This window comes from Ochrobactrum sp. AP1BH01-1, from assembly GCF_018066705.1.
Lineage (GTDB): Bacteria > Pseudomonadota > Alphaproteobacteria > Rhizobiales > Rhizobiaceae > Brucella.
In genome coordinates this window covers 1-230,686 of record NZ_JAGPOU010000002.1, presented here as the reverse complement: position 1 = coordinate 230,686, position 230,686 = coordinate 1, and the positions used below count along the sequence as shown (strand labels likewise).

Sequence of the window (230,686 nt, the reverse complement as noted above, 5' to 3'; positions counted from 1 at the left end):
CGGGAAAGAATATTGTCGGAATTCCTGATTGCTTATCCTTGGGCGGAAACGCTTGCTGCTCTTGGTGGATTATTCCTTTCAGCGTTTATTGCAAACTTTCTCATCAAAGCAATCTTGTTGAAAATCCTGGATCGCATTGTCCAGAAAACATCTTTCGGACAGGATGAAGAGCTCAAGAAGCACGGCGTCATCAGCCGCCTTGCCAATATTGTTCCCGCCTTGATCATTTCATCCGGGATCATGGCTGTGCCAGGACTGCCGGAAGGTGTGATCACCGTCATTCGAAATGTCGCGATAGCCTTCATCATATTGACGCTGGCGCTGGCGATTAATTCGGTGTTTGGGCTTGTCGATACGCTCTATCACCGTCGCCCCGAGGCAAGATTCCGCCCTATGAAGGGCTATATCCAGGTCGCCAAGCTGGCGGTCTATATCATCGCGACGGTTCTCATCATCGCGACATTGCTGGATAAGTCGCCGGTCATCCTACTATCGGGCGTCGGTGCCATGGCGGCAGTGTTGATTCTCGTTTTTCAGGATACGTTGCTTTCCCTCGTCGCCAGTATGCAAATCGCTTCCTCCAACATGGTGCGTGTCGGCGACTGGATCGAAATGAAAAACCTTGACGCCAATGGCGATGTCATGGAGATCGCGCTCTATACCGTCAAAGTTCAGAACTTCGACAAGACCATCACTACAATTCCCATCCGCAAGCTCATCACCGAGCCGATGAAGAACTATCGCGGCATGCAGGAATCCGGCGGACGGCGGATCAAGCGCGCGCTTTACATCGATCAGAACACAATTCGGTTTCTGTCGGAGGAAGAGCGCGCCAGACTTGCCACCGTCGATTGGCTGGCGGAATATTTGCCGAAGAAGGCCAAGGAGATTGCCGAATGGAACCAGAAGCTCGGTGACCGCGCCAACAATCCGGTCAACCGGCGCCAGTTCACCAATATCGGCACGTTTCGTGCCTATGTGGAAAACTATCTGCGCAACCATCCAGGCGTCCACAAAGGCATGACGCTGCTGGTCCGTCAGATGGACCCTACGCCCGAAGGTTTGCCGCTCGAAATTTACTGTTTCGCAAACACAACGGTCTGGGCGTCCTTCGAACAGATACAGTCAGATATTTTCGATCACCTCTATGCGATACTGCCGGAATTCGGGCTCAGCGCCTTCCAGAATCCAAGCGGCAATGATTTCCGCAAACTGACGATCAGTTCTCCTGCCGAACAGCTTCGATAATTTTGGCGTTCAGCAATTGAACGTTGTAGCCGGTGCGTGACGGTGTCAGGCCAAGACGAGCTACGGCAAGATGTAGTGATGGAACGACCATGACACTTTGTCCGTCATGTCCCGACATCCAGAATGCATCTTCCGGAATACCGTCTTCACCCGCTTTCACGCCGCCCAGTTGCAGCCAGACCTGCGCAGAACCGTAACGCCCCTCTGACTCTGGCGTAGGCTTACGCATGAACGGAATATAGTCCGCAGGCAAAACCGGCTTTCCATAAAGTTTCCCGCCATCTGCGAGAAATGCACCCAGACGCGCCCAGTCCCGCGCGGTCGCATACATATAGGAGGAACCGACAAAGACGCCTGAAGCGTCCGCCTCCAGAATAGTGCTGCTCATGCCGAGTGGGCCGAAAAGCGCCAGCCGGGGATAGGCCAGCGCCTCCTCACGGCTGTTGAAACTGTCCATGAAGAGCTCCGACAGGATACTAGCCGTTCCGCTCGAATAGTTGAACTTCGTACCGGGCAAGACCTCCAGTGGTAATGACGCGGCAAATCTGGCCATATCCGACTCCAGAAAAAGCATGCGCGTGACGTCGGCAACGGTGCCATAATCTTCATCGAAGCGCAGGCCGCTATTCATCGCCATCAGGTTGGCAAGCGAAATCTTTGCCCGATCATCACTTTTCCATTCCGGCAGCAGACCTGTGCTTTCGATCGCCATACGTCCTTCGGCAATGCGCATGCCGATGAGCGTCGCCATGACGGATTTGGTCATCGACCAGCCGAGCAAAGGCGTATCGGCGCTAAAACCCGGACCATAATTCTCGGCGATCAGTTTACCATCGCGGATAACGGCAATCGCCCGCATGCCGGGGCCAGCCAGGGCTTCATCCTCGATTACGGCCTGTACCGCCGGATCACTCTCGATCCGGATCGGCTCGGCCGGCACCTGCGGGCCCGTGGGCAATTCAAGCCGCAAATCACTTTCGTGGATATTTGCGCATCCAAGCGCCGGACGATAGGTTGCGGTACTGGGCGCGACGAAACCGAAAATGCGCACTGTTACGCTGCCGCGGTTCTTGTCGACGGACACATTGAGAAACCGCAGCAACGGATTGCCCGGTGCTTGAACATCGTCAGCAAGAACACTGTCGGCATCACGTCCGGCAATGAAGACGTTTGAACAGATAATCTTGGCGGCATAGCCGGTGCCGACACGCAAAAGTTCGGGTGGCTTGACAGCCAGCCAGAGAACGACTCCAAGTATGATGGCAAGCAGAAGACCACCTGCAAACTTCAGAATTCGCCGCATGCTGCCCCTCGCAAAATTGGTTGAGTCAGATCATATCAGGCCGAGATAGCTTGCCAACTCCCGCGCCGCCGCTCCGCCGGCCCTGTTTGCACCGATGGTTGAAGCTGACGGACCATATCCAACAAGATGAATGCGGGGATCGGCGGCCACCTGTGTCGCCAGACGACCGGTCATGAGAATGCCGCCTTCAGGGTTGCGCAGTTGCAGCGGAGCAAGATGATCGAGCGAACTGCGAAATCCCGTGCACCACAAGATCACGTCAAAAGATTGCTCACTTCCGTCATCCCAACGAACACCCGTCGTCGTGATCTCCTTGAACATTGGCAGCCGGTCTAGCACGCCACGAGCGCGCGCCGCTTCAATGGCCGGCGTCAGCGGCAAGCCAGTCACCGAAACGACCGATCCAGGCGGCAAGCCCCGCCGCACTCGTTCCTCAACCAAGGCCACCGCAGCGCGCCCCAGTTCAGGCGTAAACGGTCCTTCCCTGAATGCTGGCTCCTTGCGGGTAACCCAGACGGTTTCCGTCACGCGCGATATCTCGTCCAGAAGTTGCACAGCGGAGATGCCAGCGCCGACGACCAGAACACGTCTACCTCTGAACTCCTCTGCCGTCTGATAATCACGCGTGTGTAATTGTTTGCCTTTGAACAGGTCCGCACCCGGATAGGATGGGATATAGGGCGTTTCCCAGGTTCCGGTCGCGTTGATCACCCCTCCTACCGAGAAATCGCCCTGATCCGTCTCCACCCGAAGTCGCTCCCCTCTATCACACACAACTCCTACAGTCACGGGACGGTGCACCGGCAGATCAAACTCTTCTTCGTAAGCGCGGTAATATTGCGGAACGGCAACCGACGCGCGCACTTCACCATTCGTCGTTTCGACGACATCCTCAAACTTCATGCCGGGCAGATCGTGAATGGCGTTTGCAGTCATGAGCGTCAGCGATGGCCAGCGAAACTGCCAGGCCCCACCAGCACCGGGAGCCTTATCGAGAACCACGAATTGCCGCTCCCCGGCGAGACCGAGCCTATTCAGGTGATAAGCCGAAGAAAGCCCTGCCTGTCCGGCCCCAATGACCGCAATGTCGACCTTTCGGGCAACTTTGATATGGCGATTATCAGACAATGGCTGATCAGCGGGTTGCGTATCTGACATGGTCGCTAAGGAATCCAAAATGGGGTCTAGTTGCATAAATAGGGACTGAATAGACGTGCTGAAAGCCCGCTCAACTCACCGTCGCAGCGTTGCGCAGCCGCTTGTTGCGCCCTTCCCAGATGCTCACGACGAGCATGATGACGGTCGTCAAGATTCCCATTTGCAGCAGATCGGCAGCATAACCCACCGGAACCGCCATCAGTAGAGCCAAGACTCCGAAGATATGCGATGGAGGAATGAGGCCATAGACAACTTTTTTGTAGATCGCGCTGCCCATCAGATAGATTGCCGGGCCAGCAACGAGAATGAGAACATAGGCAGTTTTCAGCGGATCGTGTGGATGTTCCATCACCAGATCGTTGCCGACTGCTGTTGCAATGATACCCGCAACCAGGATTGCATGGACATAATGAAAATATGCGCCGATCCGCCCGGAATCGGTTGAATGGGTAATCGTTTCCGTCGCGTCTTTGCTGGAGGTGCCGAAATATAGCCACCACATTGCTAGTGTGCCGACAAAGGTCGCCAGCAGCGCCGATATCAGGGCAAAATTCCAGACCTCAGCATTAGACAGTGATGCGCCGGTAGCCAGAAGTGTTTCGCCAAGAGCGACGATCACGAACAATTGGCACCGTTCCGCCAGATGCCCTCCCTCAATGGTCCAGTCGCTGGTATGGGAACGTCCGAGGCCCGGCAATGCAAAGCCGAACATTGGTGATAGATATTCGCAAAGAACGGCGATCAACCAGAAAGCCAGGCGGATTTCATGTTCAACGAAACAACCGGCAAGCCAGAAGAAGGCTGCAATGGTGAGCCAACCGAGCATTCGCCTGTAATTGGCAGCAAGTGGATGCTTGGATCCGAGAACAAAAACGATATAGCCCGTCCGGCCAAGCTGCATTGCCACATAAGCCAGCGCGAATATCCAGCCGTTGTCTGTAAATGCGCCTGGGATGGAAGACGCCATCACGAGACCGAGCAGCATGACACAAAATAGAAGGCTTCGTATCTGCGGTGTCTCCGGGTTGAACCAATTGGTCACCCAGCAGGTGTATTGCCAGCCAAGCCATACTGCGAACCAGATGATCAGCGTTTCAGCCACACCAGTTAATGTCAGATTGTGCAAAAGCTCATGGCTGAGCTGCGTAACCGCGAAAACATAAACGAGATCGAAAAACAGTTCCTCGAACGTCACCCGGGCATGGTGCCCGTCTCTTTCTCTCAGAAGCGGATGTGCGGCGGCAAAAGCTGTATTCATGCGAATGTACCTTCCCCTCAGACGGCATACACTCAATCCATCTCCGTCAGCTTAGCCTGCAGTCTGTCGATCGATAGGCCTCTCCAATTCATTGACCTTCACAGCGCAAGTGTCAAAGGCCCTTCTTCTTCAAGGTGCCATATCGCGACGGTTTGTTGAAGCAACCCTCACCATACAAACGAAAAAAGCCCGGATAAACCGGGCCTTCTCGACAGCCAATCGCGATCATGCCGCGATGGCTGGAAATTTATCGTCACGATCCGTTCGAAGAGCTGTCACTCTCCAGATCATGATTAGCCGTTTACGGCGTCTTTCAGGCCCTTGCCAGCCGAGAACTTCGGCACGTTGCGAGCCGGAATAGCAACTTCCTTGCCGGTCGACGGGTTACGGCCGGTCGAGGCAGCGCGATGCGAAACGGAGAAAACGCCGAAGCCAGGCAGACGCACTTCTTCACCAGCCTTCAGGGCACCGGTAACAGCAGCGAGTACGGCATCAACAGCAGTGCCAGCATCAGCCTTCGTCAAACCGCCCTTTTCCGCAACTGCGGCAACCAATTCGTTCTTGTTCATTGGCATTTCCTTTCTTTATCTACCGGAACGGATAACGTGACCGGATTGGTGGGAGTTTATTCAAATCGTTTCACAAACCAAGCCTGTCAACATGAAAAAACCCCGGAAAACCGGGGTTAAACACAGAAATGCCGGGCAATTTGCCCGGCATTTCGATTGTTGGACCTGACAAGCAGCTTTTAGTGAGCCATCGAGGCCCCTGCTTCCTCCTCGATCGAAGGCACGGTCGCCGGTGTTTCCGGCTCTGTCCATTCAATCGGTTCGAGTTCGCGCACCAGAGCGTGCTTGAGCACTTCGCCCACGCGTGACACCGGAACGATCTCAAGATTGTTCTTCACATTGTCCGGAATATCCGCCAGATCCTTGGCGTTTTCTTCCGGGATCAGAACCTTCTTGATGCCGCCGCGCAGCGCTGCAAGGAGCTTTTCCTTCAGGCCGCCGATTGGCAGGACACGACCGCGCAGCGTGACTTCGCCCGTCATTGCGATGTCCTTGCGAACCGGAATGCCGGTCAGCACGGATACGATCGCCGTAACCATGGCGATACCGGCGGACGGACCGTCCTTCGGCGTCGCACCTTCCGGCACGTGCACGTGGATATCGCGCTTGTCGAACAGCGGAGGCTCGATGCCGAAATCGATGGCTCTGCTGCGGACATAAGATGCCGCCGCCGAAATCGATTCCTTCATCACGTCGCGAAGGTTACCCGTGACGGTCATGCGGCCCTTGCCGGGCATCATGACGCCTTCGATGGTCAGCAATTCACCGCCGACTTCCGTCCAGGCGAGGCCTGTCACGACGCCGACCTGATCTTCGCCATCGATCTGGCCAAAGCGGAACCGCTCGACACCCAGATAGTCGGAGAGGTTCTTTTCGGTGACTTTCACCGATTTCTTCTTCGACTTCAGGATTTCGGTCACGGCCTTGCGGGCCAGGGTCATCAGTTCACGTTCGAGGCTACGCACACCTGCTTCCCGCGTGTAGAGGCGGATAACATTGCGCAGCGCATCGTCCGTGACCGAAAACTCCTTCGGCTGCAGGGCGTGATCCTTGATGGCCTTCGGCAGCAGGTGCCGCTTGGCGATCTCGAGCTTTTCATCCTCGGTGTAGCCGGCGATACGGATGACTTCCATACGGTCCAAAAGCGGACCGGGAATGTTCAGCGTATTGGCCGTCGTCACGAACATGACGTTCGACAGATCGTATTCGACCTCAAGGTAGTGATCCATGAAGGTCGAGTTCTGTTCAGGGTCCAGCACCTCGAGCATGGCCGATGACGGATCGCCGCGGAAATCCTGGCCCATCTTGTCGATTTCATCGAGCAGGAAAAGCGGGTTGGACTTCTTCGCCTTCTTCATCGACTGGATGACCTTGCCGGGCATCGAGCCGATATAGGTGCGGCGGTGACCGCGGATTTCGGCCTCGTCGCGCACGCCGCCGAGCGACATGCGGACATATTCACGGCCTGTCGCCTTGGCAATCGAACGGGCGAGCGAGGTCTTGCCGACGCCGGGAGGTCCGACGAGGCAGAGGATCGGGCCCTTGATCTTGGTCGAGCGAGCCTGCACCGCGAGATATTCGACAATGCGCTCCTTGACCTTGTCGAGGCCGAAATGCTCGTCATCGAGCACTTCCTCGGCAAAGTTCAGGTCCTGCTTGATCTTCGACTTCTTGCCCCACGGAATGGACAGCAGCCAGTCGAGATAGTTGCGCACGACTGTTGCTTCGGCAGACATCGGGCTCATGCTGCGCAGCTTCTTCAGCTCGGCTTGCGCCTTTTCGCGGGCTTCCTTGGAAAGCTTGGTCTTGTTGATGCGTTCTTCGAGTTCAGCCGCCTCATCGCGACCATCCTCGCCATCGCCAAGCTCCTTCTGGATCGCCTTCATCTGCTCGTTGAGATAGTATTCGCGCTGCGTCTTCTCCATCTGGCGCTTGACGCGGCTGCGGATACGCTTCTCGACCTGGAGGACCGAGATTTCGGCTTCCATGAAGGAAAGCGCCTTCTCAAGCCGCTCGCGCACCGAGAGGATCGACAGCATTTCCTGCTTTTCAGGAATCTTGATCGCGAGATGCGAGGCAACCGTGTCGGCAAGCTTGGAATAGTCGTCGATCTGGCTGGCGGCGCCAACCACTTCCGGCGAAATCTTCTTGTTCAGCTTGACGTAGTTTTCAAAGTCGGAAACCACCGAGCGGGCAAGCGCCTCGATCTCGACAGCATCTTCATCGGGCTCCGGCAAAGCCGCAGCATAGGCCTCGTGATAATCTTCGCGGTCCGTAAACTTGGAAACCTTGGCGCGCGCCGTGCCTTCGACCAGCACCTTGACGGTGCCGTCCGGCAGCTTCAAAAGCTGCAACACATTGGCAATCGTGCCGATTTCATAAATCGCATCCGGTGCCGGATCGTCATCGGCGGCGTTCTTCTGGGTGGCAAGCAGGATCTGCTTGTCTACGCCCATCACTTCCTCCAGCGCGCGAATGGACTTTTCGCGGCCGACAAAAAGCGGAACGATCATATGCGGGAAAACGACGATGTCACGCAACGGCAAAACGGCATAGAGCCCGTCCGCGCCGCCCGCTTCAGAGCCACCCAACGGTGTCTTCTGTTCAGTACTCGTCATAACTTCAGTCCTTTCTCAGGCCTTTCAGCCTGACTGCCACATCCGCGCCCCCTTTCGTCATGAGGCAGGTCACGAATGTGCTTCGGTCCATACTTGGAGAGCCGAACCCGGCAATTCAATAGCCTTAATCGGGATGGCTTTCATAGAATCGTCATCTATCCTGCGCTGTGCCGGACATTAGTACAATAACCAGCTTCGCCTGTACCCTGATTGCTGCGCCCTGCAATAGTGACAGGTTAAGCAGCGCGCAAGCTCGGCACATGAAAAAGGCCGCTTGCGCGGCCTTTTTATCGGTCATTTTTCCGCTCAGGCGGAAACATTACCTTTTTCGTCCTGCCGCTCGGCATAGATATAGAGCGGACGAGCGCTGCCATCCACCACATCGCCGGAAATAACCACTTCCTGCACACCTTCCAGCGTCGGAAGCTCGAACATCGTGTCGAGCAGGATCTTTTCCATGATCGAACGCAGGCCGCGAGCACCCGTCTTGCGCTCGACCGCCTTGTTGGCAATCGCCCGCAGGGCGTCGTCGTGGAAGCTCAGCTCGACATTTTCCATGTCGAACAGGCGCTGATACTGCTTCACGAGCGCGTTCTTCGGCTCGGTCAGAATCTGCACCAGAGCATCGACATCGAGGTCTTCGAGTGTCGCGATCACCGGCAGACGACCGACGAATTCCGGAATGAGACCGAATTTCAGAAGATCTTCCGGCTCCAGTTCCTTGAAGACGTCGCCGATGCGGCGTTCATCGACCGACTTGACGGTCGCGCCGAAGCCGATGGAGGTCTTTTCGCCGCGTGCGGAGATGATCTTGTCCAGACCGGCAAAAGCGCCGCCGCAGATGAAGAGGATGTTCGTCGTGTCCACCTGCAGGAATTCCTGCTGCGGATGCTTGCGGCCACCTTGCGGCGGCACGGAAGCGACGGTGCCTTCCATGATCTTCAGAAGCGCCTGCTGGACGCCCTCGCCCGACACGTCGCGCGTGATGGACGGGTTATCCGACTTGCGGCTGATCTTGTCGACTTCGTCGATATAGACGATGCCGCGCTGTGCGCGTTCCACGTTGTAATCGGCAGCCTGAAGCAGCTTCAGGATGATGTTCTCGACATCTTCACCGACATAGCCGGCTTCCGTCAGCGTCGTCGCATCGGCCATGGTGAACGGCACATCGATGATGCGGGCGAGCGTCTGGGCAAGATAGGTCTTGCCGCAGCCCGTGGGACCCACGAGCAGAATGTTCGACTTCGCAAGTTCGATGTCGTTGTTCTTCGACTGATGGGCGAGACGCTTGTAGTGATTGTGTACCGCAACCGACAGAACGCGCTTGGCATCCTTCTGACCGATGACGTAATCGTCAAGAACGGCCATGATTTCCTGCGGCGTGGGCACGCCCTCGCGCGACTTCACCATCGAGGATTTGTTTTCCTCGCGGATGATGTCCATGCAGAGTTCGACGCACTCGTCGCAGATGAAAACGGTCGGGCCTGCAATCAGCTTGCGCACTTCATGCTGGCTTTTGCCGCAGAACGAGCAATAAAGCGTATTCTTGGAATCGCCGCCGCTATTGCTGACTTTGCTCATTGCAGTTTCCTTTCAGTTGATCGAAACGAACCTTGGGCGTTCGGATCGATCGTTTCTTCCGGTTCGGACCCAGTGCAGGAGGAGAAACGCACCTCCCGCCGGTCACAACAGCAGCAGATACGCGCTGCCTATAGTTTTGGACCTGTCATCAAGGGCCAACAGTCTCAGGATTCGTCACCGTATGGCTCCCCGACCGAAGGAGCCATTTGGCGACTTTTGCAGAAGCTGCACCGCCGAACAAATGAAAAATAAGTTCCCGGCAAAGATTCAGCATAATCTGACCAAGTTTAGCGCCCCGAACCCCAACAGATGCTTAACGCGGCGCGTTAACCATCACGTAGGTGCAAGAATTGGGCCCCTTTTGTGGCAAAGGGCGCTAAAAACAGGTGCGAGCCGGAGATTCCGGCCTTACTTCGATTCGTCCGCGCCGACGTCGCGCGCTTCGACGACCTTATCGATCAGGCCGAACTCGAGCGCTTCCTGCGCGGTCATGAAATGGTCGCGATCAAGCGTGCGTTCGATCGTTTCGTAATCGCGGCCCGTATGCTTGACATAAATCTCGTTCAGGCGGCGCTTCATCTTGATGATGTCCTGCGCATGGCGCTCAATGTCCGACGCCTGCCCCTGGAAACCGCCCGATGGCTGGTGCACCATGATGCGTGCATTCGGCAGCGCATAACGCTGGCCGGTTGCGCCAGCCGTCAGAAGGAGCGAACCCATCGAAGCAGCCTGCCCCATGCAAAGCGTGGATACCGGCGGGCGGATGAACTGCATCGTATCATAGATCGCCATGCCGGACGTCACGACGCCGCCGGGCGAATTGATGTACATGTTGATCTCTTTCTTCGGGTTTTCCGCTTCGAGAAAGAGAAGCTGCGCGCAAACCAGCATCGACATTCCGTCTTCAACCGGTCCGTTCACGAAGATGATGCGCTCCTTCAGAAGGCGCGAGAAAATATCATAGGCCCGTTCGCCACGGTTGGTCTGCTCAACCACCATCGGGACGAGGTTCATGACGGTTTCGATCGGATCTCTCATTATGGGCCTCTGGATATATTTATGGCGAAGTGAATAGTTTTGAATCGTTAGGAGTCCCATACATAGGGCGTTGCGCCCCTGTTCCGCAAGTGGCGGCTACTCCCAGTCTGAATCCGTTTTTTCGGGCCGAATACCGCGCTTCTCATCGAATGTTTTGCGGGCGACTTCCGTCAGCCGGGCCTTGATGCGAACGGAGCCGTCCTCCAGATTCTCGCGCTCGACATTGCTGCCATGCTGGTAAATCCAGTCGAGCAGATGAAGCTCGAACGGGGAGAGCACGACATCGACCGAGCCGAGCGAACCCGCTATCCGGGTTTCGATCAGCGAAAGCAACCTGTCAACGCCTTCACCGGTAATGGCCGAAAGCGGGATGGGACGTCCCTCCTCGCTGCCGGCAGCAGCAAGGCGCAGAGCGGCCTCACGCCCGCTTTCATCAAGATTGTCGATCTTGTTCCAGATTTCGACGACGCGCTTGCGGTCCTGCGGTTCAATGCCTAGTCCCGCCAGAATGCTCTCCACGTCTTCGGCCTGCGCCGCATTGTCTGGATCGGAAATATCGCGGACATGCAGGATCAGATCGGCCTCGACCACTTCTTCGAGTGTGGCGCGAAATGCAGCGACCAGATGGTGCGGCAGGTTCGAGATAAAACCCACTGTGTCCGAGAGAATAACCGTTTCGCCATGCGGAAGGCGAATGCGGCGCAATGTCGGATCAAGCGTGGCGAAGAGCATATCTTCGGCCAGCACTTCCGCCCCCGTCATACGGTTGAAAAGCGTGGACTTTCCGGCATTCGTATAGCCTACGAGCGCAACAATCGGATGCGGCACCTTGCGCCGCTTCTGGCGATGCAGCGTGCGGGTGCGCACCACTGTTTCAAGCTCGCGCTTGATCTTCAGAATCTTTTCCTGCAGCAAGCGGCGGTCGGCTTCGATCTGGGTTTCGCCCGGACCGCCGAGGAACCCGCCACCGCCGCGCTGGCGTTCAAGGTGGGTCCAGCTTCTGACCAGACGGCCCTTCTGATAATTCAGATGCGCCAGTTCCACCTGCAACGCACCTTCCTTGGTGCGTGCGCGCTCACCGAAAATTTCAAGAATGAGACCCGTACGGTCGATGACCTTGACGTTCCATTCCTTTTCGAGATTGCGCTGCTGCACCGGCGTCAATGCATGATCCACGATGACCAGTCCGATGGCCTTTTCCTTGACGGTTTCGGCAATGGACTCGACCTTGCCCACGCCCAGAAGGGTCGCCGGACGGGGATTGGCGACAATGGCGATTTCGGCATGTTCGATATCGAGCGCAATCGCCCGGGCAAGCCCTATGGCTTCTTCAAGCCGCGCCTCGTTCGAACGCTGGAACTGCGGACGCGCGCCTTCCTCGGCAGCAGTGCCTGCATTATACCGCTCCGGCAGGACGGGAACGATGACGGCTGCCCTTGTGGGCTCTGGCTCTGAAAGTTCGAAGCCCTTGTCAGGATCGGCAGACGACGGCTTCTTATCCTTGAATTTGGACAATGTTCACTCCGGGGACACGGAAACGTGTTATCTACGGGTGCAGATAAGTCACCGCTAAAGCTGTTTCAAATGAAAGACGCCCCGGATCGTTCAAACATGACGAACCGGACAGGCAGTGCGTGTCCGGTTATCATCCGCAGAAACAAAAACTGGAGCGAACAACCTAAGCCATTGCGCTCCAATGGTATTCGGAAAGCGTCAGGCTTCTTCGCCTTCGAACATCTGCACAGGCTGGCTTGGCATGATCGTCGAAATCGCATGCTTGTAGACAAGCTGCGAATGACCGTCACGACGCAGAAGCACGCAGAAATTATCGAAAGACGTCACAATGCCGGTCAGTTTCACGCCATTGATAAGGAAAATCGTCAGCGAAATTTTCTGCTTGCGTACAGAATTCAGAAAAAGGTCTTGTAGATTTTGCGATCGTTCAGCCATTGTTTTTATTCCTTTAATCGATCAGCAGCCAGCTCGCGATGTGTTAAACGAACACGCGCATGCACATAAATCAAGCGCCGGTGCGTGCAAAACCGGTACCCGACTGCAATTGCTGTGGAAAGACAACTGCTTCGCTATTCAGCTTCGGTTAACAGGATGGGAATCTTTGTGCAACCGTCAATTTCATTAGCCTCGCGGCAAATTCTAACAGGGCAGATGATACCGGGACTTCAAATCTGATGCCAAGCTCCCCGTCCCCGGGCCGTCATCAGAAGAATTCGAGACTGACGCGGAACATCTGCTCTACGTGTTTTACGGCGTCGGATGTTGCGAAAATGACGACGCGATCCTTGGGCTTGATCCGCACATCGCCATTGGGGCGGATTACCTGCCCGTCACGATAGATCGCACCGATTCGCAAACCTTCCGGCAAGTCGAGGTCACGCAAGGGCGCGCCAACCAGCGAGGAGGTTTCCAGTGCTTCGGCTTCGATTAGTTCGGCCATGTCGCGGTAAACGCTATAGACCGCGCGGATGCGGCCCCGCCGGACATGCTGGAGGATTTTCGAGATCGTGACGGCCTTCGGATTTATATAGGCATCGATCCCCACCATATGGGTGAAGTCCTGATAGGCAACCGTATTGAGCAGCGCCATGTTGGACTTGCAGCCCAGCCGTTTTGCCATGATGCTCGACAGGATATTGACCTGATCCTGGTTGGTGAGCGCGACCATCAGGTCGGCATCCTGAATATCGGCTTCCTGAAGCAGATTCTGGTCGAGCGCGCTGCCGTGCAGCACCATGGTGCGCTTCAGCTGATCGGCAATCGTGAAAGCACGGTCATGCTCGCTTTCAATCATCTTGACGCGCGTATGCCATTTGCGGTCCTCGATGGCCTTGGCCACGTACAGACCGATATTGCCGCCACCCGCGATAACGATGCGGCTGGCTTCCGGTTTCTCATGCCCGAACAGGGAGAGCGTGCGCCGGACCTGTTCGCGTGTCGTCACGACATAGGCCAGATCGCCCGCATTCAGTTCGTCCGAAGAACGGGGGATGAAAAGGCTGTCATTGCGCACCACACCGACAACGGTGGCTGCAAGATCGGGAAACAGGTCCGTCAGCTGCTTCAGCGGCGTATTGATGACCGGGCATTCCTCAAGACATTCGATGGCAAGGCCGATGATCTTGTCGTCGGCAAAGCGCAGCACGTCCATTGCGCCCTGCAAGGCGATACGCCGCAGGACCACCTCGCCCACTTCCAGCTCCGGCGAGATAATCACGTCGATCGGCAGATTTTCGCGCAGGAACAAGTCCTGATACTCGGCCTTGAGATAGGACTGGGCGCGGATGCGGGCGATCTTGGTGGGCACGTTGAAGACCGAATGCGCCACCTGACAGGCCACCATATTGACCTCGTCGGACAATGTGACGGCAATGATCATGTCCGCTTCGTCGGCGCCTGCGGCGGCAAGCACGTCGGGCTGCGAACCATGTCCGACGAATCCGCGCACATCGAGCGTGTCGCGCACGATCTCGATATGGCGTGCCGATGTGTCGATAACGGAGACGTCGTTTTCCTCGGCGGCAAGCCGCTCGGCGATGCCGTATCCGACCTGCCCTGCTCCGCAAACGATTACCCGCATGACCGCTCCGTGCGCCCGAACATTGCTTTCATCATACGCCGAGCGATTTCAATTTGCGATGCAGCGCCGAACGCTCCATGCCAACGAACTCTGCCGTGCGCGAAATATTGCCGCCGAAACGGTTGATCTGGGCGATCAGATATTCCTTCTCGAAACGCTCGCGCGCCTCGCGCAGCGGAAGCGCCATGATGTGCTGGTCGGATTCCGTCGGTGCGCGCGGCAGCGTGTCGCCGATTTCAGCAGGCAGAAGGTCGGCCGTCACCGGCGCTTCCGGATCGTCGCCACGCGCCAGAATCATCAGGCGTTCGACATTGTTGCGAAGCTGGCGAAGATTGCCCGGCCAGCTATGCGCCTGCAAAACCGCCATGGCGTCGGACCCGATCTTGCGCGGCTTGATGCCCGCCTGTTCGGCGATCTGCTTCATGAAATAATCGACGAGCGAGGGGATGTCCTCGCGCCTTGCGGCAAGCGGCGGCACCTGCACAGGCACCACCGAAAGCCGGTGAAACAGGTCTTCGCGGAACGTGCCTTCCGCAATCATGCCTTCGAGGTTCTGCGCCGTGGATGAGATGATTCGCACATCCACTTTCACGCGCTTGGTGCCGCCGACGCGCTCGAACTGCTGGTCCACAAGGACACGCAAAATCTTGTTCTGCGTCTCGCGCGGCATGTCCGCGACTTCGTCCAGATAGAGAATGCCGCCATGGGCTTCTTCCAAAGCGCCGACCTTGCGCTCGCCGCCATCCATCTCGGTGCCGAAAAGCTCGATTTCCATGCGCTCCGGGGTGATGGTCGCCGCATTGACCGTCACAAACGGTCCGTTGGCGCGGCTCGACTGCGCATGGATGGCGCGCGCGGCGAGTTCCTTGCCGGCACCTGACGGACCGGTGATCATGATGCGGCTGTTGGTGGGCGCCACACGTTCGATGGTCTGGCGCAGCTGGTTCATCGCCAGCGATGTGCCGATCAATTCCAGATGGTCGCCGCTGCGCTTGCGCAGGTTCGAAACTTCGCGCTTCAGCTTGGAGGTTTCAAGCGCCCGTTCCGCAACGAGAATCAGGCGGTCCGCCTTGAACGGCTTCTCGATGAAGTCATAGGCCCCGCGACGGATCGCAGAAACCGCCGTTTCAATATTGCCATGACCGGAAATCATCACGACCGGCAGCTGGGGATGCTGCTTCTTGATTTCATCGAGCAGTGCCAGACCGTCGAGCCGGCTTCCCTGCAGCCAGATGTCCAGAAAAACCAGCCGGGGAACGCGATCGTTAATCGCGGCGAGCGCGCTGTCCGCGTCGAAAGCCGTGCGGGTTTCGTGGCCTTCATCGCTCAGAATGCCTGCAACAAGTTCCCGGATATCCGCTTCGTCATCAACTACAAGAATATCGGCAGCCATATCAAATCACCTGTCCAGCTATGTTCTTTTCGTCATTTTCCGTGTTCACGCTCGCCTCGGTGGCAGGCGCTTGCGGAAAGACCATACGTATCATCGCGCCCCGTCCTCCGTGGAAATCCGAAGGCGCGTCATGCAATTCCAGATGCCCGCCATGATCCTCGACGATCTTGCGGACAATCGCGAGGCCAAGGCCGGTGCCCTTTTCCCGCGTCGTCATATAGGGTTCGAGCAGCTTCTGGCGGTCGTCGCCCGGCAGGCCCTTGCCATTGTCGATGACATCGACAACCAGTTGCCCGTCGGCCTGATAGGAACGGATGAGGATATGCCCTCCTTCGCCTTCCCTGGCGCGATCTTCCTTTGGAAGTCCGTCGATGGCCTCGCTGGCATTCTTGATGACATTGCCGAAAGCCTGCCCGATCAGTCGGCTGTCAAAGGACCCCACCAGCTTCTCGGTGCCGAAATCGTTCTGAAACTGAATATCGCTGCGGCTGACTTCGACCAGGAAGGACGCTTCGCGCAATGCCTCGCGCATATCCATAAGCCGCATTTCCGGCTTCGGCATACGGGCAAAGGCAGAGAATTCATCGACCATGCGCCCGATGTCGCCAACCTGACGGATGATCGTATCCGTGCACTGGTCGAAGACCTCGCGATCCTCGGTGATCACCTTGCCGTAACGGCGGCGAATGCGTTCTGCGGAAAGCTGAATCGGCGTGAGCGGGTTCTTGATCTCGTGCGCGATGCGGCGCGCGACGTCCGCCCAGGCGGACGAGCGCTGCGCCTGCACGAGATCGGTGATGTCATCCACTGTCACCACGTAGGAATGGTCTTCGGATTCCGTATCCTCGACGGTCACCTGCACGTTGAAGGTGCGCGCCACGCCGCCACGGGTCATGCTGACCTGCTCACGATGCACGGCGCGTCCCGTCGACCGGGCGACCTCGAAAGCCTGACCGATCTCCGGCGCGATGCCGGTGAGATTCTTGCCCACGGCATCTTCCGAGGTGACGCCGAACATATGCTCGGCGGAACGGTTCAGAATGGAGATGCAGCCATCCGTTTCGATGCCGATGACGCCGGCCGTCACGCCCGAAAGCACGGCTTCGGAGAAGCGGCGGCGCTCATCGATCTGGTCCTTGGCGGAAATCAGCTCATTACGCTGGCTCTTAAGTTCCGCCACCATGTTGTTGAAAGTGCCCGACAATGCGCCGACATCGCCATCGGAGGTCCGCACCGGCACCGAGACGTCGAGGTTGCCCGCCGCCACATCGTCGGACGCGCCGATCAAGAGCCGGATCGGACGCACCAGCCGGTCGGCAACGGCAATGCCTGTCCAGATGGCCGAAAGCAGCACGATCAGCGTCAGGCCGAAATAGAGCAGCGCGAAGGCGATCTGCGTCGGAATGCGGTTGGCGTCCATTTCCTGATAGCGCTGGGTGTTGGCTTCCATCAGGCGCATGGCGTCAAGAATCTGCGGATCGACTGCGCGAACCGTATAGAGATAAACATCCTCTATTTCACGCATCTTTATGATCGCGCCGACGAAATTACTGTTTCCCGGGGGAATGATGACCGGCTTGCCATCCAGCGCCGTCTTCAATGCATCCTCTGTTGGCGGCGGCAGGCGATTTTCAACGCCGGTTTCGCTTTTAACGACGGTATTGCCATTTTCGCGCACCAGAAACGCACCGAGCAGGCCGCGACCCCGCGTCTGCAGCGTCATCAATTGAATGAACCCGCCCCGGTCGAGGCTGTACATGGTGCGTTGCGCATCGAGATCCTGCAGCATCGAATAGGATGTGCTTTGCAGGTTGAGCGCGGTTTCGCGGATATAGGCGGTGGTCAGGCTCTGCGAGGAGCTGACAATGTCGCGCGTATTGGTATCGAACCAGCGGTCCAGTCCGAGATTGAGCGTGACCGACGCAACGATCGCAACCACGATCGCGGGGACTGCCGCGATCAGGGAAAACAGCGCCACAATACGCACATGTAGACGCGAAGCGGCCTTTCCGAGCCGCCGGGCCATCACGATGCGGTAAACTTCGCGGCAGATCAGCAGGATGAGGAACAGAATCAGCGCGACATTGATGATGACCAAAGCCAGCGTGACAGTCCGGTCCGGCGTGATCGGTGTAATGCCGATCAGGATCGCAAAGGAAATCGAAGCGGTGACAAGCGCCGAAATGACGGTGATAATGCCCGGAAGGGCCAGAAGCCTGCGCCCCTCGCCGCTTTGCGATGATTGTTTCTCGCCGTTCATGTCCGCCGTCAGATTCGCCGTTTTCATATTAACCATGTTACCCAATAGCGTTGCATCTATGCAACGCATTGTGGCGAAAATGCAACGTTATTCTGTGCGCTGTTGGTGAGGAGCTAAAGGGAGCCGCCAAAGCCGGTTCACTGCCCTTGGGGCTTTCAATGTAAGGCGATGTCGCTCATAAGAGCACGGCTCGATTTCGAACCGGTCAGGAAGCAGGCGCGCAGGAGCACGGACATGCAGGGCAACACGCTCGGATTCTATAATTCAAACGCCACCGACTATGCCGCTGGCGGCGACCTACCGAACCCGAAGCTGTTCGATTTCCTGAAGCGTTGCAAGCCGGGCGGCCGCATTCTCGAATTGGGAACCGGTTCCGGGACTGATGCACGCGCAATTCTGGATGCGGGATTTCAGCTCGATGCAACCGATGGCTCCACCGAACTGGCGGCAATCGCTTCCAGGCGACTGGGACAACATGTCCGAACCATGATGTTCGATGAACTTTCCACCGTCGAGGAATATGACGGCATTTATGCCTGCGCGTCGCTGACGCATGTGCCGAGAAGCGAACTCGGCCCTGTCGTCGAACGCGTTCACAGTGCATTGGCAAAAGGCGGCATCGTGTGGGCAAGCTTCAAGACCGGGACGGCGGAAGGTTATGACGCGCTTGGCCGCTATTACAACTATCTATCGGCCAACGAACTTCGGGAATATTGGACCAACAACGGCCACTGGTCCCATATCGAAATCGAATGCTGGACCGGCGGCGCCTACGATAAACGCCCCACTGACTGGGCCGCAATTGCGGCAGTGCGATGATTCCAGGCGAAATGCGTCAGAAGTTAAGCCTGGCCATTGCCAGCGAGTCGACGAATTCTCCGGCTCGGAAAGCATCTTTCCTGCGAATGCCTTCCGGGACAAACCCGAACTTTTCATAAAGGTGGATCGCGGAGGCGTTGTCGACGTAAACGGTGAGTTCAAGCCGTTTCAGATCGAGCCAGTTGTCGGCAATGTCGATCAGCTCTGTCAAAAGTGCCGTGCCGATACCCTTCCCCACATGCCGGTCATCGATGCCCATGATGACCCCCGCACTGTGGCTCCGCCTTCCTGCACGGCGGAGCAAGCCGGCATTTCCTACAATCTCTCCGTTGATTGTCGCGACGATAATCGTTGAGTCCGGTCCGAGCGACTCCAGCCACTTCTTCGTTGTTTCAAGGCGCTGAAACGGCGTGCGTAAAGTACCGAAACGAAATCCCGGCATGTTTTGCAAACGGGTGAGGCCTTCGGCGTCTGCCGCTTCCACCGCGCGAATGACGAGATTTTCGGGACGCATTGGAACTCCTTTGCCCGTTCAGCCTATCCTCAGTTCGTCCACTGACAGATGTCCAGACATGCCGAGACAGGCTGGCGATTCTTGTCGCAAATACAGCCCTTTGACGCGGCATAAGACATTATCGGCATTTTTCCCTGATAATTTGAAGAAGCACTAACAAGCGAGAAACTGAAAACCATCAGACACAGTATTCGAGACATTTTGATCTCCCTTGCGCCGAAAGATCAAATATTTTCGCGGCAGGAAGGGAAATCTTCAACGCCAACAAATATCCCGTAACTATGTCGATAACCAACTTCGCCTGACTTGAGGCCACACATTCTCTGCCGAATTATTCGGATCATGCACCTGTGTCAGCGCCGCCTTCACACACTTTCTAAAACGACGCCGCCCGAATTGGGCGGCGTTGCTGAATGCGCTGTACTCACCGGCACTCCTGTCAGGGTCAGTTTTCAGCACCGTAGGCGTCGAAATCAAAGTACTTGTCGTTGACTTCCTTGTACTTGCCGTTAGCGCGGATTGCCTTGATGGCATTGTTGAACTTTTCGACCAGTTCAGGACGGCCCTTCTTCAAGGCAACGCCGACGCCAACACCATGAATATTGTCGTCAGACGGATAGGTGCCGACCATCTTGCAGCAGGCGCCATCCGGTGTCTTCAGCCACTCGCTCAGCGTCACGCTGTCGTCATTGACGGCGTCGAGGCGGCCATTGGCCATGTCGAGCCGGTATTCCTCGGCAGTCGGGTAGGCCTTGATGGTGCTTTCGGTAAAGGCGTGCTCGGCATAGTTGGCGTGCGTCGTGGACACCTGAACACCAATTGTCTTGCCGGCAAGATCTTCCTTGGTCACGCCCTTGATATCGGTATCCTTCGGAGCTGCGATGCCGGGCGGCGTGTTGTAATATTTGTTGGAGAAATCGACCTGCTTCTTGCGCTCATCCGTGATCGACATGGAGGAAACATAAGCGTCGAATTTTCCGGCCTGAAGTGCCGGAATAGTGCCATCCCATTCCTGGGTAATGAACGTGCACTCGGCCTTCATCTCTTCGCAAAGCGCTCGTGCGATATCCACATCGAAGCCTGACAGGGAACCATCAGGGTTGATGAAATTGAACGGCGGATAAGCGCCTTCCGTTCCGATTACGAGCTTCAGCGGTTCTTCGGCGCTTGCTGCGCCAATTGCCAAACCACCTGCCGTGGCCGCGATCCCCATCATCGACGCTGCCACAGCGATACGCTTTAAAACGCGCATTCCAGTTCCTCCCATTTCATCCTGGCTCGCTCCGGAATTGATCTCCGGTTCAGCCGACTGCAAAAAGGGGAAGCTTTATATCGGCAATGCAAATCGCCGACTCGTCATAATCTCTCCCCCGCCGCTATCCATAGATGGTTCGGCGGATATTGCACAATGTCTTTTAGCTGGGACAGAACCTCGATCTCAGTTCCAGTCTTATGGCACTTATCGGGTTCAGAAATTGGATGGATCGAGCGTCGAAATGGCGCATCCGACATAAGGGACCAGACAGATGTCATGCGTGAAAATTATCCTGCGGAGTCGAATCCGCCCAGCTTAGTTTTGCCCTCTTTTGCTTCTACTCGTCCACGACGCGATGCGGGCCTGCTATCGAACGTCAAACCTATAGCCGGAATTCATTCAGCGATGCACAGGCAACTTTAATAGGTTTCAGGAAGAATGACGGGACCGTACAAAAATCGGCTTGCAAGATGCTGAAACGTTTTCCTCTTTTTGCCAGCGGTTCCGCGATGGGAGCCGTCATTGATTATGCCGTGACCCTGTTTGCGAGCCACTACCTGGATTTGTATCCAGCTGTCGCGCTGGCAATTGCCATGATCATCAGCGGATCAACGGTGTTTTTCTTCCACGTCCGCATCACATACCGCGGCACAACCGGAAACCTGTTTCGGCGCTACATCCTCTTTATGGGTTGGACCTGCCTGATCTTTTTTTTGAGAGCGATCGTCCTGCAGGGCGGCCTGTATACTGGCTTACCGCTCGCTGTTGCGTTATTCATCGGGTTGGCTTTTGTTTCGATTATTAATTTTCTCATTTCAACTGTTATCATTTTCGCAAAGAAACCGTCATGAGCGCCAAGACCCTTTGCATTATCATTCCCGTCTATAACGAGGCGGAAGGATTACCGGACTTGCTCGGAAGACTTCATCTGATCGCTGACAGAATAGCTTCCGAGTTTGGACTTGCCGTGGAATTCATCTTTATCGATGACGGTAGCGGTGACACCAGTTTTACCCTGTTGAAAGCACACGATTTCGGCGACCGTCCAGCACGGCTGCTTCGCTTCTCACGTAATTTTGGCAAGGAAGCAGCACTTTCTGCCGGGATAGATGCAGCCCTTGACGCGGATGCAGCGGTATTGATGGATGCCGACCTGCAGCATCCACCCGAAATGATTGCCGATTTCGTGCGTATCTGGCAAACGGAAGGCGTCGACAGCGTCTATGCCTACAAGGCCAATCGCCGCGCTTCGGAAGGACCTATGAAGGCTGCGCTATCGCACATGTTCTTCTGGGTCATCAATCGGGACCTTCGATATAAGATACCGCCAGGGGCTGGAGATTTCCGGCTGATCAATCGTCCCTTTATGAATGCCCTGCGCAGTTTGCCCGAAACTGACCGCTTCATGAAAGGTCTCTACGGCTGGGTGGGTTTTCGTCAGACAGGAATCCCTCTTGACCCGCCTCCACGGGTACGCGGTGCAAGCAGTTACAATCCCCTCCGGTTGTTGTTGATGTCGCTCGGCGCGATTACCAGTTTCTCGACCACGCCTCTGCGCCTGATGGCGCTTGTCGGCACTGCCATCGCGACGATCAGTCTCCTGTACGGCAGCTATATCGTTGCCCAGCATTTCCTGTTCCCGACCGTTCCGGTCGGGGTCGTTTCAATCCTGGTCCTGATCACTTTCTTTGGCGGCGTGCAGCTAATGTTTCTTGGGCTCCTGGGCGAATATATCGGTAAATCCGTACTGGAGTCCAAGAAGCGTCCGATTTACATTCTGGCTGAGGATGTCATCCGCAAGGAAAGCGACCATGCGGATCGCGGATGATTTCGGTTTGGGCCGCAAACATGATCAGGTGATCCTGTCTCTGCTCGAAACTGAAACGTTGGACGGCACCTCAGTGATGACAGGCGATGCAATGATGCCTGAAGATGTCGCTCGCTTGCGAACGCTGCGCGCTGGCGGCGCGAAAGTCGGACTGCACCTCAACCTCACACAGGCAATTCCGGGAAACTATACCGTATGGCCATTGTCTGCTCTCATGCAGCCTCGGTTGAACGCGCGGATGCTGGATGAAATCAACGCCTCCCTGTCCCGGCAGGTAGCTGCATTCGTCGATCTCTTCGGCAGTCTGCCCGACTATTACGACGGCCATCAGCACTGTCATTGCTTTCCGGCAATAGTACCTCTTGTGAGGCGTCTACCCTGCAAGGCAGAAACATGGATCCGCGTGCCTCTGCCTGCCACATGGGCCGGGCGATGGCTTAATGTTCGTGCCGGCGGCATCAAGGTACTGGTCATTATGGCGCTTGCGGCAAGGGCACGATCCGCCTTTGCCAAAGCGGGGCTGAAAACAAATAGCGATTTCTCAGGCTTTCTCCGCCTCGGTGATCCTAAGAGCGTGCAACGCTGGCTTCCCCGCCTCCTCTCCCAAGCGAAGCCGGACTGTCTGACCATGCTTCATCCCGGTGACGAGACCGATCAGATGCAATGTGCCGGACATGCTGCCCGCAGCCGTGCCGTAGAAGCCCAAATCCTGCTGGAAAGTGCGATAAAATGACGAAGAGCCGTTCTATTCTCTGGGGCCTGTTTCTGCTGCTTTTTATACGGCTTCTGGCCATGATCTGGGTTCCTCTGACTGACCCCACTGAAGCACGTTATGCCGAGATCGCCCGCAAGATGGTCGAGACTGGCAATTGGATTACGCCGCAATTTGACTACGGTGTGCCGTTCTGGGCCAAACCGCCACTGCACACATGGCTGTCGGCAGCAGGAATCGCGGTCTTTGGTGCAACTCCTTTTGCGGCGCGACTGGGAATATTGCTGGCAACCCTAGCAACATTGCTCATCCTGTGGCGATGGGCCTGCACGCTCACCGACCGCAGCACAGCTGCCATTGCCGTGCTGGTTGCTGCAAGTTCGGGCCTGTTCTTTGTGTCTGCCGCGTTTGTCCAGACCGATATGGTCCTGACGCTCGGCGTCACCGCCTGCATGGCCGGATTTTACAACGGTCTGGCAGGAAGTCGTCGCTGGGCCTGGCTTTTCTTTCTGGGACTGGCCGTCGGGCTGCTGGCCAAGGGGCCTGTCGCAGTCGTCCTGTCGATGACCCCGATCACAGTCTGGATGTTTTGGCGCGGCAACTGGAAGGACGTTGCCCGTCTGCCGTGGATCGGTGGCATCCTGTTATGCGCCATACTGGTCATACCCTGGTATGTCGCAGCAGAAATGGCCACACCCGGATTTCTTCACTATTTCCTGATCGGTGAGCATATCCAGCGTTTCCTACAGCCCGGCTGGACAGGCGATCTCTATGGCGCAGGCCGTGAGCACGCCCGAGGATCGATCTGGCTGTTCTGGATCGTCGCAGCATTGCCATGGAGCCCCCTGCTACCCATCCTTTTGTGGCGGCTGCGAAAGACCTATACGCCGGATGGCAGCGGCCTTCACCTCTATCTGCTTCTGTTCGCGCTGACACCGTTGGTATTCTTTACGCTGGCCGCGAACATTCTTCTCGCCTATGTTCTGCCCGGCATACCCGCAGCAGCGCTGCTTGCCGTTATCGTATGGACCCGGACTAGCTCTACCGGTGCAGGATGGCTCAAGCTCGGTCTCGCCGAAGTTCTTCTGATCTTTGCAAGCTTAACGGCTGTCTCGTTTCTTGGTCTGGATCGCTCGTTCATTCCTACGGAAGCGCGCCTGATAGCTGACTATCCGGGGCCTGGCCGTCTAGCCATTCTTGAAGCACGCAGCTTTTCCGCCGAATTCTATACGCAAGGCAAGATAACACGCCTGCAGACGCCGACCGCCTTGGCAGCCTGGCTCAAACCCGGCGACGGTGTTCTGGTAGCCAGGGATCAATATGATGCCTTCGTCAAGCAGTTCGGGGACACGATCAAACCAATATCCGAGGATCGCAAGTACCTGCTATTCGTCCCTTTGCCGACTACCGCTGGAGTAAAGTAACGCGACAGCGCCCATCTGTGACCGCACCCGCTCGGACAGGTGCGGTTTCATTGAGCAGGAACCGCTGTAACTACCGATGCTCGGCATTCCTCGACACTATATGAAGCATTGCACCGCACCGGTTCACACATGAAAGCGATATCCTGGCAGACACGACCGCCACAATGACCGAGCCGACCATGTCGAGCGGATAATGGACGCCAATGTAAATCCGCGACCATGCCATGACAATGCCGCAACCTACTGCCGCCCAGGCAGCAACCTTGCGCCCCACCATGAACAGAACCGCCGCGCAGCAAGCGAAGATAATACCGTGGTTGCTCGGGAAGGAGGAGCTTGGACGGTGAGCCACCAGAGCATGTCCCAAACCGACCATGAACGGACGCGGTCGGAACCAGACCAGCCCAATCACATAGCTCAACGCGACAGCAATAAGCAGTGCCAACGCGATGGAGATTACGGTCTGACGGGATTTATTCGCGTTGCGCAGCCATAGCGCTATCAGGTAAATCGGGACCAAAAATTGAAGATATCGGCTGATGAAGATCGCAAATTCGGCCAAAAGCGCGTTGGGGGACGAACCCGCATTCAGATATAAAAACAGGCTGGTATCGAAACTCGGCATACTCTGTACCCCGCCCTTTACGGCAACTGCGATAATTCCTGCAGCAAAAGCCGCTGATAATTGCTTTGCCGCTCGATAGCGTCCTTTTCATGGTACGGGTATCCCAATAATTTCGGTTCCCTCGGCGACACCACATGTGCATTTCCGGCTAATCAATCCAGTGCCTTTATCCATCGTAGCGTCAGCGTCTCGCGCCCAAGTTTCAGCTTCTGTCTTAGATCGAAACGTTCCAGCGGCGGTGTCCTTGTTGACGAATCGTTGCCATCTGAAATCACCGTAATCGTCGGTGTGGCGGGTTTCGGCACTGTGCCAAAATTGTGCCGACAAATAGCTAGACTCCAATCGCCAACTTCGCGACCTTCTTAAATCTTTGATTTTATGGAAATAGATGGCGCACCCGACAGGATTCGAACCTGTGACCTCTGCCTTCGGAGGGCAGCACTCTATCCAGCTGAGCTACGGGTGCATTGCCGGAAGGCTCGAAGCCTTTACATGCGCGTTTCTAACCGAACCGCGCATGTGCATCAATGGCTTATTTTGATTAAACCGGGCAATTTTTGCCGTAAATCACGTTCCTACGAACGCAGTCCCGGAGCCTCCTGCCCCGTCCGCTCGACATATTCCGTATAACCGCCGCCATATTGGTGAATGCCGTCCGGCGTCAGTTCCAGAACCCGGTTCGACAATGCGCTAAGAAAGTGCCGGTCGTGCGATACGAAAAGCATTGTGCCTTCATAAGCGGCAAGTGCCTTGATCAGCATTTCCTTCGTATCAAGATCAAGGTGGTTGGTCGGCTCGTCCAGAACGAGGAAATTCGGCGGATCGAACAGCATTGCCGCCATCACAAGACGTGCCTTTTCGCCCCCCGAAAGCACGCGGCATTTCTTTTCGATGTCGTCGCCGGAAAACCCAAAGCAGCCAGCGAGTGCGCGAAGTGGCGCCTGCCCTGCCTTCGGAAAGCGCTCCTCCAGCCATTCCAGTATCGTTGCGTCGCCGTCGAGCACATCCATCGCATGCTGCGCGAAATAGCCGAGCTTGACGCTGGCGCCGATATTGACATTGCCCTTGTCCGGTTCGGCAGCGCCAGCAACCAGCTTCAACAGTGTCGATTTTCCCGCACCGTTGACGCCCATGATGCACCAGCGTTCGCGGCGACGGACCATGAAGTCGAAACCGTCATAGATCGTGCGGCTGCCATAGGTCTTGTGCACGCCCTTCAGGCTTACGACGTCTTCGCCCGAACGCGGTGCCGGCGCGAAGTCGAAGGCGACCGTCTGGCGTCGTCGAGGCGGTTCTACGCGGTCGATCTTCTCCAGTTTCTTCACGCGGCTTTGAACCTGCGAAGCATGGGAAGCACGCGCCTTGAAGCGCTCAATGAACTTGATTTCCTTGGCAAGCATCGCCTGCTGGCGTTCGAATTGGGCCTGCTGCTGCTTTTCATTCAGCGCTCGCTGCCCTTCATAGAAGGCATAATCGCCGGAATAGGTCGTGAGCGAACCGCCATCGATTTCGATGATTTTGGTCACGATGCGGTTCATGAATTCGCGGTCATGCGAGGTCATCAGCAGCGCGCCGTCATAATTCTTGAGGAACGCTTCCAGCCATATGAGGCTTTCGAGATCGAGATGGTTGCTTGGTTCGTCGAGCAGCATCACATCCGGGCGCATCAGCAGGATGCGGGCCAGCGCAACGCGCATTTTCCAGCCGCCGGAGAGCTTGCCGACATCGCCGTCCATCATTTCCTGCGTGAAGCTCAAGCCCGCCAGAACCTCACGCGCGCGGCCGTCCAGACCATAGCCATCCAGTTCCTCGTAGCGTGCCTGTACTTCGCCGTAACGTTCGATGATCGCATCCATCTCGTCCATACGGTCCGGATCGACCATCGCTGCTTCCAGTTCGCGGAGTTCTGCCGCAACCACACTGACGGGGCCTGCACCTTCCATGACTTCAGCAACAGCAGAACGACCACCCATTTCACCGACATTCTGGTCGAAATAGCCGACCGTGATGCCTTTCTCGACGGAAACCTGCCCTTCGTCCGGCTGCTCATCCCCGGTAATCATGCGGAACAGGGTCGTCTTGCCCGCACCGTTGGGGCCGACGAGGCCGATCTTTTCTCCGCGGTTCAAAGCGGCGGAAGCCTCGATATAGAGAATTCGATGGCTGTTGGACTTGCTGATATTGTCGATGCGGATCATGAAACGGGAGGACTTTGTAAGATGATGTGGAACGTAAGGCGGTCGCGTTACGGCCCCTATGCCATGACGGCACGGGCAAGTCACCCCGCTTCGCGATTGAAAGCCTGACAGAATGTTCAGGGAATATTGTGCAGCCATTGCTCGGTTGAGAATTTCTCGACCACAAGCTTTTCCGCCGCCGCATATTCTTCAGGCGTGATCTTGCTGCTCACGCCACCATTCAGCGACACGAACATCTCCTTCATGCGCCTGATGACTTCCTCGCGCGGCAGTCCTGTCTGGCTGCGAACCGGATCGACGCGCTTGACAGCGCTCGCCGTGCCCTTGTCGCTCAGCTTCTCACGCCCGATGCGCAGCACCTTCACCATCTTCTCGGCGTCCATGTCGTAGGCCATGGTCACGTGATGGAGGACCGTGCCCCTGGAAAAGCGTTTTTGCGCCGCGCCGCCGATCTTGCCCTTCGAGCTCGAAATATCGTTGAGCGGTTTGTAGAAGGCATCGATGCCGAGCGAATTGAGCGCTTTCAGCACCCAGTCGTCCAGAAATGCGTAGGAATCGGCAAAGCTCATGTCGCGCACGAGTTCACCCGGCGCATAGAGCGAATAGGTTATGGTGCTGCCCGGCTCCACAAACATGGCTCCGCCACCGGTAACACGACGAACGGTTTCGACGCCGAATTCCCGCGTTGCGTCCATATCGACTTCATTACGCAGTGACTGAAACGCACCGATGATGATGGCGGGGCGTTCCCATTCCCAGAAACGCAATGTTGGCGCGCGACGCCCTGCGGCGACTTCCTGTGCCAGAACTTCGTCCAATGCGAGGTGCATGGCAGGTGAAACCGCAGGCATTTCAACGATCTGCCATTCAAAGTCCCGCCATGTGCGCGCAACGCCCAAGGCACGCCGGACGGCAATTGCCACCGCTTCCGGGCTGAAGCCGAGCATCATGGCATCGGGCCGCAGACCTGCCCTCACCGCGTCCGCAATCTGCTCCGACGAAGCATCGGCAGAAAGGCCTTCGACGGCATTGCATATATCTTCCAGAGCCTCGTCCGGTTCCAGGAAAAAATCGCCTGCCACCTGCACGTCGCACAGACGTCCGTCACGGACATCCAGATCGACGACGACAAGTTTTCCACCGTGGACTTTGTGTTCGCCGTGCATGTGAGTGCCTCCGAAGAGTGAACGCGACTGTTTCACTCTCATTTCATGAAATCTGAGGGAAGGAAAGTTCGTTCGGGGGAGAGCCTGACTAAATTCCGGCTTCAGAAGGCGCAGAACGCTGAACAAGTGAAGTTTCGCGCGCTTCTTTCGTTTTGTGGCCGACATAAAATCCAACGACAATCATAGCCGCCAGAACAACGATGATCGATTTGAAATGAAAAGGCGGTCGGTGCATTTCGGAACCTCATTCTTGCCGTAGCAAACCAGAGCAGAAAATGTTTGTCGACCCCGCCTCACCGAATTCTTAACCACCTGGCAAAATTCCCGTTCGGCGCACCGTATTCATCCTCTGTTCAAGCTACCGGAATTAAAGCATATTTCACCGATATCAGAGGGACAAATCATGATACCTGCACTCAAGACAACCGTTGCTTCATTATGCCTTGGCGGTCTGGTGGCCGCTCTCTCCCCACTCGTCGCGCCGGCATCGGCAGCACAGCTGCAGCGCTGTGCCAGCGAGAACGGAATTTGCGAGCTGCCCTACCCGGCCGAGGTGGTCTATGGCACCGGTGGACAGAATACATCGCGCTTCATTGACCGCCCGCAGGTCAGCTGCTCCAACCGTGTCTTTGGCGACCCCGCGCCGGGCAAAAAGAAGAGCTGCTCCTTCGTCGTTCAGGATCGCTGGGACAGGACAGATCGTCCGGGCCGTCCTGACCGCCCCGATCGTCCAAATCGGTACGATCCGTATGATCGCTACGACGACCGTGACCGCGACTGGAGCCGTTGCGCGAAAGAAGGCGGGTTCTGCGACTTTTACGGTCGCAAGCGCGTGCGCTATGGCGCAAATGGCCGCTTCACCGAAGGCGTGTTCCGCAACGGCGTCCGGTGTGACAACCGCACCTTCGGCGACCCGGCGCGCGGCAAGTCCAAGGCCTGCTACGTTCTCGATTGAAAATCGAACGCGAGAATGAGCGTTTCGCTATAAACATTAAGAAGGCGGCGGCCCGAATGGGCCGCCGCCTCTGTCGCTAGAAACATGGACTGGAGGTCATCATAGTTCTACGACAATGCGTGTGCCGAATCCGGCACTTTCAGCGACAGCATCAGAACGAGCGCTGGAAGCGGATCTTGCCCTGCCAGGCGTCTTTTCCGTCCATGCTCGTGTTCTTGTCCTGCCACTTGGTGTAGGAAACTTCAGGCGTAATGGTGAAGCCAGGAACCAGCTGGTAGGCGACGTTTGCAGTTGCGGCGAAGGTTTCGCTGTCGTCATAAGCGGCCTGTACGTTGAAGGTCGCCTTGCTGGTCGCCTTGAACGCTGCGCCGCCCCAGACTGCCCAGTCGCCGCCCCACGTGCCGTAGAACGAGTCAACGATACGGACGCGATAACCGCCCGATGTACCGTAATGATCGTCGTTGGACTTGTAGGCGCCCTGCAGCCAGACCGAGAACTGATCCGTGATGTTGACATCGCCGCGGACCTTTCCGGCCCACTCCTCATTGCGGGCGTCATAGGCGACGACACCGGCGATCTTGCCCCAGCTCTGCTCGTATTTGAGACCGCCGACCACATGCGGCATGTAGTCCTTGATGGTGACATCTACGTTGGAGTCGGAGTTGCCGCCTTCTTCGAACGAAACGATGGCCGAGAAGCCGTTTCCGCCCTTGAAGGTATAGCTGATGAGGTTGGTACGATACCCGCCGGCGAGGATCACGTCGTCGCTGATGACGTTGCCCAGATAACCGGTGAAGGTGACGAAGGCCGATTCATCGAGACCGACGCGCAGGCCACCAAGCTGGATATAGGCATAACGCAGCGACGTGCTGGTGGAGCCGCCATTATAATTGTCGGCCTTGCCGTTGCCGTCGCCCGTCCAGTCGTAACGCAGTTCGCTGTAGGTCTTGAGCGTGCCGAGATCCGTTTCGGAAGCGGTGGAGAAACGTAGGCTGACGCGGGCCAGCTTGTTCCAGGTGTCGCGCTCCAGCTGTGCCGGGGTGCGAGCGTAATTGTTGTCGCCGCCGCTTGCATCATAGCGAACATAGCCATGAATGCGCAGGCAGGTTTCCGTTCCCGGAATGTAGAAATAGCCAGCGCCGTATGCATCGCATACGCGGACATATTCGACTGCTTCCGGCTCGGGCGCCACGATTGCATCGGCTGCTTGCGCGCCGGAAATCGCTACGAGCGATGCAGCCGAACCAAGAAGAATGTTTCTGATATTCATAAATGCGTCTCCAGTGGAAGAGTTAGACGCCACCGCTATATTTATTCACTATAATTTGATCAATGTTTATTCGATGTAAGTTTTGTGAATTATTTATATGTGACATAAAAACTACTTCATATATATTTTATATTCATTTCATTATTCATAAAGTGGACAAAACGATCCCCTGCATCGTCACACAACGCGACGAATCCATTATGCCAACAGCTGCGTTATTCTGCCCCTTATGCCCGTCCAATCCGCCCAACAAGCGGACGCCCTCGCCTAACCGGCAACGGTGAAAGTTTTATAACAGGAAGAAGAAATATACGTCGCAACACTGACAATTGGCCCGGATGCATTCACTGATGCAAGCGGGCCGCGAAAACCGCGACTCGTCAATTCAACGGCCAGGGATGTTGATTCGTCATTGCAGACCTGACGAAGTTGTTTTCCTCGGTCATTGTGCCGCCCCATAAAGAAAACAAACGTCGCAGGGGTAATGTAATGGTCCTATTCTCTATTGTCATAGGCGTTTTGACGTCAGCGGTGGTGATTGCCGCGTGCATTATGCTTTGGAGATACGAACGTTCCTGAGACCTATAAGCTTGTCATCGTCGCATGGTTCAGGATTGCAATGCCCGATAAAGGGATCAAGTTGAATTGCTTGGCTCTTCATGCGCGTTGGACGCGGCATATGCGACGATGCCGATTATTCACTGAGAAGCAGATGGAATGGTGGGCGTGACAGGGATTGAACCTGTGACCCTTCGCGTGTGAAGCGAATGCTCTCCCGCTGAGCTACACGCCCGATGAGCAGTGCTCAATCAAGGTGGTGCGGATATACTGGCCTGCGGCTGCATAAGTCAAGCGTCTCGCGCGCCACTTCCAAAAGAGATTTTATCTTCTGCCAGTCTCTCCCTGTCGGCAAAGGAAAACGGCAGCCATCTATCGATGACTGCCGTTCTGTTCTCATGCGACAAAGGATTTCAGAGCGCAGCCAGACGCGAATCCGCCGTCTTGTCGAATGCCTTCTGCAAGCCGGAATCGCGGTCGTAGACATCGCCGTAATAGCGAATCTGTCCGCTCGCATCCGGCCATGCCGTGAAATAGGAGATATAAACCGGAACCGGATCCTTCACCTTGATGCCGCGTTCATTCTTCCCGAAATATTTTTCCAGATCCTGGACGGATGTTCCCATCACCGCAGCGGCCATGTCGCGCGGGCGTTCCAGACGGATACAGCCATGGCTAAGCGCCCGCATGTCGCGACTGAAATAGGATTTGGCCGGTGTGTCGTGCATGTAAATGTCATGCGCGTTCGGAAACAGAATCTTGAGCTCGCCCAATGCGTTGTCGAGGCTAGGCTTCTGACGGATGCCGACATGAGACTTGCCAGCGGCAACCGCACTCCAGTTAACGGCACTGGCAGAAACCTTCTTGCCGTCCGCGTAAACCTCGTAGCCGTTGCGGTCGAGATAGCTCGTATCCCGCATGACCTTCGGCAGCATCTCGTTCAGGATGATAGAGCGCGGCACGCCCCATGACGGGTTGAAAACGACCGTTTGCACCTTGTTGTAGAAGAAATAGGTCTGGTGGGTCGGAGAACCGATCACCACATTCATGGCCAGCTTTTCTTTCCCGCCCTCGAAATATTCCGCACGGTAAGCCGGCTGGTTGACCATCACGTAACGGGTGCCGAAATCATGCGGCAGCCACCGCAGGCGTTCCATGGAATAAAGGATGCGATCGCGTTTAACGGAAGACTGCTCACCCTGAAGGGCGGAAAGCGTATTGCGGCCGATGACGCCATCAGGCGTGCTGCCCGAAAGCTTCTGGTAGTCCTTGATGGCCGCAACCAGTTCGGGATCGTAAATATCGCCGCCCGCATGCGCATCCAGCGCCTGCCTGTGCTGCGCCAGATAACTGGCGGGCGCATGCCGCGAAATCAGAGCGACCACCTTGCTGAGCTGTGGATTGGTATCGCCCGGTTTGATGACGCCATTCAACGAGACGCGGATCGGTTCGGCAGATGGCAGCTCGGTATTCGCCAGCTCGCGCTTCAAAGCCGCATATTGCTCGTTGCTCGGCTGGAAACCATACAGATAGGCAGCCGGATCGCTTTCCGAAGCGAGCCGTTCCAGAACGGCTTTCGGATCGACGCGATTACGCGGCAGGTCGTGGAAACCGCTAAGGCGGTCGGCGATCACCCGTCCCTCGCCTGCGTCGATGGCATAGCGCAGCGCGCGCGCCGACATGCGGATTTCAAATTCGGCGAGTTTCTGCTGGCGTTCGGCTTCGGCGGCAGCGTCGAAAGCGTCAGCCGGAATCGTGACCGCATATTCATCCGGGTTGAGCCCGTCCTCATCCGCTCGGGCGAAGAACGCCGCAACATCCTTGGCGCGGTCGAGCACCTTGTCATCAGCCGACCACATGAAGCTGCGCTTATTGGAATAATAATCGACGATAGCCTGCGCTATCTCTTTCTCGGCCTTGACGTTGACGGATTTCAGGTAGTCCACAGCCGCGTCGAATGCACGCTGTCCGGCAGTCTCCTCACGAACCTTCAGGCGGATCGGCGACATGCCCGATGTCAGCGGATCGACGATGGCTGGCTCGGTTGCGGCAGTGACGCGCATGTCGAGCGCGCTGAAATCGACATTGACCAGAGCGTCAGGCTTGTAATCGTAAATCTGCGGGCCCTTCACCGTCACGCGCTGGACCGGCGCAGGGCTTCTCGCGGCGGTGTTAGGCGTGGATGCACGTGGAGCCGCGGCGGCTTTCGGCGCTGCAGCTTTCGGCAGTTCTGGCTGGGGAGCAACCTGCGGGGCCTGCTGCTGGCGGCGCTGCTGAAAAAGCTCCAGTAACGAATTCGCGGCCTCAGCCTGCGCTGTGGGGAGAAACACCGAAGCTGCCAGAGCCAGCGCCGCTGCGCGACGGATCGTTAGTCCGCGCCCAGCGCTGCTCTTCTCATCTGTCTGCGAGTGTCTGGGAAACTGCATTTCAAACCGCCCAAATTGATGCGTTCGCTAATTAAGCGAATCCGTCCGAATCTCGCAGATAGAATTTACCAATCTCGTATAGAAACTTTTAACGCTAATGTTTTTGAAAGCAATTTACCGTTCTGCACTTATCACAATTGTTTGAGGCACCTTCTTGGGAGACGATCCCGGAATGCCTTGATGAACAAAGTGACGCAGTGGCATCGATCCCGCATCGCGCTAAAAGCCGCACAGACTTTGGTTCCGAAGCTTCCTTCGGGGCTTCGATCAACATATCGCGCGAGCCGGACTTACCACCATCTCCGACTGGCGCAGCTGGCAAGCAAGCGAGGTACCGCGATGGCAGAAGCAAGCGCCGCCGATCTTTTTCCTCTTGGTGAAGACGACACCCCTTACCGCAAGCTGACTTCCGATTACGTTTCTGTCGACACCTTCAAGGGACAGGAAATCCTGACGGTTGATCCGGAAGGGCTTCGCCTGCTTTCCGAATCGGCTTTTGCCGACATCAACCATCTGCTTCGTCCAGGCCATCTTCAGCAACTTGCCAAAATCCTCGAAGATCCCGAAGCGACCGATAATGACCGTTTCGTTGCCTACGATCTTTTGAAGAACGCCAATATTGCGGCAGGCGGTGTGCTGCCCATGTGTCAGGATACCGGCACGGCCATCATCATGGGCAAGAAGGGCCGTCGCGTCTGGACCGAAGGCGGCGATGCCGACGCGCTGGGCGCAGGCGTTCTCGACGCCTACAACAAGAAGAACCTGCGTTATTCGCAGCTGGCACCCCTGTCGATGTTCGAGGAAAAGAACACCAAGAATAATCTGCCTGCGCAGATCGATATCTATGAGGAAGGCGAAGACGCCTACAAGTTCCTTTTCGTCGCCAAGGGCGGCGGTTCGGCGAACAAGACGTTCCTCTATCAGGGAACGCCATCGCTCCTCACCCATGACCGCATGATCGATTTCCTCAAGGACAAGATCCTGAGCCTCGGCACAGCCGCCTGCCCGCCTTACCATCTGGCGATCGTCATCGGCGGCACCTCGGCCGAGATGAACCTGAAGACGGTCAAGCTTGCCTCGACGCGCTATCTGGACAGCTTGCCGACCAAGGGCTCCGAAACCGGACACGCCTTCCGCGACCTCGAAATGGAAGCGGAAATTCATAAACTCACACAATCGCTCGGCGTCGGCGCACAGTTCGGCGGCAAATATTTCTGCCATGACGTGCGCGTCATTCGCCTGCCTCGCCACGGCGCTTCACTGCCGATCGGCATCGGCGTTTCCTGCTCTGCGGATCGTCAGGCCAAGGGCAAGATCACCAAGGACGGCATCTTCCTGGAAAAGCTTGAAACCAATCCGGCCAAGTACATGCCGGACATTGACGAGGAAAAACTGTCGTCGCATGTGGTCAAGATCGACCTCAACCAGCCGATGCAGGACATTCTCAAGGAATTGTCGAAGCACCCGGTCAAGACGCGCCTGTCACTCTCCGGTCCAATCATCGTGGCGCGCGATCTGGCGCATGCCAAGATTCGCGAGCGACTTGAAAACGGCGAAGCCATGCCGGACTATTTCAAGAACCACCCGATCTATTATGCCGGCCCCGCCAAGACGCCTGCCGGTTATGCCTCCGGCTCGTTCGGCCCGACCACAGCAGGCCGCATGGATTCCTATGTCGACCAATTCCAGTCCTTCGGCGGCTCCATGGTGATGCTCGCCAAAGGCAACCGTTCGCGCCAGGTGCGTGAAGCCTGCGGCCAGCACGGCGGCTTCTATCTGGGCTCCATCGGCGGTCCGGCTGCCCGCCTGGCGCAGGATTGCATCAAGAAGGTCGAGGTCGTCGAATATCCGGAACTCGGCATGGAAGCGATCTGGCGCATCGAAGTGGAAGATTTCCCGGCCTTCATCGTCATCGATGACAAGGGCAACGATTTCTTCAAGGAGCTCAATCTGGGCTAAGTCAAGAAAGGGCGGCGCAAGCCGCCCTTTTCGTTTCAGGCGTTTGCCCCACCATCAACCGTGAGGGAGGCTCCCGACACGAAGCGTCCTTCCGGGCTTGCGAGCCAGGCCACCAGACTTGCTATATCGTCGGGCGAACCGAAACTGCCTGTAGCGATGCGTTCGCGCTGCGGTTCCGCATGGTCGCCTGCTGCCGGATTCATGTCGGTATCAGTCGAGCCGGGGTGAACGACATTGACCGTGACGCCTTTGGAGCCGAGATCACGTGCCAGACCTTTCGTCAGACCGATCAGCGCCGCCTTGCTTGCCGCATAAAGGCTGATGCCCGGCCAAGGCACGCTTTCGGCGAGGTTGGAGCCGATGGTGATAACGCGCCCGCCCGCACCGAGATGCGGTGCGGCAGCCGATACAGCAGCAAAGACCGCGCGGAAATTCACCGCCATTACGTCATCGAAATCGGCGAGCGTGACCTGTTCCAGCGGGGCCGCATGCCAGATGCCGGCGCTGTTGACCAATATATCCAGACGACCGAATTCCTTGACCGTTTTATCTATGGCCGCAGCAATCTGGCTGGCGTCGCGATTGTCGGCTCTCAACGCCAGCGCCTTGCCGCCATTGGCCACGATTTCCGAAACCACAGTATCGGCTTTTTCCTGGCCATTCACATAGGTGATGACAACTGCCGCACCATCTTTCCCAAGCCGCCGCGCAATTGCAGCGCCAATGCCACGACTTCCGCCAGTGACGAAAGCAACCTTCCCCTTCAGAGCTTCTGCCGGCATGCCATTTCCTTTCTGTAACGACTGATACATAAAGGCTGACAGGCTTGCGCAGAGCCGTCAAGTGATTTATTTAATGATCGATACAGAAAGGAGAGATCGTGGCAGACAAAGGACGCCCCCGCAGCTTCGACCGCGAAACAGCGTTGCGTACTGCAATGCTCAAATTCTGGGAAAAAGGTTTCGATGGCGCATCTCTGGCCGATCTGACAACGGCCATGGGCATCAATTCGCCCAGCCTTTATGCCGCATTTGGGAGCAAGGAAGAGCTTTATCTCGAATCCCTGGCCCTCTATGCCGGTGAAGTCGGGGGAGAAATCTGGTCTGCGCTGGATGAAACAGCAGATGTGCGCCAAGCCTTCGAGAAATTTCTCCACGCGACGATCGACGCTTATTGCCAGACATCGGTGCCACGGGGATGCATGATTGCACTCGATGCATTGCATCGCACCCAGTCAAGCGACAAGGTTTGCACAGTGCTGCGTAACCACCGGCTGACCAATATCGAAATTCTGCAGAAACGGCTCGAACGCGGCATTCGCGACGGCGACATTCCTCCATCGGTCGATTGCCACGCAGCCGCAACCTTTTACGCAACGGTACAGAACGGCATGTCCATTCTGGCGCGCGACGGCGGAACGCGAGCAGACCTCACCGCAACGGCGCTGGGCGCCATGGCGGCGTGGGACAAACTTGTTCTTAGCAAGGCCTAATCAGGCAACCAGTCTTAATTTCGGGCCGTCATCAAGATAATCCGCCACCAATGACGCCACCTCGGCACTCGCGATGATGCGGCGATGCCCCAAGCCATCCGCCCAGTGCACCGTGACATGAGAGCCTGCCTTGCCGGCTGCTTCCGCGCAGATGGCGGGCACTTCCTTATCGTCATGTGCGTGAATGACCAGCGTCGGTATCGTCATGCGGCGCAGGAGCACGTCGGTATCGAAATCGGTGATCGGGCGCGCTGCGATGTGGCGAACCTGTTCCTTCATGGCGTGACGCGCGTCGCGCCCCAGCCCCAGCACTCTGCCGAAACCGTCAAAAACACCCGCAATCGAGTGCGGAGAAGCAATCGTGACCAGCCTCGCCGGGCGATGTGACTGGTAGCAGCCGACGGAACCCGCAGCAGCATTGATGATGACAGCGCCCCCGAACGAGTGACCGATCATTGCATCGAATGGACCATACTGACGCCACGCCACATCGACGGCGGCGATTGCCTGTATCATGTTGAGCGTGCGGCCCGCCGATGCGCCATGCCCCGGTAGGTCGATCGAGACGACCCGTTCGCCACGGGCGACAAGTTCGCGAATGATTGTCATCATATCGGCGGTGCGCGATCCCCACCCGTGGACGACGAGTGACGTTCGCCCGAGATGGACCTCCGGCTCGAACAGATAGGTTGCAACAAGCCCGCGGTCGATAATCAGATCGAGCCGCTTTGCCTGACCGAGTTCCGTGTTCGCTTGTTGAAGACGCGCCGCATAGGCCTTAGTTTTCGGCTTGCGGCTTGGCGTTCGACAAAAAATCCTGAATGCGGCGCGGCCCGCCTTATCGGCATCAATGCGTCCGAGCACACCCAGGCCGAATCGCGTAACCTGCAAAGAGAACGATGTCATGACAGGGCCTCAATTATGTTCAATCCTGAACAAATAATTGTACAAGAATGAACAAAATGCAAGACGAGACTCAAAAACTGCCGTGGGACAATCCGCGCTTCAAGAACTGGATCGCCGTCGCGCGCGCCGGCAAGGCGGTGGAACGCGCCCTCTCCCATGAGCTGTCGACCTTCGATCTGAAAATCGCCGACCTCGATGTGCTGATGAATATCTATCGCCATCCCGGCGAATCCCAGCACGATCTTGCGCGCCGCATTCTTGTCGGGCGCTCAAACATCACCATGCTATTGCCGAAGCTCGAAAAACGCGGCTTGCTGGTGCGCGAGGGCGATCCGGCGGACAAGCGCGTGATGCGATTGACCCTGACCGCCAAGGGCGAAAAGCTGCTGGGACACGCGCTGACTGCTTATACGGAACTGATCGACCGCGTCATGGCGCAGTCGACAGCCGCGCAATGCAACGCAATGGGCGATGTGATGCGCCGCATCTGCGACATGCTTGAGAAAGAATAGACTCAGCGATCCCGCTTGAGCCCCTTCTCGGCAAGTTCATCGAGATAGGTTTGCCACAACGTCACCTTCTCGGTGCCAAGCTTGTGGAGATAGGTCCACGAAAACAGGCCGGTATCGTGCATGTCGTCGAAAGTTATTCGGACAGCATAATTGCCGACCGGCTCGACCTTCATGATTTCGACATTGCGCTTGCCGCCAACCGTGACGCGCTGCTCCGGTGAATGACCTTGCACTTCTGCGGAAGGTGACAGCACACGCAGCAATTCGGCGGTCAGCTCGAACTTCTGGCCATCGTCGAACGCCACCGTCAGTAGTTTGCGGTCGTGCGAAACGCGCAATTCAGTCGGCCAGACTTCGCTCATCACCATTCTCCAGCTTGGATATTCGCCAGCTTTTGATAGGCCCCGCGTTAAAATATCGCAATAGCCGCGATCATTATTGAAAGAGCTTCGCGTGCGTGAAACTGGACAATGAAGCTTGCATTTCCTATTTCTAGGGAAACGGTGTGGATATTCCTCCGCATCAAGCGGAAACAACGGCTTAATGATGTACGCAAACCAAGCACAGCCACTTGTTTCCCCGAATGGACCCATGATCGATCCTTTCGGGCGTGCCGTTACCTATCTTCGGGTTTCGGTGACGGATCGGTGCGATTTCCGCTGCACCTATTGCATGGCGGAACATATGACATTCCTGCCCAAGAAGGATTTGCTGACGCTTGAGGAACTGGATCGTCTTTGCACCGCCTTCATCGACAAGGGTGTGCGGAAACTGCGCCTGACCGGCGGCGAACCGCTGGTGCGCAAGAATATAATGCACCTCATCCGGCAGCTTTCACGCCATTTGAAATCCGGCGCGCTCGACGAATTGACGCTGACGACGAACGGATCGCAGCTCGCGCGTTTTGCCGATGAACTGGCGGATTGCGGCGTGCGGCGTATTAATGTCTCGCTGGATACGCTCGATCTGGAAAAATTCCATCAGATTACCCGTTGGGGTGATCTGCCCCGCGTTCTTGAGGGGATTGAGGCTGCACAGCGTGCGGGTATCCGCGTCAAGATCAATGCCGTCGCACTGAAGGATTTCAACGAGCACGAGATTCCTGAACTGATCCGCTGGGCCCATGGCCGCGGCATGGACATGACGCTCATCGAAACAATGCCGATGGGCGAAATCGAGTTTGACCGCACAGACCAGTACCTGCCGCTTTCGCAGGTGCGCGAGGAACTCTCGCAGCAATTCACACTTTCCGATATTCCTTACCGAACGGGCGGTCCTGCCCGCTATGTGACGATTGCCGAAACGGGCGGACGGCTCGGGTTTATCACGCCGTTGACCCATAATTTCTGCGAAAGCTGCAATCGCGTGCGGCTCACCTGCACCGGCATGCTCTATATGTGCCTTGGCCAGAACGACGATGCAGATCTGCGCAAGGCCTTGCGGGAAAGCGAAAGCGATCTGCTTCTCAGCCAGGCTATCGATGAAGCCATTTCGCGCAAGCCGAAGGGGCACGATTTCATCATCGACCGCGATCATAATCGCCCAGCGGTTGCGCGCCACATGAGCCTTACCGGCGGTTGACCGGTTTATACTTAAAAAACCAACAGCCTGAAATAATTGTCGCGAGATCGACTTTAACGCGCTATGCAATCCAAGGCTCAGGGCCTAAACCGGATTCTGTATCGTGCCGCAATCAGCAAATTTTCGTGCAAGTATTTTCATGCTTCTCGCCATGGGGACCTTTACCATCGGCGATACGATTACAAAATACCTCCTGACCGAGATGAATAGCGGGCAGTATATGCTGGTCCGCGGCATATTCGCGACGGCGCTGATCGGTTTGCTGGCCTGGCGCCACGGGGCGTTGCGTAATCTTTCGCTGGAAAGAATGACGATCCTGCGGGTTGTAGGCGAAGTCGTCGCGACGATCACCTATATTTATTCGCTCGGCCATCTTTCCCAGGCATTCTGTTCTGCCGTCTTTCAGGCAACGCCGCTTGTCGTGACGCTTGGGGCAGCGCTCTTCCTGAAGGAGAAAGTGGGCTGGCGCCGCTGGTGCTGTATTCTTGTCGGTCTGGTGGGCGTCCTCATTATCATCCGGCCTGGAACGGATGGCGCTGCAAGTCTAACCGCTGTCGCGGTGCTTCTTGCCAGCGTCTGTTTTGCTGCGACGCGAGACATTGCCACGCGCCGCGTGCCGGCGCACGTACCTACCCTCTATCTGTCGACATTGACGGCTGGCGCCATAACACTGACAGGCGGCGCGCTGACAGTTCCAATGGGAGGATGGCAATCGCTCGGAATTACAGCAGTCGGCGCGATGGCCATTGCCGCTGTTCTTCTTCTCGTTGGCTATCATTTCATCATTCTGGCCATGCGCGAGGGCGAAGTTTCGTTCGTTTCGCCGTTCCGCTATTCCAGCCTTCTCTGGGCGATCGGCCTCAGCACTTTGATCTTCGGCGAAGCGCCCGACATGCACACGATCATCGGGTCGGTTCTGGTGGTGGGAAGCGGCGTCTACATGGTCTACCGCGAAAACGTGCTGAAAAAGCGGGAACGCAACAAGAGTACGCTTGCGACGATCCCCACCGGCGTGGAGCCCTCATGATTGCAGGGGCCATCATCGCCGGCGGGCTTTCCAGCCGCATGCAGGAAGGTGGCGTTGCGGGTGACAAGTTCCTCCAACCGCTCGATAACGCCAGCTCTGTGATTGCGCACGTCATCAGGCGGATCAAACCGCAGGTCGAAACTCTCGTCGTCAACGCGAACAGCGATGATCCCCGTCTAGCCGATCTCGGCTTCCCGGTCATAAAAGACCGGCCCTCAAAACATGGCGGTCCGCTGGTTGGCATCCTGACGGCGCTGATGCACGCGCGAGAGTCGCGCCTTCTTTTGACGACGGCAGCGGACACGCCATTCCTGCCCCCCGATCTCACAAGCCGCCTTCTTTCGCGTCGCGATCAAACCGGAGCGCGCATCATCCTCGCCAGCTCGCTTGAACGAATCCATCCGATTTTCGGCCTGTGGGAAACCGGGTTGGCGGATGAGTTGTCCGTCTGGCTCTCCGACACCGACAGGGCGAGCGTCCTTGCATTCGCAGAGCACATAGGTTTTGAGACAGTCGATTTTCCGATTGCCTTCGCTGGCGATGGCACGGAAACATACGATCCGTTCTTCAACATCAACCGGCCCGACGATCTCACCGTGGCCCGAAAACTGGCTGGAGCGATGGAATGAACCAGAAGCTTTTTGGCATTACCGGCTGGAAAAACTCCGGCAAGACAACAATGACCGAACGCCTGGTTACGTGCCTTACTGCACGCGGATATCGTATCGCCACAATCAAGCACGCCCATCATAACTTCGACATCGACCATGAAGGAACCGATTCCTGGCGGCATCGAAAGGCCGGAGCGGCGGAAGTGGCTATCGTTTCATCGCAACGCTACGCGATCATGCATGAAAGTCTCGGTGAAGCGGAACCTTCCCTTTGGGATATCGCCGCCAAGCTGGCGCCTTGCGATCTGGTTCTGGTCGAAGGCTATAAGTATGAAACGCACAAGAAAATCGAATTGCGCCGTCAAGGAAGCCATGAGGGGCCATCGCTTTCCACCAATGACCCGACGATCGTCGCCATTGCCAGCGATCAACCTCACCCCGGGGAAAACGTACCCGTCTTTCGCATCGACGATATCGAGAAAATAGCCGATTTTATCGAGCGGGAGATGGCTATCTGAACACCTCCCTAAAATTGATCCCTACAATAGTGATTTCTATCGTAGTTTGAGAAAAGCATGCAGAAACCACCGAGAAATCCCCTTTCACGACACACAATTTAATTACTCGAACCATCTTGCCAATCGTCTGAAAATGGTGGGAATATCGTCGGCGGTTGGGATGGTGGAGGCGGAAGCGCGAAAAAATATTGCGCATGATCGGCTCAACCATCTATTGGTAGTGACAGGGGGAATCCGCTACCAGACGTGCAATTTAAAGTTACACGGTAGCGGCTACCCCTAAAGCGGCTGAACCAGAAGAAATAATCAGGGAACCAGCCAGAACAAACGAGAGGACTGAAAATGCGCGTATTTAAGCGTATCGCTACTGCAGCATCAGTTGCAGCACTGGCCATCACGATCGGCAGCATGGCTGCTGGCGTTGCAAATGCGGAAGAGCCGCTCAAGCTCAAGATCGGCACCGAAGGCGCCTATCCTCCCTTTAATTTCATCAATCCGGACGGCACCCTCTCCGGCTTCGATGTCGATATCGCCAAGGCGCTCTGCGAGGAAATGAAAGCCGAGTGCGAATTTGTGACCCAGGAATGGGACGGCGCTATTCCCGCGCTTCAGGCGGGCAAGTTCGACGCCTTCATTGCGTCCATGTCCATCACGGACGAGCGCAAGAAGCAGGTCGACTTCTCCAATAAATATTACAACACGCCTCCCGGTATTGCTGCTCCAAAGGACACCGACATCAAGGGCGTGACCAAGGAAGACCTCGCCGGCAAGACCATTGGCGTTCAGGTTTCCACCACACATTCCAACTATTCGGAAAAGACCTTTACCGACAGCACGATCAAGGCCTATCCAACAGCGGAAGAATATCGCCTCGATCTCGCCAACGGCCGTCTCGATGCAGTTAACGACGACAGCGTGACCCTCGCCCAATGGCTGAAGTCCCCTGATGGCGCCTGCTGCAAGATGGTCGGCACCTTCCCCCCTGTGATCGAAATTCACGGGCCGGGCGCTGGTGTTGCCTTCAAGAAAGGCCGTCCGGAGCTGGTTGAGAAGTTCAACGCAGCAATCAAGGCGATCCGCGCGAACGGCAAGTACAAGGAAGTCAACGACAAGTACTTCGACTTCGACGCTTATGGCGCCGAAAACTGATCAGTACTGACACCTATGCGCCGGTTTGCGTTTCTGCAAATCGGCGCAAAATTTGTATGGGCATGCTGCACAAGCCTAGCCGGGCAACACCCAGCAGGCGATAAAAACACAGGCAAATGCCTTCAGGAAAAAGAATAGGCGCATGGAACATTACGCCACTTTGTTGAGTTTCGGCCCCGATGGCTGGGGCATCAGTATTGCCTGGGGACTTCTGGTAACAATCTCTCTGGCTCTTGCGACACTTCCCGTCGGTCTCGCACTTGGATTTCTGGTTGCTGTGGGCAAACAGTCCAGCGAACCATCAATACGGCTTGCAGCGAACATCTACACGACGATTTTTCGTGGTTTGCCTGAGCTTCTCACCCTCTTTCTCGTTTATTTCGGCGCCTCGCTCGGGCTGCAGCGGCTTTTGAGCCTGTTCGGTGTCGACGCCAATGTCGAAATCAATGCATTCGGCGCAGGTATGGTCGCGTTGGGCTTCGTCTTCTCGTCCTATTCGAGCGAAGTCTTCCTTTCGGCATTTCGAGCCATCCCGCGCGGGCAATATGAAGGAGGGTACGCAGTCGGCCTGTCGCACTGGCAGACAATGCGCAAGGTCATCCTGCCGCAGCTGATCCGCATCGCCCTGCCCGGTCTTGCCAATCTGTGGCTGGTGCTTCTCAAGGACACATCGCTAGTTTCGGTCATCACCCTGTCCGATATTCTGCGCCAGACTTCCATTGCGGCGCGCGTGACCAAGGAACCGTTTCTGTTCTTCGGCATAGCCTGCCTGCTCTATCTGGCTCTCGCAATCATCTCCTCCTACTTTATCGACCGCATTGCCCGCTGGGCCGATGCAGGCACCAACCGTTCGCGAGGTGCATGATATGAGCCAGACTATCTCAAATACGACAGCACCGGTGATGGCCCCGCCGCCAGTGGTAAGGCAATGGACGCGAATGCGCGTTGCAGGTCATATCATTGTCGCTCTCTGGTTCCTGCTTTTCGCTGGCCTTGCGATCTATCTCTACAATGCGTGGCGTATCGATCTGTTTGAAACCTACGGACCGCGCTACTGGTCCGGGCTTCTGATAACGCTCAAACTGGTCGCCATATCGATCGTGATAGGCGCCCTGCTCTCGCTGCCGATCACGGCTGCGCGTATGTCCAACAATCGGTGGCTGCGCGGAATCGCTTTCGGCTATGTCTATTTCTTCCGCGGTACGCCGCTGCTGGCGCAGACATTCCTTATCTATTACGGTTTTGGCACCTTCCGTCCGTTTCTTGAAAGCATCGGGCTCTGGGTGTTTTTCCGCGATGCATGGAATTGTGCAATTTTGGCCTTTTCGCTCAACACGGCGGCTTATCAGGCTGAAATTCTGCGCGGCGCTATTCAAAGCGTTGCCCTTGGTCAATGGGAAGGCGCAGCGGCACTGGGCATTTCCAAGCGCGTGACCTTCTGGAAGGTCATTCTTCCGCAAGCGCTTATCGTGGCGTTGCGTCCTTACGGCAACGAAATCATCCTGATGATCAAGGGATCGGCGATTGTGGCTATCATCACCGTGCTTGATCTGATGGGCGAAACACGCCGCGCCTATTCGCGGACATTCGATTTCCAGACCTATCTCTGGGCAGCAGTCATTTATCTGGTGATCGTTGAATGTCTGCGGCACGTCTGGGATTTTCTCGAACGGCGCCTCACCCGGCATCTGGTTCGATAAGATTTCCAAAACGGCATAAACCTGAAATATCGCCCTCGGCAGCCTTGCGGCTTCCGGGGGCGATCTGTTTAAAATGCGTTTCCAACAGTAATGTAACAGGCTGAGTCATGCTGAAAATCTGGGGCCGTATCAATTCCACAAATGTGAAGAAGGCGCTCTGGATAGCGCGCGAACTTAATCTCGACTATGAACAGATCAATGTCGGCGGCCAGTTTGGTGGATTGCAGGACCCAACTTATCTCGCCCGCAATCCGAATGGGTTGATTCCCTTGCTGGAAGACGGCGACACGTTGCTTTGGGAATCCAACACCATCACGCGTTATCTTGCAGCGGCTTACGGTAAGGGCGCGCTGTGGATCGAAGACCCGGCCAAGCGTGCGCAGGCCGAAAAGTGGATGGATTGGGCCTCTACGGCCCTCGCATCCAATTTCAGCGACGTAATCAAGCATTTGATCCGGCTGCCGGAAGCCGAACGCGATCCGGCAACTCTGGAACGTGGTCTCCAACAGCTTGCTCATTCCATGCAGATCGCCGATGAAGGTCTCAAGGATGGCCCCTGGTTCTCGGGCGAGAATTTCGGTATCGGCGATATTCCGATCGGTTGCTATGCCTATGCCTGGTTCGAGTTCCCGATTGAACGCCCTTCTCTTCCGCGGCTGGAAGACTGGTATGAGCGTTTGAAACAGCGTCCGGCCTATCAAGCAGCCGTTATGACGCCTCTCACATGATTGCTTACATCTATCCAGAGGAATGAACGAATGACGACACCCGCTAAAGTCGCCTTTTTGGGGTTGGGTGTCATGGGTTATCCCATGGCAGGACATCTCAGGAACAAAGGCGGTCACGACGTCACGGTTTATAACCGCACGACGGCGAAGACCGAAAAATGGGCAAAGCAATTCGGTGGCAGCTTTGCCTCAACGCCTGCCGAAGCAGTGCGCGATGCCGACTTCGTTTTCGCCTGTGTAGGCAATGATGACGATCTTCGTTCTGTGACTATTGGGCCGGATGGCGCTTTCTCGACCATGAAGAAGGACGCGATTTTCATCGACAATACCACCGCTTCTGCCGAGGTCGCCCGCGAACTGGACGTTGATGCGCGAAAGCGGGGCTTTCATTTCATCGATGCGCCCGTCTCCGGCGGGCAGGCTGGCGCCGAAAACGGTGTGCTGACGGTCATGGTCGGCGCACCAGAGGCAGTCTTCGAACGCGCGAAGCCGGTTATCGATGCTTATGCGCGCATGGTCGGCCTTATGGGCCCGGTCGGCTCAGGCCAGCTTGCGAAGATGGTCAACCAGATCTGCATCGCCGGCCTGGTTCAAGGATTGGCGGAAGGTATCCATTTCGGCAAAAAGGCCGGTCTCGACATCGAAAAGCTGATCTCGGTAATCTCCAAGGGTGCGGCTGGTTCCTGGCAGATGGAAAACCGTTCCGGCACCATGAACCAGGGCAAATACGAATTCGGCTTTGCGGTCGACTGGATGCGCAAGGATCTGGGCATCTGCCTTGAAGAAGCGGACCGCAATGGCGCGCTTCTGCCGGTTACGGCGCTTGTAGACCAGTTCTACAAGGAAGTTCAGAAGATCGGCGGCAACCGCTGGGACACATCTTCCTTGCTTGCGCGACTTGAACAGTCCTGAAACAAGCAGCCAACAAAAAAGCCCGGCAACGCCGGGCTTTTCCTTGTCTCATACGTCAAGCTTAGAACTTGACCTTGGCAGTGAGCGAAAGCGCACCAACGAAATCATTTCCGAATTCGCCCTTAGAGCCGGTCTTGTTCAGCTCACCATTGATTCTGGTATCGTCCAGTTCACCGGAAGAAAGCCAGCCAGCAGCACCAGCCAGACGGACCTCAAACTGATCGTTGGGCTTGTAGTTAGTGCCAAGACCGAAGAGCCAGATGTCGGTCTGAGAAGTCAGGCCTGTGCTGGTGCCACGATCCCAGGTGACAGTCGCAGCAGCCGACCATTGGTCGTTGAACTTGTGACCAACGCCGCCGCTAACCGTCCAGCCATCCTGATAGTAAAGGTTCAGGCTGGTGATCTTCGTTCCCTGAGGAACGATCCTGCTATCCGCGGAACTGAAATCCACCGAGGTGATGCTCGACCAGTCGGTCCATTTGACAGAACCGAATGCGAGCCAGTCTGGAGCAATACCGGTCTGGAACTTGAATTCCACCGACTGCGGCGTAGCAACATCACTCTCGACATTAATCGGCATACCACGGCCCGTCAGCGGGTTAAGCGCCAGATTATCGATCGTTCCTTCGAGGTTATACTTGACTTCCGACTGATAAACGAGCGTTGCGCGCATCGCATATTCAGGGATTTCGTAGGCCGCACCAAGACGCCAACCGACTGACTGATCCTCAACATCCAGCGACGCCACGCGGAACGAGCCGCCAAATGCAGAACCCGGAGGAATCATGCGGGTCTGTTCACCCTTGAGCTCCTGATAACTCACGCCACCAAGAATACGGAAATAGCTCTTCTCTCCGGCAGCGAAACGATAAGAACAGTTCACACCGTAATCGTTGGAGGAAATCTTCTGTTCGATTGCTGTGAACATTCGCACGGTATCGACGCCGACATCCGTCTCGATACCCCAAGGCTGGCGATACTGGGCCGCACAAGCGAGATCATTGGTAAGATCGAACTTAGCCGAAACTTTTGGAACCCAATAGCTCTTTGCTTCATCGACTTCCGTCTCGTACGGGCGACGCGTAATCGGGTTGATCCCCCCTGTCGACGCGCCCACCAACGAGCCGCCAATATTCTTCAGCTTGCGCTGCGGAGCTACAAAAGTGCCGGTTGCCTCAACGGCATTGCCTTGTTCAAAGAGAATATCGAAGTCCTGCGAGCCGCGCTCGAAGCCACCTGCATTGGCAGCAACCGCGCTTCCCAGGAAAGCGGCGACCATCCCTGCCATTTTCACGCGCTGTACACTCATAAATGTCCTCCCACACAGCAACGGCATTAACGTTGACGAAAACGTAAATCAGGAAGGATTCAGCCCGCAAGATGCATTAATTTGGACTGGCACTGCCTTCTTTCTGAAGCCCCCCTCAAAAAGGGCCAAAACTTCAATTGTGAAGCGATTTATTAGCGGAAATTGGCGACGCTCGTTGCAAATTACGCGTAAATTAGCCAATTTTCAGCCTCTTTTTCGCCTTGTTGCGAAAGCGCAACATTACTCAAAAACAATCGAAACGGCGGTTCGATCTGCTGTTGCATTGGTTGAAACAGACCGAAATTCACCTAACGCGCAGCAAAACACCCGGCAGCGGAATGCACTGCCGGGTGCTTGATTCGACCGAAATCTTATATTCTGACGCTAGGTCAATTCAGCCAGCATCACGGATGCGTGATTCGGCTGTCGCCACTCGTTGCGCGGCTTCCTTCAGTTCAGCCAGCCGCTCGCGCTCGGCTTCAACGACTTCCTCGCGCGCATTGGCAACGAATTTCTCATTCGAGAGCTTTTTCTCGATACGATCCATTTCGGCGGCAATCTTGCCAGCTTCCTTGGCGAGACGTGCAGCTTCGGCCTTGAGGTCGATCAGATTGCCAAGCGGTATGCAGATTGTCGCTTCGCCCAGCAGCATTTGAGCTGAGCCTTTTGGAGCCTGTGCCTCGAACGAAACGCTCTCGACACGCGCAAGACGCTTGATCGCTGCATCGTGACGGGCAAAACGGTCAATGCTCGCCGCATTGGCATCCAGCACGACAACAGGAGCAATCGCACCAGCGGGAACGTTCATTTCAGCGCGAACCGAACGGATGCCGGTGACGAGATCAACCAGCCAGTTGATGTCTGCGGCAGATTCCTCATCCTTGAACGACAATTCCGGCCAGGCGGCGAGCGCCAGCACGGTATCGCGCTTCCGTCCCTCACCTGCGGTCAGGGTCCAGAGTTCCTCCGTCATGAACGGCATGAAAGGATGCAGAAGCTTGTAAATCTGGTCGAGGCAATAGGCCGCCGTGGCTTGCGCTTCTGCCTTGGCAGCTTCATCGTCGCCCATGAAGATCGGCTTCAGCAATTCCAGATACCAGTCGCAGAACTGGTTCCAAACAAAGCGATAAGCAGCACCAGCCGCTTCGTTAAAGCGGTAATTGGCAATGCCTTCGGTCACCGCGTGCGTGGCCCTGGTCAGCTCGGTCAGAATCCAGCGATTGACGGCAAGCCTGGCGTTTTCCGGCTTGAAACCGGCGTCGAGCTTCACGCCATTCATCTGCGCAAAGCGCGTCGCATTCCAGAGCTTGGTGCCGAAATTGCGATAGCCTGCAATACGAGCCGGATCGAGCTTAACGTCACGACCCTGAGCGGCCATGATCGCAAGGGTGAACCGCAGCGCGTCCGCGCCGTATTCATCCATCAGCTCAAGCGGATCGATGACATTGCCCTTCGACTTCGACATCTTCGCGCCATGCTTGTCGCGGACCAGAGCATGCAGATAAACCGTATGGAACGGGATTTCCTCCATGAAATGGAGACCCATCATCATCATGCGGGCGACCCAGAAGAACAGGATATCAAAGCCCGTCACCAAAACGCTGGTTGGATAATAGGTCGCGAGTTCCGGCGTCTCGTCCGGCCAGCCGAGCGTGGAGAAGGGCCACAGCGCAGACGAGAACCACGTATCGAGAACGTCGGTATCACGCTCAAGCGCAACATCTTCGCCATAGTGAGCGCGCGCTGCCGCCTTGGCTTCGGCTTCGCTCTTTTCGACAAAACATTTGCCATCCGGGCCATACCAGGCCGGTATCTGGTGTCCCCACCAGAGCTGGCGCGAGACGCACCATGGCTGAATGTTTTCCATCCAGTCGAAATAGGTCTTTTCCCAGTTCTTCGGAACGATCTGCGTCGTGCCGTTGCGAACAGCGGCCATTGCCGGCTTGGCAAGTTCCGCCGCATTCACGTACCACTGGTCGGTCAGGTAGGGTTCGATCGGCACGCCGCCGCGATCACCATGCGGAACGGCATGGGTATGATCCTCGACCTTTTCCAGATAGCCGCGCTCGTCCATCAGTTCCACGATGCGCTTGCGAACCGCAAAGCGATCGTGGCCGTCCAGTTCGGCAATCAGGGCCTTCAGTTCCGGCGTGAGCTGCAGTCCTTCGAGGAAGTCGTTGTTGTCTTTCAGCGTGACGGCAGCCGCCGGCGTCAGGATATTGATCGCGCGCAGGTCATTGCGCTTGCCGACTTCAAAGTCGTTGAAGTCATGCGCAGGCGTGATCTTGACCGCGCCGGAACCAGCTTCCGGATCAGCATAGTCATCGGCAACAATCGGAATATGACGGCCAACGAGCGGCAAGACGACATCATTGCCGACAAGAGCGTGATAGCGCTCATCCTTCGGGTTGACCGCAACGCCGGTATCGCCCAGCATGGTTTCCGGGCGCGTCGTCGCAACGACGATATAAGTATGCGGATTTTCCGGATCGAATGGAACATTCTCCAGCGGATAACGGAAATGCCACAGATGGCCTTTCGTTTCACGCGATTCGACCTCAATGTCGGAAATTGCCGTCAGCAGCTTCGGGTCCCAGTTGACCAGCCGCTTGTCGCGATAAATGAGCCCCTGCTTGTAGAGCGAGACGAAAACTTCGAGAACCGCGCGCGACAGACCCTCGTCCATGGTGAAACGTTCGCGCGACCAATCGCACGAAGCACCAAGACGACGCAGCTGATTGGAAATCATGCCGCCTGATTCCGCCTTCCACTGCCAGATCCTTTCGATGAACTTCTCGCGTCCCATGGCGTGACGGTTTGGTTCCTGCCGTTCAGCCAACTGGCGTTCGACAACCATCTGCGTTGCAATACCCGCATGGTCCATGCCGGGCTGCCACAGCACGTTCTTGCCGCGCATGCGCTCGAAGCGAACCATGATGTCCTGAATCGTGTTGTTGAGCGCATGGCCCATATGCAGCGATCCGGTGACGTTGGGCGGGGGAATGACCACGGCAAAAGGATCGGCTCCTGGCTTAGCTCCTGCTCCCGCTTTAAATGCCCCCGCTTCTTCCCAGCGTTCGGCAATTTTCGGCTCTATGGCCGCGGCGTCATAAGTCTTCTCAAGCATGGAATTATCCGGTCTTTTTGCGCAATGAAAGGATTGAGCGCTCAATAACAACAAACGGGTGATAAATCACTTTAAAAGTGAAAACCCGCCTGCAAGACAGACGGGCTTTTGCATTCAAAGGCCGTTTTAGACAGGCAGTACGTCGATTATCGGTCGCCGCGCACCACGCGTTCGATTTCTTCCCGAACAAGCCGCTCAACAAGGGTGGGCAGATTGTTGTCGAGCCAGTCCTGCAACATCGGGCGCAACAGTTCCGCAGCGATATCGTCGAATGAACGGCGCGGCTCGGCCCGGACCACATGGTTCAAATCCTGAAATGCCGCGGCTACCTGACGTTCCGCCATCTGAGACAGCATATGGGCAGCAGGTTGCGGCTTTGCAACGGCTTCTGCGACAGAAGCGGCTGCCTCGGGCTGAACCGGAACGTCCGGCGCGGTTTCCGCCTCGGTTTCAGGCTCAAGCAAAGTGTCGACCGCCTGGGCGATTCCGGCTTCGACCGAAAGATCCATTTCTTCCAGAGAAATATCCAGTCCGTCCGGCTGCTGCGAAGACGCCGAATCCTCGAGGTCGGAATGATCGTCGTTCTCGGCATTGAGAACAATTTCGTCCTCGTCGTCGGCCTCGATTTCAGGTTCGTGCATTGCCGGTACCGGTTCGATCGGGCCGCGCAATGTCGGTTCATCCTGAAACACATTGCGCATCATTGAGGGCTTTTCCGGCTGCGCCACCGGTTGCTCAGTGACCGGACGGCGGAATTCCGCAACCTCACCCCGAGCCGGGGCGCTTGCCGACACCGGCGCGGGCTGGCGGGTGACATCGCTGTCCTCGATGATCCTGCGGATGGAAGCGAGAATCTCTTCCATCGACGGTTCACGTGCTGCGCTGGATGTCTGTGCCATGGCTAATCCGCTTTCCTGTATTGCGACATTGTCTGCAAAAGACAGAGAATCAATGGATTAAGGGTAGCGGACGATCCCCGGTTTGAGAATCCCTGGCCAATGCACACGCACTCAAACTCACAGCTTTATGGATTTGTTAAGAATTGACGAGGCCGCGAAATCCCGAATCGAAGGCAAAATAAAAGGCACCCGAAGGTGCCTTTCAATTCTTATCCGAGGGCACGATTAGCGGCCGTCTGGCGTACGCAGGCCGAACCATTTGTCCTTGACGGCATTGTAATGTTCTTCCGGCTTGTACTCGGCAACCTGCAGCCCCATCTGGCTGGCGGTCATGCGACCGGTCGCATTCAGGAGCGCGTAGCTGGCGACAACGACGTTGCGTTCGGATTCGACGAGAGCGATCTGCGCAGTGATGAGATCGTTCTGCGCATTCAACACGTCGAGCGTTGTGCGCTGCCCAACCTTACGTTCCTCGATGACGCCATCGAGAGCAAGCTGCGCGGCAGCAATACCGTCACGGTTGGCCTTGACCGAGGCACGGGCAGCTTCGAGCTGCGACCATGCCGCACCGATTGCCTGACGAACCTGATCACGAACCACATCGACTTCAATGCGCGCCTGACCAAGCTGCTCCTTGGACTGGCGAACCTGTGCCGAAGTACGGCCACCGGTATAGATAGGAATGCTTACACCAACGCCGATGGAAGCCGAATTGCCGTCGGTCTGCGAACCGCCTTCACCCGCGTAAGTGTCGAGGCGGCTGGCGCTTGCCGTGAGTCCGACGGAAGGAAGCAGAGCGCCTTCCTTGGCCTTTACGTTATATCCGGCGGCATTGACGGCGTACTGCGTCGCGAGAATGCCCGGATGGCCTGCAATCGCGATGGAGAATGCTTGATCCGGAGAGGCCGGCAGGTTTCTGGCAGCCGCAGCTGTTGCCAGCTTATCCGGCTGAACGCCGATCACCTGCACATAGGTCGCTTCGGCCGACTTCACGTCGGCGCGGGCAGAATTCAGCGCCGCAACAGCGGTCGAACGGCTGGCATCTGCCTGCGCAACGTCGGTACGCGTACCCTCACCCACGTCGAGGCGAGCGCGGGCGGCGCGGACCTGTTCATTCAGGGCAGCGAGATTGCGTTCGCGCAGAACCGCAATCTGACGCGCCTGATAGACATCCATATAGGCGGTTACCGCCTCATAGAGTCTGTTCTGCTCTTCGTTGCGGAGATTTTCGCGCTGGGCGAAGACCTGGGTTTCTGCAGCGGCGACGTTGTTTTTGGTTTGAAATCCGTCAAACAGCATCTGGTTCAGCTCAATGCCGAACGTACCTGTCGTACGATATCCCCGGCTTGAAGGTGTTTTGCCACGCCCGACATTATAGGAGCCGGTAATCTGCGGGCGATAGCCCGACTTCGCAATGGCTACGCCTTCGTCCGTAACGCGGACACCAGCGCGGGAATAATTCAGGTTGGCATTGTTCTTGTAGGCTTTTACGAGAGCGCCGGTCAACGTCTCCGAGAACGCTGCCTGCCCCGTTAAAATGGTGCCAGACAACAATGCTGCGGCCGCTACCAGTCCTTTGCACGTTTTGAACACCGGGTACCTCATTATAAGAACAAACGAATCCAACTATCGAACCGATTGGTTCGGGCAAATCCTAATAACCTCTAAATTCGGTTATTTCCATTGCCCCCGCCAGAGCTTGCACAAACAAATTCCACAGCGTTGCAGAATTGTATCATCCGCTAAATTAAAACTCGAACTGTGGAATCCGTTCGAAGCCTGGTAGCGGACGAACCGCAGTGTTGAACACACCGCGTCCCGATGCAACACCATTTTCTTTAACGTAAATCCGCGCAACTCCCGCATTCCCGCGGCCTTCAACGGCAACGAGGCGTCCACCGTCCTTCAACTGGCCGAGAAGCGCATCGGGAATGAAATCGACAGCGCCTTCAATGACAATCACGTCGTAAGGTGCTTCCGAGGGATAGCCTGCCTGCAGTTCACCTGAAACGATCACAACATTGTCATAGCCCAGTTCCGAAAGACGGGCGGTCGCAGCAGCCGACAATACGGAATCATTTTCCAGGCCGATAACCGATCCTGCCAGCTTCGAAAGGATTGCTGAGGAATATCCGGTGCCGCAACCGACATCGAGAACGACGTCCGTGTTCTTGATGCGTGCGAGCTGCACCAGCTTGGCGAAAGGCGACGGCTCCATCAGGTAGCGAGGCTCCTTGCCTTCGCTTTCGAGGAGCTGGTCTTCGTCGATATAGGCAAGGACCTGACGGGCCGCTGGAACGAACGCCTCACGCGGGACGGTCAGGAAAGCATCGATAACTGCCAGATCGGTCACGTCCGTCGTGCGTATCTGATTGTCGACCATCTTTGTGCGAAGATCCTGGAAATCGGCTGCCATAGCCCTAAACCCTTCCTTGTCGCGGAATGCGATGTTTCATGCCATTGGAGCGCCCTGCATACTGCTGGAGCACCATAAACGAGATTTGCCGTTGATGTGGCAAAAATCGCGGGTCCAGTCAATGAAACACAGCATTTGCGGCATTTATGCTCACTATTACCGGTATCAGAGCTGCAGGCATTCATCGGCGCACCGGGGCCACCTTATATTGCTGCTCTGCACATCGGGATATGAAAATGCCGGAAAGCCTTCCGCTCCCCGGCATCTGTCCTTGACATACAGCCTGCCCGAAACCGCATCATGCTTTCCGAACGGGCTCTATCGTTTACAGCGCTTTGAGACAAGCGCCCCTGAAATCACATTATTGAGCGTTCGACGCTGGAAAGCCGGCGGCTTCCAGAGCAGAAAGCACGGCAGCTTGCGAAGCATTACCGCCGAATCCGACTTCCTTCTTTTCGAGGTCGATTTCGATTGGCGCCGTCGCATCGAGCTTGCGCAAGGCGGAAGTAACGCTATCGGCGCAACCGCCGCATTTCATCTTGGGGATGGAAAACTTCATCAAATCAGTCACTCCTTCTAGGGATGGCCATAAGATGGAGCTTCCCATCGTGGTAAGGTCAAGGGCCTTTTTTGCCATTTCTCATTCAAGGCGCCTCGCAAGCCTCCGGCACGCTTTTTTCCAATTCCAGCGGCGACTTGGTCAGAGAGCCCGTCATGATCTGCATGGGCTTGAATGGTGGTTCTTCCTGCATACCGGGATTGGTAAGATGGATCGTATAGCAGCCAGTAAAAACTTCCTTCTTGCCATCTGCCGTTTCCGCTTCGATAGCGAGGGGCTGACTCCAATATATCTGGCCCGCACCCGGATCCGGCTCGGTCTTGCGCAGTGCGACCTTCACACTTTTGGTGTTTTCATAGCCTTTCACGAAAGTCTTGAAGTCCGGCTCCCGCCCCTCTTCGGAATAATAACCATAGGCCCGCGCATATTCCTTGCGATTGATTGCATTGTAATAGGATTCGATAAGTGCCTGGGGCGTGGAACGATCATCGCGATAGTCTGGAACCGTCACGCCTCCGGCGGCATCCTGCGTCTGTTCGGAAGGCTTGGTTTCCTGAACTGGCTCGGAAGCATTGTCGTGCTTTTCCTGCACGTTCCTCGGCGTTTCTTCAGGTGCGGCCTTTTGCGGATTTTGCGCCAAGGCAACTCCGGCTGAAAAGCCAGCTACCCCTGCGCCCAGAAGGCCGATTACAGCAGCCAGCATCAGAGGTTTCATCCGGTCATTCGACATTCGCTTCTCCTCTTCCTAGCAATTTTTTGCAGGGCGCTTCGGAGGCGCTCCCGATTTGGTGTATTGCAGTAATGATGTTACAACACTAACTATAGTGAAAACGTGGCAATCGCGGAGGAAACTCAGCCTGTTGCGATGAGATTGGACGATTCTCCGTCCATATGCCAGCACGATACCGGAAGAGAGAAAATGGGCCGTTTCGCAGTCATGACGCTAACCGACAAAGCAGCTGATCGCGTTCGCGAGATCATCGCATCGCGGGATGGCGCTCTTGGTATCCGGGTGGGTGTGAAAAAAGGCGGCTGCGCCGGCATGGAATATACCATCGACCTCGTCACGGAAGCCAAGGCTGGCGACGATGTGATCGAAAAGGATGGCGCGAAGGTTTACATCGCGCCGGAGGCCGTTCTCTTCCTGCTCGGCACGCAGATGGACTTCGAGGTGACGACATTGCGCACAGGTTTCGTCTTCAATAATCCGAACCAGACATCGGCTTGCGGTTGCGGTGAGTCCGTTGAAATCAAGGCCGCCTCCCCGGAAAGCCTCCGCCAGATGCAGGGCGCAGCCTAATTCAAGCACAAGGTCCGTCAGCTAATGGATGACGAAGCTCTTCGCGATCTGCTGCAGGACTTCGGCCCCATCAGCATACGCCGAATGTTCGGCGGCAAGGGCATTTATCACCAGGGCCTGATCTTTGCGCTTGTCGTGCGGGACGAGCTGCTGTTCAAGGCCGACGAAATAACCATTCCTGAATTTATCGATGCTGGTGCGACCCAATGGACCTATGAAGGCCGCAAAGGTGGCGATCCGGTCGCCATGCCTTACTGGAGCGTGCCGAGCGAAGCTTTCGATGATCCTGAAGTGATGACGCGCTGGGCACGCCTTGCTTATGATGCTGCCCTGCGAAGCGGGAAAACCAAGCCCAAAAAGAAATCGGCTGCAAAGCGTTCGCTTGCAGCCGATTGATCATTTCTATTTCCGTCAGATTCCAGTTGGAATCAGCATGAATGCCGGAATGTCGTTGCCGAAACCGACAGGTGTCGGGCCGTCATCATCACGATCACGGCGGCGCTTCTGTTCATGCTGCGGCTTGCCGCGGCGCTCATTGTTGGAAGCGCGGATCGCATCGCGACGCTCACTGGCTTCGATGACCGGCTGCGGCTGTTCCGCAGGATCGACGATCTCCGCAGGCTTCGCCTTTGCCTTGTCTTTCGGCTTGTCCTTGCCCTTGGCGTCCTTGCCTTTGCCGCGCGCATTCTTGTTCTTGCGCGCATCGTCTGCCTCGTCGGAGGCCGGCAGGGTCGACAGATCACCGTCGAGCCATTCGATCTTTTCGCCGATCATATTTTCGATAGCGGCCAGATATTTCGTGTCCGAAGGCGTGACTATGGTGAAGGCCTTGCCGGAACGTCCCGCGCGACCAGTACGGCCAATACGGTGGACATAATCTTCCGAATGAATCGGAACATCAAAATTGAAAACGTGGCTCACATCAGGAATATCGAGACCACGGGCCGCGACGTCGGAAGCAACCAGCAACCGCAATTTGCCATCCTTGAAGTTCGACAGCATGGTCATGCGCGCGCGCTGGTCCATATCGCCATGCAAAGCGCCGGCATCGAATTCATGCCGCGTCAGTGAGCGGAAAAGCTCGGACACGTCCTTCTTGCGGTTGCAGAAGATAATCGCGTTCTTGAGCGTATCGCCTTCCGCACGGATGAGATCACGCAGGACCGCGCGCTTGTCCCAGTCCTTCTTGCTGGATTTCACCAGACGCTGGGTCACGGTCTTGGCCGTGGATGAAGCCTTTGCAACCTCGATGCGCGTCGGGGAATGCAGGAACTGTTCCGTCAGCTTGGTGATTTCCGGCGGCATGGTAGCCGAGAAAAACAGGGTCTGGCGCGTAAACGGGATAAGCTTGCAGATACGCTCGATGTCCGGGATGAAGCCCATGTCGAGCATGCGATCCGCCTCGTCGATGACGAGAATTTCAACACCGGTCAGGAGCAGTTTGCCACGTTCGAAATGATCAAGCAGACGGCCGGGCGTTGCGATGAGAACGTCGGCGCCGCGTTCCAGCTTGCGCTCCTGTTCATCGAACGAAACACCGCCGATCAGCAGGGCCACATTGAGGCGCTGATTGACGCCGTACTTGGCGAAGTTTTCCTCGACCTGGGCTGCGAGCTCACGGGTTGGTTCCAGAATGAGCGTACGGGGCATGCGAGCACGAGCCCTGCCCTTTTCCAGAAGCGTCAACATCGGAAGCACGAAAGAGGCCGTCTTTCCGGTTCCCGTCTGCGCGATACCGAGAACGTCCTTGCGTTCAAGGGCTGGAGGAATGGCTCCAGCCTGAATGGGAGTGGGCGCAGTATATCCTGCCGCTTCTACAGCGGCGAGCACTTTCGGGGAAAGACCGAGTTCGGCAAATGTCGTCAATGGAGGCGCAGCTCTCTGGTTTGGAAATGATTTCCACCCATCCTGTCATTGCAGCCGCGTCATCGGGCGCAGGAACCAAGGCAGAATAAGGCGTCTGCAACGCAATATGCGTTTTCTTGCAGCATCGCCTACGTCTACAGCGTGCAAAAGTCAACTAAAATACCATCGAAAGAGATCAAATTGCTTCAATTGTGCTGCAACACTCGAAATCAACGCCGAGCGTGAACAAATTTATTCAAATTATCAAAAGCTAAAGGACATGCCGCGTTGCAGAAATAGCGAGCCATTTTCCTGACCGACCTAGTGCCTGAACTGTTCTGTCAGGATGCGCTCATCCCAGGAGTGATTTCGATCAAAAAGAATGGCCACCTGGCTATTGGGCGCCTCTCTTACCGTTACCGACCTGACGGATTTGACCTCGTTGTTGTCCGCAACCGCATTGACGGGACGCTTTTCGGTTTCCAGCAGATCCATACGCACGGTCACATGCTTCGGCAACAGCGCCCCGCCCCACCGGCGTGGGCGAAACGGGCTTACAGGTGTCAGCGCCAGAAGCGGCGCCTCAAGCGGCAGGATGGGGCCTTGCGCCGACAGATTGTAGGCGGTGGAACCTGCGGGAGTCGCAACCATCACGCCATCGCATACGAGTTCATCCAGCCGCACCTTGCCATCGATCGTTATTCTGATCTTCGCGGCCTGATAGGACTGACGGAAAAGGGAAACTTCGTTGATCGCCAAAGCTTCGAACGATTGTCCGGATTCGGTGTCTGCGACCATGACAAGCGGGCGAATGGTTTCCATCTGTGCAGCCAGAATGCGCGCTGGCAGATCGTCCACGCTGAATTCGTTCATCAGAAAGCCAACCGACCCGCGGTTCATTCCGTAAATCGGCTTGCCGCTGTTCATGAAGTCGCGAAGTGCCTGCAGCATGGTTCCATCACCGCCAAGAGCGACAATGATATCGGCATCTTCGGCGGCCACATGGCCATAACGGGCAACCAATTCCTTTTGAGCGAGAAGTGATTCTTCGGTTCCTGACGACAGAAAATGAAGCGCGAGCGATTTATCTTCCATATTTTCAGTCCCGAATCCGGCCCAACTCTGACAAGTTTGCCACTGTTTCCCCAACCCGCTATTGGCTATCACATGAAAAACCCGGTTGCCATGACCTCCGGACAATGAATTTTCGTTTTACATATGCCGCATTTGTGCTAATCGGGCGCAAGTGCCCTTATAGCTCAGTTGGTAGAGCACCTGATTTGTAATCAGGGGGTCGGGAGTTCGAGTCTCTCTGGGGGCACCAGTCCGCTTAATCGGGTTGGATAATACGATTTTTATTTCTTTTTAGCTCGCCAACGCCAAGACGGATGACACCTGCACTATTTTTACTTTTGTTTCCATGAAATATTCATTGTTACTGAAGTTAAAAGCCTAACAAAAGGCGCAATTTAATTTTTGAATTCTCTCACAAGTAACATTATCACTTTATACTAAGATGATGTCATATGAACATAATCATTGCGACCATCACACGCAATCGACCGATCATGATTCGTCAATTGTACAAATCCATTGCATCGTTGGAGCTTCCTCAGGGACATTGCATAGACTTTCTCATAGTTGAAAATAATTCCACAAGTACATCTTTCGAGTGGCTAAACGATATACGATCTTCGCTGAATAATAGTACAGTCGCGTACCTTCTCGAGACAAATATCGGTATATCAAGCGCACGCAATCGCGCACTCGAATATGCGCTTCAGAACCAATCCGAATTGCTTGTCTTCGTCGATGATGATGAACAGGTCGCAGCCGACTGGTTTTTGGAGCTTCTGCGCGAACAGCAGAGGCTTGACCTCGATATTGTCGGATCGCCCGTCAGACCCGTTCCGGCAAAACCCAACCTCAACCCGTGGAAAAAGCTCATTTGGTCGGGCATTGAGGCGAACAACCTCAAGGCCGAGAAGAGAGCAAGAAGGAAATGGAACGAGAATAAAGCCGACACCATCAAGATCGCCACTGGAAGCTGGCTGGGAAGGATGGAATTCTTCCGCCGGACAGGACTGAGATTCGATTCGCGGATCGGTTTGGCAGGTGGCGAAGACTGGAACCTTTGGCTTCAGGCGAAGGAACTCGGTGCCAGGACGGGCTGGGCTCCTGATGCAATTGTTTATGAGACCGTGCCCGACTGCCGGATAAGCCTTGCTTATCATTTCCGCAGAAACAGAGCCCACAATGCGACCGAATTCGGAGCTCAGTATCGCAAAAATCCGCGGCGGGCGCTGCTGCGGTTTCCGACCAAACTTCTAAGCCGCATCTGGAAGCTTTTTGCATCCATCTGCATGTTGCCGTTCATGGGCGGGCAGGCGCTCATTTCGATGGCAATGGCTCTCGGAGCGATCGTCGGCCTCATTGGAGCACTGTTCGGAATAAGCTCGAAACACTATGTCAACACGACAGGTTTCTGACTTCCTACGCCACAAAACCGTATCAGGCAACGTTGAGGCTTATCAGTACCAGCCGACCGCCACCTGCGCCTCTTCCGACATGCGGTCGGCCGTCCATGGGGGATCGAAAGTCATCGTGACTTCCACCATTGAAACGCCCTCAACCGCGCCGACTGCATTTTCCACCCAGCCCGGCATTTCACCCGCCACGGGACAACCGGGCGCCGTAAGGGTCATTTCGATCTTCACGGTGCGGTCGTCTTCGATATCGATCTTGTAAACAAGACCCAGTTCGTAGATATCGGCGGGAATTTCCGGGTCATATACCGTTTTTAGCGCAGCAATGATGTCGTCGGTCATGCGCAGGAGTTCCTCCTGCGGAATAGCCGATGCGGAAAATACCGCATTGCCTTCGGCTGTCGTCGCATCTTCGGAAGGCTTGGTGTCAGCCTGGTCCTGAACTTTATGTTCCATGTCGGTCATCCGAAAAACTTCCTTGCCTTTTCCAAGGCTTCCGCCAGTGCATCCACTTCAGCACGGGTATTGTACAGGGCGAAGGATGCACGGCATGTAGAGGTGACGCCGAAGCGTTTCAAGAGCGGCTGAGCGCAATGCGTTCCGGCACGTACCGCCACCCCTGCCCGATCGATCACCATCGACACGTCATGCGCATGAATTCCCTCAAGTGCGAACGATATGATGGCTCCCTTGCCCGGCGCGTTGCCGAAAATTCGCAGGGAATTGATCCGCCCGAGTTGCTCGTGGGCGTAATCGCGCAAATCTTCCTCATGGGCGAGGATGGCGTGACGGCCAATCTTTTCCATATATTCAAGCGCAGCGCCAAGACCGATGGCCTGAACGATGGGCGGCGTACCGGCCTCAAAGCGGTGCGGCGGATGATTATAGGTGACGTTTTCTTCAGTCACTTCCTCGATCATTTCGCCGCCGCCCTGAAACGGGCGCATCTTCTCGAGCATTTCAGCGCGACCATAAAGGACGCCGATGCCCGAAGGACCATAGACCTTATGACCGGTGAAGACATACCAATCACAGCCGAGATCCCGCACATCAACCGGCAGGTGCACAGCACCCTGACTGCCATCGACCAGCACCGGAATGCCGCGCGCATGAGCAAGATCGACGATTTTCTTGATCGGCGTCACCGTACCGAGCGCGTTCGACATATGGGTAATCGCGACAAGCTTGGTGCGGTCCGTCAGGCGCTTCTCGAATTCCTCGATATGGAAGACGCCTTCATCGTCCACCGGCGCGAAAACAAGCTTTGCCCCCTGTCTTTCGCGAATGAAATGCCACGGCACGATATTGGAGTGATGCTCCATGATCGACAGCAGAATTTCATCGCCTTCGCCAATATGTGGCATGCCGTAGCCATAGGCGACAGTGTTGATCGCCTCGGTCGCGTTTTTCGTGAAGACGATTTCGTCCACCGAATCGGCGTTCAGGAAGCGGCGCACCGTCTCACGCGATTTTTCATAGGCGTCCGTCGCCGCATTTGACAGGAAATGCAGTCCCCGATGAACATTGGCATATTCGTTGGAATAAGCGTGCGTCACAGCGTCGATGACGCTCTGTGGCTTCTGCGCCGATGCGCCGTTGTCGAGATAGACGAGCGGCTTGCCGTGCACTTCTCGCGAAAGGATTGGGAAGTCCCGGCGGATCGCCTCGACGTCATAAGCCGCAATCAGCGGATTCTTGTGGTCCATGATCGTTCCTCTTGCCGTTTCGGCAGGAAAAGGCGGAGCGCAATCACACGCTCCGCCTCAGTCAATCAGGCGTGGCTGGCGAGCCAGTTGGACAGCACTTCTTCCAGTGCCTCAACCAGCGTTTCGTCTTCCAGTTCCTCGATAATCTCGGCGATGAATGCCTTGATCAACAGGCCACGAGCGTCGTTTTCCGGAATGCCGCGGGCCATCAGATAGAACAGATAGTCCTTTGACAATTCGGTAACCGTCGCACCATGGCCGCAGGCCACGTCATCGGCGAAGATTTCGAGTTCGGGCTTGGCGTCGAACTCGCCTTCGTCCGACAGCAGCAGTGTGTTGCAGGCCATGCGGGCGTCGGTCTTCTGGGCGATCTGCGCGACGCGGATCATGCCCTGGAAAACGCCGCGCGCGCGGTCCTTGACCACATTGCGGACAATCTCGGTCGAGCGGGTGTTCTCCACCAGATGGCCAACGGTCATGGTCACGTCTGTATGGCTGTCATCAGCCAGCAGATTGAGGCCGCGAAGTTCAAAGTCAGAATCTTCTCCGGCAACGTTGACGTGCACTTCCTGACGCACGAGCTTGCCGCCCGCGTTGATGATGTAAAGCGTCAGGCGGGAGCCCTTGCCCATCGTCGCATTGAACTGCGAGAGCTGCGTTGCCTGACCGAAATCTCGCAGGATAACCCAGAGAATCTCGGCGCCATCGCCAACGGTTACGTGGTTGACAGAAGTGGAGAAGGCATCGCCTTCGCCGCCATTCTGGCGTTCCACAATCGTGGCCTTGACATTGGCACCAATGCGAACCGGGAAACGAGTGTGTCCCTGTCCGACCTTCTGGATATTCTGGAGTTCCAGCGGGGCTTCCAGCTCGGTGCCATCGGCAATCGAAACCATCCAGCCATCGCTGACATAGGCAGCGTTGATCTGGCCGATCGTATCGTCGAAGCCGCGCGACCGGAGCTGGGTGACGAGCGAGCCGTCAGCCAGCGCTTCGCGGACCGGCGTCAGCGAAACGCCTTGAGGCGCATTCGCACCAAGAGCAACGCCGTTGCTCGCGGCAACAATCGACGAACCGGCGATGAGCGCGGGCAACGCCTGCGTTTCTGCTGACGTGTCGAACGGCGCTACACCCTTCAGAAGCGTACGGAAATCCGTATAGTGCCAGCTTTCGACGCGTCGGGATGGAATGCCGTTTTCCTTGAGCGCTTCAAGGGCCGCATCACGAGCAACGACAACATCGCCATTGCCCGGCAGGTCGCCCATGCGGTCGGCAAAGCTGTCGATCAGCGCGCTTTCAGCCGGCGTTCGCGGCTTGGAAGCTGGAGCGGTCTGGATATTCATGATCCATCCCTCCTCAGGCAGCTTCGCCGATTACGTCGGCATAACCGTTTTCTTCCAGATGCAACGCAAGGCTCTTGTCACCGGACTTGATGACCTGGCCCTTGTACAGAACGTGCACGCTGTCCGGAACGATATGCTCGAGCAGACGCTGATAGTGCGTAATGACGACGACGGCGCGATCTGGCGAACGCAGCGCGTTCACGCCTTCCGAAACGATCTTCAGCGCATCGATGTCGAGACCGGAATCGGTTTCGTCGAGGACGCAAAGGCTTGGCTCCAGAAGCTGCATCTGAAGAATTTCAGCGCGCTTCTTTTCACCGCCCGAGAAGCCAACATTGAGCGGGCGCTTGAGCATGTTCATGTCGATGTTGAGGCCGCCGGCGGCATCCTTCACGCGCTTGATGAATTCCGGGATTTTCAGTTCCGGTTCGCCGCGCGCCTTGCGCTGGCTGTTCATGGCAACCTTCAGGAATTCCATCGTGGCAACGCCCGGAATTTCCATCGGGTACTGGAAAGCCAGGAAGATACCCTTGGCGGCGCGTTCTGCCGGGTCGAGCTCAAGGATCGACTCGCCATTGTAAAGAATGTCGCCTTCCGTCACTTCATAGTCGTCACGGCCGGCGAGGATGTAGGACAGCGTGGACTTGCCCGAACCGTTCGGACCCATGATCGCAGCAACTTCACCCTTGTTCACGGTGAGGTTCAGACCACGGATGATCTCTGTATCCGTGTCGGCGATCTTTGCATGGAGGTTCTTGATCTCAAGCATGAATGTAAACCTTGTTCTAATGCCAGGAAAAGGCTGGCCAGAAAATCTGATGCGAGATGGAAGGATGCGTCGGTTAACCGACGCTGCCCTCAAGCGAAATGCCGATAAGCTTCTGCGCTTCGACGGCGAATTCCATCGGCAGTTCCTGAATGACTTCCTTCACAAAGCCATTGACGATGAGGGCGATTGCCTCCTCTTCCGGAATGCCGCGCTGCATCACGTAGAACAGCTGGTCTTCCGAAATCTTGGAGGTAGTTGCCTCATGCTCGAACTGCGCCGTGGCGTTTTTCGCCTCGATATACGGCACCGTATGCGCGCCGCAATCGTTGCCGATCAGGAGCGAGTCGCACTGGGTAAAGTTACGCGCATTCTCGGCCTTGCGATGGGCCGAAACCTGTCCGCGATAGGTGTTGTTCGACTTGCCGGCCGAAATACCCTTCGAGATGATGCGGCTCGACGTGTTCTTGCCGAGGTGCAGCATCTTGGTGCCCGAGTCGATCTGCTGATGTCCGTTGGAAACGGCAATCGAATAGAACTCGCCGCGCGAATTGTCGCCGCGCAAAATACAGGACGGATATTTCCAGGTGATTGCGGAGCCGGTTTCCACCTGCGTCCACGAAATCTTGGAATTATCGCCACGGCAATCGCCACGCTTGGTGACGAAGTTGTAGATGCCGCCCTTGCCGTCCTTATCGCCCGGGAACCAGTTCTGGACCGTCGAATATTTGATTTCGGCGTTTTCGAGAGCAATCAGCTCAACGACAGCCGCGTGCAGCTGGTTTTCGTCGCGCTGCGGTGCGGTGCAACCTTCAAGATAAGATACATACGCACCTTCATCGGCGATGATGAGCGTACGTTCAAACTGACCGGTGTTCTTTTCATTGATACGGAAATAGGTCGAAAGTTCCATAGGGCAACGAACGCCCTTCGGAACGTAGACGAACGAACCATCCGTAAAAACAGCCGAATTCAGCGTGGCATAGTAATTGTCCGAAACCGGAACCACAGAAGCCAGATATTTCTGCACCAGTTCAGGATGCTCGCGGATCGCTTCCGAAATCGAGCAGAAGATCACGCCAGCTTTGGCAAGTTCTTCCTTGAAGGTCGTGACGACCGACACGCTGTCGAACACGGCATCAACGGCCACGCGGCCCGACGCATAGACATTGTCGGACGGATTGCCGTCGATTTCGCTCGGCTCGCCCTGTTTGCGCACACCGGCTAGAATTTCCTGTTCGCGCAGCGGAATGCCAAGCTTTTCATAGGTCTTCAGCAGTTCCGGATCGACTTCATCAAGCGATTTCGGACCCGACTGATTTTTCGGCGCCGCATAATAATATGCGTCCTGAAAATCGATCTTCGGATAATCGACGCGCGCCCATGTCGGCTCTTCCATGGTGAGCCAGCGTTCATAGGCTTTGAGACGCCATTCCAGCATCCATTCCGGCTCGTTTTTCTTGGCGGAAATGAAGCGGATAATATCTTCGTTCAGGCCCTTGGGAGCCTTCTCGGCTTCGATCGTCGTCTCGAAGCCATATTTGTACTGGTCCACGTCAAGGCCGCGGACCTGATCAATGGTCTCCTGCACTGCAGGCATCGGCGTTCTCCATCCTCGTCGGGGTCAAGGCCCGACAGTTGCAAACGTCAAGGCGATAATAGTCTTGGTTACCGTCTCGATATAGTGTGCGTGCCCCTTCTTTAAAACCTCTCTAAACTGAATTTCAAGCGCCGGGTTCAAATTTGCCCGAAAAAATGCGATTAAAACAATCAACTTATAAAAATGCGCGTTGAAACAGCGCACTCGCGGGTCTCTGCGGGCCCGCTTCGCGAGGTCATTTTTAGTTCAGGCTTATTCTGATCAGGCTTTCCTGGCGCGGCGCTCGACAATTTTGCGCAGCACATCGAGAAAGGCATCAACTTCCTCGGGCGTTGCCGTTGGTTCAAGCGACACACGGATCGCCCCGAGACTGTCTTCGTATCCCATTGCTGACAGCACATGGCTGGGACCGACTTTCCCAGACGAGCAGGCCGATCCTGCCGAAAGAGCGATTCCGCCGAGATCAAATGCGATCTGCACGGTTTCGGCCTTCTGTTCTTCGAGAGAAAAGAAGGTCGTGTTCGGTAGCCGATCGACCGAGCTGCCGTAGATCACCGCGTCGGGGGCGATTGCCGCCAGACCAGCTTCCAGCCTGTCCCTCATTGCCGGAGACCAGCCATCGCCGTTAAGCCGTGTCTTGGCAGCATCAGCGGCAGCGCCGAAACCTGCAATCAGCGGCAGCGCTTCGGTTCCAGCTCTATGCCCCTTCTCCTGACCGCCACCGCGAACAAGCGCGCGCGGCATCATGAGGTCGGAAATGGCAATGATTGCGCCGACGCCTTTCGGTCCGCCGATCTTGTGTGAGGAGATTATGAGATAATCACCGCAACTATCCGAAATATCTAATTGAATGCGTCCCACGGCTTGAACCGCATCGACGATATAGATGCCGCCAGCGGCCTTGACTATAGCGGCAATTTCCGCAACCGGCTGAATGACCCCTGTTTCGTTATTGGCAGCCTGTATCGCAACGAGCGGCAGCCCCGCGCTCTTGTCGTGACGGCCAAGGGCAGCTCTCAGGGAATCGAGCTCCACGATGCCGTTTGCATCGACCGGCAGCACCGTGACGTCCTGCGGGGCAAACTGGCCACCGGACAGCACGCATGGGTGTTCCGTCCCGCTCACATAGAGATGCGACAGGCGGACCGGCGACCGCCCCATCATGTAGTGCGGCGTCAGTAACGTCGAAGCGGCTTCTGTTGCACCTGATGTAAAGAAAACATGGTCCGGTCTGGCATTGACAAGGGCTGCAACGCTGCGGCGCGCAGCTTCAACGAGCGCGCGTGCAGCGCGGCCTTCACGATGCACGGAGGATGGATTGCCGGTAATGCCGAGTGCGTTGATCACCGCATCCCGTGCCTCTTCGAGCAACGGAGCGCTGGCATTATAATCCAGATAGAGCCTCTTGCCGCTCCCGTTCACCGTACCTATCTCCTAAACAAAATTCTGGAAGCGCAATTTTCTTGAATTTTCAATCAAGAAAAGCCTATTAAGCCCCCATAGGAACTGAAACCTGCTTTCAGTCTGTCGAAATTTCAAACCGGTTCTAGAAGCGGCGTTCAACAACGTCAAGTTTCGCCGCCCAGGTCCGGCTTTCCCGTTACGAGCGGAGTACACATGCCAGAAGTCATTTTCAACGGTCCTGCCGGACGCCTCGAAGGTCGCTATCAGCCTTCCAAAGAAAAGAATGCTCCGATCGCGCTCATCCTTCATCCGCATCCGCAGTTCGGCGGAACGATGAACAACAAGATCGTCTATGATCTGTTCTACATGTTCCAGCAGCGCGGTTTCACAACGTTGCGCTTCAACTTCCGCGGCATCGGCCGCAGCCAGGGCGAATTCGACCACGGTGCGGGCGAACTGTCGGATGCGGCAAGCGCGCTCGACTGGGTGCAGGCGCTTCACCCCGATTCCAAGACATGCTGGGTTGCCGGCTATTCATTCGGCGCCTGGATCGGCATGCAGCTACTAATGCGCCGCCCGGAAATCGAAGGCTTCATTTCCGTCGCTCCGCAGCCGAACACTTATGATTTCTCCTTCCTGGCGCCCTGCCCTTCGTCCGGTCTCATCATCCATGGCGATAACGACAAGGTTGCGCCGCCGAAGGATGTTCAGGCTCTGGTCGACAAACTGAAGACCCAGAAGGGCATCACGATCACCCAGACCACGATTCCGGGCGCAAATCACTTCTTCACCGGTCAGGGCGATGAACTCATCGAGGATTGCGCCGAGTATCTTGATCGCCGTCTGGCTGGCGAACTGGTGGAAGCGCGTCCGAAGCGCCTTCGCTAACAAACAATCCGGCAAGTCGTTTTCCAGATTTGCAGCGTCTCATCCGGCGGGTCTCCCGCCGGATTTTTCGTGCGATGCTACATCGCTATCGAATGATTCGTCCTTTCACATCCATCTCACGAGCGTGACATGCCGGTTTATGCCATTCTTGCTATCGCCATCGTGTCTGAAGTCATCGGAACACTCAGCCTCAAGGCGTCCGAAGGCTTTACCCGCCTGGGGCCCTCCCTGATCGTCGTCGTCGCTTATGGGCTGGCCTTCTATTTTCTTTCCATGACGTTGAAGAGCATACCCGTCGGGATTGCCTATGCGGTCTGGTCCGGAATTGGCGTGACGCTCGTTGCACTGATCGGCTGGCTTATCTTTGGACAAAAGCTCGACCTGGCCGCAGTGCTCGGCATGGGATTGATTATTGCCGGCGTCATTGTGCTCAATCTCTTTTCGAATACAGCGCAACACTGAAAATCATCCGGTCAATATGCCAAATTACTGGTTCGCAACCCGCCGAAACGGGAGTTTCCTTGTTATTGGCGGTTGATTGGTGCTAAAGGCGGACCTATCACATGGATGTAAGCAGCCGCTTGCGACCAGTTTCAACTTCGCCTTATCAGTCAGGGAAAAGGAATGTCCGGTTTCAAATCCGATTTTCTTCGCACGCTTTCCGAGCGTGGCTTCATTCATCAGATTTCCGATGAAAGTGGCCTCGACGAATTGTTGGCCAAGGAAACCGTGACAGCCTATATCGGTTTCGATCCCACGGCTCCAAGCCTTCATGCAGGCGGTCTGATCCAGATCATGATGCTGCACTGGTTCCAGCAGACGGGCCATCGGCCTGTCGCGCTGATGGGCGGTGGCACCGGCATGGTGGGCGACCCGTCCTTCAAGGACGAAGCACGCAAACTGATGACCGAAGATACGATTGCCGAGAACATTGCCGGCATCAAGCGGGTCTTCGCCAACTACCTGACTTTTGGTGATGGCCCGACCGATGCGCTGATGGTCAACAATGCCGACTGGCTGCGCAACATCAACTATCTTGAATTCCTGCGCGATGTTGGCCGTCATTTCTCGGTCAACCGCATGCTTTCGTTCGATTCGGTGAAGATGCGCCTCGATCGTGAGCAGTCGCTATCATTCCTTGAATTCAACTACATGATCCTTCAGGCCTACGATTTCGTGGAACTGAACAAGCGTCACGACATTCGCCTGCAGATGGGCGGTTCGGATCAGTGGGGCAATATCATCAACGGTATCGATCTCGGTCACCGTATGGGAACGCCGCAGCTTTATGCCCTCACCTCGCCGCTGCTGACGACAGCATCGGGTCAGAAGATGGGCAAGTCGCTTGGCGGCGCCGTCTGGTTGAACGCCGAAATGCTGAGCGCTTATGATTTCTGGCAGTACTGGCGCAACACCGAAGATGCCGATGTCGAGCGATTCCTGAAGCTCTACACGACGCTTCCGCTGGATGAAATCGCCAAGCTGGCCGCACTAGAAGGCGTTGAAATCAACGAAGCGAAGAAAATTCTTGCAACCGAAGTGACGGCCATGCTGCATGGCCGCAATGCAGCCGAAGAAGCGGCTGAAACCGCCCGCAAGACATTCGAGGACGGCGAGCTTTCGGAAAATCTGCCAACCGTGGGCGTTCACAAGGCGACGCTGAATGGCGGCATCGGTGTTCTGGCGCTGATGGTTCTTGCTGAGCTGTGCACCACCAATGGCGAAGCCCGCCGTCACGTCGAAGGCGGTGCTGTGCGCATCAATGATGAACCAGTCAGCGATCCCCGCATGACCGTCGATGCCGGTGCGCTGAACGATCAGGGTGTTATCAAGCTATCGCTGGGCAAGAAGCGTCACGTACTGATCCGCCCCGCATAAGTCAGACGATATTTGAATGAACAAAGCCGGGCCTTGCGTCCGGCTTTTTTTGTCTGGCATTTCACTTTTCAGAATAGATTCTAGAACTCGAATATTGAGCGGAATATCCCAGGAGCAATGACCGAAATCGGGTTGACGATCACCTGCGGCTGCTTGGCGCTGCCGGCAAGCTTGTAGGTAATTCCAATCAAGCCACGGTCGCGCCCGTTGCCGAGCAACGCACCCACGATGGGAAGTTCCCCGAACAAACGATTGACACCGTATGCAGGCATAAATGTTCCGGTAATAGACATATTGCCTTGCTGGTCATAGAGCGTTCCCTGAAAAGTCGTACCGACAGTCGGCCCACGCACGACTCCTCTCGACAGGTTCAGATAACCATTGCCCTTTTCGATCAGCGAGAAACCGCGCTCGACATCCACCCGTGAAACATCGATATCGCGTTTGACAGCCTGGTTGAGGCTTGTGCCTCCGCTGGAGGGGGGGCTGGAAACGATCTTGGCCAGACGCGGTTCGTTTATAATTGCAAAGTTGCGCGCATCGATCTGGCCGCGCAATGGCCCATTGCCCTGAGCTGCAAGCCCGACTGTGATCTTGCCGCCGCGCATCTTGTCGTAAAAATCGAAGAAACGAAGCACTGCTCCGGCATCGTTGGACTGAAGCGAGATAGAACGCGCATCACCCTGATCGTTGTTCGTCGCCACGAAGGATTCACCGGACGATGTAACAGCGTTGACCGATACGCCCGAAACCTTGCTGCCAGCGCTTTCATAGGAAACAGCAACATTGCGCAGCGCTTCGCCGTTGAAGCCGCCGACCTCATCGATCTGGGCGCTTACAACCACGCGTGGATTGTTGGTCTTGCTGCCGTTGCCGCCCTTCTCGCCAAGATCTGAAACCTGTTTGATCAAGGCACGTGCGTCGAACTGCGAGCCGCGCACATTGACCCGATAGCTGCCGCCGCTTTTGGTTGCCTTGACGGCGAGACTATCGTTTCTATTGAGGCGGATCTCGCTGAAATTTGCAGACTGGAAGTCACCTTTCGCAATCGAGAGATCGCCCTTGGCACCGAAAGCGTCGCCAGTGAAGACAAGATTAGTGATGTCCATCTTACTCTTGTCGTCGGGGTTCTGAACGAGATCGAAGGTCGCCTTCGCCGGTATGCCTGTGCCCTTGCGCCACCCCAGCCAGGGAAGGTCAATCTGCGTCTTACCAAGATCCGCCGAAACGTGGCGCTTACCGCCATCCTCCATGCCGAGATCAACCGCCATCGGACCGGAAAAGATGGAGTTCAGCCCCGGAAAGACTGCGTTACGGGTCTTGTCATCGATATCCAGCCTGACCTTCTGCTCGCGCTTGACCGGCCCGGAGCGGTCCACCGGCTCGATCAGGGTGACCTTTGCCGGAATACCGTCAAGCATCGCATCGGCAGTAATATTGGCGGCAGATTGATCGACCTTGATGCTGCCCGTCGCTTCGCTGACGGTCGACCCGGCTATTGGCTTCGAAATATCGAGACCAGTGAAGCCAATGTCAGCGTTCCAGCGAAGCGTGCCGGGCGGCGGGTCCTTGGAAACGGCAAAGTTCACCCTGACCCGCGACTTCACATCGCCCGTCACATCGTCAGGTAGAAACGGCACATTCTTCAAAACGTCGATGGGCTTGTTCCCGGCAATTTCAGCAATGGCCGAAGCTTCACCGGCGACACCGAGGTCCAGTTCAGCGATAACCGGGCGCTGTGGCCCCCAGGGAATGATCAGCGTGCCGTCGGACACATCAACTTTGCGGTTATTTGGCGTGTAGGCCACGCCTTTTAAAAGCTTGATCGTCGTATAAGCCCCGCGGACCGATATTTCGCCCTGGGCATCGCGCACGGGGGGCAGTTCTCCCACGACATCGAAACGCGTGTCGAAGACCTTGAAATCAGCCTTGATTTCATCGCCAGTCAGCGGAGGCGGCAGGCCCGGCCCGTTGAAGCGGCCGCCCGCAAGCGAAATATCGATGCGGCTATCTTTGAGCGTTCCGCCGAAAAGGTTTTTAAGCACCCATTCGCGAGCGCCATCCGCCACATCAATGGGCCAGAGATGCTTGGCATCGGCAACGGGCATTTTAGGAATGCGAAGCAAGAATATCATTTCGGGCGAACCGGCGCCAAATGCCATGCTTCCCTGACCAAAAAGCTGTCCGTTTTCCGTCTGCACATCGAGATTGGCAAACTGGATGCGTTGCTGGTCAGCCATATAGCGTCCCGCTATCCGCGTCGCGAAGGACAATGGAGGATCGGTCGATTCAGACGGCATGCTTGTCGCTGATGTCGTCAGAACCTCGAAGCGATATGTCGGACCACCGGTATTGTTTTCGGTTTCCGGTTCCGGGCCAAAAGCCCCGTTGAACTGTGCCTGCATACCGCCCAGTTGCAGCCGCGACGTCTTGATCTCAATCTTGCGGCTTCCGACCGTGTGCTCAAGGCTGAGACGAGCGCCCCCGCGCACGTCTTCAACCTTGCCGATTTGCATATCCAGGTCGTCCACGGCAAGTTCAGTCGCGAGACGTTCGGGCTTGTCCGCATCGGCTGCAAATCCCATCAGGGTTAAGCGCGCCGATGCCGCCAGCTCGAAATGGGCCGGATTGACGCGATTGCCGTTTATAACGGGGGCGACTTCAGGCGGAGAGCCCAATGTGATTGGAATGTCGCGGATATTCAGCTCAAACCCGGCCAGGCTGTTATCGCCTGCATGCCGGTCGATCTTGCCATCCAGGGCAATTTTCTTGCCTTTCCATATGACGCTGCCGGCAATGCCGATTTTTCCGCCATTTTCGACGAGGCGGGCTTCCTCGATGCCCAGAATCTGCTGCTCATCGCCAACCTTGAAAGCGAGAGTGCTGTTGAAAATGCCTATGGCATGCGTTTCCTGAGCACGCAAAAGCTCCAGACTGCGGCGCATGGCGGCAAAAAGCTCACCTGAAACCGCATCGAAATCGAGAATACCATTCTCGTCGTAAGGCAGGGACTTCCAGAAGCCCGACCCCTTCGTTTCGGGCATTTCAAAGGAAACGCCATCCACTTCAAGCTGAGCAACGCGCACCTGGCCGGTGAGAAGCGGCAGCGGTGCCAGTCCCAGGCGAACGGATTTGATTCCGCTGATTTCGACGCCCTGCTTCGGATCGGCGATCGAGACATCCCTGGCTTCGAGCGCGACGTGACTGTCCTGATCCAGTGACAGCGCCGCGCTGCCTATGGAAGCCGATGCGCCATCACCGAGAATATGTGTCAGGCTTTTCTGCGCTTCGTCACGCAGAAGATTGCTGTCGATGCCGCTGCGAAGGATGACGAAACCGGCGCCTACAAGAAGAACCAGAAGAATGCAGATGGACAGAACCGCATGGGAACAGCGCGATAAAATGGAACGGCCTGAACGTGCCGGGCCGGGCAAAAACCCACACTCGCCATCGGCGGCGAGACGCTCGATTCTTTTCATCTCCCGCTTGCTGAAGCGGATCTTCTGCGGTTTCTCTATCAACAACCCAGCCAGTAAAAGAGTACCATGCCAAACGATCCCTCAGAATTTACTTCATTAAGCGATCGTAATTATCTGTTTTATAACTGCTTCCGACCCGTATCGTATACCTGAATCCTCTGTTTTTGTGCTTCCGCACCAACATTATGATGATGCGAGCATCAACGGTTGCACAAGCCTTGCCTGAATGCGATAGCTCGGACTGTAACAGGTGGTTTCCATCCTAATCCATAAAAGAAAGGCGCAGATATGGCTCATCCCCAAGTTGGCGATCCGGCACCCGATTTCACTCTGCCTTCGGATAATGGCGAAATCTCTCTGTCATCCCTTAAAGGCAAGCCGGTCGTGATCTACTTTTATCCGAAAGACGATACTTCCGGCTGCACCAAGGAAGCGATTGCCTTTTCCCAACTGAAACCGGAATTCGACAAGATCGGGGTTCGTGTCATCGGCCTTTCTCCCGACAGCGCGACGAAACATGCGAAATTTCGCAAGAAGCACGACCTGACTGTCGATCTTGCCGCCGACGAAGACCGGGTGGCGCTTGAAGCCTATGGGGTGTGGGTGGAAAAGAACATGTATGGCCGAAAATATATGGGCGTGGAACGTACGACGTTCCTGATCGATGCGACAGGAAAAATCGCTCAGGTCTGGAACAAGGTGAAAGTAGACGGCCATGCCAATGCGGTTCTGGAGGCTGCTCGCGCGCTTTGAACTATGACAAACAGGCCATCCTATGAACAGACGCTGCGCGGCAATGCCATCCGTGCCATATCAGCCAGCGATCTTGACGAAAAGGTCAGACTGACACGAGAAACTGCCGCTCGCTGGTTCGGGCGCACACTCTCGGTTCGCAGTCCGCTCGATCCACCTTTGCCTGAGCGTCCCGGGCGACCGGAAAGACCTGAGCTCGTGCCTCCCCGCATGTTGAAGAAGCGGTCGCTCAACACGGAACATGGGCGCATTGCCTTGATGCACGCCCTCGCCCATATCGAGCTGAACGCCATTGATCTTGCGCTCGACATCGTTGCCCGTTTTGCCGCAAAGCCCATACCGCGCAGCTTCTTCGATGGCTGGATGAAAGTCGCCGATGACGAAGCCCGGCATTTCACGCTGCTGCGCGACCGACTCAAGTCATTGGGCGCGGACTACGGTGACATGCCGGCTCATGACGGGCTCTGGCAATCCGCTCACCAGACCCGCAACGACCTCGAAGCTCGTCTCGCTGTCGTGCCGCTTATTCTCGAGGCTCGCGGACTCGATGTGACACCGTCATTGCTTGAGAAAATGATCGAAACCGGCGACCATGAGACTGCTGCAATTCTCGACGTTATCTACAATGACGAGAAAACGCATGTGGCAGTGGGCGCCAAATGGTTTCGTTTCTTCTGTGCACGGAACAGAATCGATCCGGTCGCCAGATTTCAGGAACTGGTTCGTGCAAATTTTCGCGGCGACCTGAAGCCGCCGTTCAACGAGCTGGCGCGCGCCGAGGCCGGATTGACCCCGTCCTTTTATCGTTCTCTTTCCCCCGTATCGATCTAGTCCGCATCCTGAAGTCCCCTTCGGTAAAACAAACCTCATCGTACGGCCCGCGCAAGCTCCGGATGTAAGGGTCTGTTAACCCTAATAAGTTGTAATCAGGTAAGGAATCGAGAAGGGGCATGCGGCTGGCATGACTGGGAAACAGGCAAAAACATCGACCAAGAAGGTGTTCGGGGAACGCAAGGAACCGCCTGTCCTGATTATCGCGCGCGGTGAGAAGATCAGCCATTTCACGTTGCGTCCCTGGATGACAGCTCTTGGGGGCGCGGCTTTCCTGGCTCTCTCCGCAGGATACCTTGGCGCGACCGCCTATCTGGTGCTACGCGACGACCTCATGAGCGCCGGCATCGCTCGACATGCCCGCAACCAGCAACTTTATGAAGATCGGATTTCAGCCCTTCGTACCGAGGTTGATCGCATTACCAGTCGGCAGATGCTCGATCAGCAGGTGATGGAAAACAAGGTTGCGGAACTGATGCAGCGCCAGCAAACGCTGAGTGCGCGTGACGGGAAACTTGCACCTCTGCTTGAACGGGCTTCGCAATTGCAGCCAATGCCGGAAATGCCGACAGAAACGGCACCCGATCTTGAGCAGCATAGCCAATACATCCCCAATGAAGCGCTGGCAGGGCGTGACTTCCCTGGTATCGATCCGATCGTCACCGGCCCCGTACCCGGAAAATTACCGGCCGGGAAGCCGGATCGCCGTGCCGATGCCGGCTCCATGGGATTGCGTCTTTCAGGTGGACTTTCGGGCGAATCGACGCTTGAAACCTCTGACAAGATACTTGCCACCATTACCCAAAACCTTCATCGCATCGAAAGCGAGCAAAATGGCAAGGTGCGCGTTCTGGCCGATGCTGCCTATGAAAAAGCAGACAGCATTCTCGACACTTTGAACGCCGCCGGACTGCGCATCGAAACGCCCGGCAACGCATCTGTGGCGATGGGCGGACCGCTTATCCCGGTTTCGTCACCGGGTACGGTAGTCAATGACTTCGACATGCAGTTGCGCAATCTCGATAGCGCGCTTGATCGGCTCGATCAGGTCCGCAAGCGTGTGAGCGCCCTTCCCCTTGCCAATCCAGCTCCGGGAAAACCCGTGACCAGCCTGTTCGGTGTGCGCCGTGATCCGTTTCTAGGTACTGCTGCTTTCCACTCCGGAATCGATTTTCGCGCGGCATATGGTCAGACCGTAAAGTCCACCGCGGCGGGCAAGGTCGTGAAGGCAGGCCGTTTCGGCGGCTATGGCAACATGGTCGAGATCGATCATGGCAATGGATTCTCGACCCGTTTTGCGCATCTAAGCCGCGTTCTTGTACGCGACGGACAGCAAGTCGCCGCCGGAGCCGTTGTTGGCGAGGCGGGAAGTTCCGGGCGCTCCACCGGCAGTCATTTGCACTATGAAGTCCGTGAGCATGGACGAGCGGTCAATCCGGTCAATTTTCTGAAAGCCGGGAAACAGATAGAGCCACTGCTCTGAATTCAAGAAACGAAAAACCCGGCCAGAGGCCGGGTTTTGTTTTGTGTCGCATTCAGAGAGCGGCCAATCAGTCGATATCGTCGATCAGTTCACCGCCGCCTTGGATACGATGCGCAAGTGCGGCTTCCATGAACGGCGTGACAGAACCATCCAGCACTTCCTGCGGGTTGGTGCTTTCGACGCCGGTACGCAGATCTTTCACGAGCTGATAAGGCTGCAGGACGTAGGAGCGAATCTGATGCCCCCAACCGATATCGGTCTTGGTGGCGTTCGCCGCGTCCGTCGCTGCTTCGCGCTTTTTCAGTTCCTCTTCGTAGAGGCGAGCGCGCAGCATCGACCAGGCCTTTTCGCGGTTCTTGTGCTGGGAGCGTTCCGCCTGACACTGAACCACGATCCCGGTCGCGATATGCGTGATACGCACTGCCGAATCGGTCGTGTTGACGTGCTGGCCGCCGGCACCCGAAGCGCGATAGGTATCAATGCGAACATCCGCTTCCGTAACCTGCACATCGATATTGTCATCAATGACAGGATAGACCCAGATACTGGCAAAGGAGGTGTGGCGACGGGCGTTGGAGTCATAAGGCGAGATACGGACCAGACGATGGACGCCCGATTCGGTCTTCATCATGCCATATGAGTTGTGCCCCTTGACGAGAATGGTTGCGGACTTGATGCCCGCTTCTTCGCCTTCATGCACTTCCATCACTTCGACCTTGCGGCCGTTGCGCTCGGCCCAGCGCGTATACATGCGCAGGAGCATCGAGGCCCAGTCCTGGCTTTCCGTACCGCCGGCACCGGCGTGCACTTCGACATAGGTGTCGTTCGCGTCGGCTTCGCCCGACAAGAGCATATCGATCTGGCGACGGTCGATTTCTTCCTTCAGCTCGCGGATAGTGTTTTCCGCATCCTGAATGATCGACTTGTCGTCTTCTTCCTCGCCCATGGCGATCAGTTCGATACTGTCGTTCAGCGTCTGTGTCAGGTGGTTGATGCCATTGATACTGTCTTCCAGCTGCTGGCGCTCGCGCATCAGCTTCTGGGCTTCCTGCGCATCATTCCAAAGAGAGGGGTCTTCGGCCTTCTGATTAAGATAGCCGAGACGTTTTATCGCCTGATCCCAGTCAAAGATGCCTCCTCAGCAGGCTTATGGCCTGCTGGATTTCGTCAACCAGCGTCTCGATTTCCGCGCGCATGGGCAAATCGTTCCTTCAATATCATTCTGTTTATTTGAGAAGCCGAGCCAGTCATTGCGAGGCTCAGGCCTTCGGGCATGGACGACAGTCCAGGCGCCGCGGACCATAGTGAGCACACGGCACGGTGTAAAGGGTAAAGCCCTGTTTTTCCCTATCAGTAAAGTCCGCCGGAGCCTGAGTTGATGGCGCGTGTTGCCTGCGGCGACTGCGGCGCAACCGGAGAACCTTCGCGGAAGGAATCCATGCCGATGACCGAATAGCTGTCGGATGGACCCGTCCCCGGCTTGAAGGCTTCCATGATCACATTCGGGTCGCCCTGATTGGCGCGCATACCGGTTTTGCGATTGATCGCGATAACCGTCATGCCTTCCGGTACGCGGAAATCCACTTTCGGCGTGCCGGCCAGAGCCTGTTCCATAAAGGACTTGAACACAGGCGCTGCGAGCCCGCCGCCGGTATTGCCGCGACCGAGTGGTGTCGGCGTATCATAACCCATGAAGACGCCGACCACGAGATCGGGCGTGAAACCAACGAACCAGGCGTCCTTCTCGTCGTTCGTCGTACCGGTCTTGCCAGCCATCGGACGGTCAAGGCTCTTCAAGATCTGCGCCGTGCCCCGCTGAACCACACCTTCCATCATCGATGTGATCTGGTAGGCCGTCATAGGATCGAGTACCTGATCGCGATTATCGATCAGGGTCGGCTCGTCCTGATTGGCCCAATCCTGCGCATTGCAGCCTTCGCACTGGCGGGCATCGTGTTTGAACACGGTCTTGCCGTAACGATCCTGAATGCGGTCGATCATTGAAGGCGTTATGCTCTGACCGCCATTCGCCATGATGGAATAGGCTGTCACCATGCGCAGAACTGTCGTTTCGCCTGCACCGAGCGCCATGGAGAGAACCGGCAGCATCTTGTCGTAGATACCGAAGCGTTCCGCATATTCGGCGACAAGCTTCATACCCATGTCCTGCGCGAGACGCACGGTCATGACGTTACGCGACTGTTCAATGCCATAGCGCAGCGTTGACGGGCCGGAGAACTTGCCCGAATAATTCTTTGGCGCCCAGACACCCAGCGTACCGCCCTGGTTAACTTCCAGCGGACCATCCAGAACCACCGAGGCAGGCGTATAGCCGTTATCAAGAGCCGCAGCATAGACGAACGGCTTGAACGACGAACCTGGCTGGCGATAGGCCTGCGTTGCGCGGTTGAACTCCGATTCCGCATAAGAGAACCCGCCCACCATAGCCAGAACACGGCCCGTATGCGGGTCCATGGCAACGAGCGCGCCTTCAAGCTTCGGCGGCTGCTGCAAACGGAAACGAGATTCTCCGGTCTTGGAAACATAAACAATGTCGCCCGCCTTCAGTACGCCTTCCGGCGATTTGGCACTGGTCCGCTTGCCGCCGATATTCACGATGCGCATCGCCCATTTCATATCGTCGGCGGCGATGAATGCGCGCTTGCGCTCCTTGCTGCGCGAGCCCGATGCCTCAAGCGGCGGCTGCAGACCGATATCTGCGCCAGCGGCAGAAACATTGAGCACAATCGCGAGCTGCCATTCGGGCACATCCGCATAGGACTGCATATCACCAAACGCGGCACCCCAGTCGTTGCCGAGTTCGACATTCTTCATGGGGCCACGCCAGCCGCGCGCTTCATCATAGCGCAACAGCGCAGCCTGCAAGGACTTGCGGGCCTCGACCTGCAGCGTCGGGTTCAGCGTGGTGCGAACGGAAAGACCACCCTCGTAAAGCGCATCGACACCATATTTCTGGATGATCTGGCGGCGAACTTCTTCCGTGAAATATTCCGAGGCAAACACGTAATGGGCGTCCGAACGTTCTTTCACGCCGAGCGGCTGCTTCTTTGCTTCGGTCGCTTCTTCCGCGGTGATGTAACCGTTTTCGCTCATCCGGTCGATGACCCAGTTGCGGCGCTCGATGGCGCGCTCTGGCTGACGGAAAGGATGATAGTTATTCGGGCCCTTCGGCAAAGCGGCAAGATATGCGCTTTCGGCGATGGAAAGTTCGCCAACCGATTTATCGAAATAAGTCAGAGCCGCGCTGGCAATACCGTAAGAACCAAGGCCGAAGAAGATTTCGTTGAGGTAAAGCTCAAGAATGCGATCCTTGGAGTAGGCCTGCTCGATGCGCATCGCCAGAATGGCTTCCTTGATCTTGCGATCATAGGTCTGCTTCGACGTCAGAAGGAAGTTTTTCGCCACCTGCTGCGTGATGGTGGACGCGCCAACAGGACGGCGACCGGAGCCCATGTTCTTGACGTTCGTCAACATCGCGCGGGCAAGGCCTGCGAAATCAAGACCATGATGTTCGTAGAAGGTCTTGTCTTCAGCCGAAACGAAAGCCGCTTTCACGCGGTTCGGCACCGCCTGGATGGGGATGTAAAGACGGCGCTCACGGGCGAACTCCGCCATGAGGCTACCATCCGAGGCATGAACACGCGTCATTACCGGCGGCTCGTATTTTGCGAGCACCTCGTAATCTGGCAGATCCTTCGTGAGACTTCCGACGTAAAGGGCGACGCCACCTGCCACGAGGAGCATCAGCACCGTTCCGATCCCGAAGAAATATCCGATAAGCCTTACCATAAATGCGGAATCCTGCCTTCAGATTATTCACATGATAAGGGTCAAAGCACGAACAGCCAACCCTTTAGCCCAATTATGCCACGAGGCAACCAATGGCTTAGTGACCAGCAAATGAGTCAAAGGCAAGATGGTTTACGTGTTTTTACCAATTTAACGCAGTTGCATTCGTCAGCATGACCAAAATCCCCTAAACTGTTGCAAGCATGCATCTTATAAGCTGGAGCGCATTTATAAGTGACATCGCCCCAGCGCTCCATATTTCAAGGTCCCTATCCTTTACTCATGCGAGCGGGGTGTTTCAGCGCTTCAAACGCCTTGATCGCATTCGCGAGCCTGTCCGCGAGCTTCTTACGCCATTCCGGATTGCTGATAAGTTTTTCGTCCTCGGCGTTGGAGAGATATCCGATTTCGATCAACACGGATGGCACGTCCGGTGCCCGCAGGACCTGAAAACCGGCAAACCGATGCGGATTATTGATGAGATTCACCTGCCCTTGCAGGGAATGAATCACCTTTTTCGCAAAGCTCAAGGAAAATGTATGCGTTTCGCGCCTCGTCAGATCGAGAAGAATATCAGTAACCTCAGGTTGCTCGTCCGGAACAGCGCCCGCAAGAGTGTCGGACTTGTTTTCCCGTTCAGCCATGGCGCGCGCGACAGAGTCCGATGCTTTATCGGAGATAGTATAAACCGTCGCGCCGCGAATATCGTGCTGGTTGATCGTATCGGCATGGATGGAAATAAACAGATCCGCTTCATGCTGGCGGGCGATCCGCACGCGTTCGAAAAGCCGCAGAAAAGTGTCGTCGTCGCGCGTCATGAGAACTTTTATGTTCACGTCTTGCGCCAGGCGATCTCTGAGTTCCTTCCCGAAAGCGAGCGTCAGGTCCTTTTCCTTGATACCGCTAAGGCTTTCCGCACCGCTGTCGATCCCGCCGTGGCCGGGATCGATCATCACTGTGAATGGCCGTGTTGCCACACCGTTTTGCGAACCCGCCTCAACTGGCTTCTCATCGCGATTCGTGGAGCTTGTTATTTCCTTGCGGCCCTTCATCTGGTCCGCAAATTCCCGGTCTGAAGTCGCAACAATATCGGCCACAAGCCGGTAGCCCGGTGCGCTTTCGTTTTTTAAGACCCGTAGGTCCTCCACCTTGAACGGACCGCGCAGTGTCAGAATGAGCCGCGAACGCCCCTTGCCCACCAGTCCATACCGAACGCGAGACACCAATCCACGGGCTTCAAGACTCCTTTCATCGAAACCGAAGCGTGTTTCCGGCAGGTCGACGACAAGCCGATGCGGATTATCGAGAAGCAGGGTCGAGAGCTTCGGTTCCCTGTCGAACATGACGACGATGCGCGTTCGCAAATCGTCGCCAGCCATCCGGAACGTCAGCGCAGCTAACGGAGATGTCACCCGATCAGCGGCAATGACGGGAGCGGCCTGTAAATACAGACCCGACAAAAGAGCGACCAACAACAGGAGCCATTGCAGGCTCCGCAATCCTGTCCCAGCGTTTTCAGCGCTTCGAAAATGCATCGGCTGCCACAATCAAGAACATCATTGAATGACTGGTATCAATAATCGCGATACCGGCACGCTTGTTCGTGCACCCTCTCGCCCGAATACCCATTAAAACACTCGTACAGAACTACAGTTAATGAAGGATTTCCAGCCGTATTTCGACCTTGAATGGAGCCTATACTCAGCTTTCGGCGAAATTGCGATGCGAAGGTCAATTGATATTCGCACTTGTCATCGCTCAAACGACGCCATAAAAGCTATGAAGGTTTTGGGTGAACTATCAGAATCGTTTGCCGGTTCTCAAAAAGAACCGCAAGGAATGATAGCGAAAACAGCGGCATATTCATTCGTCGCCCCGATAACCGGCACAGAATTCAGCGGAGATGTGGCTCCCCCGCCCTCCGTTTCCATCGGCCGACTGCGCATCATTACGCGCTGTCGCCAACGCTCGAAAAGAGCAAAGAGGTCGGCCCGGCTTTCCCGGGTCATATATGAGGTCGTTTCGTTCGGAACAGCTATGGGTCAAGCAAGACTGACCATTGCGAGCCTGAAGACCGTGATCGCCACGAGGCCATCGCGCGCGGAGGCAGCAGCTTTTATTCCGACGAACCCAGAACCATCCGGCAGATGCAACGTAATGAGCACGACAGCCCGCAGGGTTTCGTCCGGCGCACGCGTTTTGCGTCTTCGCGCCGGCAGGAAAGACTATAATGTCCAACAAAATGCTTATAGATGCCTCCCACCCGGAGGAGACCCGGGTTATCGTCACCCGGGGCAACAAGATTGAAGAATTCGACTTTGAGTCGGAACATAAAAAGCAGCTGAAAGGCAATATCTACCTCGCGCGCGTCACCCGTGTCGAACCTTCGCTTCAGGCTGCATTCGTGGAGTATGGCGGCAACCGTCATGGCTTCCTCGCATTTTCGGAAATTCATCCTGACTACTACCAAATCCCGGTAGCGGACCGTCTTGCGCTGCTTGAGGCGGAAGCCAAAGCCGCACGTTCGGAAGATGATGAAGACGAACCTCGCGCCAAGAACGAACGTAGCGAGCGGAATGATCGATCACGCCGTAACCGCCGTCGCGGACGCCGTGACGGCCAGAATGGCGATGCGCAGGCTTATGCCACCGATAAGGGATTGCCCGCGGCTGAACCTGTTGGGCCGGCCTTTGAAAATTACGTGCCCGGCACACCGGCCATCGCTCTTTCACAGAAGAGCGACGTGATCTCCGAAGCTGTCGATAATGGCGACGAAGATGACATCGAACATGAAGAGGACATGGTCGAATCTGTCGGTTCGGAAGATGCGCTTGAAGAGCTTCCGACACCTGCCCGCACCAATCGTCGCCAATACAATATTCAGGAAGTGATCAAGCGCCGCCAGATTCTTCTGGTTCAGGTGGTCAAGGAAGAGCGCGGCAACAAGGGCGCGGCTCTGACGACCTATCTGTCGCTGGCCGGCCGCTATTCGGTGCTGATGCCCAATACAGCGCGCGGGGGCGGCATTTCGCGCAAGATCGTCAACCCGCAGGATCGCAAGCGGCTGAAGGAAATCGTCAAGGAACTCGAAGTGCCACAGGGCATGGGTGTGATCCTGCGTACGGCTGGCGCAAACCGGACCAAGGCTGAAGTCAAGCGCGACTACGAATATCTGATGCGCCTTTGGGAAAATGTGCGCACACTGACGCTGCAATCGACGGCGCCTGCCCTCGTCTATGAGGAAGGCAGCCTGATCAAGCGGTCGATCCGCGACCTGTATAACAAGGACATCTCGGAAATTCTCGTTTCCGGCGAAAACGGCTACCGCGAGGCCAAGGACTTCATGCGCATGCTCATGCCGAGCCATGCCAAGGTCGTCCAGCCTTACCGCGAGCAGGTCCCGATCTTTACACGCAATGGCGTGGAAGCCCAGCTCGACCGCATGCTGCTGCCGCAGGTTACGCTCAAATCGGGCGGTTATCTGATCATCAACCAGACGGAGGCGCTCGTCGCCATCGACGTAAACTCTGGCCGTTCGACGCGTGAGCACTCGATCGAGGATACCGCGCTCCAGACCAATCTGGAAGCTGCCGAAGAGGTTGCGCGCCAGCTGCGCCTGCGTGACCTTGCCGGCCTGATCGTCGTGGACTTCATCGACATGGAAGAAAAGCGCAACAATCGCGCTGTCGAAAAGAAGATGAAGGACTGCCTGAAGGATGATCGCGCGCGCATCCAGGTGGGCCGGATTTCGCATTTCGGCCTTCTGGAAATGTCGCGCCAGCGCATCCGTGCATCCGTGCTCGAAAGCACGATGCAGGTCTGCCCGCATTGCGGCGGCACCGGTCATATCCGCTCGGATTCCTCCATGGCGCTCCACATCATTCGCGGCATCGAGGACTACCTCCTGCGCCATTCCGGTTTCGACATTCATGTCCGCACACCGGCTGCGTCGGCGCTTTATGTCCTCAATCACAAGCGCCAGCTCCTTGCCGATCTGGAAGGACGCTTTGGTGTAGCGATCAGCATTGACGCCGATGAGAGCGTCGGTCACCAGCATTTCGTCATCGACAAGGGGGCGCCGTCTACACGGCCCATCACGCAGCCGCCGGTGCAGCCGATGGCCTATATCGAGGACGATATCGAAGATCCGGAAATCCCGGTCGATGAGGACGAAGCCGAAGAAGAAATAAAGGCTGATGTTCAGGCTTCTGAAGAGCGTGGTGAAGAAGGTGACCGCAAGCGCCGCCGTCGCCGTCGCCGTCGCGGTGGTCGTGATCGCGAGAGCCAGGAGCAGTCTGTCAAGGACGGTTCAGTCTCGGATGAATCCTCCAGCGAGGACGAGGACGCCGATGAGTCTCAGCAAACGTCTTCCAATGCTTTGTTGAGCGAGGAAGATCGTCGCAAGAAGCGCCGCCGCGGTCGCCGGGGCGGTCGCAAGAATCGTCGCGACGATGAACCGCGCGCGCGCAAGGTTCCTGATCCTGAGTTCGTCGGATACACTCCGGTCCTGCCGGTAAAGACCGAGGAAGCAGTTGTCGAAGAAATTGCGCCGGTCGCGGTGGAACAAGCGGCTGAAGCCACTGAGGCTGCGGTTTCGGTTGTGGAGACTGTGGAAGAAGAAAAGCCTGCCAAGGCTGCACGCAAGCCCCGCGCTCGCAAGTCTGCGAAGACCGAAGAAGCGGCTGAGGATGTCGTATCTGCCGAGGCAGAGGAAAAGCCTGCGAAGCCCGCTCGCAAGACCCCTAGCCGCAAGAAGGTAGCCGAAGAAGCTCCTTCCGAGCCTGTGGAGGTAGCCGATGAACCGGCCGCAGAATCGGAGAAGCCAAAGCGGCGTACCCGCAGAGCTGCTGTGAAGCCGGCTGCTGAAGTTGAAGACAGCGTGGCGGTAGAAGCGGACGTGGCGACGATTGCCGAACCGCAGAAAAACGCCGAACCTGTTGTCACCTCCAGCGAAAGCGAAGAGCAGAAGCCGAAGCGCGCCGGCTGGTGGCAGAAGAAGGGTTTCTTCTGAGAACCGCTTCAACATTGAAATGAAAAAACCGGCGGAAACGCCGGTTTTTCTTTGCCTTTGACGAAAGCTTTATGTTTCCTGATGCCTCGATGAGGCTTACGCTTTCTGTTGTGGCAACCACTCCTCGAGCCGACGGACAGCCTCTTCCATTTCCTCGATCTTGCCCGCATAGGAAAAGCGCATTGTGCGATGTCCGTCCAACGGATCGAAATCGCGCCCCGGTGTTGCGGCAATGTTGATTTCGGCGATCATCCGGCGGGCAAATTCCATACTGTCGTTGGTGAAACGCGAGACATCGCAATAGGCATAAAACGCCCCATCCATCGGCGCAGCAAGGCTGAGGCCGATGCGTGGAAGGTGATCGAGCAGGATCAGCCTGTTATGGCGATAGCGATCCTTTACCCGCTCAAGTTCGGCGGTGGCATGAAAGGCTTCGATGGCGGCGCGCTGCGAAAGCTCCGGCGCAGAGATATAGAGACTCTGGCTCAGTCGCTCGATTGCGCGCGTATCGCTCTCGGGCAAAACCATCCAGCCAATACGCCAGCCGGTCATGCAGTAATATTTGGAGAATGAGTTGATGACCGTCACATCGTTGGAAATTTCCAATGCGGTGACGTCCTCCGTTTCATATGAAAGACGGTGATAGATTTCGTCCGAAATGACCCGGATGCCCAGATCACGAGCCGTTTCGATGATCGCCTTCAGTTCGGGCTTGTCGATGACTGCGCCGGTCGGATTGGCCGGACTTGCAAACAGCACGCCCTTCAAGGGCTTTTCGGCATGTGCCGCCGCAAGCGCTTCGGCGGTCAATGAGGCCGACGTTCCGTTGCCCGTGGGTATTTCCACGACCTCAAGGCCAAGCGCCTTCAATATATTGCGGTAGGCGGGATAGCCGGGGCGTGTAATGGCAACCCTGTCGCCAGGATCGAAATAGACGACAAAAGCCAAATTGAAGGCAGCAGACGAGCCAGTCGTTACAGCAATGCGTTCCGGCGAGACCGAAACGCCGTAATGATCGGCATAATGCGCGGCAATCGCCTCCCGCAGTTCAATCAATCCCAACGCGTCCGTATAACCGATGCGCCCGTCCTTCAAGGCGCGTTCGGCAGCTTGGCGGACGGCGGCTGGTGCCGGATCGGCAGGCTGCCCGACCGCCATCGATATGATCGGGTGCCCGGCTGCGCGACGGCGGTTGGCCTCCGCCAGAACGTCCATGGCGTGAAAGGGCTCAACTTCGCTGCGGCTGGAAAGAGTGATCAACATTACCTCCAAAAAATTGCGAATGTCGCTTTCTGAACCCGCCGTATAATCGCCGGATTGCTAAAGCAACAGCACCTTTCGAGAAAATAGATTATCCCACACCTGCCTATCGGTGATTGAATGCAAAGGCTATAAGATTCGGGCCGGTTTGAAGAAGGAAGAACAGCACGATGGGGATGATGACTTCACCTTTCCCTTCCAGAAGATTTTCTTTCCATAGGATGGTTCGACGTTCGGTCGCCGTAATGGCTGCGGCGTCCATAGCTGTCACCAGTGCCCTGCCCGCATTCGCGCAGTCGCGCGGCGGTGGCGTTCCCATCGTTCGAGACGCGGAAATCGAAGCCCTTGTTGCCGATTATGCCGCGCCGATTCTCAAGGCTGCGGGATTGGGCGGCCGCGGCGTACGCGTCATCCTGGTCAATTCGCCGAGTTTCAATGCTTTCGTTGATGGTCGCCGTATTTTCATCAATACAGGCGCAATCATGCAGGCTGAGACACCCAATGAAATCATCGGTGTGATCGCGCACGAATCGGGCCACCTTGCCGGGGGCCATCAGGAGCGCCTTCGCGAACAATTGAGCCGTGCCCGCAATATGGCGATCATCGGGATGCTGCTGGGCGTTGGTGCGGGTGTGGCCGGTGCTGCAAGCGGTAGCGGCAATGCAGCGGGAGCCGGCGCGGGCATTGCCATGGGTTCCGGCGAAATGGCCATGCGCAGTGTGCTCAACTATCAGCGCACCGAGGAAATGACCGCCGATCGCCTCGCTGTGAACTATCTCAATGCCACCGGGCAATCCACCAAGGGAATGCTCGACACTTTCGAGCGCTTTGCATCGGCCTTGTCGCTTACCGGCACCCAGATCGACCAGTATCGCATCAGCCACCCGTTGCCGCGCGAGCGAATAGCCAACCTGGAAGAGCTTGCGAGAAAGAGCCCTTATTTCAACAAGACCGATTCACCGGCTCTGCAGCTGCGCCACGACATGGCGCGGGCCAAGATTGCTGCTTATTCGGGCAATATGGGCGCGCTTCAACGCATGTTCCGCAATAATCCCGGCGGACTTCCGGCCCGCTATGGCAATGCGATCACGACATTCCTGAACGGCTCGGCCCGCGCTGCGCTGCCCAAATTCGATGCGTTGGCCAAGGAACAGCCGAAGAACCCGTATTTTCAGGAAATGCGGGGCGAAGTCCTGCTGAAAGCCAACGACGCCGGAGGGGCTGCAAAGGCTTTCCAGAAGGCTGTTTCGCTCGATCCGCGCAAATCGCCGCTGTTGCGCATGAGCTATGGACGCGCCCTCATGCTCACCGGCGCCAAGGCGAACATGCCGACTGCGATCAAGGAGATCAAGGCAGGCATTGCATCCGATCCGGAGTTTCCGGGCGGCTATGGTTATCTGGCACAGGCCTATGGCCAACAGGGCGATATGGCGCTCGCCGACCTCGCCACCGCCGATATGAACTATTATTCTGGCAAACTTCAGCAGGCTCAGATATTCGCCATCCGTGCGCAAAAGCAGATGAAGCCCCGCTCTCCGGAGTGGCTTCGCGCGCAGGACATCATCAATGCCAAGAAAAGCAAGTAAGGCAGCAATTTGCGCCTGATGCCGATATTCAAGACAGATTGGAATTTGGAATGAAGAATGCAGTTTCCATCACAGTTGCCAGCGGCATTGTAGGCATCGCCGCCCTTGCATTGGGTTACTCCGCCGGAACGGCCCGACAGGCCCCGGCATCCGTGGAAAGCCCCGCCGCGGCTCCCGTGGCTATGGACCAGCAGGCCATTGAGAATGTCGTGCGCAATTATCTCATCCAGAATCCGGAACTGATGCTGGAAGTACAAAGCGCGCTTGAAACCAAGCAGGCGCACGCGGCACAGGAACAGATCAAGCAGGTTCTGGCTGCCAATCGCGCCGCTCTTTACGACCCCAAGCATGATGCGGTCTTCGGTAATCCGGACGGCGACGTGACTGTTTACGAGTTCTTCGACTACAATTGCGGTTATTGCAAGCGGGCGCTGCCGGACATGGAAGCGATCCTGAAGACCGACAACAATGTCCGGTTCGTCATGAAGGAGTTCCCGATTCTCGGCCCGGATTCCGCCAAGGCGCATGTCGTGGCACAGGCGTTCAGAGCGTTGATGCCGGAAAGATATGCTGAATTCCACGAAGTGTTGCTGGGCGCGCAGGAGCGTGCAACGGAAGAATCCGCCATCGCCGATGCCGTGAAACTGGGAGCGGACGAAGCACAGCTGCGCGAAAAGATGAAGGACCCGGCTATTACCGGCGCATTCCAGCAGACCTATCAGCTGGCGCAGCAGCTCAACATTACCGGCACGCCATCCTACATTATCGGCGATGAACTGGTTCCCGGCGCGATCGGCGTAGACGGGCTGGTCGAGAGAATCGCCGCAGCGCGCGCTGCCGCAAAAAAATAGACAATCGGTTCGGGGCTTGACGGATCACATTTGTGAAACAGTTTAAGCCGCGGCATCCGATGCCTGTATCAGATGAAGAGAAATTGCCGTATTGCCTGCCCGTTTTGCAAAGAATAGCGGGAAAAACCGGTTCGGCAAAACATCTGCAATCATTTAGAGGGTTTCGGCTTGCGCCCAAGCCCTCTATATGAAATGCGAAGTATACCGAATTTTCGTGGTAATGCGTTATCGATCGCGGACGGATATGGCAAAAACGGTTTTTGTTTTGAACGGCCCCAATCTCAACCTTCTCGGCAAACGAGAACCGGGGATATATGGCGTTGCAACGCTTCAGGATATTGAAGCGAGCTGCAAGCGGGAGGCTGGACAACTCGGACTTGATGTCGATTTCCGCCAGTCCAATTACGAAGGCGATCTGGTGACCTGGATTCAGGAAGCGGGCGATAAAAATGCCTATGTCCTCATCAATCCTGCCGCCTATAGCCACACTTCGGTTGCTATTCACGATGCAATCCGCTCGGCCAAGGTAACGGCCGTGGAAGTGCATCTTTCGAACATTCATGCGCGTGAGGCTTTCCGGCATCACTCCTATGTATCCGCAGTCGCCAAAGGCGTTATTTGCGGCTTTGGCGCGGAAGGATACCTGCTCGGTCTGCGCGCGCTTGCGGCAATTGCCAAAGAAGAAGAAAACAACGGGCAAAGCGTTAAAGGGGCCTGATATGTCCAGCAAAAATTCCGTCATCGACAAGGAAACGATCCGCGACCTGGCGGACATTCTCAATGAAACCGACCTGACCGATATCGAAGTGGAACACGGCGACCTGCGTATCCGTGTTTCGCGCAAGGTTACGGTTCAGGCCGCAGCGACTGTTATGCCCGCCGCAGCGCCTGTTGCAGCCGCTCCTGCGCCGGTTGCAGCCGCCGCCGAGCCGACAAAGGCCGATCTGTCGAAGAACGCCGTTCCGTCGCCGATGGTTGGCACTGCCTATCTCGCTCCGGCTCCCGGCGCCCGCAACTTCATCGAGGTCGGTGCACAAGTGAAGGAAGGCCAGACCCTCCTTATCATCGAAGCCATGAAGACGATGAACCAGATCCCGGCCCCACGTGCTGGTACGGTGAAGGCCATCCTTATCGAAGACGCTCAGCCGGTTGAATTCGGTGAGCCGCTCGTCGTAATCGAATAAGATAAGAGACTACGGCTTATTCAATGAACGGGCAGCAAAGCGCAATGTTTCAAAAGATACTCATAGCCAATCGTGGCGAAATCGCTCTTCGCGTGCTCAGGGCTTGTAAGGAACTGGGCATCAAGACCGTCGCCGTTCACTCCACGGCAGACGCCGATGCGATGCATGTGCGCCTGGCAGACGAAAGTGTGTGCATCGGCCCGCCGCCCTCGCGCGACAGCTATCTGAACATCCATCAGATCGTCGCTGCCTGCGAGATTACCGGCGCGGACGCAATCCATCCGGGTTACGGCTTTCTGTCGGAGAACGCCAAATTTGCGGAAATCCTTGAAGCACACGGTATCACCTTCATCGGCCCGACTGCTTCGCATATCCGTATCATGGGCGATAAGATCGAGGCCAAGCGCACTGCAAAGCGCCTGGGCATTCCGGTCGTTCCGGGTTCGGATGGCGGTGTGACAGACGATGTCGAAGCTGCCCGCATTGCCAAGGAAATCGGCTATCCGGTCATCATCAAGGCCTCGGCCGGCGGCGGCGGACGCGGCATGAAGGTTGCCCGCAGCGAGGAAGATCTTTCCATCGCTCTCGCAACCGCCCGCTCCGAAGCTGGCGCAGCCTTTGGTGACGACGCAGTTTATATCGAAAAATATCTCGAAAAGCCGCGTCACATCGAAGTTCAGGTCATGGGCGATGGTGCCGGCAATGCCATTCATCTGGGCGAACGCGACTGCTCATTGCAGCGCCGTCACCAGAAGGTGTGGGAAGAAGCCAATTCACCGGCGCTCAATGCTGAGGCACGCGACAAGATCGGCATGGTCTGTGCCAATGCCTGTGCGGAATTGGGCTATCGCGGTGCGGGAACGATTGAGTTCCTCTATGAAGACGGCGAATTCTATTTCATTGAAATGAACACGCGTCTTCAGGTGGAGCATCCGATCACGGAAGCCATCACCGGAATCGATCTCGTTCACGAGCAGATTCGCGTCGCAGCCGGCCTCGGCCTGTCGGTAAAGCAGAAGGATATCCGCTTCTCCGGCCATGCGATCGAGTGCCGTATCAACGCCGAAGATCCGCTGACATTTGCGCCCTCGCCGGGCCTGATCACCCATTATCACACGCCGGGTGGCCTTGGCATCCGCGTGGATTCGGGCGTCTATTCCGGCTATCGCATTCCGCCTTACTACGACAGCCTTATCGGCAAGCTCATTGTGCATGGTCGTAACCGCGTTGAATGCATGATGCGTCTGCGCCGCGCGCTGGACGAGTTCGTGGTGGATGGTGTGAAAACCACCTTGCCTCTCTTCCAGGACCTGATCGCCAATCAGGATATCGCCAACGGCGACTATGACATTCATTGGCTTGAAAAATATCTGGCCAAGAAAACCAAGAGCGAAAGCGCCTGACGAAAGTGACCGCAGGAGTGTCCCCGGACGACTATTCAATCGAACCGGAGCTGCTCCTGCGGGCCTATGCCACGGGAGTATTTCCCATGGCCGAAGAAGCCGATGACCCGGAAGTCTTCTGGGTTCGTCCCGAGAAGCGCGGTGTAATCCCGCTTGATGGCTTCCATGTCCCCAAAAGCCTCCAGAAAACAATCCGACAAGGCATTTTCGATATAAAGCTCGATAGCGATTTCGATGGCGTGATCGAAGGTTGTGCCAGCGGAACCGGCGAGCGCGCGCGCACGTGGATCAATGGACCAATTCGCGAGGCCTACAAAAAACTGTTCGAAATCGGACATTGCCACACGGTCGAAGCGTGGCATGACGGCAAGCTTGTCGGCGGACTTTACGGCGTCACGCTCGGGCGCGCTTTTTTCGGGGAGAGCATGTTTACGCGCAAGCGGGATGCGTCCAAGGTCTGCCTTGCCTATCTGGTCCAGCATCTGGTCAGCCGAGGCTTCGTTCTTCTCGACACGCAGTTCACCACGCCGCATCTTGAGAGATTCGGTGCTGTGGAGGTTCCGAGGAAGAAGTACGAGAAACTGCTGGAAACTGCGCTCGACGGAATAGCGCGCTTCTAAAGCACATCTCCCCCGGCTTACAGAGGATGACACGTAAACAAAAGGCTGACTTTATTTGCGCTGATCCGGCGGAGGCACTTCCGACTTCTGCTTGCAGTCCTTCAGCCAGACGTCATAGATCGGGTGTTCGACAGCATTGAGGCCGGGGCTATCGGCAAACATCCAGCCGGTAAAGATGCGGCGTATTTTCCGATCCAGCGTAATTTCGTCGACCTGAACAAAACCATCCGTGCGCGGCGCTTCATTTTCCGTACGCGAATAACATACTTTCGGTGTCACCTGCAGAGCACCGAACTGAACAGTCTCATTGATGTAGACATCAAACGTCGTGATACGACCGGTGATTTTATCGAGACCCGAGAACTCCGCAACTGGATTGGTAATGCGTTCGGCCATCGCTGCCTGAAAGCAGCCGGCAGTCGCCATGAACGAGATCAGGGCAAGTTGAACAGCCCTTTTGATCGAGTTTTTTCCGTTGCCGGGAGATTGCTTCGTCAAAACGGAGATCCGCATCCAAAGGGTTAAATTAAGCTGGAACAATTCCTAAGCATGAATTGTGACGATTCGTTGCCCTGCCGCAAGCCGCAATGCATCCCCGGAGGGTGAAGCAAACCGTCTATCCTCAAGCCTTTTCAGCGATAGTGTCGAAGGGCAGACATAAGAAATCCGGCGCGGGTTAACGCGCCGGACAAAAACCGAAACAGATTATCAGTTGCCCGGTGTCCATGCGTCGTATTCGCCGGTCACACGCGGACGTTCCGCAGGCTCCGCGCCCGGACGGGCAATGGCGCCCTTCGGGCGATAAGCCAGCGGAGAGCCCGTGAGGTTCTGCAGATGCGGCTTCTGCCATTCGCGCGGACGATAGTCTTCCTTGGACGGCGGCGTATCGACGCGATGATGCATCCAGCCGTGCCAGCCCGGAGGAATAGCACTTGCTTCCGCATAGCCATTGAAGATTACCCAGCGGCGTGTGCGACCTTCGGAGTCCTTGCCACCCTGATAATAGATATTGCCGAACTCGTCCTCACCGACGCGCTCACCCTTGCGCCACGTATGAAAACGTGTGCCGAGCGTCTGGCCGTTCCACCAGGTGAAAACTTGCGTAATAAATTTCTTCATGACCTATTCCAGATCCATCATTGCCACAGGTGATCGAAGCCACCGGGTTTTCTTGCTTATGGCCCTATCGCCCGGCCATGGCAAGGGTCAAGTTGCCGCTGTCACAAGAGTATGAAGAGCCTGAAGCGCTGCGCGCTTCAGGTTTTTATGGTCTCGCATGTCTTGATCCCCAAAACGGCTCCCGCTTTGGAGAGACATGCTTTACATACTCCAGCCTTCGAGCGTTTTTTCCATCACCAGCACAGGCTCCTTGCAATTGGGATCGCCCCAATCTTCATTACGGCCGACCTTGCTGTAGCCCTTGCGCTCATAGAAATTCACCGCCCTGGTGTTTCTCTCGATCACCTCCAGCTTCATCGTCCGGACACCGGGAAAAGCCATCTCGATTTCAGCGAGAAGCATCGTCCCGATACCCTGAACCTGTACATCGGGGCGAACATAAAGCTGATGCAGCGAAGCCTTGCCTTCTTCCGACTGACTGGCAAAGGCCATACCGTCGATGCCGCCATTGCCATTATCGGCAACAATGAACTCCGAGTACGGCTTCTTCAGATTAGCCTTCAGTACGGCAATGCTATGCCACTGGGCGGTAACGGCATTCACCATTTCCCGCCCGAGAAGATCATCGAAGGTCGCGTGCCAGGTCGATACTAGCAGTTCATGCACCGCCTTGAGATCGGCCTCTGTCGCGCTTCTGACCCACATTACTCTTCGATCCCGAGCTTGGCCTTGACCAGTTCATTGACGGATTGCGGGTTGGCCTTGCCGCCCGTTGTCTTCATGACCTGACCCACGAACCAGCCAGCCAGTGTCGGCTTGGCTTTCGCCTGCTCGACCTTTTCCGGATTGGCAGCGATAACATCGTCCACGGCCTTCTCGATGGCGCCGGTATCCGTGACCTGCTTCATGCCACGTTCTTCAACGAGCGTCTTCGGATCACCACCCTCATTCCAGACGACTTCAAAAAGATCCTTCGCGATCTTGCCGGAAATCGTGCCTTCCTTGATGAGATCGATGATCGAACCGAGCTGATCAGGGTTGACCGGCGATTCCTCAATATCCTTGCCCGCCTTGTTCAGCGCGCCAAGAAGATCGTTGATTACCCAGTTTGCGGCAGCCTTCCCGTCGCGCCCGGCAGCAACGGCTTCATAGTAGTCAGCAATCGCCTTCTCGGTCACAAGGATGGAGGCGTCGTAAACGGAAATGCCCTGCGTTTCCACGAGGCGCTGCTTCTTGACGTCCGGCAGTTCCGGCAGCTCTGCGGCCAGAGCATCCACGAATGCCTGATCGAATTCGAGCGGCAAAAGATCCGGATCAGGGAAATAGCGGTAATCATGCGCTTCTTCCTTGGAGCGCATGGACCGTGTTTCGCCCTTGACCGGGTCGAACAGCCGCGTTTCCTGATCGATGGAACCGCCATCCTCGAGGATCGCGATCTGGCGGCGCGCTTCATATTCAATCGCCTGGCCGACGAAACGGATCGAGTTCACGTTCTTGATTTCGCAGCGCGTGCCGAATTCGCCACCGGGACGACGAACCGAAACGTTCACGTCGGCGCGCATGGAGCCTTCGTCCATATTGCCGTCGCAGGTGCCGAGATAACGGACAATCGTGCGCAGCTTGGTCAGATAGGCGCGGGCCTCATCCGACGAGCGCAGGTCCGGCTTGGACACGATTTCCATCAAGGCAACGCCAGAACGGTTCAGGTCGACGTAGGACATAGTCGGATGCTGGTCGTGCATGGACTTGCCTGCGTCTTGCTCCAGATGCAGGCGCTCGATGCCGATCTCCACGTCTTCGAACTGGCCCTTATTGTCCGGGCCGACCGAAATCATGATCTTGCCCTCGCCGACGATGGGCTGTTTGAACTGCGAAATCTGATAGCCCTGCGGCAAATCGGGATAGAAATAGTTCTTGCGGTCGAAAACCGACTTCAGGTTGATCTGGGCATTGAGCCCGATGCCCGTGCGAACCGCCTGCTTGACGCATTCCAGATTGATGACCGGCAACATGCCCGGCATGGCCGCATCAACGAGAGAAACATTTGAGTTTGGCTCTGCACCGAATGAAGTGGAAGCGCCGGAAAACAGCTTCGATTCTGACGTGACCTGCGCATGGACTTCCATGCCGATGACCACTTCCCAGTCGCCTGTGGCGCCGGAAATGAAGCGTTTCGGTTCTGGCGTGCGCGTATCAATAAGGGACATGCTGGCTCGCAAATATCTTGATTGAGCTGAAAAACGGATTGATTACTGGCTAGAGCAAAGCCCCCGTGGATGCAAGCTTTTCAGCCGTTTATCCGTGGGTTCAAACGGAAAAGGCCGCGCAATGCGCGGCCAGTTCCAAATTCACCAGACAGAGAAAATCAAGCCTCTTCGGACTTGTCTTCGTCAGCCTTCTTCTTCGGAGCGGCCTTCTTCTTCGCAGCCGCCTTCTTGGCAGGCTTTGCTTCCGAAGCAGCGTCTTCGTCTTCAGCCGTCAGCTCTTCCTTCGAGACCTTCTTGTCGGTCACGTTGATGTTGGCGAGCAGATGGTCAACGACCTTTTCTTCAAAGATCGGGGCGCGAAGATTGGCAACGGCATCCGGCGTCTTGCGCAGGAATTCGTAGATTTCCTTTTCCTGGCCCGGATAGCGGCGAACCTGGTCGTAAACAGCGCGCTGCAGTTCTTCTTCCGTCACTTCCACGCCTGCCTTCTCGCCGATTTCGGAGAGAACGAGGCCAAGACGAACGCGACGTTCAGCAAGCTTGCGATATTCTTCGCGAGCAGCTTCTTCGGTGGTTTCTTCGTCTTCAAAGGTGCGGCCAGCCTGCTGCAGGTCGAAGTTGATCTGCTGCCAGATGTTGTTGAACTCGGCATCAACAAGCTTCTGCGGCGTTTCGAACTGGTAGTCGCCATCAAGGGCGTCGAGAATCTGACGCTTTACCTTCTGGCGAGTGATCTGGCCGTACTGGCTTTCGATCTGTTCGCGAACAACCTGACGCAGACGCTCAAGCGATTCGATGCCGAGCTTCTTTGCGGTTTCGTCATCGAGAACGAGTTCGTTCGGCTTGGCAACTTCCTTGACCTTGATGTCGAAGGTAGCTTCCTTACCAGCCAGATGGGCAGCGCCGTATTCGGCCGGGAACGTAACGTTGATGACCTTCTCGTCGCCAGCCTTGAGGCCGACGAGCTGTTCTTCGAAGCCCGGAATGAACTGGCCGGAACCGAGAACGAGCTGCGCGTCGTTGTCCGCGCCGCCTTCGAACGGCTCGCCGTCGAGCTTGCCCAGATAGTCGATGGTAACGCGATCTTCGTTTTCTGCCTTGCCCTTCTTGGTTTCGAAGGTGCGGGTCGAAGAAGCGATGCGCTTGACCTGCTCGTCAACTTCCTCATCGGAAATATCGACGACTTCACGGGTAACGGCGATCTTGGAGAAGTCCTTGACTTCAATTGCCGGCAGAACTTCATAGTTCAGCGAGAAAACGAAATCGGCCTTGCCGTCGAGAACCTTTTCGGCCTCTTTTTCGTCTTCCGACATGATGACTTCAGGCTGGGTCGCCGACTTTTCGTTACGGTCAGCGAGAATCGAGCGCGACGAATCGTTGAGGATTTCGTTGACGATCTCGGCCATGAAGGACTTGCCGTACATCTTGCGCAGATGACCTGCAGGAACCTTGCCCGGGCGGAAACCGTTGATGCGTGCGCGACCGCGCGCCGTTTCAAGCCGCTCCGAGAGCTTGGCTTCGAGGTCCTTGGCCGGAACCACGACTTTGATCTCGCGCTTCAGCCCTTCATTGAGCGTTTCGGTAACCTGCATGTTCAAACCTTCACTTCTTGTCATTGTCCCGCCGTCACCGGCTTTCTTGCCTTGTCGCGGGAGAGAAATTCTTTTGCCTTATGGCAGTTGGTGCGGATGGAGGGACTCGAACCCCCACGGTCTCCCGCCAGAACCTAAATCTGGTGCGTCTACCAATTTCGCCACATCCGCTTCTGAACCGAAGCGCATTCCTCAGAACGCACCATAATTCGTCTCAGATATTGAACCGCCCCTCGAAAGCGCGCGTCTCTATATCATCCAATTTTCCCGGTTCAAAGGAAAAAAAAGCCACCTTCCCCGTAGAGAATTACCGGGCTCGATCTGGCTATCCTTTTCCGTCCCTATATAGCGATCCTGCGCCGTCAGCCAACCCTTTTGAAATAAGGAGTGTTCTCGGGATCAATAAAGCGGCTCCTGATAGAGCTGCCTTCCGTCTTCCTGCAGGACTTTGATGACCGGCATTCCTTTCGGATCAACGGCAACAACGGCGGTGATCCGCCGCTCCTGCTGGCTGTCTTCAATCGCTCGTCCCTGTCCTTCGGGCACATAATATCTTTCGATGCCGAAATTGAGACGAACATTCGATTGCGGATCGTCCGATATGGAATAGGCGGCTTCACCGCGAATCTGCACTTCGTCCGCTGCAAGCTCTGAAAGAGGAGCGAATGAAGCGCGTGAGAACCGGGCTATGCCGTTCGCATCAGGCTTCACAGCCACATAGACCGTGCGCGAGCCCGTGGAGGGCGTCCCATTTATATCCTTTCTTGCCAGACTGGATATCTCGTAGCCGAGAATAACGTAATCGCCGCGCATCAGATCGCGCGGGTCGATTGGCTCTGTCTGGAGCGTCACTTCCGCGCCTGAGCGTAAAATCGAGGCGCGTTTTTCAATGCCAGCATAGAGAATGCCGGTTTGCAGCAATGCGGTGATGGTTGCCCCGACATAGAGCCATTTGAACCGAGTGGTCATGGGTGCACCTCCGCGCTGCTTTTCCTTCCGAAGCGGTTCTCCATGCGCCGGACGAACGCAGCCAGCAACAGGACCAGAATGCCGGCAGTCAGGAAGAAGCCGGAGGTCCCGATCATTGTGCCGACTGTCTCGAAAGCCAGATAGAGAACTTCGATTGAGAAAGCTGCGTAAGCTATGGAGCGCAGACCGCCATTGTTCCGCCCACCAACAGCAATTGCTCCGATCGCAAGCGCCAGAATGAAAATGCTATACAATATGTCTCGATCCAGACTTGTCGTCATACTGGAATAAGAGAACATCTGGTTGAGCTGAAGTGTAACAAGGGATAGCAGTGCCAGAAGCAGGCCATATGCCGCGAGCGGGTGAGCGAAACGGGTCAGCCTTTGCATCGTTGCATGGGCAAAACCGTCGGCCAGTATGAGGCCAATACCCACAATCAGCATAAGCACCAGCACGGTATTGCTTTCGCGCTCGGCATAGATGAGCAAAGCCCAGCCTATGGAGAACATCGCCCACAGGTGCGCCGCATGCCGCGAGCGCGTGAACAAGGCCGCAGCGGCACCGAACGCCAATAGCAGCGGCCCGACCCAGCGATAGGTCAAGTCATCATAAGATGACGTGTCGAACACATATGTCGAAAGATAGAAGCAGGCGACGCCTGCCCCAAATGCAGCCAGCACCGGGGCGCGCAGAAGAAAGGCCGAAATCAGAACGCCGACGGACCAATAGATTGCGGCGGAATGGATGTCGCCGGACAAATGATACATTTGCCCCACAAGCGCCAGCCCTGCCCCGAAAGATGCAGCCCCCACAATATAGAGCGCAGCCGGGAACAGCTTGTCACCCCGAGCTTGCCGCCACGCACCGCCGAGGTAGCTCACCCATATAAGAAAGAATATGAAGCCTATACGCATAAGGCGCGGCATTTCCTGCCAGTTGGCGGCAACGAGCATGATAACGGCTGCACCAAGAAGCAACCCGCCAAGGGTGGCCAGAACGGAACCGAGACTGAAGATCGATGCACGCTTTTGAAGGTCGGCATTCAGTTTCGATGCAGTCTCCGCATCGATCAGGCCGTCCCGCTGCCATCGCTCTATCAGGCGTTCCACAGAAATCGAAAATGACAAATTAGCTCCTGATCAATCCGTCAGTAGTGGTAAGCGGCTGGGAACATATAGGAAACTGCGCCGCCGGCAAATAGCGGGATCAAACCGCTTTGCGGCAATTTTGTGCCCTGCGAGTCTAATCGATTTAGAGTGACCTGCAGCACCCGCAAGGCAGCTATGCAAACTCGGGTCTGCAACCTGCGAAAACAATAGCTTATATCATGGGCAACAAACGAGATGAATTGAACAGAACTCCAGTTCCTCAACGATGAAGGAATAGCACGATGAACCTGCTTCGCTCTTACAACAACTGGCGCCGTTACCGCGACACCGTCAATGAACTCAGCCAGCTTTCCACCCGTGAGCTGAACGATCTTGGCATCTCCCGCGCGGACATTCCGTTCGTGGCTCGCCAGACCAAGGCTCGCTAATTTAACGAGCCTCACAGTTTCTTCCGATACGGGTTTCACCAAGTCTGGCTCCTCCTCCCACCAGATTTGGTTCATCGCAGAACCACCCTCCTCCCAGGTTCTGCGATAACAAGACCGGTCCTCCTCCCAATGCCGGTCTTACCATAATGGCATCCGTCGCTCCTCCTCCCCGCGACGGATGCCATTTCTTTTTGCGGCTCGATTCCTCTTCCCGGCGCGCCTTCTCCATTGAAGGCGTTCAGCAAAGGCGATAAGGGAATGGCCATGTCAAAAACATCCGATCTTACTACCGTTCACGTCGTCGGCGGCGGCCTTGCCGGTTCTGAAGCTGCATGGCAGCTCGCGCAGGCGGGCGTGCCCGTCATATTGCACGAAATGCGTCCGGTACGCGGCACCGATGCGCACAAGACCGAGCAACTGGCAGAGCTTGTCTGTTCCAACTCTTTCCGCTCGGATGATGCCGAAACCAATGCCGTCGGCGTTCTTCATGCCGAAATGCGGCTTGCCGGATCGCTCATCATGGCTTGCGCCGACGCTCATCAGGTTCCTGCCGGTGGCGCTTTGGCTGTCGATCGCGAGGGCTTTTCGCAGGCCGTTACGGCCAGGCTTGAAGCCCATCCGCTGATTACCATCGTTCGGGAAGAAGTCACCGGCCTGCCGCCGGAGGAATGGGGAACGACCATCGTTGCCACCGGCCCCCTGACCGCGCCTTCGCTGGCGGAGGCCATTCAGGCGCAAACCGGCGCGGATGCTCTGGCCTTCTTCGATGCCATTGCGCCGATCATCCATTTTGATTCGATCAATATGGATGTTTGCTGGTTCCAGTCGCGCTATGACAAGGTTGGTCCTGGCGGCACCGGAAAGGACTATATCAACTGCCCCATGGACAAGGAGCAGTATGAAGCCTTCGTCGCCGCGCTGGTCGAAGGCGACAAGACCGACTTCAAGGAATGGGAAGGCACACCCTATTTCGATGGCTGCCTGCCGATCGAGGTCATGGCCGAACGCGGTCCGGAAACATTGCGCCACGGCCCCATGAAACCGATGGGCCTAACCAATGCGCATAACCCGACCGTAAAGCCCTATGCTGTTGTGCAGCTTCGTCAGGACAATGCGCTCGGCACGCTCTACAATATGGTCGGCTTCCAGACGAAGCTGAAATACGGCTCGCAGACCGGCATCTTCAAAATGATTCCGGGACTGGAGAACGCGGAATTTGCGCGCCTCGGCGGCCTTCACCGCAACACCTACCTGAATTCTCCCGTGCTGCTCGACGGTACGCTTCGCCTGAAATCACGCGAAACATTGCGCTTTGCCGGTCAGGTGACGGGCTGCGAAGGCTATGTGGAATCGTCAGCTATCGGCTTATTGGCGGGCCGTTTCACAGCCGCCGAAAAGCTGGGACAGACACTGACACCGCCGCCGGAAACCACGGCATTCGGCGCCCTGCTCGGTCATATTACGGGCGGACATATCGTTGCTGACGACGAACCAGGCAAACGGTCGTTCCAGCCGATGAATGTCAATTTCGGCCTGTTCCCGCCCGTCGATGTTCCAAAACCGGAAGGCAAGCGCCTGCGGGGCAAGGAAAAGACAATTGCCAAGAAGCGTGCGCTTTCCGCGCGTGCGCTGGCGGATTGTAGGCAATGGCTGGGGCTGGCCGAGTAATACTGGGACAGGCTTCAGTTCGAATGGACTGAAGCCTGTCCTTTTTGAATGCTTAGAAGTTGGCTCTGAACATCAGCCATTGTTTCCGAACGGCAGAAATGTCCGCCACCTTTTCCGCAGCCTGCGCGCCGAGGCGCTCGATTGCCCGCAGATAGGCCGGGACAAGCCCCAAAGGCAGGAACGCTGGACCAAGGTTCTTTGGCAGCTGTAATTTGTTCTTCTCGAAAATTGCCAGATGTTCCCGCGCGAAAGCCAGCATGATGCTGATGACGCGTTGAACAGCGGCCTTGTCTTCACCCGCAATGAAAGTCTCGCGGGTCACGCCGACCGCCTGCAACATATCCGCCGGAACATAGAGTTGGCCTCGTCGCCGATGAATAGGCAAGAGACGAAGCAAACCGGTCACGGCCTGCGCGACGCCGGCATGGCCGGTTGTCTCGGTCTGTGCCTGCGCGGCATCCCGGTCCAGTATAAAACCGGCCAGTTGGATGATCGCCGAAGCGGTTTCCCCGCAATAACCTTCCAGATCGTTGCGGCTCGGCATCGGATCGTCATAAAGATCAAAGATGCGTGCTTCGCAATAATTGTCGAAGGCTGCTCGCGGCAATTCATATTTGTCGATTGTTCCGATAAGGGCTGCGGCAACGGGGTGCGCTTCCGCACTGCCCCTCGCCTCGCCATTGATGAGGTCACGCCACCATTGCAACCGAACTTCGCCCGGAAGCGGTTCATGGACCAGATCGCGGATACGCGCGATTTCGGCATTGAACGCGTATAGTGCAGCCAAGCCGCCGCGACGGTCCTCCGGTGCGTAAAGCACTGAAAGATAGCGGTCCCGGTCAGCTTCGCGAAGCAATGCCAGGCAATGTGCCTCATTCTCGTTCATGGTATCAATCTACAGCAATCAGCGCCGCCGCCACCGCGCGATCTTCGGCCAGAAGCACATTATAGGTGCGAACGGCAGCACCTGTGCTCATGGGATCGGAAGAAATGCGGTGTTCGCGCAAGATGGCGCGCACATCTTCGGGGATACGGCGGAGATCCATGCCCGTACCCACCAGCAGAATTTCAATATCGGATGCCTGTTCCAGGATCATTTCCAGATCAGCTTTGGCCAGCACCGGCGGCGTGGCGGGTTCCCAGCCATGAATGCCCGAAGGCAAGCACAGGATCGATCCGCGATGCGACATTTCCGCAAAGCGAAAGCCTCCATTGCCATAGGCATCAATGGGCGCGCGGCCCGGAAAATGGGCCTCTCTTATCTCTATCCCATGGGCCATTGTCAGCTTTCCAAATTCAGCGATTGCGCCAGTTCGTCGTCCATGGAATCGCTGGACTCATTCGGTCCGCGCGGCTTGAGGCCGAACTGGACCAGCAAAGGGGCCGCGATGAAGATCGACGAGTAGCTTGCCACTATAATACCCACGCTCAATGCCAGCGCGAAACTGCGAATATCCGCGCCGCCAAAGGCATAAAGCGGGATATGCGCGAGGAATGTCACGAAGGACGTCAGCAAGGTACGCGACAGCGTCTGGTTGATCGAGGCGTCGATGATGGCAGGCAACGGCGCGCTTTTATAAACCCTCAGGTTCTCGCGCACGCGGTCATAAATCACCACCGTATCGTTGAGCGAATAACCGATGATCGTCAGGATCGCCGCGACGCTCCACAGATTGAATTCCATCCGGAACACAATGAACATGCCCGCGAGAATGATGACGTCGTGCAGAGTAGACAGCACCGCACCAAGGGCGAGTTGCCAGCGGAACCGGACCCACACATAAATGAAGATACCGATCAGCGACAGAATGACCGCCAGAATGCCGGCGCGAGAGAGCTGTTCCGAGACAGTCGGTCCAACGACTTCAACCCGCTGGAATGAATAATCCTGCTCGAACTCACCGCGCAATTTCACCGCGACGGTTTGTTCGGCATCGTCGCCGACTTCCTGGCTCCCGATAATGACGAGAGCAGAACGCGGGGATTTTGCCGGCAGGACATGGGCGCTGTCGATATTGAGTTCGGTAAGACGTTCACTGATGTCTTCCAGATTGGCATCGCCGCTGCGCGCCTGCAGCTCGACCATCGAGCCGCCACGGAAATCAATGCCGTAGTTGAATCCGATATTGACGAATAGTGCGACCACAATCGCGCAGGCAAGCACCGATATGCCAAGGGTGACGAATTGCAGGCGCATGAAAGGAATGTGCGTTACAGTCGGGACCAGCTTCAGGCGACGCTTCGGCACTTCCTTTGGCTTGGCCGTGCGCACCCATTGCGCAATCAGCAGGCGTGTGAAGGTGAGCGTGGTGAAGAGCGTCGTGCCGATACCGACCGCCACCGTCAGCGCGAAGCCATGAACCGTTCCCGAGCCGAGCAGGAACAGAACGAGCGCCGCAATAAGTGTGGTGAGGTTCGCGTCGATAATGGTCGAGAGGGCGCGATAGAAGCCGGATTCCATTGCCTGGACGACGGAATAGCCCTTGCGGCGATCTTCGCGAACACGTTCATAAATCAGGATATGCGCGTCAACCGCCAGACCTATGGTCAGCACAAGGCCGGCGATACTTGCAAGGCTGATCGAAGCGCCGATCAGCGAGAGTATGGCTGTAAGGATGATGATGTTGACGGCGAGCGCGATCATGGCGATCACACCCAGAATGCCATAGGACAAGACCATGAACAGGCCGACGAGCAGCGCGGCCAGCAAAGCGGCCAATGCTGCGGCGCTCGCGTAATCTTCGCCCAGAGCGGATGCGATCGTGCGTTCTTCCAGAACCGTCACGTTTTGCGGCAGAGCGCCCGAACGCAGCACGACCGCCATATTGTTGGCCGCCTGAAGATCGAAAGCGCCGGAAATCTGCAGCTCATTCGTGTCGAGCTTTTCATCCACGGCAGGCGCGGATACGATCTGGTTATCGACAACGATGGCAAAGCTTCCGCCAACCAGATGCGATGTTGCTTCGGCGAGATTCTTGCGACCCGCATCGTCCAACGTCAACGTAATGACGGGTTCGCTATCATCTTCGCCTAGCGTCGCCTTCGCGTCAGTCACATTGGCGCCCGTCAGGATCGGCTCCTTCTTGACGAGGTAACCTACAGGCGGATCGTCATAAGAGTAGATAACTTCACTGTCGGCAGGCGGCGTGCCGCGAATGGCATCATCCGGCCCCATCGTGCTGTCGACGGCGCGGAAAGAGAAATTGCCCCTGACGCTCAGAATGTCTTTCAGAAGCTGTGCGTCATAAACGCCGGGGACCTCAACCCGAATCTGATTACGGTTTTCCGTTTCGACGAGGGGTTTGCCATATCCCAACTCCTCAAGACGCTGGCGCATGATGTTGGCTGTGCGCTCAAGGTCCCCTCGTCCCGGATTCTGTACCTGCAGGATCAAGCGGGAGCCGCCGGAGAGATCCAGCCCAAGGGCGATCTGCTGCTTCGGCAGGAATCCTGGCAGTTTTGCCAGCGTTTCACGCGAGAAAAAGTTAGGGGAAGCGATGACGAAGCTCACGAGAACCGCGAGCCAGATCAGGGCAGATTTCCAGCGTGAAAAATAGAGCATAGAGCAGCAATTCCGTATCAGCTTGGATAGAGCAGGCCGGAGTTCACCTGTTGCGAACCGCTCTCCGGCGTCGTGGCGCGCACATCGTTCTGGCGCTTGCCGAATAATGCACAGGCCCCGGTTATGGAAATCTTACCGGGGCCTGCATGTCGTAAAAAGAATTACTTGTTCTTGTTGTCGGCGACAGGTTCGCCCTTCACGCGAACATCCATCAGCGTGCTGCGCATAACGCGGATGCGAACGCCTTCCGCAATTTCAACTTCGAGTTCGTTGTCATCAACGACCTTCTGAACCTTGCCGACAATGCCGCCGCCGGTGACGACGGTATCGCCGCGACGAACCTGCGACAGCATTTCCTGACGCTTCTTCATCTGGGTCCGCTGCGGGCGGATGATGAGGAAGTACATGATCACGAAGATCAGGATGAACGGCAGAATGCTCATGAGCATGTCTGGTCCAGCAGCGCCGCCGGATGCTTGAGCGAAAGCCGGTGTTACGAACATTAGGAACTCCTCTGAAGTCTCGAAGACAAATTATTAACGGCATTACAATGGTTAGCGCGCCAAATGCAACCGGCGATGACCCCGCCTGCGCCAAGGTCGCACACTTTTCGCCTCCGCTGTGGCATGTTAAGCCATTACCCCTATCATCAGGGGCATGAAATGACGACCGAAGACATACTCAGCCAGAAACTGGACCGTTTGATCGCCGCTCTGGAACGCATTGCGCCGCCAGAAGCCAAAACACCCGATCTTGATGCCGCAGATTGCTTTGTCTGGGCTCCCGAACGACTGACCCTGGATCCGGTGAAGCGTGTTAACCGAGTGGATATCGAACTGATCCGTGGCGTAGATTTGGTACGTGACCAGCTTGTGGACAATACCCGGCGCTTCGCAAAAGGATTTCCGGCCAACAATGTCCTGCTCTGGGGCGCGCGCGGCATGGGTAAATCCTCGCTCGTCAAGGCTGCGCAGGCAAGCGTGAACGCGGAAACGCCGGACCGGGCTCCGCTCAAGCTGATCGAGATTCACCGCGAGGATATCGATAGCCTTCCGACATTGATGAATCTCATCAAGGATACGGACTATCGCTTCATCCTGTTCTGCGACGACCTTTCGTTCGACCACGACGATACGTCCTACAAATCGCTGAAGGCCGCGCTTGAAGGCGGCGTGGAAGGCCGTCCCGGCAACGTGATCTTCTACGCGACTTCTAACCGACGCCACCTGATGCCGCGCGACATGATCGACAACGAGCGCTCAACGGCAATCAACCCTTCGGAGGCCATTGAGGAAAAAGTATCGCTTTCTGACCGTTTCGGTCTCTGGCTCGGTTTCCATAAATGCAGCCAGGACGATTATCTGGCCATGGTCGATGGCTATGCTGCCTATTTCAAGCTCGTTTACGATCCAGCCAAGATGCATGCCGAAGCGTTGGAATGGTCCACCACGCGCGGAAACCGCTCGGGGCGTGTTGCGTGGCAATATATACAGGATCTGGCAGGCCGCCTCGGGATTGCCATGTAAAAACGACGAAATAGCGCATAAAAGAAAGGCGGGCTTTGGGGCCCGCCTTCTTTTGTTGAGTCACGTTCCGATCAGGATTCCAGATATTTGGAAGGATTGACCGGAGCGGAATTCTTGCGCACTTCAAAATGCAGCTTCGGAGATTTCGCATTTCCGCTCATGCCCGATTTGGCGATTTCTTCGCCGCGACGGACTTTCTGTCCACGCTGCACCAGAATCTGGCTGTTGTGCCCGTAGACGGTGACAAGGCCATTATCGTGACGGATCAGAACCGTCTGGCCGAACTCCTTCAGACCGTCTCCCGAATAGATGACCACGCCGTTTTCAGCAGCCTTCACCGAAGTGCCTTCTGGAACCATGATGTCGATGCCGTCGCTTACCGATGTGCCGTCACGCTGGCCGAAGCTTGCGAGAATACGACCGCGTACCGGCCAGCGCATCTGGGAAATACCGGTCGAGGACGGCGCTGCCGCCTGATCCTTCTCGGCATCCTCGATCACCTTGTTGCTCGCTTGCGGCGGCGTGTAGGGCTTCACATCAGGATTGGCAGCCGGTGCGGCTGCGGCCTTGGCCGGATTTTCCGGCGGTTGCGAAACTGCGGCAACCTGCGTTGCATTGCCAGCTGCGGCAGAAGGAATGACGAGGGCCTGCCCGACGCGGATAGCGCCATTCGACAGCCCATTGGCCTTCTTCAACTGCTCAACAGGTACGTTGTGCTTCTGGGCGATGGAGAAGAGTGAATCGCCGCTCTTAACCGTGTAGGTGCCGTTCGGCGCTGGCGGCGTGGTAGCATTTGCCCCCGCCGAGGCCATGTCGTTTGCCGAAGGCTTCTTGCCGTTGACGGCAGGCGCCTGCGGTGCGACCGCGATATTGTTATCCGTTGGCCGTGGCGCGGCGGGTGCCGGAAGCTGACCAAGAACCTTTTCCTGCGCGCCGTTTACGGTATTGCGCGTAGCGGTGGCTGCGCTGGCAACTTTGGTTTCGGCGGCATTGACCGTGTTGTTTACACGGTTTGCGGCCATGTCCTGCGCCTGCCCGACCTGATTCTGGATGTGATTTGATGCCGCTGCTACCGGCGCCTGAACCGACTGACGTGCAGCTGCGACCGGTGCCGCCATCGGCGCCGAGGATACCGGCGGCAATGAATTGCGCTGAACAGAGCCGCTGGAAGCGGGAGCCACAGGAGCCGCGGATGCGTAAAGATCGCCAGCCGGCTGCTGTGCGACACGCTGACTGGACGTAGAGCCCGTACTGATACCATCAGTGAAGCGCATCGTATCGGCACTGCACCCGGCACCAAAACCGGCAATCAGAACGATCGCGACATTCCGCAGGAGACGTTCAGACGTGTGCTGCAAAATTTGTAAACGCATGTTCAACTCGCCCATACTCGAAACTCAGTAAGGTGATTAAAACGCGTTAATGTTACTCTCTGGTTAAGAACGGCAATTCTTCGAAAAAAGATTCACCAATTAAATACCATAAGCGCACAAAGCGACCGAAAACCCTCACCGACGAGGCCGGAAAGAGCCGAACAGCCATCTTTTTGACGAATCGATACGCTGCCGTTCACAGAACGGACGAGACACCTTCGATGAAAGGCTGATAGCGGACCGCCATCAAATCCTCCTGCTCGAATCGGCTGCCAACCTTGGCGATGCGCGTCATGACCTGCGGACCATCGCCTGGGCCGATGGGAGCAATCAAAACGCCGTGTGTCGCGAGAAGGTCGACAAAGTGGCGCGGCACTTCATCAAAAGCGAGCCAGATCAGGATACGGTCAAACGGGCCGCCGGGCATTCCATGGCGACCATCGGCATGCTTGACCATGATGTTTTCGCGCTTCAACGACACGAATTGCTGCAAGGCGTGGTCGCAAAGCTTGCGATAGCGTTCAACAGTGGTTACGCGGCCGGCGAGCGACGACATCACCGCCGCGGTGAAACCGGAGCCTGTTCCGATTTCCAGAACCCGATGACCATGCTCCAATTTCAGAGCAGCGATAGCGCGTGCCTGTTCATCGATGCCCTCCATGTACTCGCCGCAGTCGAGCGGCGCAGTACGGGAACTATAGGCGAGATGAGACCATGCGGACGCGAGAAAACTCTGGCGCGGCGTGGCCTCTATGGCTGCAAAGAGACGCGGATCATCGATACCGTATCCGCGCATCCGCATGACGAAGGATGCAAATCCTTCCCTGTCCGAAAGCCGTGGGCGCTCAGACGCTGCCTGCCTCATGCTTCAACCCCAAGTGCTGCGCTCAATTCCGCCCGAACCTTATGCGCGGTCAGATCGAGGTGCAACGGGGTGACCGAAATGCAATCGGAACGAATAGCCGCGATATCGCTATCGTCGGCCACCGGGGCCTTGCCACGGCCGAAGTGCAGCCAGAAATAAGGAAAGCCGCGTCCGTCGCGGCGCTCATCGAGGCGCGCATCGTGGCTGAGCTTGCCCTGCGCGGTGACGCGCACGCCCTGCACTTCCTCCGGTCCGCAATTGGGGAAATTCAGGTTCAAGAGAACCCCTTCCGGCCAGCCAGCTTCCATCAGCTTTTTGATAAGGTCCGGCGCGTGAGCTTCTGCCGTTTCCCACGGAACGATACGGCGATCGCCTTCATATTCATATTCCTGCGACAGCGCGATGGCGCGTACACCCAGCAAGGTTCCTTCCATCGCGCCGGCAACCGTGCCCGAATAGGTTACGTCGTCAGCCATGTTCGCACCGGAATTGACGCCGGAAAGGACAAGATCGGGGGCACCCGGCAACACGTGGCGCACGCCCATGATAACGCAATCGGTCGGCGTGCCGCGCAAGGCGAAATGGCGTTCATCGATCTGGCGGAGACGGAGCGGCTCCGACAGGGTGAGCGAATGCGCGAGACCGCTCTGATCGGTTTCAGGAGCGACAACCCAAACGTCATCGGAGAGCTTGCGTGCGATCCGCTCCAGAACTGCGAGGCCTTCAGCGTGGATACCATCATCGTTCGTCAGCAGAATTCGCACGTCGTCACTCCTTCATCTATCAATGATTCTGATTCACGCAGCTTTCTCGATCCGCGTGAGGCCGCCCATGTATGGCTGCAATGCTTCAGGAATATGAATGCTGCCATCTTCTTCCTGATAATTTTCCATGACGGCGATCAGCGCGCGACCGACAGCGACGCCAGAACCGTTCAGCGTATGCACGAAACGGGTCGACTTTTCCCCTTCCGGACGATAGCGGGCATTCATGCGACGACCCTGGAAATCGCCGCAGACCGAGCAGCTGGAGATTTCGCGATAGGTGTTCTGGCCGGGCAGCCACACTTCGATGTCATAGGTCTTCTGCGCGCCGAAGCCCATGTCGCCAGTGCAGAGCACGACTGTACGGAACGGCAGGCCGAGGCGCTTCAGCACTTCCTCAGCGCAGGCAGTCATGCGCTCATGCTCTTCAATTGAGCTGTCGGCGTCAGTGATCGACACCATTTCCACTTTCAGGAACTGGTGCTGACGCAACATGCCGCGCGTGTCGCGACCGGCGGAGCCCGCTTCCGAACGGAAGCATGGCGTCAGCGCCGTATAACGCTGGGGCAGCGACTTCGCATCGACGATTTCGTCGGCGACCAGATTGGTCAGCGGAACTTCGGCGGTCGGAATGAGCCAGCGGCCATCCGTGGTGCGGAAAAGGTCTTCCGAGAATTTCGGCAGTTGGCCGGTTCCATAGACAGCTTCGTCGCGCACCATGAGCGGCGGCATCGTTTCGGTATAGCCGTGTTCCATGGTGTGCAGGTCGAGCATGAACTGGCCAAGCGCACGTTCGAGACGCGCAAGCGGCCCCTTCAACACCGTAAAACGCGAACCTGCGAGCTTCGCAGCACGCTCGAAATCCATGTAGCCGAGCGCTTCGCCTAGCTCGAAATGTTCCTTCGGCTGGAAGGCGAAGTTGCGCTGGTTGCCGACGCGGCGGATTTCAACATTGTCGCTTTCATCCTTGCCGAGCGGCACGTCTTCGAGCGGGATGTTGGGAATGGTCGACAGCGCGTCGCTCAATTCCTTGCTCAGGCGGCGCTCTTCGTCCTCAGCTTGCGCGAGAAAATCCTTCAACTCGGCAACTTCGGCCTTCAGCTTGTCAGCCGTAGCCGCATCCTTTGCGGCCATGGCCTTGCCGATTTCCTTCGAGGCGGCGTTGCGGCGCTCCTGCGCGGCCTGCACCTTGCCCACATATTCGCGGCGTTTTTCGTCCAGCGCCACCAGTTCGGACGACAGCGACTGAGCCCCACGCTTGGCGAGCGCTTTGTCGAGGGTTTCAGGGTTTTCGCGTATCCATTTGATGTCGAGCATGGGAAAAGCCGTTTCGTGAAATTGAACAGAAGCGAGGCCGCACAGATTGCGACCCCACGGAATCAACGCGACAGATCAGGACGATGAAGCGTTGTTTTCAGCGTCGGAAGCTTCCTGCGCCTCATCCCGCTTCTTCTCGATCATGCGAGCCACGATGATTGAAATCTCGTAGAGAAGGATCGTCGGCAAGGCAAGGCCGATCTGGCTCGCCGGATCAGGCGGCGTCAGCACCGCCGCCACGATGAAAGCGATGACGATTGCATATTTGCGCTTGTCCTTAAGACCTGCCGACGTCACCAGCCCGACGCGCGCCATCAGGCTCGTGACGACTGGCAGCTGGAAGACGAGGCCAAACGCAAAGATGAGCGTCATGATGAGGCTCAGATATTCCGATACTTTCGGCAGGAGTGAAATCTGCACTTCGCCGCTGCCGCCGGTTTGCTGCATGGCGAGGAAAAACCACATCACCATCGGCGTGAAGAAGAAATAGACGAGTGCGCCACCCATCAAAAACAGGATCGGCGATGCGATCAAAAACGGCAGGAACGCCATGCGCTCATGCTTGTAGAGGCCCGGCGCAACAAATTTGTAGATTTGCGCGGCAATGATCGGAAACGCCAGCACAATGCCGCCGAACATTGCGACCTTCACCTGCGTAAAGAAGAATTCCTGCGGTGCGGTATAGATCAGTTCTGCCTTCGAGCGGTCCATGCCCGCCCAGTCGAGCGCCCACTGATAGGGCACGACAAGCAGGTTGAAGAGCTGTTTTGCGAAAGCGAAACAGAAAACAAATGCCACGAAAAATGCCAGAATTGCCCAGATGAGGCGGCGGCGCAGTTCGATCAGGTGCTCAAGCAGAGGCGCTGCGCTCTGTTCGATTTCGTCCTCGTCGCGTGTCACACTTTGGTTCCTGTCTTTGTCGTGGTCTTTTTGGCAGGTGCTGCGGCAGCAGCCTTTGCAGTTTCAGGTTTCGCTGTTGCCGGCTTTGTGGAAGCTGGCTTTGCAACCGAAGCTGCCTTCGGCGTGGCCTTCGTTTTGGCTGCCTTGGCTTCGGTCGCCTTGTTCTCTGCCTTCGGCGCAGTCTTGCGAGCAGCCTTTTTGGGAGCAGCGGCTTTTTCCGGCGCCGGGTTCACAGCAGGCGGCACCGTTGCGCCACCGGCATCGATCGGCGTCGTTACCTCAGCGACTTTATCAGGCGTCGCCGGAGACATGGACGATGTCGACTGCAGGCCGGCGCGCAAATCCTCGCCGGCGCTTCGAATCGGATCGAATACCTGCGTGAGCTTCGAACGCGGATCGAGCTTGCGGGTCTCATCGATGATGTTCTTGACGTCCTCAAGCTCGGCCTCTTTCAAGGCTTCATCGAACTGCTGCTTGAACTCGTTGGCGGTGGCGCGCATGCGTGCGGTTGCCTTGCCGAATGCCCTCAGCATTTTCGGCAAATCCTTGGGACCGACCACCACGATCATCACGATCGCAATAATCAGAAGTTCAGACCAACCGATGTCGAACATATTCTCGATACCCCGCGCAATTCGCGCGCGCGTCCCGTCTTTCGGCGGAAAACCGCACTAGTAAATGGCAAAATATGCTGCGCGTGCATTCCCACACGCAGCACGCTTTATCCGTTAGATCAGGACTTGGTGGTTTTCTTGACGTCGTTGACGGTTTCGTCAGCCTTGGCGTCGATCGTACGACCCGAATCCCTGGCTTCATCCTTGGCGTCTTCGTCGGACATGCCCTGCTTGAAGTTCTTGATGCCCTTGGCAACATCGCCCATCAGCTCGGGAATCTTGCCGCGGCCAAACAGAAGAAGCACAACCGCCAGGACGATCAGCCAGTGCCAGATGGAAAAGCTACCCATTTTATTCCTCTCATTGCCGCGAACGCGCGGCATGTTCCTGCAATGCCAGTTACGATTTAAGCGCTTTCAACAAATCTTTCAAACAGAAGTGTGACGGTGAACGGCTTTGCGACAAATAAAATTGGCTACAAAGCCCGGACCGGGCCTATTCACCGCGCGGAGCGAGCAAGCCAAGGCTTTCCAGATCAATATCCTCAAGCGGCTCTTCGTCTTCCGTCAGTTCGTCCGGATCTATATTCGGGATGGGAACGGCGAAACTCGACGGCATGCGCGCAGAAAGTAGCCCTGCCCCGCGCAATTCCTCCAGTCCGGGCAGATCGCGAATTTCCGGAAGGCCAAAGTGATCCAGAAACGCATCGGTCGTTCCATAGGTGACCGGGCGACCGGGCGTGCGGCGACGCCCGCGCAATTTGATCCAGCCGGTCTCCATCAGAACATCAAGCGTACCCTTCGAGGTTTCGACGCCACGGATGTCTTCCAGTTCGGCGCGCGTGACGGGCTGATGATAGGCTATGATAGCGAGCACTTCCATCGCGGCGCGTGAGAGCTTGCGCTGCTGCACGGCTTCGCGGTTCATGAGAAAGGCGAGATCAGGAGCGGTACGAAACGCCCATGCGCTGCCGACCTGCACAAGATGCACGCCGCGCGTCTCGTATATTTTCTGCAGATGCTTGAGGACCGGCGCCATATCCACATTGGCGGGCAGACGTTCCGCCAATGCGCGTTCGGAAACCGGCTCGGACGACGCAAAAACAATGGCCTCCACAATGCGCGCAAGCTCGGCAAGCCCCTGCGTCGAAACCGAAACTTCCGTTTCGATCTGATCGTCGTCTCTATCGACCTCAGCCAGATTTCGGCGGTCCGCCTCAGACATCGTCATCCTCATCCAATTCGCTTATATCCCCTGTCGCCCTGATATAGATCGGCTCGAAAGGGGCATTTTGCCTGACTTCCAGCTTGCCCTCGCGCACAAGCTCAAGGCTGGCGGCAAACGAACTTGCAAGCGCGGAGGCTCTCTCGCGCGGCGAAAGCGCATAATCGATCAGGAAGCGATCAAGCGATATCCAGTCGCCCACCGATCCCATCAGACGCACAAGCGCCACTCGGGCCTCCTTCAAAGACCAGACAGCCCGCTTGGCGATCTGCACCTGAGAAACGGTCTGGCGCTGTCGCTGTGAAGCATAGGCCGTGAGAAGGTCATATAATGTCGCGGAAAACTGGCTGGTTCTGTCCACCACAACCATTTCCGGCATGCCGCGTGCAAAAACATCCCGCCCCAGCCGGTTGCGGTTGACGAGTTTTGCCGCCGCATCGCGCATGGCTTCAAGCCGTTTCAAACGATAATGCAGCGAAGCGGCCAGTTCCTCACCGGTCGCGCCATCATCGCCCTGCTGCTTCGGGATCAGCAGTTTGGACTTGAGGTAGGCAAGCCAAGCGGCCATGACGAGATAATCGGCGGCAAGTTCAAGGCGCAAGGCGCGCGCCTGCTCCACGAAGTGCAGATACTGCTCCGCAAGCGCCAGAACGGAGATGCGGGCAAGATCGACGCGCTGGCTTCGTGCGAGATGGAGCAGCAGATCGAGCGGCCCTTCAAACCCCTGCACATCGATTAGGAGCGACGGTTCGCTTTCGCTGCGTTCGGTTTCGCCCTGCCACAGCGCATCCATCGGTACGAGCGTCCCGTCTTTGCCGTCCGTGTCTGCTCCCGATGCTGCCAAGCCCGTTTCCCTGTTGATAAGATTTCCCCGGCGGATGGTCCGCCGACGATCTCAGTTTATCAAGTTTTGACGATTACGCTATCAGTTCGAACATGGCGCCGAATTCTGCGCGCAATTCTTCCTCATCGGAAAGATCGGGTTCGCCTGCATAAACCTCAGCCAGATCGGCGCGGCGCTTTGCCTTGCCTTCAAGAACCGGCACGCGTGCCGCAACTTCCTTCAGTTCTTCCATCACGCCTGCGCAATAGAGAACCATATCGCAGCCCGCACCAATGATGCCGTCTGCAATATCGCCAAGGCTGCCCGACAGCGCCTTCATGGAAATGTCGTCGCTCATGACAAGGCCATCGAACTGGATGACATCGCGAATGATGGTGTTGATGACGGTTGGCGACAATGTCGATGGGCGTTGCGGGTCGATGCAATCGAAAACGACATGAGCCGTCATGGCCATCGGCAGATCGTTCAGCGCCTTGAACGGCACGAAATCATGCGCGACCAGTTCGTTGAGAGGAACGGTGACGCGGGCAAGTTCCTTATGCGTGTCGGCAAAGGCACGGCCATGCCCGGGCATATGCTTGATCACCGGCAGCAGACCACCGGCGAGCAAGCCTTCAGCCGCAGCTCGTCCCATTTCGGCAACCGCATGCGGATTCTTGGAATAGGCTCGCGCGCCGATAACATCGTGCGCGCCTTCAACGGGCACGTCCAGCACCGGAAGGCAGTCCACATTGACGCCGACTTTCAGCAAATCGAATGCATGGAGGCGAGCGTGAAGCCATGCAGCGCGCAGACCTGCTTCGCGATCGCGCGCGTAAATCGCACCGACTTCCGAGGCAGAAGGATAATTAGGCACGAGCGGCGGGCGAAGCCGCTGCACGCGGCCACCTTCCTGATCGATGAAAACCGGCGTCTGGTCGCGTCCCGTCAGGTCACGCATATGCGCCGTCAATTCGGAAACCTGTTCCAGGCTTTCGACATTGCGCGCAAAAAGAATGAAGCCCCACGGTTTTTCGTCGCGGAAAAACGCGATTTCGTCTTCTGTCAGTTTCGTTCCCGACACGCCGGCAATCCATGCCTTGCACTCTTTCATGCGTTCTTCCCCAAAATTGTCCGGAAATGCTGTACTCAAACAAGCCCGCTCCGGTTTAACCGAAAAAACCAAGGCTTGGTAGTGGACCATGAAAAAGGGCGACCTAAGCCGCCCTTTCGATATTCAGTGTCCGATTGATCACTGCGTGACGAAGCAGCTGCCGCCAGCGGACTTGAGACGTGCACAAAGTGCAGATGCGTCTTCCTTGGAGCCGCCCTGAACGCGGACACGATAGTAAGTGCCCTTGCCCGGAATGTCAGCGCGCTTGATGTCAACGCTGCGTCCGCCGATCACGCTGCCGTACTTCTGGGCCATGTTCGCATAGGACTTCTGGGCCAGTTCAGCCGATGGCTGCGAAGCGATCTGGATGAAGTAACCGCCTGCACCTGCCGCCGATGCAACCTGCGTTGCAGCCGGTGCGGGAGCCGGATTGGCAGCAGCCGGAGCCTGCGTGCGCTGCGGCACATTGCCGACAATATTGACTGGCTGCTCCGCAGGACGCGACGGAACCACCGGAGCGCGGACAGGAAGACGCGGCGCTTCGGCAGCCGGCTGTGGCTGCGGCGACGGTGCCTGCGCGGCTGGTTCTGCTGGCGCATTGCCTGCTGTAAGCGCGCCGATTTCGTCACCGCCCGCAGGCGCTGTTGCAGCCGGCGGGGTAGCGTTTACCGGTGGCAGCTGCGAGACAGTTTCCTCCGGCGCCGGGGACGGCTGAACGATAGAGCCATCCGGCCGCACGATCATGGTTTCCACTTCGCGTGGCTGGACCAACGGCGCATTGCGGTTGGTGTCCTGATTGGCAGCAGGAGCATTATCCACCACCTGCTGCTCGTCAGGGGTGTTGTCCACCATGTTCTCGCTGTCATCCGTGCCGGAAATATCGACGGGCTCTTCGCCGGACGTAATCAGCGACTTTTGTTCCGGATTGTTCGGCAGCGTACCGGCAACGCGGTCATACACCGCCTTGTCCTGGTTCGGCACTGTTGCACCGCCCGGATTTTCCGGCTGCATCTTGATCGGCTGATTATCGGCGCGAATCACGACCGGCTCGCCGGAGCCGCTGCCGCCGATAAAATGATAGCCGATACCGCCAAGCAGCACCGCCACACCGGCCACACTCGCCAGAATAAGGCCGCGACGACCGCGAACCGGGCGATTGCGATAGGCTTCGGCAGCGCTGCCAAGGTCGTCTTCCGGCTGCATCGCAGCGCGTTCGCCATAGTCACCGGCTTCGAGCGACTGCGCACCCTGGGCGGCCCAATGATTGTAGAAGTCGTCCTCATTGCCCCGCTGGCTGGAAGGCTGCACCGGAGCTTGCGCGGTCGCCTGCGAGCGGCCATATGCCCCGGCAGCTGCGGCTGCACCAACGCCCAATGCGGCAGCGCCGACAGCGGCGCCAACACTGGCACCCGAATTTGGCAGATAGCTGGAAGCGCTTTCGCGGAATATATCCTCAAAAGCCCTGTCAGCTTCGGTCTGTGCATCGGACTTTGCCGATTCATCGACGCCAACCGTATTGAAGACCTCTGCAAATTCCGCTTCGAGGTCCGTCAGCCCGGCATTGCTTTCTTCTTCGCCGTAATTGATTTCCGGCAGATCGAGCGAATGTGTCTGTTCGACCTTTTCTTCGGCAACGCTCAATGTCTCGACTTCCGGCGCTGGCGCGCTTACCGCAGCCCTGTGAGCAGCTCCGAACGGTGAGAACGAAGCCGGGGAAGTCCGGTAATCATCATCCGAACGCACAGCATGTGCGTAAGCAGTGACTTCTTCCTCAGGTTCCGCGCTCAGATCAAGATCATCTTCCGTGAAGAAATCCTCTTCAGTGAAAGCGCTTTCGTCCGCAATGTCGGAAACGTCGCCGGATGTTTCGAAACCGAAATCGTCTTCCGACAAGCTGATTTCATTCAATTCCGAGAGATCGTCGTCAGTTCCCTCGGCAACACTTGGAGCTGCGGTTTCCTCAACATCGAACGAAAAATCGTCTTCGAAGGAGAAATCGTCTTCATTGCCAAGAGGGGATGCCGGATCCGCTACAGGGGCATAGTCGGCCTGCGGCGTCTTCGCTACCGAATCCTGCCCTGCAACTCCCGAAGAAAAATTGCTCCGCGTATAATAGGGATACCCGGAAGGAACAGCCTGCGGCGTGTAGGCTCCCGCATCCTCTGACGGCGCGACAGCTTCAGATTCGCTATCAGAGGCCAGATCATCGAGCTGCAAATCATCGAAGCGGAGGTCTTCCAGTTCCGGCGCGTCCTGATATCCAGAATTCTGCACTGGTGCCGCATCGTGATAGAGATTTGGCGTTTCTGCGGGCGCAACATGCGAGAAATAAGTCTCGGTCTCGTCACGAGCCACTGGCTGCGGCTCGTCGCCAAACAGAAGATTTTCCAGTTCGTCTTCAAGCGAAACCGGCGCGGAAACCGCAGCATATGACTGCTGTTCGGGCTCGACGGCCTGAACATTCCAGTCGTGAGCACGTGCCGATTGGTAAGCCTCTTCGTGCGGCTTTATGGCCGGCTGAAAGATCGTCGGATCGTAATCGGTCTGATCGATATGAAGCGGCTCGATAGTTTCCCTGCGGCTGTATACCGAAGACGATGCGGCGAAGTTATCTTCGTGCGAATCACGAGCAGCCGAATAGTCGTTATAGTCGAATTGCGGTACGGGTTCGGTGCGATCGGCTTCTTCAAATTCAAGCGTCTCGAAGGAAGGCGTTTCCACTTCGGGGGCCAGCTCGTCCTCATCCATCTGAAGATCAAGCTCATCTTCCAGGGCGGAAGCAAGTTCTTCCTCATGTATCAGAGGTTCGCCAGACTGATAGGAAGCGTCGTGCGTCGGCACCGCGAACTGTGACTGGTCCGCAGGCTGAGAATAATCATTGAAATCACCGAGCAGCTCGCGCTCCAGATCCAGCGATGGATCAAAACTTGGCTCTGTCCGGCTATCTTCCAAGTAACTAGGTCGGCGCTCATTCCAAGCGACGTTGTCATCAGCAGGCGTGCCGAAGTCCATGATCCGCGACAGTTCCATCAGCGGGTCGTCTTCGTGCAACGGACGCTCGCCGTAATTACGGGGATTTGCACTGCTGTCCGTCATAGCGTGTTCCTAACTCAAACCCTGGACGCCGCAAGACGTCTCCATACATTGCTTTATTAGCGAGGCAATGTGGGCAAAAGTTGACGGAAGTTTCCTGCGCCAGAAGGAAGACCAATGACTTGCGTTCATTATGGCCTTCCACCTGTTCGACTTGCCAACTTTTGCCTTCAATCAGTCTTTCGACCTGAAAAGCTTCATGACAGTCGCCTGGTCTCCGAAATCATCTCACGCCGCATATTCCGGCGCGCAAACTGCGGAGACCATTCTTCGAGTATAATTCGTTTCAAAAGGCCTTCACCTTCCAAACTATACTCTAGCGCATTTCCGTTGGAGCATCCGCACCGATTATTGTCAGTCCGGAAGTCAGCACATCGGAAACAACCTGTACCAGCCCTAGCCTGGCTAATGACAAGTCTGGATCGTTAACCTTAATAAAACGTAAGTCCGGGTTCTCTGTGCCTCTATTCCACTGCGAATGGAACGCGCTGGCGAGGTCATAGAGGTAGAAAGCCAGCCGATGCGGCTCCTGATGGATGGCTGCTGCTTCGATCAGACGCGGATATTCTGCGAGCTTGCGAACGAGCGCGATTTCGCTTTCATCGGTCAGCTTGTCAAAATGCGCGGCCATGCCGACCCGATCGAGATCGGCCAGGCCGAGTTGATCGGCGGCCTGCCGGAAAACCGAGTGGCAACGCGCGGAAGCATATTGCACGTAGAAGACCGGATTGTCCTTCGACTGCTCCGTCACCTTGGCAAAATCGAAGTCCAACGGCGCATCGTTCTTCCGGTAGAGCATCATGAAGCGAACCGGGTCACGGCCGACTTCATCAACTACGTCGCGCAGCGTGATGAACTCGCCTGCCCGCTTCGACATGCGCACAGGCTCGCCGTCGCGGAAAAGCTTGACCAGCTGGCAGAGCAGCACCGTCAGCTTCGCCTTTCCGTCGGAAACAGCCCTTGCAACCGCTTCCAGACGCTTGACGTAGCCGCCGTGATCGGCGCCCAGCACATAGATCATCTCGTTGAAGCCGCGGTCGTATTTGTCCTTGAAATAGGCAACATCGCCAGCAAAGTAGGTGAAAGCGCCGTCGGACTTCATCAGCGGACGATCAATATCGTCGCCCACCTCGGTCGAACGGAACAGGGTCTGCTCACGATCTTCCCAATCTTCCGGAAGCTGGCCCTTCGGCGGCGGCAGCTTGCCCTTATAGACATGGCCCTTGAGCGTCAGGTCGTTGATTGCATTGCGAATCGCCCGCGCGTGATCGACATGCAGTTTGCGTTCCGAGAAGAAGACGTCATGGTGCACGTTGAGGGCATCGAGATCGGCGCGGATCATCGCCATCATGGCGTCGATCGTGCGGTCCTTGATCAGAGCGAGCGCCTCAACTTCCGGCATTTCCAGAAGCTTCGTGCCGAATTCCTTCGCAAGTTCCTGGCCGACCGGCACGAGATAGTCGCCGGGATAAAGACCTGACGGAATTTCACCGATATTTTCGCCTAACGCCTCGCGGTAACGCACCATGACGGACCGCGCCAGCACATCGATCTGCGCACCCGCATCGTTGATGTAGTATTCCTTGACCACATCATAGCCTGCGAATTTGAGCAGATTGGCCAGAACATCGCCCACGACCGCGCCACGGCAATGGCCGACATGCATGGGACCAGTCGGGTTTGCCGAAACATATTCGACATTGACCTTCGTGCCAGCCCCGAGTTTGGAACGACCGAAATCCGTGCCCTCGTTCAACATTGCAGCGAGCTCGCGCTGCCAGTAGCTGGCCTTGAGACGCAGATTGATGAAGCCCGGACCGGCAACATCGACGGTTTCGACATCCTCATCCGAAGCAAGCGCCTCGGCGATGCGGGTGGCAAGTTCGCGCGGGTTCTGGCCGACAGCCTTGGAGAGCACCATCGCAGCATTGGTTGCAATATCGCCATGGGAAGCATCTCGCGGCGGCTCGACACCGATGCGGGAAAGGTCGAGTTCGCTACCGTCTTTCGGTTTCAGATCAATATCTTGCAACGTCTTTTTGATACGTGCGTCGAAATCTGCAAAGATATTCATGGTCTGTCCTGTCAGGCTTCCGCCGGGCTTTGTTTCGTCGCATTGTCCGACGCAAAACCGCTTCGCACTTTTGCTGGAAATGCTCTAAATTTTCTGCGGAATCCGGCCAGTCTGCCGGAAATGCCGCTTCGTTTGGCCCCGATTAAGCTAAATCGGGTGTGCGGTCAAACAATCGTCGGTGTTCCCGCACGGCATAATTGTCAGTCATCCCGGCAAGATAATCCGCAACCCGCCGCGCACGCGCGGCTTCATCCAGCGTTTCGCATCCCGATTGCCACTCTGGCGGCATGATCGACGGATCGGCAAAACAGGCATCAAAAAGGTCCTGCAATATCTTGTCGGCGGCGTGCCTGCGCACCACGACGCTGTCGTGAAAATAGAGGTTCTTGAACAGGAACCGTTTCAACACCTTTTCATCGGTTCGCATGGGGTCGGAAAACGCCACCAGCGCACGCGACTGATTATGTACGTCTTCGACGCTTTGCGGCTTTGCCACGGCCAGACGGCGCTGGGCCTCCTCGATCACGTCTTCCACCATGGTGGTAATCTGCCTGCGCACCAGTTCATGACCGGTGCGCACGGGGTCAAGATCGGGATAACGGGCCCGCACAAGATCGAGCAGGCGTTTCGTCAACGGCACCTCATCCAATGCATCGAGACTTAACAGCCCTGCCCGCAAGCCGTCATCGATGTCATGGGCGTTGTAGGCGATATCGTCGGCAATGGCCGCGCATTGCGCTTCCAGACTGGCGAACCGCGTCAGTTCCAGATCATAGCGTTCATTGAAGTCGAGAATCGGCAACGGAACCGGGACATCCGGATGCGTCGCATGTGCGCCCAACAGCGGGCCATTGTGCTTGACCAGCCCTTCCAGCGTCTCCCATGAGAGATTGAGGCCATCGAAATCGGCGTAGCGATGCTCAAGCTTGGTCACGATTCGGAGCGACTGCGCATTGTGATCAAAGCCGCCGAAGGCTTTCATGCGCTCGTTGAGTGCCTCCTCGCCCGTATGGCCGAATGGCGTGTGACCGAAATCATGCACAAGCGCCACCGCTTCGGCCAGATCTTCATCGAGCCGCAATGCGCGGGCCAAAGCGCGGGCAATCTGGGCGACTTCTATCGTATGCGTGAGACGCGTGCGGTAATGATCACCCTCGTGTGCGATGAAAACTTGCGTCTTGTGTTTCAGACGGCGGAAGGCCGTGGAATGGATGATTCGGTCGCGGTCGCGCTGGAATGGCGTGCGGGTCGGGCTCTCCGGTTCCGGCACCAGACGGCCACGGCTCCGCGCAGGATCACAGGCATAGGGCGCGCGTTCGCGATAACCGAAGCCTATTCCTTCCAGCGACATTGCGATGCATCCTTCACTGTAATATGATTACACAAACCGGTGCGGACCGGGTACATACATTGACTTCCGCTATTTGCGTTCATAGCTATCAGCTAATCATGAAGGCAAGTATGCGGCTATCTGAAATCCGAGAAATTACCCGGTTCGATATTCGCCATTGCAAACGGAACAAGGCAGATGACAGGCATTACCGTTTCAGATTCCGCGGCAAAGCGGATCGCCAAGATTCTCGGATCGGAACCGGGAAAGACTGCCCTTCGCGTTTCTGTCGAAGGCGGCGGGTGTTCCGGCTTCTCCTATAAATACGATCTGGTCGATGAGCAGACTGACGACGACATCGTTATCGAAAAGCTCGGCGCCAAGGTGCTGATCGATTCCATTTCGGTTCCCTATATGGATGGCTCGGAAATCGATTTTGTCGACGACCTGATGGGACAGTCGTTCCAGATCCGCAATCCGAACGCCACTTCGGCCTGCGGCTGCGGAACGAGCTTCGCCATCTAAAGCATCTCGTTTGAATACGACAAAGTACGACATGCCTTAACAGGCGCGAGAGCGAGAAATTCAAAACCGGCTGCCGATCGACAGCCGGTTTTTCATTTGGGCGGGAAAACGACCAGTTTCAAACCTTGACCGAGGCGACCGTCGCCTCGATGTGATCCACCAGGACATCTGGCAAACCGAGCCGCCCGGCCAGCATATCCAGATATCCGCGTTCAGCCCTGTTATCCGGGTCTATTGCGAGGCGGGAAGCCGTATAAAGCTCGACCTTCTGTTCCTCAGTCTGCGCGGCAGAAACCAGAACGTTGATATCCACGGGATCGGCAAGTTCCCTCTCAATGAATGCTTCCGCCTCATCGTCCAGGCCGGAAATCTTCACCTTCTCCATGATGCGGGCGCGCTCGACATCGTCGATATGGCCATCGGCTTTCGCAGCTGCAATCATTGCCTGCACAAGCGTCAGCGCAAAACTGTTGCTCATCGCCGGAGATTGCGGGTGGAACGGAGAATCCGCCGGAGGCGGCGGAAGAAGTTCAGGCTCTCTGGCGACCGGCTGTTCAGCTTCTTGCGGTGCCTGTCCGGACTTGTAGTTCTTGTAGGCGAGATATCCCAGTCCGGCGATGGCGGCGATACCGCCAACGGTTGCCACATTGCCCGCGAGCTTGCGCCCTGTCTTCGTACCGAGAATGGCGGCGGCGATGGCTCCTGTTGCGAGCGGGTTCTTCTTTGCCAGGTCTGTCACCTGCCCGGCCTTGTCGCGGACGCTTCCCGACGTACCGGGTATTTGCGATCCCAGAAACTGTTCGAGAAGTTTCTTGGCGTCGAACATTCGAATATCTCCTGTTTGGCTCCTGTCCAGAGCAAATAGGAATGCAAACCGCCAATACAAAGGTCTTGCGCCGAAATATCAGCAGATACTGAAATTGCAGCCGATGAAAAGCTGTGACGCGCGATTGCGCGCTGCTTGCCCTCACCTCCCCAACCGCATAATCATAGCGATATGAAAATAGCGACCTGGAACATCAACGGCGTCAAAGCCCGCATCGACAACCTCCTGCACTGGCTGAAGGAGTCCTCGCCCGACATTGCCTGCCTGCAGGAAATCAAATCGGTCGATGACCAGTTTCCACGCCTGGAGATCGAAGCGCTCGGCTATCACGTGGAAACGCACGGCCAGAAAGGCTTCAACGGCGTCGCGCTTCTGTCCAAGAAATCTCCCGATGAGGTCAATCGCGGCCTTCCGGGCGATGACGGTGACGAACAGGCACGCTTCATCGAAGGCATCTATTCGACGGACAAAGGCGTCATCCGTGTCGTTTCGCTTTACCTGCCGAACGGCAATCCGGTCGACACAGAGAAATTTCCCTACAAGCTTTCATGGATGCAGCGGCTGGAGCTTTGGGCCAGAGACCGCCTCGCCCTTGAGGAACCGCTTGTGCTTGCCGGCGACTATAACGTCATTCCCGAGCCGGAGGACGCCAGGAACCCCGCCATGTGGGTCGGCGATGCGCTCTTCCAGCCGCAATCGCGCCAGGCATTCCGCAGGCTCGAGAATATGGGTTTCACCGATGCAATCCGTGCATCCACGGATGATGGCGGGATTTATTCGTTCTGGGATTATCAGGCCGGCGCATGGCAGAAGAATAATGGCATCCGCATCGACCATCTGATGCTGTCGCCGGAAGCAGCCAACCGCTTCATATCAAGTGATGTGGAAAAGCACGTCCGTGCCTGGGAAAAGCCATCCGACCACGTGCCCGTGACGATAACGCTTTCGGTCTGATGATCGCACTGCGGCTGTATAGTCAGGTGCGATAAAGAAGAAGATCAGAAATCGCCCTTGATAGCATAGTCGCTGGAGAGCGCGATCGCGTTACGACGATCCGCCTCACCGGCAATTGAGAATGCCTGTTCCTGCATATCGCGTATCCACGGGCAATCCTCGGTCGGGCAACGTTCAAAAGCCGCCGTCATCATGGCAAGGCCGCGGACGGTTTTGCCGGCCTGAAACAGCATGTTGCCAAGCATGGCCTGGGCGCCGGCATTGCCCTTCTTGGCGGCAAGCTGGAACCAGCGAGCGGCCTGAACGGAATTGCGTTCTCCGCCATCCCCATCGAGCAGCATCTTGCCAAGTTCGAACTGGGCTGCGGAATCACCGAAATTCGAGGCGGCCTGCACATAAAGATCGCGCGCCATGCTCGGATTTGCACGAACAGGAGACCCCGGAATGCCGCGCTTTACATAGCCTGCGAGCGCCACGAGGGCATCAGCCACATAGGAGTCGTTTTCCGACCCCGGCTCCGAGCCTTCGCGAACGATCTTTTCAAAAATCTTGTAGGCTTCGTAGTCGTTCTCCGGCACGCCGTCGCCATCGGCGTACATGCGGGCCAGTTTCCACTTTGCGCCCTGATGTCCGCGATCCGCAGCATAGCGCAGCGCCTTGATCGCTTCGTCCTTATGACCGTTCTTGTATGCGGAGAAACCGAACTTGAAGAGTTCAAACGGGCTTCTCGACTTTTCTGAATCGTCATTGAGGTCGAAAGCGAAGGCGCTGTTACAGGCGATGGCAAAACCGAGAGCCATGGCAAGGGCGCTATATGAAAAACTGCGAATACGCATCACAACGCTGGTCTTTCACACACAGTGGAGGAAACATTCATAGAGGACAGAATGCACGCTGTTTTCGTCAAGACTGAGACCCGATCTTGGCCGAAAAAAGCCTTACCATCATTGGAAAGAATAAAGGGTGCACGAACAGGGATTATCCTGTTCCCACTTCGTTTGCCGTGCAACAACGCGCCCTTCGTCATTCCTGCCTATCCTGTTGGAGCTTGGCAGCTCCCAATATTTTGGTGGCTTCTGCCTTTCCAATGATCGGTGACGCCTGTTTGTGGCGGGAAATGGGCAAAATCTACCATAGCTCTTTCTAGCCTAAAGCATCGGTAAAGACTGTTGCTAATTGACAACAAACGGGCTGTTGTTGCGACCGGAAATCTGCCCTTCTTGACGCCATCGACACAAACTCGCAGTCTGTCGCAAGGTCAGGGCCTACGGGGAGTGGGGAAGCCACCTATGAGCAGATACCGCCGCCCTTACAGACGCCCCTATCGCTCTTCCCGCAAAAGCAACAGCATAAGTTTTCGCAGTATCTTATTGACTATATTACTTTTTTCTATTTTAGTCGCACTGATTGCCTACCTGCCGCTTCAAACGCCGACCAAAGGGGCATTGACCGGCCCGGTCTATGTGATCGACGGCGATACAGTGGTCCTTGGCAAGATACATATACGCCTCAAGGGCATCGACGCGCCGGAGATGCAACAGCAATGTGTCCGGGCGGGAACCCCATATGATTGTGGCAAGGAAGCCCGCAACATATTGCGATCCAGAATCGGCAAGTCCCCGATTCGATGCGAGACCGAGGGGCGGGATCAGTATGGCCGCGATCTGGCGCGCTGTTATCTTGGAGAAACCGATCTCAACCGCTGGATGGTCGAACAGGGCTGGGCCGTTTCCTATGGCGATTATCAACGCGAGGAAAGAGATGCCCGTCACGGCCAGCGCGGCATCTGGGCCGGAAAGTTCGAGCAACCGTACCTGTGGCGCAAAGAGCATCACAACCAGAACATCGAACAGCCAATCGAACACAAACCGCTCCTGGCTGTAATCCGCGATGCATTTACCTATATAAGGGAACATATTCGCACCCTCATTGAAATGATTTATCCCCGGAGCTGATGGAATTCATGGAAAAACTGGACGAGCTCAAACACTCGATCCGGGCCTGCCGTATCTGTCGCGACATACCTCGGTTTCCGCCGCCCCTGCCGCACGAGCCCAATCCCGTCTGTATCGTCTCGAATACGGCAAGAATTGCCATTTGCAGCCAGGCACCCGGCATTCGCGTCCATAACACATCTTTGCCGTTCAACGACCCCTCCGGAGACCGCCTGCGGCAATGGCTCGGCGTGTCGCGCGAAGAGTTTTATGATCCGGCGCGCTTCGCCATCGTACCGATGGGTTTCTGTTTCCCCGGCTATGACAAACATGGCGGCGATCTTCCGCCGCGCCGCGAATGCCGCCAGACGTGGCATGACCGCGTTTTCGCCGCGATGCCGCAACTGGAATTCATTCTGGTCGTCGGGCAATACGCGCTTGCCTATCATCTGCCCGACTATCGGGGCCGCAATCTGACCGAGACCGTCAGGAACTGGCGCCATTTCATGGAAACGCCCAATCAGGCCGGGCGAATCGCCCTGCCCTTGCCTCACCCCTCATGGCGCAACAGCGGTTGGCTCAAGCGAAATCCCTGGTTCGACGCTGAAGTCGTGCCTGTTCTTCAGGCAAAAGTGCGGCACCTCATCGGGGACGATAAATAATTTTTACTCCGTTCGCTTTCATCAGAATATTTTTCCTGTAACTTCATTGCATTGCGAACCATAAGGTATGACGTTTCACCTATTCGCATAGTTCGGGAAACGATTTCTAAAACCGGGAACGGAAACGCATGGACAGGCTCGACAGGAAGATACTCCGCTTATTGCAGGAAGACGCGACACTTGCGGTAGCAGACGTTGCCAAGAAAGTTGGCCTTTCCACGACGCCGTGCTGGCGCCGCATCCAGAAGCTCGAAGAAGATGGCGTCATCAAGCGCCGTGTCGCCATTCTCGATCCGGTTCGCGTCAATGCGCGTGTAACGGTGTTTGTATCGGTGCGCACAAGCTCGCACAGCCATGAATGGCTGAAGCGCTTTTCGGAAGTGGTGCAGGAATTCCCTGAGGTTATCGAATTCTACCGCATGAGCGGTGATGTGGACTATCTGCTGCGCGTGGCCGTGCCGGATATCGCCGCTTATGATGCTTTCTACAAGCGCCTTATCAGCAAGATAGAAATCCGCGACGTGTCGTCGTCATTCGCCATGGAGCAGATCAAGTACACGACCGAACTGCCGCTTGATTACATGGTGCTCGACAAAGATAACAACTAGTTCGTTTAAGATGTTGATTTAAAAGAAAAGCCCGCTTGATAGCGGGCTTTTTTTGATGAGCATGGCAAGCGTTACTTCGAGCCGGATATTCCGGCCTGCTCGAAAGTCGCCATGCCGCTATGGCACAGGGCTGCCGCCTTGACGATACCGGCTGCGAGTGCAGCGCCGGTTCCTTCTCCGAGGCGCATTCCCATGTCGAGCAGCGGCTGCTTGCCCATTTTCTCCAGGAGCTTGCGATGGCCGGGTTCTGCGGAAACATGCCCGAACAGGCAATGATCGATGGCTTCCGAATTGGCGGCATAAAGAACCGCAGCAGCGGCGCTTGCCACGAAGCCATCGACGATGACCGGAATCTTCTCCATGCGCGCAGCGAGGATTGCGCCAGCCATGGCTGCGATTTCACGGCCCCCGAGACGGCTCAACACCTCCAGCGGGTCCTGCAGATGCGCCTGATGGAGCGCAACCGCCTGACGAACGGCTGCAAGCTTGCGCTCCAGCAGTTCACCCGTCGAGCCCGTACCCGGTCCAACCCAATCTTCCACCGCACCACCGAAGAGCGCCAGCGCGATTGCCGCCGCGATCGTCGTGTTGCCGATGCCCATTTCGCCGATGCACAGAAGGTCGGTGCCACCGGCAATCGCTTCCATGCCGAAGGCCATGGTCGCAGCACAGCTACGCTCGTCCATCGCCGCTTCTTCGGTAATGTCCCCGGTCGGGTGTTCCAGCGCCAGATCGAAAACCTTCAGCCCGAGATCGTTGGCGATGCAGATCTGGTTGATGGCAGCGCCACCGGCGGCAAAATTCTCGACCATCTGTGCCGTCACGCTTGGCGGAAACGGCGTGATGTTCTTGGCCGTCACGCCGTGATTTCCGGCGAATACCGCAACCAGCGGGCGATTGATCTGCGGTGTGCGCTTGCCGGTCCATGCGGCCAGCCACGCCACGATCTCTTCCATGCGGCCGAGCGAGCCAGCCGGCTTGGTCAGCGTAGCCTCACGCTCGCGAACAGCCCTTTCCGCCCCAAGATCAGGCCCCGGCAGATTGCGGATCAGTTCCCGGAAATCGTCAAAAGGTAGGCCGCTGGCGCTCATAGGTTCAGTCCAATCAATGATGGGAGGTGTAAATTCGTCGGGCTCGTCCTATAAGCACTGACGCGAATTTTCAAATCACCTCTTTGAGTTGAAGCAACATTGAGGCGAATTATCGCGAAAATCCGGTTCAGGAAACAAAGTGGAACAGTGACTTGCAGCGAAACAGTCTCATTGACGACACGATCCGCAGCCTCGGCTTCCTGAGCCGCCTGCCGCTTCCGCAGCGCTGGTTCGAGAATGGCTATGATTCGTTGCCGCGCAATGCCCGTGCCTTTCCCCTCGCCGGAGCGGTTTTGGGCCTGCTGGCAGGCGCCGTGCTTTATGCGGCTCATGGATTGAACCTTCCGCCGCTCGCTTGTGCGCTGCTTGCGATTGGCGTGTTGGCGGCAATGACCGGCGCGCTTCATGAAGACGGTCTGGGCGATACCGCCGACGGCTTTTTCGGAGCATCGACGCCTGATCGCCGGTTGGACATCATGAAGGATTCCCGCATCGGGACTTTCGCCGCGCTTGCCCTGATCGTCCTTGTCGGTGTAAAAGCGTCTCTCCTGATGGCGATCATCGACCGTGCGGGTGCAGGATACGCAGTGCTTGCGCTGATCGGCGGCGAAGCGGCAAGCCGCGCTGGCATGCTTGCGTTCTGGCATGCCCTGCCCTCGGCGCGTCCGGGCGGGCTTTCCGACAGCGTCGGCCAGCCGCAATGGGAGACCGTTGTTTGCGGCTCCGGCATCGGGATGGCCGTTCTTGTCCTTACACTGATACCCTCCGGCGGTTTCCTCGCGCTCATCAATGCGCTTGTAGTGACGACAGTTCTGCTTTTCGGCTTCGCCAGACTTTGCGCGGCCAAGATAGGCGGACAGACGGGCGATACTCTGGGTGCGGCGCAGCAGATCGGTTCGATTGCCGTTCTCGCCGGGCTTGTCATGGCCCTTTGACGCAACCACATTGCATTCATGGACACGACAACCATCGAATCCCCGTGCATATTGGTTTGCACAATCGACACGGAAACCGGTTTCTGCCTCGGCTGCGCCCGGACGCTTGACGAAATCGCACGCTGGTCCGCCATGAGCGCTGAAGAAAGAATGGCTGTCCTGTCGCTTCTCGCCGACAGGCACGAAATCATCGTAGAAAAGAGAATTGGCTGATGGGGCGCTTTTTCTGGCTCATTATCGCGGCGGTCGCGATCGTTGTCCTGCTGCTGATGTCCAACAATGACAGCGGTTCAACGCTGGGCATGGCCAATGACGTGTTTGCCCGTGCTGCCTATATGGGCATATGGGGCGTCGTGCTCGCTGCGGGGTTGCTTGGCTCCGGCATCAAGCTGACCGACTTTGCACGCAACATGGCGATGTGGGCGGTTATCATTCTCGGTCTCGTTGCGGGCTACCAGTACCGATATGAATTGCAGGACGCTGCAAGCCGGATCACGGCGGGGCTGATCCCCGGCAGTCCTATTTCGGGGCGCAATGCCGATGGAGCACTGACCGTCACGCTTGCAAAGGCTGCAAATGGCCACTTCGAGGTCAATGGACGGGTGAATGGCGAACGGGTGCACTTCCTGGTCGACACCGGCGCATCCTCGGTCGTCCTCTCCCAGCAGGATGCGGAGCGCGCAGGCATAAACACCGCTTCGCTCAACTATTCCGTTCCGATCATGACGGCCAATGGCCAGGCAAGCGCGGCAGTCATCACCATCGCCACCTTGCAGATCGGCGATATCGAACGCCAGAATGTGCGCGCCATGGTGACGAAGGAAGGGCTGATGACCGGCAGCCTGCTCGGCATGAATTTTCTGCAGACGCTCGGCGGGTTCACCGTCCGCGGCGACCAGCTTATTCTTATAGATTAAGCAGCTTCTGCTGCGGCTTCTGTCACAACGGCATAAGCCTGACGCAGAACATCACTCGTCGCCCCCGGCCTGGTGGCATCTGTCGAAAGGATTTGCCGCCAGCGCCGTGCGCCCGGCTGTCCGGTAAAAAGCCCCACCATATGGCGGCTCACATGGGAAAGCCTGCCGCCGGCCGCGACGTGGCGATCAATATAAGCGCACATCTCGTCGATGATATCTGCCATCGCGGTATCGCGCTTTTCGTCGCCATAAAGACGCGCATCCACCTCTGCCAGAATCTCCGGATTATGATAAGCGGCGCGACCGAGCATCACCGCATCGACAGCCTGCAAGTGCTGCTCCGCCTCATCAAGCGTATTGATGCCGCCGTTAATGCCGACGAAAACATCGCCAAGCCGCGCCTTGAGGCGATAGACGCGATCATAGTCGAGCGGCGGAATCTCACGGTTCTCCTTGGGCGACAGCCCTTTCAGCCAGGCCTTGCGGGCATGGACCCAAAGCGCATCCGCGCCTGCGTCAAGCGTCATATCGGCCAAAGTATCGAGTGCTGCTTCCACGTCCTGATCGTCAACGCCGATGCGGCATTTGACGGTGACGGGCACGGAAACCGCTTCCTTCATGGCTGAAACGCAACGCGCAACCACATCCGGGGTCTGCATGAGACAGGCTCCAAATGTTCCGGACTGGACGCGATCCGATGGGCAGCCAACGTTGAGATTGATTTCGTCATAGCCGTAATCGGCACCGATTTTCGCCGCCTCTTTCAGCTTAGCCGGATCGGAACCGCCAAGTTGCAGCGCCACAGGATGTTCGGCTGCATCGAAGCCCAGCAGCCGGTCACGGGGACCGTGAATGATGGCGTCCGCCACAACCATTTCGGTGTAGAGCAGCGCATGCCTGGAAAAGAGCCTGTGAAAATAACGGCAATGTCTGTCCGACCAATCAATCATGGGAGCAACGGCAAAGCGCGCATCGGGATAGTTGCGTTTTTTTGATTTTATTTCAGTCATTTATACAACAATCCTGAGAATGCGATTCAGTCGCAACCAGCCCTTTCGGCATTTATTTAAATTCGGACTGGTGCCAAAAGCCACAATTGATCGAAATGTTCAAGTTCCGGGATTATTGTGGCCATCCATGCCCAATATAGTGAGCATAAGAGGGTTTTCATACCCGGCGCGAAAACTCCGGCTGCATTAGCGCTACAGTTGCAAATTCGTCGGGCCGTGGCGAAAAGAGTGATTTCGACTACCGGAACGGAGCGTACTTTAAGGTACGTGAACACCGGAATGCAGACAAATTGCTCTTTGCAGCCCGGCTTCACGAAGAATGCAACTGTAGTGTCAGGCTGTCTTCTCGTACAATACGCACTATGATTGAGTGCAGAAGCATTCCCGATTCTCATCTGCGTAATTCAAGGAAATTCGGCGTGACCTCCTTTTCCCCTTTCGGCAAATCATTCGATGCGTTTCTGTTCGACATGGACGGCACGATATTGAGTTCCATCGAGGCAACCGAACGGGTGTGGGCCGAATGGGCGATACGCCACGGCATCGATCCGGTTACATTCCTGCCGACGATCCATGGTGTCCGGGCGGTTGAAACCGTCCGCCGCCTTGCCCTGCCGGGCGTGGACCCGATTCGCGAGGCAGAAATACTGCTTCAGGCCGAGATGGCGGATCTGGATGGCATCGCGCCCATCGACGGTGCGCATGAGTTTCTGAGCGCGCTGCCGGAAGACCGCTGGGCGATTGTAACCTCGGCGCCGCTCGAGCTGGCGCGCCGTCGCATCGCTGCCGCCGGGTTGCCGGTGCCAAAGACGATTGTTTCTGCCGAAGATGTGGAGCGTGGCAAGCCAAGCCCCGAATGTTTCCAGCTGGGCGCGAAACGGCTTGGGTTCGATCCGCATAACTGCCTTGTGTTCGAGGATGCGCCCGCCGGCATCGTTGCCGGAGAAACTGCCGGTGCGTGCGTTGTCGTGGTGACCGCGACGCACCCGCATTCCCCGAAAACATCCCATCTCAGCATTGAAAGCTATCGCTATCTGCAACTCGACATTCTGGACGATGGCAAGCTGGCGCTGGAACCGACCAAGCCAATCTCGGTGGGTTAAATAACCCGCCGTCCCTCGCGCCAGACGGTGCGGATGATCGGAACGTGATCGGCAATCTGCACCCGGACCAGATCGGCCCTTTTACCGCCGACGATCTCGCCGCGATCCTCCAACCCTACCGCTTTGGCAGGGTTGGAGGAAACCAGACGAATGGCCTGCTGCAAGGAGATGCTTTCCACAACATCAGCGAGGAAAAACGCCGATTGCATCATGCTGGCCGGGATATAGTCCGACGATATGATGTCGAGATTTCCGGCTTCCGCCAGCTCACGCGCGGAAACATTTCCCGAATGCGAGCCGCCGCGCACGACATTCGGGGCGCCCATGAGAACCGACATTCCCGAATCCTTTGACGCCTTCGCAGCCGTGTGGGTCGTTGGAAATTCGGCGACACGTATTCCCTGGGCCTGCGCCTCCGCCACATGCTCTACCGTTGCGTCGTCGTGGCTTGCCAGAATGACCCCGCGCTGATGACACAGTTCGGCAATCGCCTTGCGCGTCGGCGCGGAATATTGCTGCGACTGGCCAATACGTCGCTCGCAATAGAGCCTGAACTCTTCTTCCGAGAATTTCAGCTTGCGGAGGAAATAGGTCTTGTAGCTTTCGATATCCGTAAACTGGCGCTGTCCAGGCGCGTGGTCCATCAGCGACACCAGCCTGACCAGCGGCTGGTTGCCGAACTGCTCGAATGCCGGAAGACAGTCGGGCGCTGAAACCTCGCAGCGCAAGTGCAGGAAATGGTCGGCACGCAAGCGGCCAGCCGCGCGGCCCTCGGCAATCGCCGAAGAAAGCTTGCGCATATCATCGATACCCGTTTCGGCGTCATCATCGAAGCCGATGCGTAGCGCGTCGAAAACGGTGGTGATCCCGGAGGCAGCAATCTGGGCGTCATGCGCCTGCACGGCGGCAATCGGGTTCCAGCGCACTTTCGGGCGCGGCGCATAGTGCCCTTCGAGATGATCCGTGTGCAGTTCGATCAGTCCGGGCGTCAGGAAGTCACCTTCCATATCCTCGCCCGTATTGGATGCACCTGCGGAGATATCGGCGATCTTGCCATCCACGAGCTTCAGCGAACCGAGGACAACATCGTCGGCGAGCACGATGCGGGCATTGCGCAGAACGGTTTCGTTTCCCATTGGTTACGGCCTCCCAACCGCTCGTGAGGTCCGGGCAGGCGCTGCCGTGCCACCGGTCAGGGGATGCAGCGAATGAATCTCGAAAGGCGCTCCCTTCTCAGGTTCCACGAACAAAGCGAGATTCGCAACCTCCACAGCATCGTCCAGCAGCGGCGTGAAGAATTCATCCAGTGTTCGCTCCACCCGCGGGCGGTCTTTCTCTTCCACGGGACCGGTCAGGGTCATATGAAAGCGGAACTCCTCAAAGACATAGGGATAGCCCCAGCGCTCGATATTGTGTCGCTGTGCCTCGCTGAGACGTTCCGGCCGTCGCTTCGCAATTTCATCCTCATTGAGCGGCGCACGAAACCGGTCGAAGGCAACCACGACATCGTTGGCAAGCTGGTTCAACTCGGCCACGGGTTCTTCCGGTACAAGCGCGAAAAACGGTCCTATCGCGTGCAGCTTCAGGCGGGGAATGATGACGGGCGATGACGACGATGCGAAATGCATCAAAGCCGAAAGCAGGTCGTTTTCGGTGTGTTTTTCATCCAGACGGAAAGGAGCCTTCATCGTCGCATGAAATCCGTAGCGGCGCGGCTCTTCGGTCAGCCGGACGATCTCATCGGTCGCGAGCGAGCGAATCGCCGGCATCTTCACCGGCTCGCCGCTGAACGCGTTGCGCCCGAGCCAGTTTGCGGCAACCTTCAAAAGCGCATCGTTGGACGGCGGCGTGAAATAGATCGCGTAACGCATGTCAAATCCTTAGAGCATTTCCAGCAAAAGTGTGAAACGGTTTTGCGTTCGGAAATGCGGCAAAAACAAACAGTTAGAGCGGTTCCAACGATTCCGTTAACACAGGAACCGCTCCAGGCGAGGTTCGCGACACGACGTCAGCGGAACTCCATAAATATCAGGCAATGCATCGCACTTCCGGAAAGCTGTCCCTTTTTGAGAGCGATGCGGTCGGCGGATGCATACACAATGAATGTGGCAAGTCGATAAAGGCCAGATGACAGAAGCGAAATGCCGACAAACCAATTTTACATAGCGGCAAATTAGTATAGGCGTTAGTCCCATTGAAAGTGAGGAGACTGAAATGGGCGGATTTGCGTCTATCGGCGAGTGCATGATCGAGCTTTCTGGCAATGAAGGCGACCAGTGGCGCATGGGTTTTGCGGGCGATACGCTGAACACTGCGTGGTACATGCGGGCGCTGATGGAAAAGTCCTACCCGGTGGAATATGTGTCTGCCTTTGGCGAGGACAGCTTTTCCCAGAAACAGCGCGTGTTCCTGACCTCCAACGGTATCGGTATCGCCCATAGCCCCATCATCGACGGGCTGCATCCTGGCCTTTACGCAATCACGCTCAACGGTGCCGAGCGCTCCTTCACCTATTGGCGGAGCGACGCCGCCGCAAGGCGTCTCGCCAGCGATCGCGAAGCCCTGGAAAAAAGCCTGACAGGCCGCGACATCATCTATTTTTCGGGTATTTCGGTTGCTATCATTCTGCCCGAGCATCGCGAAACGTTCTTCGACGTCCTGCGGCAATGCCGCGCCGCGGGTTCGCGGATCGCCTTCGACCCGAATTTCCGCCACCAGCTGTGGCCGGACCGCAAGGCCGCGCAGGACATCATCAGCGAAGCAATGCGCATCGCCGATATTGCGCTGCCCACCTTCCCAGACGAACAGGCGCTCTTCGGCGACAAGGACGCCCAAGCCTGCGCGGATCGCCTTGCCGGGCTTGGCGTAAAAGAGATCGTCGTCAAGGACGGCACGGAACCCGCCCTCGTTATCACGGGCGATGAAAAAGTGCTGGTGCCATCAGTCGCGGCACAGGCAGTCGACACGACGGGCGCAGGCGACAGTTTCAACGGTGCCTATCTCGCAGCGCGCCTGAACGGGCTTGCCCCGGTGGAGGCAGCCCGCAAGGCGCATCTGGTTGCAGCCCGCGTGGTCGAGATACGCGGCGCGCTTGCCCCGATGGAAACCGCACGCGCCGCCTTCGCAGACTGATTATTCTTTACGCGAAAAGCTGAAATGGCTGGTCTGGGCGTAAATCTCGCCCGGACGCAATATTGCCTGTGGGAAGTAAGGATATTCCAGCGATCCGGGCCATATCTGCGGCTCCAGGCAGAAGCCCGCATGTTTTCCATAAGGCTTGCCCATAAGGCCGATGCAGTCATTGGCCATGGTGTTGCCCGCGTAGAATTGAACGCCCGGTTCTGTCGTCGAAATATCGAGGCGGATGCCGGAGCGCGCGCCCTTCACCGACGCGCAGGGGCGCAATGGCCCGCGAGCAGCCGCCAGGCAGAAATTACTGTCATACTGGACCTGAGCGCCGTTCTCCTCGAAGCGAATCGGGCGGAACTCACGGAAATCATACGGCGTCCCCTTGACCGGCAGCACGCGTCCGTCTGGAATGAGAGCTTCGTCGACCGGCATATAGGCATCGGCCTCGATTTTAAGCTGGTGATCGAGAATATCGCCCTGGCCGCCATCATCGAGATTGAAGTAGCTGTGATGCAGCAGGTTGCACACGGTCGGCTTGTCGGTCACTGCCTCCAGCCGCACAATGAGGGTTCCGTCCGCATTGAGCATGTAGGTGCAGCTTACATTCAGATTGCCGGGAAAGCCCATTTCGCCGTCTGCGGCCACCGTCGCAAGCGTCACGAAATCCGGCCCCGTTCCGGTTATCTTCCAGACGCGATTGCCCAATCCCTTGCTGCCGCCATGCAGGTTGTGGCGGCCCTGAAAATTCGGTTCGACCTCGTAGGTCGTTCCGTCCAGTTCAAAGCGGGCATTGCGGATACGATTGGCTGAACGGCCTGCAATCGCACCCAGATGCGGCGAATGCGCCGGGTAGTCGGCAAAGTCGCGATAGCCGATCACAAGGGGGGCTGCGTGCCCCTCCATGCGCAGATCCTGGATAGCCGCGCCCCAGCTTATGATTTTGGCCGTCAGCGGTCCGTTGGAGATTGTGAGCCGGTGAACCGCCTGCCCGTCCGGTGCATGTCCAAAGATTTCCGAATCCACTTTTGCCCGCCTGTAACTGCAGCGTTGAGTTGCCCATGAATCCGCATCCATGCGCGGGACGCAAGATGTAAGCTGCTCAAATAATGATTTTGAACAAAACTTGATCGCACAAAATAACAGATAAACTTCGGACTATTTTCCCGTCGGGGACTGATGTTATCATGCCATGTAAAATATTGATTATTATCATTAAAGACTAAATTAGAGGCTTTTCAAATGAAGTCGAATTTTCAGAAAGTCATGCCTTATATTTTTAGTGAAGAAGGCGGTTATGTAAACAATCCCGCTGATCCCGGCGGCGCAACCAATATGGGCATCACCATCGCCACCCTGTCTGCATGGGAGGGGCATCGCGTATCGCCCGAAGACGTAAAGAACCTGACGCAAGCCACCGCCACGAAAATCTACCAGGCGCAATTCTGGAACAAGATCGACGGAGACAGCCTGCCTTCCGGCATCGACTACGCGGTGTTCGACTTCGCAGTCAATTCCGGGCCCGGACGCGCTGCAAAAATGCTGCAAGGCATTCTTGGTGTGCCTGAGGATGGCGTGATTGGCGCAAAAACGGTCGCGGCTACGAACCAGCGTTCCGCTGACGAAGTCATCAATGCCTTGTGCGACGCCCGCGCATCCTGGCTGAAGGGCCTGTCGACGGCATCGACCTTCGGAAAAGGCTGGCTTGCGCGTGTCGAGCGGGTGCGTGCCCGCGCGCTCACTCTCGCCGCCGCGTCACCGCTTGACCCTCCGGCCGCCCCTCCGCAAGCTATCGCCCCCAAAGCGCGCCAAGGCGATACGGCCTTTACATCCGCCCTGATGCACCCGGAAGCTCTCGGCACAATGGGGAGTGCGGCATCGGGCCTTGCGGCAATTGTGACAGGAAACGGCCCCGTGCAATACGCGCTGGCGATCGTCATGTTAGCCTGCGCCGCGGTCGGTCTGTGGTACTTTATCAGGCGGGTCAGGAACGAGCCCTGACCGCATCGCAATAACTCGGTTTTGAGAATATTTCCAAAACAAGAGTTTGCCTTTATGTTGCGCTTCGCATGTTGCGCGCCTTATATGCGCTTTCGACAGACCGGTGCTTATGAAAGTATTATGACTTTCCCTATCACCGGAAAAACGCTAGACACGCGCAAACAGTCAGATGCGTGCCAACTGTGGCACCGCCATGAATAAAGGAATCGAAACTTGTCCTCTACTTTTGACAAAGTCGCCGACATCATCGCCGAAACCAGTGAAATCGACCGTGACACCATCACGCCAGACAGCCACACCATCGACGATCTGGGCATCGACAGCCTCGACTTCCTCGACATCGTCTTCGCCATCGACAAGGCTTTCGGCATCAAGATTCCGCTTGAGCAGTGGACCCAGGAAGTGAACGAAGGCAAGGTTCCGACCGAAGAATATTTCGTTCTCAAGAACCTCTGCGCGAAAATCGACGAGCTGGTCGCAGCCAAGAAAGGCTGATCCGGCACATTATATGGCGGTATTGAGGGGTGGACAGAAATGTTCGCCCTGATTCCGTTTCTGGAGCAGTCTCAGCACCGACGGACAAACGGCACCCATGCAGAACAATAAAGTCGTCATCACAGGCATCGGCATCATCTCCTCGCTCGGCGAAGGGGTCGATGCGCACTGGAACGCTTTCTCGAAGGCGGGTTCTGAACCGCGTCTCGAAAAGGAAGCCTTTGCGCCCTACACCGTTCACCCGTTGGGTGAAGTGGACTGGAGCCTGCAAATTCCGAAGCGCGGCGACCAGCGCCAGATGGAAACCTGGCAGCGCCTCGGCACCTACGCGGCAGGACTGGCGCTTCAGGATGCTGGCATGAAGGACGATGAAGCGCTCTGCGCGACCATGGATATGGTCGTGGGCGCCGGTGGCGGGGAACGCGACATCACCGTCGACATGCAGATTCTGGATGAAGGCCGCGTCCGCAACGACCGCGGTGTCATGCTGAACGAGAAGCTCTCGACCGAACTTCGCCCGACGCTGTTTCTGGCCCAGCTTTCCAACCTGCTCGCAGGCAATATTTCCATCGTGCACAAGGTCACAGGTTCCTCGCGCACCTTCATGGGCGAAGAAGGTTCCGGCCTTTCGGCCATCGAAACCGCAGCCGCACGCATCCGCACCGGCCAGAGCACCCATGCGCTGGTTGGCGGTTCCTACAATGCCGAACATTTCGACATGATTCTCGGCCACGAGCTTGGCGGCCTGCTCAAGCATGACGGCTGGGCTCCGCTCTGGCAGCGCGACGGTTCGGCAGGCGGCGGGATGGTTTCCGGCTCCGGCGGCGTCTTCCTCGTTCTGGAAAGCGCCGATCACGCCGCAAAGCGCGGCGCCCGCGCCTATGCGGAAGTAGCCGCAATTGAAAGCGCGCAAATCCGCCGCGACAATGCCGACCTTGCAAACGCCATCCGCGAACTCGTGCTTGCCGCCAATGACGGCAAGAACCCATCCTATGTTGTTTCCGGTGCTTCCGGTGCCCATGCGGCGACCGCCGCGGAGAAAACCGCGCTGGACGCTCTCTCGGCATCCTATCGCGGCATTTCCGGCCTGACCGGCCATTTGCGTGAGGCGCAGTTCCCGCTGGCGCTGGCGCTTGCAGCTATTTCCGTCTGGAAGGGTGAAGCTTTCGCGCCGCTCGATGCCTCCGAAAAGGACGCCGGCGGCCCTGTCAGCGAAGCAATTGTCACCATCGTCGGCGCTACGCGCGCCGAAGGCGCAGCAAAGCTGGTGAGAGTATAAGATGACGAAATATACAGACCATCTCGGCCGTCCCATTGTCGCCATCACCGGCGCTGGCGTGGTTTCCTCGCTCGGTCAGGGCAAGGAAGACAACTGGGCTGCATTGACCAGCGGCAAATCGGGCATCCACACCATCACCCGCTTTCCAACCGACAATCTGAATACGCGCTTTTCCGGCACGGTCGATTTCCTGCCGGAAAGCGATGTGGGCGCATCGGCGCTTTCCGAAGCTCTGGCGCGGCTCGCCGGTGAGGAAGCCCTCGCCCAGTCCGGTCTTTCTTCGACGGATTTCGGCGGCCCGCTGTTTCTGGCAGCTCCACCGGTCGAACTCGACTGGAAAAGCCGGTTTGCACTTGATGCGACTGTGAAGAACGAAGGCCCGGCAAGCTATCAGCTTCTGCTGGAAGCCTGCCGTCGTGCGCGTCAGGACGAACTCTTCAACACGACCCAGTTCGGCTATATCGCCGAACGCCTGTCGGAAGCCTTTGGCACGCGTGGCCTGCCGATCACGCTGTCGACCGCATGTGCCTCCGGCGCAACCGCGATCCAGCTTGGCGTCGAAGCCATCCGTCGCGGCGAAAGCGACCGGGTTCTCTCTATCGGAACCGACGGTTCCGTCTCCGCCGAAGCGCTCATTCGCTTCTCGTTGCTCTCCGCCCTTTCCACCCAGAACGACAAGCCGGAAAAGGCTTCCAAGCCCTTTTCCAAGGACCGTGACGGCTTCGCCATGTCGGAAGGTTCCGGTGCACTGGTGATGGAATCGCTCGAAAGCGCTGTCGCCCGTGGCGCGAAGGTTCTGGGCATTCTGGCCGGTTGCGGCGAAAAGGCCGATGACTTCCACCGCACCCGTTCCAAGCCGGATGCCTCGCCTGCCATCGGCACGGTGCGCGCCGCCCTTGCGGATGCCGGTCTCACCGAAGACCAGATTTCCTACATCAATGCCCACGGCACCTCGACGCCGGAAAACGACAAGATGGAATATCTGGCGCTTTCGTCCGTATTCGGTGAAAAGCTGGCATCCATTCCGGTTTCCTCCAACAAGTCGATGATCGGCCATACGCTGACCGCTGCCGGGGCCATCGAAGCTGTCTTCTCGCTGCTGACGATCCAGACCGGCACATTACCGCCGACCATCAACTATGACAATCCGGACCCGGCTATCCCGCTTGATGTTGTGCCGAATGTGAAGCGTCAGGCGGAGGTTTCTGCCGTGCTTTCCAACTCGTTCGGTTTCGGCGGACAGAATACGAGCCTTGTTTTGGCGGCAAATCCGAATTAATCCGTCCGGCAACGAACTTAAATTCCTGATGATCCCGGAAGGCGGAAGCTCTCCGGGATCATGCCATGAAAGGAACAGCCCATGCGCGCCTTGCAGCTTCTTGATGATCGCCGCCTTGAAATCACCGATATCACACCTCCGCCTGCCCCCGGCATCGGCGAGGTGACGGTACGCATCAAGGCCGTCGCGCTCAACCACATCGACGTATGGGGCTGGCGCGGCATGGCGTTTGCCAAGCGCAAGATGCCGCTCGTCATCGGCGCGGAAGCCTCCGGCATTGTCGATGCCGTCGGTCCGGGCGTTTCCAATCTCCTACCCGGCCAGCTTGTGTCGATCTATGGCGCGCGCACCTGTGGTCTCTGCCGCGCCTGTCGCGAAGGCCGCGATAATCTGTGCGAGCATGTCGGCGGCGTGCATGGTTTCCATCTGGACGGCTTTGCCTGCGAAGCGGTGAACCTGCCTGCCCGTCTGCTCGTTCCCGCACCTCCCGGCGTCGATGCCATCGGCGCAGCCGTTGCGCCGGTTACGTTCGGTACGGTCGAACACATGCTGTTCGACAATGCCAAGCTTGAGCCAGGCGAAACCGTGCTCGTGCAGGCCGGCGGTTCCGGCATCGGCACAGCGGCAATTCAGCTTGCCAAGAAGATGGGCTGCACAGTCATCACTACTGTCGGTTCCAATGACAAGATCGAGAAAGCCAAGGCGCTCGGTGCCGATCATGTCATCAATTACCGCGAAGACCGTTTTGAAGGTGTGGTGCGCAAGCTCACCAAGAAGAAAGGCGTCGATGTCGTCTTCGAGCATGTGGGCGCGGATACCTGGGCCGGTTCGATGCTTTGCATGAAGCGCGGTGCGCGTCTCGTCACCTGCGGCTCGACTTCGGGTGTTTCGACCAATATGAACCTGATGCAGCTCTTCCAGCAGCAGCTCAAGATTTTCGGTTCCTTCGGTTGCCGCATGGAAAACATGGCCGATGCGATGCAGAAGATGGCGCGCGGCATCGTGCATCCGGTCATCGACACCGTGGTCGGCTTCAACGATATCGACACGGCGCTGAAGCGCATGGAAGGCCGCGACGTCTTCGGCAAGATCATTCTTGAGATCGACTGAGCCGTAATTCCATGATGTTCAAGCTGAAACTTCTGCTCTTCCGCTGGACCCGCAAGCTGAAGCAGTTCAACTACTGGCTCTGGGCACAGGCCGTATTTCTGCTGCTTGGCCTGCTGCGCCTTTTCCCGGCGAAGGCAGCGATCAGCTTTTCGGCCAAGGTGGCCCGGCTCATCGGGCCGCTGACGCCGCGCCACAAGGTGGCGACCGATAATCTGCGTCAGGCCTATCCTGAGAAAAGCGACGCTGAAATCGAAGAGATCGCTCGAGAGATGTGGGACTCCATGGCCCGCCTTTTCGCGGAATATATCTTCCTCGACGCGGTTTTCGATTTCGATCCCTATGCGACCACGCCGGGGCTGGTCGAAGTGGAAGGCATTCCGATTTTTGAGCGCCTGCGCGACGAGAAGAAGCCGCACATCTTCTTCACCGCCCATACCGGCAATTTCGAGCTTCTGCCGATTTGCGCCGCCACTTTCGGCCTGAATGTCACGGCGCTGTTCCGCCCGCCGAACAATCCCTATATCGCCGACAAGGTTTTGAAGGCTCGCCGCACCAATATGGGCCATCTGGTGCCGTCGAAAGCCGGTGCTGCCTGGTCGCTTGCGCATATCCTCGATGAAGGCGGCAATGTCGGCATGCTGGTGGACCAGAAGTTCCGCCGCGGTGTGCCGTCAACCTTCTTCAACCGCCCCGTAAAGACCAATCCGCTTCTGGCCAAGCTTGCACGGCAATATGATTGCGACGTCTATCCGGCGCGTTGCATCCGTCTTCCCGGCGGGCGCTACCGGCTTGAACTCTACGAGCGCATGGAATTGCCGCGCGACGACAAGGGCGAGATCGATGTAGCTGCAACCGCACAGCTTCTGAACGATACCGTCGAGACATGGGTGCGCGAATATCCCGGCCAGTGGATGTGGTTCCATAAGCGCTGGGGATAGGATTCCTGCCCCTCATGTGCTAGGGGCTGGCCAAAGTTACGGAGATCACATATGCGCCCCATCGCCATCGCCCCGTCCATCCTTTCCGCCGATTTCGCCCGTCTGGGCGAAGAAGTCGACGCCGTGCTGGAAGCCGGTGCCGATTGGGTGCATATCGATGTCATGGACGGGCATTTCGTGCCGAACATCACTTTCGGCCCGCAAGTGGTGAAGGCAATCCGTCCGCGCACCAAGGCATTCTTCGACGCACACCTGATGATTGCGCCTTGCGACCCTTATCTGGCGCCGTTTGCCGATGCCGGTTGCGATCTCATCACAATTCATGCCGAAGCCGGTCCGCACACGCACCGTTCGCTGCAATCGATCCGCGCCCTGGGCAAGAAGGCCGGTCTGGCGCTCAATCCGGCAACGCCTGCCGAAGCGCTGACGAATGTCATCGAAGATGTCGATCTCGTCCTCGTCATGACCGTCAATCCTGGCTTTGGCGGCCAGAAATTCATCGCCCCGATGCTCGACAAGATCAAGCGCGTCCGCGAAATGGTCGGCGACCGTCCTATCGACATTGAAGTTGACGGCGGCATCACGCCGGAAACCGCAGGCTCGGTTGTTGCCGCTGGCGCCAACATTCTCGTGGCCGGTTCTGCCGTTTACAAGGGCAACTCGGTCGAGAGCTACCGCGCCAATATCGACGCCATTCGCGCTGCGGCTGAAGCTGCCCGCAATCGTTAAACTCCCACTTTCTACAGGATGCACCCATGATCCCGCGCTATTCCCGGCCTGAAATGGTCGCCATCTGGTCGCCCGAAACGAAGTTCCGCATCTGGTTCGAGATCGAAGCCTATGCCTGCGAGGCGCTTGCGCAACTGGGCGTCATTCCAAAAGACGCGGCAAAGACCATCTGGGAAAAGGGGAGCGTGGCAAAATTCGACGTCGCCCGCATCGATGAGATCGAGGCCGTCACCAAGCATGACGTCATCGCCTTCCTGACGCATCTGGCCGAATTCATCGGTCCGGACAGCCGCTTCGTGCATCAGGGCATGACCTCATCGGACGTGCTCGACACGACGCTCAACGTCCAGCTGGTGCGCGCTGCCGACCTGCTGCTCGCTGACATGGACCGCGTGCTGGAAGCCCTGAAGAAGCGCGCCTTCGAGCACAAGGACACGGTGCGCATCGGCCGCAGCCATGGCATCCATGCCGAGCCGACGACCATGGGCCTGACTTTTGCGCGTTTCTATGCCGAAATGGCACGTGGCCGCGCCCGCCTCGTTGCAGCGCGTGCGGAAATCGCAACCGGTGCCATTTCCGGCGCTGTCGGCACTTTCGCCAATATCGATCCGCGCGTGGAAGAGTATGTCTGCGCCAAGCTCGGCCTTGAGGCAGAGCCGGTCTCGACGCAGGTCATCCCGCGTGACCGCCATGCGATGTTCTTCGCAACGCTTGGCGTCATCGCCTCGTCGATGGAAAATATCGCCATCGAAATCCGCCACATGCAGCGCACGGAAGTTCTGGAAGCAGAAGAATTCTTCTCGCCGGGCCAGAAGGGTTCGTCCGCCATGCCGCACAAGCGCAACCCGGTTCTGACCGAAAACCTGACCGGTCTTGCCCGTCTGGTGCGCATGTCGGTTACGCCTGCGATGGAAAACGTGGCGCTCTGGCACGAACGCGATATTTCGCATTCGAGCGTCGAACGCGCCATCGGTCCGGACACCACCATCACGCTCGATTTCGCTCTCAACCGTTTGGCTGGCGTGATCGAAAAGCTGGTGATCTACCCGGACAACATGCTGAAAAACATGAACAAGTTCCGTGGTCTGGTGCACTCGCAGCGCGTTCTGCTGGCACTGACGCAGGCAGGCGTGTCGCGCGAGGACGCTTATCGCCTCGTGCAGCGCAATGCCATGAAGGTGTGGGAACAGGGCGCCGACTTCCTTGAGGAACTGCTGGCCGACGCGGAAGTACGCGCTGCTCTTTCCGAAGACCAGATCCGCGAAAAGTTCGATCTCGGCTACCACACCAAGCATGTGGACACGATTTTCAAGCGCGTCTTCGGTTGAAGTGGCTCTGCCCACCCCTCCCTCACCCTGAGGAGCCGTTGAAAACGGCGTCTCGAAGGGCTGAGGGAAATACTCCGCCTGCCCTCGTCCTTCGAGGCTTCGCTTCGCACCTCAGGATGAGGGAGGGAGCTCGGCGACAAGACAAGGCCCGCATGTTCTGAACGTGGGGGCTTTTCTGTTCTATAAATTGCCCCTTCTGGCTTGCGGGTGCGAAGGCGTGCAAATGAGCGCATATTGAAGGCCTCCGGCGCGCATCCCGAAACGTTTGAAACGGTTTTTGGAAACAGGATACGCGTAAAACAAGCTGCTGGCGCCCGGATATGATTCAATCAGATCGGGCTCCAAGGGAGGTTTTCATGAAGAAATATCTGCTTCCTATAATGATTGCTATTACATCGCTTTCTGCAATCGGAGCATATGCCGGTTCCGGCGTCGGCCCGACCACTACACCTGTTTCAGCCAGCTATCTTGTTGGTACGCCTGCACAAAAGCTCACTCTTTTTAATCATCGAAAGGTGGTTTTGATATCGCAGAAGGCAGGCCAGATGGGAGCACGGCTCTGTCAGTATGCCAGCGAGCAAGAATGTTATTCAAAAGACCCGAAATGCAGCCTCGGACAGCCGCAAAATTACGGATGCGCTGTGTGCTCTGACGGCATTTCCTGGAAATGCGTCCCGCTATCATGAATGGGCTTCACACAACAGAAACCGGATAATGACGAAACTATATCAAAAGCCTCCCTTTGACGGGAGGCTTTTTTATGCAGCGTCATGCGCTCTTTTTAAGCGTGTTGACCACATTGCCCCACGGATCGACAAATGTGCTGTCATTACCGCCGCGCGTATCTTCCAGTTCAACCCATGCAAGGCCGGTACGATCCATGTCTCGCTTGCCGGCACCGGCGCTCTGCCAGGCATTGGCTGCGATATGGTGGTGGTAGCGCCCGGTGGACATGAAAACCGCCCGGTCGCCATAGGTCTGGACAGTCTCGAGACCAAGTTCGTTGTGCCAGAAGGTTTCGGCTTCCTGTGCGTTGCCAACGCGCAGATGCACATGGCCGACCACCGTATTCTGCGGCGCAACCGTCCACTCTCCGCCTTCCTTCTTGATGACATCAAGGAGGTTGCCGACATCGAGCGGATCGGTGCTCATGGCCACACGGTCACCGTTCCATTGCCACTCATTGTTCGGACGGTCCGAATAGATTTCGATGCCGTTGCCTTCAGGGTCGGTCAGGTAGATGGCTTCGCTCACCTTGTGGTCCGACGCACCGCTGACCGGCAATTGCTTGTCGATGGCGCGGCGCGACCAGCGCGCGAGATCGCCACGGGTCGGCAGCAGAAACGCGGTGTGATAGAGACCGGCGCTGCGTGGATCGTCCGGCTTGGCTGCGGAAAACTGCTCGATTTCCATCAGTTCGCGATCACCGGCCCCGAGCACGATCGACGCGCCGCGGCGGGTCATCTCGCGCAAACCGACAACGTCGCGGTAATATTCAGCCAGCGTTTCGGCATCGCGCGCCTTGAGGCCGACGCGTGCGACCCGCATCGGCGTGGTCATTGCGAAAGGAAGCGGAGCGACCGGACGCTCGGTTTCGGCTGGCGCCGCTTTCAAATGCTGTGTCATATCGCTCTCCTTCGACGGCATTTCTGCGCGAACAGGAAGAATGTTGGCCATAAAAGCAGTCCCGGCCGCGCCGAGCATTTTGCGTCTGCTGATTGCCATGTCGTCCTCTCCGTCATGTTTCAAATCTTGCGTAAACATCGCCATTTACGGCATGTTTCACAAGATCGCGATCAGCGAACAGCCTGTTCATCATTCGCACGCCTCTATCAATGCGCGCGACACGCAGCGCTTGAAGAAGCCACAAAGCCCCTCTAAATGGGAGGCATGAAAGTCAAAGACGCAGATATCCTTATCATCCCCGGCTATACCAATTCCGGCCCCGATCACTGGCAGACCCGCTGGGAGAGCAAACTCTCCACGGCGCGGCGCGTGCAGCAGGCCGAATGGTCGAAGCCTGTTCGCGAAGACTGGATCGGCGAAGTGGTCAAGGCTGCCAATGCGGCAACGAGGCCCATCGTTCTGGTCGCGCACTCGCTGGGTGTGGCAACTGCCGTTCATGCAGTGCCGCATATCCAGCACAAAGTCGCAGGTGCCTTTTTCGTGGCCCCACCGGATGTTTCCAACGACAAGATCAGGCCCAAGCACCTGATGACGTTCGGACCCTACCCGCGTGAACGCCTGCCGTTCCCGACGATTACGGTCGTGAGCCGCAACGATCCCTTCTCCAGTTTCGAAGCCGCGGAAGACGTGGTGAAGGATTGGGGCGCAATGCTGATCGATGCTGGTGAATCCGGGCATATCAACTCGGAATCCGGGCATGGACCATGGCCGGAAGGCTCGATGGTGTTCGCCGAGTTCATGACGCAGTTACAGGCACCAAAGCATCATTAATGCTTGCGCCAATTAAAAAGGCGGGCCGAGAGCCCGCCTTTTCCTTTTCATGGCTCGAGCTGAATTAGCTGCGAATTGCTTTCGTCAGCGTTTCTGCTGCAAGGCGGATATAGCCGCCGTCATTGCTGAGCGTCAGGAAGCGGAAGCCGAGCGGAATGTAGCGGCGCGCAAATTCCGCGGTCGGCGAATAAATGCCTGCAATCTTGCCAGCCGCGATTGCCTTGCGCGCAATATTGCCAATCGGCTCCACAATCGCATCGGAGTTCGGATTGGCTTCGCGCCCGTTGCTCCAGGCGATCGAGAAATCCGCGGGCCCCACGAAAACGCCATCAATGCCGCGCACGTCCAAAATGGCATCCAGCGCATCATAGGCGTCCCGCGTTTCGATCATCGCGAAAGCAAGCGTATCGTGATTTGCGGTCGTCAGATAATCGTTGGAACCCGGCGTGCCGTAATCCGCATTGGCCCTGAACACGCCCCATGAGCGCTCGCCGACTGGCGGATATTTCATTGCGGCTGCAAACCGTCGCGCATCCTCGACGGAATTGATCATCGGAGCGATGACCGCCTGTGCGCCAAAATCGAGGGCGCGGCTTGCCATGTCGAAACGGCCGACGGGAATGCGCACGACCGGCGGCTTGCCGGCATTCAGGATAAGGCCAAGCGAGCGAAGCACGCTCGCCTCGTCGTGACCGCCATGCTGCATGTCGAGCGTTACGGCGTCGAAAGCGCTATGGGCGAGAATTTCGACAGTCAGAGGTTCAGGAAGCGAGGACCATGCGGAGAGCACTGTTTCCCCGGCGCGAAGGCGCGAAGACAACGACATTCGGATTTCCTTCATTTCATAAATTCAGGGCGGAAATGCCACCGGCACATCCGCCCTGAATTATTCATCAATCCTGCTTCACCTGACGAATGGCTTCCTCTAGGAAAGCAAACATCTTCTCGCGGATGACCTCGTCCGCAACGCTCACGCCTGCAGCGTCGAAGTCGGCGCGGATCTTGCGGAAAACATCCTCGTCGCCAGCTTCCTCGAAGTCAGCGGCAACGACTTCCTTGGCATAGGCTTCCGCTTCCGCATCCTTCTTGCCAAGCTGGTCTGCGGCCCAGAGTCCCAGAAGCTTGTTGCGGCGTGCCTCCGCCTTGAAGCGCAGTTCCGCATCAAGCGCGAATTTCTTTTCAAAAGCGTCGCGGCGATCATCCATGCCAGTGGTCATTCATAAAGCTCCCAGACTTACAAGTTAGAAGAGATCGTCATCCGTTCTCTTGCCTAAAGCTGGCAAGGGGCGCAAGATTATACAAGGGCTTAAAGACCACTTTCTTGCGACTCATACGTAAACTTGCGTCAGAAACGCCGAAAACGGGGGAACGGGCACAAAGCAGGATTGTTAAAAGCCCACAATTGCTATAGGTAGCCCGCGAGAATAGCGGCTGAGAGCCGATCACCATAAATATGGAAATCCGAGAAAAGCCATGAACCGTCGCCGCCGTATTTACGAGGGCAAGGCCAAGATTCTTTACGAAGGCCCTGAACCCGGTACGCTAGTCCAATTTTTCAAAGATGACGCAACTGCCTTCAATGCAAAGAAGCATGAAGTCATCGACGGGAAAGGCGTGCTGAACAACCGCATTTCCGAGCATATTTTCACCCAGCTCAACCGCATCGGCATTCCGACGCACTTCATTCGCCGCCTCAACATGCGTGAGCAGCTGATCAAGGAAGTGGAAATCATTCCGCTTGAAGTGGTTGTGCGCAACGTCGCAGCCGGTTCGCTGGCCAAGCGCCTTGGCCTCGAAGAAGGCACCATCCTGCCGCGCTCGATCATCGAGTTCTACTACAAGGCCGATGCACTCGACGACCCGATGGTCACCGAAGAACACATCACGGCCTTCGGCTGGGCAAGCCCGCAGGAAATCGACGACATCATGGCGCTTGCCATTCGCGTCAACGACTTCCTCACCGGCCTGTTCCTCGGCATCGGCATCCAGCTTGTCGATTTCAAGATGGAATGCGGACGCCTCTGGGAAGGCGACATGATGCGCATCGTCGTCGCCGACGAAATTTCGCCGGACTCGGCGCGTCTGTGGGACATTACCACCAATGACAAGCTCGACAAGGACCGTTTCCGCCGCGATATGGGCGGACTGGTCGAAGCCTATCAGGAAGTGGCGCGCCGTCTCGGCATCATGAACGAGAACGATACGCCGCGCCCGTCCGGCCCCACGCTTGTGAAATAACCATCCGCCCAGCCCGGAAGGGCATGGTCCCGAAAGGTGGAAGCCGGTTTTCGGGATCATGCCAAACAAGCCTTCCGGGCTGTTTCATTCGTTCTAAAATTGCAGGAACTACAGAGTGATCAAGGCACGCGTCACCGTTACACTGAAAAACGGCGTTCTCGACCCGCAGGGCAAGGCAATCGTCGGCGCGCTTGGCAGCCTCGGTTTCGAGGGCGTCAACTCCGCACGTCAGGGCAAGGTGTTCGATCTGGAACTGGAAGGTTCTGACAAGGCCAAGGCCGAAGCGGACCTCAAGGCCATGTGCGAGAAGCTGCTCGCCAACACCGTGATTGAAGATTATTCCATCGCCATCGCCTGAGCCCAATAAAGGAAGCAGTCGCCATGAAATCCGCAGTCATTCTCCTTCCCGGTCTCAATCGCGATCGCGACATGATCGCGGCGCTGACAAAGATCACCGGACAGGCTCCGGTCACCGTCTGGCAGACTGACACCAGCATTCCGGACGATGTGGACCTGATCCTGATCCCCGGCGGTTTCTCCTATGGCGATTATCTGCGTTGCGGTGCCATTGCAGCCCGCATGCCGATCATGCAGGCCGTCCGCGAGAAGGCCGACAAGGGCGTCATGGTCATGGGCGTCTGCAACGGCTTCCAGATCCTCGTTGAAGCCGGACTTCTGCCGGGCGCGCTGATGCGCAATGCCTCGCTGAAATTCGTCTGCCGCGAAGTGAAACTCGAAGTGACCAACGCCAACACGTCGTTCACGCGCGGCTACCGGCCGGGCCAGATCATCCGTTGCCCGGTCGCGCATCATGACGGCAATTATTTTGCCGATGCCGAAACGCTGAAGCGCATCGAAGGTGAAGGCCAGGTTGTATTCCGCTATGCCGAAGGCACCAATCCGAACGGATCGGTCAACGACATTGCTGGCATCGTCAATGCACGCGGCAATGTGCTCGGCATGATGCCGCACCCGGAAAACCTGATCGAAGCAGCCCATGGCGGCGACGACGGACGGGCGCTTTTTGCGGGCGCACTCGGCGTCGCGGCGTAAGCTGGCAAACAGATAAACAAAAAAGGCGGCTCGGTTGAAGCCGCCTTTTTTGTTGCGCCTGCCTCGCCTCAAAACTGCACTGGCAAAGCGCCGGGTTTCGTGGCAGCTTGGCTTCTGGGGCCTCTGACAGATGAGAAACCGTTGGATCGCCTCACATTTGTTTTCTGCATTTCCCGGCATAATGCGTCCACATTTTTGCTGGAAATGCCTCACAGATTTTAGCGATATAGAATCAGGGGAACTTCACTCATGCAGCTTTATTCCAGGCCTCTCTCCCCCTACTCATCTTTCGTGCGCAGCGTGCTTTATCTGAAGGACCTCCCGTTCAAGCCGATGAACCTTTCCTATCCGTTTCCGGCCGATTTCAGCAATGTCACGCCGCTTCGTCGCATACCGGTGCTGATCACCAGTTCAGGCGAAACACTGTTCGAAGCCGCTGTCATCGCGGAATATCTGGAAGATCATTTTCCCGAAACATCCGTGCTGCCCGGCACGCCGCGCGAGCGCGCGCTCATCCGCCTGCTGGCGCGCGTGACGGAACTCGATGTGCTTGGACCAACGATGAAGCTTTTCATCCTGTTGAGCAAACCGGAACGCGACAGCGCAAGCATCGATCGCCTGTTCGACAAGATGCATACCGGCCTGAAAGTCGTCGAAAGCCGTCTGTCGGACACAGCTTTCGCCGCAGGAGACGAACCCACCCTTGCGGATTGCTGGCTGCTGCCGGTACGTTTCCTGATGGAACCGTTGAAGAAGCTTTCCGGCAAAGCGGATTTGCTGGACGAGTTTCCGAAATTCGATGCATATGCAGCCAAGGCAAAACAGCATCCGGTTTTTGAGCGCATCTGGAACGAGATGAGCGATGGACTGAAGGCCTTCATGCCGCAACTCGCCTGACAATTACCCCTACCCCTCATGCGTGCATTCCTGAAGGCACGCACTATCGGAGCCCTCCTTGAAGACCAAGACTTTCGCTCTTCTGGCCCTTCCGGCCATTGCATTGCTTGCAGCCTGCACCTCCAGCAAACCCACGGGGCCTGTCGCCGTCGATGCCAGCAAGGCGGCGTTGCCAACCATGGAACGTATCGCGCTGGCGGCCAATAGCTGCTGGTTCAAATCGAAGGACAAGGATTTCCGCGGCTATTCACTTGCACCGGAACTGAATTCTTTCACCGGTCGTCCGCGCATCCTGGTCGTGCCTGCGCGCAACCCCGCATCGCGTCCGCTGCTCGTCGTGCAAGCGCAAGGAAACCCGGCTCGTGTGGAAACTTTCGGCCCGATGATGGGTGAAAGCCATGGCGGACGCATCGCCGCCGATGTCAACCGCTGGGCTTCGGGCCAGAGCGGCTGCCAGTAATCAAGCTGTCGCGGAAAGCTGCTTTTCGCGACAGATTTACAGCGCGTCTCGATCAGACCGGATCAGATCGACGCTCTAATCCTTTGTCTTAACGCGCATCTTTTCCGAAAACCGTTTCACACTTTTCGGGATGCGCTCTAACGCAAATGAAAGCGTACTTTTCGCGATTCCCGCTCGGCTTCTCCGCGCTGCAGCCCAATGTCGCGCAGCTGATCGTCTGTCAGTTCGCCCAAGGCGATCCGGCTGCGCCGTAGCATCATGCGATAGGAGAACCAGTCCAGAACGCGCCGTACATATCCGATCTGCGGCCGGGATGCCGCCGACAGATTGGCCTGCAATGCTTTTGGCAAATCCGTAATGTTATCTGCCACAGGCACGGGCAAAATTGTGTCTATTGTCTCGGTTTGCGGTCTGAAATAAAACATTGGCTCGATCCATTCATTACCAGCTGGAGCCCGTTGGGAGCCGGGAAGCAGTCGAGGCAAACCGCATGTTGCCCGGGCGTCTGCATCGTCACCAGCAGCGACAGAATTGACTCTATAATTGACTTGGCAATAGGTACAATTTATAAGTTGTCACCATGACAAATTGGATTCCCGACCTTTCCGGCAAGTCCGGCCCGTTTTACCTGCAACTTGCCGACGCCATCGAAGAGGCTATCGGAAATGGCGGTTTGCCGGCGGGCGCAAAGCTTCCGCCGCAGCGCAATCTCGCATTCGATTTGAAGGTAACAATCGGCACAATTGGCCGCGCCTATGCGCTGGCCCATGAGCGCGGCCTTGTGACGGGCGAAGTCGGTCGCGGAACCTATGTCCTGGGTGAAGAACCCGCCGACAATGCGCTGACCGCCTCCGGCATCGCGGGCACAAAGCCCGCCGACGTCCCATCCGGTAAAATCCGCTTCGACACGACGGCAGCGCCGGATGTTGGCCAACATGAAGTTCTGGCCAAAATCAATGCCGAAATTCACCGGGATTTTCCGCAGGATATTGCGAGCTATTCGCGCTATTTTCCGCAACACTGGCTGGAAGCCGGACAAAGATGGGTTTCGCGGGCCGACTGGCGGCCAGACCTCGAAAATATCGTCGTCACCAACGGCGCGCAGGCTGCGAGCATTGCCATCATCACGGCCTTTACCAATCCGGGCGATCGCATCCTGTTTGAAAACCTGACTTACGCGCAGATCAGCCGATCCGTGCGCCTTCTCGGGCGACGCACCATTCAGGCGGGTCTGGATGAATATGGGCTGATCCCGGAGGAGTTTGAACGCGCCTGCCGCCAGCAGCATCCGACGCTCGCCTTCCTGATGCCGACGCTGCATAATCCCACATTATCCACCATGCCGGAAGAACGCCGCCGCGCCATTGCCGACATTGCCCGGCGTTACAATGTCTGGCTCATCGAAGACGATATCTATGGCGTCATGTGCGACAGCCGGATACCGCCGCTCGCGAGCTTTGCGCCCGAACGCACCTTCGTCGTTTCCGGCCTGTCGAAAGCCGTTGCTGCAGGCATTCGCAGTGGCTGGGTCGCCTGCCCCGCGCATTGCGCGCAACGCGTGAAGGTAACGCACAAGATGGTCACCGGCGGCGCGGCCTTCCTGCTTGCAGAAACCGGCGCGCAGCTTGTGTTATCCGGCGAGGCAGACGCCATTCACGGCAAATGCCACGAAGAAACGGTCATTCGCGAACAAATGGCGAGGAAAATCTTCGATGGCTTCGATTTCGTTTCCAAGCCTACAATTCCGTTTCTCTGGATGAGCCTGCCCGAACCATGGCTTTCGGGAACATTCAAGGCAGCCGCCTATGAAAGCGGAATCCTCATCGATGATGAGGATGAGTTCAAGGCCGGGCGTGTCGATCAGATCTATCACCGGGTCCGCGTTGCCTTTTCTTCTCCGGCTGATCGCAGTGTCGTTGAAAACAGTTTTCTGACGCTCCGCCGCCTGCTCGAAAACGAACAGGCCGGATATGAGGGGAGTGTTTGACGGGCTTGGCCTCGTTTTATCGTTATTGATATACGATTGAGGCCGGGAAAGCGGTATTTTCCTGTCGCGCACTGCCGCAACATAGGTTAAAGAGGCGCCTTGAAACCTTAGGTGTCCGTCCTTCGCCAGAAGTTTCCGGGTGCCACAGCCTGCGACGGGGTTCCCCATTTCCATGACTATTTCCAATACGCGAGACATCACGCCGGAATTGATCGAAGCGCATGGCCTCAAGCCGGACGAGTATCAGCGCATTCTTGAACTGATCGGACGCGAGCCAACCTTCACAGAGCTCGGCATTTTCTCGGCCATGTGGAACGAGCATTGTTCCTACAAGTCCTCCAAGAAATGGCTGCGCACGCTGCCGACCAGCGGACCGCGCGTCATTCAGGGCCCGGGCGAGAATGCAGGCGTCGTGGATATTGGCGATGGCGATTGCATCGTCTTCAAGATGGAAAGCCACAATCACCCATCCTATATCGAGCCCTATCAGGGTGCGGCGACCGGCGTGGGCGGCATTCTGCGCGACGTGTTCACCATGGGCGCGCGCCCCGTTGCGGCAATGAATGCGCTGCGCTTCGGCGAACCCGATCATCCGAAGACCCGCCATCTCGTTTCGGGCGTCGTTTCAGGCGTCGGCGGCTATGGCAATTCCTTCGGCGTGCCGACTGTCGGCGGTGAGGTGAATTTCGACAAGCGCTATAACGGCAATATCCTCGTCAATGCTTTCGCTGCGGGTCTCGCCAGGACCGATGGCATTTTCTATTCCAAGGCAGAAGGCGTCGGCCTGCCGGTCGTCTATCTCGGCGCGAAGACGGGCCGCGATGGCGTCGGCGGTGCAACGATGGCATCGGCTGAATTCGACGAGTCGATCGAAGAAAAGCGTCCGACCGTCCAGGTTGGCGATCCGTTCACCGAAAAATGCCTGCTTGAAGCCTGCCTTGAGCTGATGGCTTCCGGCGCCGTCATCGCCATTCAGGATATGGGTGCGGCTGGCCTCACCTGCTCCGCCGTCGAAATGGGCGCCAAGGGCGATCTCGGCATCGAACTCATCCTCGATCATGTTCCCGTTCGCGAAGAGAACATGACGGCCTATGAAATGATGCTGTCGGAAAGCCAGGAGCGTATGCTCATGGTTCTTAAGCCAGAAAAGGAAGCCGAAGCCCAAGCCATTTTCCGAAAATGGGGCCTTGATTTCGCAATTGTCGGCAAGACGACCGACGATCTGCGCTTCCGCGTCATCCATCAGGGCGAGGAAGTCGCCAACCTGCCGATCAAGGATCTGGGCGACGAAGCGCCGGAATATGATCGTCCGTGGATGGAGCCCGGCAAGCACGCGCCGCTTCCAGCCAGCAATGTGCCGCAAGTGGAAGATTATTCCGCTGCCCTGCTCAAGCTTATCGGCTCGCCCGATCTTTCGTCGCGTCGCTGGGTTTACGAACAGTACGATACGCTCATTCAGGGCAACTCGTTGCAGGTTCCCGGCGGTGACGCCGGTGTTATCCGCGTGGAAGGCCACGACACCAAGGCTCTCGCCTTCTCTTCCGACGTGACCCCGCGTTATTGCGAAGCCGATCCGTTTGAAGGCGGCAAGCAGGCTGTGGCCGAATGCTGGCGCAACATCACGGCGACCGGCGCGGAACCGCTGGCATCGACCGACAATCTGAACTTCGGCAATCCCGAAAAGCCGGAAATCATGGGCCAGTTCGTCAAGGCCATCGAAGGCATTGGCGAAGCCTGCCGCGCGCTGGATTTCCCGATCGTCTCCGGCAATGTCTCGCTCTACAACGAGACCAACGGCCAGGCCATTCTGCCAACGCCGACCATTGCTGGCGTCGGTCTCATCCCGGATTGGTCGCAAATGGCGAAGATCGGCGGCATGCAGGACGGCGATACGCTGGTTCTGCTTGGCGGTGACGGCACCCATCTCGGCCAGTCGGTTTACCTGCGTGATCTGTTCGACCGCGCCGATGGCCCAGCCCCGACCGTCGATCTTGCGCTTGAAAAGCGCAATGGCGAGTTTGTTCGCTCGGCTATCCGCAACGGTCAGGTCACGGCATGTCACGACCTTTCCGATGGCGGCCTGGCGATTGCCGTTGCGGAAATGGCAATCAAGTCCGGCAAGGGCGCCGTGATCGATGCCGGTGACGGCCTGCCACATGCCGCACTTTTCGGTGAAGATCAGGCGCGTTATGTCGTCGCGGCCACCGCTGAAATGGCAAAGCTCATCGCCCTCAATGCCGAAGGCGCTGGCGTTCCTTTCCGCGTGCTCGGCACCGTCGGCGGCGACCGCCTGAAGATCGGCGATATTGTCGATGTCGGTGTCGCCGACCTGACCGATGCTTTTGAAGGCTGGTTCCCGGCCTTCATGAGCGGCGAGCCGGTGAGTGATAACTGACCTGATTTCGCATTGCTGATACTTTTCCCGCCCGGATGGAAAGCCTGTCCGGGCGGTTTGCTTGTCATTGATTTAAACGTTAGACAGATGATTGTTGACGTTCCACGATGGTGCGTTACGATTCGATAAAACGATAAGAAGATGCCGGAAACGGCGGGAGATTTTGCATGGCTATGGACGCACATGAGATCGAAAAACTGATACGCGAGGGGATTCCCGACGCAAAGGTGACGATCCGCGACCTTGCCGGAGACGGAGACCATTATGCCGCCGAGGTTGTCGCGGAAAGTTTTCGCGGAAAGTCCCGCGTGCAGCAGCACCAGATGGTCTATGATGCGCTGAAGGGCAATATGGGCGGCGTGCTGCATGCACTCGCCTTGCAGACAAGCGTACCGGAATAACAAAAACCTTTCGCGGGAGTGGCATTGGCTGCGGCAAGATGCTGCTCCCTCGAAAGTAAATTTCTCGCGCATTTGACTTGCTTTCGCCCGATCCGGGTGGTTACCAGCATTCAAAGCGACTATATTCGGGAAGACCTCCCCAGTTTGCGCCGGAATTTGCCTCGGCGTATTTGTTTAGCGCATGATCCTGTCCGGAAAGTCAGGCAACTTTTCGGGGTTATGCTTGGAAAGGACCGCAAATGACCGGCATCAACGATTTCATCGACAATGAAGTGAAGACCAACGACGTCGTGCTTTTCATGAAGGGCACGCCGGGTTTCCCGCAGTGCGGTTTCTCCGGTCAGGTCGTCCAGATCCTCGACTATCTCGGCGTGGAATATAAGGGCGTCAACGTTCTGTCCTCGGACGAACTGCGTCAGGGCATCAAGGAATATTCGAGCTGGCCAACTATCCCGCAGCTTTATGTGAAGGGCGAATTCGTCGGCGGCTGCGATATCGTGCGCGAAATGTTCCAATCGAACGAATTGCAGGCACTTTTTACCGATAAGGGTATTGCCACCAAGGCAGCTTGAGGATTAATTGCCGGTTATACGGCTTCAGCCTCACCTTTTCCGAAGGCGCCGTTCCACGGCGCCTTTCGCGTTTTGCTAGATGTTCAACGACGGATTTCCATCCGTCGGCTTCTGCTTTCTAAATTTTGTCTTTCGTATCGTGTCCCCCGACGCGATGCGCCACCTTGCCAGGGAATGCCAGTCATGCCGCTCGACATCAAGAACGGTTCGCCGGACCAGAAGACCTCCATGCGTGGACGCGGAGAATTCATCGCGCTCATCGCTGCCATCATGGCCATCAATGCGCTGGCAGTCGACATCATGCTGCCCGGTCTGCCGCAGATCGGCGCGAGCCTTGGCGTGCAGTCGGAAAACCACGTCCAGTTCGTCATTACCGCCTATCTGCTCGGCTTCGGCGTTTCGCAGCTGTTCTATGGGCCGCTGAGCGACCGCTTCGGCCGCCGCCTGCCGCTGTTCGGCGGATTGGTGATCTACATCGTGGCCGCTCTGGGAGCGGCTGTCGTGACCGATTTCACGACGCTGATCGTCCTGCGCGTTCTGCAGGGGCTTGGCGCTGCCGGAACGCGCGTCATTGCCGTCTCGGTGGTCCGCGACAAGTTTGCCGGCCGCCAGATGGCCGAGGTGATGTCGCTCGTCATGATGGTTTTCATGATCCTGCCCGTCGTCGCGCCTGCCACCGGCCAGCTCATCATGCTGTTCGGCGAGTGGCACCTCATCTTCCTGTCGATGGCGCTGATGGCGCTTGTCGTCGGCATGTGGGCCTTTTTTCGTCTGCCCGAAACCCTTCCCGCTTCCAGCCGGCGTCCGTTGACGGTCAAGAGCGTGATCGGCGGCTTCGGGATCGTCCTGTCGAACCGCGTCGCCCTGTTCTACATGCTGGGCACATCGTTCATCCTCGGTGCGCTGTTCGGCTACATCAATTCGGCGCAGCAGATCTTCGTCGATATCTATAAGCTCGGCGCCTTGTTTCCATTGGCATTCGCTGCGGTCGCCATGACGCTGGCGCTCGCCTCGTTCATGAACTCGCGCCTCGTCGGCCGCTTCGGCATGCGCCGGATTTCGCAGACAATGCTGCTGGTCTTCACCGGCTTCAGCCTGTTGTGGATGATCCTTTCGGCGACCATGGCAAGCCCCGTTCCCTTCCCGATCCTGATGGCGATCTACATGACGATCATGTTCTCGTTCAGCCTCGTGACCGCCAACTTCAATGCGCTGGCAATGGAACCGCTCGGCGAAGTTGCCGGAACTGCCTCCTCCGTCCTGGGCTTTGCACAGACGGTGATCGGCGCGGCGCTGGGTGCCGTTATCGGGCAGGCGTTCGACGGCACCACGACGCCGGTTGCAACCGGCTATTGCGTGCTTGGATTCGTAGCGCTTGGCTGCGTTCTGATTGCCGAACGCGGACGGTTGTTCAGGGTGCAAAACCCGCCCGCCGAACACGTGATTTGATCGCGTATCACTGATAAACAATCAAAGCCCGCTCATAGTTAGCGGGCTTTTCTTATGCCGTGCACATGCTATCAATTGGTGGCTTCGGGGGCGAAAGCAGAACGCGCCAGCCAGCAGGCGCATCGGGGAGGATAAGCCACCCCGACTTTGGCAAGGGCTTTGCTCTCGAACCGGAGTGACACAAATGGGTTTATTACCCGTTAGTATCACGCTGACGATAAAGAAAACCCGCACGGGCTGGCAATGCTACGTGCGGGTCCAATTCTTTACGTAAGCGAAACGGGTTGGGAGTTCGCGCTTCCAACACACTCCGCCAATATAATGCCCCGGTGCCAAAAACACAAGCGGGCTGGCTACTCTGCCCAGAGTGCGGCCTGAATGTCCTGCCAGCTCTCCTTGCTGGGCGCCACCAGAAGACCGCCGCCGGTGTGGGAAGGCAGATAGGCGCTTCCGTCCCATCGTGCGAGATAGCCGCCCGCTTCCTGATGGATCAGCGCTCCCGGCAGATGGTCCCAGGGCATAAGCTTGTTATAGACCGCGAAATGCGCGCCACCCGTTGCGATAATCCGATATTCGTGCGCCGCGCAGCGATAGCCGATCTGCGACAGGAATTTTGTATGGTTACGCGCCAGACGCGACCGTATCGGCTCAGCCGTATACTGCCAGGAAATCGAGCCGGTCATCTGATTGATCGAGGCGGGTTCGGCGACGCCGACCTTGCTCACATCTCCATTGGCGTGGCGAATATAGCTTCCACCGCCCTTCGACGCCATGATCCAGTCATTGCCGACCGGATCGTGGATGATACCGGCAATCGTTTCACCCTTCGACACAACCGCAAGCATCACGCCGAAAAGCGGAACGCCGGATGCAAAGTTGAAAGTGCCATCGACCGGATCGATTGTGAAGGCAAGTTCCGCATCGCCCAGTCCGTCCAGCAGAGCCTCATTGTCGGAGCACGCCTCCTCACCGACGATCACCGCGTCGGCAAAGCGTTCCCTGAGCCTTGCAGTGATGTAGCGCTCCGCATTCACATCCGCTTCCGTGACCAGATCGGCGGCGGAGGTCTTCTGCCTTATATCGCCGGCATCCAGCCTGCGGAACCGCGGCATGATCTCCTGACGCGCCGCATCTGCCAGCAAATCCGCCAGCCAGTCCATCTGCCCATCATCAAAGCGCATCATCACCCCCGTTGTTCAGTGTCAGTCCCGCAAAATCGAACAGCTTGCGATCGAGCAGATGGCTTGGCCGCACATTCGTCATGGCGCGGATCATCGTGTCCTTGCGCCCCGGCATGCGCTTTTCGATGTCGGTCAACATGGCCTTCATCGCATTGCGCTGCAACCCTTCCTGACTGCCGCACAGGTCGCATGGAATGATCGGGAACTGCATCGCGGTCGCAAACTTCTCCAGATCGTCTTCCGCCGCATAGGCCAGCGGGCGAAACACCATCAGGTCGCCCTCGTCATTGACCAGTTTCGGCGGCATGGCGGCAAGCCGCCCGCCATGGAACAGGTTCATGAAAAAGGTTTCGAGAATATCCTCGCGGTGATGGCCGAGCACGACCGCGGAACAGCCTTCCTCCCGCGCGACCCGGTAGAGATTGCCGCGGCGCAGGCGCGAGCAGAGCGAGCAATAGGTGCTCGTTTCCGGCAGCTTGTCGGTAACGATGGAATAGGTGTCCTGATATTCGATCCGGTGTTCGATCCCGTATCGATTGAGAAAATCCGGCAGGATGTGCTTTGGAAAATTCGGCTGGCCCTGATCCAGATTGACCGCCAGCAGTTCGACAGGCAGCAGGCCGCGCCATTTCAGGTCTAGAAGCAGAGCCAGAAGGCCGTAGGAATCCTTGCCGCCCGAAAGGCAGACCATCCAGCGCTCACCGGGCTTCACCATCGAAAAATCCTCGATGGCCTGACGCGTCAGACGCAGGAGGCGCTTGCGCAGCTTGTTGAATTCCACCGTGGCCGGCACATCGCGGAACAGGGGATGACAGCCGCTGCTGTCGGCGTCTTCGGCAATATCAGGATCGAAAGCGTTCATGGTGCTTCCCGAAAATTGAGGATGTTGCAGGCTTCATACCGAAAAGCTGACACGGGGAAAACCGGGAAACCGCAATTCTTTGCACTGAAATGCGTAATCGATCCATCCCAGGCATTCCGGGCGCAAAACCGCTTCGCTTTTGAACGAAAAAGCCGCGCTGCATATACAGCGCGGCTTTTTCGATTTCGGCATATATCCAGCGCGCCAGAGCGCGCATGGAATTAACGCGAATAGAATTCGACGACCAGGTTCGGTTCCATCTGGACGGCGTAAGGAACGTCCGTCAGGGTCGGAACGCGGGCGTAGGTCGCAACCAGCTTGTTGTGGTCGACTTCAATGTAGTCCGGAACATCACGTTCTGCGAGCTGAACAGCTTCGAGAACGATAACCAGCTGCTTCGACTTTTCGCGAACTTCAACAACGTCACCGGCCTTCAGGCGGTAAGACTGGATGTTGACGCGGCGACCGTTCACATTCACGTGGCCGTGGTTGATGAACTGGCGGGCAGCAAAGATCGTCGGAACGAACTTGGCGCGGTACACGACTGCATCGAGACGCGATTCCAGCAGACCGATCAGGTTTTCACCGGTGTCGCCCTTGCGGCGAGCGGCTTCTTCGTAGGTCTTGCGGAACTGCTTTTCGGAGATGTCGCCGTAGAAGCCCTTGAGCTTCTGCTTTGCGCGCAGCTGCACGCCGAAGTCCGAGAGCTTGCCCTTGCGGCGCTGGCCGTGCTGGCCCGGGCCATATTCACGGCGGTTTACCGGGGACTTCGGACGGCCCCAGATGTTTTCGCCAAGACGGCGATCAATTTTGTACTTAGCGGATTCGCGCTTGCTCATCGCATTTCCTTCAAAGAGTTATAGCGCCCGAAGGCGCTGGAGGAAACGCGCCCTCCTCTGCCCTCCGTTTTCGAGGACTGACAGGATGAAGCGCGCGAGCGCAATCTTCATCCACGGGACACGTCAAATGAAACGCCAGCGCGAAAACGCGCCAGCGATGGGCGGCTTTTAGTCATGCAGCTGTTATCTTGTCAAGCAGGCACAGGCGAAAAAGCCGGAAAAACCGGTGTTCGGGGCGTGTTTCCTACCATTTGCTACGCCCTGCCATCAAGCGTGAAGGAACATCATTCCCTGTTTCATCATTAGCCCTGACGGAACCGCTATTCATGAGGCTTCAATGGCTTTGTCTTTTCTTCCGTCCGGCAAGAGTGCTTTTACCGCTCTGATCGCGCTCGGCCTCGTTACGATACCCTATTCATCCAGCATTTTTTCCGGCGAGGCGCAGGCGCAAACCTTCATTGAACGCATTCTCAAACAGGACGCGCAGAAGGCAAGGCAGCATCGAAAACGCCCGGCGGTCAGGCACAGCCAAAGGAAATCCACTCCGAAGCAACAAACGGCAAGACAAGCCGACCCAGCACCGGCAAGGGCCGAACCAAAGCCCGCGCCCCGATTCACGGCACCTGTTCCAATTCCGGCTCCGCGCCCGGAGGAAACGACAAATGGGAAAAGGGAGCCGGAAGTCCCGCCTGTTCCCGACGAAAAGCCGGGGGACGAGCGGCAGGAACAACCGCCTACCGCGCCGCCTCCATCCCCGGACATTCCGGCGATCGTTCCAGAACCGACCGACAACCCGAAACAGACGGAACAGAAGCCGGAAACGGAGGAACGTGTCTATCAGGTTTCCTGCCCGGCGCTGATCTCCGGCGAAGTCCAGGGCAAGCTCCTGCCCCCGATCACGGACAGCGGCCAATGCGGGGTTCATTCCCCCCTGTCCCTGACCGCCATCGGCAAGGACGGGCCTTTGAAATTCGCCAACGCAGTGACCACGAATTGCGCAATGGCCGTCACGCTGGCGCAGTGGAGCAGCGAAGTCGCCAAAGCCGCCCGGGATGTTTACGGACCGGGTGCAAAAATCACCGAAATCGGCGTCGGCTCGGACTATCAATGCCGGAAGGTAAACGGTGCATCGTCGGGGCGGGTTTCCGAACATGCCTTTGCCAACGCACTCGACATCATGTCGTTCACATTTACGGACGGCAGCAAAACGCAGCTGGAAAGCGGCTGGAACGGCAGCGACAAGGAAAAGGCGTTCTGGCGCGCCGTGCACGGTGCGAGCTGCAAGCTCTTCATGACCGTGATCGGACCGGACGGCGATGCCGCGCATCGCACCAACATGCATCTCGACCAAGGTTGCCATGGCAAATCCTGTCTTGCACGTATTTGCCAATAAGCTATCGTAAGCGTTGGAAATTCATAAAAAAATCAGAATTGCGCCTGTAATCTCCGTTCCATTATCGATTCAATTCCGCCTGATCGCGAGTGAAAGACGGATCTCCACGAGGACATGGGCATGAAATCGACAAAACTCATACTTTCCGCAATATTCGCACTTGGCTTTTCGGCTGCGGCGCAGGCCGACGCCGTTCCCAAGCGTTCGAAGGATTTTACAGGCAACTACCAGACGCTCGTCAAGGATCAGCGGGTCGCGCCGCAGATCGCCGACTGCATCGCCAGCGGCTATGATTATGTGAAGAAGAGCAAGAAATATGATCGTCTCGGCTTCACCAAGGACGATATTTCGGACGCGCAAACCGATGATAAATCATCGAAATTCAGCACGAGCGATCCGCGCAAGGTATCGGCTGTGATTTCGGTCCCCGGCGAAGCGCGCAACAAGGGCGTTTCAGCGAAGTGGGACAGCATCACGCTGCGCTGCGGCATTACGGACGGAAAGCTGAAAGCAATCGAACTCGCACCAAACAAGTCCGACAAGTAACGGCCTACGTCGAGCACCTGAAGCGTGTTGCGTTCAATCGCACTCAAGCAACACGCTTTAAGTTTTGTTTTACGCACTTCTTGAGCGGAAAACCGATTCCCGCTTTTCCGCGATGCTTTGATGGCGCACGGCTATCCTGTTCAGTGCTTCTTCTTGTCGTCTACGTGCTGGGGCAGACTTTTGCGTTTGGTTTCAGCAAACTCTTCCAGTTCCTTTTCGGTCATCGATTCATACATTTCCTTCGACGCACCGATGAGTTCGCTTTTCTTGATCTCGCCGCGCTTGGCAGCAAGGGCAGCTCCGGCTGCTTTCTGTTGGGCCTGTGATTTTGCGGGCATGGCTTTCTCTCCTGTCTGACAAAACAAACGCAGGGGGAGACGGGCCGGTTCCCCTTTTATTCGGTGTCTCCGTCAAAACGTGAGCGTGCATCGCGAAGCAGATCACGGTTCTTGACTGCCCATTGGCCGAGCACATCGATCGGCACTGCCAGAGAATGTCCAAGCTCGGTCAGTGCATACTCCACCTCAGGCGGAGATGTCGGGCGAACACGCCGGGAAACAAGCCCGTCCCGTTCCAGCGACCGTAACGTGACCGTCAACATGCGTTGCGAAATGCCCTCAATGGAGCGCCGCAATGCATTGAAGCGCATAGAACCTTCCTGAAGATTGAAAATCACAAGAATGCTCCATGTGTCGCCCACCCGGTCCAGCACCTCACGGATCGGACAGGTGCCATCCCCATCGGTTTGAAACGCCGTGGTCGACGAGAGCAGAGGCGTTTTGCCATCTGGACGTGTCGGTATCGTCATCGGTTTCTCCTGAACATACGGTCTGTGACCGATGTGCTTTCCGTCATTCAAGCCATGGCACTTTCGTACCCGCATGCCTCATCCCCTGGCTGCGGAAAGTATGTAAATACAAACAGATAGCGCATTTTTGCGTCTTTGGATCATCGAAACCGTCCTGAACACTTGCCTTCGACGCGGTTACTTCCATGTACCCTGAACATGTAAAAGTGCGTTCTTCACACGCATGGCGGTATCGCTTATGTGGTTATCAGAAATAACCTGATTATGAAACATACCTTAATTCATTCCATACGAGAAGATCGGAAAGGAAATGCCATGACCAAGATCGCACTCATCGGCGCAACAGGCTTTGTAGGCGCCGCAATTCTCAAGGAAGCGGCAGCGCGCGGTGACCAGGTTACCGCACTGGTTCGCCATCCGGAGAAAGTGGAAAGGCTCGCCAATGTGACAGCGGTGAAGGCCGACGTATTCGACACCGACGCGCTTGCAAGCCAGCTTGCAGGACATGATATCGTGATTTCGGCTTACAATCCGGGCTGGAGTGACAAGAATATCCGCGAAAACCACATCAATGGCAGCCGTTCCATCACCGAAGCCACCAAAAAGGCGGGCATCAAGCGCCTCATAGCGGTTGGCGGCGCAGGCAGTCTTTCCATCAATGGCAAGCAGTTGGTCGACTCGCCTGAGTTTCCCGCCGAATGGAAGGAGGGCGCGCTTGGTGCCCGTCAGGCACTCGACGAATTGCGCCGGGAGGATGCACTGGAATGGACTTTCGTGTCGCCAGCGATCATTCTCCAGCCGGGCGAACGCACCGGAAAATATCGTCTGGGGGGCGACGAACCGGTGTTCGGCGACAAGGGTGAAAGCAAGATTTCCGTGGCCGATCTGGCTGTCGCCATTCTGGACGAAGCTGAAAAAGGCCAGCATATCCGCAAGCGTTTCACAGCCGCCTATTGAGGCAAATCACAGAAATGCCACATTTTTGACGGGCGCTCGACACAAAATCGGTGGTGAAATACACACATCACCACCGGTTTTTCGCCCCAAAAGTCCACAAAACGGGTTTGCCGCCGCTCTGCCTTAATTATCTCAAACCAGTTCTACATCCACCACGCCGTGAATGGCTTTCATGGCGCTCGCGATCTGCGGACTGACACGATAACGGTGCGGCAGTTCGATCTCGACTTCGCGCTGGCCATTATCCTTGATGACGATGAGACTCACCTGCCCGTCGCCACGCGTATTGAAATGCGGCGCGATATGACGGACCGCGTCGGCGGAGCGCAGATAAAGCCGCATCGCCTTCTGCATCCGGCAGGCCTCGTCTTCGAGGGACTGCACCGTCTGGATACGCAGGCCGATGCCTTCGGGACGGTTTTCCGCCTGAACAGTAATGACCACCGACTTGCCGCTTTCCAGAAGATCGCGATATTGCGCGAGCCCTTCCGAAAACAGCACTGCTTCGAACTGGCCGCTGGCATCGGACAGCTGCACGATACCCATCTTGTTGCCGGTCCGCGTCTTGCGCTCCTGACGCGCTGTCACGGTGCCCGCCAGACGTCCGGCATTGGCGCCGCGCTTGACGGCTGCGGAAAAATCCGCCCAGCTTTGAACGCGCATCCGGTTCAGCACATCGCGATATTCATCGAGCGGATGCGCCGACAGATAGAAGCCGACCGCCTGAAATTCGCGATGCAGCATTTCGGAAGGCAGCCAGGGTGCCGCCTGCGGCAGGATGAGTGTTTCCTTGGGAGCGCCGGACAGGCCGAAAATATCGGACTGGCCGCTCGCCGCATTTTCCTGCGTGCGCTGGGCAAAGCCCATGATGCGATCCATGCCCGCGCTCATTGCGGGGCGATCCCGACCGAAACAATCCATCGCGCCAGCATTGATGAGACTTTCCAGCACGCGGCGATTGACGATGCGCGGATCGACACGCTCGCAGAAATCCTCAAGGCTTTCAAAAGGCTTTTCGGCCCGCACATCGACAATATGATCGACCGCCGCTTCGCCCACGCCCTTGATGGCGGCGAGCGAATAGAAAATCTGCTTCTCGCCCACTTCAAACGGACGGAACGACGTCATCACCGATGGCGGCACGACCTCGATGCCCAGGCGGTTCGCCTCGCGGCGGAAATCGTTGAGCTTGTCTGTATTCGACATATCGTAGGTCATCGACGCGGCCAGAAACTCGACCGGGTAATGCGCCTTCATATAGGCCGTCTGGTACGATACGATGGCATAGGCGGCGGCGTGCGACTTGTTGAAGCCGTAGTCGGCGAACTTGGCCAAGAGGTCGAAGATCATGTTAGCCTGTGCCTTGTCGACACCGCCTTCGATCGCGCCATCCACGAAACGGACACGCTGCTTGTCCATTTCCTCGCGGATCTTCTTGCCCATGGCGCGGCGCAAAAGGTCAGCTTCACCGAGCGAGTAGCCCGAAAGCACCTGCGCGATCTGCATCACCTGTTCCTGATAGACGATAACGCCCTGCGTTTCCTTGATCAGGTGATCGATCTTCGGATGAATGGAGGCGATCTCCTCCTCGCCGTTCTTGCGCGCATTATAGGTCGGGATGTTCTCCATCGGACCGGGACGATAAAGCGCCACAAGCGCAATAATGTCCTCGATCCGGTCCGGGCGCATGCCGAGCAGCGCCTTTCGCATGCCGGCACTTTCAACCTGGAACACGCCAACCGTTTCGCCGCGCGACAGCATTTCATAGGTGAGCGGATCATCAAGCGGCACATGCGACAGGTCGATCTCGATGCCCTTGCGCGCCACCAGCTTGACCGCCGTTTCCAGAACCGTCAGCGTCTTGAGACCAAGGAAGTCGAACTTGACCAGCCCCGCCTGCTCGACCCATTTCATGTTGAACTGGGTGACCGGCATATCCGAACGCGGATCGCGATACATGGGCACCAGTTCGGACAGCGGACGATCACCGATCACGATACCGGCGGCGTGGGTCGATGCGTGGCGGTAAAGCCCCTCGAGCTTGAGCGCCATGTCGAGCAGCCGCCCGACGACCGGCTCCTTCTCACGCTCTTCATTGATCTTCGGCTCGGTCTCGATGGCCTGCGCCAGCGATACGGGATTGGCCGGGTTCTGCGGCACCAGCTTGCAGAGACGATCAACCTGACCGTAAGGCATTTCCAGAACGCGCCCCACGTCGCGCAGCACGGCGCGGGCTTGCAAGGTTCCGAAAGTGATGATCTGCGCAACCTGATCGCGCCCGTATTTTTCCTGCACATAGCGGATCACCTCTTCACGGCGATCCTGACAGAAATCGATATCGAAGTCGGGCATCGAAACGCGATCCGGATTGAGGAAGCGTTCGAAAAGCAGCGAGAAGCGCAGCGGATCGACATCGGTAATCGTCAGCGCATAGGCGACGAGCGAACCGGCACCGGAACCACGGCCCGGCCCGACCGGAATGCCATGGGCCTTCGCCCATTTGATGAAGTCGGCAACGATCAGGAAGTAGCCGGGGAACTTCATGCGGGTGATGATGCCGATCTCGTATTCAAGACGCTCGGCATATTGTTCTGCCGTATAGCCTTCCGCGAGACCCGCCGTTTCCAGACGCATCTTCAGGCCCTCGCGCGCCTGCCGAGCCAGCTCGTCGGCCTCTGCCTGAAGAGCGGCTTCCGGGTCGTCCGATTCACCTGTGAAACGCGGCAGGATCGGCTTGCGCGTCTGCGTGTACCAGCTGCAGCGCTGCGCAATCTCGACCGTGTTTTCGAGCGCCTCCGGCAGATCGGAAAAAAGCGCCGCCATTTCTGCGCGGCTTTTCAGGTGATGATCCGGTGTCAGGCGGCGGCGATCATCGTTGGAAAGAACCTGCCCGTCCGCAATGGCGAGAAGCGCATCATGCGCCTCGAAATCCTCCGCCTTGAGAAAGAAAGCTTCGTTGGTGGCCACCAGAGGCAAATCCATCTCATAGGCAAGCGCGACAGTCTTTGCTTCCAACGCACGGTCAAAGCCCGCGAAGCGTTGCAACTCGACATAAAGCCGGTCGCCAAAAACCTCCCGCAGAAAGGCAAGCCGCGAATGTGCCCTGTCCGGCCTGTCAGCGGAAAAGGACCGGCCAATGGGGCCAAGCGGTCCTCCCGTCAGAACGATCACATCCTTTGACAAGGCGGGAAGCCAGCCCGCCGCTATGTGCACCGGGTCGCCCGCCGGTGTGTCCAGATATGCGCGACTGACAAGCCGCACGATATTCGCATAGCCCTCCTCCGTTGCCGCAAGCAGCACGATGGGGGCAAGATCGAGCGCAAGCCTGCGATTGGCGCTGCGTCCGTTATCGTTATGGTCGCCGAAGGCGATGTCGAGCTGGCAGCCGATAATCGGCTGCAAACCGTCCTTCGATGCCTTCTGTGCGAATTCCAGCGCACCGAACAGATTGTTGGTGTCCGTGACCGCGATAGCCGGCGCCTCGTCGGCAATCGCCTGTTTGATGATCTTGCCGAGCGGCAATGCGCCTTCCAGCAAGGAATAGGCCGAGTGTACGCGCAGATGCACGAAACGTGGCGTCAAAGCACCGTCATTTGCTGCATTGCCTGCTGCTGCATCACTCATTCCGTCGACCCCGATCATCTGCTGAACCGCACGGATGGACATACATCCGATACGGATAACCGCCTATAGCAATTGCATCGATGGCGAAACTTGTTCGTCGTCCATCAAGGCTGGCGTCTGGCGACTCTGCCGCCTGAAAGCATCAGTTTCGGGGAATGATGTGGCGATGTCCAGTAAGACTATCGCCGCCTTGGCGCGGGTTCACAGGAACCCGCTATTTCCTTCAAATCGCGCTCACCCAGATGGCGAAAGTTGCAATGAACAGGCTTACCGAAATGAAAGACAGAACGTCGTGGACGAGATCGGTCATGTTGGAAACTCCTCTGTGTTCACGTATGTTTATTTTTTGTTCTATTTTTGTTCCAAAGTCAACACCCGTTCTGCAACGGCATTCATTTTAGGGTTTACGAATAGTGAATACACAACCGCAGGCAGGAGCGGCGAGAACAGAGTGATGGTGACGCTGCCGGGCTATGTTCAGGCAAAGCCGCACCTCGCCCTTCGAGACGCCGCCTGCGGCGGCTCCTCAGGATGAGGTGCTGGCGAGGGCCGGTTCCATGACCGCCCGGCCACCAAGACAGGGGTACGGGAATATAGGCAGGCCCAGAGGCCCGGCCCGATCAAACGCTAGCGGAACAGATGGTAGAGCACTGGCTGTCCGTTCAGGAGTGCGCGGACGGCGGAACCACACCTCGCCCTTCGAGACGCTGCATGCGGCTCCTCAGGATGAGGCGCTACTGGAATCTGGAATTCTTACAGGTCGACGACCTTGCCGTCCTTCAGCGTCACGCGGCGGTCCATGCGGCCAGCCAGTTCGTGATTGTGGGTGGCGATCAGGGCCGCAAGCCCCGACTGGCGCACGAGCGCTTCCAGAGCCCCGAAGACATAAGACGACGTCGTCGGGTCGAGGTTGCCAGTCGGCTCGTCCGCCAGAAGAACGAGCGGCGCATTGGCAACGGCGCGCGCGATTGCGACACGCTGCTGTTCGCCGCCGGAAAGCTCCGAGGGGCGATGCGAGGCGCGCTTGCCGATCTTCATATATTCAAGAAGCTGCTGCGCGCGTTCCGCCGCCTGCTTCCTGGACAGTCCGCGGATCATCTGCGGCATCATCACATTTTCCAGCGCGGAAAACTCCGGCAGGAGGTGATGGAACTGATAGACGAAGCCGATATCGTTGCGGCGCACCGCCGTGCGCGCATCGTCGGAAAGCTTGCTGCAGGAACGGCCGTCCAGCATTACATCGCCCGCATCGGGGCGCTCCAGAAGGCCGGCCGTGTGCAGCAAGGTCGATTTGCCCGCTCCCGAGGGCGCCACGAGCGCGACCATTTCGCCGCGGCGCAGCGTGAAATCGGCATCCTTGAGGATAACCAGTTCGCGGTCGACTTCCTTATAGGCGCGGCTGACCTTCTCCAGCCGCAGGATCACTTCAGCCGCCATTATTCATACCTCAATGCTTCGACCGGATCGAGCTTGGCAGCACGCCAGGCCGGGAAAATGGTGGCGATGAAAGAAAGCACCAGAGCCATGACGATGACGGAAATCGTTTCGCCGGGGTCCATCTTGGCCGGGAGCTGGCTCAGGAAATAAAGTTCCGGATTGAAGAGCGTCGTGCCGGAGAGCCACGAGAAGAACTCACGGATGCGCTCGACGTTGAGGCAGACGACGACGCCCAGAACCACACCGGCCACCGTGCCGGTGACGCCGATGGCAGCGCCCGTCATCAGGAATATGCGCATCACCGCACCACGGGTTGCACCCATGGTGCGCAGGATCGCGATATCGTGTCCCTTGTCCTTCACCAGCATGATGAGGCCGGAAATGATGTTGAGCGCGGCCACCAGCACGATCAGCGTCAGGATCATGAACATGACGTTGCGCTCGACTTCCAGCGCCGAAAAGAATGTATGATTGTTCTGACGCCAATCGGTCAACAAAAGCTGGCGCGCCGCCACTTCTTCCACCGGCGCGCGCATCGCATCCACCTTGTCGGGATTATCGACAAAGATTTCAAGCGATTGCACCTTGCCTTCCTGATTGAAGAAAAGCTGCGCTTCGGACAGCGGCATCATGACAATCGATGCGTCATATTCCGACATGCCGATCTCGAAGATCGCCGTGATCGGATAGGCTTTCACACGCGGATTGACGCCGAATGGCGTGACGTCGCCGTCCGGCGAGATCACCCGCAGCGTATCGCCGATGGAAAGGCCGAGATTCTGCGCCATGCGGGTTCCGATGGCGACGCCGCCCGCCTGATCGAAGCCCTGCAGCGTGCCCTGGCGGATATTGCCGGAAACGAGCTTGAGCTTGTCGAGGTCTTCCTCGCGGAGCCCTCTTACCAGCGCGCCCGACCCGGCACCGATATTGCCCTGAACGAGCGCCTGCCCTTCCACCACGGGAATGGCGAACTTGATGCCCGAAATACCGTCGATCCGCTTGATGAGATCGGCATAATCATCCAGGGGACGGTCCATAGGCTGCATGATCAGATGGCCGTTGATGCCGAGAATGCGCGAAAGAAGCTCGGCGCGGAAGCCGTTCATCACCGCCATCACGATGATAAGCGTCGCCACGCCCAGCATGATGCCGGTGAAGGAAAAACCGGCAATGACCGAAATAAATGTCTCGCGGCGGCGCGCGCGCAGATATCGCCAGGCGATCATCCGCTCATAGGCCGAGAATGGACCCGACTTGGGCGCTTTTTGCGCTACCTTCGCCTTGTCCCCGGATTTTGCTGCCGCCGCGTTGCTCATGCTTCTGCCGTCAAGAGATTGATTGCGGCTTCAACGCTCAGGTTCTGGCGTTCGCCGGTCTTGCGATCCTTGATTTCGACTTCACCGGCGGCAACGCCGCGCGGTCCGACGATCACCTGCGTCGGCAGGCCGATCAGGTCCATCGTGGCGAACTTTGCGCCCGGACGATCGTCCGTGTCGTCAAGCAGCGGATCGACGCCTGCATTGGTCAGCGCCTCGTAGAGCTTTTCGCTCACCGCGTCGCAGCCTTCGTCGCCCGGCTTCATGTTGACGATACCGGCACCGAAAGGCGCGATGGCCTTCGGCCAGATGATGCCCGCATCGTCGTGGAAGGCTTCGATGGCCGCAGCCACCAGACGCGATGGACCGATGCCGTAGGAACCCATGGAAACCAGATGTTCCTTGCCATCCGGGCCCTGCACTTTCGCGCCCATCGGTTCGGAATATTTCGTGCCGAAGTGGAAGATGTGGCCGACTTCGATACCGCGCGCGGAAACCTGATCTTCCGGCTTGACCTTGGCCCAGTCGGCCTCGTCGTGCATTTCGTCGGTCGCCGCATAAGGCGTCGTCCAGCGCTGGACGATGTCGGTCAGCTGCGCGTCGTTGCGGAAATCGGTGTCCGCGCCCGGCACGGCCAGATCGAGATAGGCCTTGTCGCAGAAAACCTGGCTTTCGCCGGTTTCGGCCAGAATGATGAATTCGTGGGAAAGGTCGCCGCCAATCGGGCCGGTATCGGCGCGCATCGGGATCGCCTGCAGGCCAACGCGGGCGAAGGTGCGCAGATAAGACACGAACATGCGGTAGTATGCCATTTTCGCGCCCTCATAGTCGAGGTCGAACGAATAGGCGTCCTTCATCAGAAATTCGCGTGAGCGCATGACGCCGAAACGCGGGCGCACTTCGTCGCGGAACTTCCACTGGATATGGTAGAGGTTGAGCGGCAGGTCCTTGTAGGAGCGCACATAGGAGCGGAAAATGTCGGTGACCATTTCCTCATTGGTCGGGCCGAAGAGCATGTCGCGCTCCTGACGGTCCTGAATGCGCAGCATTTCCTTGCCATAGGCGTCGTAGCGACCGCTTTCGCGCCACAGGTCGGCGGACTGGATGGTCGGCATCAGGATTTCGTTGGCGCCAGCGCGGTTCTGCTCTTCACGGATGATGTCGCAGACCTTGTTCAGCACCTTCAGGCCGATCGGCAGCCAGGCATAGATGCCGGCCGACTGTTGACGGATCATGCCCGAACGCAGCATCAGCCTGTGGGAGACGATTTCCGCCTCCTTGGGGTTTTCCTTCAGAATAGGCAAAAAATACCGCGACAGACGCATCGTAACCACCAATCAAGAGGGACTGCCTGAGTGCTTCAAGAATCAGGCAAAAATTAAGCATATTCGTCGGTTTCTTACCGGGTTATACAGCCGTTGGAAACCCGCCCGGAAAAGCTTTCGCGGCAGCGGATTTCCCCATCCACAGCCATGATCGCCCGCCGAAAGAACTGTCCGCCGCAAACGGAACATCCAGATTCGCATTCAAATTCAATATATTACAGATATATCACGCTCCCTCTCGAAAATTTGCGAAAGAATTATGACGCCATAGAAGATTTTTCGTGACAAAAGCTGTGCAGTTCGCTATTTTTTTCAGCATAAGAGCAACAACGGAATAAAACCGTTGGTTTCACGCGGTCAAAGTCTTGGGAGGATGGATCCAGGCGCGACTTTCGCAGCCGCCAGTCAAATGGAAACGGATCGAACGCGTATTTGATTAGCAAGGCGAAAGCCTTGCTTTTTTTTTTGCACTTGCAGAATGGCCGTGGTCTCCGCAATTCCGCTATTTTATATGCGCGAATAACACATTGATTTTGTGGGATTTATCGCAGTGCCCTCTCCACAGCCAAGTATTAAATTTCACTTAAGTATAAACTGATTTATTCACAGAACATTGCTTGAGAAGGGGCATCGCCGTCACAAGTGACGGCAGGTTGTGCGCCGCCGCAAATTCAATAGGTTACGCCCATCGCCCGGAACTGCCTGCAACCTCAGGTGGATTAATCCACTTTTCTTTATACAAAAAAGAGGCCGCCTAATTTTTAAGCAGCCTCCAGATTCATATCGGAAAGAACCGGCGAGATCGGGTCAGATCAAGTCAGGTCAGGGAAGAAATGCGGAATATCGTCGAGGCCGAAACCGCTGACCTGCGTCATATAGTAATAGAGCAGGAAGATGAGTGTCGCGACGACGGTGGTGCGCAGAAAGGCGCGGCCGATGCGCGGCTTGGCCGGAGCACTTGCCACCGTACCCAAAGTCACCTCATTTTCTTCGGCCTGCGTGCGCAAGCCCACCGGCAGCAGCGCGAAAAGCGTTGTCCACCAGATGATGAAATAAATTGCGATGCCAGAAATCAGCGACATGATTACACCTCTTCAAGCTCGATCAGTGTACCATTGAAATCCTTGGGATGCAGGAACAGGACCGGCTTGCCATGCGCGCCGGTCTTCGGCTCGCCATCCCCAAGGATGCGCGCACCTTCCGCCTTCAGGCGATCGCGCGCGGCAATGATGTCCGTAACCTCATAGCATAGATGATGCATGCCGCCGGACGGGTTCTTTTCCAGAAACGCCGCGATGGGCGACCCCTCGCCCAACGGCTCCAGCAATTCGATCTTGGTATTGCCGACGTCGATGAAAACCACGGTGACACCATGTTCAGGCAGCGCCTGCGGCTCGGTGACCTTGGCACCGAGCTTGCCGCGATAAAGCGCTGCAGCGGCGTCAATATCCGGAACGGCGATTGCCACGTGGTTCAAGCGTTCGAGCATCAGCACCTCCCATGCCGGTCATTATGCAATCCGTATGATTACCGTATCCTATTGACGAATACTGTCACCACGGGCTTTTTGCCCCATGCCTCATTTGCCGCAGCGCGAACGGCCCGGCGCACGGACTCGCGCACCAGCTCGATATCCTTGCGGCGAACCCGCGGAATGCTGTCGATGGCCTCGATGGCAGCATCCAGCAGAATGTCTTCCAGCAGGTCGCCCTGCGCGTTCTCTTCCGGCACGCCGAAAGTCACGAGGTCCGGTTCGTCGATGATCTTGTTGTCGCGGTCCAGCAGCACCGAAACGGCAACGTGGCCGACATAGGCAAGCTTGCGGCGCTCGACCATGCCGATTTCTTCTTCATCTCCGATCAGCTTGCCGTCCTTGTAGATGCGGCCAACCGGCGCTTCATCGATGATTTCAGCCTTGCCGGGCGCAAGACGCAGCATGTCGCCGTCGCGCACCTGCGCGACCTGCTCGATGCCCTCCATCGCGCCAAGCGAACCTTGCGCAACGAGGTGAGCGGCCTCGCCATGCACCGGCACCAGAATCTGCGGGCGAACCCATGAATACATGCGGCGCAATTCGCTGCGGCGCGGATGGCCGGAAACGTGGACCAGCGCATCCTCATCGCCGATGATCTTGATGCCGCGATCGATCAGGCGGTTCTTGATATCGAGGATTGCCTTTTCATTGCCCGGAATGGCGCGTGAAGAGTAGATGACCGTATCGCCCGCCGACAGCGCGAGACTGCGCATTTCGTCACGCGCAAGCTTGGCCAGCGCCGCGCGGGGCTCGCCCTGACTGCCGGTCAGGATCATGACCACGTTTTCGCGCGGAATATAGCCGTAATCCTCTTCGCTGAGATATTCCGGCAGGCCTTCCATATAGCCAAGCTCGGTCGCAACGGAGATGGCGCGCTTCATCGAACGCCCGACCACCAGCACCTGACGGCCCGCGTCACGCGCCGCTTCGGTAATCGAGCGGATACGGCCGACATTGGAAGAAAAGGTCGTGATGGCCACGCGGCCACGCGCATTTTCAATGAGTTCCCGCAAGCTCTCCCCGACCTGACGTTCCGAAGGCGATTCACCCTCGCGCAAGGCATTGGTGGAATCGCAGATCAGCGCCAGCACACCAGCATCACCGATGGCGCGAAAACGCGCCTCGTCAATGACGGGGCCCAACGACGGTTCCGGGTCCATCTTCCAGTCGCCGGTGTGAACGACCGTACCGAGCGGCGTCGTGATCGCCAGCGAAACCGGCTCGGGAATGGAGTGGGTAACAGCAACTGCTTCGACCTTGAACGGACCGACTTCGAATGTCTCGCCCGCCTTGTAGATCGTGATCGGAATTTCAGGCGCGCCGACTTCGGACTGCCGCTTGGCTTCCAGCAGACCGGCGGTGAAAGGCGTCGCGTAGACGGGCACCTTCAGGCGCGGCCACAGGTCGAGCAATGCGCCAAAATGGTCTTCATGCGCATGGGTGATCACGATGCCGCGCAGATTGTGCTTCTCGGCCTCGAGATACCGGATATCCGGCAGGATAAGATCGGCGCCCGGCTGTTCCGGCCCGGCAAAGCTTACCCCCATATCCACGACCAGCCATTCACGGTTATCCGCAGGACCGAAGCCGTACATGGCCAGATTCATGCCGATTTCGCCCACGCCGCCAAGCGGCAAAAAGACGAGTTCCGTAGTATTGGATCGGGCCATGAAATTTCCTCTATGATTATCGAGCGCTCTTGCCGGATCAACTGGACCTAAAGTTGTCCTGTTGCAACCCTGGCAAGACAAATGAAGGCAATTATTTGCGTATGGTAGCAGCAGTTCCGAAATAGACATCGCCAGCCGTTACCGCAACCCGCGAACCGTCGTCTTCGCGAATAACAAAACGGCATGCCTCATCGATCGTATCAAAACGCCCTTCGACGACGCGGCCTTCAACCTGCATGGTGACATGCTGGCCAAGACCATGGGCGCGCTGCAGCCAGCGCCGGCGAATATCGTCAAGCCCGCGCCCTTCGTTCCAGACACGGTAGTTGACCGACCATGCGTCCGACAGGGCTGCGAACAAGGTTTCGGCATCGCATTTGCTGCCAAGCGCGTGCAGGGAAGTCGCCGGATAAGGCAGATCGTCCGGAAACGCGACCACATTGGTCCCGATGCCAATGGCGACCGCGAACAGGTTTTTCGCCAGAATGGAGGATTCGAGCAGGATGCCGGTCAGTTTCGCGCCGTTGACCAGAACGTCATTCGGCCATTTGAGGCCGATTGTCGGCGGCACGGCGGGCCCGGTTGCCGCGAAAACCGCGTCAAGCGCATCGGCGAGCGACAGGCCGGCAACGAAACCAAGCGTTGCCGCCGTCTTCATTTCATAGGATTCAACGAGGAGCAGCGTGGAGGCAAGATTGCCTTCCGGCGTGGACCAGGCACGGCCCCGTCTGCCACGGCCGCTTTCCTGTTTCTTCGTGACAAGCCAGAGCTTGCCCGGATCGCCAGCGGCTGCCCGCTCCAGGGCAACGGCGTTGGTGGAACCTACCGCCTCGAAGCTTTCGAGACGGTAGCCCTCATTTTTCGCAACAGGCGAAAGCGTAAAACTCATCTATGCTTCCGCCTGTAGCATCAATCAGAAGAACGTCTTGGCTGCGGCTTCGGCAAATCCGCCGATTGGCCCGGCAATGAAGACGTAGAACAGCACGAAGGCACCCGTTACGCCGAGAACGAGGCGAAGCTCGCCCGCGACCGGCACGAAACCGCCGGTCGGCTCATCGAACCACATGATCTTGATCATGCGCAGGTAGTAGAACGCGCCCACGACCGAAGCCACGATCCCGATGATGGCGAGCGGCAGGAGACCGGCCTGCACAGCGGCAAGGAACGTGTACCACTTGCCGAAGAAGCCGGCGAGCGGCGGAATGCCTGCGAGCGAGAACAGGAAGATGGTCATGATCGTTGCCAGCACCGGATTGGTGCGGGACAGACCGGCCAGCTCATCGATGTTCTCGACATTGCCGTCCTTGGTGCGCATTGCAAGAATGAACGCGAAGGTGCCGAGCGTCATGGCAAGGTAGATCGCCATGTAGATCATCACGCCCTTCACGCCGATCACCGTTCCGGCGGCCAGACCAACAAGCGCATAACCCATATGGCTGATCGAGGAATAAGCCATCAGACGCTTGATGTTGCGCTGGCCGATGGCGGCAAAGGCGCCGAGGATCATCGAGGCAAGCGCGATGAAGATCACGACCTGCTGCCAGTCATGGGTGACCGGAGCAAAGGCTTCCGAGACGACGCGGATGATGAGCGCCATGGCGGCCATCTTCGGAGCGGCGGCAAAGAATGCCGTTACCGGGGTCGGCGCGCCTTCATAGACGTCCGGCGTCCACATGTGGAACGGAACGGCGGAAATCTTGAATGCCAGACCGGCCAGAATGAAGACCAGGCCGAACACCAGACCAAGCTCGCGCTGGCCGCCCGAAACAGCCTGGGCGATTTCGACAAAGCCGATATGACCGGTGTAACCATAGACGAGCGAAATGCCGTAAAGCAGCATGCCCGAGGACAGCGAGCCGAGGACGAAGTATTTCAGGCCTGCTTCCGTCGAACGGACGCTATCGCGGTTGAATGCTGCCAGAACATAGAGCGCCAGCGATTGCAGTTCGAGGCCGAGATAGAGCGACAGCATGTTGGAGGCCGACACCATCAGCAGCATGCCGAGCGTGGAAATCACGATCAGGACCGGGAATTCGAACTTGTCGAACTTTTCCGCCTTGGCGAAGCCGACCGACATGATCAGCGTTACGATGGAGCCGACCAGTGTCAGCACCTTCATGAAGCGACCGAAACCGTCATTGACGATGGCGCCGCCGAAAACGGCGCCGTTCGCCGGGAAAAGGATGACCAGAGCCAGCGCTGCAATAAGCACCGCGACGGATAATCCGTTGACGAGCGTGGCCGCCCGTTCGCCGGAGAACACGCCAATCATGAGCAGTGCCAAGGCGCCTACAGCAAGGAGAACCTCCGGTGCTGCAAGGGTCAGATGAGCTATGAGATCAGTCTGCATGACCTACGCCTTTATTTCTTACTGTGCCAGCACGGCGCTCGCGGAACCCGCGAGTGCTGCGTCGTAATGTTGGACCAGGGCGTTCACGGCACCGGCGGTCACATTGAAGACCGGGGTCGGATAGACGCCGAAGAAGATGGTGAGCACCACAAGCGGGTAGAGAATGAGCTTCTCACGCGGGCTGAGATCGAGGAGCGCCTTGAGGCTTTCCTTGGTCAGCGCGCCGAAGATCACCTGACGGTAGAGCCAGAGCGCATAGGCCGCCGAGAGGATCACGCCCGTGGTTGCGAACAGCGCCACCCAGGTGTTGACCCGGAACACGCCGAACAGCGTCAGGAACTCGCCGATGAAGCCCGAAGTACCCGGCAGGCCGACATTCGCCATCGTGAAGATGAGGAAGGCCACCGCATATTTCGGCATGTTGTTGACGAGGCCGCCAAACGCCGCGATCTCACGGGTATGCATGCGGTCATAGATCACGCCGACGCAAAGGAACAGCGCGCCCGACACGATACCGTGCGACAGCATCTGGAAGATGGCGCCCTGCAAGCCCTGCTCGTTTGCCGCGAAGATACCCATGGTCACATAGGCCATATGCGCAACCGACGAATAAGCGATCAGCTTCTTCATGTCTTCCTGCACCATCGCGACGAGCGAGGTGTAGATGATTGCGATCACCGACAGCGCGAAGATGAACGGCGCGAAATCAGCGGAAGCCAGCGGGAACATCGGCAGCGAGAAGCGGATGAAACCGTAGCCGCCAAGCTTCAGAAGGATACCGGCCAGAATGACCGAGCCTGCCGTCGGTGCTTCAACGTGCGCATCCGGCAACCAGGTGTGGACCGGCCACATCGGCATCTTGACCGCGAAGGAAGCGAAGAAGGCGAGCCACAGCCATGTCTGCATTCCCGCCGGGAAGTCGTGCTTCAGCAGTTCGACGATGTTCATCGTGCCAGCCTGCCAGTACATGGCCATGATGGCGATGAGCATCAGGACCGAGCCCAGAAGCGTGTAGAGGAAGAACTTCAAGCTTGCATAGACGCGACGCTTGCCGCCCCACACGCCGATGATGATGAACATCGGGATAAGGCTTGCCTCGAAGAACACGTAGAACAGGAACAGGTCGAGCGCGCAGAACACGCCGATCATCAGCGTTTCCAGAATGAGGAACGCGATCATGTATTCCTTGACGCGCTTTTCCACCGACACCCAGCTTGCCAGAATGCAGAAAGGCATGAGGAAAGCGGAAAGCACCACGAACAGGACGGAGATGCCGTCCACGCCCATGTGGTAGCTGATGCCGCCGCCCATCCAGTCGATCTGCTCGACCATCTGGAAGCCGGGGTTCGAATTATCGAAACCGGCCCAGACGACGAGCGACAGGATGAAGACGAATATCGTCGTCAGCAGCGCGACATTGCGGATATTGCGACGCGAAGCCTCGCTGTCGTCCTTGATCAGAAGGATCAGTAACGCGCCGACGAGCGGCAGAAACGTGACCGTTGAAAGAATTGGCCAGTCGGTCATCAGAAAGAGCTCCCGAGCATCATCCAAGTGACGAGCGCGGCGACGCCGATCAGCATCGCGAATGCGTAGTGATAAAGGTATCCGGACTGCATCTTGACGACGCGGTTGGTAACGTCGAGCACGCGGGCCGAGACGCCATCCGGGCCGAAGCCGTCAATGAGCCAGCCATCCCCACCCTTCCAGAACAGGCGGCCAAGCCAGCGAGCCGGACGCACGAAAAGGAAATCGTACAGCTCGTCGAAGTACCACTTGTTGAGAAGGAACTGGTAGAGGCCACGGTGACGGGCAGCCAGCGCCTTCGGCGTTTCCGGCGAGCGGATGTAGAAGATCCAGGCGACGATGAAGCCGAGAACCATCGAGATGAACGGCGACAGCTTAACCCACAGAGGAACATGGTGATATTCCTCAAGGATCTGGTTGGCAGCCGAGGTGAACAGTGCGCCCTTCCAGAATTCGGCATATTCGTGGCCGAAGAAGAGTTCCTTGAACACGACACCGGCAAAGAGCGCGCCGACGCCGAGGATCAGCAGCGGAACGAACATGACGGCTGGCGATTCATGGACATGATGCATGACTTCCGCTGAGGCGCGCGGCTTGCCGTGGAAGGTCATGAAAATCAGGCGCCAGGAATAGAAGCTCGTGAAGAGCGCGGCGATGATGAGAAGCGTCGAAGCGTAGCCGCTGGCAGCACTGTGCGAAGCGAAGACGGATTCGATGATCGCATCCTTGGAGAAGAAACCGGCGGTGCCGATGACCGTGCCCGGAATGCCGAGGCCGGTAATGGCGACCGTGCCGATGACCATCATCCAGTAGGTGATCGGGATCAGCTTGCGCAAGCCGCCCATGCGGCGCATGTCCTGCTCTTCCGAAACGGCATGGATGACCGAACCGGCGCAAAGGAACAGAAGCGCCTTGAAGAAAGCATGCGTGAACAGGTGGAACACGGCGGCGCCATAGGCACCGACACCGAGCGCTGCGAACATGTAGCCGAGCTGCGAACAGGTCGAATAGGCAATCACGCGCTTGATATCGTTCTGCACGAGGGCGACCGTTGCCGCGAAGAAGGCAGTCGTCGCGCCGATAATGGTCACGACCAGAAGTGCGGTCTGCGACAGTTCAAAGATCGGCGACATGCGGGCGACCATGAACACGCCGGCCGTCACCATGGTAGCGGCGTGAATGAGCGCCGAAACAGGCGTCGGGCCTTCCATGGCGTCCGGAAGCCAGGTGTGCAGCAGGAACTGCGCCGACTTGCCCATCGCGCCCATGAAGAGCAGCAGGCAGGTGATCGTGATCGCGCCCTGCTTGTCGAGCTGGTAGCCAAGGAAGTTCAGAACGACCTGATTGGCATCGGCAGCGCCTTCAGCCGGCAGATAATTGGCGGCAGCAGCGAAGATCGTGTTGTAGTCGACCGACTGGAACAGCGCGAACACGCCGAAGATGCCGAGCAGGAAGCCGAAGTCACCAACGCGGTTGACGACGAAGGCCTTCATGGCGGCGGCGTTGGCCGAAGGCTTCTGGAACCAGAAACCGATCAGGAGATACGAGGCCAGACCGACGCCTTCCCAGCCGAAGAACATCTGGACCAGATTGTCCGACGTGACCAGCATGAGCATGGCAAAGGTGAAGAGCGACAGATAGGCGAAGAAGCGCGGACGGTGCGGATCGTGGTGCATATATCCAATGGAATAGATGTGCACGAGAGCCGACACCGAGTTCACCACCACCAGCATGACGCCGGTGAGCGTATCGATGCGCAATGCCCAGTCGAAGGAAAGCGCGCCAGACGTTACCCAGTGAAGAACCGGGATGCGGACGGTTTCGGCCTCAGGCCCAAGCGGAATCTGGAAGAACACGACCCAGGACAGGATCGCGACGATGACCATGAAACCGGAAGTGATGTATTCGCTCGCCTTGGCTCCGATCTGATTGCCGAAAAGACCGGCAATCAGGAAGCCGAGAAGCGGAAGGAAGACGATCGCGTAGTAGAGCATTTGCCCGTCAACCTTTCATAACATTGACGTCTTCCACCGCGATGGAGCCGCGATTACGGAAGAAAACAACGAGAATTGCCAGACCGATGGCCGCTTCCGCAGCCGCAACAGTCAGAACGAAAAGGGCGAAGACCTGCCCGACCATGTCGCCGAGCTGGCTGGAGAACGCCACGAAATTGAGATTGACCGAAAGAAGGATCAATTCGATCGACATCAGGATGACGATGACGTTCTTGCGGTTCAGGAAGATGCCGAAGACGCCAAGCGTGAACAGGATGGCCGAAACGGTCAGATAGTGGGCGATACCGATTTCCATATGCTTATCCTCAGATGCCTTTGCCCGTTTCGACCTTTTTGATCTCGATCGCCGTTTCGGGCGTGCGAGCAACCTGGGCCGGAATGGACTGGCGCTTGACATTCGGCTTGTGCCGCAGCGTCAGAACGATGGCGCCGATCATCGCGACCAGAAGGACGAGACCAGCAACCTGGAAGTAGAAGACGTAGTCGGTGTAGAGAATGTCGCCCAGAGCAGCGGTATTGGTCCGCTCTGCCACATTCGGGATCGGCACAGCACCCTGCCCCAGCTTCGGCGTGAACATGCGGCTTGCGAACACGAAGATCAGTTCGCCCAGCAGGATCAGCCCGACCAGAGCGCCAATCGGTGCATATTGCAGCGCGCCGCGCTTCAACTCGGAGAAGTCCACATCCAGCATCATGACGACGAAGAGGAAGAGAACCGCCACCGCACCGACGTAAACGACGAGCAGGATCATGGCGAGGAACTCGGCCCCCGTCAGCAGGAACAGAGCTGCCGCATTGAAGAATGTGAGGATCAGAAACAGCACCGAATGCACGGGGTTGCGTGCCGCGATCACCATGAACGCGGAGGCGATCATGATGAAAGCGAACAGATAGAAAAACGCTGCCGCAATACCTGTCAGCATGGGGATCCCCCAACACCTTTCCGTGAGCAAAGCCTTATTGCCTTGCCCTCTTTAGTCTTTGTTTGCCGCGAATAATCGCGAAACTTAAATTCCAGCAACAAGATGGGCCGCCCCTTCCTGTTGCCGCTTTTCAAACCGGGTGCCGAAACCGGGTTTCGGCAGAACCAATCAGCGATATGGCGCATCCATCGCGATATTGCGCGCGATTTCGCGTTCCCAACGGTCGCCGTTGGCAAGGAGCTTGTCCTTGTCATAGTAGAGTTCTTCGCGGGTTTCGGTCGCGAATTCGAAATTCGGACCTTCCACGATGGCGTCCACCGGGCATGCTTCCTGGCAGAAACCGCAATAGATGCACTTCACCATGTCGATGTCGTAGCGCACCGTGCGGCGGGTGCCGTCGTTGCGGCGCGGACCGGCCTCGATGGTGATGGCCTGCGCCGGGCAGATCGCTTCGCAAAGCTTGCAGGCGATGCAGCGTTCTTCACCGTTCGGATAACGGCGCAGCGCGTGCTCGCCACGGAAGCGCGGAGAAACCGGACCCTTTTCATGCGGGTAGTTCAACGTCGCCTTGGGCGCGAAGAACTGGCGCATGGAAAGAAAGAACGCGCCGACAAATTCCTTGAGCAGGAGCGATTTGGCTGCTTGAGCGAATGAAGCCATAGTTATTACTCCTTACGCCAGACCGAAGACTTTGAGGAAGGTCGCGGTTGCGACAACCATGAAGAGCGAGATCGGCAGGAACACTTTCCAGCCAAGGCGCATCAGCTGGTCGTAGCGATAACGCGGAACGAAAGCCTTCACCATTGCGAAGAGGAAGAAGCAGAAGCAGAGCTTCAGCATGAACCAGATGATGCCCGGAACCCAGTTGAGGAACCACACGTCCACCGGAGGCAGCCAGCCGCCGAGGAAGAGCGTCGTCATCAAGGCGCACATCAGCGTGATCGCCACATATTCGCCGAGGAAGAACAGAAGGAACGGCGTGGACGAATATTCGATCATGTGACCGGCCACGAGTTCGGATTCAGCTTCGACAAGGTCGAAAGGCGGACGGTTCGTTTCGGCCAGAGCCGAAATGAAGAAGATCACGAACATCGGGAACAGGCAGAGCCAGTTCCAGTCGAGGAACGAAGCCGGCAGGCCAAGCATGGTGCCAAGGCCGGTATTCTGCGAAAGCACGATGTCGGTGAGGTTGAGCGAGCCAACCGTCAGCAGAACCGTGACAATCACAAAGCCGATGGAAACTTCGTAGGAAACCATCTGCGCGGCAGAACGAAGCGCGCCGAGGAACGGATATTTCGAGTTCGATGCCCAGCCACCCATGATCACGCCGTAAACTTCGAGCGAAGAAATGGCGAAGATATAGAGAATGCCGACATTGATGTTGGCGACGGCCCAGCCTTCATTGACCGGAATGACCGCCCAGGTTGCCATTGCAAGAACGGCGGAAACGAAAGGCGCAAGGAGGAAGACACCCTTGTTTGCGCCAGACGGGATGATCGGTTCCTTGAAGACGAACTTCAACAAGTCGGCGAAAGCCTGGAACAGCCCCCATGGGCCGACAACGTTCGGGCCGCGGCGAAGCTGTACCGCTGCCCAGATCTTGCGATCCGCGTAAAGCAGGTAAGCGACGACGATCAGCAATACGACGAACAGAACGACCGACTTCAGCGCTATGATGAGCGCGGGCAAGACGTAAGCTGCAAAAATTCCTTCCATTGTTCCGTCTCTCTCTCGCTTACTCAGCTGCCTGTTGGAAGCCGCCGGCCGCGAGCGCCGAGCATTCGGCCATGACGGCGGAAGCGCGCGCGATTGGGTTCGTCAGGTAGAAGTCCTTGACCGGGGAGACGAACGCAGCGCCGCCGCCCAGGTTGGATGCCTTAGCCGCCAGCGCGACGAGATCGTCGGCGGAAGCAGGCGTGATGGTGTCGATGGCCGCCATATGCGGATAGTCCGCATAAAGCTTGGCGCGAAGCTGCTGCAGGCTGTCGAACGGCAGGCGCTTGCCAAGGCTGTCGGAAAGAGCGCGCAGGATCGCCCAGTCTTCCTTCGCCTCGCCCGGTGCGAAACCGGCGCGGTTGCCAAGCTGCACGCGGCCTTCGGTGTTGAGCCAGGTGCCCGACTTTTCCGTATAGGCTGCGCCCGGCAGGATAACGTCGGCGGCATGCGCACCGGCATCGCCATGCGTGCCGATGTAAACGACGAAGCTTGAGCCCTTCCGGGTCATGTCGAGTTCGTCTGCGCCGAGCAGGAACACGACATCCAGATTGCCCAGCATGTCGCCAGCAGCCTTGCCGCCCTCGCCCGGCACAAAGCCAAGGTCCAGAGCGCCGACGCGCGAAGCGGCGGTGTGCAGAACGGAGTAGCCGTTCCACTCGTCCTTGATCGCGCCAACGTCCTGAGCGAGCTTGGCGGCGGTCGACAGAACCGCACGGCCGTTTTCGCCGGTGAGCGCGCCCTGACCGATGATGATCAGCGGACGTTCAGCCTTGGCCAGCACGTCGCGGAACGCGTTCTTGCCGGAAGCAACAGCAGCCAGCGTTTCAGCGCCGCTGCCCAGATATTCGTAATTGTAACGCAGTTCAGCCTGTTCACCGATCAGGGCGACCGGGAAATGGCCCATGCGCTGACGCTTGCGAATACGTGCGTTCAGGACTGCGGCTTCAACGCGCGGATTGGAACCGACGATGAGCAAAGCATCAGCGTTTTCAATGCCTTCGATGGTCGAGTTGAAGAGATAGGTTGCGCGGCCCAGAGCCGGATCGAGAGCTGCACCATCCTGGCGGCTGTCGATATTGGCGGTGCCGAGCGAAGCCATCAGGCCCTTCAGCGCATAGATTTCTTCAACCGAAGCCAGATCGCCCGCTACCGCGCCGATCTTGTCAGCAGAGGTTGCGGAAACCTTGGCAGCAATAGCAGCAAAAGCTTCCGGCCAGCTTGCGGCGACCAGACGGCCATCCTTGCGGACATATGGGCGGTCGAGCCGCTGGGTGCGCAGGCCGTCCCAGATGAAACGGGTCTTGTCGGAAATCCATTCCTCGTTCACCGCTTCATTGACGCGCGGCATGACGCGCATCACTTCACGGCCACGGGTGTCGACGCGGATGTTCGAGCCGACCGCATCCATCACATCGATGGTTTCGGTCTTGCTCAGTTCCCACGGACGCGCCTGGAACGCATAAGGACGCGAGGTCAGAGCGCCGACCGGGCAAAGATCGATGACGTTGCCCTGCAATTCCGACGTCATGGCGCGTTCAAGATAGGTGGTGATCTCGGCGTCTTCACCGCGGCCAATGAGCCCCAGTTCCGAAATGCCAGCCACTTCCGTCGTGAAGCGGACGCAGCGCGTGCAGTGAATGCAGCGCGTCATTACCGTCTTGACGAGCGGGCCGATATACTTGTTTTCAACGGCGCGCTTGTTCTCGCGATAGCGCGAACCGTCGGTGCCGAAAGCCATTGCCTGATCCTGCAGATCGCACTCGCCGCCCTGATCGCAGATCGGGCAATCCAGCGGGTGGTTGATGAGCAGGAATTCCATCACGCCTTCGCGGGCCTTCTTGACCATCGGCGTGTTGGTGAAGATTTCCGGCGCTTCGCCATTCGGGCCGGGGCGCAGATCGCGCACGCCCATGGCGCAGGATGCCGCCGGCTTCGGCGGTCCGCCCTTCACTTCAACCAGGCACATACGGCAGTTTCCGGCGATGGAAAGCCGTTCGTGGAAACAGAAACGCGGGACTTCCGCGCCCGCGGCTTCGGCAGCCTGAAGGAGCGTATAGTGATCGGGTACTTCGATCTCTGTGCCGTCAACCTTGATCTTTGCCATCGCTTATCCAAACCTGCGGCTTATGCCGCATCTTCCAGATCTCAAACTCTTGCGCCTGCCCTTGTATTGGCATGGCCTTTTCCGAAAACCGCCAGGCACTTTTCGGGGCCATGCCCTGTCGGGCAGGCTTGCAACTTATTCAGCCGCTTCCAGACGGATATTGCGGCTCTGAACGGCGTTGCGTGTGTAATCGTCAATGCGCTTTTCAATTTCCGGACGGAAATTGCGGATCAGACCCTGAATAGGCCATGCGGCAGCGTCGCCGAGAGCGCAGATCGTGTGACCTTCAATCTGTTTGGTCACGTCGAACAGCATGTCGATCTCGCGCTTCTGCGCATTGCCCTTGACCATGCGTTCCATCACGCGCCACATCCAGCCGGTGCCTTCGCGGCATGGCGTGCACTGACCGCAGCTCTCGTGCTTGAAGAACGCCGACAGGCGGGCAATTGCCTTGATGATGTCGGTGGACTTGTCCATGACGATCAGGCCGCCGGTGCCGAACGACGATTTCTTGTCGCGCATGCCGTCGAAATCCATGATGGCGTCCATCATGTCCTCGCCCTTGATGACCGGGCACGATGCGCCGCCGGGGATGACCGCCAGCAGATTGTCGAAACCGCCGCGAATGCCGCCAGCGTGCTTTTCGATCAGCTCGCGGAACGGAATGCCGAGGCCTTCTTCCACAACGCAAGGCGTGTTTACGTGACCGGAAATCTGGAACAGCTTGGTGCCGACATTGTTCGGACGTCCGATGGACGAGAACCATGCACCGCCACGACGCAGGATCGTCGGCGCAACGGCAATCGATTCCACGTTGTTCACGGTCGTCGGGCAGCCATAAAGGCCCATATTGGCCGGGAATGGCGGCTTGAGGCGCGGCTGTCCCTTCTTGCCTTCAAGGCTTTCAAGCAGAGCCGTTTCTTCGCCGCAGATATAAGCGCCAGCGCCGTGGGTGACGAAAATGTCCATATCCCAGCCGCACTTGTTGCCCTTGCCGAGCAGACCGGCTTCGTAGCACTCATCGATTGCCGCCTGCAGGGCCTCACGCTCGCGCATGAACTCGCCGCGAATATAAATATAGGCGGTGTGTGCACCCATTGCGCAACCGGCGATCACGCAGCCTTCGATCAGCGTATGCGGATCGTGGCGCAGGATTTCGCGGTCCTTGCAGGTGCCGGGCTCGGATTCGTCGGCGTTGACGACCAGATAATGCGGGCGACCGTCGCTCTGCTTGGGCATGAACGACCACTTGAGACCGGTCGGGAAGCCGGCGCCGCCGCGGCCGCGCAGGCCCGACGCCTTCATTTCCTCGATGATCCAGTCACGGCCTTTTTCGATCAGGCCGCTGGTGTTGTCCCAATGGCCGCGCGCCATGGCACCTTTCAGCGACTTGTCCTTGAAGCCATAGATATTGGTGAAGATGCGATCTTTATCAGCCAGCATGTCTCACCTGTTTCCGTTCGTGTTTGCCAATATCGAAGTCATCATACCGGCTTCTTTCCGAATACCTTGATGTATTCCTCGACGCCGCCCTTGGCCAAAGCCTTGGCTTGCTTCACCCAGTCTTCGCGGTCGATGCGGCCGTGGAAGCTGAGATAGCCGTCAACCCATTCGCGTTCAGCCTTCTTCCAGGAAGCAACCTGCTTGTAGGTGAAGATGCCAAGCTCGTGAAGGGTCTGCTCGATCTTCGGACCGACGCCCGAAATCAGCTTGAGGTCGTCAACAGCTTCCGGGCGTTCCATGGGCTGCGGACGGTTCTTGTCGTCAAGCTTGAAATTCTGCGCGGTTCCGACCGAAGCGGCCTTTTCGGCTGCATTCGAAACCTTGACCTCAGAAGGCGTCTTGAGCGCAGGAGCGGTTTCGGGCGCGTTGGTCACAGGCTTGGCGGCGTTGGACGGAGCGACATTCTTCGCTTCCTCAGCAGCCTTTTCCTCGGCAGCCTTGGCTTCGGCTTCCGCCTTGGCCTTTGCTTCCGCTTCGGCCTTCGCCTTGGCGGTCGCTGCGTCCGATGCCTTGCGGGTTTCAAGACCGATCTTCTTGTAGTCCAGATCTTCGGTCAGCGACGTCAGGCCATTGAGCGGATTGGACGTTTCGCGGTCGATCTGCGGACCCGGCTTGACGGTATCGCCCTTGCCAGCCTCGAAAGCGTCGATGATCTCGGCAAGACGTTCCGGCGTAAGATCTTCGTAGGCGTCCTTGAAAATCATGACCATGGGTGCATTGGCGCAAGCGCCCTGGCATTCCACCTCTTCCCACGACAGCGTTCCGTCGGCATTGAGCTCGAAAGGATCGTGATTGATCTTGTGACGGCAAACATCCATCAGCGCTTCCGCACCACGCAGCATGCATGGCGTGGTACCGCAAACCTGGATGTGGGCGCGCGTGCCAACGGGCTTCAACTGGAACTGCGTATAGAAGGTTGCAACTTCCAGAACGCGGATCAGCGGCATTTCGAGCATGCCTGCAACGTGTTCAATGGCAGCTTTCGTAACCCAGCCATCCTGCTCCTGCGCACGCATGAGCAACGGAATGACGGCCGACTGCTGACGGCCTTCGGGGAATTTTGCAATCGTCTTGAGCGCCCAGGCCTGATTTTCCGCGCTGAACGCGAAAGCGGCTGGCTGGACGGCATCATCTGCGAGACGGCGAACGGACATCAGCGGTCAACCTCACCAAACACGATATCGAGCGAGCCAAGAATTGCCGACACGTCAGCCAGCATATGGCCGCGGCACAGGAAATCCATGGCTTGAAGATGGGCAAAGCCCGGAGCGCGCAGCTTGCAGCGATAAGGCTTGTTGGAGCCATCCGATACGAGGAAGACGCCAAATTCACCCTTCGGGGCTTCAACTGCTGCGTAAACTTCACCGGCAGGCACGTGGTAGCCTTCCGTGTAAAGCTTGAAGTGATGGATGAGCGCTTCCATCGAGCGCTTCATCTCGCCGCGCTTCGGCGGCACGATCTTGTTGTCGGTGTGGGAAACCGGACCGACGCGTTCCTTGCCAAGCAGGAGATCGACGCACTGGCGCATGATCTTCGCCGATTGGCGCATTTCTTCCATGCGGATCAGGTAACGGTCATAGCAGTCGCCGTTCTTGCCGACCGGAATGTCGAATTCCATCTCGTTGTAGCATTCATAAGGCTGCGACTTGCGCAGATCCCATGCAGCGCCCGAACCACGGACCATGACGCCGGAGAAGCCCCATGCCCATGCGTCTTCCAGCTTCACGACGCCGATATCGACGTTACGCTGCTTGAAAATGCGGTTCGGGGTAATGAGGTCATCAAGATTGTTGAGCGTCGTGAAGAACGGATCGATCCATTTGCCGATGTCTTCAACGAGCTGGTCCGGCAGGTCCTGATGGACGCCGCCCGGACGGAAATAGGCCGCGTGCATACGCGCGCCGCAAGCGCGTTCGTAGAACACCATCAGCTTTTCACGTTCCTCGAAGCCCCAGAGCGGCGGCGTCAGCGCGCCAACGTCCATGGCCTGCGTGGTCACGTTGAGAAGGTGGTTCAGGATACGGCCGATTTCCGAATAGAGAACGCGGATGAGCTGGCCGCGCTTCGGCACATCGATGCCCAGCAGGCGTTCGACGGCGAGCGCATAGGCGTGCTCCTGGTTCATCGGCGCGACGTAATCGAGGCGGTCGAGATAAGGCAGGGCCTGAAGATAGGTCTTGGCTTCCATCAGCTTTTCGGTGCCGCGATGCAGCAGACCGATATGCGGATCGACGCGCTCGACGACTTCGCCGTCGAGTTCAAGCACCAGACGCAGCACGCCGTGCGCGGCAGGGTGCTGCGGACCGAAGTTGATATTGAAATTGCGGACCTGAGTCTCAGCCATGTTCAGCTTCCTGTTTGGCTGCAAGAGCCGCCAAGAACTCCTCGCCGGTCATCCGGTGGGTGTCATTGGCAAAATCGTAATTCGCAGGCTTGTTATCGATGAAGATTTCTTCGGCGAAATGAAACCGTTCCGGCTCGGCAAAAGCCTGCATCGAAACGACCGTCATTCCATCATGGACACCGCGCCAGAACAGCGACGAACCGCACTTCGAGCAGAAGCGGCGTTCGCCCCATTCCGAAGACGAATAGGTCGAGAGGGCAGCTTCGCCTTCGATTTCGACCGAAGTGCCGCAATTGACGGCCATGAAAGCACCGCCCGACCAACGCCGGCACATGCTGCAATGGCACACATCCATTTCCATCTTTGCCGGAACAGCGGTGAACTTCACCGCCCCGCAAAGACATTGACCGTTCAATCTCTCGCCTGCGCCCATGAGTATGTCCTCAGTTCGCCTTGGCTTTCTCATCGCCCGGCAGAACGTAATCCGTTCCTTCCCACGGCGAGAGGAAGTCGAAGTTGCGGAACTCCTGACGCAGTTGCACAGGTTCGTAGGCGACGCGCTTCAGCTCATCGTTGTAACGAACTTCAACGAAACCGGTGAGCGGGAAGTCCTTGCGCAGCGGATGACCTTCAAAACCGTAGTCGGTCAGGATGCGGCGCAGGTCCGGATGGCCGGAGAACAGGACGCCGTACATGTCGTAGGCTTCGCGTTCATACCATTCGGCGCCGACAAAGACCGGAACCGCGGAAGGCACCAGCGTATCCTCGTCGGCCTGAACCTTGACGCGGATGCGCTGGTTCTGGCGCGGAGACATCAGCTGGTAGACGACATCGAAGCGCTTGGCGCGCTGCGGATAGTCGACGCCCGAAATATCCGTCAGGTTGACGAACTGGCACTGCACATCATCACGCAGGAAAGTCAGAACGCTGATGATGCTGGCAACCGGAACCGAAAGCGTCAGCTCGCCATAGGCAAGCTTCGCCTCTTCGATCGCATCGCCGAGGCGTTCCTTGATGTAGCCGGAAAGTTCACCGAGAGCTTCTTCGCTCATGATCAAATGTCCTTTTCTTCGGCCTTAGCGTTCAATCGTGCCGGTGCGGCGGATCTTCTTCTGCAGGAGAAGAATGCCGTACAGCAGCGCTTCAGCAGTCGGAGGGCAGCCCGGAACATAAATGTCGACCGGAACCACGCGGTCGCAGCCACGCACCACCGAATAGGAATAGTGGTAGTAGCCGCCGCCATTGGCGCAGGAACCCATCGAGATAACGTAACGCGGCTCCGGCATCTGGTCGTAGACCTTGCGCAGAGCGGGCGCCATCTTGTTGGTCAGCGTGCCTGCAACGATCATCACGTCGGACTGTCGCGGTGAAGCGCGCGGAGCGATACCGAAACGCTCGGCATCGTAACGCGGCATGGAAATGTGCATCATTTCCACGGCGCAGCATGCAAGACCGAAGGTCATCCACATCAGTGAGCCGGTACGCGCCCAGGTAATCAGAGCGTCAGCAGAGGTGACGATGAAGCCCTTGTCGGAAAGCTCGCTGTTCAGATCGTTGAAGAATGCATCGTCGGAACCGACAGGCTTGCCCGTGCGCGGGTCAAGAATGCCCTTCGGCTGCGGAGCCACGAGCGTTGTGTTGGCTGAGGTCAATCCCATTCCAGCGCTCCCTTCTTCCATTCATAGATGAAGCCGATGGTCAGAACGCCAAGGAACACCATCATCGACGCAAAGCCGAACCAGCCGATTTCACCAAAGGACACGGCCCACGGGAAAAGGAAGGCGACTTCCAGATCGAAGATGATGAAGAGAATCGACACCAGATAGAAACGGATGTCGAACTTCATACGGGCGTCATCGAAGGCATTGAAGCCGCACTCGTAAGCGGAAAGCTTTTCCGGGTCCGGCTGTCTGTAAGCGACAAGAAACGGCGCAACCAGAAGGGCTACGCCAATTACCATCGCAATGCCGAGAAAGATGACGATCGGCAGGTAGGAACTTAAAAGCTCGTTCATGGTCCTTTATCCGGCTTGAATACGAGGCTGCGCCGCCTGTCATAAGCTTTTTGGAGCTGACGACCATGCGACACATTGCATCTGTTGCAACCCCGTCGCCCCAAGCAGCTTCAAAAGGCATGCCGTGCGAACTAAGCGCTTTTCGCCGGGACGGTTATCGCAGCGCGTGCGCAAGCGCAACCCCTCCGGCACGATCTATTGGGCAAAGTCGAGCCAAGATGCTTAACAAGCCATGCATCCGGCCCGCTTATCCCCCTTAAAACCCCTATAACATGAAAAGATCATAATTTCGTGAGGAAAAGTCGCACGGGCTGCCTCACTTGGCAATCGCCGGGAGAATCAACTGCCGGCAAGTTGGGAATGAAAATCAGGGGGTTCAGCGCCCGCTTGAAAATGCGCTCATGGAGCAGCCGAAGCCCCTGCGCCAACCAGCCTGCCCGGCAGATAAAGCACGAGCGATGCCGCTCCCCTGATTGCGGAAGCCCCGTCCGCCAGAACCGCCTGTCCCGTCGTCTGGCCTGCCCGCGCATTCAACGCACCCAGCGAAAGGGTGCCATCGCTGACCAGAGCCATGAGTGACGGCGAAGACGCAAAGACATTGTGCGCGCCGCCATCCAGATCGGTGGCGTCTATCACCGCTATTCCATATTTCTGGAGCGTCGGAATACTGGTGCCGTCCCCCACCCGCGCATGACCGCCGGTAATGAGGGATGAGACGCCGAGCGCGCGGTCGCTGCGCGAGGTCATCACCGCTGTCGGACGCGGCATGGGGTCGATATCCCTTATCTGCTTTTCAAACACGTCGAGGTCGATGTCCGGTGCGGCGAGCAGCAGCGCCGTGATGCGGCGCAGCACATTCTTTTCGCCGCGCAGCGACAGGGTTCTCAAGGCCTCCATGGTAACGAAGCCACCCATGGAGTGCCCGACGAGAACGATACGCTCGGCCTTGCTGCGCGCGACAAGTTCGAGCAACCGCGCCAGACCGTCCCGCGCAAAGTCGGCGCTGTCGCGGTCGTAGACATAAAGGCCCAGATCGCCGCCCGATGGCCAGGCATATTCAACCGCCACCGACTTCATCTTGTAGTCATGGACGAATTGCGCGGTGCGGAATGTGCTGTCGGCAAAATTATTGTTGTAGCCGTGCACGAAGATCAGGATTTCCCTGTCCTTCGGCCCCTGCTTCGCCAGGGCTGCATTCAATAGTGCGAGAAATTGCTCCGCATTGTCGTATGGCTGGAACGCCGTGGCTGCGAAATTTTTGGCCGGGTCGGGCTTGTAGCCGGTCGACTCGACCTGTCCTTTGACGTGGGCTGCCGGAATGCCGACATCGACCTGCGCGAAATTCAGTGTCTTGGAGCGATTTGAATTGTAGGGCTGCGAGAAGTCGTCCGAGCGCTGGCGGCTCGTCGCAACGTAGATGGGAACCACCGCCGCCGGCTTCGCGGGCTTGACGATGGCGGCTTCGGCCGCTGCCACCGATTGCGGGCTCGAATTCGGTCCGTGCCACAACACGGCGCGGGGCGTGCCGCAGCCGGCAAGAATCAAAAACGTTGCAAGCACACCAAGAAAAGCGCGTCGGGTCATCGTCGCAGCGATCCGTTCCTGTCAGCCGGTCCCACGCGATTGAAAACAGGAAATCGGTTGCTTGGCAATGCATGGGCGAAACGGCTGGCCTCGACTTCCACGATTCCGCTTGAAAGGTCGCCTGTCCTAACGATGGAAAATTCCGTTCGCATTTGCGGCCAAAGTTGGAATGGAAACATTCCGGAGGGCGATGGCTTTGCGAAGCAATGCCTTCAGATCGCATTCGCACCGGCTATCATGAATGCATAGTCGGCCAAAGCAAGCGAAAGGAGATCACGCATGAGCCATTATCTGCTCGCCAGCGGCGATCTTCTGGTCATTGCCGCGATAATCCTGTCGGTTGCCTATCTGTCCTGGAAACAATTTTCCAAGTAGCAGGCCCACGGTCGGCATCTCACGAATTTTTCTGAAGAGAAGGCGGTTCGGCGCCACTTTCGCGTCAACGTTCAATCTATCGATCTGTTGAGAGGAAAGTGGCGCGAGTGACGGGGCTCGAACCCGCGACCTCCGGCGTGACAGGCCGGCACTCTAACCAACTGAGCTACACCCGCGCATCTTTCTCGGCAGCCTTGCGGCTGCGTCGCACCGGCGTTTCCGTCCGGTGTGAGCGGTCGTTTAAGGGGTTCTCGAACAAGTGTCAAGCGCGTGTTTGGAGAAGATTTGCGATATTGGAAAAATCATTCACAGGACGTTTCAACGTCCGTTCAATGTCAGCAATTCCAAGCATTCCCAATTAAATTGAATCATTGGAAAGGCTCGCTCTTTTTCCGCGCATTATCCTACGCAAAACCGCTCCGCACTTTTGCTGGAAATGCTCGCTCTTTTTCTGCGCATTATCCTGCGCAAAACCGCTCCGCACTTTTGCTGGAAATGCGCTGGATGAAAAGAAGTGAAACGGCGGTGGGCGCCACTTTCGTGTCAACGTTCAATCTATCGATTTGTTGAGAGGAAAGTGGCGCGAGTGACGGGGCTCGAACCCGCGACCTCCGGCGTGACAGGCCGGCACTCTAACCAACTGAGCTACACCCGCGCATTTCTCGGCAGCCCTGAGGCTGCGTCGCACCGGCGTTTCCGTCCGGTGTGAGCGGTCGTTTAAGGGGTTCTCGAACAAGTGTCAAGCAAGGGTCATGAAGAAAGAATAAGATTTTTCGATTTTGCCGCGGAACGCCCGATTTACGGGCTTTTTCAATGACATCAAACTTATCCACAAGGCCGGACCATACCCCCGAAATCGCACCGTCTTTCAGAATCATAGCATCGCGCCATCCGGACACCCTCCCCGCTACAAAAGCAGGCACGAAACGCCGCTTGATTTCATACCAACCAGTTGGTATTATTTCGTCAGGAGCAAGAACATGGCACGCAAACCGAACCCATTGACCCGAACCAACCTGCTCGATGCAGCGTTGCACGTCATTCGCACGAAGGGTTACACGGCCACGACGGTCGATGACATCTGCGCAAGGGCATCCTTGTCCAAAGGCGCTTTCTTTCACCATTTCTCCAGCAAGGAAGATCTGGCCGTTGCCGCCGCGAACTATTGGTCGGAAACGACAGGTGCACTTTTTGCCGATGCCGCCTATCACGCTCCCGAAGACCCGCTTGATCGCGTGCTGGCCTATGTCGAGCTGCGCAAGCAGCTGATTGAAGGCGAGCTGCCTGACTTCACCTGCCTCGTCGGCACCATGACGCAGGAGGTCTATGAGACCAATTCCGTTATCCGGGATGCCTGCTGGGCCAGCATTTCAAGCCATGCGGACACGCTTGTCCCCGATATAGCAGCCGCGATGGAACGCTATGCGGTTGCCGGTGATTTCACCGCCGAAAGCCTCGCCCTTCATACCCAGGCCGTGATCCAGGGGGCGTTCATCATCGCCAAGGCAAGTGGCGACCCGCAGCGAGCGATCGAAAGCATCGACCATCTCAAGCGATATATAAGCCTGCTCTTCAAACATCCCGCCACCGCCCACTGAACTGAAAAGCGAAAAATGGAGGAAACCATGCCCAGCACTATTCGCCTGCACCGTGTATTCGCCACCAAGCCGGAAAAGGTCTATCGCGCATTCGTCGAGCCGGACGCGATGGCAAGCTGGTTGCCGCCTTACGGCTTTATCTGCACCGTCCATGAGATGGACGCAAAGGTCGGCGGCAAGCACAAAATGTCGTTCCGGAACTTCACGACAGGCCAGAGCCATTCTTTCGGCGGCACTTATGTTGAACTCGTTCCGGGGGAAAAGCTTGTCTATACGGACAGTTTCGACGATCCGAACCTGCCGGGCGAAATGAAAGTCACGATCACGCTGAAAGCCGTTTCGGTCGGGACGGAAATCAATATCGAACAGCAGGGCGTGCCCGATATCATCCCCGCTGAAGCCTGCTATCTCGGCTGGCAGGAATCTCTCGAAAAACTGAAGAAGCTGGTCGAGCCTGAAATCAACCAGTAATCCCACATCAGGGATCAGGCGCGGGGCGGGCAGCAAAGACTGCCCGCCCCGCGTTATCGATTGAATGGAATATCGGACAGAATTTCCCGTCTTCTTTGAGATACAACAAATCCGGTTTGCGCCTGTCACTCTAGAATGGCTCGGATGATGATGCGGCCATGACTTGAACCTTCGGAATTTGTGACTATCTTGCCCTTATGGCGTGTGCTGCGTGCGCCCAGGGACTGCCCTGAATACGGAGACTGTTTTTAACCGTTTCTATCAGGGAGCTGCCATGGCTGGTCGCATTCAAAATACTATACGCAATTTTCTCGACAGCGAGTCGTCAGGCGGCCTGTTGCTCATAGCTTCAGCTATAGCGGCGTTGGCCGTTGCCAATTCCCAGCTTTCAGAAGCCTATTTCAGCGCTCTTCATGCCTATCTGGGGCCCCTTTCGGTCCAGCATTGGGTTAACGATGCGCTGATGGCGGTGTTCTTCCTGATGGTCGGTCTGGAGATCAAGCGCGAGATGGTCGACGGCCACCTTTCGTCATGGCCGCGCCGGATTCTGCCGGGAGCCGCCGCAGCGGCTGGCATGGCGGTGCCGGCCCTGGTCTATCTTGCCTTCAATCTCAACAGCGGCGCTTCTCACGGTTGGGCCATCCCGGCTGCGACCGATATCGCATTTGCGCTTGGCGTTATTTCGTTGCTTGGACCACGGGTGCCGACATCGCTGAAGGTGTTTCTCGCCGCCCTTGCCATCATCGACGATCTTGGCGCAGTGATTATCATCGGGCTGTTTTATACGTCCGGCGTTTCATTGATGAATCTGGGGCTGGCCGCAGCAGTCGTCGGCGCCCTTCTGGCCTTGAACCTCACGGGCGTGAAGCGTCTGACGCCTTACTTGCTGCTGGGCCTCCTCCTTTGGTTCTTCACCTATCGTTCCGGTGTTCACGCGACGATTGCAGGCGTTCTGCTGGCGCTGACCATTCCGATCAAGCGCACGCCCGCCAAGCCGGAATCGTCCATCTCGGAAAGCCCGCTACACCTGCTTGAGCATAGCCTGATCAAGCCGGTTTCGTTCATCATCGTCCCCATATTCGGCTTCGCCAATGCCGGTGTCAGCTTTTCCGGCCTCGGCATGGAAGCACTCGTAGCGCCGGTGACGATGGGCGTCGCCGCCGGTCTGGCAATCGGCAAGCTCGTCGGTATTTTCGGCGCTGTGCTGCTGCTCGTAAAAAGCGGAACTGTGGGCCTGCCGGCCGGTGCAAGCTGGGCACAGATGCTGGGGACCACGCTTTTGTGCGGCATAGGCTTCACGATGAGCCTGTTCATCTCGCTGCTCGCCTTCGATGATGTGTTGCTGCAGAACGAAGCGAAGATCGGGATATTGATCGGTTCGCTTGTTGCCGGGCTTGCCGGTTTCATCGTCCTGCGCTTTGCAAAACGCGGCGACGGGCGAAACTTCAGTCAATAAGCATCGTCCCATCATTCAAGGCGGGTATAGAAAGACTGCTATCCCCGCTTTGCATTGTGCGTTTCGTCAGACGGCTTCCAGATTCTGTAGCGGATTTCAAAGCCGTCTTTCGCATAGATGACAATCGGGAGACGGCTGTTATAGCGAAGCATGAAATTCTCGCCGCGCACAGGCACGAAATCGGTTCGTTTGCTGCCTTCCGGGCAAGCCATCAGCGTGCCCGACATGCGGTCGCTTGCCGCGAGGGTGAAATAGTCGAAGCCCCAGCCCTCAACGGTGCCCGGTGTCAAACTTCCGCCGAACCAGCTGATATTGCAGTCCACGGTTGCGTTGCGGCCCGCGATGATTTCCACTTTGGCATCGTGCTCATTCTCAAGCGGCGGAAGATGGATGACATAGCGGTAGGAACCGGACGCCGCTGCCGGAAAAGCTTCGAGGTTCCTTTCAGATTCGGTCCTGCCCTCAGCGCTCGCGCCATGGGAAAGTCCGAAGCTGCCCGCGATCAGCGCTATTTGTAAGAATTGTCTCACTTTCATGGTCGTGCTCTCGTTTTCTATCGGGTTCCCGCTATCGCAATAACGGAAAGGCGTCTGCCGGAAATTTCACTCTTGCACGGTTTCCGAAGCTGAATCCTTTTTCTCCTCAGACCGCCTGCCCAAGCGCCCCGGCAAATACTCGGCCAGACGCTGAATAACGAAATAGAGACCGGGGGTGAGAAGCAATCCCAGAGTGGTCGCGGCGACCATCCCGCCGAAGATAGTGACGCCGACGGCCTGTCTTGCGCCTGCCCCGGCGCCAGACGAAAGGATGAGAGGCAGAATGCCGAGGATGAAGGAAACGGCTGTCATCATGACCGCACGAAAACGCTGTTCGGCACCGGCACGGGCTGCCTCCCCGGCTGTCAGACCGGCCTCGCGCTGCTCCTTGGCGAATTCCACAATCAGGATCGCATTTTTTGCGGCAAGCCCGATCAGCAACACCATCGCGATCTGCACATAGAGACTGTTCTGCAGCCCGAAGAATGTGAGACCCGCGACAGCGCCCAGCAGCGCCGCGCCCAATGACAGGATGACGATTGCGGGCAAGGCCCAGCTTTCATATTGGGCGACAAGGAAAAGATAGGCGAAAAGGAAAGCAAGCGCGAAGACGATTGCCTCCTGACCGCTGCTCCTTCTTTCCTGGAAGGACAATCCGGACCATTCATAGCCATAGCCTTCCGGCAAGGTTTCCGAAGCAACCTGCTCCATCGCCGCCATGGCCTGTCCGCTGCTCCAACCCGGAGCGGTTACGGCATTCACCTGCGCCGAAGCCGAAAGATTGTATCGGGTGATGACGAACGGTGCCAGCACCGTGGTCAGTGACACCACACTTCTTAGCGGCACCATGGCTCCGCTGCGGTTCCTGACATGGAGTTTGAGGATATCCTCGCTGTGCGCGCGGAAGTCGGAATCGGCCTGCAGATTGACCTGAAATACCCTTCCGTTCAGCGTAAAATCATTGACGTAGCGCGAGCCGAAATTCGCACCGATAGAGGCATAAATATCCGATACGCTGAGGCCAAGGGCTTCGGCGCGGGAACGGTCGACATCGACATAGATCTGCGGGACGTTGGCGTTGAACGTGGTTGCCGCGCCGCCGATCTCCGGCCGCTGATTGAAGTAGCCGAGCAAGGCGCCTGTCACCTGCGCTATTTCCTGCGGAGGCTGGCCCTGCAAGGCTTGCAAACGGAAATCGAGGCCGCCAACTGCGCCCATGCCAGCGATTGCGGGGGGCGCGAATACCGCAACATTTGCGCCCGGCACCTGCGAGAACTGCGCGCGCAAGCCATTGACGATATTGTTGAGCTGCAATGCCTTCGTCTCGCGGTCCGCCCATGGCGCAAGCGCTGCAACGGCCATGGCGCTATTGGGCGTGCTCGTTGATTGCAGGATGCTGAACCCAGAGACCGTTATGACATCCTGAACGCCTTCGGTCTCGCTCAAGACCTTGCGCACATTCTCGACAATCAGGTTTGTACGGTCGAGCGAAGCGGCGCTTGGCAGCTGTATGTCGACAAAGAGCGCGCCCTGATCTTCATCAGGCAGGAAGGTTGCAGGAAGATTGACGAAGACGAAATAGGCCAGCACGAAACACGCGATCACACCTGCAACCGGTATAATCCAGCGCTTCACCAGAATGCCGACGATCTTGCCGTAGCCCTTGCGGGTTTTCTCCATGAAATTTGAAAACCACGCCAGCGGGCCGCGACGGTAACCGCCTTCGCCATGCCTGAGCAGAAACGCCGCAAGCGCCGGGCTGAGCGTCAGGGCGACGAATGAAGAAAGTACCAGAGCCGAAGAGATGGTGACTGCGAACTGCCGGTAAAGCTGTCCGCCAATCCCTTCGAGAAAGGCAGTCGGCGTCACCACCGCCAGCAGGACGAGCGTCGTGGAAATGATTGGCCCGGTGATCTGGTGCATCGCCTTGCGCGTCGCTTCAATGACCGAAATCTCCGGCTCATCCTCCAGCACATGCTTGACGTTTTCCACGACCAGGATCGCATCGTCCACCACAAGCCCGATGGCAAGGACGAGGGCCAGCAGCGAGATCATGTTCAGCGAATAGCCGACAGCAAACAGCACCGCCACCGCGCCCAGCATCGAGACCGGTATGGCCAGCGCCGAAATCAGCGTTGCCCGCCAGTCCTGCAGGAAGATGAATGTGACCGCGAGGACGATCACGAAAGCCTCGAACAATGTTCGTGTCGTCAGTTGCAGGCTGGCCTCGACGAACCGTGTCGCATCGTAGACAACATGATATTGCAGCCCCGCAGGAAATCTGGATGACAGGCGCTCAAGCTCTGCTTCCACGGCTGTCGCGGTCTGGATCGCATTGGCGCCGGGCGACTGGTTGATCTGCAACATCGCCGATTCATGGCCGGCAAAACTTGCTCTCGAAGCATAGTTGCGAGCGCCAAGCTCAAGGCGCGCGATGTCGCGCAGGAACACTTTCGCGCCATCTGCCCCGGTACGAATGACAATGTTTCCAAATTCATCCGTGTCTCGAAGTCGCCCCTCGGCCACCAGCGTATATTGCAGCTCCGTGCCCACACGCATGGGCGGCGCGCCTGCCTGACCAAGCGTCGCCTGGATATTCTGGCGCTGGATCGCCGCCGAAACCTCGTCGACCGTTATACCGAGCGCGTCCATTCGTTGCGGATTGAGCCAGACGCGCATCGAATATTCCGATGCGCCGACAACGCTCGCTTCACCGACGCCGGGCACGCGGGCCAGCGCATCGACAATCGTGGTCGTGGCGAAATTGGTGATTTCCAGTGCGTTCAGGCTGTCATCCGGCGAGTAGAACGCTATGCCCAACACGAAATCCGGTGAGCGGGACCGGACCGATACGCCCTGTTGCGCCACGGCTGCTGGCAGACGGGAGATCGCCAGTTGCGCGCGGTTCTGAACATTGATCTGCGCGAGCTCGGGATCGGTCCCCACTTCAAAAGTGACGGACAGCGAATATTGCCCGGCATTGGAGCTGGTGGATGACATGTACATCATGCCATCGACACCGTTGATGGCCGTTTCCAGAGGCCCGCCGACAACATCGGCGATCACCTCGGCGCTCGCGCCGGGGTAAGCGGCCGATACATTCACCGTTGGCGGTGTGATCTGCGGATATTGCTGGACAGGCAATGAAAAGATCGCAATCGCACCCGCGATGGAAATGATGATCGAGATGACGATTGCGAGGCGGGTTCGCCTTATGAAGATTTCGGAAATCATTGCCCCACCCCTGCACTGCCGGGGATCGGGTCGCGGGGAGATACGGCCTGCCCGTCTGCGATGCGCTGCAAGCCCTCGACGACAATCGTTTCGCCGGACTTGAGGCCATCGGTGACGGACCAGCCATTGTCGATGCGCGCGCCAGTTGTGACCGGACGCCGGGAAACCGTGTTTCCTTCGTTGAGAACATAGACATATTTGCCCTGTCGGTCCTGCAACACGGACGACATGGGGACTATCGGCAATTCACCGACCGTCTCATCCAGCAGGCTGACGGCAACCACCTGCCCTGGGACCAGAATATGGTTGGGGTTGGCAAACAGCGCACGCACCGCCACGGTGCCAGTCTGTGCGCTCACCTCATTGTCGATAAACTGGATGGTCCCGCGTTCGCCATATTGCGTATCATTGGCCAGCGTCAGGGTCAGCCTGAAACTCCCCGGATTGACCGTTCCGCCACCCGCCTCCTTTTGTCGGATAGCGACCAGCGCGCGGTCCGGGATGGAAAACACGACACGTACGGGGTCAAGCTGCACAATGCGCGCGAGCGGTCCCATGCTCGGTCCGACGAGATTGCCGACTGTAAAAAGCGAACGCCCTATGGTCCCGTCGATCGGCGCTCTGACCTGCGTATAGGAGAGATTGAGCCGGGCATTGTTGAGCGCTGCCTCGGCGTTCTGCACATCCGCCGTGGCGATGTCGAATGCAGCCTGCGCTTCATCGAGAGCGGCTTGTGAAGCGGTATTGCGGTTGGCGAGGGTTCGCGTTCGCGACAGCGTTTGTCGGGCGGCATTCTGGGCGGCTTCGGCACGCGCAACCTGTGCCTGGGCCGACATGACCGCTGCCTGCATCTGATCCGGCTCGATTTCAAAAAGGAGATCGCCCGCCTTTACCGCCGATCCCTGCTCAAAGGCCTTTTCTTTCAGAAAACCCGTGACCCGCGCCTGTATATCGACGGCTTCGATTGCCTCTACCTGTCCGTTGAAACGAAGTGGCGCGCTTGCGGGCGCCAACTCCACCTTGCGCACGACCACAGGAGGCGCTGCGCCGGCTGGAGCCTGCTGAGCGAGGCCGGGCTGCAGGGGCAAAGCCCACAGCATCGATACAATGGCGGCGGTAACAGAACGACGAACGACAGACTTCTTCAATTGCGTGTCCTCCCTCCGGGACGGCATCGGTCGATCACTCACGCATTTCGGGTACTCAAGGCTATTCCGATATAGGCGACACCCGCGATCAGCAGCGCGATTCCTGCAATCGATCCGGACGGCAGGTCACGCGTCAAAGGCCACTTCACCACAAGAGCGGCGCTGGCGGTCCAGGCGATGAGGCCGGACAGCGTAAACCACCACCAGCCGCTTGTCGGTCTGATTTTCCAGGAAAGCGCCAGCTGAAGGAAACCATGGACAAACACAACGATTGCAATCAGCAGTGTAATGGCAAGCGCACCTTTGAGCGGGTTCAGATAGATCATGATCCCGCCTATAAGCTCCACGACGCCGGACAGTTCCTGCCAGACAAAGCCGGCCCAGCTCTTGATCCAGAGCGACTGGATTATCTTGACGAGACCGATGACCATCAGGACCAGGCCGAACATGGTACTGGCAGCAAAATCCGAGATGACCGGCAAGAACAGGCAGAGTATTCCCCCTGCTGCAAGCAGAATGCCGATACCGAGAAAACTTTTCCATTTTCTCTGTTCGACTGTCTTGCGTTCCATTAACTGCAGTTGCTGAACGTCCATTGCGGACCCCTCTATGTTAAAAGGGATGCGTTACTGCGAATATGAAAGTATGTGCATGTTTTGATATAATAGTACAGCCTGCTTGCAATAAAACCAGAGGGCTGCTCACCACTCGCCATCTTCCAGTTTCAGCCAGCTTGTTGAGGTGATGCTGGAACGCAAGCTCATCTGCGCGACCAGCGCTTCGACCAGCCGGTCGTCTTCGTTGCCGGCGAACAGCGTCGCCTCTATTTCGACCTCATTGCTTCCTTCGATGTGATGACTCCGGATCGCGTGGAAGCGGAGTTTCTTCAGATCGAGGGTCTGGATCAGCAGCGCCCTGACCGGAATTTCACTTTCCGCAGGACACCGGAATTTCACGAGATAGTACTGTTCGTTCTCCGGTTCGACGAAGGAATAGCGGTTCACGAGCACCGCGATCCTTGGCAGCGAAATATTGAGGCAGACGATGAAAAACGCCGTTTCGATGGCGAGGGGCCACATCCCGTAGCCGGTCAGAACGCCAACCGCGCCGGTGCTCCATATCGTGGCTGCGGTACTCAGCCCCTTGATGCTTGCACCATCCTTGATAATCAGTCCGGCGCCGAGAAAGCCGATCCCTGTGACAACCTGCGACCCCATTCTCAGATCGTTCTCAAGCCCGAGAGCGTTGGGCAGCGAAGCATAGGCCGCGGCGCCCAATGCCACGAGACCATGCGTCACGAGGCCGGAATGGCGTTGCTTGATCTGGCGTTCGAGACCGATCACGGAACCAAGCAGAAGAGCCAGCCCGAGATTGATCATGATAGACGGGATTGCGACGACTTCCGCCATGCAGGTCCTTTATGCCTTGTGATCGCGCAGGCAATTGCCTTCATACCAAGCAGAGATGGAATTCCATGCGGTCGAACATCCGCATTACAGCTGAATGCCTACCGGCAAAGTCGCTCAACTGAACAGCGGACAGTATAGGCATTCTTTGTGGAGATCAGGAAGACTTCTCATCTCTACGATATCATATTTTAATTATAGTGCTTGAATTATTTCATCTAAAGTAGTTTCATCAAGAAATTCCGGAGGCATTCTTTCCAAAATCGACTGAGGGGTCAGATTGCATGGGTTTGCTTGGAATACTACTCGGACTAGCCCTGCTCATGTGGTTTGCCTATCGCGGCTGGAGCGTCATTCTGCTTTCGCCGGTGGCTGCACTGCTTGTTGCGGTTCTCTCAGGCGAACCACTTCTGGCCAACTGGACGTCGACTTTCATGGGCGGCACCGCAGGCTTCGTCGCCCGGTGGTTTCCGCTTTTTCTGCTTGGCGGCATTTTTGGCAAATTGATGGATGACAGTGGTTCCATCACGTCCATTGCCCGATATCTGACGGAAAAACTCGGTGTAAAGCGCACGATGCTTTCCGTTGTGCTCGCATCGGCAGTCGTCACCTATGGCGGCGTCAGCGTTTTTGTCGCCTTCTTCGTTCTGGTTCCGATGGCTCGGGAAATGTTCAAGGCCGCCAACATACCGGCACGGCTGATGCCAGCGGCCATCGGCCTTGGCGCCTTTACCTTCACCATGTCGGCAATGCCGGGCACGCCTTCCACGAACAATGCCATTCCGATGCCCTACTTCGAAACCACGACTTTTGCGGCGCCGGGACTTGGCATTATCGCCTCCATTATTACTCTTGCGTTCGGCATGTGGTGGCTGCAACGCGCGGAAGCCAAGGTGCGAGCTGCTGGCGAAAACTATGTCGATGATGCGGGCGATCTCGAAATCACCGAAAAAGTCAGGGAACAATCGACGCTGTCTGGCGACTTCGACCCGGCCGAGTTCGAGCACGGTGCGCGCGCCAGCGATCTGCCGCCCTTTTTCTTTGCCATTCTGCCTCTGCTCGTCGTCATCGTCGTCAATTTCCTGATGGCACTGATCATCTTGCCCCGTGTCGATTTCTCCTTTCTGGAGCAGGAGCCATGGGGTATCGACGTCGGATCGTCGATCGGCCTTTGGGCAGTTCTTATTGCGCTGGCAGCGGCCATCGTGACGCTGCTGGCGGTCAATTTCCGGCGGCTGCGGGCAATCCGGGAAAGCCTCGATGCGGGGGCCAATTCCTCGGTCCTGCCGATCCTCACCATAGCAAGCCTCGTCGGCTTCGGTGCAGTCGTGGCTGCCATGCCTGCCTTTACGGTCGTCCGCGATGCCGCGCTGGAGGTGCCCGGCGGTCCCCTCGTCTCGCTGATCGTCGCCATGAACGCACTGGCGGCTCTCACCGGAACGGCATCCGGCGGCATGGCCATCGCACTCAATGCGTTGGGCGACGAATATATGCGGCTGGCGATGCAATATGGGATCAGCCCCGACCTCATGCACCGCCTCACCGTGCTCAGCGCTGGCACGCTGGACGCGCTGCCGCATAACGGCACGGTGCTTCTCCTTCTACAGATCAGCAAGCAAACCCATGCGTCGAGCTATTTCGACATGGTCATGACCGTGATCGTCGGCGTGATCATATCGCTCGCGGTGGTCTTCGTGCTGGGGTCTGTGTTTGGTTCCTTCTAAGCATAATCATTGTTGTTGAAAGGAAGCGAAAATGAAAAGGACATTTCTTCTTGCCGCCGCACTGTTCTCAGTGATGGCAAGCCCTGCTTTCGCGCATCTCAACCCCGCCGAACACGGTTCGTTTGCGGCCGGGTTTTCACACCCCCTGTCCGGCGCCGACCACATACTTGCCATGGTTGCCGTCGGCCTTTGGGCTTCAATGCTTGGCGGAAGGGCGCTCATCGCCGTTCCGCTGAGCTTTGTGGGCGTCATGCTGCTGGGATTCGTAGCCGCCCTCGGCGGTCTGCCGATTCCTTATGTAGAGCCCGTCATCCTCGCATCCGTTATCGTGCTCGGCCTTCTCGTGGCCGTGGCATTCCGTGCATCGACCCCGGTTGCTGCACTTATCGTCGGGTTCTTCGCATTTTTCCATGGCTATGCGCATGGCGGAGAAATCGGCGGCGCTGCGTTTCTTTCCTATGGTGCCGGTTTTGCGCTTGCGACCGCATTGCTTCACGCAGCGGGCATTGGCGTAGGGCTTGCCGCAGGGCGCGCGCTACAGGGATACAGCGGGCAGATGGCAATGCGAGTGGCGGGGGGCTTTGCTGCCCTCAGCGGACTTTATCTGATGGCCGGGTGATGTGAGCGTCATCTTGCTGGATCATTCGAAGAGAAACACCGAACCTGAAATTGAAAATGACAGGCCAGTGCCGGAAATGCCTCTGCATTCTCCGGCACTGCCTATGCTGCATCTCCTGCGGCTGGTCAGTCCCAGCCAGCCGGTGGGTGCATTTTCCTATTCGCGCGGCCTCGAATGGGCCGTCCATGCCGGAACGGTCACGAATGAGGAAAGCTGTGCCGAATGGGTATTCGGCCTTCTGGAACACAGCTACGCCGCGCTCGATGGCGCGATTTTCTGGCGGATGGTTTCGGCCTTGATGCAAAACGACGATGCCGAATTCCACCGGCTGAATGACTGGCTTGGAGCAAGCCGTGAGAGCAGCGAACTTGAACTTGAGGACCGCCGCATGGGCGAGTCCCTGCTCACATTGCTGTCGGATCTTGGTATCGGGCGGGCACGCAGCTTCGCTTCTGACCAGCGCTCGACCTATCCAGCAGCCTTTGCGATTGCAGCATGTCACTGGAATATTGCGCCCGACGATGCGCTGCGCGGCCTGATGTGGAGTGTGGTTGAAAGCCAGATCATGGCTGCAATCCGTTTCGTCCCGCTCGGCCATACGGCTGGCCAGAGGATACTTATCGCTGGCGCAACGAAGATTGAGCGCGCGGCTGAAAAGGCCCGCACGCTGAATGACGATGAAATCGGCAACACGGCTCCCGCACTGGCGATGGCCAGCGCCTGGCACGAGACACAATACAGCCGCCTATTCCGGTCGTGAGCGAAGCGTTTGACGGTATCGCTCGAGATTTTCTTCCGCCGAAGTCGCATCCGGCGGAGCAACCGGCACCAGCGCCTTGAAAGCATACTGACCGATCAGCATCACCCAGGTAACCAGCACGAAGGTCGAGGTCAGCACCGGCATTCCGATCGGTTTCAGGAAGATCGCGACCGAAGCCCACACCCATGTGGACACGATGGCGCCGAAGACCGCGTAAAGGAAGCTGCTCCAGTTGAAAACGAGGAAGAAGCCTCCCAGCGCCATTGCCGTCAACGCCGCGTTATAGCCGAAAAGCCCGTCGCGAATGGCTCCTTCCGGCCCACCGAATGCGGCGGCGATCACCGCTCCTATTATCGCCCCCAGTAGGCCCATCAAGGCACTTATCCGCGAGTGGATCGCGATACCGACAAGCATGATGTAACCGGTAATCCAGTTGTCCTGAAAGAATATCTGCCCGATGGCCGTGCCGACCCCCATGTACCAGGTCGGAAGGTCATAGGGGATGGCGTAGGAAAACTGCTCCGGCGAAACCGGCTTTGCCATCGGCCCGGCGTCGATGGCGTCGAACTTGAGAATGGCGAACAGAAAGAGCCATCCGACCAGCACGAAGGGCATTGTCAGCGGCGCAACCTTGTGCGGGCCCAGCAGCGCTGCGATGCTGGTAAAGGCCATGGTGGAAAAGGCTGCCCCGAAGATCAAATAGATCGTCATGGCGGGCGAAGGCAGCGCACCGCTGCGGAAATCCTCGCTGGTGAACGCGATCAGCGCCAGCGCGACCAAAGCTCCGTTGAACCCGAACAGGCCGTCCCGGATAAGCCCCTTGTCCGCCTTGAGGATGATTGCCGTCAGCGTGCTGGAGACGACTCCAAGCAGGCAGATGAGGGCATAAATCCAGGAATTGACCAGAATGGCGAACAAAATGACCAACCCGGATAGCGGGTTGTTCTGGAACACCACCTGCCCGATGCCGCGCAGCGTCCAGTCGACAAAGCCCAGAGAAGGATGATCCTGCATGGTATTGAGACGCATGGAAGTAATCCCTTCTTTCGTGATCTATTTCCTCCGGCTACGGCATCGGACCCCCAAAATCGAAATCGATTTTCGGAAGCACGATGCGCAGCTTCAACAATTAGAGCGGTTCCTGTTTTAATGGAATCGTTGGAACCGCTCTAACTCACTGTTTCTGCCGCATTTCCGAACGCAAAACCGTTTCACACTTTTGCTGGAAATGCTCTAGAGCGTTCTTGCGTAGTCGGGACAGACCCGAGGGCGCTTTAAAACAGGAAATAGCGTTGCGCCATCGGCAGAACGTCAGCCGGTTCGCACGTGATCAATTCCCCATCCACCCGCACGTGATAACTCTGCGGGTCGACCTCCAGTTTGGGCGTCAGCCCGTTATGGATCATGTCTTTCTTGCGGATATTCCGGATGCCCTTCACGGCAACCAGCTGCTTGTTGAGTTTCAGCTTCTCGCCGATGCCGTCATCCAGCGCCGATTTCGAGACAAAGGTAACCCCGGTGGAACCGAGCGCCCGCCCCAGCACTCCATACATTGGCCGGTAGTGGACCGGCTGCGGCGTTGAGATCGATGCGTTGGGATCGCCCATCGGGGCGGTGGCAATCATGCCGCCGATCAGGACGAGGCTTGGCTTCACGCCGAAGAATTGCGTTTTCCACAGCACCAGATCGGCCCGCTTTCCCACTTCAATCGAGCCGATTTCATGGGCAAATCCATGCGTGATCGCCGGGTTGATCGTATATTTGGCGACATAGCGCTTGGCGCGGAAATTATCATTCCGGCTGCTGTCTTCGCTAAGCGGGCCGCGCTGCACCTTCATCTTGTGGGCGGTCTGCCAGCAGCGCAGGGTGGTTTCCCCGATGCGGCCCATGGCTTGCGAATCCGACGACATCATCGAGAACACGCCCAGATCATGGAGAATGTCTTCTGCCGCAATGGTTTCCCGCCGGATGCGGGATTCCGCGAAAGCCACGTCCTCGGGAATTTTCGGGCTGAGATGGTGGCAGACCATCAGCATATCGAGATGCTCGTCGACCGTATTGATGGTGTAGGGACGCGTCGGATTGGTTGAAGATGGCAGGATATTTTCTTCGCCCGCCGCCGTGATGATATCGGGCGCGTGACCGCCACCGGCACCTTCCGTGTGGAAACTATGGATAGTCCTGCCCTTCATCGCGGCAAAGGTATCCTTGACGAACCCGCTTTCGTTCAGCGTATCCGTATGGATGGCGACCTGAATGTCTTCTTCGTCGGCCACGTTCAGGCAATTATCGATGGCGGCAGGCGTCGTTCCCCAGTCCTCATGCAGCTTCAAGCCGACAGCACCGGCCCTGATCTGCTCGCGAAGGGGTTCGGGCTTGCTCGCATTGCCTTTGCCCAACAGTCCCACATTGATCGGAAGCGCTTCAACGGCTTCTAGCATACGGTGGATGGCCCATGGCCCCGGTGTAACCGTGGTGGCGAGCGTGCCGACCGTTGGGCCCGTTCCGCCGCCGACCAGTGTGGTGGTGCCGCTGGCCAGAGCTTCCTCGGCCTGCTGCGGCGCAATGAAGTGAATATGCGTGTCGATGCCGCCCGCGGTGAGAATTTTGCCCTCGCCCGCGATAACATCGGTTGCCGGTCCGACGACGATATCGACGCCCGGCTGAATATCGGGATTCCCGGCCTTGCCGATCCCGGAAATACGACCGTTCTTGATGCCGACGTCGGCTTTGACGATACCCCAATAGTCAAGGATGATGACATTGGTGATGACAAGATCGGCTGTTTCGGCAGAGGGCTTCTGTCCCTGCCCCATGCCATCGCGGATAACCTTGCCGCCGCCGAAGGTCACTTCCTCGCCATAAATACAGCGATCCTCCTCGATCTCGATGATAAGTTCCGTATCGGCCAGCCGCAGACGGTCGCCCTTTGTCGGGCCATAGAGTTCCGCATAGGCCTGTCTTGAGATGGTTCCCATCTCCCCCTCCTACAGCTTCCCGTTGATTTTAGCATTGAAGCCGTAGACCTGGCGGTCGCCAGCCAGCGCGACCAGTTCGACTTCTCGGTCCTGCCCCGGCTCGAACCGCACAGCGGTCCCAGCCGGAATATTGAGGCGGAAGCCCCTCGCCCGTTCCCGGTCGAAGGCAAGAGCCTCGTTCGTCTCGTAGAAATGATAATGCGACCCGACCTGTATCGGCCTGTCGCCAGTGTTCGCCACGGCGATGGTGCGGGTTTCACGACCGTTATTGAGTTCGATCGTCCCGTCTTCGATGAAATATTCACCCGGTATCATGATCGTCTCCTCGAGCGCATCCCGAAGTGTGCAAGATGCGCGTAAAAGCAAAAGGCCCAAAGGTTTTCTGCGGTGCAGAAAATGTTCTACGGAATGGGATTGTGAACGGTCACAAGCTTGGTACCGTCCGGAAAGGTGGCTTCCACCTGAATGTCATGGATCATTTCCGGTACGCCTTCCATCACCTCGTCGCGGGTGAGAAGGGTAGCTCCGTAGGACATGAGTTCGGCGACGGTCTTGCCGTCGCGGGCGCCCTCGAGGATTTCGGCAGAGATCAAAGCCACCACTTCGGGGTAATTGAGTTTCAGCCCTCGAGCCCTTCGTCGTTCCGCAACCAGCGCTGCGGTGAAAATCAGAAGCTTGTCCTTTTCACGTGGCAATAGTTCCATTGATAGACCCTCTCCACAATCATCTATGTTGCCCATATGCGCGGTGCAGCCGCCGGTTTTCCCAGACCTGTTTCACGGATGACTTCCCAGGCTTTGCGAAACAGTGCTTTGGCTTCCGACATGCGTCCACCGAGATAGCGACAGACGAGCACCCGCTCGAGCTGCGACACGGAAAACAGGCTTTTTCCCGCGTCGCCGAGCGTTTCTCGAATGCGCTGAAGCGTGTTTTCATTCGTGGGGCCGGCATAAACCATCGTTGCAACGATCGGTTTGGCGCAAAATGCAAAAGCCGCGCCCATCGCCTGATCGGCTCCATGAAGGCGAAACTGCTCGAACCAGATCGGCTTTCCGTCGCGGAATATTTCGACCCTCTGGCGAATTTCTCCAGCGTCGAAGCTTTCCTGACAGGCGGGCCGTCCGAGACTGACAATGTCCCACCCGAGATAAACTGCGTCTCCGCTCAGGGAGACATGCGTGCTTATGGAAGCCTTCGCGCCATCGAATACGATTGTTTCCTGCGGGAGATACTCGCAGATACCGCCCTCGCGGACATCGATCTTTGTCGTCTGGATGCTGCGGCCCCGGTCGCTGCGATAGAATTTGGTTGCACCCGGCGTTGTCAGAACGGCTTTGGCGCTCGGCCCTAAAAAGCAGGAAATATCAAGGACGTCCTCTCCAGCGACACCGCCCGGAGGATGGAGAAGGTAGACGTGTGCGCTGCCGTCTTTCTCAGGATAGAAAGGCTGCTGCACCGCGAGCGGCCCCATGTGACGGCGGCGCATGAGACGCGTCACTTCATGACTGTGCTCGAAACCCAGTTCAAGCTCGGCATGCCAACCCTTGCTCATGAATGCTTGCCACCTCTGCGTTGCCGAAAATTTCGATGCAATATCGATATCGAACAATAAAACCAAGGCAGGATGCAATATTCGGGCAGGATAACCCCGCAGATCACTATAGACAAGCTTAATTAGAGACTTGCTTCATACGATCGTCAACTTGATTCAATAGCAAACTGCATAAAAAGCATAGTCGAGTTCACCGGAGAAGTTCCATCGCAACGGCGCGACTACCATTTTCGTTCTATAGACGGGCCCTGTTTTTAGAACGTTTCCAGTTTACTTTGGCTCATCAGGAATGCTCTATCTTTTTGTTTTTAAGCGCGTCTTGCTTCGGAAGCCGTTTCAAGCCGTTCGGGATGCGCGCTTAGAATGCACCCAGGCGGTCGATCACGCGTGCCGGCAGGTGAAGAGCCAGCGAGGCCTGCTCGAAAGTACCCTGCCCCACGGCAAGGAAACTATCGTCCATGCTTGCATATTCGTCTGTGATGAGTCTGCGCAGCAGGTGGCCTGAACCCAGAAGCTTGATCAGCGTATTGGAACTTGCAGAGAGGCTGTGGCCGCCGCTGTCGACCTCGGAAATATCAAGGACCTGAATATTCTTGTTCTGCAGGAAGGCAATGTCGAAGCCGCTGCCGACCCGCGGCGCACCGCCGGCCAGCCTCCGCGAGATATCAAGGGCCCGGTCACGCCGGGATACGATAATCGTGAAGGGCTGGGGCAGATTGTCGATATCATCGATCTGACTGCGGAAAAGATCGGGATCGATGTCGGGGGCAGCAAGAAGCACTCCCCTGATGTGCTTCAACACGTCGCCGCGCTTATCTCCGGATAGCGTTCGTAAGGCTTCCATGACGGCCACCGCACCCATTGAATGGCCGACCACGACGATGCCATCGGCTTTCGTCTGCGCCGCCATCGCAAGCGTTTCCGCCAATCCCCTGCGCGCGACGATCGCGCTGTCCCGGTCATAAAGGTACCGCGTGAACGACGCAGCAGACGCCCATGAAAAATGGACCGGCACCGATGAGACGCCATAGTCGTGAACGATCTGCGCATTGCGAAACAGTCCTTCGGCAAAGTTGTTGTTATAGCCGTGGACGAAAACGAATATTTCACGCTGCGACGCGGGGCGGCTCGCCAGACGCCGGTTCAACTCGGCGATCATTGCGCGCCGGTCCGGCAATGGCGCATAATTTGACGCCGTGAAATGTCGTCGGGGGGCGGGCTTCACCGATGCAGTTTCGACGTTTCCCGGACGGTGTATTTCCGGAATATGTACATCAATCGTCGAGAAGTTGAGTATTGGAGAGCGGTTGCGGGAATAGGCGATGCTTGGATCGTCTATCCGCTCCCGCACCGTCGCAACCGCAAACGGAACCACCGTGCCGGAACGGGCCTGACCGGCCACATCCCTTCCAAGTCCGGTGACAGCTCTGTTCCCGGCACATCCTGCTGCGACAAGCAGAACGAATGCGAGGATGAAAACCTGCTTCAATGCACGCCCTCGCTCGATGGCCGAAGCAGAACCGCCGCCTTATCGCGACAGTCTTCCGGTTTCCGGGCAACGTCATATTACGAGGTTGCCGGCAATGCTCCCTCAAGCGCTTCCTTGAGGCGTTTTTCCTGTTCGAGAGACAAGGACGTTTTCAACACCCTGCCGCGCAGATCCGGGAAGTCCGCCATAACTCTGTCCCACTGGATTTTGCGCAGCAGAACAAACAAAGCAGACGAGTTTTCCGGGATGGTTTCACCAAGCGACACGATGAATTTGTCATCGATACCGTAATCGGCGAGCGAACCCGACAAGGCTCCCGCCCCGGCCCCAACCGCGCCACCAAGCGCCATGCCGGCAAGCGGGTTGAGAAAAATAAGCCCAACCAGTCCGCCCCATATCGCGCCTGAAAGCAATCCCGACCCGGCGCCCATGGCGAGCAAATTGTATTTCTGCTTGAGATGGACCTTGCCTTGTTCGTCCCGGACGACGATTACCGCATCTTCAAGATCGACAAGATATTCCTTTTGAAGCTGGTTGAGCTTCAGAAGAACAGCGTCCGCCTCTCCCACCGTATCAAATCCAATAACGACCAGTTCCGACACAGCCGTGCTCCTTTTTTCGACATCAGAAAAATGATGAGGTCACGTGGATCAGCGACGCCATCTCACCGAGCGAACATTGGTTATTCTTCCGTCTCTGGCCCGCACCGTGACGTCATAGGTTCTGCGATTCCGGTCGCCCCGGTAAAGAAAGTGACTGCCGCGGCAATCCAAAGCGCGGACATTGCGAAAGCCTCGCGTTCTCAGGAGCCTGACGCCATCAGAGCAGCGGATTCTGTGACCGTTGTTGATCCTTACGCCTACGGAAACCGATCGGCTCTGGCTGAAGGCAGGAACTGTCTCGACCACGGTTGCTGCGAAAAAGAAGGCAATGAATGCAAGAATAGCGGTTACTGAATGCAGTTTCATGTTTCCCTCCAAGTAACAAAGAACCACAACTCACAAGCCAAACCGGTTCACCAGCTTCTTATTGTGGGCCTACGCAGCACCTCAGCACGAAGGTGAAGCAGTTCGGGAAAAATGCCATTCAAACAATCTTTTGGAGCGCCTGCCGATGCGATCAGATCAGGAGGCGCTCCAGATGACAAATGCACAGTCCCATCCGCGACGTCCTTATCGGGACCGGAAATCAGCGCTTCATTTGTTTCCAGGGCATTTCTCGTCCTCATGTAACGAGAGTGCTCTATCTGTTTGTTTTTACGCTGTATTTATCCCAAAAACAGGCAGCCGCCTTAAGAGACCGGACCTAACGGCAACGCGCTTCAAAAACGCGGCCGTGCCGATCGCGATAACGGCAGTACTGCACACCGTTGCGGGTTTGGGCGACGCCTACGAGCGTGCCTGCGGCTGCACCGATAGCTGCTCCGGTCAACGCGCCGCGCGTATCGCCGCCAATGGCTGCTCCGGCAAGACCGCCAATTGCGGCACCGCCGACACCATAGCCGGCTGTTCTTCGTTCATCGGTCGTGCACCCGCTGGCGGTGGCGCCTATCACGGCCATCGTCACGACGCTGTACAGGATCATTCTCATCGAAATATCCTTCCCATTTTGATGATGCGCTTTACCGCACAATACATAGGCCGCATCTTGAAAGGTCAAGATATCGGGCGAGTGCCGCATGGCAATTTCTATCCCACAACTTTCAGAGTTGTTCGCGGGAAAAGCCGAATATTTCCGCAAACCAGCCCGTAGCGGGATAGTGCGCACAGAAAGTCAGAGCAACGATGGTGATTGGAACGCCAATGAAAGCGCCGAAGACGCCCCAAAGGGAGCCCCATGCGAAAACTGAAAAGAGCGTTGCGAAAGGCGACAGGGAAATTGTCTTTCCCGTCAGCCGAGGTTCGATCACACTTCCAATGACGGACTGGATAATATTCAGGCCGATAAAGACGGCGAGCGCCAATTGCCAGCTTGCAAAGTGCGTGAACGCAAACGCAGTAATGAAGAGGGTTGCGACCAGCGGCCCCAGAAAGGGGATGAAGTTGAGAATGAACGCAACAAAGCCCCACGTTTCGGCAAATGGGAGGCCAATCAGCCGCGTCAAAAGCCAGACAAAGAAGCCGGTCGCAATGCTCATCAACGCCCTGAGCAGCATGTAAAACCGGATTTTCATCGAAGCTGACCGGCTGGCGCGAAGAAACGCATTCGCAGCCGCCTGATTTTTCAGCCGTCTGATCCGCGCGCCGAACTCCTCGGTTTCAGCAAGACCCAGCAGCACGTAGACCAGCGCCACGATCCAGAAGCTGAACGTATTATTGAGACGGCTTCCTATCGATTGGAGCGTTCGCAAAGTCCAGCTTACACTGAAATTCTCCGACCATAGGACCGATGCGGCAATACCATGCCCATCGAGCCAGGTTCTAAGCTGTTCGTAGATCAGCTGGTATCGAGCTGCGTCGATCAATATCCGGCGTCCGACCTGCCCGACTGTCCAGGCGATGAGCCATCCAAATCCGAGCAAAAGGAATACCACGAGGAGGAACGTGATCGCCAATGCAACGTAGCGCGGCATGACCAACGAAAGCGACCGCTGGATCGGCCAGACAAGCATGATGATGAACAATGCGAAAACGACCGGCGCGAACACCGCGCTGCCGTAATGGAGCAATGCAATCAGCGCGCATCCTGCGATCAGGATCAGGGTTGCATTGCCAGTTTTCAGCATAAGACCTTCCCTGACCCGAGGACAAAATCAGCTTATGACTTCAAGGTATTCCTGTTGAACTATCGGGCTCATCTATTTGATTACCTTGAAAGAATATACGTCTACAAACCTTCCCCTCACGTCGTTTTCGACGCGGCCCCGAATTTCAATTGTATTCCTTGTGCTTATTTCGCGTCCGCGCCAGACTTCGCGCTCGATCCGAACTCTCGTTCTTCCGGTATGGTCCTGGAAAGCATAGTGAGCTCTTCCGACATTGCTCTTGATCGAACCGGTAAGCACGACGCGCGTGCCGACGGGTGTCCGGGTTATGACATCTGCCGTTACAGTGTTTCTAGCCTTGAAAGAACCCAGAAACTGGGCGTGAGAAACATCAGTCGAGCCAACCGAAACAAGTCCCAGCATCAATGCGAGTTGAATCATATGCTGCTTTATCGAGGCCATGAACTACCACCTCCTTATAGCAATGATTGAATTTCTACTTCCGCAAACACTAGACGACCAAGATGATCATCTTTATCGCAGGAATAAACAAGTCTCTTATTTGATGGAAATGAGAAATACCAAGTACGCAGCACATTCGGAAGCACCCGCGAATATCGACAAGAAATGCAATTACGGAACTTTCAAGCTGCTGCCGGGTTCACGCATGGAGGAGCTTGCCATGGAACAGGTGCACTGGAACGACGCTGTCATCATCGAAATTGCCGACGGCATCACGCAAACCGTGAGAACGGTGGCGGATGCCGAGAACATATTGTTGTCCCAATGGAACAGATTCGAGCTGGATAGCCTGGGGGCCGCCATCAAAGCTTGCCTTTTGTGTTCGCACGACATTGCCAGCACGGAAGATGCAAGGCTCGCTTTCGAGCGGGCCGCTTCGACATCCGGCATTCTGGTTTAACCCACCCCATCATGCAGGCGCCTTCCCGATAAAAAGCAGCCACTTCAAGGTGCGACGTTCGGCGTTGCTCAGTTCCGGCGCCATCAGCCGGATGGCCGCCGCCGCATCGACCTCTGCCGCCAGATTGCCGGCAAGCCAATGTTCGGGGACCGCAGGATGTATATAGGACTGTCTGCATACCGCCCTTGTATTCCCGAGCCGGTGCGCAACCTTGTCGATTTCACCATTCAGCATCCGCTTTTTCGCGCTGTCATTGTCAGGCAGGTCGATGCAGCATAGCGCTTCAAGCGCGGCTGACGTTGCCGCCCATGTCCGGAAGTGCTTGGAGGTAAAGTCAGCTTGCATGATGGTTCGCAGATAGTCGTTTATATCCTGTGAGGTAACGGGGCAGCGACAGCCGTCCTCGTCGACATACTGGAACAGTTGCTGCCCCGGCAGTTCCTGTATGGAGCGAACGATACGGACAATCCGCTTGTCGGAAAGTTTCAGGCTCCACATTTTGCCCGACTTGCCGGTAAAGACCAATCGCAGGCCGGAGCCCTCGTCGCGCAGATGCCGATTGCGCAAGGTGGTTGCGCCAAAACTGTTGTTGCTCCGCGCATAATCGGGGTTTCCGACACGCAGCAGCAGCCTGTCCATCAGCCAGATGACGGTAGCAACGACTTTTTCGCGGCAAAGCGAACGCCGTCGCATATCGGCATCGACAGCCTTGCGCAGACGGCTGAGCGCGCGGGCAAAATCCGGCAGGTTGGAGAACTTCGTTTCTTCCTGCATCGCCATCCACAGAGGATGGTAACGATACTGCTTTCTCCCCCGCGTATCGCGACCGGTGGCCTGAATATGTCCACGGTCATCGCAACATATCCAGACGTCGGTCCATGCCGGCGGAATGGCAAGGCTGGCGATCCTGTCTCGATCCGCAGCCGTGATTGCCGACCTGTCAAAACGGACATAACGAAACCCTGTCCCGCAACGCAGGCGTTTGATACCCGGTGCGGCATCGCTGATATGAAGCAACCCGCTCTGGACCGCCTCGGTTTCGGGGGGAGGCACGGAGGAAGATTTTTCAAGCAATGGGGAACCCCGATCCTATTCTTCTTGCCGGATAACCACCACAAACCGCGACTGGTTCCCGGCTGGTGCAAATCCGGTCCGGAACCATCTGGCTGTCAGCCGGTTATCCTGTTCTCCGGAGGATCAAATCGTGCCCCACAGTTTCTGGAAAGGTTATCTCAAACTCTCGCTCGTCACCTGTGCCGTGGAACTGACGCCTGCGACCAGCGAGAGCGAAAAAGTGCGCTTTCACACCCTCAATGCCGAGACCGGAAACCGGGTGGTCAGCCGATATGTGGATTCAGTCACACACAAGCCCGTGCGCGAGGAAGATGAGGTCAAAGGGTTCGAGAAAGACGATGGCAGCTATATCGTTCTTGAGGAGGACGAACTGGAGGCTGTGGCGCTTGAGAGCACCAGGACCATAGACATCGATAAATTTGTGCCGCGCGACAGCATCGGCTGGATCTGGTACGACAAGCCGCACTATCTCGCTCCTTCCGACAAGGTTGGCCAGGAAGCCTTTTCCGTCATTCGGGAGGCAATGGAAAAAAGTTCCGTCTTCGGTCTGGCCCGCCTTGTCATGTATCGGCGTGAAAGGGCAGTGCTGCTTGAACCGCGCGGACGCGGGATCGTCCTGTGGACATTGCGCTACGGCGATGAGGTGCGCAACGCCGACGACTATTTTTCAGCGATCGATGACGGCAAACCCGACACGAAGCTGCTTACCATGGTCCGCGAGCTCATCAAGGACAAGACGGAAGACTGGAATCCCGAATTCCTTCAGGACCCCGTACAGAAGAACCTTCAATCCATGATCTCCGCCAAAAAGAAAAAGAAACCGGCGGCCGGAGCGAAGTCCCGAAAAACGGAGCCGGCAACCGAAGGCAATGTCATCAATATCATGGATGCCTTGCGCAAGAGCCTCGCGAGGGAAGGCAAGAAATCGTAATGCGTCCGCGCTTCAGGGGTGGGGTATAGCCACGCCTTATTTCTTCATTTTCGGCAACGGCGTTTCCGCACTGCGAAAATCCTGCCAGGGATCGCTTTTCAACGCGGCCAGCCGCGTCGGCGTGTTGAGAATGGTAAAATGTGCGGGTCCTATTGCCGGAGTGACTTCCTCCCAGGCGAGTGGCATGGAAACTCCGGCACCGGCGCGCGCGCGGGGAGAATAAGGTGCTACGGCAGTCATGCCGCGCTGATTGCGCAGATAATCGATAAGAATCTTGCCTTTGCGCTTGGCCTTGGAAATCGTCGATACGTAGCGATCCGGGCTATCCGCAGCCATCTGGTCGGCAATTGCCTTGGTAAAGCTCTTCAGCGTGTCCCAGTCCGCCTTCGGCTTCAGCGGTGCCACGACATGCAGCCCCTTGCCGCCGGAGGTTTTCACGAACGCCGTCAATCCAAGTTTTTCCAAACGCTCCCTCGTCTCCGTGGCAGCTTCGATCACGCGCGGCCACGGAACCCCCTCGCCGGGATCAAGGTCCATCGTCAGTGTGTCCGGCAATTCCCAGTTTTTGAGCGTCGACCCCCAAGGGTGAATTTCCAGTGTCGCGGCCTGCACCAGACCGATCAGCCCGTTGAAGTCTCGGATGCTGATATAAGGTTCCTCTTCCTTGTCCTTCGGGTCCTGAACTTCGACAATATGCTCATTCAACCCCTTCCATGCGTGCTTCTGGAAGAAAAATTCTCCCTCGATACCGGTCGGGCAGCGCAGCAGCGCGAGAGGACGGTTGACGATGAAAGGTTCGATACGAGACCAGACCTCGGCGTAATAATCGGCGAGCCCCTGCTTGGTGACGCCCTCGCCGGGCCAGTAGACACGGTCGGAATGGGTGAGCTTCACATCGATCTTCTGGGTGTCCTTGTCGGAAACACGAGCTGGCACGTTTTGCTCCTCCCATTTGACGTCGCAGGCAGCCTTATCCTCGCGCAGCCCCCTGAAGGACGCGTGGCGCAATCGCTTATCGGCAGTCCATGCGCGAAATTCGATCTCGGCTACCAGCTCTGGCTTGACGAACTTGGCGCCGCGCCGGTCATCCGCTGTCAGCGGTACGGCAAACGGGCTTTCGTCCAGTCGCATGGCATGCAGCCTTTTATAAAGTTCCTTCGCCACCTTGACCGAAAAGCCCGTTCCCACCCGGCCTACAGGAACAAGCCCCTTTTTATCCTGTACGCCCAGCAGCAGCGAGCCAATCGCGCCTCTCGTTGCCGTTGAAGGAACATAGCCGGCAATAACAAATTCCTGCCGCCCAATGCATTTGGACTTGCGCCAATCGTTGCTGCGCCCGCTTCTGTAAGAGGCGTCCTTGAGCTTCGAGACAATCCCTTCAAGACCAAGTCCGCATGCATTCTCCAGTACCGCAGCTCCCTTGGCGTCAAAGGCCTCACTGAAGCGCAGAGTGGACGAGGTTTTGGAGAGCAGTTTTTCGAGAAGCTTCTTGCGCTCAGCCAACGGGGTTCCCCGAAGGTCGTTGCCGTCCACATAAAGAAGATCGAACAGATAATAGACGAAGCGATCTGACCGCCCCTCGCTCAAATCTTCCTGCAAGGCTGAAAAATCGGACAGTCCCGACGAGCTTTCGACAACGATCTCCCCATCGAATATGGCGTCATCCACGCCTGTTCCAACAAGATCGTCCACGATCTGTTGACCGAATTTTTCGGTCCAATCCAGCCCGCCGCGCGAATAGAGCTTGACCTCGCCTTGTACAACATGGGCTTGGACACGATAGCCATCGAACTTTATTTCGTGGAGCCAGCGGTCGCCTTCAGGTGCAGCCGGTACGAGCGTAGCGAGTTCGGGCTCGATAAAATCAGGCATTGCTCGCTTCTGACTGTTCTTGAGACGCGAAGCCGCAGGTTTCTTTGCGGCGTCCGACTTCTTCTTGATCGGACCGGTTTTCGATGACCAGCCCGGCTCTTCATCCTCGACATCGGCGATGACGCGACCGGTTTTTACAGATTCGGGCTTTTCTTCGAGAATGTCGGCATCATCGGGCTCCCTGGCGAACTCGTCCTCCCCCTTGATGAGAAGCCAGTTCTCCCGCTTTTCGCCCGGCTTTCCGTGCATACGGACCAGATGCCAGCGCCCTTTGAGTTTTTCGCCGGTGAGTTCAAACTCAAGATGCCCTTTCTTGTATTGTTTATGCGCATCGCCAGTCGATTTCCAGCGTCCCGTATCCCAGACGATTACCGTGCCGCCGCCATATTCGCCCTTGGGAATCGTGCCTTCGAAGCCCGCATATTCAAGAGGATGATCCTCCACGTGCACGGCAAGGCGCTTTTCACCGGGAACGAGGCTTGGCCCCCGCGTCACGGCCCAGCTTTTCAGCACGCCGTCCATCTCCAGGCGAAAGTCATAATGCAGTCTCCGCGCATCGTGTTTCTGCACGACAAAAAGATCGCCTTTCGCCCGTGCGGACTTGCCCCGTGGCTCGCTGGTTAGGGTAAAATCGCGTTTCTTGCGATAGGTTTCGAGTGGCTGTCCCATGATCAGCCCGCCTTCTTTCGAGACTTCGCGCCAGAGTCAGCCCGCGACCTGGTCTTGCCTTTTGTTGCCTTGGCTGGCGTTTTATCGGACCGGCTGAGGCTCGCGCTCTTGCGCAGGGCCTCCTTGAGATCGATAACCTCAGCGGTCTTTGGCGCAGCCGGTTTCCTCAGCGGTTTGCCCGCAATCTTTGCCTTGATCAAATCGGCCAGCGCGGCATCGTACCGATCATCGAAGCTTGCGGGGTCAAAGCTGCCCATCTTGGTGTCGATGATGTGTTTCGCCAGATCGAGCATCTCCCGATCAAACTTGAAAGAGCCGAGATCGGCGAATGCCTCCGCTGCGGCGCGCACCTCATACTGGAAATTGAGCGTGGTGGCGATCAGGCCATGATCGTAGGGACGGATGAGGACCTGTCGCGCACGACGGAAAAGGACGGCCTCCGCAATCGCGGCCACCTTTTCAGCTTTCATGCCATCGCGAACCAGCACGAAACTGTCGTCATCTCCTGCCGGCGCAAGATAATAAGGTCGGTCGAGATAGACGTCATCGATCTCATCGCATTTGACGAAATGGGTGACATTCAGCGTCTTGTCGCTTTCGGGGATCGCTGAAGCGATTTCCTCTTCGTCGAAACTCAAATACGAGCCGGACGAAATTTCGTAACCCTTGGCCTGGTTCTCACGGGGTACAGGCTTGCCGGTATCGCTGTCCACGAATTCCCGGTTGAGGCGATTTCCGGTCTTGCGATTAATCAGGTGGAATGACACGCGCTCCGACGTCGAAGCCGCCGTGAAAAGTGCGACAGGACACAGAAGCTGTTCGATTTTCAACTGGCCTTTCCAGTTTGCACGGGGTGCCATCGATTTATCCCGCTTTCATCAAGCGCCATCTTCATGCCGGGTGGTGCCCCCGGTACGCTTGAGATAATGCGCATATGCAAAGCCGACGACGAGAAGCGCAGGTAATCCGATCAAGACGATCCAGAACAAGAATCCACCCATTTGCCCTCCTCCGCTCGGCTTGCGACGCGTGTTCACGGCATGATTGCCACGCAGGATAAACTCATGATCGGATAAAATTGTTCCGGCATTGCGCGCCGTGTCTCGTAACCATCGAGCGTTGCACGCTAAATACCTTGGATATGCAGAGCACAAGATCGCCGCCTTGTAACCTGCGATGATATTATCTTTCCCGCAGCGCTTCGCGCGCCCTGTTGAACGGCTTGAGGAGGTAATCCATAACGGTCTTGCTGCCGGTATGAATGTCTACGGTAGCGATCATGCCGGGTACGATCGGGAAACGGTCGCCGTGTTTATTAAAGAGCGCGTCTGTTTCCGTCTTTATGAAAACACGATAGTAGAACTCTTCCGGTTTGACTTCGTCCTGAATTGTATCCGGTGAAATACTGACAACCTTCCCCTTCAAGCTGCCATATATCGCATAGTCATAGGCAGTGACCTTGACCGTCGCGGGCTGGTCAGGATGAATATAGGCAATGTCGCGTGGGGAGATGCGAGCCTCGATGAGAAGCTGTTCGTCCAGCGGAACGATAATCATCAGCTTGCCATTGGGCGGAACCACGCCCCCTATCGTCGAAACTTCGATGTTCTTTACGATGCCGCGGACGGGAGACCGCAATGTCAGGCGGGCAAGCGAGTCCGCCCTGCCCCGGATCACTGAAGAAAGGGATTCCACGTCTGCGTTGGCTTTCGCGAGTTCCTCTCGCGCCTTAACGATATAGTCGGATTGGATCTCGGTTTCCTTGAGCTGAAGCTCGACAAGCTGACGCTTCAGCCGGATGACTTCCACATTGCTGGCGGCGCCCAACTTGGTCAGCGACTGGCTGATGGCGAGCTCGTCCTGAGCGAGCTTTTTCGACTCCGCAAGCCAGTCAAGCGAGTCCTTGAGACTGCGTCTGCGCGCTTCATACAGCTTGGTCTCGGACGCCTTGAGCGCGGGAAATGCATCCAGTTCGTCAGGGAATTCCAGTTCGCTTCCATTGACCTCGGCCGTCAGACGAGCCGAACTTGCCAGCGCGGCACGATATTTGGCGGAACTCTCCTGAACCGTCGCCTCCGTGACCGTCGGATCGAGCTGGGCCAGTATCTTGCCAGGTTCGACGACATCATCCTGACGAACATAAAGCTTCGCGAGAACGCCGCCTTCCAGAGACTGGATCACCTGTTCCTGGGAGGTCGGCACCACCTTGCCGGTGCCGGTCGACACTTCATCAAGCAACGCCAGATAAGCCCAGATCAGCAGAATCGCGAAGAACAGGAACACAAGCCGGACAAAACGCTTCGAGCGTTTCAGCCGCGCACCGTCGGCACTTCCGTTCACCCAGTCGCCGAAATCTTCGCCAACGGTCGCCATGTTGCTCTTCTCCGACTAGCGTGCATCCCGAAAGGGCTTTTCTGCGGCTTCGACCTTGCTCACGCCGAGCAATGCTTGCAGCCCGCGTTCTTTGGTGTCGTTGAGGGCTATCTGTCCGTTGTCAACGACGATAAGCCTTTCAACCAGTTCGAGTACCCGCGTGCGATGTGTCGCGATGATCACCGTGCGCCCGGCGCTCCAATTCGCGAACTGCTGGATGAAATGGCGCTCGGTCGCCTCATCCATTGTGGATGTCGGCTCATCGAGCAGCACGACCGAAGGGTCACGGATCAGCAGGCGCGCCAGCAATACGGCCTGCTTCTGCCCACCGGAAAGACCGCTTCCGCCTTCCTGAACAAGATGTTCCAGCCCTTGCGGCAGTTTGCGGATGAAACCTTCTGCCCCGACCATGGCAAGAACGCGCTGAATCTCATCGTCGGAAGCGTCTGGCGCGCCCATCGTGATATTGTCGCGCAGCGTGCCGAAGAACAGCCGTGAGTTTTGTGTCAGAAGCCCGACGTCGCGCCGGACATCCGCCGGATCGATCTGCGGCAAGGACAGGTCGTCCAGCAGAACCTCACCGTCGCTTGCATCGAGAAGCCCCGACAAGGCGAGCAGAAGGGTAGACTTGCCCGCACCGTTTCGTCCGAGAACCGCGATCCGTTCACCGTGTTCGATCTTGAGATCGCGCACCAGCAGCGCCGGAAGCGAATTGTCATCGCCATAGCGGAAGAGCGCATTCTTGAGGAGATACGAGCCTTTGATATGCGGGCAATGAATCCGGTTTTCGCTGTCGGGATGGTCGACCGGCATCTGCATAAGACGATCGAGTCCCTGTTTTGCGATCCTCGCATGCTGCAAACGCCCGGCAATCTGGGTAAACTGCGCCATCGGCGCCAGCATGCGCGAACCGAGGATGGAAGCGCCCACAAGCGCGCCGGTGGTTATGTCACCGCTGATGACCATGGGCGCACCGATGAAAACCGTGAGCGCGTAAACGCCGGTCTGCACATTCTGGGTCCATACGCTCAATCCGTTTGTGACCGAGCGAAGCCTGATCTGCGCCTCGCCCGTAACGGCATTGAAATGGTTCCATTGCTGCTGGAAGCGATCTTCTGCCTGCAGGCTTTTGATATCCTCTATGCCCTGCACCGTTTCCACCAGCATGGCGTTTCGCAGCGATGACTCACGCATAGCCTCGTTGGCGTGCTGGCGGAGACGCCTTTGCAGAAAAATTCCCGGCAGGATCAAAGCCGCAATCGCGGCCAGAGGAATATAGACCAACGGCCCTGCCAGCCACCAGAACAGTACAAGAAACAGAAGGAAAAACGGCAGGTCCGCAATCGCCGCAACAGTCGTCGAGGTCAACAATTCGCGCACTTGCTCAATATCGCGCAACTGCGCGATGAACGAACCTGTCGACGTTGGTCGGGCACGATTGCGCACCCTGAGCGCATGACCGAACACCACATCCGACATTTGCAGGTCGGTACGCTTGCCGAGCATATCGATGATGCCCATTCGCGCGCGACGCATCATGAAATCGAAGCAGATTGCGAGCGCGACACCGCTGAACAGCACATAAAGCGTATTGAACGACTGTGCCGGGATAACACGGTCATAGACCTGCATCGAGAAAATGATGCCCGTCAATCCAAGCACATTGGCGATAAGGGAAGCGACCATCACATGACTATAGGAGCCGAGATCCCTGAAGATGATCCGCCTCAGCCAGTTTTCCTCGAAGGGCTTGATATAGGCATCGACACGCGCATCGGGCACTGCCCTTGCAGGACGAGCCAGCAGAACGCGCCGGGTCTGCGCTACAAGACGGTCGAGGGGAAAAGCGTGTTCCAGACCCTGTTCGCCGCTCAGCCAGACGCCGGCCTCCCGGTCCTTTGAAATCTTGTGAACGACCGCCAGCTGCCCGTCAGTCAGTTCAAGGATGAAAGGCACATGCCAGATGGAAAGATTGATGTTCCGTGGATCGACAAGCTTGATGCCCAATCCCATGCGACGGGCCACCGCTTGAAGCTTCGTCTCGTCCGTGGCTTTGGGGTCCACGGAGACGGCAGCAAGTTTTACCCCCTGAACAGAAAGCGGAAGACGATAATATTGCGCAACAAGCCGCAGGGCGTCCAACCACAGTTCCTGGCGGAACTCCGCCGTCTGCGCATCTTCTGTCGGCTCAAAGGCCAGAGCTGGCCCTTCGGGAGGGACTTCGTCACGTTTCATTGACTGACCATGCCTCCCCGCACCATCGCCGGATTGATGCCGAACTCACGGCGTATTTTACCGGAACTGTAAAGGCAGCTTATATTGAGCCGTCGCAGATCATGGACCGTGTTGGCGATCTGGAACCGCGACTCATGCAGTTCCTGCTCCGCATTGAGCAAATCCAGCAGCGTTCGGGTTCCCAGTTCCAGATATTGTTCGCGATACAGGTCGCGCGTTTTGACCATCATGTCTGCGCGCGATTCCAGCGATCCCTTCAACCGGCCCAATGTACCGATCTGGCTTCGCGCCTCCATGAGGTTGCGCTCAATATCGTAGCGGGCCGTGCTGACGGCAGCTTCTGCCGATTGAAGTGCGTAGGCGGCAGCCCTTTTACGCGCTGCCGTCTGGCCACCGTTGTAAAGGTTCGATGAAACATTCAGGCCAACGGAATATTCCGGCTGGCGGTCATTGCTTCTCGTATCGTCCCGTGATGCATTGAGATCGTAGCCGGTCATCGCCTCAAGCGACAATGTCGGGAGAGCCTCGGCCCGGCTGGCTGCCAGTTGAGCCTTGGCCTCCTCCTTCTCCGCCTTTGCCTGAAGCATGGCAGGCACTTCCTCCCAGTCAGGAACCGCCGCTTCGCAGGCCTTGCCAAGCCAGTCGGGTTCGCCCGAGGCCGGGTTCGGGAAACCACCGCCAATCAGCGCGCCGAGAGCGACTTGCCACCGGTTCAGCTCGGACTGGTACTGCAACTGGGTAGCGAGGGCAGATTCCACGCGCGCATCGGCTTGCACCTTGTCGGACATGGTGCTCGCCCCCTTGTCCGTGCGTTGACTGACGAGACCGGCAATGCGTTTCACGCCTTCCACCTGTTCCTGCGCCAGCGCCGAAAGACTTCTGTAACGCTGCACCTCGACAACGGCGTTGGCGGTGTCGCGGGACAGATCATCGATAGCGAGAAGGAGGCGAGCATTGCTGATACTCTTGACAGCCCGTTCTATGTCGACCGAACTGGCAACCTTGCCGAAATCGTAAAGCATCTGGGACGCCGAGATATTGAAGTTTGGACGCCAGCCTTCACGATTGCTACTCTGATAACCGGAAGTCACACCGGCATTGAGCTTGGGATAATAACCTGCCTGAGCTGCCCGAACGCGTTCGTCGGCCTGATAAATCCGGCCTGTTGCCTCGTCGACCGCGGGATGCCAGCCGACGGCGCGACGGACGGCGGCTTCCATGGTGAGGGAACCAGGGGAAACCTGCACCGCTGGTGCAAGGTTTCGAGCTGGACGGCCCCCATCAACAGCAGGTCCTGGGGGAACGGAACCCGCTGATGACAGGGGCTGAGGAGCCTCGGTTTTCTTTGCCGTCCGGGCAGAGACCTTGGCTCCCATGGCTGTGTCGATCGCAGTGGTCTGGCATGCCGCCAGAAGGCATAAACTGGGCAATATGGTCGTCAAATGATTTAGAACCCGGGCTCTACGCATCGAATATCCGTTATGACCGGCCGAAGCCTGAAAATTTTCGGATGGAACCCCTGCCGCCAGCCAGCCGGCGGCAGGGAGGATCGATCAGACCATATGTGCGGAGTGGAGCGGGTCCTCCTGCGTCAGCGGATCGGGCGTCAGGTAGGCCAACGGATCGGTCACTGCGCTGCTATCATCGACCGTTAACAAATCCGTATCGGTGCTGCTTGCCGCCACATCGGCGGAGCTGCCCCCGACCGTTTCGCTATCGCTGGAAGGCAGAACAATTTCACCGCCACCGTCATCAAGGACGAGTGCCTCCGAGAAATCGTGCTGTGCCGGTTCGGGCGGAGCATCGCTTGCATTGTGCTCGGCCAGACTATGGAGCGGCACGACGTCGCCCGACGGATCCATCGAGAAGCTCTCTGCCGATACCGGGTCGCCCGTCACGTTTGCAAACGCGACGGCAGAACCGTCATGAAGCTGGACAACCAGTTCGGCCGTCGTTTCATAACCGCTCGGAAGAACGATCTTGTAGGTGAAGCTGTCCGTCGCTTCACGATCTGCATATGCCAGCGTGTCCAGCGGCTCATACTTGTATGTGCCGTCGCTGTAGATGGTGAGGTCACCATGCAGACCATGGATAACGGTGCCCGCCGTGGTCGCGTCGACAAAAGCGCCGCCGTCCGCAACCATCACCTTCGAGCCTTCCGGCACGATCCCGTCATTGACGACCACGCTGCCGCTGATCGACGGATCGCCCGAGATCACATGTTGATCCAGATGGGTGACATTCACATCTGTCGTGACCGTCATTGATGTAAGAAGGCTCGAAAGCGTCGTATGGACCCGATAGGTGCCGGCATCAAGACCGAGGCTGCCAATATCGATTGTAGCAACGGTTCCCAGCAAACCGACCGTTATATTGAACGAAATCGCACTATTGGGGACGTCCTGCCAGACACCGCCAACCAGTTCTTGGAGACCAACCGTGCCGCTACTTAGGGCTCCCACTGTGACCGAGACAGTCACGGTGCCGCTCGCAGCTTCATTGGCACCGATGATGAAAGAGTTGCTGTTGGCGGTGTTGTCACCGAACAACCCACCCAAGGATTGCGACTGGTCCAGCAGTGGATCCGTCGGGTTGATCCACGTAACGCTTAGATCAGCCGCATCATTGGTAGCCGCGACGCTGTAGGTCGCGTCCGCCCCGATGTCGGTATCACTCCAGACTAGCCCCTGCCCTTCACTGTCGATACGGACATAAAGTTCTGCCTGGGTATCCGTGTTAGCCACCGGATCATGAAGCGTGTAGGTAAACTGATCTACCTTGCCAATTGCGGCAGCATCCGCGTTCGGCGTGTAGGTGTAGCTGCCATCCTGATGAATGACGAGTTGTCCGTACTGTCCGATGATCGTGGTGCCCGCGGGTCCTGCCGCCACCGGATAATCGGTTCCGTTGAAATTCACGCTGGTGACAATGTGCCCAGCGGCGGCGGCGCCTCCATCATTATCTAGCACATTGCCAGTGGCTTCGCCGGTTTCGATGCTGGTGTTGAGATAGTCATGATCCAGACCGTTTACGGTCATGGTGGTAAGTACCGACAGTCCGATACCATTATAGACCATGAAGGCGCGATACTGGCCCGGATCCATATCGGGGATCGCAACGCCATTGGCGCCACCATCGAGGAGACCGATATTGAGGACAGATCCCCCTGTGGCGGAGCCATCGATACTGGTCCACTGACCCGTCAAGGCATCCCATTTCTGGACAATAACCTGATAGTCGCCGAGCACACCGACATTGGCAAGACCGCCAAAGGCGAAAGTGAGGTCCTGCGTATGGCCGTCCGCGATCGTGAACCCGACGGAAGGAACGCCGAGGACCGTCGCCTGCAGATCGATAAGACCCAGACCAATGCCTATGCCCAACGCATAGGTCGCAGATCCATTATTGACAGCAGTTTCAGCCGGTACAATATCCACGCTGGCAGTGGCGAGATCATCAGCCGCGCCCGGCGTTGTAGTGTTCGGCGTCCAGCCGGCGGAACCCGTGCCCGGATTGCCCGCCGGGTCCGTCACCGCGACCGACACGGTGCCGTCGGGTTGAGCCAGGACAGGCGTCGCTGTCCAAGCACCCGTCGTTCCATCCGCCGTCACGGTCGATGTCGTTCCATCCGGCCAGCTCACAACTACCGTCGAGCCCGGTTCCGTCACGCCCGAAGCCGTCGGGATGTTATCTCCTTCTGGATCGGTCAGATCAATGGTCGTCGTTGGTGGCGTCACATCGACCGTGTAATTCTGCGTATCGGTTACAGGCGCAGCATCATTGCCGGCCGCATCCGCGAACACTGCCTCCGCCGTCACCGTCGGCGTCGTCGCACCGGCCAGAGCACTGCCCGGAACCTGCGCCGTCCACGTGCCGTCGCCATTGGCGACCGCCG

210 protein-coding genes, 6 tRNA genes and 1 pseudogene are annotated in these 230,686 nt (G+C 57.2%); 81 read left to right on the top strand and 136 right to left on the bottom strand.

From position 1 onward, the window contains the following. Positions 1-12 precede the first annotated feature (12 nt). Positions 13-1,248 carry a mechanosensitive ion channel family protein gene (locus J9800_RS06475; RefSeq protein WP_114215416.1) on the top strand — a complete coding sequence of 412 codons (1,236 nt, stop codon included), beginning with the start codon at positions 13-15 and terminating at the stop codon, positions 1,246-1,248. Here J9800_RS06475 and J9800_RS06470 read toward each other — a convergent pair. The 13 genes and pseudogenes from J9800_RS06470 to J9800_RS06415 form a co-directional block, all read right to left on the bottom strand. After that, positions 1,220-2,551, bottom strand: a complete 1,332-nt coding sequence (locus tag J9800_RS06470; RefSeq protein ID WP_114215417.1) for a serine hydrolase domain-containing protein — start codon at positions 2,549-2,551, stop codon at positions 1,220-1,222. The two genes, J9800_RS06475 and J9800_RS06470, sit on opposite strands and share 29 nt — an antisense overlap. Positions 2,552-2,581: 30 nt before the next feature. Further along, the gene (locus tag J9800_RS06465; protein WP_114215418.1) at positions 2,582-3,709 is read right to left on the bottom strand and encodes an NAD(P)-binding domain-containing protein; all 1,128 of its coding nucleotides are present in this window, start codon (positions 3,707-3,709) and stop codon (positions 2,582-2,584) included. Between the two features lie 70 nt (positions 3,710-3,779). Then, the gene (locus tag J9800_RS06460) at positions 3,780-4,967 is read right to left on the bottom strand and encodes a low temperature requirement protein A (protein ID WP_114215419.1); all 1,188 of its coding nucleotides are present in this window, start codon (positions 4,965-4,967) and stop codon (positions 3,780-3,782) included. Positions 4,968-5,260: 293 nt separating this feature from the next. Next, positions 5,261-5,536: an HU family DNA-binding protein gene (locus J9800_RS06455; RefSeq protein ID WP_006470422.1), complete on the bottom strand. Its 276-nt coding sequence runs from the start codon at positions 5,534-5,536 to the stop codon at positions 5,261-5,263. 179 nt (positions 5,537-5,715) lie between these two features. After that, positions 5,716-8,154 carry an endopeptidase La gene (lon, locus tag J9800_RS06450; protein ID WP_112588238.1) on the bottom strand — a complete coding sequence of 813 codons (2,439 nt, stop codon included), beginning with the start codon at positions 8,152-8,154 and terminating at the stop codon, positions 5,716-5,718. Between the two features lie 306 nt (positions 8,155-8,460). After that, entirely contained in the window at positions 8,461-9,735 is a 1,275-nt protein-coding gene (gene clpX / locus J9800_RS06445) for an ATP-dependent Clp protease ATP-binding subunit ClpX (RefSeq protein WP_112588236.1), read from the bottom strand. Positions 9,736-10,143: 408 nt separating this feature from the next. Beyond that, complete coding sequence (gene clpP, locus J9800_RS06440) at positions 10,144-10,773, bottom strand: ATP-dependent Clp endopeptidase proteolytic subunit ClpP (RefSeq protein WP_112588234.1); 630 nt, start codon at positions 10,771-10,773, stop codon at positions 10,144-10,146. Between the two features lie 96 nt (positions 10,774-10,869). Next, the gene (gene hflX / locus J9800_RS06435; protein ID WP_114215420.1) at positions 10,870-12,288 is read right to left on the bottom strand and encodes a GTPase HflX; all 1,419 of its coding nucleotides are present in this window, start codon (positions 12,286-12,288) and stop codon (positions 10,870-10,872) included. Positions 12,289-12,486: 198 nt separating this feature from the next. After that, complete coding sequence (hfq, locus tag J9800_RS06430) at positions 12,487-12,723, bottom strand: RNA chaperone Hfq (RefSeq protein ID WP_002964239.1); 237 nt, start codon at positions 12,721-12,723, stop codon at positions 12,487-12,489. A gap of 5 nt (positions 12,724-12,728) precedes the next feature. Next, positions 12,729-12,944, bottom strand: a pseudogene (locus J9800_RS22180) (hypothetical protein). Positions 12,945-12,991: 47 nt separating this feature from the next. Next, on the bottom strand, positions 12,992-14,368 hold the full coding sequence (gene trkA / locus J9800_RS06425) for a Trk system potassium transporter TrkA (protein WP_114215421.1): 1,377 nt from the start codon (positions 14,366-14,368) through the stop codon (positions 12,992-12,994). A gap of 31 nt (positions 14,369-14,399) precedes the next feature. Further along, positions 14,400-15,761: a nitrogen assimilation response regulator NtrX gene (gene ntrX / locus J9800_RS06420; RefSeq protein ID WP_114215422.1), complete on the bottom strand. Its 1,362-nt coding sequence runs from the start codon at positions 15,759-15,761 to the stop codon at positions 14,400-14,402. 1 nt (position 15,762) lies between these two features. After that, the gene (locus J9800_RS06415) at positions 15,763-18,090 is read right to left on the bottom strand and encodes a sensor histidine kinase NtrY-like (protein ID WP_112588226.1); all 2,328 of its coding nucleotides are present in this window, start codon (positions 18,088-18,090) and stop codon (positions 15,763-15,765) included. Positions 18,091-18,255: 165 nt separating this feature from the next. Here J9800_RS06415 and J9800_RS06410 point away from each other — a divergent pair, with 165 nt between their 5' ends. Continuing rightward, a complete protein-coding gene (locus J9800_RS06410) occupies positions 18,256-18,840 on the top strand; it encodes a class I SAM-dependent methyltransferase (protein ID WP_114215423.1) in 585 nt (194 codons plus the stop codon). A 16-nt stretch (positions 18,841-18,856) separates the two neighbouring features. On the opposite strand, the gene J9800_RS06405 is transcribed toward J9800_RS06410, so the two are convergent. Together J9800_RS06405 and J9800_RS06400 are read right to left on the bottom strand one after the other, a co-directional pair. Beyond that, positions 18,857-19,354, bottom strand: coding sequence for a GNAT family N-acetyltransferase (locus tag J9800_RS06405; protein ID WP_114215424.1), 498 nt, complete (start codon positions 19,352-19,354; stop codon positions 18,857-18,859). A 445-nt stretch (positions 19,355-19,799) separates the two neighbouring features. After that, positions 19,800-20,606, bottom strand: a complete 807-nt coding sequence (locus J9800_RS06400; RefSeq protein WP_286167475.1) for an ABC transporter substrate-binding protein — start codon at positions 20,604-20,606, stop codon at positions 19,800-19,802. A 473-nt stretch (positions 20,607-21,079) separates the two neighbouring features. On the opposite strand from J9800_RS06400, the gene J9800_RS06395 reads away from it, so the two are divergent. The 4 genes from J9800_RS06395 to J9800_RS06380 are packed head-to-tail and all read left to right on the top strand — an operon-like array spanning position 21,080 to position 24,573. Further along, positions 21,080-21,460, top strand: coding sequence for a GtrA family protein (locus tag J9800_RS06395; RefSeq protein ID WP_112588220.1), 381 nt, complete (start codon positions 21,080-21,082; stop codon positions 21,458-21,460). Then, on the top strand, positions 21,457-22,437 hold the full coding sequence (locus J9800_RS06390; RefSeq protein WP_114215425.1) for a glycosyltransferase family 2 protein: 981 nt from the start codon (positions 21,457-21,459) through the stop codon (positions 22,435-22,437). The genes J9800_RS06395 and J9800_RS06390 overlap by 4 nt, the downstream gene beginning before the upstream one ends. Next, positions 22,421-23,170, top strand: coding sequence for a ChbG/HpnK family deacetylase (locus J9800_RS06385; RefSeq protein ID WP_114215426.1), 750 nt, complete (start codon positions 22,421-22,423; stop codon positions 23,168-23,170). Before J9800_RS06390 ends, J9800_RS06385 begins: the two co-directional genes overlap by 17 nt. Beyond that, positions 23,167-24,573, top strand: a complete 1,407-nt coding sequence (locus tag J9800_RS06380; protein WP_114215427.1) for an ArnT family glycosyltransferase — start codon at positions 23,167-23,169, stop codon at positions 24,571-24,573. Before J9800_RS06385 ends, J9800_RS06380 begins: the two co-directional genes overlap by 4 nt. 70 nt (positions 24,574-24,643) lie before the next feature. On the opposite strand, the gene J9800_RS06375 is transcribed toward J9800_RS06380, so the two are convergent. The 4 genes from J9800_RS06375 to lplAB form a co-directional block, all read right to left on the bottom strand. Then, the gene (locus J9800_RS06375; RefSeq protein ID WP_114215428.1) at positions 24,644-25,198 is read right to left on the bottom strand and encodes an undecaprenyl-diphosphatase; all 555 of its coding nucleotides are present in this window, start codon (positions 25,196-25,198) and stop codon (positions 24,644-24,646) included. A gap of 389 nt (positions 25,199-25,587) precedes the next feature. Then, positions 25,588-25,664: transfer RNA gene (locus tag J9800_RS06370), tRNA-Arg, on the bottom strand. Positions 25,665-25,773: 109 nt separating this feature from the next. Next, positions 25,774-27,396 carry an ABC-F family ATP-binding cassette domain-containing protein gene (locus tag J9800_RS06365; RefSeq protein ID WP_114215429.1) on the bottom strand — a complete coding sequence of 541 codons (1,623 nt, stop codon included), beginning with the start codon at positions 27,394-27,396 and terminating at the stop codon, positions 25,774-25,776. A gap of 116 nt (positions 27,397-27,512) precedes the next feature. Continuing rightward, a complete protein-coding gene (gene lplAB, locus J9800_RS06360) occupies positions 27,513-28,562 on the bottom strand; it encodes a lipoate-protein ligase LplAB (protein ID WP_210845673.1) in 1,050 nt (349 codons plus the stop codon). A gap of 403 nt (positions 28,563-28,965) precedes the next feature. Between lplAB and J9800_RS06355 the strand changes: the two genes are divergently transcribed. Beyond that, entirely contained in the window at positions 28,966-29,517 is a 552-nt protein-coding gene (locus tag J9800_RS06355; protein ID WP_114215430.1) for a hypothetical protein, read from the top strand. A gap of 151 nt (positions 29,518-29,668) precedes the next feature. Here the strand turns inward: J9800_RS06355 and J9800_RS06350 are convergent, their stop codons facing one another. The 3 genes from J9800_RS06350 to J9800_RS06340 all read right to left on the bottom strand — a co-directional run bounded on the left by J9800_RS06350 (position 29,669) and on the right by J9800_RS06340 (position 33,771). Further along, positions 29,669-30,787, bottom strand: a complete 1,119-nt coding sequence (locus J9800_RS06350) for a porin (RefSeq protein WP_112588180.1) — start codon at positions 30,785-30,787, stop codon at positions 29,669-29,671. A 718-nt stretch (positions 30,788-31,505) separates the two neighbouring features. Continuing rightward, positions 31,506-31,580, bottom strand: a tRNA-Val gene (locus J9800_RS06345). A gap of 178 nt (positions 31,581-31,758) precedes the next feature. Further along, a complete protein-coding gene (locus tag J9800_RS06340) occupies positions 31,759-33,771 on the bottom strand; it encodes a L,D-transpeptidase family protein (RefSeq protein WP_210845671.1) in 2,013 nt (670 codons plus the stop codon). A 339-nt stretch (positions 33,772-34,110) separates the two neighbouring features. On the opposite strand from J9800_RS06340, the gene J9800_RS06335 reads away from it, so the two are divergent. Continuing rightward, positions 34,111-35,730 carry a fumarate hydratase gene (locus J9800_RS06335; RefSeq protein ID WP_114215707.1) on the top strand — a complete coding sequence of 540 codons (1,620 nt, stop codon included), beginning with the start codon at positions 34,111-34,113 and terminating at the stop codon, positions 35,728-35,730. 35 nt (positions 35,731-35,765) lie between these two features. Here the strand turns inward: J9800_RS06335 and J9800_RS06330 are convergent, their stop codons facing one another. Then, positions 35,766-36,512: a 3-oxoacyl-ACP reductase family protein gene (locus tag J9800_RS06330; protein WP_114215432.1), complete on the bottom strand. Its 747-nt coding sequence runs from the start codon at positions 36,510-36,512 to the stop codon at positions 35,766-35,768. Positions 36,513-36,610: 98 nt separating this feature from the next. On the opposite strand from J9800_RS06330, the gene J9800_RS06325 reads away from it, so the two are divergent. Further along, positions 36,611-37,222, top strand: a complete 612-nt coding sequence (locus J9800_RS06325; RefSeq protein WP_114215433.1) for a TetR/AcrR family transcriptional regulator — start codon at positions 36,611-36,613, stop codon at positions 37,220-37,222. Here J9800_RS06325 and J9800_RS06320 read toward each other — a convergent pair whose 3' ends face one another. Further along, complete coding sequence (locus J9800_RS06320; protein WP_114215434.1) at positions 37,223-38,128, bottom strand: alpha/beta fold hydrolase; 906 nt, start codon at positions 38,126-38,128, stop codon at positions 37,223-37,225. A 47-nt stretch (positions 38,129-38,175) separates the two neighbouring features. On the opposite strand from J9800_RS06320, the gene J9800_RS06315 reads away from it, so the two are divergent. Further along, positions 38,176-38,640 carry a MarR family winged helix-turn-helix transcriptional regulator gene (locus J9800_RS06315; RefSeq protein ID WP_114215435.1) on the top strand — a complete coding sequence of 155 codons (465 nt, stop codon included), beginning with the start codon at positions 38,176-38,178 and terminating at the stop codon, positions 38,638-38,640. Between the two features lie 2 nt (positions 38,641-38,642). Here J9800_RS06315 and J9800_RS06310 read toward each other — a convergent pair whose 3' ends face one another. Then, positions 38,643-39,002, bottom strand: coding sequence for a gamma-butyrobetaine hydroxylase family protein (locus J9800_RS06310; protein ID WP_112588168.1), 360 nt, complete (start codon positions 39,000-39,002; stop codon positions 38,643-38,645). A gap of 184 nt (positions 39,003-39,186) precedes the next feature. Here J9800_RS06310 and moaA point away from each other — a divergent pair, with 184 nt between their 5' ends. From moaA to J9800_RS06265, 9 genes are all read left to right on the top strand, one after another. Then, positions 39,187-40,221 carry a GTP 3',8-cyclase MoaA gene (moaA, locus tag J9800_RS06305; protein ID WP_114215436.1) on the top strand — a complete coding sequence of 345 codons (1,035 nt, stop codon included), beginning with the start codon at positions 39,187-39,189 and terminating at the stop codon, positions 40,219-40,221. 139 nt (positions 40,222-40,360) lie between these two features. Beyond that, positions 40,361-41,248, top strand: coding sequence for a DMT family transporter (locus J9800_RS06300; protein ID WP_114215437.1), 888 nt, complete (start codon positions 40,361-40,363; stop codon positions 41,246-41,248). Continuing rightward, complete coding sequence (gene mobA / locus J9800_RS06295) at positions 41,245-41,877, top strand: molybdenum cofactor guanylyltransferase (protein WP_114215438.1); 633 nt, start codon at positions 41,245-41,247, stop codon at positions 41,875-41,877. The genes J9800_RS06300 and mobA overlap by 4 nt, the downstream gene beginning before the upstream one ends. Then, complete coding sequence (gene mobB, locus J9800_RS06290) at positions 41,874-42,377, top strand: molybdopterin-guanine dinucleotide biosynthesis protein B (RefSeq protein WP_210845670.1); 504 nt, start codon at positions 41,874-41,876, stop codon at positions 42,375-42,377. The genes mobA and mobB overlap by 4 nt, the downstream gene beginning before the upstream one ends. Before the next feature lie 342 nt (positions 42,378-42,719). Then, on the top strand, positions 42,720-43,526 hold the full coding sequence (locus J9800_RS06285; RefSeq protein ID WP_112588157.1) for an ABC transporter substrate-binding protein: 807 nt from the start codon (positions 42,720-42,722) through the stop codon (positions 43,524-43,526). A gap of 142 nt (positions 43,527-43,668) precedes the next feature. Then, on the top strand, positions 43,669-44,391 hold the full coding sequence (locus tag J9800_RS06280; RefSeq protein ID WP_112588155.1) for an ABC transporter permease: 723 nt from the start codon (positions 43,669-43,671) through the stop codon (positions 44,389-44,391). A gap of 1 nt (position 44,392) precedes the next feature. Next, positions 44,393-45,226, top strand: coding sequence for an ABC transporter permease (locus J9800_RS06275; RefSeq protein ID WP_114215440.1), 834 nt, complete (start codon positions 44,393-44,395; stop codon positions 45,224-45,226). A gap of 107 nt (positions 45,227-45,333) precedes the next feature. Beyond that, on the top strand, positions 45,334-45,954 hold the full coding sequence (locus tag J9800_RS06270) for a glutathione S-transferase family protein (protein ID WP_114215441.1): 621 nt from the start codon (positions 45,334-45,336) through the stop codon (positions 45,952-45,954). 30 nt (positions 45,955-45,984) lie between these two features. After that, positions 45,985-46,866, top strand: coding sequence for an NAD(P)-dependent oxidoreductase (locus J9800_RS06265; RefSeq protein WP_210845669.1), 882 nt, complete (start codon positions 45,985-45,987; stop codon positions 46,864-46,866). A 61-nt stretch (positions 46,867-46,927) separates the two neighbouring features. On the opposite strand, the gene J9800_RS06260 is transcribed toward J9800_RS06265, so the two are convergent. From J9800_RS06260 to J9800_RS06230, 7 genes are all read right to left on the bottom strand, one after another. Then, on the bottom strand, positions 46,928-48,145 hold the full coding sequence (locus J9800_RS06260) for an OmpP1/FadL family transporter (protein WP_286167509.1): 1,218 nt from the start codon (positions 48,143-48,145) through the stop codon (positions 46,928-46,930). Positions 48,146-48,569: 424 nt separating this feature from the next. Continuing rightward, positions 48,570-51,302 (bottom strand): valine--tRNA ligase, encoded by a 2,733-nt coding sequence (locus J9800_RS06255; protein ID WP_114215443.1) that lies wholly within the window; start codon positions 51,300-51,302, stop codon positions 48,570-48,572. 146 nt (positions 51,303-51,448) lie between these two features. Further along, positions 51,449-52,201 carry a PopZ family protein gene (locus J9800_RS06250; protein ID WP_114215445.1) on the bottom strand — a complete coding sequence of 251 codons (753 nt, stop codon included), beginning with the start codon at positions 52,199-52,201 and terminating at the stop codon, positions 51,449-51,451. Positions 52,202-52,426: 225 nt separating this feature from the next. Beyond that, positions 52,427-53,806: a TolC family outer membrane protein gene (locus J9800_RS06245; RefSeq protein ID WP_112588143.1), complete on the bottom strand. Its 1,380-nt coding sequence runs from the start codon at positions 53,804-53,806 to the stop codon at positions 52,427-52,429. Positions 53,807-53,948: 142 nt separating this feature from the next. Next, positions 53,949-54,617 carry a protein-L-isoaspartate O-methyltransferase family protein gene (locus tag J9800_RS06240; protein ID WP_112588141.1) on the bottom strand — a complete coding sequence of 223 codons (669 nt, stop codon included), beginning with the start codon at positions 54,615-54,617 and terminating at the stop codon, positions 53,949-53,951. Positions 54,618-54,978: 361 nt separating this feature from the next. Beyond that, on the bottom strand, positions 54,979-55,179 hold the full coding sequence (locus tag J9800_RS06235; protein ID WP_114215446.1) for a heavy-metal-associated domain-containing protein: 201 nt from the start codon (positions 55,177-55,179) through the stop codon (positions 54,979-54,981). Between the two features lie 82 nt (positions 55,180-55,261). Beyond that, positions 55,262-55,906, bottom strand: coding sequence for a Cif family virulence factor (locus J9800_RS06230; RefSeq protein WP_112588137.1), 645 nt, complete (start codon positions 55,904-55,906; stop codon positions 55,262-55,264). Positions 55,907-56,095: 189 nt separating this feature from the next. On the opposite strand from J9800_RS06230, the gene sufA reads away from it, so the two are divergent. Together sufA and J9800_RS06220 are read left to right on the top strand one after the other, a co-directional pair. Continuing rightward, positions 56,096-56,476, top strand: a complete 381-nt coding sequence (gene sufA / locus J9800_RS06225) for a Fe-S cluster assembly scaffold SufA (RefSeq protein WP_114215447.1) — start codon at positions 56,096-56,098, stop codon at positions 56,474-56,476. A 24-nt stretch (positions 56,477-56,500) separates the two neighbouring features. Next, the gene (locus J9800_RS06220) at positions 56,501-56,872 is read left to right on the top strand and encodes a TfoX/Sxy family protein (protein ID WP_114215448.1); all 372 of its coding nucleotides are present in this window, start codon (positions 56,501-56,503) and stop codon (positions 56,870-56,872) included. 15 nt (positions 56,873-56,887) lie between these two features. On the opposite strand, the gene J9800_RS06215 is transcribed toward J9800_RS06220, so the two are convergent. Beyond that, positions 56,888-58,342 (bottom strand): DEAD/DEAH box helicase, encoded by a 1,455-nt coding sequence (locus tag J9800_RS06215; protein WP_114215449.1) that lies wholly within the window; start codon positions 58,340-58,342, stop codon positions 56,888-56,890. A gap of 300 nt (positions 58,343-58,642) precedes the next feature. After that, the gene (locus J9800_RS06210; protein ID WP_112588129.1) at positions 58,643-59,416 is read right to left on the bottom strand and encodes an NAD kinase; all 774 of its coding nucleotides are present in this window, start codon (positions 59,414-59,416) and stop codon (positions 58,643-58,645) included. Positions 59,417-59,569: 153 nt separating this feature from the next. Here J9800_RS06210 and J9800_RS06205 point away from each other — a divergent pair. Together J9800_RS06205 and J9800_RS06200 are read left to right on the top strand one after the other, a co-directional pair. Next, positions 59,570-59,645 (top strand) — tRNA-Thr (locus J9800_RS06205). Between the two features lie 202 nt (positions 59,646-59,847). Then, the gene (locus J9800_RS06200; RefSeq protein WP_114215450.1) at positions 59,848-60,810 is read left to right on the top strand and encodes a glycosyltransferase family 2 protein; all 963 of its coding nucleotides are present in this window, start codon (positions 59,848-59,850) and stop codon (positions 60,808-60,810) included. A gap of 42 nt (positions 60,811-60,852) precedes the next feature. Here J9800_RS06200 and J9800_RS06195 read toward each other — a convergent pair whose 3' ends face one another. The 6 genes from J9800_RS06195 to J9800_RS06170 all read right to left on the bottom strand — a co-directional run bounded on the left by J9800_RS06195 (position 60,853) and on the right by J9800_RS06170 (position 67,644). Then, a complete protein-coding gene (locus J9800_RS06195) occupies positions 60,853-61,272 on the bottom strand; it encodes an SUF system Fe-S cluster assembly protein (RefSeq protein WP_114215451.1) in 420 nt (139 codons plus the stop codon). Beyond that, complete coding sequence (locus J9800_RS06190; RefSeq protein ID WP_114215452.1) at positions 61,269-62,513, bottom strand: cysteine desulfurase; 1,245 nt, start codon at positions 62,511-62,513, stop codon at positions 61,269-61,271. The genes J9800_RS06195 and J9800_RS06190 overlap by 4 nt, the downstream gene beginning before the upstream one ends. 65 nt (positions 62,514-62,578) lie before the next feature. Then, positions 62,579-63,856: a Fe-S cluster assembly protein SufD gene (sufD, locus tag J9800_RS06185; RefSeq protein WP_114215453.1), complete on the bottom strand. Its 1,278-nt coding sequence runs from the start codon at positions 63,854-63,856 to the stop codon at positions 62,579-62,581. Between the two features lie 13 nt (positions 63,857-63,869). Beyond that, positions 63,870-64,625, bottom strand: a complete 756-nt coding sequence (gene sufC / locus J9800_RS06180) for a Fe-S cluster assembly ATPase SufC (protein WP_112588119.1) — start codon at positions 64,623-64,625, stop codon at positions 63,870-63,872. A gap of 73 nt (positions 64,626-64,698) precedes the next feature. Next, positions 64,699-66,222 carry a Fe-S cluster assembly protein SufB gene (sufB, locus tag J9800_RS06175; protein WP_006466708.1) on the bottom strand — a complete coding sequence of 508 codons (1,524 nt, stop codon included), beginning with the start codon at positions 66,220-66,222 and terminating at the stop codon, positions 64,699-64,701. A 261-nt stretch (positions 66,223-66,483) separates the two neighbouring features. Continuing rightward, a complete protein-coding gene (locus J9800_RS06170; RefSeq protein WP_114215454.1) occupies positions 66,484-67,644 on the bottom strand; it encodes a cysteine desulfurase family protein in 1,161 nt (386 codons plus the stop codon). 195 nt (positions 67,645-67,839) lie between these two features. Here J9800_RS06170 and J9800_RS06165 point away from each other — a divergent pair, with 195 nt between their 5' ends. The 3 genes from J9800_RS06165 (at position 67,840) to tyrS (ending at position 70,392) form a co-directional block, all read left to right on the top strand. Beyond that, positions 67,840-68,514 (top strand): alpha/beta hydrolase, encoded by a 675-nt coding sequence (locus J9800_RS06165; RefSeq protein ID WP_006472141.1) that lies wholly within the window; start codon positions 67,840-67,842, stop codon positions 68,512-68,514. A 129-nt stretch (positions 68,515-68,643) separates the two neighbouring features. Continuing rightward, a complete protein-coding gene (locus J9800_RS06160) occupies positions 68,644-68,976 on the top strand; it encodes a DMT family transporter (protein WP_112588115.1) in 333 nt (110 codons plus the stop codon). Positions 68,977-69,138: 162 nt separating this feature from the next. Beyond that, positions 69,139-70,392: a tyrosine--tRNA ligase gene (tyrS, locus tag J9800_RS06155; RefSeq protein WP_114215455.1), complete on the top strand. Its 1,254-nt coding sequence runs from the start codon at positions 69,139-69,141 to the stop codon at positions 70,390-70,392. Between the two features lie 80 nt (positions 70,393-70,472). Here tyrS and J9800_RS06150 read toward each other — a convergent pair whose 3' ends face one another. Continuing rightward, positions 70,473-73,871 carry an AsmA family protein gene (locus tag J9800_RS06150; RefSeq protein ID WP_114215709.1) on the bottom strand — a complete coding sequence of 1,133 codons (3,399 nt, stop codon included), beginning with the start codon at positions 73,869-73,871 and terminating at the stop codon, positions 70,473-70,475. 288 nt (positions 73,872-74,159) lie between these two features. On the opposite strand from J9800_RS06150, the gene bcp reads away from it, so the two are divergent. From bcp to J9800_RS06135, 3 genes are all read left to right on the top strand, one after another. Then, positions 74,160-74,624, top strand: a complete 465-nt coding sequence (gene bcp / locus J9800_RS06145) for a thioredoxin-dependent thiol peroxidase (protein WP_114215456.1) — start codon at positions 74,160-74,162, stop codon at positions 74,622-74,624. Positions 74,625-74,627: 3 nt separating this feature from the next. Beyond that, on the top strand, positions 74,628-75,455 hold the full coding sequence (locus J9800_RS06140) for a ferritin-like domain-containing protein (protein WP_114215457.1): 828 nt from the start codon (positions 74,628-74,630) through the stop codon (positions 75,453-75,455). 130 nt (positions 75,456-75,585) lie between these two features. Beyond that, a complete protein-coding gene (locus J9800_RS06135; protein ID WP_114215458.1) occupies positions 75,586-76,938 on the top strand; it encodes a M23 family metallopeptidase in 1,353 nt (450 codons plus the stop codon). A 67-nt stretch (positions 76,939-77,005) separates the two neighbouring features. Here the strand turns inward: J9800_RS06135 and prfB are convergent. From prfB to J9800_RS06120, 3 genes are all read right to left on the bottom strand, one after another. Then, positions 77,006-78,134 (bottom strand): peptide chain release factor 2 gene (prfB, locus tag J9800_RS06130; protein ID WP_114215459.1). Its coding sequence is split into 2 segments (ribosomal slippage): positions 77,006-78,064 and positions 78,066-78,134, totalling 1,128 coding nucleotides; the frame shifts between segments, so codons are not numbered across the junction. Between the two features lie 154 nt (positions 78,135-78,288). Then, positions 78,289-80,748, bottom strand: a complete 2,460-nt coding sequence (locus tag J9800_RS06125; protein ID WP_112588102.1) for a penicillin-binding protein 1A — start codon at positions 80,746-80,748, stop codon at positions 78,289-78,291. Positions 80,749-81,017: 269 nt separating this feature from the next. Further along, positions 81,018-82,283: an N-acetylmuramoyl-L-alanine amidase gene (locus J9800_RS06120; RefSeq protein WP_114215460.1), complete on the bottom strand. Its 1,266-nt coding sequence runs from the start codon at positions 82,281-82,283 to the stop codon at positions 81,018-81,020. Between the two features lie 695 nt (positions 82,284-82,978). Here J9800_RS06120 and J9800_RS06115 point away from each other — a divergent pair. Then, complete coding sequence (locus tag J9800_RS06115) at positions 82,979-85,759, top strand: Rne/Rng family ribonuclease (RefSeq protein ID WP_114215462.1); 2,781 nt, start codon at positions 82,979-82,981, stop codon at positions 85,757-85,759. A gap of 96 nt (positions 85,760-85,855) precedes the next feature. Here J9800_RS06115 and J9800_RS06110 read toward each other — a convergent pair whose 3' ends face one another. After that, entirely contained in the window at positions 85,856-87,019 is a 1,164-nt protein-coding gene (locus J9800_RS06110) for a pyridoxal phosphate-dependent aminotransferase (protein WP_114215710.1), read from the bottom strand. Positions 87,020-87,125: 106 nt separating this feature from the next. Continuing rightward, on the bottom strand, positions 87,126-87,281 hold the full coding sequence (locus tag J9800_RS22055) for a hypothetical protein (protein ID WP_286167513.1): 156 nt from the start codon (positions 87,279-87,281) through the stop codon (positions 87,126-87,128). Here J9800_RS22055 and J9800_RS06105 point away from each other — a divergent pair. The 6 genes from J9800_RS06105 to aat all read left to right on the top strand — a co-directional run bounded on the left by J9800_RS06105 (position 87,241) and on the right by aat (position 92,663). Next, positions 87,241-88,605, top strand: a complete 1,365-nt coding sequence (locus J9800_RS06105; RefSeq protein WP_286167478.1) for a M48 family metalloprotease — start codon at positions 87,241-87,243, stop codon at positions 88,603-88,605. The two genes, J9800_RS22055 and J9800_RS06105, sit on opposite strands and share 41 nt — an antisense overlap. A gap of 50 nt (positions 88,606-88,655) precedes the next feature. Then, on the top strand, positions 88,656-89,456 hold the full coding sequence (locus tag J9800_RS06100) for a DsbA family protein (RefSeq protein WP_114215463.1): 801 nt from the start codon (positions 88,656-88,658) through the stop codon (positions 89,454-89,456). Between the two features lie 244 nt (positions 89,457-89,700). Continuing rightward, positions 89,701-90,174 (top strand): type II 3-dehydroquinate dehydratase, encoded by a 474-nt coding sequence (aroQ, locus tag J9800_RS06095; protein ID WP_112588089.1) that lies wholly within the window; start codon positions 89,701-89,703, stop codon positions 90,172-90,174. Position 90,175: 1 nt separating this feature from the next. After that, the gene (gene accB, locus J9800_RS06090; protein WP_006466687.1) at positions 90,176-90,640 is read left to right on the top strand and encodes an acetyl-CoA carboxylase biotin carboxyl carrier protein; all 465 of its coding nucleotides are present in this window, start codon (positions 90,176-90,178) and stop codon (positions 90,638-90,640) included. A 44-nt stretch (positions 90,641-90,684) separates the two neighbouring features. Next, a complete protein-coding gene (gene accC, locus J9800_RS06085) occupies positions 90,685-92,043 on the top strand; it encodes an acetyl-CoA carboxylase biotin carboxylase subunit (protein WP_006472125.1) in 1,359 nt (452 codons plus the stop codon). Between the two features lie 50 nt (positions 92,044-92,093). Beyond that, entirely contained in the window at positions 92,094-92,663 is a 570-nt protein-coding gene (gene aat, locus J9800_RS06080) for a leucyl/phenylalanyl-tRNA--protein transferase (RefSeq protein ID WP_114215711.1), read from the top strand. Between the two features lie 51 nt (positions 92,664-92,714). Here aat and J9800_RS06075 read toward each other — a convergent pair whose 3' ends face one another. The 8 genes from J9800_RS06075 to J9800_RS06040 form a co-directional block, all read right to left on the bottom strand. Further along, positions 92,715-93,176 (bottom strand): DUF2155 domain-containing protein, encoded by a 462-nt coding sequence (locus J9800_RS06075; protein WP_112588085.1) that lies wholly within the window; start codon positions 93,174-93,176, stop codon positions 92,715-92,717. Between the two features lie 195 nt (positions 93,177-93,371). Next, on the bottom strand, positions 93,372-93,782 hold the full coding sequence (locus J9800_RS06070; RefSeq protein ID WP_006466683.1) for an NADH:ubiquinone oxidoreductase subunit NDUFA12: 411 nt from the start codon (positions 93,780-93,782) through the stop codon (positions 93,372-93,374). A 201-nt stretch (positions 93,783-93,983) separates the two neighbouring features. Further along, positions 93,984-94,487, bottom strand: coding sequence for a GNAT family N-acetyltransferase (locus J9800_RS06065; protein WP_114215464.1), 504 nt, complete (start codon positions 94,485-94,487; stop codon positions 93,984-93,986). Further along, complete coding sequence (gene gatB / locus J9800_RS06060; protein WP_114215465.1) at positions 94,487-95,989, bottom strand: Asp-tRNA(Asn)/Glu-tRNA(Gln) amidotransferase subunit GatB; 1,503 nt, start codon at positions 95,987-95,989, stop codon at positions 94,487-94,489. Before gatB ends, J9800_RS06065 begins: the two co-directional genes overlap by 1 nt. Before the next feature lie 158 nt (positions 95,990-96,147). Continuing rightward, on the bottom strand, positions 96,148-97,581 hold the full coding sequence (gene tig / locus J9800_RS06055; RefSeq protein ID WP_286167510.1) for a trigger factor: 1,434 nt from the start codon (positions 97,579-97,581) through the stop codon (positions 96,148-96,150). A gap of 88 nt (positions 97,582-97,669) precedes the next feature. After that, positions 97,670-97,752: transfer RNA gene (locus J9800_RS06050), tRNA-Leu, on the bottom strand. A gap of 228 nt (positions 97,753-97,980) precedes the next feature. After that, positions 97,981-98,550 (bottom strand): GDYXXLXY domain-containing protein, encoded by a 570-nt coding sequence (locus J9800_RS06045; RefSeq protein ID WP_114215519.1) that lies wholly within the window; start codon positions 98,548-98,550, stop codon positions 97,981-97,983. Then, positions 98,547-99,677, bottom strand: coding sequence for a DUF2157 domain-containing protein (locus tag J9800_RS06040; RefSeq protein WP_114215520.1), 1,131 nt, complete (start codon positions 99,675-99,677; stop codon positions 98,547-98,549). Before J9800_RS06040 ends, J9800_RS06045 begins: the two co-directional genes overlap by 4 nt. Before the next feature lie 263 nt (positions 99,678-99,940). Between J9800_RS06040 and J9800_RS06035 the strand changes: the two genes are divergently transcribed. Then, positions 99,941-100,087: a DUF1127 domain-containing protein gene (locus tag J9800_RS06035; RefSeq protein ID WP_006466676.1), complete on the top strand. Its 147-nt coding sequence runs from the start codon at positions 99,941-99,943 to the stop codon at positions 100,085-100,087. A 264-nt stretch (positions 100,088-100,351) separates the two neighbouring features. After that, entirely contained in the window at positions 100,352-101,755 is a 1,404-nt protein-coding gene (gene trmFO, locus J9800_RS06030) for a methylenetetrahydrofolate--tRNA-(uracil(54)-C(5))-methyltransferase (FADH(2)-oxidizing) TrmFO (RefSeq protein ID WP_114215713.1), read from the top strand. A 52-nt stretch (positions 101,756-101,807) separates the two neighbouring features. Here trmFO and J9800_RS06025 read toward each other — a convergent pair whose 3' ends face one another. The 4 genes from J9800_RS06025 to yajC are packed head-to-tail and all read right to left on the bottom strand — an operon-like array spanning position 101,808 to position 105,820. After that, positions 101,808-102,641, bottom strand: coding sequence for a phytoene/squalene synthase family protein (locus J9800_RS06025; protein ID WP_114215521.1), 834 nt, complete (start codon positions 102,639-102,641; stop codon positions 101,808-101,810). A gap of 4 nt (positions 102,642-102,645) precedes the next feature. Further along, complete coding sequence (locus J9800_RS06020; protein ID WP_114215522.1) at positions 102,646-103,035, bottom strand: Mth938-like domain-containing protein; 390 nt, start codon at positions 103,033-103,035, stop codon at positions 102,646-102,648. Between the two features lie 2 nt (positions 103,036-103,037). Next, positions 103,038-105,422, bottom strand: a complete 2,385-nt coding sequence (gene secDF, locus J9800_RS06015) for a protein translocase subunit SecDF (protein ID WP_114215523.1) — start codon at positions 105,420-105,422, stop codon at positions 103,038-103,040. A 56-nt stretch (positions 105,423-105,478) separates the two neighbouring features. Then, positions 105,479-105,820, bottom strand: a complete 342-nt coding sequence (yajC, locus tag J9800_RS06010) for a preprotein translocase subunit YajC (RefSeq protein WP_006466672.1) — start codon at positions 105,818-105,820, stop codon at positions 105,479-105,481. 159 nt (positions 105,821-105,979) lie between these two features. Here yajC and J9800_RS06005 point away from each other — a divergent pair, with 159 nt between their 5' ends. Beyond that, complete coding sequence (locus J9800_RS06005; RefSeq protein WP_114215524.1) at positions 105,980-106,843, top strand: ATP-binding protein; 864 nt, start codon at positions 105,980-105,982, stop codon at positions 106,841-106,843. 71 nt (positions 106,844-106,914) lie between these two features. On the opposite strand, the gene dipM is transcribed toward J9800_RS06005, so the two are convergent. The 13 genes from dipM to J9800_RS05940 form a co-directional block, all read right to left on the bottom strand. Beyond that, positions 106,915-108,231: a cell division endopeptidase DipM gene (dipM, locus tag J9800_RS06000; RefSeq protein ID WP_114215525.1), complete on the bottom strand. Its 1,317-nt coding sequence runs from the start codon at positions 108,229-108,231 to the stop codon at positions 106,915-106,917. 181 nt (positions 108,232-108,412) lie between these two features. Continuing rightward, positions 108,413-109,081: a protein-L-isoaspartate(D-aspartate) O-methyltransferase gene (locus tag J9800_RS05995; RefSeq protein WP_112587972.1), complete on the bottom strand. Its 669-nt coding sequence runs from the start codon at positions 109,079-109,081 to the stop codon at positions 108,413-108,415. Beyond that, positions 109,078-109,845 (bottom strand): 5'/3'-nucleotidase SurE, encoded by a 768-nt coding sequence (gene surE / locus J9800_RS05990; RefSeq protein WP_114215526.1) that lies wholly within the window; start codon positions 109,843-109,845, stop codon positions 109,078-109,080. The genes J9800_RS05995 and surE overlap by 4 nt, the downstream gene beginning before the upstream one ends. Before the next feature lie 33 nt (positions 109,846-109,878). Beyond that, the gene (gene serS, locus J9800_RS05985) at positions 109,879-111,162 is read right to left on the bottom strand and encodes a serine--tRNA ligase (protein WP_114215714.1); all 1,284 of its coding nucleotides are present in this window, start codon (positions 111,160-111,162) and stop codon (positions 109,879-109,881) included. 75 nt (positions 111,163-111,237) lie between these two features. Further along, positions 111,238-112,062, bottom strand: a complete 825-nt coding sequence (gene tatC, locus J9800_RS05980) for a twin-arginine translocase subunit TatC (protein WP_112587968.1) — start codon at positions 112,060-112,062, stop codon at positions 111,238-111,240. Then, the gene (gene tatB, locus J9800_RS05975; protein ID WP_210845668.1) at positions 112,059-112,676 is read right to left on the bottom strand and encodes a Sec-independent protein translocase protein TatB; all 618 of its coding nucleotides are present in this window, start codon (positions 112,674-112,676) and stop codon (positions 112,059-112,061) included. The genes tatC and tatB overlap by 4 nt, the downstream gene beginning before the upstream one ends. 119 nt (positions 112,677-112,795) lie before the next feature. After that, positions 112,796-113,026 carry a twin-arginine translocase TatA/TatE family subunit gene (locus tag J9800_RS05970; RefSeq protein ID WP_006466664.1) on the bottom strand — a complete coding sequence of 77 codons (231 nt, stop codon included), beginning with the start codon at positions 113,024-113,026 and terminating at the stop codon, positions 112,796-112,798. Positions 113,027-113,171: 145 nt separating this feature from the next. Further along, positions 113,172-113,900 (bottom strand): SMC-Scp complex subunit ScpB, encoded by a 729-nt coding sequence (gene scpB / locus J9800_RS05965; protein ID WP_114215528.1) that lies wholly within the window; start codon positions 113,898-113,900, stop codon positions 113,172-113,174. Next, positions 113,893-114,744: a segregation and condensation protein A gene (locus tag J9800_RS05960; RefSeq protein WP_112587962.1), complete on the bottom strand. Its 852-nt coding sequence runs from the start codon at positions 114,742-114,744 to the stop codon at positions 113,893-113,895. The genes scpB and J9800_RS05960 overlap by 8 nt, the downstream gene beginning before the upstream one ends. Positions 114,745-114,817: 73 nt before the next feature. Then, positions 114,818-115,837, bottom strand: coding sequence for a beta-N-acetylhexosaminidase (gene nagZ, locus J9800_RS05955; protein ID WP_112587960.1), 1,020 nt, complete (start codon positions 115,835-115,837; stop codon positions 114,818-114,820). Positions 115,838-115,975: 138 nt separating this feature from the next. After that, positions 115,976-118,933 (bottom strand): SPOR domain-containing protein, encoded by a 2,958-nt coding sequence (locus tag J9800_RS05950; protein WP_114215529.1) that lies wholly within the window; start codon positions 118,931-118,933, stop codon positions 115,976-115,978. A 313-nt stretch (positions 118,934-119,246) separates the two neighbouring features. After that, a complete protein-coding gene (gene argS, locus J9800_RS05945; protein WP_114215530.1) occupies positions 119,247-121,004 on the bottom strand; it encodes an arginine--tRNA ligase in 1,758 nt (585 codons plus the stop codon). Between the two features lie 142 nt (positions 121,005-121,146). Beyond that, on the bottom strand, positions 121,147-122,355 hold the full coding sequence (locus J9800_RS05940) for a deoxyguanosinetriphosphate triphosphohydrolase (RefSeq protein ID WP_114215531.1): 1,209 nt from the start codon (positions 122,353-122,355) through the stop codon (positions 121,147-121,149). A gap of 177 nt (positions 122,356-122,532) precedes the next feature. Between J9800_RS05940 and erpA the strand changes: the two genes are divergently transcribed. After that, entirely contained in the window at positions 122,533-122,859 is a 327-nt protein-coding gene (gene erpA, locus J9800_RS05935; RefSeq protein WP_006471759.1) for an iron-sulfur cluster insertion protein ErpA, read from the top strand. Between the two features lie 118 nt (positions 122,860-122,977). Here erpA and J9800_RS05930 read toward each other — a convergent pair whose 3' ends face one another. Further along, complete coding sequence (locus J9800_RS05930; protein ID WP_114215532.1) at positions 122,978-123,685, bottom strand: tellurite resistance TerB family protein; 708 nt, start codon at positions 123,683-123,685, stop codon at positions 122,978-122,980. Positions 123,686-123,856: 171 nt separating this feature from the next. Here J9800_RS05930 and xth point away from each other — a divergent pair, with 171 nt between their 5' ends. After that, positions 123,857-124,639 (top strand): exodeoxyribonuclease III, encoded by a 783-nt coding sequence (xth, locus tag J9800_RS05925; RefSeq protein ID WP_114215533.1) that lies wholly within the window; start codon positions 123,857-123,859, stop codon positions 124,637-124,639. Positions 124,640-124,683: 44 nt separating this feature from the next. Here xth and J9800_RS05920 read toward each other — a convergent pair whose 3' ends face one another. Beyond that, positions 124,684-125,475 carry a tetratricopeptide repeat protein gene (locus J9800_RS05920; protein ID WP_112587946.1) on the bottom strand — a complete coding sequence of 264 codons (792 nt, stop codon included), beginning with the start codon at positions 125,473-125,475 and terminating at the stop codon, positions 124,684-124,686. 453 nt (positions 125,476-125,928) lie between these two features. Here J9800_RS05920 and J9800_RS05915 point away from each other — a divergent pair, with 453 nt between their 5' ends. The 3 genes from J9800_RS05915 to J9800_RS05905 all read left to right on the top strand — a co-directional run bounded on the left by J9800_RS05915 (position 125,929) and on the right by J9800_RS05905 (position 127,843). Next, positions 125,929-126,594 (top strand): thermonuclease family protein, encoded by a 666-nt coding sequence (locus tag J9800_RS05915; protein WP_114215534.1) that lies wholly within the window; start codon positions 125,929-125,931, stop codon positions 126,592-126,594. After that, positions 126,594-127,235, top strand: a complete 642-nt coding sequence (locus tag J9800_RS05910; RefSeq protein ID WP_114215535.1) for a uracil-DNA glycosylase family protein — start codon at positions 126,594-126,596, stop codon at positions 127,233-127,235. Before J9800_RS05915 ends, J9800_RS05910 begins: the two co-directional genes overlap by 1 nt. 128 nt (positions 127,236-127,363) lie before the next feature. Then, positions 127,364-127,843, top strand: coding sequence for an Lrp/AsnC family transcriptional regulator (locus J9800_RS05905; RefSeq protein ID WP_006466649.1), 480 nt, complete (start codon positions 127,364-127,366; stop codon positions 127,841-127,843). 71 nt (positions 127,844-127,914) lie between these two features. Here the strand turns inward: J9800_RS05905 and cobT are convergent, their stop codons facing one another. Continuing rightward, positions 127,915-128,934 (bottom strand): nicotinate-nucleotide--dimethylbenzimidazole phosphoribosyltransferase, encoded by a 1,020-nt coding sequence (cobT, locus tag J9800_RS05900; RefSeq protein WP_114215536.1) that lies wholly within the window; start codon positions 128,932-128,934, stop codon positions 127,915-127,917. A gap of 152 nt (positions 128,935-129,086) precedes the next feature. Between cobT and J9800_RS05895 the strand changes: the two genes are divergently transcribed. Genes J9800_RS05895 through J9800_RS05885 form a run of 3 tightly spaced genes read left to right on the top strand, consistent with a single transcriptional unit; the run spans position 129,087 to position 130,786 of the window. Continuing rightward, a complete protein-coding gene (locus tag J9800_RS05895; RefSeq protein WP_210845667.1) occupies positions 129,087-129,869 on the top strand; it encodes an adenosylcobinamide-GDP ribazoletransferase in 783 nt (260 codons plus the stop codon). Between the two features lie 18 nt (positions 129,870-129,887). Further along, positions 129,888-130,082 (top strand): DUF1289 domain-containing protein, encoded by a 195-nt coding sequence (locus J9800_RS05890; protein WP_114215538.1) that lies wholly within the window; start codon positions 129,888-129,890, stop codon positions 130,080-130,082. Continuing rightward, positions 130,082-130,786, top strand: coding sequence for a TIGR02281 family clan AA aspartic protease (locus J9800_RS05885; protein ID WP_114215539.1), 705 nt, complete (start codon positions 130,082-130,084; stop codon positions 130,784-130,786). The genes J9800_RS05890 and J9800_RS05885 overlap by 1 nt, the downstream gene beginning before the upstream one ends. Here J9800_RS05885 and dusA read toward each other — a convergent pair. Further along, positions 130,783-131,796 carry a tRNA dihydrouridine(20/20a) synthase DusA gene (gene dusA / locus J9800_RS05880; protein WP_114215540.1) on the bottom strand — a complete coding sequence of 338 codons (1,014 nt, stop codon included), beginning with the start codon at positions 131,794-131,796 and terminating at the stop codon, positions 130,783-130,785. The genes J9800_RS05885 and dusA overlap by 4 nt on opposite strands. Before the next feature lie 419 nt (positions 131,797-132,215). Here dusA and J9800_RS05875 point away from each other — a divergent pair, with 419 nt between their 5' ends. Next, positions 132,216-132,899: an HAD family hydrolase gene (locus tag J9800_RS05875; RefSeq protein ID WP_114215542.1), complete on the top strand. Its 684-nt coding sequence runs from the start codon at positions 132,216-132,218 to the stop codon at positions 132,897-132,899. On the opposite strand, the gene J9800_RS05870 is transcribed toward J9800_RS05875, so the two are convergent. Next, positions 132,896-134,035, bottom strand: a complete 1,140-nt coding sequence (locus tag J9800_RS05870; RefSeq protein ID WP_114215543.1) for an alpha-D-ribose 1-methylphosphonate 5-triphosphate diphosphatase — start codon at positions 134,033-134,035, stop codon at positions 132,896-132,898. The genes J9800_RS05875 and J9800_RS05870 overlap by 4 nt on opposite strands. A gap of 3 nt (positions 134,036-134,038) precedes the next feature. Next, on the bottom strand, positions 134,039-134,770 hold the full coding sequence (locus J9800_RS05865; RefSeq protein WP_114215544.1) for a DUF1045 domain-containing protein: 732 nt from the start codon (positions 134,768-134,770) through the stop codon (positions 134,039-134,041). Positions 134,771-135,113: 343 nt separating this feature from the next. Here J9800_RS05865 and J9800_RS05860 point away from each other — a divergent pair, with 343 nt between their 5' ends. After that, complete coding sequence (locus J9800_RS05860) at positions 135,114-136,031, top strand: sugar kinase (protein ID WP_114215545.1); 918 nt, start codon at positions 135,114-135,116, stop codon at positions 136,029-136,031. On the opposite strand, the gene J9800_RS05855 is transcribed toward J9800_RS05860, so the two are convergent. Then, positions 136,032-137,051 carry an aldose epimerase family protein gene (locus J9800_RS05855; RefSeq protein ID WP_114215546.1) on the bottom strand — a complete coding sequence of 340 codons (1,020 nt, stop codon included), beginning with the start codon at positions 137,049-137,051 and terminating at the stop codon, positions 136,032-136,034. A 216-nt stretch (positions 137,052-137,267) separates the two neighbouring features. Here J9800_RS05855 and J9800_RS05850 point away from each other — a divergent pair, with 216 nt between their 5' ends. The 9 genes from J9800_RS05850 to J9800_RS05810 all read left to right on the top strand — a co-directional run bounded on the left by J9800_RS05850 (position 137,268) and on the right by J9800_RS05810 (position 145,870). After that, on the top strand, positions 137,268-138,026 hold the full coding sequence (locus J9800_RS05850; protein WP_112587921.1) for a glycoside hydrolase family 108 protein: 759 nt from the start codon (positions 137,268-137,270) through the stop codon (positions 138,024-138,026). 213 nt (positions 138,027-138,239) lie between these two features. After that, a complete protein-coding gene (locus tag J9800_RS05845) occupies positions 138,240-138,521 on the top strand; it encodes an acyl carrier protein (protein ID WP_006466638.1) in 282 nt (93 codons plus the stop codon). Positions 138,522-138,618: 97 nt separating this feature from the next. Further along, positions 138,619-139,800 carry a beta-ketoacyl-ACP synthase gene (locus J9800_RS05840; RefSeq protein WP_112587919.1) on the top strand — a complete coding sequence of 394 codons (1,182 nt, stop codon included), beginning with the start codon at positions 138,619-138,621 and terminating at the stop codon, positions 139,798-139,800. A gap of 1 nt (position 139,801) precedes the next feature. Then, positions 139,802-141,079, top strand: coding sequence for a beta-ketoacyl-ACP synthase (locus J9800_RS05835; RefSeq protein WP_112587917.1), 1,278 nt, complete (start codon positions 139,802-139,804; stop codon positions 141,077-141,079). Between the two features lie 81 nt (positions 141,080-141,160). Beyond that, positions 141,161-142,189, top strand: coding sequence for a zinc-binding dehydrogenase (locus tag J9800_RS05830; RefSeq protein WP_100651182.1), 1,029 nt, complete (start codon positions 141,161-141,163; stop codon positions 142,187-142,189). An 11-nt stretch (positions 142,190-142,200) separates the two neighbouring features. After that, positions 142,201-143,127 carry a lipid A biosynthesis lauroyl acyltransferase gene (locus tag J9800_RS05825; protein ID WP_114215547.1) on the top strand — a complete coding sequence of 309 codons (927 nt, stop codon included), beginning with the start codon at positions 142,201-142,203 and terminating at the stop codon, positions 143,125-143,127. 51 nt (positions 143,128-143,178) lie between these two features. After that, on the top strand, positions 143,179-143,856 hold the full coding sequence (rpe, locus tag J9800_RS05820) for a ribulose-phosphate 3-epimerase (RefSeq protein WP_112587914.1): 678 nt from the start codon (positions 143,179-143,181) through the stop codon (positions 143,854-143,856). A 26-nt stretch (positions 143,857-143,882) separates the two neighbouring features. Beyond that, positions 143,883-145,184 carry an adenylosuccinate lyase gene (gene purB / locus J9800_RS05815; protein ID WP_112587913.1) on the top strand — a complete coding sequence of 434 codons (1,302 nt, stop codon included), beginning with the start codon at positions 143,883-143,885 and terminating at the stop codon, positions 145,182-145,184. A gap of 356 nt (positions 145,185-145,540) precedes the next feature. Beyond that, a complete protein-coding gene (locus J9800_RS05810; RefSeq protein ID WP_112587912.1) occupies positions 145,541-145,870 on the top strand; it encodes a hypothetical protein in 330 nt (109 codons plus the stop codon). 82 nt (positions 145,871-145,952) lie between these two features. Here J9800_RS05810 and J9800_RS05805 read toward each other — a convergent pair whose 3' ends face one another. Next, positions 145,953-146,909 (bottom strand): VOC family protein, encoded by a 957-nt coding sequence (locus tag J9800_RS05805; protein WP_502696716.1) that lies wholly within the window; start codon positions 146,907-146,909, stop codon positions 145,953-145,955. Positions 146,910-147,074: 165 nt separating this feature from the next. On the opposite strand from J9800_RS05805, the gene J9800_RS05800 reads away from it, so the two are divergent. Continuing rightward, positions 147,075-147,641: an alpha/beta hydrolase gene (locus tag J9800_RS05800; RefSeq protein ID WP_112588354.1), complete on the top strand. Its 567-nt coding sequence runs from the start codon at positions 147,075-147,077 to the stop codon at positions 147,639-147,641. A gap of 64 nt (positions 147,642-147,705) precedes the next feature. Here the strand turns inward: J9800_RS05800 and J9800_RS05795 are convergent, their stop codons facing one another. Continuing rightward, positions 147,706-148,473, bottom strand: a complete 768-nt coding sequence (locus tag J9800_RS05795) for an HpcH/HpaI aldolase family protein (RefSeq protein ID WP_205315914.1) — start codon at positions 148,471-148,473, stop codon at positions 147,706-147,708. A gap of 61 nt (positions 148,474-148,534) precedes the next feature. Continuing rightward, positions 148,535-148,858 carry a DUF1476 domain-containing protein gene (locus J9800_RS05790; RefSeq protein WP_112587910.1) on the bottom strand — a complete coding sequence of 108 codons (324 nt, stop codon included), beginning with the start codon at positions 148,856-148,858 and terminating at the stop codon, positions 148,535-148,537. Between the two features lie 256 nt (positions 148,859-149,114). Between J9800_RS05790 and purC the strand changes: the two genes are divergently transcribed. The 5 genes from purC to J9800_RS05765 all read left to right on the top strand — a co-directional run bounded on the left by purC (position 149,115) and on the right by J9800_RS05765 (position 152,289). Beyond that, entirely contained in the window at positions 149,115-149,879 is a 765-nt protein-coding gene (purC, locus tag J9800_RS05785; protein ID WP_004688254.1) for a phosphoribosylaminoimidazolesuccinocarboxamide synthase, read from the top strand. 115 nt (positions 149,880-149,994) lie between these two features. Next, positions 149,995-150,237 carry a phosphoribosylformylglycinamidine synthase subunit PurS gene (purS, locus tag J9800_RS05780; protein WP_112587908.1) on the top strand — a complete coding sequence of 81 codons (243 nt, stop codon included), beginning with the start codon at positions 149,995-149,997 and terminating at the stop codon, positions 150,235-150,237. Positions 150,238-150,260: 23 nt separating this feature from the next. Beyond that, positions 150,261-150,932 carry a phosphoribosylformylglycinamidine synthase subunit PurQ gene (purQ, locus tag J9800_RS05775; protein WP_114215548.1) on the top strand — a complete coding sequence of 224 codons (672 nt, stop codon included), beginning with the start codon at positions 150,261-150,263 and terminating at the stop codon, positions 150,930-150,932. A 249-nt stretch (positions 150,933-151,181) separates the two neighbouring features. Next, the gene (locus J9800_RS05770) at positions 151,182-151,829 is read left to right on the top strand and encodes a glutathione S-transferase family protein (protein ID WP_114215549.1); all 648 of its coding nucleotides are present in this window, start codon (positions 151,182-151,184) and stop codon (positions 151,827-151,829) included. Between the two features lie 58 nt (positions 151,830-151,887). Further along, positions 151,888-152,289, top strand: a complete 402-nt coding sequence (locus J9800_RS05765; RefSeq protein ID WP_114215550.1) for a hypothetical protein — start codon at positions 151,888-151,890, stop codon at positions 152,287-152,289. A 137-nt stretch (positions 152,290-152,426) separates the two neighbouring features. Here the strand turns inward: J9800_RS05765 and J9800_RS05760 are convergent, their stop codons facing one another. Next, positions 152,427-152,714, bottom strand: coding sequence for a DUF1127 domain-containing protein (locus J9800_RS05760; protein WP_205315909.1), 288 nt, complete (start codon positions 152,712-152,714; stop codon positions 152,427-152,429). 155 nt (positions 152,715-152,869) lie between these two features. Here J9800_RS05760 and J9800_RS05755 point away from each other — a divergent pair, with 155 nt between their 5' ends. The 5 genes from J9800_RS05755 (at position 152,870) to J9800_RS05735 (ending at position 159,093) form a co-directional block, all read left to right on the top strand. Further along, complete coding sequence (locus tag J9800_RS05755; RefSeq protein ID WP_114215551.1) at positions 152,870-154,276, top strand: aminotransferase-like domain-containing protein; 1,407 nt, start codon at positions 152,870-152,872, stop codon at positions 154,274-154,276. Between the two features lie 172 nt (positions 154,277-154,448). After that, the gene (gene purL / locus J9800_RS05750; RefSeq protein ID WP_114215552.1) at positions 154,449-156,671 is read left to right on the top strand and encodes a phosphoribosylformylglycinamidine synthase subunit PurL; all 2,223 of its coding nucleotides are present in this window, start codon (positions 154,449-154,451) and stop codon (positions 156,669-156,671) included. Positions 156,672-156,838: 167 nt separating this feature from the next. Further along, positions 156,839-157,072, top strand: a complete 234-nt coding sequence (locus J9800_RS05745) for a BolA/IbaG family iron-sulfur metabolism protein (RefSeq protein WP_006466620.1) — start codon at positions 156,839-156,841, stop codon at positions 157,070-157,072. Positions 157,073-157,311: 239 nt separating this feature from the next. Next, a complete protein-coding gene (grxD, locus tag J9800_RS05740) occupies positions 157,312-157,644 on the top strand; it encodes a Grx4 family monothiol glutaredoxin (RefSeq protein ID WP_112587901.1) in 333 nt (110 codons plus the stop codon). Between the two features lie 183 nt (positions 157,645-157,827). Continuing rightward, complete coding sequence (locus tag J9800_RS05735) at positions 157,828-159,093, top strand: multidrug effflux MFS transporter (protein ID WP_112587899.1); 1,266 nt, start codon at positions 157,828-157,830, stop codon at positions 159,091-159,093. 353 nt (positions 159,094-159,446) lie between these two features. Here J9800_RS05735 and J9800_RS05730 read toward each other — a convergent pair whose 3' ends face one another. The 3 genes from J9800_RS05730 to rpsD form a co-directional block, all read right to left on the bottom strand. Further along, a complete protein-coding gene (locus J9800_RS05730) occupies positions 159,447-160,274 on the bottom strand; it encodes an inositol monophosphatase family protein (protein WP_114215717.1) in 828 nt (275 codons plus the stop codon). Then, entirely contained in the window at positions 160,264-161,136 is an 873-nt protein-coding gene (ttcA, locus tag J9800_RS05725) for a tRNA 2-thiocytidine(32) synthetase TtcA (protein ID WP_114215553.1), read from the bottom strand. Before ttcA ends, J9800_RS05730 begins: the two co-directional genes overlap by 11 nt. Before the next feature lie 221 nt (positions 161,137-161,357). Continuing rightward, the gene (rpsD, locus tag J9800_RS05720; protein WP_006471794.1) at positions 161,358-161,975 is read right to left on the bottom strand and encodes a 30S ribosomal protein S4; all 618 of its coding nucleotides are present in this window, start codon (positions 161,973-161,975) and stop codon (positions 161,358-161,360) included. A gap of 337 nt (positions 161,976-162,312) precedes the next feature. Here rpsD and J9800_RS05715 point away from each other — a divergent pair, with 337 nt between their 5' ends. Both J9800_RS05715 and bspC read left to right on the top strand, forming a co-directional pair. Then, complete coding sequence (locus tag J9800_RS05715; protein WP_114215554.1) at positions 162,313-163,368, top strand: extensin-like domain-containing protein; 1,056 nt, start codon at positions 162,313-162,315, stop codon at positions 163,366-163,368. A 120-nt stretch (positions 163,369-163,488) separates the two neighbouring features. Beyond that, positions 163,489-163,914 carry a type IV secretion system effector BspC gene (bspC, locus tag J9800_RS05710; RefSeq protein WP_114215718.1) on the top strand — a complete coding sequence of 142 codons (426 nt, stop codon included), beginning with the start codon at positions 163,489-163,491 and terminating at the stop codon, positions 163,912-163,914. Positions 163,915-164,054: 140 nt separating this feature from the next. On the opposite strand, the gene J9800_RS05705 is transcribed toward bspC, so the two are convergent. Next, positions 164,055-164,252: a DUF3008 family protein gene (locus J9800_RS05705; RefSeq protein WP_112587895.1), complete on the bottom strand. Its 198-nt coding sequence runs from the start codon at positions 164,250-164,252 to the stop codon at positions 164,055-164,057. 56 nt (positions 164,253-164,308) lie between these two features. Continuing rightward, positions 164,309-164,722, bottom strand: a complete 414-nt coding sequence (locus J9800_RS05700) for a winged helix-turn-helix transcriptional regulator (protein WP_114215555.1) — start codon at positions 164,720-164,722, stop codon at positions 164,309-164,311. Between the two features lie 315 nt (positions 164,723-165,037). Between J9800_RS05700 and J9800_RS05695 the strand changes: the two genes are divergently transcribed. Beyond that, positions 165,038-165,679 carry an NAD(P)-dependent oxidoreductase gene (locus J9800_RS05695; protein ID WP_114215556.1) on the top strand — a complete coding sequence of 214 codons (642 nt, stop codon included), beginning with the start codon at positions 165,038-165,040 and terminating at the stop codon, positions 165,677-165,679. A gap of 132 nt (positions 165,680-165,811) precedes the next feature. Here J9800_RS05695 and dnaE read toward each other — a convergent pair whose 3' ends face one another. Continuing rightward, positions 165,812-169,303: a DNA polymerase III subunit alpha gene (gene dnaE / locus J9800_RS05690; RefSeq protein ID WP_114215719.1), complete on the bottom strand. Its 3,492-nt coding sequence runs from the start codon at positions 169,301-169,303 to the stop codon at positions 165,812-165,814. A gap of 166 nt (positions 169,304-169,469) precedes the next feature. Between dnaE and J9800_RS05685 the strand changes: the two genes are divergently transcribed. Then, positions 169,470-169,838 carry a hypothetical protein gene (locus J9800_RS05685; protein WP_162792636.1) on the top strand — a complete coding sequence of 123 codons (369 nt, stop codon included), beginning with the start codon at positions 169,470-169,472 and terminating at the stop codon, positions 169,836-169,838. A 218-nt stretch (positions 169,839-170,056) separates the two neighbouring features. On the opposite strand, the gene J9800_RS05680 is transcribed toward J9800_RS05685, so the two are convergent. From J9800_RS05680 to J9800_RS05560, 25 genes are all read right to left on the bottom strand, one after another. Beyond that, entirely contained in the window at positions 170,057-170,740 is a 684-nt protein-coding gene (locus tag J9800_RS05680; protein ID WP_112587889.1) for an ABC transporter ATP-binding protein, read from the bottom strand. Further along, the gene (locus J9800_RS05675) at positions 170,740-172,056 is read right to left on the bottom strand and encodes a lipoprotein-releasing ABC transporter permease subunit (RefSeq protein WP_114215557.1); all 1,317 of its coding nucleotides are present in this window, start codon (positions 172,054-172,056) and stop codon (positions 170,740-170,742) included. Before J9800_RS05675 ends, J9800_RS05680 begins: the two co-directional genes overlap by 1 nt. Next, entirely contained in the window at positions 172,053-173,381 is a 1,329-nt protein-coding gene (gene proS, locus J9800_RS05670) for a proline--tRNA ligase (protein WP_006471801.1), read from the bottom strand. The genes J9800_RS05675 and proS overlap by 4 nt, the downstream gene beginning before the upstream one ends. 812 nt (positions 173,382-174,193) lie before the next feature. Continuing rightward, entirely contained in the window at positions 174,194-174,463 is a 270-nt protein-coding gene (locus J9800_RS05665) for a DUF1467 family protein (RefSeq protein ID WP_114215559.1), read from the bottom strand. A 2-nt stretch (positions 174,464-174,465) separates the two neighbouring features. Further along, positions 174,466-174,870 (bottom strand): methylmalonyl-CoA epimerase, encoded by a 405-nt coding sequence (gene mce, locus J9800_RS05660; protein ID WP_114215560.1) that lies wholly within the window; start codon positions 174,868-174,870, stop codon positions 174,466-174,468. Positions 174,871-174,908: 38 nt separating this feature from the next. Further along, positions 174,909-176,585: a ribonuclease J gene (locus tag J9800_RS05655; protein ID WP_114215561.1), complete on the bottom strand. Its 1,677-nt coding sequence runs from the start codon at positions 176,583-176,585 to the stop codon at positions 174,909-174,911. 91 nt (positions 176,586-176,676) lie between these two features. Then, positions 176,677-177,474: a biotin--[acetyl-CoA-carboxylase] ligase gene (locus J9800_RS05650; protein ID WP_114215562.1), complete on the bottom strand. Its 798-nt coding sequence runs from the start codon at positions 177,472-177,474 to the stop codon at positions 176,677-176,679. Between the two features lie 24 nt (positions 177,475-177,498). Next, the gene (gene nuoN, locus J9800_RS05645; protein WP_114215563.1) at positions 177,499-178,935 is read right to left on the bottom strand and encodes an NADH-quinone oxidoreductase subunit NuoN; all 1,437 of its coding nucleotides are present in this window, start codon (positions 178,933-178,935) and stop codon (positions 177,499-177,501) included. Between the two features lie 18 nt (positions 178,936-178,953). Then, positions 178,954-180,462 (bottom strand): NADH-quinone oxidoreductase subunit M, encoded by a 1,509-nt coding sequence (locus tag J9800_RS05640; RefSeq protein WP_112587877.1) that lies wholly within the window; start codon positions 180,460-180,462, stop codon positions 178,954-178,956. Beyond that, positions 180,462-182,456, bottom strand: coding sequence for an NADH-quinone oxidoreductase subunit L (gene nuoL / locus J9800_RS05635; RefSeq protein ID WP_114215564.1), 1,995 nt, complete (start codon positions 182,454-182,456; stop codon positions 180,462-180,464). Before nuoL ends, J9800_RS05640 begins: the two co-directional genes overlap by 1 nt. Before the next feature lie 7 nt (positions 182,457-182,463). Then, the gene (nuoK, locus tag J9800_RS05630; protein ID WP_006466598.1) at positions 182,464-182,772 is read right to left on the bottom strand and encodes an NADH-quinone oxidoreductase subunit NuoK; all 309 of its coding nucleotides are present in this window, start codon (positions 182,770-182,772) and stop codon (positions 182,464-182,466) included. Positions 182,773-182,782: 10 nt separating this feature from the next. Then, on the bottom strand, positions 182,783-183,400 hold the full coding sequence (locus J9800_RS05625; protein WP_114215565.1) for an NADH-quinone oxidoreductase subunit J: 618 nt from the start codon (positions 183,398-183,400) through the stop codon (positions 182,783-182,785). A gap of 168 nt (positions 183,401-183,568) precedes the next feature. Next, positions 183,569-184,060, bottom strand: a complete 492-nt coding sequence (gene nuoI, locus J9800_RS05620) for an NADH-quinone oxidoreductase subunit NuoI (protein WP_007874549.1) — start codon at positions 184,058-184,060, stop codon at positions 183,569-183,571. A gap of 12 nt (positions 184,061-184,072) precedes the next feature. Beyond that, entirely contained in the window at positions 184,073-185,116 is a 1,044-nt protein-coding gene (gene nuoH / locus J9800_RS05615) for an NADH-quinone oxidoreductase subunit NuoH (RefSeq protein ID WP_210845666.1), read from the bottom strand. 19 nt (positions 185,117-185,135) lie between these two features. Further along, positions 185,136-187,220 carry an NADH-quinone oxidoreductase subunit NuoG gene (nuoG, locus tag J9800_RS05610; RefSeq protein WP_114215567.1) on the bottom strand — a complete coding sequence of 695 codons (2,085 nt, stop codon included), beginning with the start codon at positions 187,218-187,220 and terminating at the stop codon, positions 185,136-185,138. A 135-nt stretch (positions 187,221-187,355) separates the two neighbouring features. Continuing rightward, positions 187,356-188,663, bottom strand: a complete 1,308-nt coding sequence (nuoF, locus tag J9800_RS05605; RefSeq protein ID WP_112587870.1) for an NADH-quinone oxidoreductase subunit NuoF — start codon at positions 188,661-188,663, stop codon at positions 187,356-187,358. Positions 188,664-188,704: 41 nt separating this feature from the next. Continuing rightward, on the bottom strand, positions 188,705-189,877 hold the full coding sequence (locus J9800_RS05600; RefSeq protein WP_114215568.1) for an NADH-quinone oxidoreductase subunit E: 1,173 nt from the start codon (positions 189,875-189,877) through the stop codon (positions 188,705-188,707). Continuing rightward, a complete protein-coding gene (locus J9800_RS05595) occupies positions 189,877-191,067 on the bottom strand; it encodes an NADH-quinone oxidoreductase subunit D (RefSeq protein WP_112587868.1) in 1,191 nt (396 codons plus the stop codon). Before J9800_RS05595 ends, J9800_RS05600 begins: the two co-directional genes overlap by 1 nt. Then, a complete protein-coding gene (locus tag J9800_RS05590) occupies positions 191,060-191,500 on the bottom strand; it encodes a GFA family protein (protein ID WP_112587867.1) in 441 nt (146 codons plus the stop codon). The genes J9800_RS05595 and J9800_RS05590 overlap by 8 nt, the downstream gene beginning before the upstream one ends. Positions 191,501-191,510: 10 nt before the next feature. After that, entirely contained in the window at positions 191,511-192,119 is a 609-nt protein-coding gene (locus J9800_RS05585; RefSeq protein ID WP_112587866.1) for an NADH-quinone oxidoreductase subunit C, read from the bottom strand. A gap of 24 nt (positions 192,120-192,143) precedes the next feature. Further along, a complete protein-coding gene (locus J9800_RS05580; RefSeq protein WP_112587865.1) occupies positions 192,144-192,725 on the bottom strand; it encodes a NuoB/complex I 20 kDa subunit family protein in 582 nt (193 codons plus the stop codon). Beyond that, entirely contained in the window at positions 192,716-193,081 is a 366-nt protein-coding gene (locus J9800_RS05575) for an NADH-quinone oxidoreductase subunit A (RefSeq protein WP_006466588.1), read from the bottom strand. The genes J9800_RS05580 and J9800_RS05575 overlap by 10 nt, the downstream gene beginning before the upstream one ends. Positions 193,082-193,480: 399 nt before the next feature. Then, the gene (locus J9800_RS05570; RefSeq protein WP_114215569.1) at positions 193,481-194,665 is read right to left on the bottom strand and encodes an alpha/beta hydrolase; all 1,185 of its coding nucleotides are present in this window, start codon (positions 194,663-194,665) and stop codon (positions 193,481-193,483) included. Positions 194,666-195,139: 474 nt separating this feature from the next. After that, a tRNA-Asp gene (locus J9800_RS05565) sits at positions 195,140-195,216 on the bottom strand. A 402-nt stretch (positions 195,217-195,618) separates the two neighbouring features. Further along, positions 195,619-195,695, bottom strand: a tRNA-Asp gene (locus tag J9800_RS05560). A gap of 325 nt (positions 195,696-196,020) precedes the next feature. On the opposite strand from J9800_RS05560, the gene J9800_RS05555 reads away from it, so the two are divergent. The 3 genes from J9800_RS05555 (at position 196,021) to nhaA (ending at position 198,565) form a co-directional block, all read left to right on the top strand. Further along, on the top strand, positions 196,021-196,638 hold the full coding sequence (locus J9800_RS05555) for a TetR/AcrR family transcriptional regulator (RefSeq protein WP_114215571.1): 618 nt from the start codon (positions 196,021-196,023) through the stop codon (positions 196,636-196,638). Positions 196,639-196,665: 27 nt separating this feature from the next. Then, the gene (locus J9800_RS05550) at positions 196,666-197,109 is read left to right on the top strand and encodes an SRPBCC family protein (protein WP_114215720.1); all 444 of its coding nucleotides are present in this window, start codon (positions 196,666-196,668) and stop codon (positions 197,107-197,109) included. 274 nt (positions 197,110-197,383) lie between these two features. Beyond that, positions 197,384-198,565, top strand: a complete 1,182-nt coding sequence (nhaA, locus tag J9800_RS05545) for a Na+/H+ antiporter NhaA (RefSeq protein WP_112587859.1) — start codon at positions 197,384-197,386, stop codon at positions 198,563-198,565. Between the two features lie 38 nt (positions 198,566-198,603). Here nhaA and eco read toward each other — a convergent pair whose 3' ends face one another. The 5 genes from eco to J9800_RS05520 form a co-directional block, all read right to left on the bottom strand. Continuing rightward, positions 198,604-199,101, bottom strand: a complete 498-nt coding sequence (eco, locus tag J9800_RS05540; RefSeq protein WP_114215572.1) for a serine protease inhibitor ecotin — start codon at positions 199,099-199,101, stop codon at positions 198,604-198,606. Between the two features lie 66 nt (positions 199,102-199,167). Beyond that, positions 199,168-202,335 carry an efflux RND transporter permease subunit gene (locus J9800_RS05535; RefSeq protein ID WP_114215573.1) on the bottom strand — a complete coding sequence of 1,056 codons (3,168 nt, stop codon included), beginning with the start codon at positions 202,333-202,335 and terminating at the stop codon, positions 199,168-199,170. After that, positions 202,332-203,483: an efflux RND transporter periplasmic adaptor subunit gene (locus tag J9800_RS05530; RefSeq protein ID WP_114215574.1), complete on the bottom strand. Its 1,152-nt coding sequence runs from the start codon at positions 203,481-203,483 to the stop codon at positions 202,332-202,334. The genes J9800_RS05535 and J9800_RS05530 overlap by 4 nt, the downstream gene beginning before the upstream one ends. Before the next feature lie 38 nt (positions 203,484-203,521). Continuing rightward, a complete protein-coding gene (locus J9800_RS05525; protein ID WP_114215575.1) occupies positions 203,522-204,079 on the bottom strand; it encodes an HdeD family acid-resistance protein in 558 nt (185 codons plus the stop codon). Between the two features lie 105 nt (positions 204,080-204,184). Then, positions 204,185-204,892, bottom strand: coding sequence for an MgtC/SapB family protein (locus J9800_RS05520; RefSeq protein ID WP_114215576.1), 708 nt, complete (start codon positions 204,890-204,892; stop codon positions 204,185-204,187). Between the two features lie 281 nt (positions 204,893-205,173). Here J9800_RS05520 and J9800_RS05515 point away from each other — a divergent pair, with 281 nt between their 5' ends. From J9800_RS05515 to J9800_RS05505, 3 genes are read left to right on the top strand one after another with little or no spacing between them, the layout of a single operon-like run. Next, positions 205,174-206,613: a GntP family permease gene (locus tag J9800_RS05515; protein ID WP_114215577.1), complete on the top strand. Its 1,440-nt coding sequence runs from the start codon at positions 205,174-205,176 to the stop codon at positions 206,611-206,613. A gap of 31 nt (positions 206,614-206,644) precedes the next feature. Continuing rightward, positions 206,645-207,232, top strand: a complete 588-nt coding sequence (locus J9800_RS05510; protein ID WP_114215578.1) for a HupE/UreJ family protein — start codon at positions 206,645-206,647, stop codon at positions 207,230-207,232. 1 nt (position 207,233) lies between these two features. Continuing rightward, positions 207,234-207,992 (top strand): urease accessory protein UreF, encoded by a 759-nt coding sequence (locus J9800_RS05505; protein ID WP_114215579.1) that lies wholly within the window; start codon positions 207,234-207,236, stop codon positions 207,990-207,992. Here the strand turns inward: J9800_RS05505 and J9800_RS05500 are convergent. The 10 genes from J9800_RS05500 to J9800_RS05455 all read right to left on the bottom strand — a co-directional run bounded on the left by J9800_RS05500 (position 207,978) and on the right by J9800_RS05455 (position 217,177). After that, the gene (locus J9800_RS05500) at positions 207,978-209,021 is read right to left on the bottom strand and encodes an urea transporter (RefSeq protein WP_114215580.1); all 1,044 of its coding nucleotides are present in this window, start codon (positions 209,019-209,021) and stop codon (positions 207,978-207,980) included. The two genes, J9800_RS05505 and J9800_RS05500, sit on opposite strands and share 15 nt — an antisense overlap. Positions 209,022-209,266: 245 nt before the next feature. Continuing rightward, positions 209,267-210,970 (bottom strand): urease subunit alpha, encoded by a 1,704-nt coding sequence (ureC, locus tag J9800_RS05495; RefSeq protein WP_114215581.1) that lies wholly within the window; start codon positions 210,968-210,970, stop codon positions 209,267-209,269. Positions 210,971-210,979: 9 nt separating this feature from the next. Beyond that, on the bottom strand, positions 210,980-211,285 hold the full coding sequence (locus J9800_RS05490) for an urease subunit beta (RefSeq protein ID WP_112587837.1): 306 nt from the start codon (positions 211,283-211,285) through the stop codon (positions 210,980-210,982). Positions 211,286-211,371: 86 nt separating this feature from the next. Next, positions 211,372-211,674, bottom strand: a complete 303-nt coding sequence (gene ureA, locus J9800_RS05485; RefSeq protein ID WP_112587835.1) for an urease subunit gamma — start codon at positions 211,672-211,674, stop codon at positions 211,372-211,374. A gap of 23 nt (positions 211,675-211,697) precedes the next feature. Further along, entirely contained in the window at positions 211,698-212,522 is an 825-nt protein-coding gene (locus tag J9800_RS05480) for an urease accessory protein UreD (RefSeq protein ID WP_114215721.1), read from the bottom strand. Between the two features lie 358 nt (positions 212,523-212,880). Then, entirely contained in the window at positions 212,881-214,011 is a 1,131-nt protein-coding gene (locus tag J9800_RS05475; RefSeq protein ID WP_114215582.1) for an alpha/beta hydrolase, read from the bottom strand. Between the two features lie 77 nt (positions 214,012-214,088). After that, on the bottom strand, positions 214,089-214,613 hold the full coding sequence (locus tag J9800_RS05470; protein ID WP_112587831.1) for a DUF1269 domain-containing protein: 525 nt from the start codon (positions 214,611-214,613) through the stop codon (positions 214,089-214,091). A gap of 703 nt (positions 214,614-215,316) precedes the next feature. After that, positions 215,317-215,601, bottom strand: coding sequence for a YMGG-like glycine zipper-containing protein (locus J9800_RS05465; RefSeq protein ID WP_112588339.1), 285 nt, complete (start codon positions 215,599-215,601; stop codon positions 215,317-215,319). 112 nt (positions 215,602-215,713) lie between these two features. Next, positions 215,714-216,736: an AI-2E family transporter gene (locus J9800_RS05460; RefSeq protein WP_114215583.1), complete on the bottom strand. Its 1,023-nt coding sequence runs from the start codon at positions 216,734-216,736 to the stop codon at positions 215,714-215,716. Between the two features lie 72 nt (positions 216,737-216,808). Next, positions 216,809-217,177, bottom strand: a complete 369-nt coding sequence (locus tag J9800_RS05455; RefSeq protein WP_114215584.1) for a NirD/YgiW/YdeI family stress tolerance protein — start codon at positions 217,175-217,177, stop codon at positions 216,809-216,811. Here J9800_RS05455 and J9800_RS22050 point away from each other — a divergent pair. Further along, on the top strand, positions 217,176-217,637 hold the full coding sequence (locus tag J9800_RS22050) for a DUF982 domain-containing protein (RefSeq protein ID WP_286167495.1): 462 nt from the start codon (positions 217,176-217,178) through the stop codon (positions 217,635-217,637). The two genes, J9800_RS05455 and J9800_RS22050, sit on opposite strands and share 2 nt — an antisense overlap. A 9-nt stretch (positions 217,638-217,646) precedes the next feature. Here J9800_RS22050 and J9800_RS05445 read toward each other — a convergent pair whose 3' ends face one another. Continuing rightward, positions 217,647-218,711 (bottom strand): DNA topoisomerase IB, encoded by a 1,065-nt coding sequence (locus tag J9800_RS05445; RefSeq protein ID WP_114215585.1) that lies wholly within the window; start codon positions 218,709-218,711, stop codon positions 217,647-217,649. Between the two features lie 127 nt (positions 218,712-218,838). On the opposite strand from J9800_RS05445, the gene ku (J9800_RS05440) reads away from it, so the two are divergent. Further along, positions 218,839-219,642 carry a non-homologous end joining protein Ku gene (gene ku / locus J9800_RS05440; protein ID WP_502696720.1) on the top strand — a complete coding sequence of 268 codons (804 nt, stop codon included), beginning with the start codon at positions 218,839-218,841 and terminating at the stop codon, positions 219,640-219,642. Positions 219,643-219,678: 36 nt separating this feature from the next. On the opposite strand, the gene ligD is transcribed toward ku (J9800_RS05440), so the two are convergent. The 7 genes from ligD to J9800_RS05410 all read right to left on the bottom strand — a co-directional run. Beyond that, on the bottom strand, positions 219,679-222,183 hold the full coding sequence (gene ligD / locus J9800_RS05435) for a DNA ligase D (RefSeq protein WP_114215587.1): 2,505 nt from the start codon (positions 222,181-222,183) through the stop codon (positions 219,679-219,681). A 2-nt stretch (positions 222,184-222,185) separates the two neighbouring features. Continuing rightward, entirely contained in the window at positions 222,186-223,043 is an 858-nt protein-coding gene (ku, locus tag J9800_RS05430) for a non-homologous end joining protein Ku (protein ID WP_112587817.1), read from the bottom strand. Positions 223,044-223,061: 18 nt separating this feature from the next. Next, a complete protein-coding gene (locus tag J9800_RS22045) occupies positions 223,062-223,184 on the bottom strand; it encodes a hypothetical protein (RefSeq protein WP_286167496.1) in 123 nt (40 codons plus the stop codon). 181 nt (positions 223,185-223,365) lie between these two features. Continuing rightward, complete coding sequence (locus tag J9800_RS05425; protein ID WP_114215588.1) at positions 223,366-224,556, bottom strand: HlyD family type I secretion periplasmic adaptor subunit; 1,191 nt, start codon at positions 224,554-224,556, stop codon at positions 223,366-223,368. A gap of 15 nt (positions 224,557-224,571) precedes the next feature. Continuing rightward, on the bottom strand, positions 224,572-226,791 hold the full coding sequence (locus J9800_RS05420) for a type I secretion system permease/ATPase (RefSeq protein ID WP_114215589.1): 2,220 nt from the start codon (positions 226,789-226,791) through the stop codon (positions 224,572-224,574). Next, positions 226,788-228,011 (bottom strand): TolC family outer membrane protein, encoded by a 1,224-nt coding sequence (locus tag J9800_RS05415; protein WP_114215590.1) that lies wholly within the window; start codon positions 228,009-228,011, stop codon positions 226,788-226,790. The genes J9800_RS05420 and J9800_RS05415 overlap by 4 nt, the downstream gene beginning before the upstream one ends. Positions 228,012-228,344: 333 nt before the next feature. Next, positions 228,345-230,686: BapA/Bap/LapF family large adhesin (locus J9800_RS05410; protein WP_210845665.1), on the bottom strand; the 2,342-nt coding region annotated here is incomplete at its 5' end.

What these genes read in the sequence shown, in the direction of transcription:
- J9800_RS06470 (WP_114215417.1), bottom strand. Translation starts at nt 2,551, where the DNA reads ATGCGGCGAATTCTGAAGTTTGCAGGTGGTCTTCTGCTTGCCATCATA.
- J9800_RS06465 (WP_114215418.1), bottom strand. Translation starts at nt 3,709, where the DNA reads ATGTCAGATACGCAACCCGCTGATCAGCCATTGTCTGATAATCGCCAT.
- J9800_RS06460 (WP_114215419.1), bottom strand. Translation starts at nt 4,967, where the DNA reads ATGAATACAGCTTTTGCCGCCGCACATCCGCTTCTGAGAGAAAGAGAC.
- J9800_RS06455 (WP_006470422.1), bottom strand. Translation starts at nt 5,536, where the DNA reads ATGAACAAGAACGAATTGGTTGCCGCAGTTGCGGAAAAGGGCGGTTTG.
- lon (WP_112588238.1), bottom strand. Translation starts at nt 8,154, where the DNA reads ATGACGAGTACTGAACAGAAGACACCGTTGGGTGGCTCTGAAGCGGGC.
- clpX (WP_112588236.1), bottom strand. Translation starts at nt 9,735, where the DNA reads ATGAGCAAAGTCAGCAATAGCGGCGGCGATTCCAAGAATACGCTTTAT.
- clpP (WP_112588234.1), bottom strand. Translation starts at nt 10,773, where the DNA reads ATGAGAGATCCGATCGAAACCGTCATGAACCTCGTCCCGATGGTGGTT.
- hfq (WP_002964239.1), bottom strand. Translation starts at nt 12,723, where the DNA reads ATGGCTGAACGATCGCAAAATCTACAAGACCTTTTTCTGAATTCTGTA.
- trkA (WP_114215421.1), bottom strand. Translation starts at nt 14,368, where the DNA reads ATGCGGGTAATCGTTTGCGGAGCAGGGCAGGTCGGATACGGCATCGCC.
- ntrX (WP_114215422.1), bottom strand. Translation starts at nt 15,761, where the DNA reads ATGGCTGCCGATATTCTTGTAGTTGATGACGAAGCGGATATCCGGGAA.
- J9800_RS06415 (WP_112588226.1), bottom strand. Translation starts at nt 18,090, where the DNA reads ATGCGTTGCATAGATGCAACGCTATTGGGTAACATGGTTAATATGAAA.
- J9800_RS06410 (WP_114215423.1), top strand. Translation starts at nt 18,256, where the DNA reads ATGCAGGGCAACACGCTCGGATTCTATAATTCAAACGCCACCGACTAT.
- J9800_RS06405 (WP_114215424.1), bottom strand. Translation starts at nt 19,354, where the DNA reads ATGCGTCCCGAAAATCTCGTCATTCGCGCGGTGGAAGCGGCAGACGCC.
- J9800_RS06400 (WP_286167475.1), bottom strand. Translation starts at nt 20,606, where the DNA reads ATGCGCGTTTTAAAGCGTATCGCTGTGGCAGCGTCGATGATGGGGATC.
- J9800_RS06395 (WP_112588220.1), top strand. Translation starts at nt 21,080, where the DNA reads ATGCTGAAACGTTTTCCTCTTTTTGCCAGCGGTTCCGCGATGGGAGCC.
- J9800_RS06390 (WP_114215425.1), top strand. Translation starts at nt 21,457, where the DNA reads ATGAGCGCCAAGACCCTTTGCATTATCATTCCCGTCTATAACGAGGCG.
- J9800_RS06385 (WP_114215426.1), top strand. Translation starts at nt 22,421, where the DNA reads ATGCGGATCGCGGATGATTTCGGTTTGGGCCGCAAACATGATCAGGTG.
- J9800_RS06380 (WP_114215427.1), top strand. Translation starts at nt 23,167, where the DNA reads ATGACGAAGAGCCGTTCTATTCTCTGGGGCCTGTTTCTGCTGCTTTTT.
- J9800_RS06375 (WP_114215428.1), bottom strand. Translation starts at nt 25,198, where the DNA reads ATGCCGAGTTTCGATACCAGCCTGTTTTTATATCTGAATGCGGGTTCG.
- J9800_RS06365 (WP_114215429.1), bottom strand. Translation starts at nt 27,396, where the DNA reads ATGATCCGCATCGACAATATCAGCAAGTCCAACAGCCATCGAATTCTC.
- lplAB (WP_210845673.1), bottom strand. Translation starts at nt 28,562, where the DNA reads ATGCACGGCGAACACAAAGTCCACGGTGGAAAACTTGTCGTCGTCGAT.
- J9800_RS06355 (WP_114215430.1), top strand. Translation starts at nt 28,966, where the DNA reads ATGATACCTGCACTCAAGACAACCGTTGCTTCATTATGCCTTGGCGGT.
- J9800_RS06350 (WP_112588180.1), bottom strand. Translation starts at nt 30,787, where the DNA reads ATGAATATCAGAAACATTCTTCTTGGTTCGGCTGCATCGCTCGTAGCG.
- J9800_RS06340 (WP_210845671.1), bottom strand. Translation starts at nt 33,771, where the DNA reads ATGCAGTTTCCCAGACACTCGCAGACAGATGAGAAGAGCAGCGCTGGG.
- J9800_RS06335 (WP_114215707.1), top strand. Translation starts at nt 34,111, where the DNA reads ATGGCAGAAGCAAGCGCCGCCGATCTTTTTCCTCTTGGTGAAGACGAC.
- J9800_RS06330 (WP_114215432.1), bottom strand. Translation starts at nt 36,512, where the DNA reads ATGCCGGCAGAAGCTCTGAAGGGGAAGGTTGCTTTCGTCACTGGCGGA.
- J9800_RS06320 (WP_114215434.1), bottom strand. Translation starts at nt 38,128, where the DNA reads ATGACATCGTTCTCTTTGCAGGTTACGCGATTCGGCCTGGGTGTGCTC.
- J9800_RS06315 (WP_114215435.1), top strand. Translation starts at nt 38,176, where the DNA reads ATGAACAAAATGCAAGACGAGACTCAAAAACTGCCGTGGGACAATCCG.
- J9800_RS06310 (WP_112588168.1), bottom strand. Translation starts at nt 39,002, where the DNA reads ATGAGCGAAGTCTGGCCGACTGAATTGCGCGTTTCGCACGACCGCAAA.
- moaA (WP_114215436.1), top strand. Translation starts at nt 39,187, where the DNA reads ATGTACGCAAACCAAGCACAGCCACTTGTTTCCCCGAATGGACCCATG.
- J9800_RS06300 (WP_114215437.1), top strand. Translation starts at nt 40,361, where the DNA reads ATGCTTCTCGCCATGGGGACCTTTACCATCGGCGATACGATTACAAAA.
- mobA (WP_114215438.1), top strand. Translation starts at nt 41,245, where the DNA reads ATGATTGCAGGGGCCATCATCGCCGGCGGGCTTTCCAGCCGCATGCAG.
- mobB (WP_210845670.1), top strand. Translation starts at nt 41,874, where the DNA reads ATGAACCAGAAGCTTTTTGGCATTACCGGCTGGAAAAACTCCGGCAAG.
- J9800_RS06285 (WP_112588157.1), top strand. Translation starts at nt 42,720, where the DNA reads ATGCGCGTATTTAAGCGTATCGCTACTGCAGCATCAGTTGCAGCACTG.
- J9800_RS06280 (WP_112588155.1), top strand. Translation starts at nt 43,669, where the DNA reads ATGGAACATTACGCCACTTTGTTGAGTTTCGGCCCCGATGGCTGGGGC.
- J9800_RS06275 (WP_114215440.1), top strand. Translation starts at nt 44,393, where the DNA reads ATGAGCCAGACTATCTCAAATACGACAGCACCGGTGATGGCCCCGCCG.
- J9800_RS06270 (WP_114215441.1), top strand. Translation starts at nt 45,334, where the DNA reads ATGCTGAAAATCTGGGGCCGTATCAATTCCACAAATGTGAAGAAGGCG.
- J9800_RS06265 (WP_210845669.1), top strand. Translation starts at nt 45,985, where the DNA reads ATGACGACACCCGCTAAAGTCGCCTTTTTGGGGTTGGGTGTCATGGGT.
- J9800_RS06260 (WP_286167509.1), bottom strand. Translation starts at nt 48,145, where the DNA reads ATGGTCGCCGCTTTCCTGGGAAGCGCGGTTGCTGCCAATGCAGGTGGC.
- J9800_RS06255 (WP_114215443.1), bottom strand. Translation starts at nt 51,302, where the DNA reads ATGCTTGAGAAGACTTATGACGCCGCGGCCATAGAGCCGAAAATTGCC.
- J9800_RS06250 (WP_114215445.1), bottom strand. Translation starts at nt 52,201, where the DNA reads ATGGCACAGACATCCAGCGCAGCACGTGAACCGTCGATGGAAGAGATT.
- J9800_RS06245 (WP_112588143.1), bottom strand. Translation starts at nt 53,806, where the DNA reads ATGAGGTACCCGGTGTTCAAAACGTGCAAAGGACTGGTAGCGGCCGCA.
- J9800_RS06240 (WP_112588141.1), bottom strand. Translation starts at nt 54,617, where the DNA reads ATGGCAGCCGATTTCCAGGATCTTCGCACAAAGATGGTCGACAATCAG.
- J9800_RS06230 (WP_112588137.1), bottom strand. Translation starts at nt 55,906, where the DNA reads ATGTCGAATGACCGGATGAAACCTCTGATGCTGGCTGCTGTAATCGGC.
- sufA (WP_114215447.1), top strand. Translation starts at nt 56,096, where the DNA reads ATGGGCCGTTTCGCAGTCATGACGCTAACCGACAAAGCAGCTGATCGC.
- J9800_RS06220 (WP_114215448.1), top strand. Translation starts at nt 56,501, where the DNA reads ATGGATGACGAAGCTCTTCGCGATCTGCTGCAGGACTTCGGCCCCATC.
- J9800_RS06210 (WP_112588129.1), bottom strand. Translation starts at nt 59,416, where the DNA reads ATGGAAGATAAATCGCTCGCGCTTCATTTTCTGTCGTCAGGAACCGAA.
- J9800_RS06200 (WP_114215450.1), top strand. Translation starts at nt 59,848, where the DNA reads ATGAACATAATCATTGCGACCATCACACGCAATCGACCGATCATGATT.
- J9800_RS06195 (WP_114215451.1), bottom strand. Translation starts at nt 61,272, where the DNA reads ATGACCGACATGGAACATAAAGTTCAGGACCAGGCTGACACCAAGCCT.
- J9800_RS06190 (WP_114215452.1), bottom strand. Translation starts at nt 62,513, where the DNA reads ATGGACCACAAGAATCCGCTGATTGCGGCTTATGACGTCGAGGCGATC.
- sufD (WP_114215453.1), bottom strand. Translation starts at nt 63,856, where the DNA reads ATGAATATCCAGACCGCTCCAGCTTCCAAGCCGCGAACGCCGGCTGAA.
- sufC (WP_112588119.1), bottom strand. Translation starts at nt 64,625, where the DNA reads ATGCTTGAGATCAAGAACCTCCATGCAAAGATCGCCGACACGGATACA.
- sufB (WP_006466708.1), bottom strand. Translation starts at nt 66,222, where the DNA reads ATGCCTGCAGTGCAGGAGACCATTGATCAGGTCCGCGGCCTTGACGTG.
- J9800_RS06165 (WP_006472141.1), top strand. Translation starts at nt 67,840, where the DNA reads ATGCCAGAAGTCATTTTCAACGGTCCTGCCGGACGCCTCGAAGGTCGC.
- J9800_RS06160 (WP_112588115.1), top strand. Translation starts at nt 68,644, where the DNA reads ATGCCGGTTTATGCCATTCTTGCTATCGCCATCGTGTCTGAAGTCATC.
- tyrS (WP_114215455.1), top strand. Translation starts at nt 69,139, where the DNA reads ATGTCCGGTTTCAAATCCGATTTTCTTCGCACGCTTTCCGAGCGTGGC.
- J9800_RS06150 (WP_114215709.1), bottom strand. Translation starts at nt 73,871, where the DNA reads ATGAAAAGAATCGAGCGTCTCGCCGCCGATGGCGAGTGTGGGTTTTTG.
- bcp (WP_114215456.1), top strand. Translation starts at nt 74,160, where the DNA reads ATGGCTCATCCCCAAGTTGGCGATCCGGCACCCGATTTCACTCTGCCT.
- J9800_RS06140 (WP_114215457.1), top strand. Translation starts at nt 74,628, where the DNA reads ATGACAAACAGGCCATCCTATGAACAGACGCTGCGCGGCAATGCCATC.
- J9800_RS06135 (WP_114215458.1), top strand. Translation starts at nt 75,586, where the DNA reads ATGACTGGGAAACAGGCAAAAACATCGACCAAGAAGGTGTTCGGGGAA.
- J9800_RS06125 (WP_112588102.1), bottom strand. Translation starts at nt 80,748, where the DNA reads ATGGTAAGGCTTATCGGATATTTCTTCGGGATCGGAACGGTGCTGATG.
- J9800_RS06120 (WP_114215460.1), bottom strand. Translation starts at nt 82,283, where the DNA reads ATGCATTTTCGAAGCGCTGAAAACGCTGGGACAGGATTGCGGAGCCTG.
- J9800_RS06115 (WP_114215462.1), top strand. Translation starts at nt 82,979, where the DNA reads ATGTCCAACAAAATGCTTATAGATGCCTCCCACCCGGAGGAGACCCGG.
- J9800_RS06105 (WP_286167478.1), top strand. Translation starts at nt 87,241, where the DNA reads ATGGTTCGACGTTCGGTCGCCGTAATGGCTGCGGCGTCCATAGCTGTC.
- J9800_RS22055 (WP_286167513.1), bottom strand. Translation starts at nt 87,281, where the DNA reads ATGGACGCCGCAGCCATTACGGCGACCGAACGTCGAACCATCCTATGG.
- J9800_RS06100 (WP_114215463.1), top strand. Translation starts at nt 88,656, where the DNA reads ATGAAGAATGCAGTTTCCATCACAGTTGCCAGCGGCATTGTAGGCATC.
- aroQ (WP_112588089.1), top strand. Translation starts at nt 89,701, where the DNA reads ATGGCAAAAACGGTTTTTGTTTTGAACGGCCCCAATCTCAACCTTCTC.
- accB (WP_006466687.1), top strand. Translation starts at nt 90,176, where the DNA reads ATGTCCAGCAAAAATTCCGTCATCGACAAGGAAACGATCCGCGACCTG.
- accC (WP_006472125.1), top strand. Translation starts at nt 90,685, where the DNA reads ATGTTTCAAAAGATACTCATAGCCAATCGTGGCGAAATCGCTCTTCGC.
- J9800_RS06075 (WP_112588085.1), bottom strand. Translation starts at nt 93,176, where the DNA reads ATGCGGATCTCCGTTTTGACGAAGCAATCTCCCGGCAACGGAAAAAAC.
- J9800_RS06070 (WP_006466683.1), bottom strand. Translation starts at nt 93,782, where the DNA reads ATGAAGAAATTTATTACGCAAGTTTTCACCTGGTGGAACGGCCAGACG.
- J9800_RS06065 (WP_114215464.1), bottom strand. Translation starts at nt 94,487, where the DNA reads ATGTGGGTCAGAAGCGCGACAGAGGCCGATCTCAAGGCGGTGCATGAA.
- gatB (WP_114215465.1), bottom strand. Translation starts at nt 95,989, where the DNA reads ATGTCCCTTATTGATACGCGCACGCCAGAACCGAAACGCTTCATTTCC.
- tig (WP_286167510.1), bottom strand. Translation starts at nt 97,581, where the DNA reads ATGCAGGTTACCGAAACGCTCAATGAAGGGCTGAAGCGCGAGATCAAA.
- J9800_RS06045 (WP_114215519.1), bottom strand. Translation starts at nt 98,550, where the DNA reads ATGACCACTCGGTTCAAATGGCTCTATGTCGGGGCAACCATCACCGCA.
- J9800_RS06035 (WP_006466676.1), top strand. Translation starts at nt 99,941, where the DNA reads ATGAACCTGCTTCGCTCTTACAACAACTGGCGCCGTTACCGCGACACC.
- trmFO (WP_114215713.1), top strand. Translation starts at nt 100,352, where the DNA reads ATGTCAAAAACATCCGATCTTACTACCGTTCACGTCGTCGGCGGCGGC.
- J9800_RS06025 (WP_114215521.1), bottom strand. Translation starts at nt 102,641, where the DNA reads ATGAACGAGAATGAGGCACATTGCCTGGCATTGCTTCGCGAAGCTGAC.
- J9800_RS06020 (WP_114215522.1), bottom strand. Translation starts at nt 103,035, where the DNA reads ATGGCCCATGGGATAGAGATAAGAGAGGCCCATTTTCCGGGCCGCGCG.
- yajC (WP_006466672.1), bottom strand. Translation starts at nt 105,820, where the DNA reads ATGTTCGTAACACCGGCTTTCGCTCAAGCATCCGGCGGCGCTGCTGGA.
- J9800_RS06005 (WP_114215524.1), top strand. Translation starts at nt 105,980, where the DNA reads ATGACGACCGAAGACATACTCAGCCAGAAACTGGACCGTTTGATCGCC.
- dipM (WP_114215525.1), bottom strand. Translation starts at nt 108,231, where the DNA reads ATGGGCGAGTTGAACATGCGTTTACAAATTTTGCAGCACACGTCTGAA.
- J9800_RS05995 (WP_112587972.1), bottom strand. Translation starts at nt 109,081, where the DNA reads ATGAGGCAGGCAGCGTCTGAGCGCCCACGGCTTTCGGACAGGGAAGGA.
- serS (WP_114215714.1), bottom strand. Translation starts at nt 111,162, where the DNA reads ATGCTCGACATCAAATGGATACGCGAAAACCCTGAAACCCTCGACAAA.
- tatB (WP_210845668.1), bottom strand. Translation starts at nt 112,676, where the DNA reads ATGTTCGACATCGGTTGGTCTGAACTTCTGATTATTGCGATCGTGATG.
- J9800_RS05970 (WP_006466664.1), bottom strand. Translation starts at nt 113,026, where the DNA reads ATGGGTAGCTTTTCCATCTGGCACTGGCTGATCGTCCTGGCGGTTGTG.
- scpB (WP_114215528.1), bottom strand. Translation starts at nt 113,900, where the DNA reads ATGTCTGAGGCGGACCGCCGAAATCTGGCTGAGGTCGATAGAGACGAC.
- nagZ (WP_112587960.1), bottom strand. Translation starts at nt 115,837, where the DNA reads ATGAAAGAGTGCAAGGCATGGATTGCCGGCGTGTCGGGAACGAAACTG.
- J9800_RS05950 (WP_114215529.1), bottom strand. Translation starts at nt 118,933, where the DNA reads ATGACGGACAGCAGTGCAAATCCCCGTAATTACGGCGAGCGTCCGTTG.
- argS (WP_114215530.1), bottom strand. Translation starts at nt 121,004, where the DNA reads ATGAATATCTTTGCAGATTTCGACGCACGTATCAAAAAGACGTTGCAA.
- J9800_RS05940 (WP_114215531.1), bottom strand. Translation starts at nt 122,355, where the DNA reads ATGTCGCTGGAAGGAATAGGCTTCGGTTATCGCGAACGCGCGCCCTAT.
- erpA (WP_006471759.1), top strand. Translation starts at nt 122,533, where the DNA reads ATGACAGGCATTACCGTTTCAGATTCCGCGGCAAAGCGGATCGCCAAG.
- J9800_RS05930 (WP_114215532.1), bottom strand. Translation starts at nt 123,685, where the DNA reads ATGTTCGACGCCAAGAAACTTCTCGAACAGTTTCTGGGATCGCAAATA.
- xth (WP_114215533.1), top strand. Translation starts at nt 123,857, where the DNA reads ATGAAAATAGCGACCTGGAACATCAACGGCGTCAAAGCCCGCATCGAC.
- J9800_RS05920 (WP_112587946.1), bottom strand. Translation starts at nt 125,475, where the DNA reads ATGCGTATTCGCAGTTTTTCATATAGCGCCCTTGCCATGGCTCTCGGT.
- J9800_RS05915 (WP_114215534.1), top strand. Translation starts at nt 125,929, where the DNA reads ATGAGCAGATACCGCCGCCCTTACAGACGCCCCTATCGCTCTTCCCGC.
- J9800_RS05910 (WP_114215535.1), top strand. Translation starts at nt 126,594, where the DNA reads ATGGAATTCATGGAAAAACTGGACGAGCTCAAACACTCGATCCGGGCC.
- J9800_RS05905 (WP_006466649.1), top strand. Translation starts at nt 127,364, where the DNA reads ATGGACAGGCTCGACAGGAAGATACTCCGCTTATTGCAGGAAGACGCG.
- cobT (WP_114215536.1), bottom strand. Translation starts at nt 128,934, where the DNA reads ATGAGCGCCAGCGGCCTACCTTTTGACGATTTCCGGGAACTGATCCGC.
- J9800_RS05890 (WP_114215538.1), top strand. Translation starts at nt 129,888, where the DNA reads ATGGACACGACAACCATCGAATCCCCGTGCATATTGGTTTGCACAATC.
- J9800_RS05885 (WP_114215539.1), top strand. Translation starts at nt 130,082, where the DNA reads ATGGGGCGCTTTTTCTGGCTCATTATCGCGGCGGTCGCGATCGTTGTC.
- dusA (WP_114215540.1), bottom strand. Translation starts at nt 131,796, where the DNA reads ATGACTGAAATAAAATCAAAAAAACGCAACTATCCCGATGCGCGCTTT.
- J9800_RS05870 (WP_114215543.1), bottom strand. Translation starts at nt 134,035, where the DNA reads ATGGGAAACGAAACCGTTCTGCGCAATGCCCGCATCGTGCTCGCCGAC.
- J9800_RS05865 (WP_114215544.1), bottom strand. Translation starts at nt 134,770, where the DNA reads ATGCGTTACGCGATCTATTTCACGCCGCCGTCCAACGATGCGCTTTTG.
- J9800_RS05860 (WP_114215545.1), top strand. Translation starts at nt 135,114, where the DNA reads ATGGGCGGATTTGCGTCTATCGGCGAGTGCATGATCGAGCTTTCTGGC.
- J9800_RS05850 (WP_112587921.1), top strand. Translation starts at nt 137,268, where the DNA reads ATGAAGTCGAATTTTCAGAAAGTCATGCCTTATATTTTTAGTGAAGAA.
- J9800_RS05840 (WP_112587919.1), top strand. Translation starts at nt 138,619, where the DNA reads ATGCAGAACAATAAAGTCGTCATCACAGGCATCGGCATCATCTCCTCG.
- J9800_RS05835 (WP_112587917.1), top strand. Translation starts at nt 139,802, where the DNA reads ATGACGAAATATACAGACCATCTCGGCCGTCCCATTGTCGCCATCACC.
- J9800_RS05830 (WP_100651182.1), top strand. Translation starts at nt 141,161, where the DNA reads ATGCGCGCCTTGCAGCTTCTTGATGATCGCCGCCTTGAAATCACCGAT.
- J9800_RS05825 (WP_114215547.1), top strand. Translation starts at nt 142,201, where the DNA reads ATGATGTTCAAGCTGAAACTTCTGCTCTTCCGCTGGACCCGCAAGCTG.
- rpe (WP_112587914.1), top strand. Translation starts at nt 143,179, where the DNA reads ATGCGCCCCATCGCCATCGCCCCGTCCATCCTTTCCGCCGATTTCGCC.
- purB (WP_112587913.1), top strand. Translation starts at nt 143,883, where the DNA reads ATGATCCCGCGCTATTCCCGGCCTGAAATGGTCGCCATCTGGTCGCCC.
- J9800_RS05810 (WP_112587912.1), top strand. Translation starts at nt 145,541, where the DNA reads ATGAAGAAATATCTGCTTCCTATAATGATTGCTATTACATCGCTTTCT.
- J9800_RS05805 (WP_502696716.1), bottom strand. Translation starts at nt 146,909, where the DNA reads ATGGCAATCAGCAGACGCAAAATGCTCGGCGCGGCCGGGACTGCTTTT.
- J9800_RS05800 (WP_112588354.1), top strand. Translation starts at nt 147,075, where the DNA reads ATGAAAGTCAAAGACGCAGATATCCTTATCATCCCCGGCTATACCAAT.
- J9800_RS05790 (WP_112587910.1), bottom strand. Translation starts at nt 148,858, where the DNA reads ATGACCACTGGCATGGATGATCGCCGCGACGCTTTTGAAAAGAAATTC.
- purC (WP_004688254.1), top strand. Translation starts at nt 149,115, where the DNA reads ATGAACCGTCGCCGCCGTATTTACGAGGGCAAGGCCAAGATTCTTTAC.
- purQ (WP_114215548.1), top strand. Translation starts at nt 150,261, where the DNA reads ATGAAATCCGCAGTCATTCTCCTTCCCGGTCTCAATCGCGATCGCGAC.
- J9800_RS05770 (WP_114215549.1), top strand. Translation starts at nt 151,182, where the DNA reads ATGCAGCTTTATTCCAGGCCTCTCTCCCCCTACTCATCTTTCGTGCGC.
- J9800_RS05760 (WP_205315909.1), bottom strand. Translation starts at nt 152,714, where the DNA reads ATGTTTTATTTCAGACCGCAAACCGAGACAATAGACACAATTTTGCCC.
- J9800_RS05755 (WP_114215551.1), top strand. Translation starts at nt 152,870, where the DNA reads ATGACAAATTGGATTCCCGACCTTTCCGGCAAGTCCGGCCCGTTTTAC.
- purL (WP_114215552.1), top strand. Translation starts at nt 154,449, where the DNA reads ATGACTATTTCCAATACGCGAGACATCACGCCGGAATTGATCGAAGCG.
- J9800_RS05745 (WP_006466620.1), top strand. Translation starts at nt 156,839, where the DNA reads ATGGCTATGGACGCACATGAGATCGAAAAACTGATACGCGAGGGGATT.
- grxD (WP_112587901.1), top strand. Translation starts at nt 157,312, where the DNA reads ATGACCGGCATCAACGATTTCATCGACAATGAAGTGAAGACCAACGAC.
- J9800_RS05735 (WP_112587899.1), top strand. Translation starts at nt 157,828, where the DNA reads ATGCCGCTCGACATCAAGAACGGTTCGCCGGACCAGAAGACCTCCATG.
- J9800_RS05730 (WP_114215717.1), bottom strand. Translation starts at nt 160,274, where the DNA reads ATGCGCTTTGATGATGGGCAGATGGACTGGCTGGCGGATTTGCTGGCA.
- ttcA (WP_114215553.1), bottom strand. Translation starts at nt 161,136, where the DNA reads ATGAACGCTTTCGATCCTGATATTGCCGAAGACGCCGACAGCAGCGGC.
- rpsD (WP_006471794.1), bottom strand. Translation starts at nt 161,975, where the DNA reads ATGAGCAAGCGCGAATCCGCTAAGTACAAAATTGATCGCCGTCTTGGC.
- J9800_RS05715 (WP_114215554.1), top strand. Translation starts at nt 162,313, where the DNA reads ATGGCTTTGTCTTTTCTTCCGTCCGGCAAGAGTGCTTTTACCGCTCTG.
- bspC (WP_114215718.1), top strand. Translation starts at nt 163,489, where the DNA reads ATGAAATCGACAAAACTCATACTTTCCGCAATATTCGCACTTGGCTTT.
- J9800_RS05705 (WP_112587895.1), bottom strand. Translation starts at nt 164,252, where the DNA reads ATGCCCGCAAAATCACAGGCCCAACAGAAAGCAGCCGGAGCTGCCCTT.
- J9800_RS05700 (WP_114215555.1), bottom strand. Translation starts at nt 164,722, where the DNA reads ATGACGATACCGACACGTCCAGATGGCAAAACGCCTCTGCTCTCGTCG.
- J9800_RS05695 (WP_114215556.1), top strand. Translation starts at nt 165,038, where the DNA reads ATGACCAAGATCGCACTCATCGGCGCAACAGGCTTTGTAGGCGCCGCA.
- dnaE (WP_114215719.1), bottom strand. Translation starts at nt 169,303, where the DNA reads ATGAGTGATGCAGCAGCAGGCAATGCAGCAAATGACGGTGCTTTGACG.
- J9800_RS05685 (WP_162792636.1), top strand. Translation starts at nt 169,470, where the DNA reads ATGTCCAGTAAGACTATCGCCGCCTTGGCGCGGGTTCACAGGAACCCG.
- J9800_RS05680 (WP_112587889.1), bottom strand. Translation starts at nt 170,740, where the DNA reads ATGGCGGCTGAAGTGATCCTGCGGCTGGAGAAGGTCAGCCGCGCCTAT.
- J9800_RS05675 (WP_114215557.1), bottom strand. Translation starts at nt 172,056, where the DNA reads ATGAGCAACGCGGCGGCAGCAAAATCCGGGGACAAGGCGAAGGTAGCG.
- proS (WP_006471801.1), bottom strand. Translation starts at nt 173,381, where the DNA reads ATGCGTCTGTCGCGGTATTTTTTGCCTATTCTGAAGGAAAACCCCAAG.
- J9800_RS05665 (WP_114215559.1), bottom strand. Translation starts at nt 174,463, where the DNA reads ATGTCGCTGATTTCTGGCATCGCAATTTATTTCATCATCTGGTGGACA.
- mce (WP_114215560.1), bottom strand. Translation starts at nt 174,870, where the DNA reads ATGCTCGAACGCTTGAACCACGTGGCAATCGCCGTTCCGGATATTGAC.
- J9800_RS05655 (WP_114215561.1), bottom strand. Translation starts at nt 176,585, where the DNA reads ATGGCCCGATCCAATACTACGGAACTCGTCTTTTTGCCGCTTGGCGGC.
- J9800_RS05650 (WP_114215562.1), bottom strand. Translation starts at nt 177,474, where the DNA reads ATGAGTTTTACGCTTTCGCCTGTTGCGAAAAATGAGGGCTACCGTCTC.
- nuoN (WP_114215563.1), bottom strand. Translation starts at nt 178,935, where the DNA reads ATGCAGACTGATCTCATAGCTCATCTGACCCTTGCAGCACCGGAGGTT.
- J9800_RS05640 (WP_112587877.1), bottom strand. Translation starts at nt 180,462, where the DNA reads ATGACCGACTGGCCAATTCTTTCAACGGTCACGTTTCTGCCGCTCGTC.
- nuoL (WP_114215564.1), bottom strand. Translation starts at nt 182,456, where the DNA reads ATGCTCTACTACGCGATCGTCTTCCTTCCGCTTCTCGGCTTCCTGATT.
- nuoK (WP_006466598.1), bottom strand. Translation starts at nt 182,772, where the DNA reads ATGGAAATCGGTATCGCCCACTATCTGACCGTTTCGGCCATCCTGTTC.
- J9800_RS05625 (WP_114215565.1), bottom strand. Translation starts at nt 183,400, where the DNA reads ATGCTGACAGGTATTGCGGCAGCGTTTTTCTATCTGTTCGCTTTCATC.
- nuoI (WP_007874549.1), bottom strand. Translation starts at nt 184,060, where the DNA reads ATGGCTTCATTCGCTCAAGCAGCCAAATCGCTCCTGCTCAAGGAATTT.
- nuoH (WP_210845666.1), bottom strand. Translation starts at nt 185,116, where the DNA reads ATGGAAGGAATTTTTGCAGCTTACGTCTTGCCCGCGCTCATCATAGCG.
- nuoG (WP_114215567.1), bottom strand. Translation starts at nt 187,220, where the DNA reads ATGGCAAAGATCAAGGTTGACGGCACAGAGATCGAAGTACCCGATCAC.
- nuoF (WP_112587870.1), bottom strand. Translation starts at nt 188,663, where the DNA reads ATGCTGGCTGATAAAGATCGCATCTTCACCAATATCTATGGCTTCAAG.
- J9800_RS05600 (WP_114215568.1), bottom strand. Translation starts at nt 189,877, where the DNA reads ATGTCCGTTCGCCGTCTCGCAGATGATGCCGTCCAGCCAGCCGCTTTC.
- J9800_RS05595 (WP_112587868.1), bottom strand. Translation starts at nt 191,067, where the DNA reads ATGGCTGAGACTCAGGTCCGCAATTTCAATATCAACTTCGGTCCGCAG.
- J9800_RS05590 (WP_112587867.1), bottom strand. Translation starts at nt 191,500, where the DNA reads ATGGGCGCAGGCGAGAGATTGAACGGTCAATGTCTTTGCGGGGCGGTG.
- J9800_RS05585 (WP_112587866.1), bottom strand. Translation starts at nt 192,119, where the DNA reads ATGAGCGAAGAAGCTCTCGGTGAACTTTCCGGCTACATCAAGGAACGC.
- J9800_RS05580 (WP_112587865.1), bottom strand. Translation starts at nt 192,725, where the DNA reads ATGGGATTGACCTCAGCCAACACAACGCTCGTGGCTCCGCAGCCGAAG.
- J9800_RS05575 (WP_006466588.1), bottom strand. Translation starts at nt 193,081, where the DNA reads ATGAACGAGCTTTTAAGTTCCTACCTGCCGATCGTCATCTTTCTCGGC.
- J9800_RS05570 (WP_114215569.1), bottom strand. Translation starts at nt 194,665, where the DNA reads ATGACCCGACGCGCTTTTCTTGGTGTGCTTGCAACGTTTTTGATTCTT.
- J9800_RS05555 (WP_114215571.1), top strand. Translation starts at nt 196,021, where the DNA reads ATGGCACGCAAACCGAACCCATTGACCCGAACCAACCTGCTCGATGCA.
- J9800_RS05550 (WP_114215720.1), top strand. Translation starts at nt 196,666, where the DNA reads ATGCCCAGCACTATTCGCCTGCACCGTGTATTCGCCACCAAGCCGGAA.
- nhaA (WP_112587859.1), top strand. Translation starts at nt 197,384, where the DNA reads ATGGCTGGTCGCATTCAAAATACTATACGCAATTTTCTCGACAGCGAG.
- eco (WP_114215572.1), bottom strand. Translation starts at nt 199,101, where the DNA reads ATGAAAGTGAGACAATTCTTACAAATAGCGCTGATCGCGGGCAGCTTC.
- J9800_RS05535 (WP_114215573.1), bottom strand. Translation starts at nt 202,335, where the DNA reads ATGATTTCCGAAATCTTCATAAGGCGAACCCGCCTCGCAATCGTCATC.
- J9800_RS05525 (WP_114215575.1), bottom strand. Translation starts at nt 204,079, where the DNA reads ATGGACGTTCAGCAACTGCAGTTAATGGAACGCAAGACAGTCGAACAG.
- J9800_RS05520 (WP_114215576.1), bottom strand. Translation starts at nt 204,892, where the DNA reads ATGGCGGAAGTCGTCGCAATCCCGTCTATCATGATCAATCTCGGGCTG.
- J9800_RS05515 (WP_114215577.1), top strand. Translation starts at nt 205,174, where the DNA reads ATGGGTTTGCTTGGAATACTACTCGGACTAGCCCTGCTCATGTGGTTT.
- J9800_RS05510 (WP_114215578.1), top strand. Translation starts at nt 206,645, where the DNA reads ATGAAAAGGACATTTCTTCTTGCCGCCGCACTGTTCTCAGTGATGGCA.
- J9800_RS05500 (WP_114215580.1), bottom strand. Translation starts at nt 209,021, where the DNA reads ATGCGTCTCAATACCATGCAGGATCATCCTTCTCTGGGCTTTGTCGAC.
- ureC (WP_114215581.1), bottom strand. Translation starts at nt 210,970, where the DNA reads ATGGGAACCATCTCAAGACAGGCCTATGCGGAACTCTATGGCCCGACA.
- J9800_RS05490 (WP_112587837.1), bottom strand. Translation starts at nt 211,285, where the DNA reads ATGATACCGGGTGAATATTTCATCGAAGACGGGACGATCGAACTCAAT.
- ureA (WP_112587835.1), bottom strand. Translation starts at nt 211,674, where the DNA reads ATGGAACTATTGCCACGTGAAAAGGACAAGCTTCTGATTTTCACCGCA.
- J9800_RS05480 (WP_114215721.1), bottom strand. Translation starts at nt 212,522, where the DNA reads ATGAGCAAGGGTTGGCATGCCGAGCTTGAACTGGGTTTCGAGCACAGT.
- J9800_RS05465 (WP_112588339.1), bottom strand. Translation starts at nt 215,601, where the DNA reads ATGAGAATGATCCTGTACAGCGTCGTGACGATGGCCGTGATAGGCGCC.
- J9800_RS05460 (WP_114215583.1), bottom strand. Translation starts at nt 216,736, where the DNA reads ATGCTGAAAACTGGCAATGCAACCCTGATCCTGATCGCAGGATGCGCG.
- J9800_RS22050 (WP_286167495.1), top strand. Translation starts at nt 217,176, where the DNA reads ATGAACTACCACCTCCTTATAGCAATGATTGAATTTCTACTTCCGCAA.
- J9800_RS05455 (WP_114215584.1), bottom strand. Translation starts at nt 217,177, where the DNA reads ATGGCCTCGATAAAGCAGCATATGATTCAACTCGCATTGATGCTGGGA.
- ligD (WP_114215587.1), bottom strand. Translation starts at nt 222,183, where the DNA reads ATGGGACAGCCACTCGAAACCTATCGCAAGAAACGCGATTTTACCCTA.
- ku (WP_112587817.1), bottom strand. Translation starts at nt 223,043, where the DNA reads ATGGCACCCCGTGCAAACTGGAAAGGCCAGTTGAAAATCGAACAGCTT.
- J9800_RS22045 (WP_286167496.1), bottom strand. Translation starts at nt 223,184, where the DNA reads ATGGGTGGATTCTTGTTCTGGATCGTCTTGATCGGATTACCTGCGCTT.
- J9800_RS05425 (WP_114215588.1), bottom strand. Translation starts at nt 224,556, where the DNA reads ATGGCGACCGTTGGCGAAGATTTCGGCGACTGGGTGAACGGAAGTGCC.
- J9800_RS05420 (WP_114215589.1), bottom strand. Translation starts at nt 226,791, where the DNA reads ATGAAACGTGACGAAGTCCCTCCCGAAGGGCCAGCTCTGGCCTTTGAG.
- J9800_RS05415 (WP_114215590.1), bottom strand. Translation starts at nt 228,011, where the DNA reads ATGGAAGCCGCCGTCCGTCGCGCCGTCGGCTGGCATCCCGCGGTCGAC.